The 230,686-nt window shown below is 49.3% G+C and carries 190 protein-coding genes and 2 tRNA genes (1 of these 192 running past the window's edge); 137 read left to right on the forward strand and 55 right to left on the reverse strand.

Annotated features, from left to right (window positions below; translation table 11 throughout):
• Both GILYN3_RS03055 and GILYN3_RS03060 read left to right on the forward strand, forming a co-directional pair.
• Positions 1-2,627 carry the 3' portion of an efflux RND transporter permease subunit gene (locus GILYN3_RS03055; RefSeq protein ID WP_049721492.1) on the forward strand. The gene continues 469 nt to the left of window position 1, outside the view, so the window shows 2,627 of its 3,096 coding nt (coding positions 470-3,096); its start codon lies beyond the left edge, outside the window; the stop codon is at positions 2,625-2,627.
• A 97-nt stretch (positions 2,628-2,724) separates the two neighbouring features.
• On the forward strand, positions 2,725-3,603 hold the full coding sequence (locus tag GILYN3_RS03060; protein WP_049721493.1) for a chemotaxis protein: 879 nt from the start codon (positions 2,725-2,727) through the stop codon (positions 3,601-3,603).
• A 51-nt stretch (positions 3,604-3,654) separates the two neighbouring features.
• On the opposite strand, the gene GILYN3_RS03065 is transcribed toward GILYN3_RS03060, so the two are convergent.
• Positions 3,655-4,917 (reverse strand): DUF2254 domain-containing protein, encoded by a 1,263-nt coding sequence (locus GILYN3_RS03065; protein WP_049721494.1) that lies wholly within the window; start codon positions 4,915-4,917, stop codon positions 3,655-3,657.
• Between the two features lie 196 nt (positions 4,918-5,113).
• Here GILYN3_RS03065 and GILYN3_RS03070 point away from each other — a divergent pair, with 196 nt between their 5' ends.
• Complete coding sequence (locus GILYN3_RS03070) at positions 5,114-7,156, forward strand: alpha/beta hydrolase family protein (RefSeq protein WP_198147267.1); 2,043 nt, start codon at positions 5,114-5,116, stop codon at positions 7,154-7,156.
• A 44-nt stretch (positions 7,157-7,200) separates the two neighbouring features.
• On the opposite strand, the gene GILYN3_RS03075 is transcribed toward GILYN3_RS03070, so the two are convergent.
• Positions 7,201-7,692, reverse strand: coding sequence for a hypothetical protein (locus GILYN3_RS03075; RefSeq protein ID WP_049721496.1), 492 nt, complete (start codon positions 7,690-7,692; stop codon positions 7,201-7,203).
• A 373-nt stretch (positions 7,693-8,065) separates the two neighbouring features.
• Here GILYN3_RS03075 and GILYN3_RS03080 point away from each other — a divergent pair, with 373 nt between their 5' ends.
• The 5 genes from GILYN3_RS03080 (at position 8,066) to GILYN3_RS03100 (ending at position 12,947) form a co-directional block, all read left to right on the forward strand.
• Entirely contained in the window at positions 8,066-9,217 is a 1,152-nt protein-coding gene (locus tag GILYN3_RS03080; RefSeq protein ID WP_049721497.1) for a Wadjet anti-phage system protein JetD domain-containing protein, read from the forward strand.
• Between the two features lie 126 nt (positions 9,218-9,343).
• Complete coding sequence (locus GILYN3_RS03085; RefSeq protein ID WP_049721498.1) at positions 9,344-9,655, forward strand: helix-turn-helix domain-containing protein; 312 nt, start codon at positions 9,344-9,346, stop codon at positions 9,653-9,655.
• Positions 9,655-10,884 carry a type II toxin-antitoxin system HipA family toxin gene (locus GILYN3_RS03090; RefSeq protein WP_049721499.1) on the forward strand — a complete coding sequence of 410 codons (1,230 nt, stop codon included), beginning with the start codon at positions 9,655-9,657 and terminating at the stop codon, positions 10,882-10,884. Before GILYN3_RS03085 ends, GILYN3_RS03090 begins: the two co-directional genes overlap by 1 nt.
• A 286-nt stretch (positions 10,885-11,170) precedes the next feature.
• On the forward strand, positions 11,171-12,214 hold the full coding sequence (locus GILYN3_RS03095) for an NADP-dependent oxidoreductase (protein ID WP_049721500.1): 1,044 nt from the start codon (positions 11,171-11,173) through the stop codon (positions 12,212-12,214).
• Positions 12,215-12,272: 58 nt separating this feature from the next.
• Positions 12,273-12,947 (forward strand): type 1 glutamine amidotransferase domain-containing protein, encoded by a 675-nt coding sequence (locus GILYN3_RS03100; RefSeq protein WP_049721501.1) that lies wholly within the window; start codon positions 12,273-12,275, stop codon positions 12,945-12,947.
• A gap of 62 nt (positions 12,948-13,009) precedes the next feature.
• Here the strand turns inward: GILYN3_RS03100 and GILYN3_RS03105 are convergent, their stop codons facing one another.
• The 4 genes from GILYN3_RS03105 to GILYN3_RS03120 form a co-directional block, all read right to left on the reverse strand.
• Positions 13,010-13,765, reverse strand: a complete 756-nt coding sequence (locus GILYN3_RS03105; protein WP_049721502.1) for a hypothetical protein — start codon at positions 13,763-13,765, stop codon at positions 13,010-13,012.
• A gap of 140 nt (positions 13,766-13,905) precedes the next feature.
• Entirely contained in the window at positions 13,906-14,463 is a 558-nt protein-coding gene (locus GILYN3_RS03110) for a porin family protein (protein WP_049721503.1), read from the reverse strand.
• A gap of 216 nt (positions 14,464-14,679) precedes the next feature.
• On the reverse strand, positions 14,680-15,465 hold the full coding sequence (gene map, locus GILYN3_RS03115) for a type I methionyl aminopeptidase (protein ID WP_049721504.1): 786 nt from the start codon (positions 15,463-15,465) through the stop codon (positions 14,680-14,682).
• The gene (locus GILYN3_RS03120) at positions 15,458-15,661 is read right to left on the reverse strand and encodes a ParD-like family protein (protein ID WP_049721505.1); all 204 of its coding nucleotides are present in this window, start codon (positions 15,659-15,661) and stop codon (positions 15,458-15,460) included. Before GILYN3_RS03120 ends, map (GILYN3_RS03115) begins: the two co-directional genes overlap by 8 nt.
• A 241-nt stretch (positions 15,662-15,902) precedes the next feature.
• On the opposite strand from GILYN3_RS03120, the gene GILYN3_RS03125 reads away from it, so the two are divergent.
• The 3 genes from GILYN3_RS03125 to GILYN3_RS03135 all read left to right on the forward strand — a co-directional run bounded on the left by GILYN3_RS03125 (position 15,903) and on the right by GILYN3_RS03135 (position 18,092).
• Positions 15,903-16,826 carry an ROK family protein gene (locus tag GILYN3_RS03125; protein ID WP_049721506.1) on the forward strand — a complete coding sequence of 308 codons (924 nt, stop codon included), beginning with the start codon at positions 15,903-15,905 and terminating at the stop codon, positions 16,824-16,826.
• On the forward strand, positions 16,823-17,557 hold the full coding sequence (locus GILYN3_RS03130; RefSeq protein ID WP_049721507.1) for a copper homeostasis protein CutC: 735 nt from the start codon (positions 16,823-16,825) through the stop codon (positions 17,555-17,557). The genes GILYN3_RS03125 and GILYN3_RS03130 overlap by 4 nt, the downstream gene beginning before the upstream one ends.
• Before the next feature lie 145 nt (positions 17,558-17,702).
• Positions 17,703-18,092 (forward strand): DUF6559 family protein, encoded by a 390-nt coding sequence (locus GILYN3_RS03135; RefSeq protein ID WP_049721508.1) that lies wholly within the window; start codon positions 17,703-17,705, stop codon positions 18,090-18,092.
• A 266-nt stretch (positions 18,093-18,358) separates the two neighbouring features.
• On the opposite strand, the gene GILYN3_RS03140 is transcribed toward GILYN3_RS03135, so the two are convergent.
• Positions 18,359-19,069, reverse strand: a complete 711-nt coding sequence (locus GILYN3_RS03140; RefSeq protein WP_049721509.1) for a siderophore-interacting protein — start codon at positions 19,067-19,069, stop codon at positions 18,359-18,361.
• 17 nt (positions 19,070-19,086) lie between these two features.
• A complete protein-coding gene (locus tag GILYN3_RS03145; protein ID WP_049721510.1) occupies positions 19,087-19,557 on the reverse strand; it encodes a DUF2798 domain-containing protein in 471 nt (156 codons plus the stop codon).
• A 100-nt stretch (positions 19,558-19,657) separates the two neighbouring features.
• Here GILYN3_RS03145 and GILYN3_RS03150 point away from each other — a divergent pair, with 100 nt between their 5' ends.
• The 3 genes from GILYN3_RS03150 (at position 19,658) to GILYN3_RS03165 (ending at position 23,072) form a co-directional block, all read left to right on the forward strand.
• Positions 19,658-20,086, forward strand: a complete 429-nt coding sequence (locus GILYN3_RS03150) for a MarR family winged helix-turn-helix transcriptional regulator (RefSeq protein ID WP_049722535.1) — start codon at positions 19,658-19,660, stop codon at positions 20,084-20,086.
• A gap of 1,110 nt (positions 20,087-21,196) precedes the next feature.
• Positions 21,197-22,384, forward strand: a complete 1,188-nt coding sequence (locus GILYN3_RS03160) for a PD-(D/E)XK nuclease family protein (RefSeq protein WP_049721512.1) — start codon at positions 21,197-21,199, stop codon at positions 22,382-22,384.
• Between the two features lie 25 nt (positions 22,385-22,409).
• Entirely contained in the window at positions 22,410-23,072 is a 663-nt protein-coding gene (locus GILYN3_RS03165) for a peptidase M15 (protein WP_049721513.1), read from the forward strand.
• A 496-nt stretch (positions 23,073-23,568) separates the two neighbouring features.
• Here GILYN3_RS03165 and gcvP read toward each other — a convergent pair whose 3' ends face one another.
• Positions 23,569-26,478 (reverse strand): aminomethyl-transferring glycine dehydrogenase, encoded by a 2,910-nt coding sequence (gcvP, locus tag GILYN3_RS03170; RefSeq protein ID WP_049721514.1) that lies wholly within the window; start codon positions 26,476-26,478, stop codon positions 23,569-23,571.
• A 460-nt stretch (positions 26,479-26,938) separates the two neighbouring features.
• On the opposite strand from gcvP, the gene GILYN3_RS03175 reads away from it, so the two are divergent.
• The gene (locus GILYN3_RS03175; RefSeq protein WP_049721515.1) at positions 26,939-29,503 is read left to right on the forward strand and encodes a serine/threonine-protein kinase; all 2,565 of its coding nucleotides are present in this window, start codon (positions 26,939-26,941) and stop codon (positions 29,501-29,503) included.
• A gap of 147 nt (positions 29,504-29,650) precedes the next feature.
• On the forward strand, positions 29,651-30,418 hold the full coding sequence (locus GILYN3_RS03180) for a hypothetical protein (protein ID WP_049721516.1): 768 nt from the start codon (positions 29,651-29,653) through the stop codon (positions 30,416-30,418).
• A gap of 136 nt (positions 30,419-30,554) precedes the next feature.
• Here GILYN3_RS03180 and bfr read toward each other — a convergent pair whose 3' ends face one another.
• Entirely contained in the window at positions 30,555-31,034 is a 480-nt protein-coding gene (gene bfr, locus GILYN3_RS03185; RefSeq protein WP_049721517.1) for a bacterioferritin, read from the reverse strand.
• A gap of 161 nt (positions 31,035-31,195) precedes the next feature.
• Positions 31,196-31,420 (reverse strand): bacterioferritin-associated ferredoxin, encoded by a 225-nt coding sequence (locus tag GILYN3_RS03190; RefSeq protein WP_049721518.1) that lies wholly within the window; start codon positions 31,418-31,420, stop codon positions 31,196-31,198.
• 365 nt (positions 31,421-31,785) lie between these two features.
• Between GILYN3_RS03190 and GILYN3_RS03195 the strand changes: the two genes are divergently transcribed.
• From GILYN3_RS03195 to ung, 3 genes are all read left to right on the forward strand, one after another.
• Positions 31,786-32,388 carry a peroxiredoxin gene (locus GILYN3_RS03195; protein ID WP_049721519.1) on the forward strand — a complete coding sequence of 201 codons (603 nt, stop codon included), beginning with the start codon at positions 31,786-31,788 and terminating at the stop codon, positions 32,386-32,388.
• A 289-nt stretch (positions 32,389-32,677) separates the two neighbouring features.
• Positions 32,678-33,859, forward strand: a complete 1,182-nt coding sequence (locus GILYN3_RS03200) for a type III PLP-dependent enzyme (RefSeq protein ID WP_049721520.1) — start codon at positions 32,678-32,680, stop codon at positions 33,857-33,859.
• An 81-nt stretch (positions 33,860-33,940) separates the two neighbouring features.
• Positions 33,941-34,624, forward strand: a complete 684-nt coding sequence (gene ung / locus GILYN3_RS03205) for a uracil-DNA glycosylase (protein ID WP_049721521.1) — start codon at positions 33,941-33,943, stop codon at positions 34,622-34,624.
• Between the two features lie 87 nt (positions 34,625-34,711).
• Here the strand turns inward: ung and GILYN3_RS03210 are convergent, their stop codons facing one another.
• Together GILYN3_RS03210 and GILYN3_RS03215 are read right to left on the reverse strand one after the other, a co-directional pair.
• The gene (locus tag GILYN3_RS03210) at positions 34,712-35,002 is read right to left on the reverse strand and encodes a hypothetical protein (protein ID WP_049721522.1); all 291 of its coding nucleotides are present in this window, start codon (positions 35,000-35,002) and stop codon (positions 34,712-34,714) included.
• 431 nt (positions 35,003-35,433) lie between these two features.
• The gene (locus tag GILYN3_RS03215; RefSeq protein ID WP_049721523.1) at positions 35,434-38,289 is read right to left on the reverse strand and encodes a valine--tRNA ligase; all 2,856 of its coding nucleotides are present in this window, start codon (positions 38,287-38,289) and stop codon (positions 35,434-35,436) included.
• Positions 38,290-38,500: 211 nt separating this feature from the next.
• Between GILYN3_RS03215 and GILYN3_RS03220 the strand changes: the two genes are divergently transcribed.
• Positions 38,501-41,596 (forward strand): hypothetical protein, encoded by a 3,096-nt coding sequence (locus GILYN3_RS03220; RefSeq protein WP_049721524.1) that lies wholly within the window; start codon positions 38,501-38,503, stop codon positions 41,594-41,596.
• A gap of 87 nt (positions 41,597-41,683) precedes the next feature.
• Here the strand turns inward: GILYN3_RS03220 and dapD are convergent, their stop codons facing one another.
• From dapD to map (GILYN3_RS03250), 6 genes are all read right to left on the reverse strand, one after another.
• Positions 41,684-42,718: a 2,3,4,5-tetrahydropyridine-2,6-dicarboxylate N-succinyltransferase gene (gene dapD, locus GILYN3_RS03225; protein WP_049721525.1), complete on the reverse strand. Its 1,035-nt coding sequence runs from the start codon at positions 42,716-42,718 to the stop codon at positions 41,684-41,686.
• A 55-nt stretch (positions 42,719-42,773) separates the two neighbouring features.
• Positions 42,774-43,127 (reverse strand): ArsC family reductase, encoded by a 354-nt coding sequence (locus GILYN3_RS03230; protein WP_049722536.1) that lies wholly within the window; start codon positions 43,125-43,127, stop codon positions 42,774-42,776.
• 59 nt (positions 43,128-43,186) lie between these two features.
• The gene (gene nth, locus GILYN3_RS03235) at positions 43,187-43,879 is read right to left on the reverse strand and encodes an endonuclease III (RefSeq protein WP_049721526.1); all 693 of its coding nucleotides are present in this window, start codon (positions 43,877-43,879) and stop codon (positions 43,187-43,189) included.
• A gap of 2 nt (positions 43,880-43,881) precedes the next feature.
• On the reverse strand, positions 43,882-45,078 hold the full coding sequence (gene dapC / locus GILYN3_RS03240) for a succinyldiaminopimelate transaminase (protein ID WP_049721527.1): 1,197 nt from the start codon (positions 45,076-45,078) through the stop codon (positions 43,882-43,884).
• A 78-nt stretch (positions 45,079-45,156) separates the two neighbouring features.
• Complete coding sequence (locus GILYN3_RS03245; RefSeq protein WP_049721528.1) at positions 45,157-47,856, reverse strand: [protein-PII] uridylyltransferase; 2,700 nt, start codon at positions 47,854-47,856, stop codon at positions 45,157-45,159.
• 3 nt (positions 47,857-47,859) lie between these two features.
• Positions 47,860-48,630 (reverse strand): type I methionyl aminopeptidase, encoded by a 771-nt coding sequence (gene map, locus GILYN3_RS03250; RefSeq protein WP_049721529.1) that lies wholly within the window; start codon positions 48,628-48,630, stop codon positions 47,860-47,862.
• Between the two features lie 377 nt (positions 48,631-49,007).
• On the opposite strand from map (GILYN3_RS03250), the gene rpsB reads away from it, so the two are divergent.
• The 16 genes from rpsB (at position 49,008) to dnaE (ending at position 67,425) form a co-directional block, all read left to right on the forward strand.
• Positions 49,008-49,751: a 30S ribosomal protein S2 gene (rpsB, locus tag GILYN3_RS03255; protein WP_049721530.1), complete on the forward strand. Its 744-nt coding sequence runs from the start codon at positions 49,008-49,010 to the stop codon at positions 49,749-49,751.
• 103 nt (positions 49,752-49,854) lie between these two features.
• Positions 49,855-50,724 (forward strand): translation elongation factor Ts, encoded by an 870-nt coding sequence (tsf, locus tag GILYN3_RS03260; RefSeq protein ID WP_049721531.1) that lies wholly within the window; start codon positions 49,855-49,857, stop codon positions 50,722-50,724.
• Positions 50,725-50,830: 106 nt separating this feature from the next.
• Positions 50,831-51,580 carry a UMP kinase gene (gene pyrH / locus GILYN3_RS03265; RefSeq protein WP_049721532.1) on the forward strand — a complete coding sequence of 250 codons (750 nt, stop codon included), beginning with the start codon at positions 50,831-50,833 and terminating at the stop codon, positions 51,578-51,580.
• A complete protein-coding gene (gene frr, locus GILYN3_RS03270) occupies positions 51,570-52,127 on the forward strand; it encodes a ribosome recycling factor (RefSeq protein WP_049721533.1) in 558 nt (185 codons plus the stop codon). Before pyrH ends, frr begins: the two co-directional genes overlap by 11 nt.
• Positions 52,128-52,207: 80 nt before the next feature.
• Complete coding sequence (gene uppS / locus GILYN3_RS03275) at positions 52,208-52,969, forward strand: polyprenyl diphosphate synthase (protein WP_084005066.1); 762 nt, start codon at positions 52,208-52,210, stop codon at positions 52,967-52,969.
• The gene (locus tag GILYN3_RS03280) at positions 52,962-53,822 is read left to right on the forward strand and encodes a phosphatidate cytidylyltransferase (RefSeq protein WP_049721534.1); all 861 of its coding nucleotides are present in this window, start codon (positions 52,962-52,964) and stop codon (positions 53,820-53,822) included. Before uppS ends, GILYN3_RS03280 begins: the two co-directional genes overlap by 8 nt.
• A 4-nt stretch (positions 53,823-53,826) precedes the next feature.
• Positions 53,827-55,020 (forward strand): 1-deoxy-D-xylulose-5-phosphate reductoisomerase, encoded by a 1,194-nt coding sequence (ispC, locus tag GILYN3_RS03285; RefSeq protein WP_049721535.1) that lies wholly within the window; start codon positions 53,827-53,829, stop codon positions 55,018-55,020.
• A 16-nt stretch (positions 55,021-55,036) separates the two neighbouring features.
• Positions 55,037-56,392, forward strand: a complete 1,356-nt coding sequence (gene rseP / locus GILYN3_RS03290) for an RIP metalloprotease RseP (RefSeq protein ID WP_049722538.1) — start codon at positions 55,037-55,039, stop codon at positions 56,390-56,392.
• Positions 56,393-56,486: 94 nt separating this feature from the next.
• On the forward strand, positions 56,487-59,126 hold the full coding sequence (bamA, locus tag GILYN3_RS03295; protein ID WP_049721536.1) for an outer membrane protein assembly factor BamA: 2,640 nt from the start codon (positions 56,487-56,489) through the stop codon (positions 59,124-59,126).
• Between the two features lie 103 nt (positions 59,127-59,229).
• Entirely contained in the window at positions 59,230-59,751 is a 522-nt protein-coding gene (locus tag GILYN3_RS03300; RefSeq protein WP_232305497.1) for an OmpH family outer membrane protein, read from the forward strand.
• Between the two features lie 14 nt (positions 59,752-59,765).
• Positions 59,766-60,794, forward strand: a complete 1,029-nt coding sequence (gene lpxD / locus GILYN3_RS03305) for a UDP-3-O-(3-hydroxymyristoyl)glucosamine N-acyltransferase (protein WP_049721537.1) — start codon at positions 59,766-59,768, stop codon at positions 60,792-60,794.
• A 71-nt stretch (positions 60,795-60,865) separates the two neighbouring features.
• Complete coding sequence (fabZ, locus tag GILYN3_RS03310) at positions 60,866-61,303, forward strand: 3-hydroxyacyl-ACP dehydratase FabZ (protein ID WP_049721538.1); 438 nt, start codon at positions 60,866-60,868, stop codon at positions 61,301-61,303.
• 24 nt (positions 61,304-61,327) lie between these two features.
• Complete coding sequence (lpxA, locus tag GILYN3_RS03315) at positions 61,328-62,098, forward strand: acyl-ACP--UDP-N-acetylglucosamine O-acyltransferase (RefSeq protein ID WP_157484846.1); 771 nt, start codon at positions 61,328-61,330, stop codon at positions 62,096-62,098.
• Between the two features lie 8 nt (positions 62,099-62,106).
• A complete protein-coding gene (gene lpxB, locus GILYN3_RS03320) occupies positions 62,107-63,297 on the forward strand; it encodes a lipid-A-disaccharide synthase (protein WP_049721540.1) in 1,191 nt (396 codons plus the stop codon).
• Between the two features lie 10 nt (positions 63,298-63,307).
• Positions 63,308-63,913 carry a ribonuclease HII gene (rnhB, locus tag GILYN3_RS03325; RefSeq protein WP_049721541.1) on the forward strand — a complete coding sequence of 202 codons (606 nt, stop codon included), beginning with the start codon at positions 63,308-63,310 and terminating at the stop codon, positions 63,911-63,913.
• Positions 63,914-63,921: 8 nt separating this feature from the next.
• Positions 63,922-67,425 (forward strand): DNA polymerase III subunit alpha, encoded by a 3,504-nt coding sequence (gene dnaE / locus GILYN3_RS03330; protein WP_049721542.1) that lies wholly within the window; start codon positions 63,922-63,924, stop codon positions 67,423-67,425.
• 208 nt (positions 67,426-67,633) lie between these two features.
• Here the strand turns inward: dnaE and GILYN3_RS03335 are convergent, their stop codons facing one another.
• A complete protein-coding gene (locus GILYN3_RS03335) occupies positions 67,634-68,119 on the reverse strand; it encodes a MarR family winged helix-turn-helix transcriptional regulator (protein ID WP_049722540.1) in 486 nt (161 codons plus the stop codon).
• A 289-nt stretch (positions 68,120-68,408) separates the two neighbouring features.
• On the opposite strand from GILYN3_RS03335, the gene ectA reads away from it, so the two are divergent.
• From ectA to mdoH, 7 genes are all read left to right on the forward strand, one after another.
• Positions 68,409-68,906, forward strand: a complete 498-nt coding sequence (ectA, locus tag GILYN3_RS03340) for a diaminobutyrate acetyltransferase (RefSeq protein ID WP_049721543.1) — start codon at positions 68,409-68,411, stop codon at positions 68,904-68,906.
• Positions 68,907-69,004: 98 nt separating this feature from the next.
• The gene (ectB, locus tag GILYN3_RS03345; protein ID WP_049721544.1) at positions 69,005-70,279 is read left to right on the forward strand and encodes a diaminobutyrate--2-oxoglutarate transaminase; all 1,275 of its coding nucleotides are present in this window, start codon (positions 69,005-69,007) and stop codon (positions 70,277-70,279) included.
• A 66-nt stretch (positions 70,280-70,345) separates the two neighbouring features.
• Entirely contained in the window at positions 70,346-70,744 is a 399-nt protein-coding gene (locus GILYN3_RS03350; protein WP_049721545.1) for an ectoine synthase, read from the forward strand.
• 82 nt (positions 70,745-70,826) lie between these two features.
• On the forward strand, positions 70,827-72,263 hold the full coding sequence (locus GILYN3_RS03355) for an aspartate kinase (protein ID WP_049721546.1): 1,437 nt from the start codon (positions 70,827-70,829) through the stop codon (positions 72,261-72,263).
• Positions 72,251-73,174 (forward strand): TPR end-of-group domain-containing protein, encoded by a 924-nt coding sequence (locus GILYN3_RS03360; protein WP_049721547.1) that lies wholly within the window; start codon positions 72,251-72,253, stop codon positions 73,172-73,174. The genes GILYN3_RS03355 and GILYN3_RS03360 overlap by 13 nt, the downstream gene beginning before the upstream one ends.
• Positions 73,175-73,637: 463 nt before the next feature.
• Positions 73,638-75,251, forward strand: coding sequence for a glucan biosynthesis protein (locus GILYN3_RS03365; RefSeq protein ID WP_049721548.1), 1,614 nt, complete (start codon positions 73,638-73,640; stop codon positions 75,249-75,251).
• Positions 75,223-77,154 (forward strand): glucans biosynthesis glucosyltransferase MdoH, encoded by a 1,932-nt coding sequence (gene mdoH / locus GILYN3_RS03370; RefSeq protein ID WP_049721549.1) that lies wholly within the window; start codon positions 75,223-75,225, stop codon positions 77,152-77,154. The genes GILYN3_RS03365 and mdoH overlap by 29 nt, the downstream gene beginning before the upstream one ends.
• Before the next feature lie 19 nt (positions 77,155-77,173).
• Here mdoH and GILYN3_RS03375 read toward each other — a convergent pair whose 3' ends face one another.
• The 6 genes from GILYN3_RS03375 to GILYN3_RS03400 are packed head-to-tail and all read right to left on the reverse strand — an operon-like array spanning position 77,174 to position 84,396.
• Positions 77,174-78,919 (reverse strand): BatD family protein, encoded by a 1,746-nt coding sequence (locus GILYN3_RS03375; protein WP_049721550.1) that lies wholly within the window; start codon positions 78,917-78,919, stop codon positions 77,174-77,176.
• A 6-nt stretch (positions 78,920-78,925) separates the two neighbouring features.
• The gene (locus tag GILYN3_RS03380) at positions 78,926-80,917 is read right to left on the reverse strand and encodes a VWA domain-containing protein (RefSeq protein ID WP_049721551.1); all 1,992 of its coding nucleotides are present in this window, start codon (positions 80,915-80,917) and stop codon (positions 78,926-78,928) included.
• Positions 80,914-81,963, reverse strand: coding sequence for a VWA domain-containing protein (locus tag GILYN3_RS03385; RefSeq protein WP_049721552.1), 1,050 nt, complete (start codon positions 81,961-81,963; stop codon positions 80,914-80,916). The genes GILYN3_RS03380 and GILYN3_RS03385 overlap by 4 nt, the downstream gene beginning before the upstream one ends.
• Positions 81,956-82,465 (reverse strand): DUF4381 domain-containing protein, encoded by a 510-nt coding sequence (locus tag GILYN3_RS03390; RefSeq protein ID WP_049721553.1) that lies wholly within the window; start codon positions 82,463-82,465, stop codon positions 81,956-81,958. The genes GILYN3_RS03385 and GILYN3_RS03390 overlap by 8 nt, the downstream gene beginning before the upstream one ends.
• Positions 82,462-83,427, reverse strand: coding sequence for a DUF58 domain-containing protein (locus tag GILYN3_RS03395; protein ID WP_049721554.1), 966 nt, complete (start codon positions 83,425-83,427; stop codon positions 82,462-82,464). The genes GILYN3_RS03390 and GILYN3_RS03395 overlap by 4 nt, the downstream gene beginning before the upstream one ends.
• A gap of 9 nt (positions 83,428-83,436) precedes the next feature.
• Positions 83,437-84,396, reverse strand: a complete 960-nt coding sequence (locus tag GILYN3_RS03400; protein WP_049721555.1) for an AAA family ATPase — start codon at positions 84,394-84,396, stop codon at positions 83,437-83,439.
• 458 nt (positions 84,397-84,854) lie between these two features.
• On the opposite strand from GILYN3_RS03400, the gene GILYN3_RS03405 reads away from it, so the two are divergent.
• The 4 genes from GILYN3_RS03405 to GILYN3_RS03420 all read left to right on the forward strand — a co-directional run bounded on the left by GILYN3_RS03405 (position 84,855) and on the right by GILYN3_RS03420 (position 92,668).
• Positions 84,855-89,729, forward strand: coding sequence for an NAD-glutamate dehydrogenase (locus GILYN3_RS03405; RefSeq protein WP_049721556.1), 4,875 nt, complete (start codon positions 84,855-84,857; stop codon positions 89,727-89,729).
• A gap of 98 nt (positions 89,730-89,827) precedes the next feature.
• Positions 89,828-91,315 (forward strand): NAD-dependent succinate-semialdehyde dehydrogenase, encoded by a 1,488-nt coding sequence (locus GILYN3_RS03410; RefSeq protein WP_049721557.1) that lies wholly within the window; start codon positions 89,828-89,830, stop codon positions 91,313-91,315.
• 12 nt (positions 91,316-91,327) lie between these two features.
• Positions 91,328-91,573, forward strand: coding sequence for a DUF2835 family protein (locus tag GILYN3_RS03415; protein ID WP_049721558.1), 246 nt, complete (start codon positions 91,328-91,330; stop codon positions 91,571-91,573).
• 48 nt (positions 91,574-91,621) lie between these two features.
• Entirely contained in the window at positions 91,622-92,668 is a 1,047-nt protein-coding gene (locus GILYN3_RS03420; protein WP_049721559.1) for a quinone-dependent dihydroorotate dehydrogenase, read from the forward strand.
• A gap of 397 nt (positions 92,669-93,065) precedes the next feature.
• On the opposite strand, the gene rmf is transcribed toward GILYN3_RS03420, so the two are convergent.
• Positions 93,066-93,272, reverse strand: a complete 207-nt coding sequence (gene rmf / locus GILYN3_RS03425; protein WP_049721560.1) for a ribosome modulation factor — start codon at positions 93,270-93,272, stop codon at positions 93,066-93,068.
• A 754-nt stretch (positions 93,273-94,026) separates the two neighbouring features.
• On the opposite strand from rmf, the gene rlmKL reads away from it, so the two are divergent.
• The 16 genes from rlmKL (at position 94,027) to GILYN3_RS03500 (ending at position 106,541) form a co-directional block, all read left to right on the forward strand.
• Positions 94,027-96,240 carry a bifunctional 23S rRNA (guanine(2069)-N(7))-methyltransferase RlmK/23S rRNA (guanine(2445)-N(2))-methyltransferase RlmL gene (gene rlmKL, locus GILYN3_RS03430; protein ID WP_049721561.1) on the forward strand — a complete coding sequence of 738 codons (2,214 nt, stop codon included), beginning with the start codon at positions 94,027-94,029 and terminating at the stop codon, positions 96,238-96,240.
• Between the two features lie 27 nt (positions 96,241-96,267).
• On the forward strand, positions 96,268-96,543 hold the full coding sequence (locus GILYN3_RS03435) for a hypothetical protein (RefSeq protein ID WP_049721562.1): 276 nt from the start codon (positions 96,268-96,270) through the stop codon (positions 96,541-96,543).
• A 556-nt stretch (positions 96,544-97,099) separates the two neighbouring features.
• Complete coding sequence (locus GILYN3_RS16600) at positions 97,100-97,405, forward strand: hypothetical protein (protein ID WP_157484847.1); 306 nt, start codon at positions 97,100-97,102, stop codon at positions 97,403-97,405.
• Between the two features lie 92 nt (positions 97,406-97,497).
• Positions 97,498-98,148 (forward strand): hypothetical protein, encoded by a 651-nt coding sequence (locus GILYN3_RS03440; RefSeq protein WP_049721563.1) that lies wholly within the window; start codon positions 97,498-97,500, stop codon positions 98,146-98,148.
• Between the two features lie 96 nt (positions 98,149-98,244).
• Entirely contained in the window at positions 98,245-98,592 is a 348-nt protein-coding gene (locus GILYN3_RS03445) for a transposase (protein WP_198147269.1), read from the forward strand.
• Positions 98,593-98,668: 76 nt separating this feature from the next.
• Complete coding sequence (gene tnpA, locus GILYN3_RS03450; protein WP_049721475.1) at positions 98,669-98,959, forward strand: IS66 family insertion sequence element accessory protein TnpA; 291 nt, start codon at positions 98,669-98,671, stop codon at positions 98,957-98,959.
• Positions 98,956-99,312, forward strand: a complete 357-nt coding sequence (gene tnpB, locus GILYN3_RS03455; RefSeq protein WP_049721474.1) for an IS66 family insertion sequence element accessory protein TnpB — start codon at positions 98,956-98,958, stop codon at positions 99,310-99,312. Before tnpA (GILYN3_RS03450) ends, tnpB (GILYN3_RS03455) begins: the two co-directional genes overlap by 4 nt.
• A 22-nt stretch (positions 99,313-99,334) precedes the next feature.
• Entirely contained in the window at positions 99,335-100,885 is a 1,551-nt protein-coding gene (gene tnpC / locus GILYN3_RS03460; RefSeq protein ID WP_049721473.1) for an IS66 family transposase, read from the forward strand.
• 75 nt (positions 100,886-100,960) lie between these two features.
• Positions 100,961-101,290 carry a hypothetical protein gene (locus tag GILYN3_RS03465; RefSeq protein ID WP_049721564.1) on the forward strand — a complete coding sequence of 110 codons (330 nt, stop codon included), beginning with the start codon at positions 100,961-100,963 and terminating at the stop codon, positions 101,288-101,290.
• 178 nt (positions 101,291-101,468) lie between these two features.
• Positions 101,469-101,912, forward strand: a complete 444-nt coding sequence (locus GILYN3_RS03470) for a hypothetical protein (protein ID WP_198147270.1) — start codon at positions 101,469-101,471, stop codon at positions 101,910-101,912.
• 589 nt (positions 101,913-102,501) lie between these two features.
• Positions 102,502-102,843 (forward strand): DUF1840 family protein, encoded by a 342-nt coding sequence (locus GILYN3_RS03475; RefSeq protein WP_049721566.1) that lies wholly within the window; start codon positions 102,502-102,504, stop codon positions 102,841-102,843.
• Between the two features lie 110 nt (positions 102,844-102,953).
• Positions 102,954-103,529: a YdeI/OmpD-associated family protein gene (locus GILYN3_RS03480; protein ID WP_049721567.1), complete on the forward strand. Its 576-nt coding sequence runs from the start codon at positions 102,954-102,956 to the stop codon at positions 103,527-103,529.
• Positions 103,530-103,730: 201 nt separating this feature from the next.
• Positions 103,731-104,735: a permease gene (locus GILYN3_RS03485; RefSeq protein WP_049721568.1), complete on the forward strand. Its 1,005-nt coding sequence runs from the start codon at positions 103,731-103,733 to the stop codon at positions 104,733-104,735.
• 14 nt (positions 104,736-104,749) lie between these two features.
• Entirely contained in the window at positions 104,750-104,980 is a 231-nt protein-coding gene (locus tag GILYN3_RS03490; protein WP_049721569.1) for a thioredoxin family protein, read from the forward strand.
• 245 nt (positions 104,981-105,225) lie between these two features.
• Positions 105,226-106,095, forward strand: coding sequence for a DMT family transporter (locus GILYN3_RS03495; protein ID WP_049721570.1), 870 nt, complete (start codon positions 105,226-105,228; stop codon positions 106,093-106,095).
• Between the two features lie 77 nt (positions 106,096-106,172).
• Complete coding sequence (locus tag GILYN3_RS03500) at positions 106,173-106,541, forward strand: hypothetical protein (protein ID WP_049721571.1); 369 nt, start codon at positions 106,173-106,175, stop codon at positions 106,539-106,541.
• 74 nt (positions 106,542-106,615) lie between these two features.
• On the opposite strand, the gene GILYN3_RS03505 is transcribed toward GILYN3_RS03500, so the two are convergent.
• Complete coding sequence (locus GILYN3_RS03505; protein WP_049721572.1) at positions 106,616-108,445, reverse strand: ABC transporter ATP-binding protein; 1,830 nt, start codon at positions 108,443-108,445, stop codon at positions 106,616-106,618.
• A 163-nt stretch (positions 108,446-108,608) separates the two neighbouring features.
• Between GILYN3_RS03505 and GILYN3_RS03510 the strand changes: the two genes are divergently transcribed.
• A complete protein-coding gene (locus GILYN3_RS03510; RefSeq protein ID WP_049721573.1) occupies positions 108,609-108,998 on the forward strand; it encodes a hypothetical protein in 390 nt (129 codons plus the stop codon).
• A 139-nt stretch (positions 108,999-109,137) separates the two neighbouring features.
• Positions 109,138-109,698, forward strand: a complete 561-nt coding sequence (locus tag GILYN3_RS03515) for a hypothetical protein (protein ID WP_049721574.1) — start codon at positions 109,138-109,140, stop codon at positions 109,696-109,698.
• A gap of 91 nt (positions 109,699-109,789) precedes the next feature.
• On the opposite strand, the gene GILYN3_RS03520 is transcribed toward GILYN3_RS03515, so the two are convergent.
• Together GILYN3_RS03520 and GILYN3_RS03525 are read right to left on the reverse strand one after the other, a co-directional pair.
• Positions 109,790-110,647, reverse strand: coding sequence for a pirin family protein (locus GILYN3_RS03520; protein WP_049721575.1), 858 nt, complete (start codon positions 110,645-110,647; stop codon positions 109,790-109,792).
• A gap of 50 nt (positions 110,648-110,697) precedes the next feature.
• Positions 110,698-111,303 carry an FMN-dependent NADH-azoreductase gene (locus tag GILYN3_RS03525; RefSeq protein ID WP_049721576.1) on the reverse strand — a complete coding sequence of 202 codons (606 nt, stop codon included), beginning with the start codon at positions 111,301-111,303 and terminating at the stop codon, positions 110,698-110,700.
• Between the two features lie 158 nt (positions 111,304-111,461).
• Between GILYN3_RS03525 and GILYN3_RS03530 the strand changes: the two genes are divergently transcribed.
• Complete coding sequence (locus tag GILYN3_RS03530) at positions 111,462-112,355, forward strand: LysR family transcriptional regulator (RefSeq protein WP_049721577.1); 894 nt, start codon at positions 111,462-111,464, stop codon at positions 112,353-112,355.
• Between the two features lie 129 nt (positions 112,356-112,484).
• Here the strand turns inward: GILYN3_RS03530 and GILYN3_RS03535 are convergent, their stop codons facing one another.
• Positions 112,485-113,882 (reverse strand): class II fumarate hydratase, encoded by a 1,398-nt coding sequence (locus GILYN3_RS03535; RefSeq protein ID WP_049721578.1) that lies wholly within the window; start codon positions 113,880-113,882, stop codon positions 112,485-112,487.
• Between the two features lie 125 nt (positions 113,883-114,007).
• On the opposite strand from GILYN3_RS03535, the gene uvrB reads away from it, so the two are divergent.
• Positions 114,008-116,008 (forward strand): excinuclease ABC subunit UvrB, encoded by a 2,001-nt coding sequence (uvrB, locus tag GILYN3_RS03540; RefSeq protein ID WP_049721579.1) that lies wholly within the window; start codon positions 114,008-114,010, stop codon positions 116,006-116,008.
• Between the two features lie 28 nt (positions 116,009-116,036).
• On the opposite strand, the gene GILYN3_RS03545 is transcribed toward uvrB, so the two are convergent.
• The 5 genes from GILYN3_RS03545 to GILYN3_RS03565 form a co-directional block, all read right to left on the reverse strand.
• Positions 116,037-118,595, reverse strand: a complete 2,559-nt coding sequence (locus GILYN3_RS03545) for a bifunctional serine/threonine-protein kinase/formylglycine-generating enzyme family protein (RefSeq protein ID WP_049721580.1) — start codon at positions 118,593-118,595, stop codon at positions 116,037-116,039.
• Between the two features lie 6 nt (positions 118,596-118,601).
• Positions 118,602-119,456 (reverse strand): PP2C family protein-serine/threonine phosphatase, encoded by an 855-nt coding sequence (locus GILYN3_RS03550; protein ID WP_049721581.1) that lies wholly within the window; start codon positions 119,454-119,456, stop codon positions 118,602-118,604.
• 249 nt (positions 119,457-119,705) lie between these two features.
• On the reverse strand, positions 119,706-122,636 hold the full coding sequence (locus tag GILYN3_RS03555) for an insulinase family protein (RefSeq protein WP_049721582.1): 2,931 nt from the start codon (positions 122,634-122,636) through the stop codon (positions 119,706-119,708).
• Between the two features lie 30 nt (positions 122,637-122,666).
• Entirely contained in the window at positions 122,667-123,248 is a 582-nt protein-coding gene (locus tag GILYN3_RS03560; protein WP_049721583.1) for a tRNA-uridine aminocarboxypropyltransferase, read from the reverse strand.
• Positions 123,248-123,526, reverse strand: coding sequence for a GIY-YIG nuclease family protein (locus GILYN3_RS03565; protein WP_049721584.1), 279 nt, complete (start codon positions 123,524-123,526; stop codon positions 123,248-123,250). The genes GILYN3_RS03560 and GILYN3_RS03565 overlap by 1 nt, the downstream gene beginning before the upstream one ends.
• Positions 123,527-123,613: 87 nt before the next feature.
• Here GILYN3_RS03565 and GILYN3_RS03570 point away from each other — a divergent pair, with 87 nt between their 5' ends.
• Positions 123,614-124,438, forward strand: a complete 825-nt coding sequence (locus GILYN3_RS03570) for a methyltransferase domain-containing protein (RefSeq protein ID WP_049721585.1) — start codon at positions 123,614-123,616, stop codon at positions 124,436-124,438.
• Here the strand turns inward: GILYN3_RS03570 and GILYN3_RS03575 are convergent.
• Positions 124,435-124,929 (reverse strand): J domain-containing protein, encoded by a 495-nt coding sequence (locus GILYN3_RS03575; RefSeq protein ID WP_049721586.1) that lies wholly within the window; start codon positions 124,927-124,929, stop codon positions 124,435-124,437. The two genes, GILYN3_RS03570 and GILYN3_RS03575, sit on opposite strands and share 4 nt — an antisense overlap.
• Before the next feature lie 263 nt (positions 124,930-125,192).
• Here GILYN3_RS03575 and GILYN3_RS03585 point away from each other — a divergent pair, with 263 nt between their 5' ends.
• The 10 genes from GILYN3_RS03585 to GILYN3_RS03630 all read left to right on the forward strand — a co-directional run bounded on the left by GILYN3_RS03585 (position 125,193) and on the right by GILYN3_RS03630 (position 134,545).
• Positions 125,193-126,887 carry a hypothetical protein gene (locus GILYN3_RS03585; RefSeq protein WP_198147271.1) on the forward strand — a complete coding sequence of 565 codons (1,695 nt, stop codon included), beginning with the start codon at positions 125,193-125,195 and terminating at the stop codon, positions 126,885-126,887.
• A gap of 112 nt (positions 126,888-126,999) precedes the next feature.
• Positions 127,000-127,446: a hypothetical protein gene (locus tag GILYN3_RS03590; RefSeq protein WP_049721589.1), complete on the forward strand. Its 447-nt coding sequence runs from the start codon at positions 127,000-127,002 to the stop codon at positions 127,444-127,446.
• A 76-nt stretch (positions 127,447-127,522) separates the two neighbouring features.
• Positions 127,523-128,545 carry an agmatine deiminase family protein gene (locus GILYN3_RS03595; RefSeq protein WP_049721590.1) on the forward strand — a complete coding sequence of 341 codons (1,023 nt, stop codon included), beginning with the start codon at positions 127,523-127,525 and terminating at the stop codon, positions 128,543-128,545.
• Between the two features lie 64 nt (positions 128,546-128,609).
• Complete coding sequence (locus GILYN3_RS03600; protein ID WP_049721591.1) at positions 128,610-129,488, forward strand: carbon-nitrogen hydrolase; 879 nt, start codon at positions 128,610-128,612, stop codon at positions 129,486-129,488.
• Between the two features lie 19 nt (positions 129,489-129,507).
• Positions 129,508-130,227, forward strand: a complete 720-nt coding sequence (locus GILYN3_RS03605; protein ID WP_049721592.1) for a GGDEF domain-containing protein — start codon at positions 129,508-129,510, stop codon at positions 130,225-130,227.
• 153 nt (positions 130,228-130,380) lie between these two features.
• Positions 130,381-130,854, forward strand: a complete 474-nt coding sequence (gene bcp / locus GILYN3_RS03610) for a thioredoxin-dependent thiol peroxidase (RefSeq protein WP_049721593.1) — start codon at positions 130,381-130,383, stop codon at positions 130,852-130,854.
• Positions 130,855-131,185: 331 nt separating this feature from the next.
• Positions 131,186-131,623, forward strand: coding sequence for a helix-turn-helix domain-containing protein (locus GILYN3_RS03615; RefSeq protein WP_049721594.1), 438 nt, complete (start codon positions 131,186-131,188; stop codon positions 131,621-131,623).
• Positions 131,624-131,766: 143 nt separating this feature from the next.
• On the forward strand, positions 131,767-132,099 hold the full coding sequence (gene yajC / locus GILYN3_RS03620) for a preprotein translocase subunit YajC (protein WP_049721595.1): 333 nt from the start codon (positions 131,767-131,769) through the stop codon (positions 132,097-132,099).
• 66 nt (positions 132,100-132,165) lie between these two features.
• The gene (locus GILYN3_RS03625; RefSeq protein ID WP_049721596.1) at positions 132,166-133,155 is read left to right on the forward strand and encodes a D-cysteine desulfhydrase family protein; all 990 of its coding nucleotides are present in this window, start codon (positions 132,166-132,168) and stop codon (positions 133,153-133,155) included.
• Between the two features lie 40 nt (positions 133,156-133,195).
• A complete protein-coding gene (locus tag GILYN3_RS03630; RefSeq protein ID WP_049721597.1) occupies positions 133,196-134,545 on the forward strand; it encodes an alanine/glycine:cation symporter family protein in 1,350 nt (449 codons plus the stop codon).
• A gap of 12 nt (positions 134,546-134,557) precedes the next feature.
• On the opposite strand, the gene GILYN3_RS03635 is transcribed toward GILYN3_RS03630, so the two are convergent.
• From GILYN3_RS03635 to rne, 7 genes are all read right to left on the reverse strand, one after another.
• Positions 134,558-134,884 (reverse strand): TusE/DsrC/DsvC family sulfur relay protein, encoded by a 327-nt coding sequence (locus tag GILYN3_RS03635; RefSeq protein WP_049721598.1) that lies wholly within the window; start codon positions 134,882-134,884, stop codon positions 134,558-134,560.
• A gap of 2 nt (positions 134,885-134,886) precedes the next feature.
• Complete coding sequence (tusB, locus tag GILYN3_RS03640) at positions 134,887-135,192, reverse strand: sulfurtransferase complex subunit TusB (protein WP_049721599.1); 306 nt, start codon at positions 135,190-135,192, stop codon at positions 134,887-134,889.
• Positions 135,192-135,551, reverse strand: coding sequence for a sulfurtransferase complex subunit TusC (gene tusC, locus GILYN3_RS03645; protein WP_049721600.1), 360 nt, complete (start codon positions 135,549-135,551; stop codon positions 135,192-135,194). Before tusC ends, tusB begins: the two co-directional genes overlap by 1 nt.
• A gap of 8 nt (positions 135,552-135,559) precedes the next feature.
• Entirely contained in the window at positions 135,560-135,952 is a 393-nt protein-coding gene (gene tusD, locus GILYN3_RS03650; RefSeq protein ID WP_049721601.1) for a sulfurtransferase complex subunit TusD, read from the reverse strand.
• Between the two features lie 39 nt (positions 135,953-135,991).
• Positions 135,992-136,687: a Bax inhibitor-1 family protein gene (locus tag GILYN3_RS03655; RefSeq protein ID WP_049721602.1), complete on the reverse strand. Its 696-nt coding sequence runs from the start codon at positions 136,685-136,687 to the stop codon at positions 135,992-135,994.
• A 248-nt stretch (positions 136,688-136,935) separates the two neighbouring features.
• Positions 136,936-137,026: transfer RNA gene (locus GILYN3_RS03660), tRNA-Ser, on the reverse strand.
• 146 nt (positions 137,027-137,172) lie between these two features.
• The gene (gene rne / locus GILYN3_RS03665) at positions 137,173-140,220 is read right to left on the reverse strand and encodes a ribonuclease E (RefSeq protein ID WP_049721603.1); all 3,048 of its coding nucleotides are present in this window, start codon (positions 140,218-140,220) and stop codon (positions 137,173-137,175) included.
• Between the two features lie 738 nt (positions 140,221-140,958).
• On the opposite strand from rne, the gene GILYN3_RS03670 reads away from it, so the two are divergent.
• A complete protein-coding gene (locus GILYN3_RS03670; protein WP_408606305.1) occupies positions 140,959-141,975 on the forward strand; it encodes an RluA family pseudouridine synthase in 1,017 nt (338 codons plus the stop codon).
• Positions 141,976-142,007: 32 nt separating this feature from the next.
• Complete coding sequence (locus GILYN3_RS03675; RefSeq protein ID WP_049721604.1) at positions 142,008-142,661, forward strand: HAD-IA family hydrolase; 654 nt, start codon at positions 142,008-142,010, stop codon at positions 142,659-142,661.
• Positions 142,662-142,672: 11 nt separating this feature from the next.
• On the opposite strand, the gene GILYN3_RS03680 is transcribed toward GILYN3_RS03675, so the two are convergent.
• Positions 142,673-143,263 (reverse strand): Maf family protein, encoded by a 591-nt coding sequence (locus tag GILYN3_RS03680; protein ID WP_049721605.1) that lies wholly within the window; start codon positions 143,261-143,263, stop codon positions 142,673-142,675.
• A 207-nt stretch (positions 143,264-143,470) separates the two neighbouring features.
• Here GILYN3_RS03680 and GILYN3_RS03685 point away from each other — a divergent pair, with 207 nt between their 5' ends.
• The 13 genes from GILYN3_RS03685 (at position 143,471) to GILYN3_RS03745 (ending at position 154,698) form a co-directional block, all read left to right on the forward strand.
• Positions 143,471-144,013 carry a YceD family protein gene (locus GILYN3_RS03685; RefSeq protein ID WP_049721606.1) on the forward strand — a complete coding sequence of 181 codons (543 nt, stop codon included), beginning with the start codon at positions 143,471-143,473 and terminating at the stop codon, positions 144,011-144,013.
• Between the two features lie 68 nt (positions 144,014-144,081).
• Entirely contained in the window at positions 144,082-144,264 is a 183-nt protein-coding gene (gene rpmF / locus GILYN3_RS03690; RefSeq protein ID WP_049721607.1) for a 50S ribosomal protein L32, read from the forward strand.
• Between the two features lie 25 nt (positions 144,265-144,289).
• The gene (plsX, locus tag GILYN3_RS03695) at positions 144,290-145,288 is read left to right on the forward strand and encodes a phosphate acyltransferase PlsX (protein ID WP_049722542.1); all 999 of its coding nucleotides are present in this window, start codon (positions 144,290-144,292) and stop codon (positions 145,286-145,288) included.
• 32 nt (positions 145,289-145,320) lie between these two features.
• Positions 145,321-146,262 carry an ACP S-malonyltransferase gene (gene fabD, locus GILYN3_RS03700; RefSeq protein WP_049721608.1) on the forward strand — a complete coding sequence of 314 codons (942 nt, stop codon included), beginning with the start codon at positions 145,321-145,323 and terminating at the stop codon, positions 146,260-146,262.
• A 21-nt stretch (positions 146,263-146,283) separates the two neighbouring features.
• Positions 146,284-147,027, forward strand: a complete 744-nt coding sequence (fabG, locus tag GILYN3_RS03705) for a 3-oxoacyl-ACP reductase FabG (RefSeq protein WP_049721609.1) — start codon at positions 146,284-146,286, stop codon at positions 147,025-147,027.
• 190 nt (positions 147,028-147,217) lie between these two features.
• Positions 147,218-147,454 (forward strand): acyl carrier protein, encoded by a 237-nt coding sequence (acpP, locus tag GILYN3_RS03710; RefSeq protein WP_049721610.1) that lies wholly within the window; start codon positions 147,218-147,220, stop codon positions 147,452-147,454.
• Positions 147,455-147,589: 135 nt separating this feature from the next.
• The gene (fabF, locus tag GILYN3_RS03715) at positions 147,590-148,834 is read left to right on the forward strand and encodes a beta-ketoacyl-ACP synthase II (protein WP_084005070.1); all 1,245 of its coding nucleotides are present in this window, start codon (positions 147,590-147,592) and stop codon (positions 148,832-148,834) included.
• 44 nt (positions 148,835-148,878) lie between these two features.
• A complete protein-coding gene (gene pabC, locus GILYN3_RS03720; protein ID WP_049721612.1) occupies positions 148,879-149,757 on the forward strand; it encodes an aminodeoxychorismate lyase in 879 nt (292 codons plus the stop codon).
• Entirely contained in the window at positions 149,757-150,818 is a 1,062-nt protein-coding gene (gene mltG / locus GILYN3_RS03725; protein ID WP_084005072.1) for an endolytic transglycosylase MltG, read from the forward strand. The genes pabC and mltG overlap by 1 nt, the downstream gene beginning before the upstream one ends.
• An 89-nt stretch (positions 150,819-150,907) precedes the next feature.
• Entirely contained in the window at positions 150,908-152,602 is a 1,695-nt protein-coding gene (locus GILYN3_RS03730) for a glutamine--tRNA ligase/YqeY domain fusion protein (RefSeq protein WP_049721613.1), read from the forward strand.
• A gap of 65 nt (positions 152,603-152,667) precedes the next feature.
• Entirely contained in the window at positions 152,668-154,062 is a 1,395-nt protein-coding gene (gene cysS, locus GILYN3_RS03735) for a cysteine--tRNA ligase (protein WP_049721614.1), read from the forward strand.
• Between the two features lie 27 nt (positions 154,063-154,089).
• On the forward strand, positions 154,090-154,443 hold the full coding sequence (locus GILYN3_RS03740; protein WP_049721615.1) for a rhodanese-like domain-containing protein: 354 nt from the start codon (positions 154,090-154,092) through the stop codon (positions 154,441-154,443).
• A 42-nt stretch (positions 154,444-154,485) separates the two neighbouring features.
• Positions 154,486-154,698: a hypothetical protein gene (locus GILYN3_RS03745; protein ID WP_049721616.1), complete on the forward strand. Its 213-nt coding sequence runs from the start codon at positions 154,486-154,488 to the stop codon at positions 154,696-154,698.
• A 17-nt stretch (positions 154,699-154,715) separates the two neighbouring features.
• Here GILYN3_RS03745 and GILYN3_RS03750 read toward each other — a convergent pair whose 3' ends face one another.
• Positions 154,716-155,990 carry an HlyC/CorC family transporter gene (locus GILYN3_RS03750; protein ID WP_049721617.1) on the reverse strand — a complete coding sequence of 425 codons (1,275 nt, stop codon included), beginning with the start codon at positions 155,988-155,990 and terminating at the stop codon, positions 154,716-154,718.
• Between the two features lie 102 nt (positions 155,991-156,092).
• On the reverse strand, positions 156,093-156,890 hold the full coding sequence (locus GILYN3_RS03755) for a cytochrome C assembly family protein (protein ID WP_049721618.1): 798 nt from the start codon (positions 156,888-156,890) through the stop codon (positions 156,093-156,095).
• A 317-nt stretch (positions 156,891-157,207) separates the two neighbouring features.
• Between GILYN3_RS03755 and ffh the strand changes: the two genes are divergently transcribed.
• The 14 genes from ffh (at position 157,208) to GILYN3_RS03825 (ending at position 175,602) form a co-directional block, all read left to right on the forward strand.
• Entirely contained in the window at positions 157,208-158,608 is a 1,401-nt protein-coding gene (gene ffh / locus GILYN3_RS03760) for a signal recognition particle protein (RefSeq protein WP_049722544.1), read from the forward strand.
• Between the two features lie 190 nt (positions 158,609-158,798).
• Complete coding sequence (locus tag GILYN3_RS03765; RefSeq protein WP_049721619.1) at positions 158,799-159,254, forward strand: META domain-containing protein; 456 nt, start codon at positions 158,799-158,801, stop codon at positions 159,252-159,254.
• 45 nt (positions 159,255-159,299) lie between these two features.
• The gene (locus GILYN3_RS03770) at positions 159,300-160,985 is read left to right on the forward strand and encodes an NAD-dependent malic enzyme (RefSeq protein WP_049721620.1); all 1,686 of its coding nucleotides are present in this window, start codon (positions 159,300-159,302) and stop codon (positions 160,983-160,985) included.
• 51 nt (positions 160,986-161,036) lie between these two features.
• Positions 161,037-161,606 carry a helix-turn-helix domain-containing protein gene (locus tag GILYN3_RS03775; protein ID WP_049721621.1) on the forward strand — a complete coding sequence of 190 codons (570 nt, stop codon included), beginning with the start codon at positions 161,037-161,039 and terminating at the stop codon, positions 161,604-161,606.
• Positions 161,607-161,732: 126 nt separating this feature from the next.
• Entirely contained in the window at positions 161,733-163,904 is a 2,172-nt protein-coding gene (fadB, locus tag GILYN3_RS03780) for a fatty acid oxidation complex subunit alpha FadB (protein WP_198147273.1), read from the forward strand.
• A 10-nt stretch (positions 163,905-163,914) separates the two neighbouring features.
• Positions 163,915-165,114: an acetyl-CoA C-acyltransferase FadA gene (gene fadA / locus GILYN3_RS03785; RefSeq protein WP_269745921.1), complete on the forward strand. Its 1,200-nt coding sequence runs from the start codon at positions 163,915-163,917 to the stop codon at positions 165,112-165,114.
• 128 nt (positions 165,115-165,242) lie between these two features.
• Entirely contained in the window at positions 165,243-166,601 is a 1,359-nt protein-coding gene (locus tag GILYN3_RS03790) for a hypothetical protein (protein ID WP_049721622.1), read from the forward strand.
• 141 nt (positions 166,602-166,742) lie between these two features.
• Positions 166,743-166,827, forward strand: a tRNA-Leu gene (locus tag GILYN3_RS03795).
• 82 nt (positions 166,828-166,909) lie between these two features.
• Entirely contained in the window at positions 166,910-168,223 is a 1,314-nt protein-coding gene (tig, locus tag GILYN3_RS03800) for a trigger factor (protein WP_049721623.1), read from the forward strand.
• A gap of 170 nt (positions 168,224-168,393) precedes the next feature.
• A complete protein-coding gene (gene clpP, locus GILYN3_RS03805; protein WP_049721624.1) occupies positions 168,394-169,029 on the forward strand; it encodes an ATP-dependent Clp endopeptidase proteolytic subunit ClpP in 636 nt (211 codons plus the stop codon).
• A gap of 107 nt (positions 169,030-169,136) precedes the next feature.
• Positions 169,137-170,438, forward strand: coding sequence for an ATP-dependent Clp protease ATP-binding subunit ClpX (clpX, locus tag GILYN3_RS03810; RefSeq protein WP_049721625.1), 1,302 nt, complete (start codon positions 169,137-169,139; stop codon positions 170,436-170,438).
• A 190-nt stretch (positions 170,439-170,628) separates the two neighbouring features.
• Positions 170,629-173,043, forward strand: coding sequence for an endopeptidase La (gene lon / locus GILYN3_RS03815; protein WP_049721626.1), 2,415 nt, complete (start codon positions 170,629-170,631; stop codon positions 173,041-173,043).
• A gap of 289 nt (positions 173,044-173,332) precedes the next feature.
• Complete coding sequence (locus GILYN3_RS03820) at positions 173,333-173,605, forward strand: HU family DNA-binding protein (protein ID WP_049721627.1); 273 nt, start codon at positions 173,333-173,335, stop codon at positions 173,603-173,605.
• Between the two features lie 131 nt (positions 173,606-173,736).
• Complete coding sequence (locus GILYN3_RS03825) at positions 173,737-175,602, forward strand: SurA N-terminal domain-containing protein (protein WP_049721628.1); 1,866 nt, start codon at positions 173,737-173,739, stop codon at positions 175,600-175,602.
• A gap of 141 nt (positions 175,603-175,743) precedes the next feature.
• Here GILYN3_RS03825 and GILYN3_RS03830 read toward each other — a convergent pair whose 3' ends face one another.
• Positions 175,744-176,709, reverse strand: coding sequence for a sensor domain-containing diguanylate cyclase (locus GILYN3_RS03830; RefSeq protein WP_049721629.1), 966 nt, complete (start codon positions 176,707-176,709; stop codon positions 175,744-175,746).
• Between the two features lie 18 nt (positions 176,710-176,727).
• Positions 176,728-177,354 carry a histidine kinase gene (locus GILYN3_RS03835; RefSeq protein ID WP_084005262.1) on the reverse strand — a complete coding sequence of 209 codons (627 nt, stop codon included), beginning with the start codon at positions 177,352-177,354 and terminating at the stop codon, positions 176,728-176,730.
• Between the two features lie 333 nt (positions 177,355-177,687).
• Between GILYN3_RS03835 and GILYN3_RS03840 the strand changes: the two genes are divergently transcribed.
• From GILYN3_RS03840 to GILYN3_RS03855, 4 genes are read left to right on the forward strand one after another with little or no spacing between them, the layout of a single operon-like run.
• Positions 177,688-179,538 (forward strand): extracellular solute-binding protein, encoded by a 1,851-nt coding sequence (locus GILYN3_RS03840; protein WP_084005074.1) that lies wholly within the window; start codon positions 177,688-177,690, stop codon positions 179,536-179,538.
• Positions 179,539-179,562: 24 nt separating this feature from the next.
• Entirely contained in the window at positions 179,563-180,648 is a 1,086-nt protein-coding gene (locus tag GILYN3_RS03845; protein WP_049721631.1) for a microcin C ABC transporter permease YejB, read from the forward strand.
• A 4-nt stretch (positions 180,649-180,652) separates the two neighbouring features.
• A complete protein-coding gene (locus GILYN3_RS03850) occupies positions 180,653-181,684 on the forward strand; it encodes an ABC transporter permease (protein ID WP_049721632.1) in 1,032 nt (343 codons plus the stop codon).
• Complete coding sequence (locus GILYN3_RS03855) at positions 181,656-183,305, forward strand: ABC transporter ATP-binding protein (protein ID WP_232305500.1); 1,650 nt, start codon at positions 181,656-181,658, stop codon at positions 183,303-183,305. Before GILYN3_RS03850 ends, GILYN3_RS03855 begins: the two co-directional genes overlap by 29 nt.
• Here the strand turns inward: GILYN3_RS03855 and GILYN3_RS03860 are convergent.
• Entirely contained in the window at positions 183,289-184,881 is a 1,593-nt protein-coding gene (locus GILYN3_RS03860; RefSeq protein WP_084005076.1) for a lytic transglycosylase, read from the reverse strand. The genes GILYN3_RS03855 and GILYN3_RS03860 overlap by 17 nt on opposite strands.
• Positions 184,882-184,979: 98 nt before the next feature.
• Entirely contained in the window at positions 184,980-185,780 is an 801-nt protein-coding gene (gene gloB, locus GILYN3_RS03865) for a hydroxyacylglutathione hydrolase (protein WP_049721633.1), read from the reverse strand.
• Between the two features lie 86 nt (positions 185,781-185,866).
• Here gloB and GILYN3_RS03870 point away from each other — a divergent pair, with 86 nt between their 5' ends.
• The 9 genes from GILYN3_RS03870 (at position 185,867) to msrA (ending at position 194,303) form a co-directional block, all read left to right on the forward strand.
• Positions 185,867-186,670, forward strand: a complete 804-nt coding sequence (locus GILYN3_RS03870) for a class I SAM-dependent methyltransferase (protein WP_198147274.1) — start codon at positions 185,867-185,869, stop codon at positions 186,668-186,670.
• Between the two features lie 10 nt (positions 186,671-186,680).
• Positions 186,681-187,115 (forward strand): ribonuclease HI, encoded by a 435-nt coding sequence (gene rnhA / locus GILYN3_RS03875; RefSeq protein ID WP_049721635.1) that lies wholly within the window; start codon positions 186,681-186,683, stop codon positions 187,113-187,115.
• Between the two features lie 42 nt (positions 187,116-187,157).
• Positions 187,158-187,916, forward strand: coding sequence for a DNA polymerase III subunit epsilon (gene dnaQ, locus GILYN3_RS03880; protein WP_049721636.1), 759 nt, complete (start codon positions 187,158-187,160; stop codon positions 187,914-187,916).
• A gap of 205 nt (positions 187,917-188,121) precedes the next feature.
• On the forward strand, positions 188,122-189,837 hold the full coding sequence (locus tag GILYN3_RS03885) for a hypothetical protein (protein WP_049721637.1): 1,716 nt from the start codon (positions 188,122-188,124) through the stop codon (positions 189,835-189,837).
• A gap of 16 nt (positions 189,838-189,853) precedes the next feature.
• Positions 189,854-190,681 (forward strand): NAD(+) diphosphatase, encoded by an 828-nt coding sequence (gene nudC, locus GILYN3_RS03890; RefSeq protein ID WP_049721638.1) that lies wholly within the window; start codon positions 189,854-189,856, stop codon positions 190,679-190,681.
• Between the two features lie 27 nt (positions 190,682-190,708).
• The gene (locus GILYN3_RS03895) at positions 190,709-191,362 is read left to right on the forward strand and encodes a hypothetical protein (protein WP_049721639.1); all 654 of its coding nucleotides are present in this window, start codon (positions 190,709-190,711) and stop codon (positions 191,360-191,362) included.
• Between the two features lie 83 nt (positions 191,363-191,445).
• Positions 191,446-192,516, forward strand: coding sequence for a protease SohB (gene sohB, locus GILYN3_RS03900; RefSeq protein WP_049721640.1), 1,071 nt, complete (start codon positions 191,446-191,448; stop codon positions 192,514-192,516).
• Positions 192,517-192,645: 129 nt separating this feature from the next.
• A complete protein-coding gene (locus tag GILYN3_RS03905) occupies positions 192,646-193,644 on the forward strand; it encodes a YhdH/YhfP family quinone oxidoreductase (RefSeq protein WP_049721641.1) in 999 nt (332 codons plus the stop codon).
• Between the two features lie 17 nt (positions 193,645-193,661).
• Complete coding sequence (gene msrA / locus GILYN3_RS03910) at positions 193,662-194,303, forward strand: peptide-methionine (S)-S-oxide reductase MsrA (protein ID WP_049721642.1); 642 nt, start codon at positions 193,662-193,664, stop codon at positions 194,301-194,303.
• 100 nt (positions 194,304-194,403) lie between these two features.
• Here the strand turns inward: msrA and GILYN3_RS03915 are convergent, their stop codons facing one another.
• Positions 194,404-195,141 (reverse strand): phosphoadenylyl-sulfate reductase, encoded by a 738-nt coding sequence (locus GILYN3_RS03915; RefSeq protein ID WP_049721643.1) that lies wholly within the window; start codon positions 195,139-195,141, stop codon positions 194,404-194,406.
• A 424-nt stretch (positions 195,142-195,565) separates the two neighbouring features.
• Between GILYN3_RS03915 and thrH the strand changes: the two genes are divergently transcribed.
• From thrH to GILYN3_RS03940, 5 genes are all read left to right on the forward strand, one after another.
• Positions 195,566-196,183, forward strand: coding sequence for a bifunctional phosphoserine phosphatase/homoserine phosphotransferase ThrH (gene thrH / locus GILYN3_RS03920; protein ID WP_049721644.1), 618 nt, complete (start codon positions 195,566-195,568; stop codon positions 196,181-196,183).
• A 343-nt stretch (positions 196,184-196,526) separates the two neighbouring features.
• Positions 196,527-196,820 (forward strand): ComEA family DNA-binding protein, encoded by a 294-nt coding sequence (locus tag GILYN3_RS03925; RefSeq protein ID WP_049721645.1) that lies wholly within the window; start codon positions 196,527-196,529, stop codon positions 196,818-196,820.
• A gap of 110 nt (positions 196,821-196,930) precedes the next feature.
• On the forward strand, positions 196,931-198,658 hold the full coding sequence (locus GILYN3_RS03930; protein WP_049721646.1) for a ShlB/FhaC/HecB family hemolysin secretion/activation protein: 1,728 nt from the start codon (positions 196,931-196,933) through the stop codon (positions 198,656-198,658).
• Between the two features lie 11 nt (positions 198,659-198,669).
• A complete protein-coding gene (locus GILYN3_RS03935) occupies positions 198,670-216,063 on the forward strand; it encodes a hemagglutinin repeat-containing protein (RefSeq protein ID WP_049721647.1) in 17,394 nt (5,797 codons plus the stop codon).
• 23 nt (positions 216,064-216,086) lie between these two features.
• Positions 216,087-216,422, forward strand: a complete 336-nt coding sequence (locus GILYN3_RS03940; protein ID WP_049721648.1) for a hypothetical protein — start codon at positions 216,087-216,089, stop codon at positions 216,420-216,422.
• 9 nt (positions 216,423-216,431) lie between these two features.
• Here GILYN3_RS03940 and GILYN3_RS03945 read toward each other — a convergent pair whose 3' ends face one another.
• The gene (locus GILYN3_RS03945; RefSeq protein WP_049721649.1) at positions 216,432-217,031 is read right to left on the reverse strand and encodes a DUF4291 domain-containing protein; all 600 of its coding nucleotides are present in this window, start codon (positions 217,029-217,031) and stop codon (positions 216,432-216,434) included.
• A complete protein-coding gene (locus GILYN3_RS03950; RefSeq protein ID WP_049721650.1) occupies positions 217,031-217,411 on the reverse strand; it encodes a helix-turn-helix domain-containing protein in 381 nt (126 codons plus the stop codon). The genes GILYN3_RS03945 and GILYN3_RS03950 overlap by 1 nt, the downstream gene beginning before the upstream one ends.
• Before the next feature lie 187 nt (positions 217,412-217,598).
• Between GILYN3_RS03950 and GILYN3_RS03955 the strand changes: the two genes are divergently transcribed.
• The 12 genes from GILYN3_RS03955 to GILYN3_RS04020 all read left to right on the forward strand — a co-directional run bounded on the left by GILYN3_RS03955 (position 217,599) and on the right by GILYN3_RS04020 (position 229,246).
• Positions 217,599-218,435 carry a transposase gene (locus GILYN3_RS03955; RefSeq protein ID WP_049721651.1) on the forward strand — a complete coding sequence of 279 codons (837 nt, stop codon included), beginning with the start codon at positions 217,599-217,601 and terminating at the stop codon, positions 218,433-218,435.
• 359 nt (positions 218,436-218,794) lie between these two features.
• Positions 218,795-219,307 (forward strand): hypothetical protein, encoded by a 513-nt coding sequence (locus GILYN3_RS03965; RefSeq protein ID WP_049721653.1) that lies wholly within the window; start codon positions 218,795-218,797, stop codon positions 219,305-219,307.
• 178 nt (positions 219,308-219,485) lie between these two features.
• Positions 219,486-219,818: a transposase gene (locus tag GILYN3_RS03970; protein WP_049721654.1), complete on the forward strand. Its 333-nt coding sequence runs from the start codon at positions 219,486-219,488 to the stop codon at positions 219,816-219,818.
• Between the two features lie 76 nt (positions 219,819-219,894).
• Complete coding sequence (tnpA, locus tag GILYN3_RS03975) at positions 219,895-220,185, forward strand: IS66 family insertion sequence element accessory protein TnpA (protein ID WP_049721475.1); 291 nt, start codon at positions 219,895-219,897, stop codon at positions 220,183-220,185.
• Entirely contained in the window at positions 220,182-220,538 is a 357-nt protein-coding gene (tnpB, locus tag GILYN3_RS03980) for an IS66 family insertion sequence element accessory protein TnpB (RefSeq protein ID WP_049721474.1), read from the forward strand. Before tnpA (GILYN3_RS03975) ends, tnpB (GILYN3_RS03980) begins: the two co-directional genes overlap by 4 nt.
• 22 nt (positions 220,539-220,560) lie before the next feature.
• Positions 220,561-222,111 carry an IS66 family transposase gene (tnpC, locus tag GILYN3_RS03985; protein ID WP_049721473.1) on the forward strand — a complete coding sequence of 517 codons (1,551 nt, stop codon included), beginning with the start codon at positions 220,561-220,563 and terminating at the stop codon, positions 222,109-222,111.
• Positions 222,112-222,198: 87 nt separating this feature from the next.
• Positions 222,199-222,651, forward strand: coding sequence for a hypothetical protein (locus tag GILYN3_RS03990; protein WP_049721655.1), 453 nt, complete (start codon positions 222,199-222,201; stop codon positions 222,649-222,651).
• A gap of 459 nt (positions 222,652-223,110) precedes the next feature.
• Positions 223,111-223,467: a hypothetical protein gene (locus GILYN3_RS04000; RefSeq protein ID WP_049721657.1), complete on the forward strand. Its 357-nt coding sequence runs from the start codon at positions 223,111-223,113 to the stop codon at positions 223,465-223,467.
• 295 nt (positions 223,468-223,762) lie between these two features.
• A complete protein-coding gene (locus GILYN3_RS04005) occupies positions 223,763-224,173 on the forward strand; it encodes a hypothetical protein (protein ID WP_157484850.1) in 411 nt (136 codons plus the stop codon).
• 608 nt (positions 224,174-224,781) lie between these two features.
• On the forward strand, positions 224,782-226,905 hold the full coding sequence (locus tag GILYN3_RS04010) for a TonB-dependent siderophore receptor (protein WP_049721659.1): 2,124 nt from the start codon (positions 224,782-224,784) through the stop codon (positions 226,903-226,905).
• A gap of 74 nt (positions 226,906-226,979) precedes the next feature.
• Positions 226,980-228,098 carry a PepSY-associated TM helix domain-containing protein gene (locus GILYN3_RS04015; protein WP_049721660.1) on the forward strand — a complete coding sequence of 373 codons (1,119 nt, stop codon included), beginning with the start codon at positions 226,980-226,982 and terminating at the stop codon, positions 228,096-228,098.
• A gap of 587 nt (positions 228,099-228,685) precedes the next feature.
• Positions 228,686-229,246: a hypothetical protein gene (locus GILYN3_RS04020; protein WP_049721661.1), complete on the forward strand. Its 561-nt coding sequence runs from the start codon at positions 228,686-228,688 to the stop codon at positions 229,244-229,246.
• 578 nt (positions 229,247-229,824) lie between these two features.
• On the opposite strand, the gene GILYN3_RS04030 is transcribed toward GILYN3_RS04020, so the two are convergent.
• Complete coding sequence (locus GILYN3_RS04030) at positions 229,825-230,121, reverse strand: hypothetical protein (RefSeq protein WP_049721663.1); 297 nt, start codon at positions 230,119-230,121, stop codon at positions 229,825-229,827.
• Positions 230,122-230,686: the final 565 nt, after the last annotated feature.

Raw genomic sequence — 230,686 nt, forward strand, 5'->3', positions numbered from 1 at the left:
GCGAGATTCAAGACTGGATCGTTAAGTTTAATTTGCAAACGGTGCCGGGTGTTACCGAGGTGCTCTCGATAGGTGGCGAGGTAAAACAGTTTCAAGTGCAGCTCGACCCGCTAGCACTAGTGCGTTATGACATATCGCTGCCCGAGGTGAAAGCTCGCATCGAGGCCAACAACGCTAATGCCGGTGCGCAGTTTTTGGTTAAAAACGATGAGCAGTATTTAATACGTTCAGTAGGTCTTGCGCGCAATTTAGACGATATCGGTAACATAGTGGTTAAAACCATTGATGGCACGCCGGTGTATTTAGAGCAGTTAGGTGAGTTAGTTATCGGTGGAGAAATTCGCCGCGGCCTTACCACCAAAAATGGTAAGGGCGAAGTCGTCGTAGGTATGGTGTTAAAGCTGCTGGGCAGCAACACCGCCGAGGTTATCGACGCGGTTAAAACGGAGCTTGCGGCCATTAATACCAACTTGCCCGAAGGGGTTAGCGTCGCCCCTTACTACGATCAAGCGCAATTGGTGCACGCGGCATTAACCACGGTCACCAACGCTTTGATACAGGGGGTGGTGTTAGTGGTGCTGGTCTTAATCGCGTTTATGCGCGGCGTACGGGCCAGTTTGGTGGTGGCTTTGTCGATTCCATTCTCGGTGGCAGTGGCGTTAATTGCCATGCCATGGTTGGGGATTTCGGCCAACTTAATGTCGCTCGGTGGGCTTGCGATTGCTATTGGTTTGATGGTCGACGGCGCGGTGGTGGTGGTCGAGCAGATTGACCAAGAGTTGAAAAAAGCCACAGGTGAATCACACCGGCAGTTGGTGCTTAACGCTTGTGGCACAGTCGCGCGGCCCATTTTGTTTGCTATTAGCATTATTATTATTGTGTTTTTACCGCTGTTTAGCTTGCAGGGGGTAGAGGGGGCAACGTTTAAACCGCTGGCTTACACCTTGGCGTTGGCGATGGCCGGCTCGTTGCTGTACGCGTTGTTGGTAGCACCGGTTGCCGCCTTTTTGTGGATGAAAAAACCTAAGCCTCGGGCCGCCGCTAGCAGTCAGTTGCCAGGAAGGATGCGCAGTGGCTACGAGCGCGTGGTGGGCTTTGTGGTGCAGCGGCGCCCTTTGGCTGTGGGTATTGCCCTGTTGGTGTTGGCGCTGGGGGCGGTGATTGCACCGCGTTTAGGCTCGGAGTTTGTACCGCGTTTTAACGAGGGCGATTTATTAATTCGCGCCACCATGTCGCCGTCTATCTCGCTGGATAAAGCTCGCGCGTCTATGTTGTTGTTTGAAAAACAATTACTGCAGCGCTTCCCCGAGGTGACTCAAGTGGTGACTCGCGTTGGTCGGGGGGAGGTGGGTGCCCATGCCGATCCCGTTAATAACGCCGAGATTTTTGTCGCGTTAAAACCGCAAGATCAATGGCAAAGTGCCGATTCGCTGGATGGTTTGTATCGCGCTATGAGCGAGTCTTTTGTCGATTTCCCAGGGGCTAAATTTAATTTTACCCAGCCGATTGCCGCGGCGGTGGATGAATTGCTAACCGGTACTAAAGCAGAGCTGGCGGCCAAATTGTTTGGCGATGATTTGACCGTACTAGATGCCAAAGCGCAACAGGTCGCCCAACTGTTGCGTGGTATTCGCGGTGCGCAAGATGTGCAAAAAGATCAAATAGCCGGTACCGGTCAGTTACAAATCACCCTTAACCGCGAGCAGATTGCCCGTTACGGACTTAACGTGAGTGATGTGCAAGATACTATTGCATTAGCCGTGGGTGGTGCCCAAGCAGGCCAAGTATTTGAAGGGGTGCGCCGGTTTGATATTTATGTGCGTTTGAGCAAAAGCGCACGCGATAGTGCCGCTGCCATCGAGCAGTTAACCGTGCGCACCGAGACCGGTATGCAGGTGCCTTTGCAAGAGCTCGCGACGGTTGAGTATGTAACCGGCCCACGCCAAATCACCCGTGAAAACAGTCAGCGATTTATTACGGTGCAGGCCAATATTCGCGAGCGAGATATCGGCTCGTTTGTGCAGGAGGCCAATGCCGCTATCGCGCGTGAGGTCGACTTGCCGCCGGGCTATTTTATTAAATGGGGTGGGCAGTTTGAGCTGCAACAAAAAGCCAATCAACGTTTGATGATTGTGGTGCCCATTACTTTACTGTTGGTATTGCTGATGCTGTACCTCAACTTTGGCTCGCTGCCTAACGCACTGCTGATAATGCTTAATATTCCCTTGGCACTGGTGGGCGGGATTGTCGCCCTGTGGTTGGCGGGTTTGAGTTTATCGGTGCCGGCCTCGGTGGGTTTTATTGCGTTGTTTGGCATTGCGCTGGAGAACGCTTTGGTATTGGTGAGTTATTTAAATCAGCAAGTGCGTCAAGGTGTGCCGGTGGCGCGTGCTTGTGTAGCGGCTGCCAGCGCGCGTTTACGGCCGGTGTTAATGACGGCCGTCACGACCGGACTTGGCTTGATACCGCTGTTGTTTGCCAGTGGTACGGGCAGTGAGGTACAGCGACCATTGGCCGTGGTGGTAGTCGGCGGTTTGGTCACCGCTACATTGCTGACTCTGCTGGTGATACCGGCACTGTACCCGTGGTTTGCAGGCAACCGCACAGGCGCTTCAAAACAAGGCTAATAAACCTCATGTAAAAGAGTGCAAGTTTGCCATTGCCGGGTAGATGTGGCGTTTAAGATTGCTATACTGGTTGTGTCCTAGGCATTGTGAGTTTGTTATGAGCACGATCAGTCAATCGATGTCCCAAGGCTTGCTGTTGTTTTGGTTAACTCCAACTCAACGTTTTGCCCTTGGGACATTTAAAGTTAAAGAAATCGTCCCTTTTACCCCCGTTCGACCAATGCCCGAGTCAGCTCCTGCGGTATTGGGTGCGGCTAATATTCGCGGGGGCACATTGCCTATTGTCGACTTAGCTGCGGCGATGGGCGGCCCTGGATTAAACGCCGAGGAACAGCGCAGCGGGTTTATTATTGTTACCGATTGCCAGCGTAAACGCGTGGGTTTTTTGGTGCGTAAACTCGACCGTATTGTCCAAACTCAAGGTAAAGATGTCGAGCCGCCCCCGCGTCACCTGGGACGTAAAACGTACCTGACGGGGGTTATCCGAGTGGATGATGCCCTTGTGCAACTGGTGGATATAGAACGTATTTTTGCCAACTTTGAAGATGCCCAATCGAGCGTACTGGAAGACGATTTGACGGCACAAGCCGCGGCACTTAAATCGCTGAATATTCTTGTGGTGGACGACTCTTCTGTAGCCCGCAAACAACTGGGAGATGCATTAAAAACTCTAGGGGTTGAGTTTCGCATGACCGATGACGGTCGGGAAGCATTAGATATTATGCAAACCGATGCTCGCAACGGAAGACCGGTAGACTTGTTGGTGAGTGATATTGAGATGCCAGGACTCGATGGCTACGAGTTGTCGTTTGCGGTGCGTGATGATCCAGCATTAGCGGGTGCCTACCTTATTTTACATTCATCTATTTCTAGCGAAATTAGCGTGAGTCAGGCCCATCAAGTGGGGGCTAATGAGGCGCTGACTAAGTTTGATGTAAATGAGTTAATAACCGCTATGTTGCGGGCGGTTAAGTAGCGTTGTTTACTTTGCCGCAACCGCCATATTCTGATTTTATAGGGTAATTATTTACTTTAGTGTCAGTGCTTCGAGTGTTGCGATATCGTCGGCCAACGGCAATTCATGCTTGGCCAGTGCCAAGGCTCGCTGCGAATGAGCTCGGGCTTGCTCGGCAAATACGCCACCTTTGCAGGCCAGTGCTCCCAACGCTTTTTGCAGGCGAATATGCACTTCAATTAGGTTGGCGCCATCGCGGGCGATAGGAGCAAAAAAATCATTAAATAATTCAGACAACTCAATCCGCTGTACCCAAACATTGGGGCAGGGGATATCTTTTACTTTAGGTTCTTGATAACCCTCGGTTACCTCCCAGCCCGAGATAACCCGCATACCTCGGCCAATTACATCAATCGCTGTACCCGGATCATTAACGGCAGGGGACAGTGCCCGCGAGGCAATCTCGGCAAGTACTAACACGCCAAAACGCGGGTCTTGATCAAAAGAGCGCTCGTCTCGAATAGTGTAAGCGTGGTCGATGACCTCATTGGTTTGGCTGAGGCTTTCTTCGCCATGGTTAACACAGTAAGCAAGTGCCCGACCTGGGTGTACAAATGCCCCAGGCAAACTGGCAATAAATACTTGCGTGTTGTTATCGGCAGCCCAACGGTTGATTGCTTTAATGTCAATATGTTGAATGTAGCCGATGCGTTCCGAGAAAATCGCTGTGGCTTTTTTGGGGATATCTTCAAGGCTGGCAAGCCTGCGACCATCGAGCCACGGATGTGCGATACGACGTTTGACGGCAGCGCTAGCGGCTTGCTCTACGCGATCGGTGGTTTCGCCAACACGGCCTAGGCTAGACAAGTGGTTAATCCATAACAGTATTGTGCCGACAATCAGTACCACCACTGCGATGGTGACAATAAATAAAATAACTCGGCCTTCATCGCCATACACGCCGGTATGCAAAGCGATAATTCCCACCAACGAGTACACAAACGAGCCAACAAAGGTTGCCAAGGCATTTTGTGTGGTGGAATCTTCCATCAATAGGCGCGTGGCGCGCGGGCTAATATTGCTGGTGGCAGCACTGTAAGCGGCAACCATAACGCTGAGGGAAAAAGTGGTTACCGCCAGCATGCTAGAGGCTAGTATGGATAAAATTCGATCAACGGCCGGAGCCCCTATGGCGCCTGCAAGCTCACTGGGAATCCAGCCTTTAAAGGCGATGGCAATAAGCGCTGTGACGACCGCTAATACGGCAAACAAAACGGTGCGCATCCATAATTGACGGCTAATTTGTAATAGCTTCCAGGTCCACTGACTTAGCATGCAGTACTCTCCATAAAGTGAAGGTAAGTGTGTAAGTGTTGGCCGTTAAATGCAATGTAAGTAGACAAAAAATGAGCATCTTGTTGTTTTGTTTGAGGCGGCCGGCAAATTTCCTTACACTATTGTGTTTTATCGTAGATATTAATAATAATTGGGTTTGTGTCATGGCAATCCCTATCAAGTAGGGATGCTTTTTATGTGCTTATCGATTTTACTTAGCCGGCCTTTATGGCGGACTTTCACGACACCTGCTGCACGCTCTGTTTTAGTCGTTATCAGCCTACTTACGGCTATGGTCGGCACGCCAGCAATGGCCGAAACTTTACCTGTACCGACTCCCGATTCAATTGCCCTGCAATACGGCGCGTTACCTGGCACCTCGATGCTTGTGGTTTCGCCTAACGGTGAACTAATAGCCTTTCGTAAAGTACAAGAGAGCAATGATCTGCTGATCGTTTACTCTCTCGCTGAAGGAAAAATGGTTGCTGGCGCTCAGGTCGCTGAGATTAATCCACACGATTTATACTTTATTAATGACGATTATCTAGTTTTGGTGGCCTCGGAGCGCAAGTATTTAAGAGGGTATCGTGGAGAGCACGACATCAGTACGGCATTTGCTTTGGATATTAAGTCCGGTGTGATGGAGCAGTTATTACGCCCAGGCGATAAAATTCTGCTTGGGCAAACCGGGCTGGGTAGTATTTCGGGCATCTCCGCAGATTATCGTTATCTGTATATGCCGGCATTTGTGGGGCGCAGTAAGTACGATACAAACCCTCGACGCTCTTTAATGCGAGTTGACATTAAGTCTCCGCGTAGACCTAGAGTGGCTGAAAAGGGCGATGCAGACACGCTGGAGTATTTTTTAGATGATAACGGCAAGGTCTTGGCGCAAGAGATCTACGATAACCGTACCGACAAATATTCAATTAAAGTACCAAAAGGAAAAAGTGGCTGGCGCACGATTTTTGAAGAAACCACAGAGGTTATCGCGCGCTCGGGTGTTGGTTTAACGCCGGACCGTAAATCATTAATAATGCTCGCGCATAATGAAGGTAATGGCCGCGTAGCTTATTACCAACTGTCTTTGGCCGACGGAACAATCGTCGGTGAGCCCTATGGCCGCGATGATGCCGATATTGAAGGCGTTATTAAAGGCATTGACGGCATCGTTTACGGTTTAAAGTACTCGGGTTTTACTCCTAGCTACGAGCTATTCGAGCAAGATAAAGACGACTTCTTGAAAGAAGTGATGAGCCGCTTTGACGGTCATTCGGTAACATTAAGCAGCTGGAGTAACAACTGGAAAGCGTTAGTTGTGTATGTTGAAGGACCAACCACAGCGGGCAGTTATTATTTAGTCAGCAACGACAAATCGCTACGTTTTTTGGCTGGTGCTAGACAAAATATACCCGCAGAGGCGCTTAACCCTAGCGTTGTGTCTAATGCGAAAGCTCGTGACGGAATGATTATTCCGACAATCTTAACTTTGCCGTTGCAATACGCTCAAACCCCTAAAAATATGCCCACGGTATTATTGCCCCACGGTGGCCCCGAGGCTTACGATAAGCTTGGGTTTGATTGGTTGGCGCAATCGTTGGCCGCTAGTGGCTATTTAGTGTTGCAGCCTCAGTTTCGCGGCTCCAGCGGGTTTGGTCTTGATCACATTTTGGCCGGTCACGGCGAGTGGGGTCGTAAAATGCAAGATGACCTTACTGACAGCTTGGAGCATTTTGCCCAAGCGGGGCTGGTAGATCGCTCGCGTGTTTGTATTGTCGGTGCAAGCTATGGCGGCTATGCGGCCCTTCTGGGCGTTAGTAAAACACCTGATCTGTACCGTTGTGCGGTGTCTATTAACGGTGTGAGTGATCTAAATAAAGCCTTTAAAAGTACCCGCAAAACCCTCGGTAGTAGCCACTGGGTAGTAAGTTATTTTAAACGCTCTATGAGTAACGGTGAGTACAGCAAAGATGATTTGTTGTCGATTTCTCCAGTAACTCATGCCGCCTCAGTTAAGGCGCCGGTATTACTGATTCACGGTGAAGATGATGAGATAGTATCAATTGATCAATCTGATGATATGTACGATGCATTAAACGATGCCGAAAAATCGGTTACGTTTGTACGTTTAAAAGATGAAAATCACCATTTGATGCAAGGTGAAACTCGCACTAAAGCATTGACTCACGTACTGCGTTTTTTACAAGAAAATTTAGATGGTGTAGCTAACAATGATTAACAAAGTTAACAAGGCCCCGCCAATGGTGGGGCCTTGTTAGATTATTATTGTGGCGCGTACTTAAAAGTTACTTGTTGACCTTCTTGCAAATCTTCGATTCCCGCACCCTTGTGTAAACCCGATACGCGAATCGCATCAGGCAAGGCAATTGTGCGCGGTGCGCTGCCGTCTGCCGGGCGGATTAGTGCGACATTTTGCTGTAGATCCAGTTCTAAAATTTCGCCCGCAATAACACGGCTTTTGGCCTTTTTGGGTGCGATACTTGATAGCTTTAAGGTTACATGTTGCCCCGTCTGTAAGTTGGCAACGTCGTGAGAGGTGTAACCACCTATACGTACTTTAGGGGTTCCGTTAAAGCGGTAAGTCAGTTTTTCACCCGTTTTATCAGCGATAATTGAAACACTTTTTGTGGCTAAATCGACAGATTCAACTACGCCAGGCACTTTGCGGTCAGCCGCGTGCGCACCAGCTGCAAAAACAATAGTAAGGCCCGCGATAAACGTTTGTAAGCTCGAGCGGTTAGTGAAATTAAACATGGTTGGTAACCTCGTATTAGTCAACGCTAAAAAACTTAGGGAGGGGATCACCCTCCTGGGTAAAGCAAGCGCCATCACCTGCTCGAGGTCTATTTTACGCATTAAGGTTACAGTCATGTTACCTTGGGTAACATTTCTGTATTTATAATTTTTTACCATGCTCTTGTCTTATCGGCTTAATAGTTATCTATTTTCTTCTGTCGTGTAAAATCTTGTTTAATTCATGTGTAACGTTTGGTAGCGGGTTATTAGTTGCCTTGTCAGATATGCTTGGGTTTTCTTTGAATCATGCCGATCGAGCTGCCGGCTGGTAAACGACGCCGACTGATTGCTAAGATAACGCCTAAGTTATTCAATCTAACGCGTAATTGCTATGCCCCCAAAGACACCTTCTAACGAGTTATTGCCGCCGCCTTGGTGGGACGATAATTTGCTGCCTTACCGGCTTTTGCATAAGTTTCTCGATCAGCTCGAGGCTGGGCGTCGGCCTTATTTAAAAGTTACCCCCAAAGTCGTTCCCGAGCTGTATGATTTTCAGGGGCAAGATGCCGAGTATTTATGGGCATTGCTGCAAAGTCTGGATTACGAATTTCATATTCTGAGTATTAAGTTGGCACAACTTAAGCCGCACGATGAGCCTTATGATAATGCCAAAATTTATTTTATGGCCGATAAAGAACCTATGGTACGGCAGTGGTTAAATCGCCCAGCGTTTGACCCTTATGCCATTACCTGGGCGCACGAGTTGACACGATTACAGGATAAGTTTGAAGATGCAGGCGCGGCGCTATGGCAGCGTCATATTCGGGTTAAAGGCATGTCGGCCGCGCAAGTGGTACAAGCTTTTGCCGCGCTTGCCCATGAGTTGCGGCAACCGACAACCTTGCGGACGTTATCGGCGCGCTGCTTTGCTGGCGATTCAAAATTTTTAGACCCACACGAGCCTTTACTGCGGGCTTTGTACCCCTCGTTAATGGCCAACTTACGGGTGCGTCCGGTTATGTTGACGGTGCATCTTGCCGCATCGCCAACCGAGATATTATTTGTCGAAAATCAAGACACTTTTTTAGCCTTGGCCGAGGCCGATTTGCCCAATGTAACCTTGGTTTACAGTGCTGGGTTTCGTGGCAGTGCGGCGCGGGTGCGGGAGTTCGGCCAAGTAGTGTTTTCGTATCTAAATGTTGGCCGTAATATCGAGGCGTTTCATCACGCTTGGTTTAACCGTAATAGCGATGCGCTACCGGTATTTTTTTGGGGTGATTTAGATTATGCCGGCATGAGCATATTAAAAGCCCTGCGCCAAAGCTTTGCCGGCCTTAATGCTTGGCGGCCCGGCTATGAACCTTTGCGGGCTCGCTTGCAGCAAGGGCGGGGGCACACGCAAATCTCCGGCGTTAAAAATCAGCAGTCTGATCCTGGCGCTACAGGCTGTGAATACGCCGATACGGTTTTGCTGTCGGCTATTCGGCAGGAAAACAGCTTTATTGACCAAGAAGCGATAATGCCTCATGAATTGACTCTTTAATTTGTTGATTGTTCCTATATAGGTATATTTTTGCTGTATTTATACCTATATAGGAATTTTTATGGTTGTATTCAAAGCGTCTATGTTAAGCTGGCTATGCCTGTATATGAACCTTGTGGAGGATCAATGCCGCGAACTGACTACCAGCTGGGAATTGATCAAGACGCTAAGCGCGCCTTTGAGATCTTTGCCGGCAACCTTAAGCAAGCGCGTAAAGCGCGGGGCTGGACCATTCAAGAAGCTGCCTCTCGAGCGCTCTTGTCGGTTAACTCGTATCGCGCCGCCGAGGCCGGCAATTTAGGCACTGCTGCGGGTGTTTACTTAGCCGCACTTAACGCTATGGAACTGGCCGATGGCGTGGCCGATTTAGCTGCGCCACACCGCGATGATATTGGCCGTCAAATTCAGCAGGCAAACGCAAAACTGCGGGGGCGTTAATGGCCTATCAATCGGCGTACGTGTTTGCTCGGCTTGCCAATGGTGAGCGCCGCTTGGCTGGCACCATTACCTGTGAGCCGCCGCTGGCTGAATTTGTTTATAGTCAGCATTGGCTGTCGGAGCCGACCGCTTACCCATTAGATCCGGTTAATTTACCCTTAGTAAATCGTACCTTTCGCACCCAAAACCCCAAGGGAACCTTCGGAGTGTTTACCGATGCTGGGCCGGACGACTGGGGAACTCGCATTATGTTAATGCACCACAATAGCAGCCCGCACAATGAGGTGGAGCGATTACTGCGCACCAGCGGTGGTGGTGTGGGGTTGTTAGAGTTTAGCTTGTCGCGCAGTTACCCGCGTGCGCCTGCGCCGCTACCGGACATTCAATTGCTGAATGAGTTGGCCGCTGTTGCTCAAAAGGTGCAGGCGCACGAGCCGCTCACACCCGAGCAGCTGGCATTAATTGAGCCGGGCTCTTCGATGGGGGGCGCGCGCCCTAAGGTAGTGGTGTGTGATGCGTCGAGGCAATGGTTGGTAAAATTTTCTCGGCAGCAAGATTTAGTTAATATTCCCACCCTAGAATTTCTAACCATGGAATTACTGCGCGAGGCTGGCTGCTGTGTGCCGGCAACCATGTTACGTGAGTTAGGCGGCGGGCATAGTGCTTTTTTAATTGAGCGGTTCGATCGCGTTACCGATCAGCCACTGCACTTTGTCTCTGCCAATAGTTTGTTTAATACCTCGCGGCTGCGTATGGTGCGCGACTCGCGCAAAAATCCTTACAGTTACATTAATTTGGCGGCTATATTGCGCAAACATTCGGCTGAACCAGTAGCCGATTGTCGCGAGTTATTTATCCGTATGCTATGCAATATTTTACTCGGTAACACCGACGATCACGCACGCAATCACGCAATGACTTACTCTGTGCTCAACCGACAATGGCGCTTATCTCCGCTGTACGATGTTTTGCCTACCCTTGGCGGGGTTCGCGGTCATCAAGCGATGGGGGTTGGTATTGAGGGGGCTGATGCTACGCTGAGCAATGCACGTTCACTGAGTAAATTGTTTTATTTTAATGATGCCCAAGCCCAGGCAGAAATAGACCGATTGCTGCCGTTAATTGCCACTTTGCCAGCCCGAGCCGCCCAAGCTGGTATGGCAAGTGATGACGTCCATATACTTAAAGGCGTTTTAAACCTTCCGGCTGAGGCAAACGGCGCAAGTTAGTGCCATATTCTTTGTTAATGGTCGCGGTTATAGCGGGCGTTCGTCTAAACTTATGTAAAGGTGGTCGAGCCACATTTTGGCAGCGCATCGTTTAACCCCTGTTATTGTCCTGTAAAACTGTGATGGTCTCGTGTTTCTTTGACGTGACAAAATTTGTCTGAGAACGCTCCCCTTGTAATCAGCCTTCATCAGCCTCACTTGTTGTTTATGGATAGTCTTGTTAGCGGCTTAATCTTGGCCGTTACACTATTAATATGAATGTATTGACGCTCAACGCGAGGAACATATGTCTCAATCATTATCGAGCAATCGCCAGCTACTTCTTACCTCTCGCCCCCATGGTCGGCCATCGGTCGATAACTTTTACTTAGCCAATACGCCAATACCCACGCCGGCACAAGGTGAGGTGTTATTGCGCACTGTGTTTTTATCTATTGATCCTTACATGCGCGGGCGTATGAGCGATGCTGAATCCTATGCGGCACCCGTTGCTTTAGGTGAGACCATGGTAGGTGGCACTGTGTCGCGTGTAGTGAGCTCGAATTTGGATGGCTTTAGCAAAGGCGATTGGGTGGTAGGCTTTAGCGGCTGGCAAGATTATGCGCTGTCAAATGGACAGGGTTTGGTAAAGCTGCCAGCCAGCTTGGTCGAGCCCTCCCACGCACTGGGCATTTTAGGTATGCCTGGGTTTACCGCTTATATGGGCCTGTTGGATATCGGTAAGCCGCAAGCGGGTGAAACGGTTGTGGTAGCGGCTGCCACTGGGCCAGTAGGGGCTACGGTAGGGCAAATTGCCAAAATTAAAGGCGCGCGCGCAGTAGGTGTGGCGGGTGGCCCAGAGAAGTGCCGCTTTGCGGTAGAGACGTTAGGGTTTGATGCCTGCATTGACCATAAAGCCCCTGATTTTGCCGAGCAATTAAAAGCCGCCTGCGCTGATGGTATTGATGTTTATTTTGAAAATGTCGGTGGCAAAGTCTTTGATGCGGTCATGCCGCTGCTAAACACCAAAGCGCGTATTCCACTGTGTGGCATGGTATCTATGTACAACAGCACCGGTTTACCCGATGGCCCAGATCGTTTGTCGTTACTGATGGGTACATTATTGAAAAAGCGTATTAGCGTTAAAGGTTTTATCGTGTTTGACGATTACGGCCCCGAGATGCCTGGGTTTATGAAAGAAATGGGCCAGTGGTTAAGCGAGGGAAAGATCCATTACCGCGAACAGCGCGTAGAAGACTTAGAGCAAGCGCCAAAGGCATTATGCGATGTGCTTGAGGGTAACAATTTTGGCAAGCTAGTAGTGCGTGTTGGCCCCGACGATTTAACCTAAACAGATTGACTTAATGGCCCGCCACACTATTAATTTAAGCACATATTAAGAGGTTAGCATGAAAGTATTAATGGTTCTTACATCGCACGATCAGCTGGGCAATACCGGTGAGAAAACAGGTTTTTGGCTGGAGGAATTTACCGCGCCTTACTACACGTTTTTAGATGCCGGTGCTGAGATAACGCTGGCATCACCTAAGGGTGGCCAGCCACCGCTGGACCCTAAAAGCGATGACCCAGATGGTCAGACTGATTCGACCAAACGCTTTGCCGGTGATGCTGTCGCCCAAAAAGCACTGGCGAATACCCATGTGTTGGCCGAGGTAAATGCCGACGATTATGACGGAGTGTTTTATCCCGGTGGTCATGGTCCACTATGGGATCTAGCTGAAGATGCCAAATCAGTTGCCTTGATTGAATCTTTTGCTCGTGCCAATAAGCCTCACGGGTTTGTATGTCATGCCCCTGCGGTATTGCGCGACGTTAAAGTCGCTGGCGAGTCTTTGGTAAAAGGCAAAAAAGTGACCGGTTTTAGTAATGCCGAAGAAGATGCGGTAGGGCTAACCCAAGTAGTACCGTTTTTACTAGAAGATATGCTTAAAAGTAATGGCGGCGAGTATCAAAAAGGCGACGATTGGCAAAGCTTTGTGCTTACCGATGGGCAATTGGTGACGGGACAAAATCCTGCATCATCAGAGCAGGCGGCTAAGGCTATATTAGCGCTACTGGCTTAATCTATCGTTTTAAATTTTATTAGCACTTAATCCTGTGCGTCGTCCCGTGGCGATGCGCAGCATTATTGCCGGTAGTTTTTAGCGTTCAGTGTTTTTTGCATATTGCTTAGCATCGTCTCGCCCTCCGATAACTTGCCGTTACATCCTGACATATACCAATCTTGCGCTACCGATGCGGTTTTTCTTTGCGGAGATTTAAGGCAACCTCCTCGGCCTAGATCCACCACCGTTGTGCCGTGAATATCTTCTCGTACATAAAGCTTTTCAGCTCTTTCATCGGTCAACCTTAAACCTTTTATTTTTGCCTCATAAAGTTGTTGCTGTAAGCGTGGGTGAAACACTCGAGAATCTGTTGGTGTGATCGTGCTGCCGGTATTTGTATCGGGTGTTAGGTTTAGTGCGCCAGTGCGTGTTGTGGTCTCGACTTGGGTGGCGATGTTTTTTGGTTTTGATTTTGAGGGTCGGTTGCTTGTCGTGGTTAGATCAGATTTTGTGGCTGGCACCTCTTTGCTTGGTTCAGGCAGTGATGGCTTTTTACGTTCTTTCGCGGCAGGTGCTTTTGTGTGCAGTACAATATGAACCGCAGGCGGTTGTTCGCTTGTTAGATCGGCTTTAACAAAACCTTGGGGCTTATGCGCGGGTAAAAAGTAAATCAGGGCTAGGTGGGTCAGTGCTGAGGTTATCAGTGCGGCAGTTAAAAATCTAAGCCCCGCCGGTTTGGTTGCCGGCTCTCGCAGTGCTTCAAGGGTGGGGTTGGGTAAAAAAGCAAACACATCTTCAGGTGGTTGGCAGTGTCGGATATCCATGTCGACAGGCATTTAAGGTGGCTCGGTTATTTTAAGGTGTTGCTAAGACCGGCCGTGGTGGGAATAGTTTCGCGGTTTTCTAGTGTGTGAGAGTTGTGGCTAATTAGCGCTGAAATTAGCCCGTGCGCAAATTCGCACGAGCTTAAATGACTTTAAAATTTAAATTTAACGCCGCCGCTAAAATAATTCACCTCGGAGCCATCAAGATCGTACCAATTTGCCTCGGCGATAATGGAGAACTTAGGATTTAATCTAACTTCCCCGCCAATGCCGTATGCGGCATCGGTGCCATCGGTTGTTTCGGAGCTAATGTAGTCGCGACGACGCTCAGAATATTCGACCTCGTAATTTGACTCCCAAATAAATAGGCCAGCTTTGCCGTACAGGGAAAACTCCTCGGATAATGGCAGTGTCACCACAAACGAGGCTTCTGCACCGTAAAGGCTAACGGTTTCTTCATTAATATAATAACTATCGTTTTGCGAGTATTCGACATCGAAAGTTCCAAGGTGAGTCGCGCCGCCTTGAATGGCAAAGTAAGGATTAATTTGATAGCCCGCCTGCACGCTAAGCCCCAGCGCCTCATCAAGATCATAGGCTTCGGGATTGGATAATCCACCGGTTCCGCTGACATAAAAGCCTGCCAACGCCGGCTGTGTTAACAGGCCGAGCGCAAAGCCTGAGGCGAGTAACCATTTGTTGTTAATCATGGGGTTAAATCCTTAATAAAGTGTAAGTCCTGTTGGGTAGGCTTATAAAGGCTGAGTTTAATCAGCTGGAGGAATAAACTCAATGACGAATATGTGATATTGCAGACTGCGTTTTATTAGCTTTTGCCACAGTGCCTTATGGTTAAAGATGTCGTGGCTAAGAGCATTAAATGAGGCGCCTGGTATGGCGCCTAACTTCAAAAAAGGGCGGATGAATCATTTTAAAAGCTGTGTCAGAGATTCATCTTCTCTTAGTGTTAACACTTCAACTCCCGTGGCGGTAACGGCCAAGGTGTGCTCCCATTGGGCCGAGAGTTTTTTGTCGCGGGTAATTACCGTCCAGCCATCTTTTAAGGTTTTGGTTTTGGCCGAGCCCTGATTAATCATCGGTTCAATGGTGAACGTCATACCTTCTTGCAATACCAAACCATCGCCCGGCCGGCCATAGTGCAATACGCTGGGGGCTTCATGCATTTGCTGACCAATGCCGTGGCCGCAATACTCTTTAACCACACTAAAACCGTGTTGTCGGGCGTAGCTGGCAATAGCGTAACCAATATCGCCTAAAGTTTTGCCCGGTTTAACGGTTTTAATACCTTGCCACAAGGCTTGGTAAGTAGCGTCGACTAATGTGCGTGCCAGCGGCGTAATATTACCAATGCAGTACATTTTACTCGAGTCGGCAATATAACCGTCTTTTTCTAGGGTGATATCAATATTCACAATATCACCGCTTTTGAGTGGTTTGTCCGTCGGGAAGCCGTGGCACACGACAAAATTGGGCGAGGCATTCAGCGTATAAGGGTAGTCGTATTGCCCCAAGCTTGCTGGGCGTGCTCTTAGCTCCTCGTGAATATACTGCTCCACCCAGGTGTTAATTGCCATGGTGGTTACGCCCTCCACCATGCGTTTATCCAGCTCGGCAAACACTTGCGCTAACAGTTGGCCGGCGCGGCGCATTTTGGCCAGGGCTTCGGGGGATTTTAAAATAACGTTATTCATCACTGCTGCCTGGTGTTGATTTTGCCCGAGTCAGTTCGTCCTTTATCAGCTCGGCAAAGGTTTTATCTTGATTCAGCTCGGCCAAGCGTCCGATTTTTAGCCAAAATTCTGCCTGAGCATTGATCGAACGCTGCATTACTGCGCTTGCATGACGCAGCTCATCGTGCAGTTCGTCGGATATTTTTACGATTCCCACAGGGTTATACTCTCTTAAACGTTAATATACGTATTGTATACGTTTTGTATATCTTTGTGTGTGAATATTTGTTGTGATGCTTGCGGCGGGATCTTGCTAGCAGCCGTGGGGAGCATTCCGTCTATTCAATGATGATATGATATTTATATCTCTAGATGATTCTATTCAGCTGGACTCAATACAGAAGTTCGGCAAGTTTTAAAGGGTTGCCGTGATCAAATGTTAAGTAGAGGGGGCATTAATGCCGGTTTGTTTTGATATTGGTGGCACAAATATTCGATCGGGTTGGCCCGGTCAGGACGGGATTGTGCATATTTCCGACCAGTGCTCTACACCAGGCGATTCTTTAGAATCATTTTTAGCCACCTTGGTTGAGATGGTGCAGAAAGCGCCGGCGGCTCAGCAAGATTTTGTGGCGATTTCGATTGCCGGGTTTGTTAACTCTAAAACTGGTGAGCTCACCATTGCGAACATACCTTATTTAAAAAATAAGAATCTCGCCCAGCTATTAACGGCGCGCGTAAAGGTGCCGGTGTTAATTGCCAATGATGCAGATTGTTTGGCGCTGGCCGAGGCGCGTGTGGGCGTCGCAAAAGCGGAAGACAATGTGTTTGCAATTATCTTAGGTACCGGCGTGGGAGGCGGTTTGGTACTAAACGGCAACCTGGTGAAAGGTTTTGGGGGCGTCTCAGGCGAATGGGGTCACGGCCCTATTGTTGACCCAACTGCCGGCGGTTTAGTCGAGCATATGGGGTATTTTCAATGCGGCTGTGGCCAAAGGGGCTGCTTAGATACGGTTGGCGCAGCTCGCGGCATAGAGAATGTACATAAAGCGTTAAGCGGTACGATACTCGATGCAGAGCAAATTTTGCTGCACTGGCGTAATGGTGATGCCGCCGCCGCAAAAACAATAGAGGCTTGCACCGAGATGGTGGCGCGGGTGCTTAGCGTTTTCATCAATGCGTTTGGTCCAGGCTCTGTACCCGTTGGCGGTGGCTTAGCTAACGAGCATGATTTTATTGCAAAAATAGATACAAAAGTTCGCACTATGATTTTGTCGCACTATGATCGACCGCTGGTTGTTCCGGCGCAACATGTTACCAATGGCGGACTTGTCGGCGCGGCTTTTCTACGTCCGAGCAGTAAGGCCGAGCAGTCGCAATGAGCAAGATCACTCTTGAAGTCTGTGTTGGTACGCCGCAAGCACTGCTCAATGCCAAGCAAGGCGGTGCCGACCGGGTTGAGCTTTGCTCTGCGTTGGTGGCCGGCGGGCTCATGCCAACACGTGCATTTATGCGCTTTGCCGTCGCCCAGGCTATGCCTGCTCACGTGATGATTCGCCCCCGAGAGGGCGACTTTTGTTTTGATGCCGTCGAGCTGCAGCTGATGCTGGATGAAATTGCCCAAGCACAAGAAGAGAGCGTGCAAGGTGTTGTGTTTGGCGCAACCCGTCAAGATGGCTCGCTCGATGTAGACGCGCTAGCAAAGCTTGTCACTGCGGCTAATGGGATGGACATTACCTTACATCGCGCGTTTGATGTGGTACCCGATCCGTTTGCCGCACTAGAAGATGCAATTGCGTTAGGCTTTAATCGTATTTTAACCAGTGGCCAACAAACAACAGCACTAGCAGGTCAAGACTTGCTGGCAGATCTTGTTGCCAAAGCCGATGGCCGTATAGAGATTATGCCTGGCAGCGGTATTAATGCCGTAAATGTACATGAGTTGGCGGCATTAGTGCCGTTAACCTGCGTGCATGCCTCTTGCTCTGAACTGATACCGCAAGCGCCTAGTGCTGCGACAAAGCTTGGCTTTTGCACATCTGAGCAGCGGCGGGAGACTAACCTTGACGCAGTGCGACAGATGGCTAAAGCTTTGCTTGAGCTGGAAGGCTAGTGCCGTAACTTTAGCCGTTAATGTTTGATACCCCTAAAATTGCGCTAGAGTCGCAAGGTCTGTACTCGGTTGGTAGTGGAGGCTAAAACGGCACATCATCTCGTAACGGGGGTTGATGGTTGTGTTTATGTTTATAAGGTAACCCATGAATCTATTAAATAGATATTTTAAAAAGCGAATAATAAAAAAATATATTTTTGTAATGGCTCCAGTGTTAGTTGCTCGGTATGGGGCTCTGGATGAATACACTGTTCTCCAGTTAGAAAAAACAACACAATTTTGTCGATTATCTACGCAGTATATTCCATATGCTATTGCTTTGTTTCGGAGGGAGGAGTCTGAAAATTCGGTGAAGCTCTATCGTATAGATCAATCCTTTTTAAATGTTTTACGGAAAGAAATATCCGATTGGTTTTTTGATGGTTACGCGTACAAGACAAAAGATGTAATAAATTTAGCAAAATCAAGAAAATGGCGTGGCGGAAATAATACAGATTCTTTTTCTAACAGACTTGGAATGGAGAGTAGATACTAAGCGTGATCGCTAAAATAATCAGTATAAGAAGGGTTTTCTCGTATATCGTATTTTGGTTGCTGATTCGCTGTGTTTCAATTATTAAAAGAAGTTGTAAATTATAGGCTTTAAGTTATATATAGGTTTTAAGCTATATAGGGGTGAGAGGCGGGCTCTTTAGTTTTATTCCGGTATAGGCCGAAAGAATTGAATCCGATCAAAGTTAGAACCAATACTTTCGGCTGGTAGATTTTATAAGCGTATGTTGGTGAGAAAATTTGACCGACTTAAGCCTTCCAATAGCCTGATGCATAGGTTTGCTCGTTAGAGTAGCCGGGTTTGGTTTTCACGTGTTTCTTTATTACTTTCATTTGGCTGCTTTCTGTAGCGATAAATATTGCAGGCTTTCCATCGGGCCATTGCAAGCTCTCGACGGCTTGAAGTAATGCATTTTTAGTTAAGTCTTTATTTATAACCCAATTGATATTGATGCCTTTTGGCGCCGCTATGGCTTGCTTGTCTGCTGTTGTTGGTACTTGAATAAACGCTGTGCCAGCGGCATTTGAGGGTAACTTTTCTAAAATGGCAGCCGCAGCAGGCAGTGCTGTTAGGTCTGCAACCAATAGATGCCAGAGGGCATCATAGTTGGTATGTTTTGTGTCCCCGGGGCCGGCAACGCCTAGGTAATCACCTTGTTGTGCATGCTTTGCCCAGTTGCTGGCTAGGCCTTCGTGATCGTTTACGGCAAAGTCGACAGTTAGCTCCTTTTTTTGATGATCGAACGCCCGGACCGTATAAGAGCGCATCCACTTTTTAAAGCCAAGATAAAGGCCAAGCTTGGGTTGTGTTTGACCCGTTTGAGGGAAAATAGCTTTAAAGTGTGCCCCTTCTTTATCAGCGGGGAAATCTTTTAAATCATCACCTGTTAATACGATACGGCGCATATGCGGAGTGAGGTCTTCAGCTCGTGCGACTTGTGTCATTCTCATTTTTTTCATGGTTTATACCTTTCGGGTTAGCTCGCCATAAACTGTTCGAGTTTTGGTTTTAGAAACAATGACATAACCACAGCGATAAATAACCCAAAGGGTAGGGCAGTAATAAAAGCCTGTCCCCAAGCGGTGATAAAGGTGGTTTTGTCGGTTAAACCCATCGTGGTTGCGGTAGTGCTAGCGGCCATTAGCGATTCCATAATAAATGCCATTGAAATACCGGTGGCCAATTGTTGATAGACTTTTTTGCTGCTAGGAGCCAGCAACTGAACAAGCTTGGAGATGAGCACCATCAGCAGAAAGCCCGCAGGCATTACCAACAGTACGGCAAAAGCTAAGGATGCCAACCAATCGCTTATAAACGTGTCTGTGATCCCTACATTCACGTAAGTCATGATGCCTGTTAACGTCCCTGCGATACTGCCCATCAGGCCTGCCACCACCATAGCCTTCTGGTACAGCGGTCGCTTTGTTGGTGTGCTGTTGGTGCTCATGGTGTTACCTGCCATCTTGTGCTTGGTTGGATAATAGTTGATAATGGCAACTATATTCAATAAGGTTGATATTGTCAACCAATATAGTTGGGTTTGTATTATGTTTAACGCCATTTCGATCGAAGCCACTTTTTACTTGGCACACGCAATCAAGCAGCAGCTTGGCAGCCAGCTCGAGGCTCACCAACTGGGCATTGCGCCGATGCATGTCAGAGTTTTAAAAATCATTCATAAACGTAAATCGTGCACGGCAATCGATATCGCCAATCTCTTTAAGCGCGATAAAGCACAAATCACTCGCTTACTTAAAGGGCTTATCGATCAGGGGCTTGTTAAAAAAGAATCCAATCCGGAAGACAAGCGAAGCCAATTGCTGGTATTGACGCCGCAAGGCAAGGCGTTGCAGGAAGATTTGCTGTCGATTTCTGAACAAATGCAAAAGCAGATGACACAAGATATAGATGAAAAAGATTTAGATGTTTTTATTAAAGTGGCGCAGACAATGACAAAAAATCTGGCGAATACCTGAAGGTCAGGGTAATAATCAGCAGACATTTCCCAGTTTTATGTTGTGGGTGTCTGCCCATAAATAAAACTTGCGCTAGGTTGCCGAGTTAATCAGCCGGCGAGAATGATTTGGCGGTAACTGTTGGTGGCGAGTTATTTTTCTTTAGTTTTTTGATAAGACTGCTGTTTGACCTGACGTTACACTTATTTAACGTCAGGAAGATATACGACTTACTACAGTACATTCTTCGACTTGGGGGCCCTCAGTCGCCGGGCAGGCCGGCCTCTGTCTCCGGCATTTACCTTCTCCATGCTCTGACAAGCTCTTTCGTGAAATCCCTTTCGCTCAACCCCAAAAAATCGACTTCCACTCGGCGAGCTGCAAGGGATTAAAATACGGCACTTTGTGGCGGGTTTCGGGGGGGTGTTGTGTTTATTACTTTGGCATAATATTCTACGTTGAACATAAATCCCAAGCGTACCTCCCCCAGACAAGGAGTTGTCAGAATATGCCGTTATTTCCTTTTCTATCAATTTCATCTTCCCGCTCTGTAATTCAATCTCTACCGGAGGCAGTTTGCCGTGGAGAGTGTGATGTTGGGGCGTGAGTGGCTGTTATATTTTATGAATAAAACTGCAATCCCAATAGGGCTGTTACTGGGGGCACTTAGCTGGGGAGTGGTCTCGCTGGTATCTGACGTATTCGAACCTTTTGATAGCTTTTTGGGCTTTTACATTGGGCAATGCATTTTGTCGGTTGCTGCAATTTATTATGGTTATCGGCACGGATTTAGTGCACTTTTAATATATCTAGGCAGTGCGTACATCGGCATGAATGCATATGCTTACATATTCGGAAGTAGCGAATCTAGGGCTTGGCTTTTACTGGGGTTGTTAACGACTTTTGTTCTATCCCTTAATTTTTGGTGTGGTTGGGAAAATAGCTTCCTGTGTGAAATTGAAGTATGTCAAATGTAAGGCTTGACCCCAATGGTTCTCGTTTGTGTTGGCTTGTAACCCTTCAGACGAACGTAAGCAGTAAGCGACAAAGTTGAACAGTTTCGTTGTTGACAAATTGCCGATGCTAGTTCGGTGATAGATGTAAAAGCTTTTAATAGGACGTATTAAGTTTATGGAAAGAGAAGGTCTGTTGGTTCACCTGAGGTCTTATCGGCCACGAGAGGGCAGGGATTCGTTAGAGAATTTCGTCACGGAAGTGTTCCGGTGGTTATTGGCCAACGACGATATCTTCTCTGAATATTTTATTGAGTATTTGCAGGAACGAATTCCGGAAGGTCACAGGCTTACTTCACCGAGCGGCAATATACGCTGGAGCTCTCAGTTTAGCCTGAACGGCGTTCGGCCGGACATGGTAGCCCAATGGCCCGGTAATATTCTTATATTTGAGCATAAAGTAGATGCTTCGCTGGCTCATGAGCAGCTAAAAAACTATATAAAGGGCGCTGAAAAGGAGTACCCGGATATTTGCCGAGCAATAGTGCTGATTGTTCGGCATAGAGCTCAATTTTCGGGCGAAGCTGACATTGAATTATGTTGGAGCGATGTTTATCAGATTGTCGATCAATATCTCGATAAGAAGAAACCTCCAGTAAATACAGTAGACTACCTGAAAGATTTTTTAGCGTTACTTGATCATGAAGGGCTTGGGCTCCCCACGCCAGTATCGGCTTTTGCTTTGCAGTATTACAATGAAACCCAGAGTTTGCCTAAACACTTGCAGTCCATGTATTCCGTTCTTAAGCAGTACGAATGGACCGGAAATTTGAATGGGCATACGTTATCCGATAACGGTAGCCGTGATGGTAGGATAGGTGTTCTTTGGGATCGCAGTTCCAAGAAGTACAAGTGGTCACCCGCCATAGGTTTATACTGCATTGTGGATGGCGGAATGGATCACAGCATAGATCACCGTTTACAAGGTGAAGAGGTCAAACTCAGCATAATTTTTAGTTTTACTAGACCGTTACAAGCGGAGCTTGACAAACCCTTACTGGCGGAGGCCTACAAGCTCTTTAGTTTATATCTTGGTAGTCTAGCGGATAAAGAACACCATGCTGGCTGGCTGTTTTATGATCATATGGAAGACTCTGAGGCAAAACCGAAAAATCTATTTCATCGACTTTACTTGGAAGCCCCATTGTGGCCAATTATCTGCAATAAAAAAGAAATCCAAGATCAGGCTGCGGCCGTATCGTTGGCAGTAAAGCCTGTGCTTGAAGAAATCGTCGATTCATCTGAGTTTGCAGCATTTACAAGCAGTATAGATAAGGCCTTGGAAACAGTCACCGAGCCCGAATAAAGAAAACATTTACTTTGGAAAAACCATGCAATACCCAGTAGAAAACCCCAAACAACTAGAAGCTAAGCTCGATAAGCTAGGCCGCGTGCGCCTATCCAAAAGCTTTTTTATGCGCGATATGCTGTACTCAACCATCGCGCAGGCCTATGGCTTGGTGAATATCCCTGACCACCCAGAGTTGGCGATTGAGGCAGGGAGAGGGCTTTGCGAAAATTTACTTGAGCCTATGCAGGAGCAGCTTGGCCCCATTTCCATTCGCTCGGCGTATCGAAGTCCAGCGGTGAACGAGCTGGGCAATAACGAGGGATTGAACTGCGCTAGTAATGAGAAAAATTATGCCCATCATATCTGGGACTACAAGGGCGCCGATGGCTACCTGGGTGCTACCGCCACTGTGGTAGTGCCCAGTTTTATCGACTACTTCGAGAAAACCGGCGATTGGACAGCTCTTGCCTGGTGGATTCACGATCACCTTCCAACGTATGCCAGCCTATATTTCTTCCCCAAATACGCCGCCTTTAATATCCGCTGGAGTGAAAACCCCACCACTAAGCAATCTATCAAAAGCTACGTCACTAACCCGCATACGGGCGACAAAAAAGCATTGGTTAATAAGGGCGAGGTGCAGCAGGAGGTGGATCGTGACGCGGTGTATCGCCCATGGTTGAACAGTTTAAAAGAAAATTAACTCGCCAAGAATAAGTCGCAGAGTTACTGTAAAACCCTCATGCGACAAAATTTGTCGCATGGAAATCAATGGGATCAAAGTCGTTGATTTTCATTGCTAGACTTCTTTTTTCGACCACTACACTGGCAACGAAGCACCGCTTTCCAATCCCCTGCAGCCAGCCGAGCGCAGGTCGATTTTAGGGGGTAAGTGAGCAGGACGCTCACGCAAGCTATCGTCACGCCACGGACGGCGTGTCGATGCGGCCCTCTGAAATCGGCCGGAGCGAGGGCCCCCGAATCGCTACATGGATGTAGCTGAATAGAGCAACGCAGGAGCAGTTGCCGAGGGCTGAGATGCCGGGGTGGGCTTGACGTGAATGGACTCACTAATGCAGCGGGCGCAGGACGCGCAGGAGCTGCCTTTTCGTTAGTTTGCTTTACCCAAACAAAGAAAAGTAACTTGCCCCGCGCGGCAACTCGCGCTTATAAAAAGCCCGAAATTTAGTTTCGCCCAATTAACTCCGGTACTCCTCAACCGCAGGACAAGAACAAACCAAATTCCGATCCCCATAGACATTATCAATCCGGTTCACGCTCGGCCACACTTTATGCTCTTTTAACCAAGGGGCTGGGCGGCTGGCTTGCTCGCGGGTGTAAGGGCGATCCCAGTCGGCTTGCATTACATCATCTTGCGTGTGCGGGGCGTTGTGCAGGGCGCTGGTGTCGTAGCTGACATCGCCGCTTTCTATCTGGGCAATTTCTTTGCGGATGGTGAGCATGGCCTCGCAAAAGCGATCTAGCTCGGGTTGTGATTCCGATTCGGTCGGTTCGATCATCAGAGTGCCGGCCACAGGGAATGACATGGTGGGGGCGTGAAAGCCAAAATCCATTAAACGCTTGGCGATGTCTTCTTCGGTGATGCCGCTGGCGTCTTTTAATGGGCGTAAATCCAGCAGACATTCGTGGGCGACAAAACCCTCGGAGCCTTTGTACAAAATAGGGTAGTGATCGCCCAATTTTTTTGCGATGTAATTGGCGTTAAGAATCGCCTTGTGAGTCGCATCTAACATGCCTTGTTGACCCATCATTTTGATGTACATCCAGCTGATGGGCAGGATGCTGGCCGAGCCCCAAGGGGCGGCCGAGATGGTGCCGTTGGCAACATCTGTTTCGGGTACAGGTTGAACGGGGTGCGCGGGTAAAAACGGTTTTAAATGTTCGGCCACGCCGATAGGGCCCATGCCGGGGCCGCCGCCACCGTGGGGGATACAAAAGGTTTTGTGCAAATTTAGGTGCGATACATCGCCACCAAATTTACCCGGTGCGGCTACGCCGACTAAGGCGTTCATGTTGGCGCCGTCGATATACACTTGCCCGCCAATATTGTGCACTGCGGCGCACAGCTCGGTAATGCCTTCTTCAAATACGCCGTGAGTAGACGGGTAGGTGACCATGATGCAGGCGATACGACGGCCGTGCTCGGTGATTTTTGCGTTTAAATCGGCGAGGTCGACATTGCCTTTGGCATCGCAGTTGACCACGACAACTTTCATGCCCACCATCTGGGCGGACGCAGGATTAGTACCGTGGGCCGAGGCGGGAATTAAACAAATATCGCGCTCGCCTTCGTTGTTGTGTTCAAAGTATTTTTTAATGGCGACAAGGCCTGCGTATTCACCTTGGCTGCCAGCGTTTGGTTGTAAGCTAACAGCATCGTAACCGGTGCAGGCCTCGAGCATTTGTTGCAGTTCGGCAAATAATTGGCTGTAGCCTTGGGCTTGCTCGATAGGTGCAAATGGGTGCAGTTTGCCAAACTCGGGCCAAGTAACTGGAATCATCTCGGCGGTGGCGTTGAGCTTCATGGTGCAAGAGCCGAGCGGAATCATCGAGTGATTTAACGCAATGTCTTTTGCCTCTAGTCGCTTCAAGTAACGCAGCATGTCGGTTTCGCTGTGGTAGCTGTTAAACACTGGGTGGGTGAGCACGGCATCGCTGCGGCGCTGTGCATCGGGTAAGCCGTGAGGCAAGTCGCCGGCGGCTAATTCTGTGTCTAGCTCGGTTAAGCTTAGGCCGTGGTCGCCGGCGCAAAAAATATTTAGCAGCTGGCTTACTTGTTTAAAGGTGGTGGTTTCATCCAAGCTAATACCTAAGCAGTCGTCACCGACTAAACGCAGGTTGATTTCATTACCCAATGCACTTTGATAAAAACCGCGCTGGGCATCGCGTCCGACTTTAACGCACAAGGTGTCAAAGTATTGCTCGTGGAGTAAATAAAAGCCGTGCTTTTTAAGGCCTTGGGCGATGGTGTCGGTTAATCGAGCAACGCGCTCGGCAATACGGGTTAGCCCGCTAGGCCCGTGGTAGATGGCGTAGAACACGCTCATGACGGCCAGCAGTACTTGCGAGGTGCAAATGTTGGAGTTGGCTTTTTCGCGGCGGATGTGTTGCTCGCGCGTTTGCATGGCCATGCGCAGGGCAGTTTTACCGCGACTATCAATGGACACACCTATAATGCGGCCCGGGGCACTGCGCTTAAAGGCGTCTTTAAAACCAAAAAACGCCGCGTGAGGGCCACCAAAGCCCATCGGTACACCAAAGCGTTGGTTGGTGCCGACCACCACATCGGCGCCCATCTCGCCGGGCGATTTAAGCAGCATTAGGGCGAGCAGATCGGAGGCGACGGTAACGAGCTTTTTTTGCTCGTGGGCGGTGGCGATAATATCGGTTAAATCGCGCACTTGGCCGGTGCTGCCGGGGTATTGCAGCAGGGCGCCAAAGCAGTCGGTGTCGGCGAGTTTTTCGGCCTCGTCGACGATAACCTCAAAGCCAAAGTGCTCGGCGCGGGTTTTCACCACGGCAATGGTTTGCGGGTGGGTGTCGGCGGCCACAAAAAACGCATCGGAGCGGTTCTTTTTGTTGTGGCGTTTAAACATGGCCATGGCTTCGGCGGCGGCGGTGCCTTCATCCAGCATCGAGGCGTTGGCCAAGTCCATGCCGGTTAGGTCGATAATCATTTGCTGAAAATTCAGCAGCCCTTCTAAGCGGCCTTGAGCGATCTCGGGCTGATAGGGGGTATAGGCGGTGTACCAACCAGGGTTTTCTAGCACGTTGCGCAAAATAACGTGGGGCACATGGGTGTCGTAGTAGCCCATGCCAATAAAGCTTTTGTAGAGCTTGTTTTTACTGGCGATGGCTTTTAGCTCGGCCAGCGCCTCGACCTCAGATTTAGCTTGCTCTAGCGCCAAAGGCTCTTGCAAGCGTATTTTGGCCGGCACGGTCTTTTCGATCAGCTCATTGATTGACCCTAACCCCAGCGTTTGCAGCATGGTGTTGGTTTCTGCTGTATCGGGGCCTATGTGGCGGCCGATAAAGGCATCGTGGTGGGCAAGCTCGGTTAGTGGCGCGCGGCGAAAATCCTGGGTCATGGGGGATCTCTTTGATGGCTAAAAACATAGCACAGGAGCATGGTTACAGGTGTTGGGTACGACGCTATAGGTTTTGTCCAGCGCCGTACTAATGCCTGTTTGAAGGGGCGCAATAGTAGCAATTGGCGAGGTTTTGAGCAATTGGCCGGTGAGCTAAAACATTAAATTACTGAGGTGATAAACAGGGATGTGGTGATTGCTATTGCTATTGCTGGGGGACCTCTGAATAATGCAGTATTAACTCTGCAAGTTCTGCTGCCTGTGGGTGGCCGATACGACGCGAAAATACTATAAAATAACGCCAAGAACACTGCCTCATATTGGGGCAAAAACGCCGCTTTAATTGCGCCGTATTGTTTGGCAATATTATAAAAATGATTCACCAAGGCTGCGCGAAACCTCGCGCGCTGTTTGACGCGCCTGGGAATGGGCGTGTTGGTTTAGCTTACTGGCGCAGTGCATGGAAATACCCGGTTATAAAATCATCGACACCCTCGGCGAAGGGGGTATGGCAACTGTTTACCTTGCGATTCAGCAGAGTTTTGAGCGTGAGGTGGCGATTAAAGTCATGTCGCCACAGCTGTCAAAAGACCCAAGTTTTGGTGAGCGCTTTTTGCGTGAGGCGCGTATCGTGTCGCGCTTGGTGCACCCTAATATCGTGACCGTTTACGATGTTGGCGTGTATCAAGATAAGCATTATTTGTCGATGGAGTATGTTCCTGGCGAAGATCTTAAGCAGCGCCGTGGCGGTTTAAGCTTAGCGCAGATGCTGACTCTTATTAAAGATGTGGCTCGAGCGCTAGATTACGCCGGCAGCAAAGGCTACATCCACCGCGATGTAAAGCCCGATAACATCATGTTACACGCTGAAGATGACCGCGCGGTGTTGATGGATTTTGGCATTGCGCGCGCCACCGATATCAGCTCGGGGATGACTCAGACCGGCACCACCATGGGGACGCCGCATTATATGAGCCCCGAGCAAGCCAAAGGCGCAGCGGTAGACCCGCGCAGTGATATTTACAGCCTTGGGGTTGTGCTGTTTCAGTTATTGGCCGGCCGCGTTCCTTTTGATGCCGATTCGGCTGTGGCTGTGGGCATTATGCATGTGTCTGAATCAGTGCCGGTGCTGCCCGAGTACTTGGCGCTGTTTCAGCCAATCATTGATAAAGTCTTAGCCAAGAAGCCCGCTGAGCGCTATCAAACTGGACGCGAATTAGTCGATGACCTTGATGCGTTACCCCGTGAGGCTTTAGCTGCTGCCCAAGAGCAGATGCTAAAAGTCCCGTTGATTGACCCTGTGTCCGAGACTGAATCGACCCCCATTGCTAACGCCCAAGTTACCGCAACTTCTGACATTGACCTTCATGAAACCGCTGGAGTTTCTGGGTTTCATATTAGTGGCGCCGACAGTATTGGTGATTTTAATCATACCGTGGCCACACCCACGCTAACTGAGCCCGCATCTCGTGCTGGCAAGTGGTCGATGGGAGTGTTGTTATTGTTGCTGTTGGGGGCTGCGGGTTGGTATTTTGGGCTAGTGCCCCGCGAGTTGCCGTTGCTGGCAAACGATACACAACTCGATGCCGCGCCAAATACTCCAACAGCGGTACAGCTTAACCCCCCGGTAAAAGAGCAGCCTGTACCGGCAAGCTCGCAAAGCTCGAGCGTACAGAGTGCGGGTGTTTTATCCGAACCGGCAGCGCTTGAGGCGACAGTATTAAGCCTAGATGCGGCCAGTGCTGCGGGTGATGTGCTAGACGACCCAGAACTGAGCGCTGCGGCACCTTCGCCATTGCTGCAAACGGTCCAACAACAGCGCGCCCAGCTGGAGTTAGACCCCGAGCAAGGGGTGTTGTTAGCACAGTCGTATGAGCAGCTGCGTAACTCTGAGGTTGTTGCCGAGCAACAGGCCGGTGAGGTGGGTATAGCCGAGCTGACGCAGTGGTTTGATGTGCGTATTACGGAGGCTTTGGCAGCGCGTGATACCGCTAAGGCCGGTGAGCTAGCCGCGATAATCAAGCAAGCTGTTCCCGATGCCGAGCGCGATGCAGGTTACCAAGCGGCGTTGAAATCGCTTCGGGCCGATGAGTGGCTGGCGGCCAAGTTGGCCGATGCGGAAAGCTATTTAGAACAAGATGCCCTAAGTTCACCGAGCGGTGCCAATGCGGTAGACAGTTATCGCGAGGTGCTAAAAACGTACCCAGACAACGCCGCTGCGCAGGCAGGCTTGCAGGCGGTGGTGAGCCGTTACACAGCGCTAGCGCAAGCAGCTGAGGCCGCAGATACTTTTGAGCGCGCTATTACATTGGTTGATCGAGGTTTACAGATCAACCCTAGCGATGCGGCTTTAACCGAGTTACGTGAGCGTTTAGTTAATCTCAACAGCCAAATTGAGCCTTTAATGGCTCGCGTCGGCGAACAGTTGGCCAGCGGAGCTTTAATTGCTCCCAAAACCGACAATGCGTTTGTCTCTTTACGGTCAGTCTTGGCGATTAGGCCCAATTACGAGCCGGCTTTACAGGCCCTAGACGAAATAGAGCAAACTCTAATTCGGCGCATCGACGCTATGATTGCGGCCAAATCCTTAGAGGAAGCCTCATTGCAATTGGCCAGTGCTCGGGATCGCTTTCCTCAGAGCCAAGCGCTGTTAACTCGCAGGCTGCAAATCGAACAGTTAAATGAGGCAAGCCTACCTTTAATCAGCAAACTTAGCGTATCGGCGCAGCCTATTGATGCCGTAAGTGCCGCTCGTGATGTTGTGTTAGTCGCCGACCGGATTATTTATTTAGGTTTTGAATACAGCCAGTTTAAAAGTGAGACTAGCGTGGTTCAGGCGAGCTTGTTTGACGGCTCGCGCAGCTTAAAAATCGCTCAGGTGCCGGTCATCGTTAGTGGCGCATCTGGGGTTAAGTTTTTTCGTATCGAGCGGCCTGTTGCAGGCTTTGGCGAAGGCGGTTACCACGTCGATTTAATGTTGGGTGAGCAGCGTTTGGCGACGGTCGTGTTTCAGGTGGTTAAGTAATGGCCGTTTGCTGCACTAACCCGAATGAGAGTTACAATATCCTGCTACACTCATAGAGCTGTAGGCATTAGTATTGATCGCTTCGTTTTGCCCTAGAATATAGATCTAAATTTTGTTCTAGCCTAATTTGTCTTAGAGAGAACCACTATGAACCGATACACCATTGCCATAAGCGCTTTAATGATGCTGGCAATCAGTGGCTGCCAAACAACCCCTGACATGAAGCAAGCACAAGATGAAATATCGCGATTAAACACTGAGCTTGCCCAGCAGCGTAATAAAATTCAGGCGCAGGCCTCCGAGCAAGAGCGCTTACAGCTGCAAATAGATGAGCTAAACCGAGTGCAGACAGTACTGGGCACCGAGAAAAGTGTACGAGTACAAGAGTCGAGCGAGCTGCGCGGTCAAGTACGTCGATTTGTACAGCAAGAAATCGATAGGCTAAAAGAGTTTATGGTGCAAAGTGATTTGCTCGATTACGTTGGTGGCGAATTAGTGCAGCGCAGTAATGTTGATAAAAGCCATTTGTTGTTAGTTGATATGGCCAACCCCATGCCAAGTGGCGGCACTATTACCGGCGTCAGCGCGCACTTTATTAAACCCGGTACATTTAATGTTCAGGTGATGCGCCCGGTAGATGATCAGCTGGTAGTAATTTGGCAAAGCACCCGATTACAAGCCGCACAGTCGGGGGTGCAGCGGGTTAACTTTCCGGTCAGTGTTGGGGTAGAGCGCGGGGATGTGATTGCCTATCAGTTTAACGAAACTGGCGTTGTAAGCTATGACACCGGCACGGGCGATACTCGTTACACAGATGATCGCGTGGCTTTGGGCGAGTTAGTTAAAATTCGCAAGCTGCAGGGTATACGTGAAAAACGTGCTTACTCGGTAGGGATTTACGGATTGCTTAATTAATAGATGCCGGTGCGGGTTGGGCAGGTAAGCTCTGTAAAACTAGAAAAATGTGTTTCGTTTACGTTATAAAAAAAGCAGCCTAGGCTGCTTTTTTTATAACTCTGGGGTAGGGCGTTTAGTTTTGAGTTAAATGCTATTACTCGTCGCCACCGGCCATTTTAGATTGCAGGTAATTTTGCATTCCCACTTTCTCGATCAAACCCAGTTGTGTCTCAATCCAATCTACGTGCTCTTCTTCCGACTCAAGAATATTGTTCAGAATATCGCGGCTGCCGTAGTCGCGAACTTCTTCGCAGTAAGCAATGCCGTCACGTAAATCTGGAATGGCTTTTAGTTCGACACGAAGATCCGACTCGAGCATTTCTTTGGTGTTTTCACCGATGCGCAATTTACCTAAGTCTTGTAAGTTAGGTAGGCCTTCCAAAAACAAAATACGCTCTACTAGCATATCGGCGTGCTTCATCTCATCGATGGATTCGTGATATTCGTGATCGGCTAGTTCTTTTAAACCCCAATCTTTGTACATGCGGGCGTGTAGAAAGTACTGATTGATGGCAACTAATTCATTGCCAAGTACTTTGTTTAAAAACTCGATAACTTTGGGATCACCTTTCATGACTATCTCCTGCCAGCGCAACGTGGCACTTAGTAAACTTATTGGGGCCAAGTCTGGCCTTGTTAGGCAAGTCTGTCAAGTGTAAGTGTTTGATGTGTAAGGAGTTTTAAACGATTAAGCGATTTGTTCTTATTACCGTTTGCGTTTGTCTGGCCCTGGGGCTAGGCCACTGCGTAAAACTGCGGCATACCGGCAAGCATGGGGATTTCAAGCATAGAAGAGCTTTGCAGGGTTTCGTCAAGTATCTCGCGGGTGAGCGAGCTGCATTTACCACATTGGCTGGCTACACCTAATGTTTTGCGTAGCTTACCTAAGCTGTCGGCGCCATCGTGAACAGCGGCTTCAATTTGGCGGTCGGTGATACCTTTACAGAGGCACACGTACATAGCTGATACCTGAATACAGTGGGATTGCTTTGAATGTTAATGGTAATGAGAATTTGTGTCAACAGTTTGTGAGAGTAATTACTATTACGGGGCGATATGAGGCATGGTTTGAGTGTCGTGCATGTCACTTATTGAGCCGTGTCAGCGGCGGTGACTGTAATTCGGTTAAAACAATCGGTGTGATATATAGAATCAATAGGACTCCCTAAATAGAACGTGTAATATAGCGCAATACTATTAGGGCTTAGGCCGCTAATTGTTAAAACTTTACTACCATCTCTGATGTTCTGGGTTGTAATCCGCTTAGCGGCCCCAACCTTGCTGAAGAGATTCATTCAGTCCGTCACACTTTTGGAGGTTACGACATGGGCGTATTAGTAGGAAAACAGGTTCCAGATTTTACCGCAGCAGCCGTTTTAGGTAATGGTGAAGTTGTTGATGAATTTAAATTGTCAGAAGCCATTAAAGGCAAAAAAGCGGTTATTTTCTTTTACCCGCTGGACTTCACCTTTGTATGTCCTTCTGAGCTGATTGCTTTTGATAATCGTTTTGAAGCGTTCCAAAAGCGTGGTGTTGAAGTGATTGCGGTGTCTATTGACTCGCAGTTTACCCACAGCGCATGGCGCAACACTGCGATCAACGATGGTGGCATTGGCCAAGTTAAATACACCATGGTTGCCGATGTTAAACATGAGATTTGTCAGGCGTTTGACGTTGAATCTGAAGGTGGTGTTGCCTACCGCGGTTCATTCTTGATCGATGAAGACGGTTTGGTACAACACCAAGTGGTTAATAACCTGCCACTGGGCCGTAACGTTGATGAAATGTTGCGTATGGTTGATGCCTTGGCGTTTCACCAAGAGCACGGTGAAGTGTGTCCAGCCGGTTGGCAGGATGGTGATAAAGGTATGGATGCATCTGCCTCTGGCGTTGCCTCATACTTGGCTGAGAACTCTGGCAAGCTGTAATAGCAAGCACCAGATTCAGCATAAAAAAACCCGGCCTTTGCCGGGTTTTTTTATGCCTGTTAAAAGATGGCATCGCCGCTTATAACCATATAGCTCTGTTTTGGTAAAAGCTGGCCTTAGTTATAAGAAAATAAACTAAAAAAACACTAGTACAAACGAGCATTTAGCCGTTTAATGCGCGCGAATTTGGAGCCGCGTAAAAACGCGGATCTGACGGTTTTGGGGTGATCTACTGTGTGTGGGTCGCCCCTTCTTTTTTGCCGCTACAAAAAAGCCCTGGAGGCAAGTTATGAATGAATTTAATGGTGTTACCCACATCAAGGACTACTACAGCGCCGAGACGTTTGCGCGTATTAAGGCTTTTGCCGATAAACGCGAAACGCCATTTGTCGTCATCGACTTGCCAACCATAGCCCGCGCTTATGATGAGCTAGTGGGGGAGTTTGACTACGCCGATGTTTACTATGCGGTAAAAGCTAACCCTGCGATTGATATTTTGACTCTGCTGCGTGATCGAGGCGCTAATTTTGATATTGCCTCACGTTACGAGCTGGATAAAGTTATGGATCTTGGTGTGCTGCCGGAGCGTATTAGTTTTGGCAACACCATTAAAAAAGCGCGTGATGTTCGCTACTTTTACGAGCGCGGCGTGCGCTTATTTGCGACAGACTCCGAGGGTGACTTAGAGGCGATTGCGCGTGAGGCTCCCGGCTCAAAAGTCTATGTTCGAGTGTTAACCGAAGGTACGCTTACCGCTGATTGGCCGCTATCGCGGAAGTTTGGTTGCGAGACCGAAATGGCGATGGAGCTATTGGTTCAAGCCCGCGAGCTTGGCCTTGAGGCCTATGGTGTGTCGTTCCATGTGGGCTCGCAGCAACGCGAAATCGGTGCTTGGGATGCCGCTCTGGCAAAAGTTAAGGTGATTTTTGATCGTCTGCGCGACGAGCAAGACATTGTCTTGCAGATGATTAATATGGGCGGTGGTTTTCCGGCCAATTACATTAGCCGCACGAATGATTTGGCCACTTACGCAGAGGAGATTACCCGCTTTTTACAAGAGGATTTTGGCACCGACTTTCCGCGTATTATTATCGAGCCGGGCCGCTCGTTAATTGCCAATGCTGGCGTGCTGGTTAGTGAGGTGGGGTTGATTTCTCGTAAGTCGCGCACCGCACTTAGCCGCTGGGTGTTTGTGGATGTTGGTAAGTTCTCGGGTTTGATCGAAACGTTGGATGAATCGATCAAGTACCCGGTGTACACAGAAAAGTCGGGTGAACAGGAAGGGTGTGTTTTGGCCGGACCAACCTGCGACAGCGCCGACATTATGTACGAGAATTTTAAGTATCCGTTGCCGTTGTCGCTAGAGACTGGCGATCGGCTTTACTGGTTGTCTACTGGTGCTTACACCACCAGTTACAGTGCCGTCGAGTTTAACGGTTTTCCGCCACTTATCGAGTATTGCATCAGTTAACGATTGGCTTGGGCAGTGCTAGCTACTGCCCAAGCGGTTTATTTGATACATTGCCTCGCTCAACGGTAATAGGAGAGACCTGTGCGCGAGCTAAATAATACGCAGTTAGAGCCCGGCTGGCTGGCAGAGCTAGGTGACGAGTTCGATCAGCCCTACATGGGTAAGCTAAAAGCGTTTTTAACCGCTGAAAAACAAGCGGGCAAGGTCATTTACCCACCCGCTGGTGAGATGTTTAACGCCTTTAACAGCACGCCGTTTGAACAGGTTAAAGTCGTAATTTTAGGGCAAGACCCTTATCACGGCCCAGGTCAGGCCCACGGTTTGAGCTTCTCGGTACCGGCGGGTGTCAGCGTACCTCCCTCATTACAAAATATTTTTAAAGAGATTGAACGCGATTTAAATATTGCTCGGCCTAACCATGGAAATTTACAGGCGTGGGCCGAGCAGGGCGTACTGCTGTTAAATGCTACCTTAACGGTAGAGCAAGCAAGTGCCGGCTCGCACCAAAAGCGTGGCTGGGAGCAGTTTACCGATCGTGTTATTGATGCACTTAATCGTCACCGTAACGGTTTGGTATTTTTACTTTGGGGCAGCTATGCGCAAAAAAAGGGTCGCTTGATTGATGGGCAAAAGCATCTGGTGCTTAGCTCGCCACATCCGTCGCCACTGTCGGCCTATCGCGGTTTTTTGGGTAATGGTCATTTTAGTCAGGCGAATGAGTACCTTAAGGCTCAAGGGCAAAGCGTGATTGATTGGGGAGTGTAGCTGGGGGCGGGTGTTGCGTATTTATGCGAGGTTTTACTGTGGATGCCAGCAAAGCCCCAATTGTGGGGCTTTGCTGGTAAGGCGGTCTTAGCTGTTTAGTTGCTTAAAAGCTCGGATGGTTTTATTGAACTCTTCAGCGTAATTTTTTAATTCATTTTCGGCGTTGCGCAGTTCGTTACCGCTAAGTTTTGCACAGCCTAGGTAATCTTCTGTGGCGCGGACATAAGCTTTAACGTCGTTGTTGGACTTAACCATTTGCGCGGTCACAGCCGTGGCTGGATCGGGGATTTCTGGGCGATTTTGTGGTTTGTCGCAGGCTTGCACACTCACAGCAGCAAAAGCGCTAAAAAGGGTTGCAGCAATAAGAGCATTTTTCATAACAGTATCCATCATAGTAAGGTCGATAACACAGCCGTATGGCCGCTGTTTACATGTTGGGGCTGTTGTTCTTGAGCAACAGTGTGACCCAGTTCGCAATCTCGAGGCTATTCTGCCACTACTTTGCACACCTGCAAACATCTTTCACTAATCATTTTGTTATCAATTTGGCGTAAAACTAAACATTCAGTTATTTCTAAGTGGTATATCTAGGTGCTCCACTTATTCTTTAACGGTATTATGGCGTTGTTAACGATTGGTGTGCCGGGCGCGTCTTAATGGACGGATATTTGACGGCATTTTGTTGTGCTAACGGTAAGGTGGTGGGAGGGAGGTTGTCTTGGGGGAACAAAAAACATAGGCTAGGCACGAGTGAGTCTGTGCCCAGCCTAGCTGGATGAGTTTAACGTTGGTGAGCTTAGAGCCGCGTTTTAAAGTTGCGCTAAGGTTTCTAATTGCTCACGTAAAGTAACCAGTGCCGCGTTAATGTCTTCGAGCTTTTGTTGCTCTTTGGCGACTACTTCGGCGGGTGCTTTATCGGTAAACTTAGGGTTTTGCAGTTTGCCGGCGGTGCGCTCGTGATCTTTTGCCAGTCGCTCGACCTCTTTATTAAGACGCGCACGCTCAGCCGCGACATCAATCAAGCCCGCCATGGGTACCAGTATTTCTAGTTTGCCCACCAGCGCGGTAGCGGAGGTCGGCGCTTCGCTGTCGGGCTCTAGCCATTCGATGGACTCTATGTTGGCAAGCTTTTGCAGATATTGGCGGTTGTCGTTTAAAAGCCGTTGATCGTTATCGTTGCCGTGCTGCATAAAGAGTGGAATATGTTTGCCTGGGGCAATGTTCATCTCGCCGCGAATGGTGCGTATCCCCTCAATGACACCTTTAAGCCACTCGATGTCGGCGCTGGCAGCGGGGTCGAGCTTGCTGCTGTCGGCAATCGGGTAGGTGGCTAACATGATGGTGTCGCCGGTGGCACCGGTAAGCGGTTTAATGCGTTGCCAGATCTCTTCGGTAATAAACGGAATGAGCGGGTGGGCCAAGCGCAAAGTGGCCTCTAGCACGCGAATCAAGGTACGGCGGGTACCTTTCTTTTGCGCTGTGCTGGCGTTGTCATCCCACAAGATTGGCTTTGATAACTCTAAATACCAATCGCAGTATTCGTTTTTAAAGAATTCGTTAAATGCTTGGGTGGCAAGATCTAAGCGGTAATTCTCGAGCGATTCGGTAAACGTTTGTTCGGCTTGTTGTAGACGGCTGATGATCCAGCGGTCGGCAAGAGATAGCTCGTAGTTGCCGCTGTCGTCTTGATCGCAATCTTCGCCTTCGGTATTCATGAGTACATAGCGAGTGGCGTTCCACATTTTATTGCAGAAATTACGGTAACCCTCTACACGGCCCATATCAAATTTAATGTCGCGTCCGGTAGAGGCCAGCGAGCAAAAGGTCAGGCGCAGGGCATCGGTGCCAAACGATTCGATACCGTCGGGAAACTCTTTACGGGTTTGCTTTTCGATCTTAGCGGCATCTTTCGGGCGCATTAAACCGGTGGTGCGTTTTTGCACTAAGGTTTCTAAATCAATGCCGTCGATAATGTCCAGCGGGTCTAAAACATTCCCCTTGGATTTACTCATTTTCTGGCCTTGAGAGTCGCGTACTAAGCCGTGTACGTACACGGTTTTAAACGGTATCTGAGCGTTGCCATTTTCGTCTTTAACCAAGTGCATCGTCATCATGATCATCCGAGCAACCCAGAAAAAGATGATGTCGAACCCTGTTACCAACAAATCGCTGGGGTGGAATTTTTTTAAGAACTCGGTTTGTTCGGGCCAGCCTAGGGTCGAGAAAGTCCAGAGCCCAGAGCTGAACCAAGTGTCGAGCACGTCGTTGTCTTGTTGCAATACAACGGATTCGTCTAGCTGATGCTTACTGCGTACTTCGGCTTCATTGCGACCGACGTAGACTTTGCCGGCTTCATCGTACCAGGCGGGAATACGATGCCCCCACCACAGTTGGCGAGAGATACACCAGTCTTGAATGTCGCGCATCCACGAGAAGTACATGTTCTCGTATTGCTTAGGGACAAAGCTAATATCGCCGTCTTCGACCGCTTTAATCGCGGGTTCGGCGAGTGGTTTGGTGCTCACGTACCACTGGTCGGTCAGCCAAGGCTCGATCACTACACCCGAGCGATCACCGCGCGGTACTTTAAGGGCGTGGTCGTCAATTTTGTCGAGCAAGCCGGCGGCCTCTAAATCGGCTACTATTTGTTTCCGCGCGACGTAGCGGTCCATACCTGCGTATGCGGCAGGCAAAGTGGTGTCGACTTGGTCGTTGTGGCTGCCGTCGATGTTAAACACTTGAGCGGCGGCCAAAATGGCGGCGCTTTTGTCCAACACATTAATTAAATTCATGCCGTGGCGCTTGCCGACTTCGTAATCGTTAAAGTCGTGCGCGGGGGTGATTTTGACACAGCCGGTACCGAATTCACGCTCAACATAATCATCAGCCACGATCGGAATACGGCGGCCGACTAACGGTAGCTCGATTTCTTTACCGATCAAAGAGGCGTAGCGCTCGTCATCGGGGTGAACAGCAACGGCGGTGTCGCCCAGCATGGTTTCGGGGCGAGTAGTGGCGACCACTAAATAGGTTTTACCTTCGGCGGTAGTAGCGCCATCGGCTAGTGGGTAGCGCAGATGCCACATAAAGCCTTTCTCGTCGTGGTTTTCAACCTCGACGTCTGAGATGGCGGTGTGCAGTTTTGGATCCCAGTTTACCAAACGTTTGCCACGGTATATTAGGCCGTCGTCGTGTAGCCGAACAAAGGCTTCTTTAACGGCATCTGATAAACCATCATCCATGGTAAAGCGCTCGCGCGACCAATCGAGCGACGAGCCAAGCCGGCGCAATTGACGGGTGATGTTGCCGCCTGATTGCTCTTTCCATTGCCAGACTTTTTCTAAAAACTTTTCGCGGCCAAGATCGTGACGGCTGATGCCTTCGGCGGCGAGCTGACGCTCGACCACCATTTGTGTGGCGATACCGGCGTGGTCGGTACCCATTTGCCACAAAGTGTCATCACCGCGCATACGGTGGTAGCGGATCATTGCGTCCATAACGGCGTTATTAAAGCCGTGGCCCATGTGTAGATTGCCGGTGACATTGGGGGGCGGGATCATAATACTGTAAGCATTATCGCCGCCTTGGGGCTTAAAGTAGCCGCGCTCTTCCCAGGTGTTGTACCAACTTTGCTCGATGGCTTGGGGTTGATAGGTTTTTTCCATGAATGTCACTGCCTTTGATCGTTGCCCAGCGCCAATCGTTGTGGCGCAAACTCAGTCGAAAGGGCGTAATTATAGCGGGTTTGTGGCCACAAGTAGAGCACCAGCCGCGCTGCTGGCTACATCTGCGTTAACTCTGTGTGTGAGATGCTTGATTTCATGTAATTGATAGGGGAGAGTGACACTCTAAATTAAGAGTGGCGCAGAGGCCCGTATGATAAAACTAATATTTGCAGGAGAATTAATAACCGGCTTTGAGCGCGCTCAAGTGGTGAGCCAATTGGCTAAGCTGCTTAAGCGCGATGAAGACCAAATCCTACGTATGTTGTTTTGCGGTAAAGCGGTGGTGGTTAAAAAAGTCACCACCGAGCAAGACGCGTACAAGTGGCGCAAAGCGTTTGCCACTGCGGGAGCGGTGCTGATGGTCTCGGATGCTGCTGATGAGCCGGCCAACCTAAGCCGTGATGACGACACAGATACTGGAGCCGACACTGGAGCCGAAACAGGAAGCCATGAAGCGCCTGCCGATAGCCAATTAGAAAGCTCTGATACAGCGCAACAGCTCGATGAAGATGTTGCTGACGCTGACGATAGCGGTGTAACTGGGGCGATAACTGAGGAGCCAAGCTTGGCATCCGAGGCAAGTCGCAGTCCGGGTGTTCGTCGTCGTAATCGGGCATTTATAGTGATGGGGTTGCTGGTGTTAATCGCAATAGCTATCACCGTGTTTGTGCTTTGGTTAACGCGACCATTGTGGCAAACCGCCAGTCTTGATGAACAGCAACAGCAATGGGCCACGGCACTTGCCTCGCCCAACACCTATGCTTTGGCGCATATAGATGTAGCGCGCGCGGTAACCCTAGAAGGTTTGGCCGGGGCGCAAACTGAGCTGCCTTCGCCAGCCGGTGGCGAGGTGGATTTTTGGGAATCTTTAACCCGTGCCGGTATTGATGTGCGTAAACAAGTGACCCACCTGTGGTTGGCGGGGTTGCACAGCGAGGAACATACGGGTGCCGTGATGGTACTGTCTGGGACTTTTACCCCGAGCAATGTTAAGCGTTGGATGAGCGAGCGTTACTTGATCGCCTCTGAATTGGACGACGGCTTATTGTTTCGTACTGCCAGCGCCAATAGCTGTGAATCTGCCACCGATTTGCGCGCGGTGCTGGGCAATGATCGAATTATTATTGGCGACCCAGCTAGCGTCACGCAGTTGTTGCAGCGTTTAGAGCAAAAGTCGCCCGCGAGCCAAGAGTTGCAACGCTGGCAAGAGGTGAGTGCAGATCAGCTGGCCTCATTGGCGGTATTTATCCCCGAGAATATCGGCGAGGCCGCCAGTGGTGGTATGTCTGCTATGGTGTTGAGAGGCGTTGGTACCGCGGCACAACCGGCGGAAGGTGTATACCTCGACCTAGAGCCTGTTGCGGTTCCCCCTGGCGTCGAACTGCGCGCCCAAGTGTTTAGCCAAGATGCCGAATTTATTGCTACTAGCTATAAAGCATTTGATGAGCGTCTTGCTGAGTGGCGTACCGATGCTGAGAAAAACTGGCCGGAGGTGGCTGGGCTTTATGATCGTTTAGAGGTGACACGCAGTGATGAGAGTGTGGGCGCCACTGTGTTTTTCGACCGTCACTTGCAGCGAGATATTAGCAACTGGGTGAGCTCAATATTCTCGGGGATGTTTTCATCCTCCGACGATGCCCCCACCGAAGAAAGGTTAGAGACCGACCCTCCGGTATTTACCAATATTACCGGTGCTGGGTTTAAACCTTACGCAAGCTATCCCGAACTTCACAACAGCATGTTTACGCCGGCGACCGAGGCAGGTCCATTTGCGATTGGTATTGAGTCATTAAAGGTAAGCGAGGAGCAACAGTTGGAGGTGGCACTTAAGATGCTTGCCTTCAATTTGGCCAATGCGCCGACCCGAGGGGCAGCGGCAACATTTACATTGGTTGATGTGACCGACACACAAGGGCAATCTTTATTGCCGGCACTAGAGTGTGGCGAAGACAAAAACCTAGCTCCAGCCGATATCGGTACCAGTATGAGTGCGACCCACTACGTTGATGGTGAGCCGGTACCTTACACCTCGACTCAGGGCAGTAAAACGATCGCATTAAGTCCGGAGACTAAAGTGAGCGATATAGCCGAGCTTAAAGGCTACATCGATTACCGCCAAGTAACAGCGGTGGAGCAAATTAAGCTGCAACAACCGCTGGCCGGACAAGTAATCGAGAGCAATGGTTTGCGCTTGCGCTTTATGGATGCCGGGCCACACGCATTGCAGTATCGTTACAGTGGTGAGGTGGATAATTTACTGCACGTTCATGCGTTGAATAAAAATGGCCAACCATTGTCATCTGGCGGGGCTATGTGGGGCGGCGCCATGTTTGGTAGCGGTAAAACCGCATCGGTTAATTATAATGGAGAGATTGCCAGTGTAGCGGTGGTAGTTGCCACCCAGGCTAGCTCTACACGCTACCCCTTGTCGGTGAAGTCTGTTTGGCCCAAGCAAGGTAATACCTTGTTTGGCGGAAACTCATGGCCGCGATCCGAGCCGGCCGAGGTGCAGCGAGCCCTGAGTGACGCACAAGCTCCAGCGGTGACTCACGATTGGAATAAGCCTGTGTTTGAAACATCGGTAGGGCCTGCAACTCTTGCGTTCCAGCGAGTAGACTTTGATGACCGCTTCGGTATGGACGTTAGTTTAAGTGTGTATCTATCGAATGCCGTACCGATGGTTGGTACCTTGGGCGGTGGTGCTGTGCGTCTAACGGCGTTAGAGCTTGCCGATGGTGAACAGCTAAAGCTTGTTAAAACCACGTATTTCCCTTTTGCTTACGAGGGCGGTTATTGGATGAATGGCGTGTATCAGCCGGACGACAATAAACCTTGGATTAAAGGTGATGCATCATTTCGCGATCGTGAAGTTAAAGTGTTAACTCCGCAAAGTTTAACGGGTGAGATTTTTCTTAATGTGCCCGAAAGCTCACGCACCGAACAGTTTGAATTTGATGTGGGCGCGCGCTGGGAAGATGAAGGGCTGAGCTTGCAAGTAACACAAATAAGCCAAGGCGAGATACTGTTGAGTTACAGCGGTAACGTGAGCCGCTTACTGGCAGTGCGTGCATTGCGTGATGGTACGTTGGTGAGTGATCAGGCAAAAATGCGTAATTGGTTTGGCGTTGAAAGTGTGTCACTTTCTATTAGTCAAAGGCCCGATACTCTGGAATTGGAATTGGCCGATTCAATTACTTCTGAGCGTTATCCGTTTACGCTAGATCTTGCCGAGCTTGCCGCACAATAATTTTTACCGTGCTTGGCGCTATCGCTAGCCAACAAAAAGCCGAGCATAATACTCGGCTTTTTGTTGGTACTAACGGTTGTAAAAAAGTTACGCGTTTACGTGTAACTCTTCATTCAACTGTACGCTCGACTTATTGGTTAAACACTCAATGCGGCCGGTCATAGAGTTACGGCGAAACAGTAGGTCGGATTTTCCGGCTAAATCGCGCGCCTTAGCAATATCGACTTCTTTGCCGTTGTCGTCCAGCACCGCTACTTTGGTACCAGCGGTAATGTACAGGCCAGATTCGATTGTGCAACGATCACCCAATGGAATGCCAGTGCCGGCATTGGCGCCCAGCAAGCACTCTTTACCCAGACTGATAACAATATTGCCACCGCCTGACAGAGTGCCCATAGTAGAGCTGCCGCCACCTAAATCAGAGCCCGCGCCGACAAAAACGCCGGCCGAAATACGTCCTTCAATCATGCCTGGGCCATCGGTGCCCGCATTAAAGTTAACAAAACCTTCGTGCATAATGGTGGTGCCTTCACCTAAGTAAGCGCCTAAGCGTACCCGAGCTGTGTGGGCGATACGGACGCCAGCGGGCACTACATAGTTGGTCATTTTAGGAAACTTATCGACACAGGCAACGTCTAGCAGCTCGCCTTTTAAGCGCGCTTGTAATTGCTTGGCTGGCAGCTCGGCCAAGTCGATGGCGCCAGCGTTGGTCCAGGCAACGTTGGGCAGCACGCCAAACAGTCCAGTAAGATTTGTGCCGTGTGGTTTAACTAATCGATGCGACAGTAAATGCAGTTTTAAATAACCCTCTGGCACGCTGCTTGGAGCTTCGTCTGTGGCTAATAGGGTGGCGACCAATGGACGTTGGCTGTTGGCCAACGATTGCGCGACATTTGCTTGTTCGCTATCGCCCGCAGCGTTAAGCGCATCAGCCAGTGCGGTAGCTTGTTCGGTTGTTATACTCAGCGCTTGGTTGCCACCTTGGTAGTTAAGGGCTTGGCTAATAGCGGCGGCAGTTGCTTCACTTGGGTTAAGCAAAGGTGCTGGGTAAAAAACCTCTAGCCATTCGCCTTTTTGGTTTTGCGTGCCTACACCTAGGCCGATGCTATAAAGTTTGCTCATGTTCAATCCTGTTGCTAGCGTTGTCAAAAAAGTGAGTCGTAAAAAAGGGTATTTGTCAGCTCAAGCACGACTGGTATTGTTCGGCTTTAAAGCCCACTTGTGTATGGCTGGCTGTTTCTAGTACCGGACGCTTGATTATGGTCGGGTTGGCAATAATAAGTGCCGGAGCTTTAGCGGCTGTAAAAATATGGATTTTTTCTTGTTCGCTAAAACCTTTCCAAGTGGTTGAGCGTTTGTTGATAAGCGCATCAAGCCCGACAGCATCAATCCATTGCTGCACTTTGCTTTCATTTAAGCCGTCAGCCCGAAAATCGTGAAACTGGTAGTTAAACCCATTGGCATCTAACCATTGACGCGCTTTTTTTACCGTATCGCAGTTTTTAATGCCGTATAAGGTGGGCGTTGTCATATAAGGGCTCCGTAACGTGCTTTGCGCAAAAGCGCTCATAATAACAAATCTGCTACTGGTTAGGGCTTTTGTGCGATCTTTGGATGCTTGCGCGCGGGATAACAAGCGCGGCAAATACCACAAATTAAACCGTTGCAGCCACGGGCGCTACAGTGCTCGCGGCCGTAATAAATAATTTGTAAGTGCAATTTGTTCCAGCTTTGCCTGGGGAACAGGCGTTTTAAGTCTTTCTCGGTTTGTACCACGTTCTTGCCGTTGGTAAGCCCCCAGCGCTGAGCTAGGCGGTGAATGTGGGTGTCGACAGGAAAGGTAGGCACGCCAAAAGCTTGGCTCATCACCACACTGGCGGTTTTGTGGCCAACCCCTGGTAAGGTTTCTAGTGCGTCCATGTCGGCAGGTACTGCGCCGTCGTATTCGTCGACTAGCCGTTGCGACAATACCGAGATCGCTTTAGATTTTTGCGGCGATAAACCACAGGGGCGGATAATCGCTTTAATATCTTCTACCGGAACTTTTGCCATGTCATAAGGGGTGTCGGCAAGCTGCCAAAGCGCCGGTGTGATTTGATTAACCCGCGCGTCGGTGCACTGCGCCGATAACAATACGGCGATCAGTAAACTATAAGCATCAAAATGATCCAGCGGAATAGGCGTTGTTGGGTAGAGTTCGTCCAGTGTTTGCTGGATAAGCGCGACCCGCTCGGCTTTTTTTAAGTTGACCTGTGTGGTCGGTTGCTTGCTGGGCTCGCTCATGGTTATAGGTTGCTGACAAATGCGCGAATGCGATGAGCCGCCTCGACGCACTCGGCCTTGGTGGCAACCAAGGCTAGGCGCACATAATACTCAGCAGGGTTACCGGCTTCGGTATCTCGCGCTAGGTAGGCGCCGGGCAATACAGTGATGTTTTGTTCGGCAAATAGTCGCTGGGCAAATTCTTCCCCTTTGATGGGCAGCTTGGGCCATAAGTAAAAGCCAGCGGCGGGTCGCTCGAGTTCAAGACAGCCGTCTAAAATGTCCAGCACTGCATCAAACTTAGCTCGGTATGCATCGCGGTTTTCCAATACATGGGCTTCATCTTGCCAAGCGGCGATACTGGCTAGTTGCGTGGGCACTGGCATCGCGCAGCCGTGATAGGTGCGGTATTGCAAAAACTTGCTTAGTGTTTCGGCGTCACCGGCGACAAAACCCGAGCGTAAGCCGGGTAAGTTGGAGCGTTTAGATAAGCTGTGAAAAACTACGCAGCGGCGGTAGTCGTTGCGGCCCATATCGCTGCAAGCTTGCAGTAGGCCCGCAGGTGGTGTTGCTTCATGTTGGTACAGCTCGCTGTAGCATTCGTCAGAGGCAATGACAAAATCGTAACGATCGGCCAGCTCAATTAACAATTGAAGTTGCTCTAGGCTCATAACCGCGCCGGTGGGGTTGCCGGGCGAGCAGATATACAGCAGTTGGCATTGCTGCCAGATGGCAGCGGGCACCGCTGCGAAGTCGGGGATGAAATTGTTGGCCGGTGTGCAATTTAAAAAATATGGTGTGGCGCCGGCCAAAAAAGCGGCCCCTTCATAAATTTGGTAGAACGGATTTGGGCAGACGACCAAGGGAGTGCAGGCGTTGCGATCAACCACCGCTTGGGCAAATGAAAACAAAGCCTCGCGGGTGCCGTTGACCGGTAGCGCTTGGGTTTCTGGGTTAAGCTTATGAGCCAAATTAAAACGCTGATTGGCCCACTCGGCAATTGAATTGCGCAACTCGGGCAAACCTTTAGTGGCTGGGTAGTTGGCCAGCCGGTCTAGGTTGTCACTTAATGCCTCGAGTACAAACGCTGGCGGTAAGTGCTTAGGTTCGCCAATAGATAGAGCAATGTGCTCAAGTGCCGCAGGTGGTGTAATGCCCGCTTTAAGCGCTGCCAGTTTCTCAAAGGGGTAGGGGTGTAATTGCTCTAATTCGCTATTCATGTGAAGTCGTCAGTGCGTTAAGTTGGTAATGCCAATAAGGTGGCATTTTTTAGGCCTAGCTTGAGCGCAGGGCATGTTCTAAAACTTTGCGGCGCGATCGACACGATCGTCGAGTTGGCGACATATTTCATCTTGCAGCCGTTGGCATAAAGCCGGGTCGGCCAGCGGCTCGCCTTGGTTGTCGGTGATGTAAAACATATCTTCAACGCGCTCACCCAAAGTGGCAATTTTGGCGTTTTGTAAATGCAGCTCAAAATCAATAAAAATTCGGGCGATACACGCCAATAAACCTGGGCGATCGGGGCTAATGACCTCTAATAACGTGTAACCACTGAGCATGTCGTTGCGAATGCTGGTGCGTGTTGGGTGCGAGAAATGTTTAAGTCGCCTTGGGGTGCGTCGGGTATTGAAGCTACGGTTATTGTCTGTGGCGGTTAGTTCTTCGTAGAGTTCATCGTAAATTCGTTGCAGTACGGTGGCATCTGTACCGAGCGGTTCACCATCTTGATTTAGCACAAAAAAAGTATCGAGAGTGTAGCCCGATTTTGAGTTGTAAATGCGCGCGTCCTGGACACTTAGATTCATGGCGTCGAGTACGGTGGCAACACCCGAGAACACGTTTTCTCGCCCTTTGCTACAAACAAAAATTTGCGTCGCCCCTTCAAGCTCATGACTGGATGTCTCTTGAATTAAGACTAGTGGGCCGTCGTCATGGTTGTGATTAAGAATCGCCGCGGTGTGCCAGGCGATATCTTGATGCGATTCGCGTAAGAAATACTCGTCATCGACGTCTTCCCAGACTTGTAAGCATTGCTCAGTGCTAATGCCGTGGCGGTTGAGGCGACTAATAGCCATCTGCTGGGTTTCTTCGATCCAGTCTTGTTTGTCTATATTGTTTTCGAGTCCACGGCGCAGCGCGTATTTTGTTTCGAGGTAAAGGGTGCGCATTAAGCTGGCACGCCAGGTGTTCCAAAGGCTGGGGTTGGTGGCATTAATATCGGCAACCGTTAATGCGTACAAATAATCAAGATGAATTTGATCGCCTACCAGCAACGCAAAACCATGGATGACGTCGGGGTCTGAGATGTCTTGTTTTTGTGATACTTGTGACATGAGTAGGTGGTTCTCTACCAGCCAACGCATCAATCGAGTTTCGCGGGGCGAGAGGTTGTGGTGCACGGCAAATGCCTCTGCGTCTACCGCCCCCAAGGTGGAGTGATCGCCGCCACGACCTTTGGCTATATCGTGGTACAAGCCCGCTAGCAGAATAATCTCAACCTTTGGTAGGCGCCGCATAACATGCCATGCCACCGGGAAATCTTCTTTAGCTTGCGGCTGCAAGAAGTCACATAGATTTTCAATAAGCAGTAAAGTGTGCGCATCGACCGTATAAATGTGAAACAAGTCGTGCTGCATTTGCCCGGTAACAAGACCAAACTCGGGTAAATATAAGCCCAGTATGCCGTAGCGCGACATACGTTTTAGCTCTTCGACTAAATGCTCTGGGTAGGTGAATAACTGTAAAAATAATTGATTGTTTTTTGGGTCGGCACGAAAAGCATTGTCTACTAAGTGCCGGCTCTCGCGCATCAGGCGAATAGTCGATGCGCGCACGCCCTTGATGTCTGGGTTTTGTGCCATGAGCACAAAGATTTCTAGCAGTGCCGATGGTGACTCATCAAAAACGTAAATGTGAGTCACTTCGATGTAATTGTCGCGACGTTGAAAACGCTCATTGATTGGTGTGACGGTTTTTTTAACGCCACGCTGTATGATCGCTTCGTACAGAAACTGCAGCAGTACTTCGTTTAGCTCGCGTAGCGACATCACCAGACGGTAATATTTGTGCATAAATTGCTCGACACCTAAACGCTTGTCGGTGTCTTTATAGCCAAACAATTTTGCCAGTTCACGTTGGTGGTCAAACAGTAATCGCTCTTCTGCGCGCTCGGCAACCATGTGTAGGCCATAGCGAACTCGCCACAGAAATTCTTCGCCATTTTGCAGTAGCGAGAACTCCTCTTCGGTAAAAAAACCTTTACCGTCGAGTTGTTTTAAGGTGCGCACCTCAAAAAAGCGTTTAGCAACCCAGGCGATCATCTGAATGTCTCGCAAGCCGCCGGGGGCATTTTTAATATTGGGCTCGAGATTGTATTCGCTGTTTTTGTATTTTTCGTGGCGCAGGCTTTGCTCTTCAAACTTGGCTTTAAAGAACTCATCGGGGGCCCACATTTTTTCCGATGCTGTTAGTTCCAACAGGTGTACGCGCAAGCTGGGGTCGCCTACTAATGTGCGAGACTCCATTAAATTGGTGGCAACAGTGATGTCGTCGCGTGCGATCTCGACGCACTGCTCGACGGTGCGAACACTGTGACCAATCTCTAAACCTATATCCCACAGTAGAGTTAAGAATCGTTCAAGGTTATCTTGGCAGTGGTCAATTAGGCCGTCGTCGAGCAATATGAGCAAATCAATATCTGAGTGCGGATGTAGCTCGCAGCGACCATACCCACCAACCGCTTCAAGGCTAATGCCGTCGGGCCAGTCAAATTGATACCAGGCGTAGTGCAGCAAGCAGTCGACAAATAATGCCCGCTCATGCACCAGCGTGCGTATATCTTCACCCTCACAGAAACGTACATCAAACTGTGCGTTAGCGGCGGTTATTGCGTCTTTAAACACAGAGATAGGTGGTTGCGCCGCCAATGCTTTACGAAACCGGCTTTGATCAAAAAAAAGCAGTGGCCGCGTAAAGTAGGGTGAAAGAGATTGATTCATAGGCTAAAAGGGTTCTTCTGTGCGTTTGGTGAGCACTTCGACGCCATCGGCGGTAACCGCAAGAGTGTGCTCCCATTGTGCTGATAGCCGACCGTCTTTGGTTTCGACTGTCCAGCCATCACGTTTGAGTTTGGTTTGAGCTTTGCCCGCATTGATCATCGGCTCGATGGTAAAGGTCATGCCTTCTTTTAATTCAAGCCCGGTGCCGGCGCGGCCGTAGTGGAGTACTTGTGGCTCTTCATGAAATACGGTGCCAATGCCGTGGCCACAATATTCGCGCACAACGGAGTAGTAGTTTGCCTCGGCGTGCTGCTGGATCACGGCGCCGATATCTCCTAGGCGGCAACCAGGTTTGACCAGCTCAATACCTTTATAAAGGCATTCTTGGGTGATCTCGACCAGGCGCTTGGCGTGCGGTGCGACTTCGCCAACAAAATACATTTTGCTGGTGTCGCCGTGAAAGCCGTCGAAAATTACAGTGACATCGATGTTAATAATGTCGCCGTTTTTCAGGGTCTTTTTTTCTGACGGAATACCGTGGCAAATAACGTGATTGACGGAGGTGCACACGGATTTTGGGAAACCGCGGTAGTCTAGGCACGCGGGGATGGCTTTTTGTACATCGACGATGTGATCGTGGCAACGCTTATCGATTTCGGCGGTAGTGACGCCGGCTACTACATAAGGCTCAATCATTTCGAGAACCTCGGCGGCCATGCGGCCGGCAATGCGCATTTTCTCGATGTCAGCGGGTGTTTTAATAGATACGGTCATGACTTCTCACTTTGGACTGCGCGCACTCAGCGAGCGCGTTTTTGGTGGAGGGTAGTTTAACCGATTGACGCCCAGGACTACACCCCGCGCTCGGAGTGTTTTTGCAAGCTTAAGTGCCGGCTATCGTGCCTTTGATTGTCATTGGCAGTTAAGGTTGGGCCCTTGGCTGGCGGGGTGAAAAGCTTATAAAAACTTTCCCTGGACGGTTTTGTATGGTATAAAGCGCGCCGTCTATACGCACTCTGATGTAAGTCAGGTCAGTTTAGGCGAATAAACCTTAACGTCACACATGTACCGACACGCACAGCCTGGGTGCCCTTTGGGGTTGGTTGGCGGGGTATATGGAGGCCTAACCCGATACAATTAGGAATACTATTATGCCTACAGTTAGCATGCGCGATATGCTGCAAGCAGGTGTCCATTTTGGTCACCAAACTCGTTACTGGAACCCTAAGATGGGCCGCTATATCTTTGGCGCCCGCAACAAAATTCATATCATTAACCTCGAGCACACTGTGCCTGCGTTTAATGAAGCTCTTGCCTTGGTTAAGCAATTAACCTCGCAAAAGAAGCAAATCATGTTTGTTGGCACCAAGCGCGCCGCTCAAAAGATCATTAAAGAGCAATCAGAGCGTGTTGGTATGCCTTTTGTTAGTCACCGCTGGTTGGGTGGCATGTTGACTAACTACAAAACCATTCGTGCCTCTATCCGTCGCTTCCGCGAGCTGGAAGCGCAAGCAAAAGATGGTACTTTTGAGAAGTTGACCAAAAAAGAAGCTCTGATGCGTACCCGCGATATGGAGAAGTTAGAGCGCTCTATTGGTGGTATTAAAGATATGGGCGGCCTGCCTGATGCGTTGTTTGTGATTGATGTTGATCACGAGCGCATTGCTATCGCCGAAGCCAACAAGCTGGGCATACCAGTTATTGGTGTGGTTGATACCAACTCTAATCCAGATGGCATCGATTACGTGATCCCAGGCAACGATGACGCCATCCGCGCTGTTCGTTTGTACGTTAGTGCTATTGCAGACGCCTGTCTTGAAGGCGCCACTGCCGCACAAGAAGTGCCCAATAAAGACGAGTACGTTGCCGCTGAAGGCGAAGCTGCTGCGGAGTAAGATTGCCGCGAGTATTCTTTGCATAAGTTAGCGTAAGTCGTAAAAGGGGTGGGCCGATAGGCTGCGCCCCTTTTTTCCAACAGATTTCAGAGAGGATAGATACATGGCTGCTGTTTCAGCTTCAATGGTTAAAGAACTGCGCGAGCGTACTAGCTTGGGCATGATGGAATGTAAAAAAGCCTTGGCCGAGGTTGATGGTGACATCGAGCTGGCGATTGAAAATCTACGTAAGGCTAGTGGCCTTAAAGCCTCGAAAAAAGCCGGCCGTACCGCTGCTGATGGTGTTGTGTTGGCGAAAGTGGCCGACGACAACAGCTACGCAGTAGTGGTTGAAGTGAACAGCGAAACCGATTTTGCTGCGCGCGACGAAGGCTTTTTGAGTTTTGCTCGCACCGTGCTGGAAAAAGCATTTGCTGCCAAGCAAGAAGATGTTGCCGCGTTGATGGCAGGCGACTTAGAGTCGGCTCGCGAATCACTGGTGCAAAAAATTGGCGAAAACATCGGTGTGCGCCGCGTTGCTGTGCTTGAAGGCGGTTTGGTTGATGTTTACATTCACTCGAACAACCGTATAGCAACTCTTGTTAAGCTTGAGGGCGGTAATGCTGAGTTGGCGCGTGATATTGCTATGCACGTTGCGGCGGTTAACCCACAAGTGGTTAAGCCGGAAGAGATGCCTGCCGATGTTGTTGAGAAAGAAAAGGATATCATTAAGGCGCAGCCTGATATGGAAGGTAAGCCTGCTGAGATCGTTGAAAAAATGACCATGGGCCGCATTAACAAGTTCTTGAAAGAGAGCAGCCTGAATGAGCAGCCTTTTGTTAAGAATCCCGAGCTGACTGTTGGCAAGCTGGCAAAAGAAGCTGGCGCCACGGTTGAGAGCTTCATCCGCTTTGAAGTGGGTGAGGGTATCGAGAAAGAAGAGTCTGACTTCGCTGCTGAAGTTGCCGCTCAAGTTGCTGCCTCTAAATCGTAAGTCCTTTATCTTGCGCATAAAAAAGGAGGTCGGATGTCCATCCGGCCTCCTTTTGTTGTAAACTGCCCCCCGTTTTTGACCTTCTTCAGCCTGCGGAGCCCCACCTATGCATAATTCTCATTCTAGGGATAAAAAGTACAAGCGCATTTTGCTCAAATTGAGTGGTGAAGAGCTAATGGGTGAGGTGGGTTTTGGTATCGACCCCAAAGTGCTCGACAAAATGGCGTTAGAGATCGGCCAGCTTGTTGGGATTGGTGTGCAAGTGGGATTGGTCATTGGTGGTGGCAACTTGTTTCGCGGCGCGGCGCTGAGTGATGCTGGGCTCGATCGGGTTACTGGCGATCACATGGGTATGTTAGCAACCGTGATGAATGCGCTGGCTATGCGTGACGCGCTTGAGCGCTCTAATATCTCATCGCGGGTGATGTCGGCTATTCCTATGAGTGGTATTGTCGAGCATTATGATCGCCGCCATGCCATTCGCTGCTTAAATGCAGGTGAGGTGGTGATTTTTGCCGCCGGTACTGGCAATCCGTTTTTTACCACTGATTCCGCAGCGTGTTTACGTGGTATTGAGGTTGAAGCCGATATCGTATTAAAAGCAACCAAGGTTGATGGTGTTTATACTGCCGACCCAATGAGGGATGCTAGTGCGACTAAGTATGACTGCCTAACTTACGATAAAATACTGGAAGATAAGCTGGGTGTTATGGATTTAACCGCGATCTGTTTGTGCCGTGATCACGATATGCCGGTACGAGTGTTTCGTATGAACAAAAGTGGTGCTCTGTTGAACATTGTCGTTGGTAGCAATGAAGGCACACTGATAGTAGAGGATACTTCGGATGTTAAATGAGCTAAAAAAAGACGCTGAGACGCGTATGCAAAAAGCAGTTGTTGCGATGGGTAATAACTTTAATAAAATCCGCACTGGCCGTGCTCACCCGAGCATTTTAGATGGTGTGATGGTGTCTTATTATGGCGTGGATACACCGTTGGCACAGGTCGCCAACATTAACGTTGAAGATGCTCGCACGCTGTCGATTAAGCCGTGGGAGAAGCCTATGGTGCCCGAGATCGAAAAAGCTATCATGAAGGCCAATTTAGGGCTTAATCCTTCCACTACTGGCGACAATATTCGCATTCCCTTGCCGGCACTGACCGAGGAAACGCGTAAAGGTTATATTAAGCAAGCGCGCGCCGAGGCTGAAAATGGCCGGGTGTCAATTCGCAACATTCGTCGTGATGTATTGTCCGATGTGAAGGTTTTGCTTAAAGATAAAGACATTAGTGAAGACGAAGATCGTCGCACTCAAGACGAAGTACAGAAAATTACCGATAAGTACATCGCCGAAGTCGACAAGGTCTTGGCTCAAAAAGAAGAAGAATTGATGACCGTATAGGTTGTCGACAGTGCCTGCCCAGCGCAGACGGGTGCTGTAACAGTAATTTCGGGCTACGCCCATTAGCCCAGGAGAAGTGTGTGACAGGCAGTTGTTTACGTCATATCGCCATTATTATGGATGGCAATAATCGCTGGGCTAAGCAGCGCAACCTCGCTGGAATCTCTGGGCACCGAGAGGGTGTAGAGCGTATCCGTGACGTTATGACAGCCTGTCAGGCGTTAAACGTTGAGGTGTTAACGCTGTTTGCTTTTAGCAGTGAGAACTGGAGTCGTCCCGCCCGTGAGGTGGAGGCGTTGATGTCGCTGTTTCAGTTGTATCTAAAAAAAGAGGCCCGTGCGCTGAAGAAAAAGGGTGTGCGCTTAAAGGTAGTTGGCAACCGACGTAACTTTAGTGCTGCTCTTAATCGCGCTATCGAGACTGCTGAAGCGCTCACGAATGATAGTGAGGCGAAAACGACACTGGTTATAGCTGCCGATTACGGTGGCCGCTGGGATATCGCCGATACTGCAGCGCGATTAGCGGCTCAGGTAGCGGCCGGTGAGCTAAGTCCGAGCGATATTGATGAAGGCTGTTTTGGTCGCGCTACCTGTTTGGGCGGGCTGCCGCCGCTGGATCTTTTGATTCGTACCGGAGGGGAGCACCGTATTAGTAATTTCATTTTGTGGCAGGCAGCTTATGCAGAGCTGCATTTTACGCCTGTTCTTTGGCCAGATTTTAACGCTGAGGCTCTGACAGGGGCTACTAACGATTTCTTTTCGCGTCAACGCCGGTTTGGTAAAACCTCCGAACAGTGTGACCCGCCATCAAACTTTACTAGCGGACAAGGCTCTCATGCTTAAACTCCGAATTCTGACCGCCTGTGTGTTAGCCACGGTATTTCTCCTGGCGCTGTTTTTCTTACCACTACCGCTGTTTTCTGCTTTTATTGCCACCATCGTGTTGATTGGCGCTTGGGAGTGGTCAAACTTAAGCGGCTTTAAAAGCTTAGCCGCGCGCGTGGCTTATTTATTGGCGCAAGCAATAGCGCTTGGCATTGCTGCTTTGTATGTTGGTATTGTTCAGCTTGGCACAATAATCGAACCGATTGATGCGGCTCAGGTGAGCTCTCGGTACACCCAGTTGTTATTGGTCGGCTGCACTTGGTGGGCGTTAGCGTTACTGTGGGTGCAGGGCTACCCCAGTAGTAGCGTGCTGTGGGCAAAGCCTTTGCTGCGTGCGCTGATGGGCTTTTTTGTTTTAGTGCCGGCTTGGGTTGGGTTTAGTTATGTGCGCTTACAGGTCGATGGTGCCTGGCTGGTACTGATGATAGTTGCGGTGGTCGCCAGTGCTGATATTGGCGGGTATTTTATAGGCCGGCGGTTTGGACGACGCAAACTGGCGGCACAGGTAAGTCCCGGTAAGACGTGGGAAGGTTTTGCCGGTGGGGTAGGTGCTAATATCCTGTTTTCTGTAGCTTTGTGGCTTCTTACTGACAACGCCTTACTGGCCATACTGGCATTGGTTATCCCTACCTCTTTAATCTCAGTATTGGGGGATTTACTCGAAAGTATGGTTAAGCGTGAGCGCGGGATTAAAGACAGTAGTGCATTGCTGCCAGGGCATGGCGGGGTAATGGATCGGATGGACAGTTTAACCGCCGCGGCCCCTGTGTTTGCACTGGTGCTTGCCATGTCTCAAACCCCCGTTGGGTAGCTCAATGGAGTGCATTACGGTATTGGGTGCAACCGGCTCGGTGGGCGTGAGTACGTTAGATGTATTGGCGAGACACCCCGAGCGCTACCAAGTATACGCATTAACCGCGAACACCAGTTGGCAACAGCTGGCCATTCAAGTGCGCAAGCATCAGCCTCGTTATGCGGTGCTAAGCGATATTGGTGCTGCCGAGTTGTTGCGTCAAGAGCTAGCTGGGTCTAATTGCACCACACACGTGCTGGCCGGAGAGCAGGCGTTAGTCGAGGTGGCCGGCGCTGCTGATGTCGATACGGTAATGGCGGCGATTGTCGGAGGTGCTGGTTTGTTGCCTACCTTTGCGGCAGTTGAGGCAGGTAAAAAAGTTTTGCTGGCCAATAAAGAGGTGTTGGTTATGGCGGGCGGCTTATTTATGGCCGAGGCCCGTCGTTCGGGTGCGCAAATATTACCTATCGACAGCGAACACAACGCTATATTCCAGTGTTTGCCTTTGCAAAAAGGTTTGGCCGCCGGCTGTAATTTAGCTGAGCTTGGCGTGCGTAAAATATTGCTTACGGCCTCGGGCGGCCCGTTTAGGGATACCCCCTTGGCGGAGCTGGCTGGCGTGACGCCGGCGCAGGCTTGTGCTCACCCCAACTGGGATATGGGGCAAAAAATATCGGTAGATTCCGCCAGCATGATGAACAAAGGGTTGGAGTTGATAGAAGCCTGTTGGTTGTTTAACTGCAGCCCAGACGATATAGAAGTATTAATACACCCGCAAAGTGTTATTCACTCGATGGTGGAATACGTGGATGGCTCGGTGTTGGCGCAATTGGGTAATCCCGATATGCGTACCCCGATAGCTCACGCACTGGGCTGGCCCGAACGCGTGGCATCGGGTGTGCCGGCGCTGGATATGGTGGCTGCCGCCAGATTGGATTTTAGTGCGCCAGATTATCACCGTTTTCCGTGTTTATCGTTGGCGCAACAAGCCGCGAGTTTAGGGCAAACAGCGCCAGCGGCGCTGAATGCTGCCAATGAAGTTGCGGTTGCAGCCTTTTTGCGAGGTGAATTGGCCTTTACTGAAATAGCCGAGGTTAACAAGCGTGTTTTGTTGGCGGCAGAATTAACTGAACCGGTGGATTTGAGCGTTGTCCAAATCGCCGATGCAAAAGCTCGCGAGCACGCCCGCCGCTTAATTGCTGCGGCTTTTACGTGAGTTAAATGAGGTAACAGTGGGAATACTACAGATTTTGTTCTGGTTTTTAGTCGCCATTATTGTATTGGTGACAATCCATGAGTTTGGTCATTTTTACGTGGCTAGGCGCTGTGGCGTCAAGGTGCTGCGCTTTTCTGTTGGCTTTGGTAAGGTTTTGGTGCGGCGCTACGATAAGTCGGGCACCGAATACGCACTCTCGGCAATTCCTTTAGGTGGCTACGTTAAAATGCTCGATGAGCGCGAGGGTGAAGTAGACCCTGCTGAGGTACATCAGGCATTTAATCGTCAAAGTGTCGCAAAGCGTATTGCTATTGTACTGGCCGGCCCCGTTGCCAATTTTATCCTTGCTATTTTGATTTTTTGGATGCTTTTGGTGTCCAGTGGCGAGCGCGGTATTGCGCCGGTAATCGGTTCGGTAACGCCGGGCTCAGTGGCGGCTGCGGCCAACCTAGAGCCTGGGCAAGAGATACTCGCGGTAGATGGTGTTGTCACAAGTTCGTGGCAACAAGTGCACAAGCAGCTGTTGCGTCGACTAGGTGAGACCGGAACGCTTACATTTACCACGCGCTATCTTAATTCTAGTTTGCGTTATCAGTCCGAGGCTCAATTGGACGGTTGGCTACGTGGCGTGGACGAACCTGAGCCATTATCTGGGCTTGGGGTTAAGCCCTTTGTGCCTGAGGTTCCAGCGGTTGCCGCTGAAGTAACTCCAGACAGTCCGGCAGACAATGCGGGACTTATCCCCGGCGATAAAATAATTGCCGCCAATGATCAGATAATAAGCAATGCTCGCGACTGGATTAATTACGTTAAAGCGCGTCCGGCTCAAAGCATTGCTGTAATGGTTGAGCGTGATGAACAGAAGATCACCCTGAACATGACACCTGCGACTGTTACCGAAAATGGTGAGAGTTTTGGTCGGGTTGGCATGTCGATGGCGCCAGGGCAATGGCCCGAAGAAATGCTGCGAACTCGAGATTATTCACTAATAAGCGGTTTTGTTGCCGGTGTGGACAGAACTTGGGAAACTTCTGCGTTTGTTTTGTTGTCCGTTAAGAAGCTGATTTTTGGCGAAATCTCGACAAAAAACTTGAGCGGAGCAATTACCATTGCTAAGGTTGCGGGCTCTGAGGCTGAAAACGGCTGGCGCAGCTTTTTGGGGTTTTTAGCGCTGCTTAGTGTGTCGCTCGGGGTATTTAATTTATTACCGATACCGGTGCTCGATGGAGGTCATTTAATGTACTACATTGTTGAGCTCGTGAAGGGCAGTCCGGTATCAGAAAAAGTGCAAGCGGTGGGCTATCAACTAGGGCTGGTCATGGTAATAGGCCTGACAATACTCGCGCTCTATAATGACATCATGAGGCTCTAATCCTGTAAGGAAACCAGTAACCACCGTGCATTACTCGGTGGCTAGCGGGCGTTGTGTTTGTACAAACTCATAATCCAAAAATAGAACGAACTATATGATGCAAGTTTCCATTCGATTATTCGGCCTGCTGTTGGCAGCGTGCTTTTCAGTTGCGGTACACGCTCAAACTTTTAGGGTCAATGATATACGTGTCGAGGGCTTGCAGCGGGTCTCTGCTGGTACAGTTTTTAGCGCTTTGCCGATCCGTGTCGGCGACACTTTATCACCGGTTGACCTTCAGCGTTCCACCCGAGAGCTGTTTAAGGTCGGCTTGTTTACCGATGTCTCTATTGGTCGTGATGGCGATGTGTTGGTGCTGATAGTTAAAGAGCGCCCGGCCATCAACGAGATCACCATTGAGGGTAACAAGGTTATTAAAACCGAGCAGCTAATGGAGAGCTTAACGGACAATGGTTTGTCGGAAGGGCAGATCTATCAAAGCGCGACCCTTAATGGTATTAGCCAAGCGCTGGAACGCGAATACATCGGTCAGGGCCGCTATGGCGCCTCGGTGGATATTGAGATTGAGGACCTGCCTCGCAACCAAGTTAAGGTGTTAATTACCATTAATGAAGGTGAGACAGCTCGCATTAAAAAGATCAACGTTGTAGGCAACCAAGCCTTTGATAACGAGACGTTATTAAAGCTGTTTGAGCTGCAAACCACAGGTTGGTTTTCGTGGATTACCGGCGATGACAAATACAATCGAGAAAAGCTCACCGGTGATATCGAACGAGTAGAATCTTATTATCTTGATCGAGGATATTTGGGTTTTAATCTGGTCTCTACTCAGGTGTCGCTGAGCCCAGATAAATCACAAGTATTTATTACCCTTAATGTTGCAGAAGGCGATATTTATAAAGTCAGTGAAGTTGATTTGGCTGGCGACCCGGCGATTGCCGAGCAATACATTCGACGCTTAATTTTATTGCGTGAAGGGGACACTTTCTCGCAATCATTAATGACTACCAGTGCCGAGTATATTACCAACCGTTTGGGTAATGAGGGTTACACTTTTGCCGAGGTTGAGGGTATCCCCGAGCGTAATGAAGAAGATAAAACGGTAAAAGTTACCTTCTTTGTTGACCCGAAAAAACGTGCCTATGTGCGACGTATTAACTTTCGGGGGAATACCAATACAAAAGATAACGTCTTGCGCCGTGAAATGCGTCAGATGGAAGGTGGTGCCGCTTCTACTTCGCAAATTGAGCACTCGAAAATTCGATTGCAACGGCTTAGTTACTTTAAAGAGGTAACGGTTGATACTGTTGAGGTCCCAGGGGTGGCAGATCAAGTAGACGTCGACTTTACGGTCGAGGAACAACCGTCTGGCAGTATGGGGTTGCAGTTAGGTTATGCGGAATACTCAGGTTTAATGATCTCTGGCAATATCCAGCAGAGCAATTGGTTTGGCACGGGTAAGCAAGTGGGTATTTCGGCTAGCCATTCTGTGTATCAAACAGCCTACAATTTCAATTATAACGATCCATACTTTACGCCTGATGGTGTCAGTCGTGGCTTTGATCTTTTTTATCAGAGCAGTGACTATGGACAGATCAACGTGGCCGGTTACAGCACCGATATTTTGGGCGGCAATGTTAGCTTTGGTTACCCGATCTCTGATATCGAGAGATTAAGTTTTAGTGTTGGGTTTCGTAACTTAACGGTTAAGCCCAGCTCATACTCAGTGCGCGAGATTTTGCGAACTCCTCTGTATGCAGACAGCGCTGAATATATCACTCAAGACGATTACTTCGAGTTGCTTGATTTAATTGCGCAAGGCAATGATTTTCCTACCGGGCTCATTGATACCTTGCCTGTGCCATCGGATGAGAATGATATTGACCTGATTAAAGGCGAGCCAGGCTTTTTGGATGTAAACGGTACGGAGTTTCACGATTTTGTTACGAATGTGGGGTGGGCGAAGTCAACCCTTAACCGCGGTATTCTTGCGACACGTGGCTCCTCGCAACGTTTGGGATTGGAGGTGGCGCTGCCAGGTGGCGATCTCGAATATTACAAACTGAGTTATGATGCGCAGATGTTTCAGCCGCTCACGCGGAGCTTAACATTGCGCCTACGCACTCGTTTGAGCTATTCCGATGCCTATGGTGAAACCGATGAGTTGCCCTTTTTTGAGCATTCCTATGCCGGTGGTTTTGGTTCGGTCCGTGGTTTTGAGCGCAATAGCTTGGGCCCTCGCGCCACACCGGCAGAGCAGCAGTTTTTGCAATACAGCACTTGGGATGACTTAAACGGCGATGGGGTTATTGATTCAAACGAAACGGGTGGCTACGTAAACGTATTGTGTGAAGACTCGGAGCTAGGTTGTCGCCCTGGCCAATTAATAACCACCCCGTCTTCTCAGGTTACCGATCAGAGTCGTTCATTTGGAGGTAACTTCCTGGTCGAGACCAGTCTTGAAGTGATATTTCCGTTGCCATTTATTGAAGATCAGCGTTCATTTCAAACAGCACTTTTTGTTGATGCGGGTAATGTTTTTGATACAAACTGTAGTTCTACCCAGATTAACTGTTATGATTTCGCCCTTGACCGTATTAGCTCGGCTGCGGGTTTAGGATTAACGTGGATTTCCAGCTTTGGGCCAATGACGTTTAGCTTGTCTAAAGCTCTGCATAAAAATGAGCTTGACCGAGAAGAGAGCTTCCAGTTCTCGATGGGTCGTACTTTTTAATAGGGCGAAATTTCTCAATGGAGCGTGGGGTGTTAACCTCACGAGCTACCAGAGAGCTGATTAATTAAAGCTAGATACAACTACAAATATAGAGGAATGAGTTGTGAACATTATAAAGAACCTGCTACTTGCTATGACTTTAACCGCCACAGCCGCTACGGCTACCTCGGCGCTTGCTGCCGACAAGGTGGTGGTGCTTGATATGCAAGCCGCTATCTTGGGTACTGAACTGGCTAAAAAGAGCATGGAAAACTTGCAAAAAAACGCTGAATTCTCTGCTATGCGTGCCAAGTTAGAAAGCTATGTGGCTGATATCAAAGCATTACAAGAAAGCGCCGAAAAAGATGGCATGACTTGGTCAGAAGATAAATTAGCTGAACACCGTAAAAAAATTGAGTACTTGCGAGCTGATTACGAGCTGGCGCAGAAGAAGTTACAAGGTGAGCAGCAGCAAGTATTGCAACGTGTACAGCAAGAACTAGCCCCTAAAGTTCGCCCGGTACTTGAAAAACTCATTGAAGATGAAAAAATCGGCATGATCGTAAATGCTCAATCTGTTTTTCATGCCGATGCAGATCACGACATTACGGCTAAATTAATCGAGCGTCTGAATAAGTCACAATAACCTGAGCGGAACACGTGACTAACTATACTCTTCGCCAACTGGCGGATTATCTCAGCGCCGAGATCGACGATAGCAATGCCGGTTTAATAATAACCGGCATTGCTGGTTTGGCTGCCGCCAAAACAGATCAGATCAGTTTTTTAGCAGGCGCAGCTTATATCAAGTATTTAAGTCAATCTCAGGCGGGAGCGGTCATGCTACGCCCGGCTGATGCTGAGCACTACAGTGGTGTTAAGCTACTGGTTGATAACCCCTATCTCGCGTACGCACGACTCAGCAAATTATTTGATCGCAGCGGTGATACAATTGCCCGCTCAGTGCATGCGTCTGCCGTGGTCGCCGCTAATGTGCGACTCGGTAGTAACGTCAGTGTTGGCGCTAATGCTGTAATCGATAGTGGTGTGGTTATTGGCGATGATGTGATTGTGGGAGCCGGTTGTTATATTGGCGCCGATGTCTCAATAGGTGATCGGACAAGACTTTTTGCTAATGTCTCAATTTATCATGCTGTTGTTATCGGCCAAGACTCGGTGCTACACAGTGGTTGCGTGATAGGTTCTGACGGATTTGGCTTTGCACCCGATAAAGATGGCAGTTGGTGTAAAATTCATCAGCTTGGCAGTGTTATAATTGGCAACCGAGTTGAAATTGGTGCATCTACGGCAATAGACCGCGGGGCATTAGATGACACAGTGATAAGTGATGGTGTCAAAATCGATAATCAGGTGCATATCGCGCATAATTGTCGCATTGGTGAGCACACAGCCATTGCGGCTAACTGTGGTATAGCAGGCAGTACTGTCATTGGCCGTCATTGTACTATGGCCGGTGCAGTAGGTATTACCGGTCATATAGAGATAACCGATAATGTCCATATAACGGGCATGTCGATGGTCACTAAATCGATTACTGTGCCGGGTAGTTACAGTTCCGGTAATAGCGCTATAGTGACGCGTGAGTGGCGTAAGAATGCCGTTCGTTTTAACCAGCTTAATCAAATAGCTGCTAGGCTTAAAGCCTTAGAGCGAGACAGTAATAAGTAAACCTGCCCGCAGCACATATGCGTTTTGGCAGGCTCAATCAGTGCATTAGTATTAATAAGGCCACATAAAAGATGATGGACGTAAACGAAATCCGTGAATACCTTCCGCACCGCTATCCGATGCTTTTGGTCGATCGGGTGGTGGAGCTGGTCGTGGGCGAATCGATAGTCGCCTATAAAAATATAACCATTAACGAAGACGTCTTTAATGGCCATTTCCCCGATTTTCCAGTATTTCCCGGTGTTCTGATTTTGGAAGCTCTGGCGCAAGCGTCAGGTGTACTTGGTTTTAAAACCATGGACAAGAAACCACAAGACGGATCTATTTATTTGTTTGCAGGGGTCGATGACGTGCGCTTTAAGCGACAAGTCATTCCTGGTGATCGATTACAGCTAGAGTCTCAGATTGTTTCGTCAAAGCGAGGCGTTTGGAAGTTTGCGTGTAAGGCGACCGTCGATGGTGAGTTAGCGGCATCGGCCACTATTCTTTGTGCCGACCGTAAAGTTTAATAAAGAGGCTCGATTGAGTTGACCTTGATAGCTCCCCAAGCCGTTATTCACCCTGATGCCAAGCTCGCCGATGATGTTCGGGTTGGCCCTTGGACCATTATCGGCCCAAATGTAGAGATTGGGGCGGGCAGTGTAATCGCCTCTCATGTGGTGATTAAAGGCCCGACGAAGATTGGTAAAAACAATCAAATATTTCAATTCTCCAGCGTTGGTGAAGACACGCCAGATTTAAAATATAACGGTGAGCCGACTAAGCTTATTATTGGCGATGACAATATTATTCGTGAAGGCGTGACCATCCATCGCGGTACGGTTCAAGATCGCTCGGAAACTAGAATCGGTAATCACAACTTGATTATGGCTTATGTGCATATCGGCCATGACAGTGTAGTGGGCAATCATTGCATTTTGGTTAACAATACCTCACTGGCGGGGCATGTTGTTGTAGGAGATTGGGCGATTTTAAGCGGCTTTACCTTGGTTCATCAATTTTGCAATATTGGCGCTCACAGCTTTAGTGGTATGGGCAGTGCTATTGGCAAAGATGTGCCGGCTTATGTTTTAGTTAACGGCGCTCCTGCGGCGGCGAAAAGTGTTAACGCAGAAGGTTTGCGTCGCCGAGGATTTGGCAAAGAAGAAATCACGGCTATTACTCGAGCCTTTAAAGTGATTTACCGTCGTGGACTTACCGTTGATGAGGCGCTAGTTCAGCTTGAATCGCTAGCCGCCGAGCATCCGGCAGTTAGCGCTATGATCGAATCATTGACCACCTCTAAGCGCGGGATTGTCCGCTAATCGGAGCTATGACTCAGACGCTGAAAGTCGGCATTGTTGCCGGAGAAGCCTCAGGAGATATTCTGGGGGCGGGTTTGATCCGCGCTTTAAAAAAACATTACCCTCATATAGAGTTTTCCGGTATTGGCGGGCCACGCATGCTGGCCGAGGGGTTCCATTCTTTTTTTCCGCAAGACCGTTTAGCCGTGATGGGATTGGTCGAGCCGTTAAAGCGCTTGCCAGAGTTGCTGCGGATTCGTCGATTTTTGACGGATCATTTTAGTCAGCAACAACCCGCGATTTTTATCGGGATCGATTCGCCAGACTTCAATCTAACCCTAGAAGAGAACCCCCACGACAGTGGTGTAAAAACGGTTCACTACGTTAGTCCATCGGTGTGGGCGTGGCGTCAAAATCGGGTTAAAAAAATTCGACGTGCAGTCGATTTAATGCTGACATTACTGCCTTTTGAGGCGCAATTTTATCGTGATCACGATGTGCCGGTGCAGTTTGTCGGCCACCCTCTGGCCGATGATATTCCGCTGCAGAGTGATGCAGTACTTGCCCGCGATACCTTGAACCTTGATCTGAGTGCTGAAACGCCGGTGGTGGCTTTGCTGCCCGGTAGTCGGCATGGCGAGGTCGAGCGATTAGGGCCGCTTTTTTATCAGGCCGCTCGACTGTGCTTAGAGCAACGTCCCGGACTTAGGTTTATTGTCCCCGCTGCTAGTGGCCAACGCTATCGACAAATTCATCAGCAATTAAGTAGCTTTAGCGATTTACCCATAACCTTGGTGCAAGGTCAGTCCCATGAGGTGATGGCTGCGGCTGATGTGGTGGTATTGGCATCGGGTACTACAGCGCTTGAGGCGATGTTGCTTAAAAAACCCATGGTGGTCAGTTACAAAGTGGCCTGGCTGTCATACAAAATAATATCGGCAATGTTAAAAGTGCCTTATGTGTCATTACCTAATTTATTGGCTGATGAACTGTTAGTGCCTGAGTTAATTCAAAAAGACGCAACAGCTGAGGGACTTGCCGCCGAGGTATTAAATTATTTTTCCAACCCTCAAGATGTAGCGACACTTAAAAAGCGCTTTTTACAGCTGCACAATTCGCTGCGTTGCAATGCCAGTGCCGCTGCCGCCCAGGCCGTTGTTAATTTAATTGAAGGCGACACGACAGCTTCGGCCAATACTGATAATCGCAGTTTAATATAGAGGTGACTCCATGGAGCCGTTTGTTTCTTGTTATAGCGGCGCGTTGGCTGCAGGCGTCGATGAGGTGGGACGTGGCCCGCTGGCTGGGGATGTAGTCGCTGCTGCGGTAATGCTAGACCCAAAGCGTCCGATAATCGGCCTTAACGATTCTAAAAAATTAACCGAAAAACGTCGTAATGACCTGTTTGATATTATTAAAGAGCAGGCGTTAAGTTATTGTGTGGCACGCGCTAGCGTTGCTGAAATCGACTCCATTAATATTCTACAGGCGAGCCTATTGGCTATGCGTCGCGCGGTAGAAGGCTTGTCGGTTCAACCCGAGCACGTATTGGTTGATGGTAATAAAATACCCGCTTGGCGCTACAGCGCAGAGGCGGTGGTAAAGGGCGATAGCCGAGTTGCGGCGATTAGCGCAGCGTCAATATTGGCAAAAGTGACTCGTGATGCCGAAATGGTTGCGTTTGATGAAATGTACCCAGGTTATGGTTTTGCGGGTCACAAAGGCTATCCGACTAAAGTTCATATGGCAGCATTGGCCAAGCTGGGCGTCTGTGATATTCATCGCCGATCTTTTGCGCCAGTTAAGCGCCAGCTCGAACAACTGACAATATTTTAACGGTATATATGACTGCACAATTTGTACATCTTCGGCTGCATACAGAATATTCTTTATCGGATAGCCTTGTTCGCATTAAGCCATTAGCGGCACGCTTACGCGAGCTCGACATGCCAGCTTGTGGCGTGACCGACCAAACCAACTTTTACGGCCTTATTAAATTCTATAAAGCCATGCAAGGGCAAGGTGTTAAGCCTATTGTGGGCTGTGACTTTTTAATTAATGGCGCCGATTCCGAATCTAAGCCGACAGTGATTACATTGCTGGCCATGAATGACGCTGGTTATAAAAATATTATCGCGCTGATCTCGCGAGCTTATCAAAAAGGTCAGCAGCAGGGCGTGGCGTATATTGAACGCAGCTGGGTTAGTGAGTTCTCTGCTGGCGTGATTGCTTTGTCGGGCGGTCGTCTGGGAGATATTGGTCTATCGTTATTGTCAGGTCGAAATGCTCAAGCACGCACCGAGCTTGCACATTGGATGGCTGAATTTCCGGGGCGCTTTTATCTCGAGCTACAACGCACCGGGCGCGAATATGAAGAGTCTTATTTACATGCGGCAGTTGCCCTAGCGGATGAAGCACAGTGTCCTGTGGTAGCTACTAATGATGTGCGTTTTTTGCGCGCTGACGAATTTGAGGTGCACGAAGCGCGAGTATGTATTGCCGAGGGGCGAGCGCTGGATGATCCACGCCGCGAGAGGCGTTACTCCGAACAACAATACTTGCGTTCAGCTGATGAAATGTTGGAGTTGTTTAGTGATATTCCCGAGGCATTGCAAAACTCGGTAGAGATTGCTAAACGCTGCACCGTGAACATTAAGTTGGGAGAGTATTTTCTACCGCAGTACCCTATTCCTGATGGACTGACAGAAAACGAATTTTTTGAAAAAGTTTGCCTCGATGGCATGGATATGCGGCTTGAAAAAATTCTTGATAAGACGGCCCCAGACTATACCGAGCGATATCAGGTGTACCGCGACCGAATGCAATTTGAGCTGGATATTATTTTGCAAATGGGGTTTCCGGGTTACTTTCTTATCGTAATGGATTTTATCCGTTGGGCGAAAGAAAACGGTATTCCAGTAGGTCCTGGGCGGGGTTCCGGTGCCGGTTCATTGGTTGCTTACTCGTTAGAAATTACTGATCTAGACCCATTGCAATACGATTTGCTGTTTGAGCGATTTTTGAATCCAGAGCGGGTTTCGATGCCCGATTTCGATGTCGATTTTTGTATGGAAAACCGCGACCGCGTTATTAATTATGTCGCTGAGACTTATGGTCGTGAGGCGGTAAGCCAGATCATCACTTTTGGTACTATGGCGGCAAAAGCGGTGGTGCGGGATGTGGCGCGAGTGTTAGGCAAGTCTTATGGCTTGGCCGATAAACTCTCAAAAATGATCCCTCCCACGCCAGGGATGACCCTTAAACAAGCGCTGGAAGAAGTCGACATACTGCGTGAGTTGTTGGAGACCGATGGCGATGCGCAAGAGATTTGGGATATGGCGGTTAAGCTTGAAGGCTTAACGCGTAACGTAGGCAAGCACGCCGGTGGCGTGGTTATCGCACCAAATCAGTTGATAGATTTTTCACCGCTGTATTGTGATGAGTCGGGAAAGGGGCTGGTAACCCAGTATGATAAAAACGACGTAGAAGATGCAGGTCTCGTTAAGTTCGACTTCCTTGGGTTGCGTACTTTAACGATCATCGACTGGGCGATGAAGATGATTAACGCCCAGCGTGCTAAATCAGATCTGCCAGCGTTGGATATTACCACCATCGATCTTGAAGATAAGCCAACCTTTGACATGCTAAAGCGGGCTGAGACTACTGCAGTGTTTCAGCTTGAGTCGCGCGGCATGAAAGATCTTATTAAGCGTTTAAAGCCCGATAACCTCGAAGATATGATTGCTTTGGTGGCACTATTTCGGCCGGGGCCCCTCGACTCAGGCATGGTGACCGACTTTGTAAACCGTAAGCATGGTAAGGCTGAGGTTGCTTACCCAGACGCGAAATACCAGCATAAGAGTTTAGAGCCAATTCTTAAACCTACTTATGGCGTTATTGTTTACCAAGAGCAGGTTATGCAGATCGCCCAAGAATTGGCGGGTTACAGCTTGGGTTCGGCCGATTTATTACGTCGTGCGATGGGTAAGAAAAAGCCTGAAGAAATGGCTAAGCAGCGCGAGTTTTTTGCTGAAGGTGCTAAGGGCAAGGGAATCGATCCAACCCTGGCGATGAAAATTTTTGACCTGGTAGAGAAATTTGCCGGTTATGGTTTTAACAAATCTCACTCGGCCGCTTACGCATTGGTGTCTTATCAAACGGCTTGGTTAAAAACCCATTATCCCGCGCATTTTATGGCTGCGACCATGAGCTCGGACATGGATAAGACCGATAAAGTAGTAACCTTTATCGAAGAATGTCGCACCATGGGTTTGACACTGTTGCCGCCAGATGTGAACCGTGGCGAATTGAAATTTACAGTAGATGACGACAATAACGTTATTTATGGTCTTGGTGCTATTAAAGGGCTGGGTGAGGGCCCAGTTGATAGCATTATTCACGCTCGGGAAACTGGCGGCCCATTTAATGATTTGTTTGATTTTTGTGCCAGAGTTGATCCGCGCAAGGTCAATAAGCGTGCATTAGAAGCTTTGGTGCGCTCGGGGGCTGCGGACAACCTTGGGCCGAGCTGTAATTTTGACCGCGATAGGGCAGTGATGTTTGCCGCCATTACCGAGGCGGTTAAAACCGCCGAGCAAAGCGCGGCAAATGCCAGTGCAGGTATGGTCGATTTATTTGGCGATGTCGTGCCCTCTGCTGCTAGTACCGAAGATGTTTATCGAGAGTTCTCGCGTGTTCGTCCTTGGTCGATGAAAGAGCGCTTGACCGCCGAGAACGAAACACTAGGGCTTTACTTAACCGGTCACCCGATTGACGAATACGATCAAGAGATCAATTTTTTAGTATCGTCACGAATCGCTAACATTACTCCAGAAAAAAGCAGCCAGCGTATCGGCGGGTTAGTAGTTGCGACACGTACCATGAAAACCAAACGCGGTGAAACTATGGCGTTTGTTACATTGGATGATCGTACTGGACGCATCGAGATTGCAGTTTTCTCTGACACGTTTAATGAGTGTCGCGAATTGCTGGTTAAGGACGCTCTGTTATTGGTTGAAGGGCAAATTAGCCATGATGATTACAGCAATAGCTTGAAGATGCGGGCTGATGTTGTCCGTAACTTAGCCGAAGTGCGTCAAGATAAGGCGCGAGCATTGTGTTTGTCGCTTAATGCGGGGGAGTTAGGGGTAAATGCCCCCTCACGCTTACGTGAGTGCCTAGAGCCGTACCGTGACGGAAAATGTCCAATCGTTATTAATTATGAGCGTTCGGACGCACGCTGCCAGCTACGGTTAGGTGAGCAGTGGTGTGTGCGTCCAGAGGATGATTTATTACAGCGCCTTAGAGAGGATTTTGGCGCTGGCAACGTACGGCTCGATTACCGTTAAAAGCTAATACTTAGTGCTCTAATAGTTACTGTATGGTGATAATTTTTGTGAGTAAAAGCATTAGTACACTAAGTAGTTTGTGTGAGTGATGAAGTAGCGGCTATAGCCGGCTAATACACCCGAGCCATAAGCTGTGCCCTGGGGTGTTAATGCTGAATAGCGCTGTTTAGGGGCAATAATTACATCGTTTGGCAGCTTGCTAACGGTATTATTTATCCGCTTCCCCGCGGTCTAGCGCACCAACGTCCAAAAAGGGTGCGGCGTCTAGGGTTTCGGCATTCATCATCGAGGCCACCCGCTGCAGCGATGCAATAATCATCCCTTGCTCCCAATCCTTTAGGTCTTTAAAGCTTCTGACAAAGTCATCCTGCATGGCAGTAGGGGCTTTCTCTAAGATCTTACTGCCTTTATGGGTAAGTTGTGGGTAAACCTTGCGTTTGTCCTGCTGTGAGCGGACTCGTGTTATAAGTTCACGCTTTTCTAGCCGATCGAGCACGGTAGTAACCGTGGCTTGAGATAAGCTCATATCCCGTGCCAGCTCGCTGATCGTCATATCGCCTTTGTTTTGCAGCATCTGCATCAGCAATAGCTGCGGGCCGGTGACTGAAGCCGTTTTAACCAGCCTTTTAGAGTGTAGGTCAGTAGCCCGGATAACTCGGCGCAGCGACACCAGAACTTCTTCTATTCTATCCATTGCCGTTCTCTGATTTGAAAGCGCGAAAGTATAAGCAGCTTTTGCTTCGAGTCCTAATATTTCTGCGTCTATATGATAGCTAGCTGCTTTACTCATGGTAGTGCCTCGGCTGATGGGTGCTTCCTGTACATGTAAATATACTTAGTGTACTATACATTAAAACTTAGACCACTAAACATATTTTTAATGGAATCGACCAGTAAATGGCGTGTTGGGTCATTAAATAGCCTGTTTAGGTGTGTTTAGCGGTTGTTTTTTACTTTTAGTCCTTAGGGAAAAAGCAGTCGTTATGAGTGAATCAGAAACAGTTGTGTTGCGTCACCCCACGGCGGCCGATGGCTATACCGTTAATCAGCTGGTTGCGGCTAATCCGCCTTTAGATCCCAATTCGATTTATTGCAATCTTTTGCAGTGCTCGCATTTTGCCGATACCGCTATAGCCGCTTTTAAAGGTGAGCATATGGTGGGTTTTGTATCGGGTTATGTGCTACCCAATGAGCCGAGTGTGTTGTTTGTATGGCAGCTGGTGGTCGACCCCGCCGCTCGTGGCCTAGGGCTTGCCAAGCGACTTGTTAATGCTCAGTTGGCCAGCGATGCTTGCCGGCAGGTAACACACCTACAAACCACAATAACTCCTGATAACGACGCCTCATGGGGTGTGTTCAAGTCGTTGGCTCGTGATTTAAATGCCGAGTTAAACAGCGACGTTCACTTTGAAGCACATACCCATTTTGGTGGTGTTCACGACGATGAGCACCTTTTAGTGATTGGCCCTTTTAAGCGTTAGCGCTAGGGGCTTTTTAAGGCACGGCTATTTAGGCCGGCCTAATTTATCACTTAGATACACAGACATATTTGTAAAAATTAATTATTTGAGGATATAGCATGAAAATTTTTGACGAAATGGAATCAGAAGTTCAGTCTTACGCTCGGTCATTTCCTGTCGTGTTTAATAAGGCGAAAGATTGCTATCTGTATACCGATTCAGGTGATCGCTATATTGATTTCCTGTCGGGTGCGGGCTCTTTGAATTACGGCCATAACAACGACAACATCAAGCAAGCCTTGGTTGATTATATTGCCGAAGATGGCATTACCCATGGTTTAGATATGCACAGTGCGGCCAAGCGAAAATTCCTAGAAGTGTTTCGGGACAACATCTTAAATCCTCGCGATATGGACTATGTGTTGCAGTTTACTGGCCCGACAGGTACTAACGCCGTTGAAGCAGCGCTTAAAATTGCGCGAAAAATTACTGGTCGTAATAATGTTGTATCCTTTACCAACGGCTTTCATGGTTGTTCGTTAGGGGCGGTTGCCGTGACCGGTAATCAGCATCATCGTGGTGGTGCTAATGTATCGCTTAGCGATGTCGACCGCATGCCGTTTTGTGGTTATTACGGTCGAGATGTTGATACCGTTAAAATGATGGATAAACTGTTATCTGATCCATCAAGTGGTATTGATATGCCTGCGGCAATGATACTAGAAGCTGTGCAAGGCGAGGGTGGTTTGAACGTTGCCACTGATGAGTGGTTGCGAGCGGTTGAAAAGCTTTGTAAAAAGCATGGGATCTTAACGATCCTAGATGACATTCAAGCAGGCTGTGGCCGTACTGGCTCCTTCTTTAGTTTTGAAAAGTCGGGGATTAAGCCCGATGTGATTACCTTGTCTAAATCTTTAAGTGCTTACGGTTTGCCGTTTGCGGTAGTGTTGATTAAACCCGAGTTAGATCAGTGGGAGCCAGGTGAACATAATGGCACTTTCCGTGGTAATAACCACGCATTTGTTACCGCTGCAGCCGCCATTGAGCATTACTGGAGCGATAACAAACTTGAGCAGGCCGTTCATGAAAAAGCCGCTATTGTGACTAAACGCTTTAAGAAAATTATTGACGCACATGGCGAGATAACGCTGGGCCTTAAAGGGCGCGGTTTGATGCAGGGCATCGATTGTCGTACCGGTGAGCTGGCGGGAAAGGTTTGCGCTAAGGCCTTTGAAAATGGGTTGGTAATTGAAACATCGGGTAATTATAGTCAGATCGTTAAATGCTTCTGTCCGTTAACCATTACTGTCGAAGCGCTTAATGAAGGCTTAGATATGCTAGAAGCGAGCTTTGCTGAGGTGTTCGCTAAAGAAAAATTAAAAAAAGCATCGTAAATACTATTAGTTAGGATGTTTCTGGCGACTTTTAGTCGCCATTTTTCAAATTTTTTGGAGTTAAGAATGATTGTTAGACGATTAAAAGATGCAGAGAAAACCGACCGTAAAATTGTCTCAGAAGGGTGGGATAGTACACGTTTACTGCTAAAAAACGACGGCATGGGTTACTCGTTTCACATAACCACAATTTATCGTGATGCCGAGCTGCATTTGCACTACCAAAATCATTTTGAAACAGTTTATTGTATGAGTGGCTATGGATCGGTTGAGACAGTCGCTGACGGCAAGGTTTATCCGATTGAGCCCGGTACAGTGTACAATCTAAACCTTAATGATAAACACATTTTGCGTGCCGATGAGGAAATGAAGATGGCCTGTGTTTTTAACCCGCCATTACATGGAAAAGAAGTTCATAACGCAGAAGGTGCGTATGAGTTGGACGCAGAAGAGGTTAAAGACTGATTTGAATGAAACAAGGGGTTAGCGATATCGCTAATGAGTCTCGTTTGTTTAATTCAGTCTTGTGCATAGAAAAGGTAATGGTATGAAACATACAGTAGAGAAAATCGGCGGCACCTCAATGAGTGAATACTCAGCGGTGCGCGATAACGTCATATTAAAAGGGAATAACAGTAGCGACATTTACAATCGGGTGTTTGTTGTTTCCGCCTACGGCGGTATTACCGATTTGCTGCTAGAAAATAAAAGTAATGGAAAGCCTGGTGTCTATGGCTTATTTGCCAATACCAGCAAAGATGATGAATGGCATGAAGCCTTTACCACTCTGCGTGAAAAAATGTTTGCTATAAACCATGAATTATTTTCTGAGACGGAGCTTAGATTGCAAGCCGACGAGTTTATTTCGACTCGCCTAAGTGATGCCGAACGGGTATTAACCGACTTACAACGCTTGTGTCAGCACGGCCACTTTGAGCTGCAAACACATTTGTTTACCGTGCGTGAGATGCTTGCCAGCATTGGAGAAGCTCACAGTGCTTGGAATATGGCCCATCTGCTCAAGCGCGATGGCATTAATGCCCGTTTTATCGATTTGTCAGGCTGGAAGACGGAAGGGGCTGAATCCCTTGATACGATGATTGGCCAGTCTTTTTCGAATGTCGATTACGCTACTGAGTTGCCTATTGTGACCGGCTATACCCATTGTGATAAAGGCTTAATGGCCAGCTTTGATCGCGGCTACAGTGAAATGACCTTTAGTCGGATTGCCGTTATAACCGGTGCTCGTGAGGCGATTATTCACAAAGAATATCACCTGAGTAGTGCGGACCCCCGTTTAGTCGGTGCCGATAAAGTGGTTCCTATTGGTCGTACAAATTACGATGTTGCCGACCAACTGGCTAATTTGGGCATGGAAGCGATTCATCCCCGCGCGGCTAAAGGCTTACGTCAAGCCGATATCCCTTTGCGAGTTATGAATACCTTTGAGCCTGAACACTCGGGCACCTTAATTACAGGTGATTACGTAAGTGATACACCAAGGGTCGAAATTATTGCCGGTCGTCGTCGGGTTTACTCTATTGAGTTGTTCGATCAGGACATGATGGGGAATATCGGTGTTTACGATTCAGACATACTCAAAACGATCGCGCGCTACAAAGCTCATGTTGTGAGTAAAGACATTAATGCCAATACTATTACGCATTATGTGGCCGGCAATTTAAAAACCGTTAATCGTATTCGACGGGAATTAGAAGAAGCTTACCCTGATGCTGAGATTAATACCCGTAAAGTTGCGGTGGTATCCGCCATTGGCAGCGATATGAAAGTGCCTGGAATGTTGGCTAAAACGGTATCTGCTCTGAGCGCGGTAAATATTAGTATTCTTGCTATGCACCAATCAATTAGGCAAGTAGACATGAAGTTTATTATTAATGAAGACGACTATGATTTGGCAGTACAAAGCTTACACCGCTGTTTGATTGAAGTTCACGATCATGGAGACGCAATATGCGCGGCCTAACAACTGGCGCGCTGATATTGCTTGTGTTGAGCGTCTACGGTGCTCATGCAAGTGATATCGTCGAGACAACAAAAGATGGGGCCCAAGAGGCCCCATCTTTTGTTGCAGCCCCTGCTGCAGATAAGCAACTAAGAACAACAGTAGAAAAACTAGATGAGCCAATGTACAGCCCGTTTATCGAGCGATATATACTTGATGAATTAAAAGCGTTGCGTACCGAAATGGCGGCTCAACGAGTCGAACTTACCGAAAAATTGGTAGATCGCCATGTGGAATCCATTGATCGCGGCGTCAGCTACGCAACTAATACCATTACCTATTTCTTCTATCTGATTGCAGGTGTTAGCTCAATATTGGTTTTGGTGGGCTGGACATCAGTGCGCGATATTAAAGAGCGTATGAATAAAATCGCCGATGAGGAGGTGGGTAAACTGGTTGAGGTTTACGAGAAACGTCTACGCTTAATTGAGCTTCAGTTAACGCAAAAAACCCAGCATATTGACGCTAACCGAGAGGAGATTGAGCGCACTCAAGAGTTGCACTCGCTTTGGCTTAAAGCGGCACAGGAAACCCTGTCGGCCAATAAAATTGCTATTTATGATCAAATTCTAGAGTTGCGGCCCGATGACTGTGAAGCGCTAACGTATAAGGCTGACGAGGTTTTGGAACTTGGTGAGGTGCAATGGGCCATTAACTTATGCCAGCATGCGTTAACTATCGACCCAGATAATGCCCACGCCTTTTACCAATTGGCCTGCGCTAAGGCGATGTTGGGTAACTACGATCAAGCAATTCACTATTTGCGTGAGACTCTGGAACGTGCAGATAGTTATCGAGAAACAGTTATGGAAGATCCTGCGCTTGAGCCTCTTTACGATCTAGAAGATTTTAAATCTTTGTTGTCTAGCTAGGCGCTCTTAATAACCTCTCCTAAATATTTAATCGAAGACGCGGAGAGGTTGTTTTATCTTGGGTATTTGATCGCACTTTAAGTACCCAATCGTACATTTTTATCTTTTATGTTGTGCCATTAAAAGTAATGCTAATGCTCTGCGTGCGAGTAATTCTTCGTGTGTAAAGGTTATGTATGCCACTGCATTCAGTGCAGGTATTAACGTAACGGTTATTGCTTTTATTGCCCGAACGCTCTATCAGGCATCGCGGGTACGATCTCTACAACCCCATGTAATAACTACAAAGTAATAAGTTCATGCTGGGTTTAATTCTTATCATTAGCCGCCCGTCGGTCCAAAATTTGGCAGTTTTGGCATCATTATAATTAAAAATCACATAGATATTAGCTGGCAAGCTATTTGCTCTGAGTAAGTTTCTGGTTGTTATTTTTTTAACCAATACCTTACCCAGGACTGAACTATGAGTGACGTGTCACACAGCTATCAAGAGAAAGAACCCACCCTGATAAAACGAATATTCTATAGTACGTTATTTCTTTTATGTCTTGCGTTAACTGGCGTGTCGTTGCCAGGCGCGGCTGAACCGACTCCCGCTGTTAATACGCCCGATGTGGTTTTTGCGACGGTTAAAAAACACGCAAAAGAGCTGGCAAATAAACCCTATCAAAAACCTGACAGTAATGTCCCTCAAGCTTTAGCTGATATGAACTACGAGCAGTATCGCTCAATATATTTTCGTCGTGAGGCGGGACTATGGCAGCACGATTCATTATTTGAAGTTCAGTTTTTTCATCCTGGATTCTATTACAACGAACCTGTCAGTATTACTACGGTCGACAAATCCGGTAGTAATACCCACGTGCCGTTTAAATCTGAATATTTTCGCTATGGTGATCAAGTTAAGCCGGTAGCAGGAGCTGTGACGGAAGATCTTGGTTTTGCGGGATTTCGTGTGCACTATCCGCTAAATGAAGCCGACCGTAAAAGTGAGTTTATTGTGTTTCAGGGGGCAACTTATTTTAGATTAGTCGGGCCCGGTCAAATGTATGGTTTGTCTGCCCGTGGGCTGGCGATTGATACCGCCGAAAGCAGTGGTGAAGAGTTTCCCATGTTTCGCGATTTTTGGTTATTGCAGCCGGATAAAGAACAAACCACGATGACCGTGGTAGCTTTGATGGATAGCCCGTCTATTAGTGGCGCTTATCGTTTTACTCTGGCGCCAGGCGCGCCAACGGTAGTGGATGTCGATGCGGCTTTGTATCCGCGCACGGAAGTCAACAAAGTAGGTATAGCGCCGCTAACCAGTATGTTTCATCATGGTGAAAATAGTACCCGTTATGTCGACGATATTCGTCCTGAGGTTCACGACTCGGATGGTTTACTACTTAACAACTCTCACGGCGATTGGATCTGGCGACCGTTGAGCAACCCCAAGTCGCTGCGTGTTTCGTCGCTGCAAGACACAAGTCCCAAAGGGTTTGGTTTGTTGCAACGAGATCGTGAATTTAGCAGCTACCTCGATGCCGAGGCGCACTATTCTGATCGTCCCAGTTTGTGGGTGACGCCCAAAGGGCCGTGGGGTGAAGGTCGGTTAGAGTTGGTAGAGATTCCTACCAACTCCGAGACCAATGACAATATTGTTGCTTACTGGGTGCCTAAAAATCCGCTACAACCCAAGACTGAAAACTTGTTTTCTTATCAATTGCGTACCTTTGAAACACGTTTACCAAGCCAAAATTTAGCGCAGGTTGAACGCACCCGTACCGGTTGGGCAGCTATACCGGGCCAAGAGGATGGGCCGCCACGTTCGCACCGAAAGTTTGCCATCGATTTTACCGGTGGTGAGCTCGAGAACATTTCTCCCGCGGCAGAATTACAAGCCCGCGTAAATACGACGAGCGGCGAGATTACTCACGTTGTGGTCGAACCGCTGGTTGAGGGCGTATGGCGGGTAGCGTTTACGCTAATACCCGAGGGTCAAGAGCCGGCCGATATGCAAGTGTCTTTAGCTATGCGCGATCAACAATTAAGTGAGGTTTGGAGTTATGTCTGGTACCCCGATACTGTGCAGTAAAGCCGCAACCAAGCAACCGGAGTTCATCGTGCCAACCCAGTCAAATACGATTCGCCTGCCGGGGATCTTAGCGCGCCGAGTATTGTTTTTTGCGGTTGTGTTAGCGCTGGGAGCTTTAGGTGTCGGCATGATGTTTGAGATTCTGCGACCTAATGGTGTTAGTTGGTTAGAGATGAGCCTATTGCTGCTGTTTGGTATCACTTTTTTGTGGATTGTTTTTGCTTTTACCAGCGGCGCTATTGGTTTTTTCTTACAGTTACTGCGTCTCGATCCGCTCACCCTACGGCGGCAGTCGGCGACCCCCAGCCCCGAACCTGAGGTCACGACCCGCACTGCGGTTGTTATGCCGGTATACAACGAAGATACCGCTAGGGTGATTGCAGGTTTTGAAGTCAGTTTACGCTCGCTCGCGGCAACTGGGCAGCTTGATGCGTTTGATTTTTATCTACTGAGCGATACTCAATCCCCCGAGTTAGCCCGTGCCGAGGCCGGTGCTTGGCAGCAGCTGTGTCAACGACTTGGGCCGCTGGCGGCACGGGTGAGCTACCGTCGTCGTACCGATAACAGCGGCCGCAAGGTCGGCAACGTCAGCGATTTTTGTTGTCGCTGGGGGGATAAGTATGAAGCGATGATTGTACTGGATGCCGATAGCGTTATGAGCGGTGAGTGCATGCTCTCACTGGTTCATGCCATTGAACAAAATCCCACGGCAGCACTGGTGCAAACTGTTCCTATACCGGTGCGTCAGAGCACCATGTTTGGCCGTTTTTTGCAGTTTGCCGCCGATTTGTACAGCCCGATGTTGGCCACCGGACTGGCCTTTTGGCAAACCGATACCGCCAACTATTGGGGGCATAATGCGATTGTTAGAATCGAGCCTTTTATGCAGCATTGTGGCTTGCCCGAGTTGACCGGTCGCGGCCCGTTTGGCGGTGAAATATTAAGCCATGATTTTGTCGAGGCCGCGCTGTTGCGTCGGGCTGGCTGGAACGTGATATTACTGGCTGAGCTACGCGGTAGCTACGAAGAAGTACCCAGTAATTTATTGGATTACGCCACCCGAGATCGCCGCTGGGTACAGGGCAATATGCAGCATATTGCCCTGCTAGGTGGAGCGCGCCTGTACGGAGTTAGTCGTTTGCACTTTCTACTGGGTGCGGTGGCTTACGTATCATCACTACTGTGGCTAATTATGCTGGCTCTTAGCAGTATCGATGCGGTTGTTCGAGCGTTATCCAGCGATGTATTTTTCACCTCGGGGTTTCAATTGTTTCCCCACTGGCCGATCGTTAAAACGGGGTTAATTTTTTCTTTACTGAGTTTAACCGTGGCGATGCTTATTCTGCCTAAGGTGTTCGGTATTGTCATTGCGTTGCAGCAACGTCGCGCTCAATTCGGTGGTGCACGACGGCTTTTACTGGGCTCGTTGATCGAGACGCTATTTGCCATCTTAATCGCACCGTTGATGATGGTGTTTCATGCATATTTTGTGGTGTCGGTATTGATTGGCCATAAAGTAAGCTGGAATGCTCAGGCAAGGGAAGGGCGCATGGTTCCCTGGCGTGAGGCGTTTGCTCGTACCTTCCCGGCAACATTAATTGCTGTTGTTTGGGGCGTGCTTAGTTATGTATTAACGCCAGTATTTTTTTGGTGGATGCTGCCGGTACTGGCAGGTTTGGTGTTAGCGGCGCCCATTGTGCGTTACAGCAGTAGTCTAGCGTTGGGGCAGTGGTTGCGTAATGCGGGTGTTTTTATCGCGCCCTCAGAGGCGCAAGAGCCCGAGGTGCTAGCGGCGTTAACGGTTGCGCTTAACGGACAAAGTGATACTTACCCCGACGTCCCTGAACCGGCATTGCCAGCCTCACGCTGGCGCGATATGCCGATTCAGAGTTTTGCTAAATAGCTTGGGCGATTGGCAGCAGTTATTGTTGAGGGTATAAAGGTGCCAGGTTTGAGTCCGACGCATCGCGCTTTTGTACCCTTAGTTGTTGAATTAATGGCAATAAATCTCCGGGCGAAAAAGCTTTGCTGTCGCTGTTATCTAAATTGGGGTGATAGATCGCTTGGTCTAACGCCCGCAACTGCCGCAATAACTCATCGTGCTGCTGGGTTTTATTGGCACAGTAAGCAATTTGCTCAAGTCGGCTGATGGGCTGAGCAAAATGAGTCTCTGCCCATAATAATAACGCACGGCGTAACTCGGGCAAATTATCCGTTGCCCCTGCCTTTTTAATCGCGCGCCACAAATTATTATCTTGTTTTGCACCGGGCTTTGGCTCTTGCGGCTCACGGCTACGTGTGCGCAGATAAAGGGCTGTCATTATAATAAGTAAAATCAGCGTTACCGCTTGCGACACAATCAAATAACGCGGAATCGCCTGGTAGTTAAAACCATTAGCTGTTTGAACGCTGCCGGGCAGAGTGGATGTTTGCGGCGGTGGTGTGGCGGCAACCGCTGGATTATTATCGCCCACAGGCATTTTAGTTTGGGTTTCAACGGCCGGCAGGCGGGCAACCTCAAATTCTCCTGTGGTAGTGTTAAACCACTTAAGCTCAAGCGGTGGTAAAGTTCTGCGGCCTGCGCTGCTGGGAACCATCGCAATGGTATCGGTACGCTCGCTGCTTAAGCCTGTCTCACTGCGTCGCTCTTGAGTTTGGGGTTTATCTGTGTAAGTGCTAAAGCCTTCGGTATCGATTGTCGCAATAGGCGGCAGTTGGCTTGGGTGTAAGCCTTCGGCGCTAAGCGTAATGCTGCGTGTAATTGGTTCGCCCGCGGTAAGTGATTTTGTATCGTGACTAAAGTGTTGCTTTAAACTGATAGCGCTTGCGGGTAACCACGGACCACTGCCATTGGTCGCAGGTATTGGTTTTACTTCAAGCTCAATGGGTGAGCTGCGCCCACGTCTAATCTCACCACCACCAAAACTTAATATCGAGCGGCGGTTAGATCGCAAGCGTACGCCGTAATCAAGAGAGGGGATACTCAGTGTGCCACTTTTTTGCGGATACAGTGCAAAGGTTAGCTCGTACACAGCATAAGGCGTGCCGGCAATCTCGGTGACATACTTGTTCTCGGCGATGGCTTCAATGGTGACTTGATCTAAAGAAAAATCTTGTATCTCTTGTGCATCAAAGTTTTGTCGGGCAAAGATTTTAGCTTTCAGTAGCACCTGCTCTTGCACGTAGACACTGGATTTATCTGGCTCCACCGTCATAAAAACGTCGGCATCGGCAGTAGCGGGGTTTTGTTGCGCTTCTTTTACCGTAATACTAATGGATTCTGATTGGGTGCCTGCCGCGCGAATACTCGGCACGGTTAACTGACCTAAACGTTTGGGAGCTAGGGTTAAGTCCCATTCAAAATAGGCGTCGTGTTTACCATTGATGGTGGTGGAATGTTGGCTGCGATATGTCGAGAGAATCTCAAAATCCTCTTGTACTGGCGAGAAGTCTGGCTCTGAGGCCTGACTGCCGCCGCGCAACTGAAACTTAACGCTAAGCTGATCGTTGATGCTGATCTGCGTTCGGGTCACTTGAGCGCTTAACGATGCGCTACTGGCCTGAGCTGATGTTCCAACTCCTGCTAAGACACAGACCAGCAGTGCTAGTACACGTAACAAATTAGCGCTTGAGAGGCGGCATTGGGTTAAGGTCTTGCTTTTAATCATCGGTTATCACCAGCGTTGTTCTGAGTTGCCAAAAGTATTCAGCTTTTTTTGTTGCCGATCCTGACGTTGTTGCTCGTATTCGTAACGAAATTTGTTGCGCAGCAGTCCCGATGGGTCATCGGGTATTTGCCGTAGCCATTGCTCGGTTGCCTGCCGAGCCTCTTGCTCTTCTGGGGTTAACGGTTGCGCTTGGGCCTCTAGTTCTTGTTCATTTTTCTCCGCGTTTTCGCTCTCCTCGTCAGCGTTGCCTGCAGCACTTGAGCTAGATTCTTGTTGCTCATTCTGACCTTCGCCTTCTGCTGAACTGGCAGAGGATGATTGCCCCTCAGCTGATGGCTCATCGGACTTGCCAGAGGACGAGTTGGACGAGGCCGCCGAGTTTTGTTGATCAGACTGCCCAGGGTCTTGTTGCGAATCTTGCTGTGATTCTGACGGGTTTGCGGGTGACGATGAGCTGGCGCCGGATTGTGATTCGTCGCTGTTGTTTTCGCTTTCGTTATTTTGCTCACCTTTTTGCTGTTCATCTTGCGCTTGCTGCTCGGATGATTGTTGCTCCGAGTCGGATGAGTCGTCACCCGATTGATCCTGCTCCTGTTGATTTTGTTGCTCTTGCTGTTGTTTGAGTTGCTCGATGAGCTGTTGATTAGCTTTGGCATCTTCCATGTCTGGGTCAAGCTTTAGTGCTTCTTTATAAGCTTTTATCGCATCGTCAAGCTTGCCTGTCTGAGCTAAGGCATTGCCCCGATTGTAGTGGGCGAGGGCACTGTCGTGCTCGGCAAAGCTGTTGGCCGCCGCTTCATAGTCGCCTGCTCGATATTGCGCAGTGCCTTTCCAAAGTGGGTCATTAAAGGTCTCAGCGGCGCTCGCAGCATCGCCTGCCCCCAGTGCTTTCGCGCCGCGTTGATCGGGGGTTAAAAAGATTGCGTCAAGCGGATTGTCCAACGTCGCGGCTTGTAGTGGCGGCGACTGCAAGCTAAGAAGTGGCAGTAATAGTACGGCGACCACCACTCCACGCCGAAAACTTAGCAATAATATTGGCAGTAATAATAAGACTAACCAAGGCCCGCGATCGAGCCACTGATCCATTTTTTGTTTTAGCGTGTCGTCGTTGCCTGTGCGATCAAATAAATTACTGCTGGGGTTGAGGTATTCAATATCTTGCTGGTCGATGGTGTTTGTGATGTAACGGCCGCCGTTTTTTTGTGCGAGCTTTTGCAATTGTGCACTGCCTAGGCGTGTAATCACAACATTGTTGTTCGCGTCGCGAATAAAGCCGCCAGTGCCCGATGGAATCGGTGCGCCAGCGTCGGTGCCGACGCCCAATATCAACAAGCGAATACCACTATCTTTTAACGCTTTGTTAATTTCGTCTGCCGCATCGTCTGTTATGCCATCGGTTACCAATAAAATATGGCCGCGGTCGTAACCGGCATCGTTAAACATTTTTAAAGCGCGTGTCACGGCCGCCTCTGGTCGGCTGCCGAGCATTGGCATAATGGCCGGGGTCAGTGTTGGGAGCAAGGCTGCAATGGTTCGTGTGTCATCGGTCAAGGGGGTTACCAGATGGGCGTCATCGGCATACACAATTAACGCGGTTTCACCTTCGTCCCGGTTTTTAAGAAAGTCGGCAATCTTTAAACGTGCGCGCACTAAACGGCGTGGCTTAACATCCTCGGCTACCATCGATGGTGATAAATCTAGGGCGATAATCAGCGCATTGGCTTGACGGTGTACCGGCGAGCTTTGGCGCTCCCAAGCGGGCCCTGCTAATGCTAAGCAGGCGATAACAAGGGCCAATGCCAAAATGATAATTCCTTTGCGCGATTGTCGCTGGCTTTCGCCGTCGATCAAGTGCACAAGTAATTCGGGCGCTATCAGTTGTTGCCAGCGGGAGTGGTTAACCCGCGTGCGCCATAAAGCAATAATGATAATGGCCACAACGATGATAAGTAACAGCGCCCAAGGGCGTAAAAAATGAAACTCTGCTAACCAGCTCATGACTTTGTATCCACAAATGTGCCGTTGTGTGTGTGGCTAGATTTACGGCTAAACGGAATAAAACGTAGCGCAAGTAACCCAGTAATAAATAACGCTAACCCCAGTGGCCAAAAAAATAATCGCTTACTGGGGCGTACTTTTAACTCATCTAGTTCGATAGGCTCTAAAGCGTCTAGGCGCTGATGAATAAGCTCAAGCTCTTCAGTCGTGCGCGCGCGAAAATACTGCCCGCCGGTAACCTTAGCAATTTCTTGTAAGGTGTGTTCATCTAAGTCTCTAGACGGATTGTAGCGCCTTGGTCCGCGTATTGTTTGCACAATTTGTTCGTCGGCACCAAAACCAATAGTGTAAATTTTAACCCCCATGTCGCGCGCTTTTTGCGCGGCATCCATTGGCTCGGTTTGTCCTGCGGTGTTGGCGCCATCGCTTAATAATATAATGCGGCGGCTGCCTTCGGGGCGGTCTTTTAAGCGTTTTATGGCTAACCCTAACGCATCACCAATGGCGGTGGCGGCACCGGCAAAACCAATTTGGGCCTCTTGCAATAATTGATTAACCGTTGCGGTATCGTATGTGAGCGGCGCCTGCAGATAGGCTTTATCGGCAAATAAAATTAACCCTAAGCGATCCCCTTGGCGGTGTTCGGTAAAGTTGCCAATTACAGCTTTTACGGCATCTAATCGATCGTAGCTGCGGTTTTGAAACTGCATACTGGTAACGCCGAGCGGCAGCATATCTTTTTCATCCATGCTTTTTGATATGTCCACCGCTAGCATTAAATCACGCCCACTGTAAGGTAATGATTTTGCCTCACCTAGCCAGCGCGGGTCGGCTGCCGCAATGACGCACAGCGCCCAGATAAGCCACAGCAGGCCGTAATTGGCTATGTTTTTTCCGCGTGTATGTGTACTTGGCCCAATGCTATGTACCTGATTAAAAAATGGTACACGCAGCGCCGCATCATTTTGTTGTCGCGCGGGTAGCGCGCGTATAAGCAGCGGTGCCGGCAGCAGAGCCAGTAACCAAAGCCAGCCAAATTCAAACATGGGCGGACTCCTTTATTTTGGTTTTGTTGGCGCTTTTATGTTGTTTAACCCAGTGTTTTGCCAGCGTGATAACAGCTTCCTGGTCGACCTCTGGATTGGGTCTATAGGCGGCCTCACCCAGTGGGAGCCCGGCACCTTCACGAAACACTACCGAACTTGGCGACACTGATTGATCAAGGTATTCAAGCCACGCTTGACCGCTTAAGGTGCCGGCGCGGCTGTTAGGGTTGCGATGCAAGGCAACCCGTTTAAGGATTCTGTTAACCGCTTCGATAAACTCAGAAGCGCTCAGCTTGGCGTGTATTAATGTGTGCAGTTCACGCTGAGCTTGGCTTAGGTAGCGGCGTTGACCTCGGCGTTTTACCCACCATAAGATCAGCCCAGCAAGCACTGCGAGGCAGACAAAAATCACCAGCCACCAACCCAAGGCCAGTGGCCACCAAGAAATGGCGTCGGGTGAATGTATATCTTTTAATTGTGTCAGTGGATCGCTTGGATTCATGGGGTTAAATTGCGCTTGGTAGTCGATGTTCGCTGTTGCCGGCCAAACCGCTGGCGCAGCCGTTCGATGGGCTCATCGCGGGTGCTGATGTCGATAACCTCTAGACCGAGCCGCTGGGTTGTGTCCGTAAGTAATTGTTCGCGCTGCTCGTTAAGGGCGCGGTATTGTGCTTGAAAGTGTTTGTCGCCGACCGGTAATTGCTGCCGCTCCTGACCGTTAGTAATCGTGAGCTGGCCGCTGCCACTGATGGCACGCTCCAACGGGTCATGAGTTCGAATAAGCGTAATATCTAAGTGCCGGTGTAAATGGAATAACTGCTTTTCAGCTTCGGCGTCTAGATCGTGTAAGTCGCTGACAATAAATAATGCTGAGCCTGGCTTGGCAATGCGGCGAGTATCTTTAAGCATTTGCGCCAAGGTTAATGGACCCTTACCGATGGGGCTGGTGAGCTTATGGTTAAACGATTGCAGTAGTTGTAAGGCCGCTAATACGTTGTGCTTGCTACGCTTGGGGCGCAGGTCGCGAAACTCTTGATCGTTAAAACCCAATGCCCCAAGCCGATCGCCACCTTCGAGCGCGGCCCAACTCAGTAGGGCGCTAATATGGCAGGCAAGCACCGATTTAAAACAGTTGACACTGCCAAAAAACATCTCGGGGCGCTGATCGCAAAGAATATACACAGGGCGCTCGCGCTCTTCGCTGTAGAGCTTAGTGTGCGGCACCTGGGTGCGAGCGGTTACCCGCCAATCAATAGCGCGGATATCATCGCCGGGCTGATACAGGCGAACCTCTTCAAAGTCGACACCGCGACCGCGAAAGCGGGTACGCAGCCGGCCGCTTTGCATACTGCGGGCCGGACGACGGGCAAATAGGTTTAGCTCGCGCGCGGCAAATCGTGCGCGTAGCAAGCTGGCCATATCGCAAAAAGCGCCGCTGGCGTTTGGCTTGGCGATAACACTCATGAGTTGATCCTAGGCAACGGGTACGCTGGCGAGCAACAAGTCGATGACATCATCGGCGGTGGTACCGGCGGCTTCGGCCTCAAAGCTCAAAATTAAGCGGTGGCGCAAGCAATCGTGAATCACCGCGGCCACATCGTCGGGGCTGACATAATCTTTACCGGCAAGCCATGCGTGGGTACGAGCGCAGCGCTCTATGGCAATGGTGCCGCGCGGGCTGGCGCCGTACTCAAGCTGCCCGGCTAAGGCTTCATTGTAGTCGGCGGGCCGACGGGTGGCGTTGATTAGCTGAACAATGTATTCCTCTACCGCATCGGCCATATGCAACGTCAGAATATCGCGTCGCGCAGCTAAAATAGTGTCTTGGGATATAGCCTGTGGTGGCGTAGCGGTGGTGGCGCTGGCCTCGGCACGAATAATCGCTAAGATTTTACGCTCGGCGGCAATATCTGGGTAATCGACATTAACGTGCAGTAAAAAGCGGTCGAGCTGCGCCTCGGGTAGCGGGTAGGTGCCTTCTTGCTCAATGGGGTTTTGCGTCGCCATGACCATAAAGAGTGGCGGTAATGGATACGTTTTGTTGCCAACGCTCACCTGACGCTCGGCCATCGCCTCGAGCAACGCTGACTGCACTTTGGCCGGCGCGCGGTTAATTTCATCGGCCAGCACCAAATTATGAAAGATTGGCCCAGCTTGGAATTCAAAGCTGCCGTGTTCGGGGCGGTAAATATCGGTACCCGTAACATCGGCCGGTAATAAGTCTGGGGTAAATTGGATGCGGTTAAAGTCGCCCTCGATGGCATCGGCCAAGGTTTTAATCGCCTTGGTTTTTGCCAGCCCCGGTGCGCCCTCAACCAACAAATGGCCGTCGGCGAGTAATGCCATTAATAAACGCTGTACTAAATGGGGTTGACCAACAATTTGATCGTTAAGCCAATGGCTTAATGCTTGAATGTGCTCTTGTGGCTGCATGAGGTAAACCTTCGTTTAGGTTGTGCCAAATATATTGTGCTAGTTTCGGTGTGCGATATTTAATACTCGCGACAGTTGGGGGGCGTTGCACAGCGGTAGATTGTTTGATTATGCAATGGGTCAAATAGCCACTGGCTTAACGCGAACAATAATCCCCGTGAGTCAATCTAGTTGTACATAAAAAGATCAGCTTTATCCAATAGTCCTAAAAATTACAAAACCATAGCGACAGAAAATCGTGCTTTTGGCGTCTAAATTGAAATAACAGGCGATAGACTCACAGATGTGGCGTCAGTTCCTTAAAATTCAAGGCAATTGTACCTTTATCGTGGCGATAATGAAGGTTGAGGTGTAGCTTCGAGGATTGAAGCAAAATCAGTGCAAGCTTTTATACATATACCCTACGTGTTTGCTAAGGTAGTACACAACAGCACCAAACTTAGGAGTGATGAGTCGCAATGCGCAACACCGACGTTTTTTCCAGTGTGAAAGACCAGGTCGTTCAAGAAGTCATAGACGCGGTAGTGTCCCAGCTTGATGCTAAAGAACAAAACCCCTGCCAACGATGGTGTAGTTTATTTTTTAATCACTTTCCCCTAGAAGGTTTTGACGCTCGGCCACTGACCGATGTAACCGCATTACTGGTTTGGCTGTGGCGGCAGCTAACGTATATTGATCATTATCCCAGCGTAAAGGCATTCAATCCGCAACATCAAACCCACGGTTTTAACGGCACTCATACCATACTGGTTATACATCAGCGGGACATGCCGTTTTTAGTCGATTCGGTAAGGCTGGAGTTGGGCGCACGTAATATCCCTATCTTTAGCATTAAAAGCACACCATTTGGCGCTGAGCGTCGCGATGGGTTACTGCAAGATATAACGCCGCTGAGTGATCGAGAGGCTCCGGCAGAGGCGCTGCTGTATTTTGAGCTTGGCACCATTACCGACGCTAAACTGCTGCAAGAGCTGGAGGACTCGCTTAAAGAGGTACTTGGGCAAATAGTGCAAGTCGTGGATGATTTTCAAAGCCTTAAAGCCTCTGCGCAACAAGTTGCTGACAGCCTAACGGGTGTTTTGAGTGATAAGCAGCTGCACGGGGTGGACGGAGCACAAGAGTTCTTACGTTGGTTGATAGCCGATCATTTTACCTTTTTAGGTTACGCCGAGTTCGACCGAGTAGAGCGCGATGGCGTTACTGTTTTACAAGAGAATAGCGCGCGCCGTTTAGGCTTGTTTAACAACGCTCAACCGCGCAAAGTTAAAACCTTTGATGGCTCCAACCCAGGGGTCGAGCGATTTTATTTGTCGCCTTCGGTTATGGCGTTTAGTAAATCGCCCAAACTAAGCCGTGTGCATCGGCATGTTTACCCCGATTACGTGGTAGTAAAACGCTTTGACAGCAACGGCGTAGTTTGTGGCGAGGCGCGTTTCTTGGGGCTTTATACCTCATCTGTTTATTATGACTCACCCGAAAAAATCCCCTTGGTGCGCGATAAAATTTCTGAATTAAGTGAGCGTATGGGTATTAACCCTTGGACTCATGAAGGCAAAGCGCTGTCGCAGGTTATTGCGACGTATCCGCGCGATGAACTGTTTCAGGCAAGCACCGCCGAATTGTATGAGTCGATCAGCGGAATTTTAGCGATTGGCGAGCGCTATCAGGTGCGGATGTTTGCGCGCGCCGACCGTTTTGGAAAATTTTTAACCTGCTTGGTTTATATCCCTCGCGAGCTGTTTTCAAGTTCGGTGCGCGAGCGTATCCAAGCTTTTATTGGCAATAAAATAGGTGCTTGTGATCAGCAGTTTAATACGTATTTTTCTGAGTCAGTATTGGCGCGGGTGCATTTGGTTTTTCGACTGCCAAAAGGTAGCGCTACAGAGTTTGATCTTGCGGCAATAGAGCTGGGCGTAGCCGCCGAGGTGCGGACATGGGCCGACGATTTATACTATGCGCTTAAAACGGTGCATGGCGAGGAGAAAGCGTGGCAGTTACACCAAAAATACCGGGGTAGTTTTGGTGAGAGTTACCAAGAGTACTACCGTGGCGAGCAGGCGGTAGCAGACATTACCGTGCTCGAGCGGCTGGTGGCCTGCGGTGATGAGCTGGCTCTTGAGCTTTTTGTCGGGCAAGACGCCAACACCTTGCGTTTTAAACTGTTGCATCAAGGCGGCGCGGTAGCACTGTCGGATATTATTCCGCTAATAGAAAATATGGGCTTGCGAGTGATTGCCGAGCACCCTTTTAAAATTAAGCATGCATCGGGTAAATCCATATGGTTACACGATTTCACCTTACAGCCTGATAATAACGCGGTCGTCTACAGTGACTCGTTGGCGCAGCGATTTTGTTTAACACTGCAAGCGCTGTGGTATGGCCGAATCGATAACGACAGCTTTAACCGCTTAGTAACCGAGGTAGGCGTGGATTGGCGCCGCGCCGATATGCTGCGTGCCTATGCGGCCTATTTGCGTCAAACATTGGTGGGTTACTCGGCCGATTATATGGTTGATGCATTAATCAATCATACGGCCATTACCACTTTGCTTTGTGATTATTTCAGCATCAAGTTTGACCCCAGTTGGTGCGCTAATAATAACGCAGCGGCTGGCGCGCATGCTAATGATCAAAGTTCTCGTGATACGGCATTAGAGTCAGTTGAAAACTCAATACTAAAAGCCCTGGATAATGTCGCCAACCTTAATGAAGACCGAATTATTCGCCACTACTTACAGTTGCTAAAAGCAAGCCTGCGGTGTAATTTTTATCAAGATAAAAATCGTGATTGCTTTGCCGTAAAGCTAGCCTCGCGGCGCCTGCCAGATATTCCCGAGCCAAAGCCTCTGTATGAAATATTTGTCTACTCTAAACGCTTCGAAGGTGTGCATCTGCGCGGCAGCAAGATCTCTCGGGGCGGCTTGCGTTGGTCTGATCGGTTGCAAGATTATCGCACCGAGGTGCTCGGCTTAGTCAAAGCTCAGCAAGTTAAAAATGCGGTGATCGTACCCAGTGGTGCCAAAGGCGGTTTTGTCTGTAAACAAGCGGCGCACTTGAGTCGCGATGAGTTTATGGCCGAGGGCATTGCCTGCTATAAACAATTTATTAATGCCTTGTTGGATTTAACCGATAATTTAATTGACGATAAAATCGTGCCGCCGGAACAACTGCTGCGCTACGATGAAGATGATCCGTATTTGGTGGTGGCGGCCGATAAAGGCACCGCAAGCTTCTCTGATAGCGCCAATAGCATTGCCTTAGAGCATGACTTTTGGCTGGGCGACGCGTTTGCCTCGGGCGGTAGTCAGGGCTACGACCACAAAGCTATGGGCATTACCGCACGTGGCGCATGGGTGTCGGTTCAGCGACACTTTAAAGAGCACGGTATAAATGTACAAACAACCCCGTTTAGCGTGATCGGCATAGGCGATATGGCCGGTGACGTATTTGGCAATGGCATGTTGTGCTCTAACCAAACGCAGTTATTAGCGGCGTTTAATCACCTGCATATTTTTATCGATCCAAGCCCCGACCCGACAACAAGTTACGCCGAGCGCGAACGCTTATTTAAGCTACCTCGCAGCAGTTGGGCCGACTATAACCGCGATCTTATCAGTGCCGGTGGCGGAGTGTTTGAGCGCAGCGCCAAGTCAATTACCATCAGTGCCGAGATGAAAACATGTTTTGCTTTAAGTGCCGATAAACTCACGCCAGATGAGCTTATTCAGCAATTACTGCAAGCGCCGGTCGATCTTATTTGGAACGGTGGGATAGGCACCTACGTTAAGTCTGGGCAAGAATCGCACGCCGCCGTTGGCGATAAAGCCTCTGATGGTTTACGCGTTAATGGTGAACAGCTGCGCTGTAAAGTTTTTGCCGAAGGCGGAAACCTAGGCATGACTCAGCGTGGCCGGATAGAGTTTTGCCGCAATGGCGGGGCTTGTAATACCGACTTTATTGACAACTCCGCCGGGGTAGATTGCTCGGATCACGAGGTCAATATAAAAATATTGCTGGCCGATTTACTTAAGCGAGGTGAGCTTGAACCGGCTCGGCGGGGCGATCTTTTGGTGGCTATGACCGATGAGGTGGCCGCCAGTGTGTTAACGCATAACTATCATCAAACACAGGCGATTAGTTTGGCGCAAGTTGATGTCTTGCAGCGCAGTGCAGAGTACCGGCGTTTTATCAATCATCTAGAAAGCGAAGGTAAACTCGACCGGGCCTTAGAGTTTTTACCAACAGACGACGAATTAATTGAGCGCCAAGGCAAAGCGCAAGGGCTTACGCGGCCAGAGCTGGCAGTGCTAATATCTTATGCAAAAGCCGATTTAAAAGAACAACTGGCCAGCTCGATTATAGTCGATGAGCCCAGCGTTAAAACCTTGTGTGCCGAAGCGTTTTCTTCGCCGCTGCAACAATCTTATAGCGCCGCGATAGAGCGCCATCGTTTACGGCGTGAAATTATCGCCACCCAATTGGCCAACGAGTTAGTCAACCGTCAGGGCTTTACGTTTGTTCAGCGCTTGTGTGATGCCACCGGTGCTGATGCCGCCAAGGTCGCCAGTGCTTATCGTATCGCTCGCGATATAGAGCAGGCGCAGCTCGCTTGGACGGCGCTTGAGTCTTTAGATTATCGAGTCTCGGCCGACGGCCAGATGGCGTTAATGCAAGAGCTGATGCGCCGCGTTAGGCGCACCACGCGCTGGTTTTTACGTAACCGCCAAGGGTTGATTGCAATAGATGCCGAGTTAACAAAGTTTGTCCAAGCGGTGCAAGAGGTGAAGCCTCTGCTCGCCCAAGGGATGGCCGAGGCAACTCAGGCGGCGTTGCGCGAGCGAGTAGAATTTTTTACCGCTACAGGGGTAGATGAACCGCTGGTTCGCAGCGTTGTATCGGCGGGGTATTTATACTCTGGGCTCGCGGTGGTAGAGGTGGCGCATCAAACTGAACGGCCGCAGGCGCTAGTGGCTCGTGTGTATACTGGGTTAATCAATGCGTTAGAGTTGGACGGCTTTGCCCGCCAGCTAATCAGTGTCAGAGTCGACAGCTATTGGCAGGCGTTGGCCCGCGAAGCTTATATGGATGATTTAGAGTTTGAGTTGCGGCGCATGACGGCAAGCTTAGTCAACGTTTGTGAACCGACGGCAAATATCGATGCCGCCGAGCGGGCGGTAAAGCAGTGGTGTGATGAGCACAGTCTGGCAATTGATCGCTGGGCTTTAATGGCGGGCCATGTGCGCGCCTCACAAACCGCCGATTACGCAATGTTTGCCGTTGCGTTACGCGAGCTAACCAGCTTGGTGCGCTCAGCCGAGCCACGGCTCGACTGACTTAAACGTATACAAGGTTTGGGGTTTAACGTCCGCCGGTTTTGAATTAATGTCGGCGTCTATATTAACGTTCAGGTGAATCAACCCTGAGGATTACCATGAGCATGCAAAACAGCAATCACATGATTGAATTAAACCACCCAGAGCTATGGCGCGAGCAGTGTTTGTATGCCGGTAAATGGCGTGCCAGCAGCAACGGCGAGACTATCGCCGTAACCAATCCGGCGAGCGGGGCGGTGCTGGCACAGGTGCCTAAATTGTCCTCCAGCGATTTAGAGCAGGCCTTGAGCGCGGCGCACAAAGGTTTTAATTATTGGCGCGGCCTTATAGCCGTAGAGCGCGCGGCTAAATTACGCCGTTGGTTTGAGCTGATGCAAGAGCACAAAGAAGACCTAGCGCGCATTATGACCGCCGAGCAAGGCAAGCCGATTGCCGAGTCGCGCGGTGAGATCGATTATGCCGCCTCTTATATCGAGTGGTTTGCCGAAGAGGCCAAGCGCGGCTACGGTGAAATGATCCCAGCGGCAAAGTCTGGGCAGCACCTGTTAGTGCGGCCAGAGCCAATAGGTGTCAGCGTGGCCATTACCCCGTGGAATTTTCCCGCCGCCATGATCACCCGCAAAGCGGCGGCAGCGTTGGCCGCTGGTTGCTCGATGGTGGTCAAACCCGCCTCTATGACGCCCTTAAGCGCACTGGCCTTGGCGTATTTGGCGCAGCAAGCGGGGATCGATGAATCAGTGCTGAGCGTAGTGACGGGCGATTCGGCCACGGTTGGTAAAGCCTTTACCGAGTCGCGCTTAGTAAAAAAGTTAAGCTTTACCGGCTCGACTGAGGTGGGCCGCAAGCTTATGGCGCAGTGTGCCCCCAATTTGCAAAAACTTTCACTCGAGCTGGGCGGCAACGCGCCTTTTATTGTGTTTGATGATGCCGATGTAACGCTTGCGGTAAAAGGCGCTATTGCCGCTAAGTTTCGCAACACTGGGCAAACCTGCGTGTGTCCCAATCGCTTTTTAGTGCAGGCGGGTATTCACGATAAATTTGTCGCGGCGCTTAAACAGGCGATGAGCGAGCTAAAAATCGGCGATGGATTTGACGAGAGCGTCAAACAAACCTCGCTGATTAACGCCGCCGCCGTCGATAAAGTAAAACGCCACTACCACGATGCCTTGGCCAAAGGGGCCGAGTGCGTACTGGGCGATGCGCCTGGGAGTTTGCCGCACAACCGTGTCGCGCCTATTTTGCTGCTAGGCGTCACAGATCAAATGCAGTTGTGGCAAGAGGAAACCTTTGGCCCCGTGGCACCGATTATGAAGTTCAGCACCGAGGCCGAGGGCGTCGAGCTTGCCAATGCTACGCCGTTTGGTTTGGCGGCGTATTTCTATAGCCAAAACATAGATCGCTCTTGGCGGGTGGGCGAGGCGCTAGAGTCGGGTATGGTAGGTATAAACGAAGGCGGCATTTCTAATGCCATGGCGCCTTTTGGCGGAGTTAATCAATCGGGCTTTGGCCGCGAGGGCGGTCGCCAAGGCATGCAAGAATACCAGCAGCTTAAATATCTTTGTTATGGCCGCGCAGGATCTGAATAAACAACCAATACTATGACCCAGACACCACTTAATCAGCTGGAATTTAGCTTAGATATTAGCGCGACAAAACTTGAGGCTTACTATCGCGGTAGCGTGCGTGAGGTGCTGGCTTACACAACCGATGGTCGGCGGCTGCGCTTTCCGCTGTCGTTATTGCGTCCGTTTGTAAGTCACAGTGGGGTACAGGGGCGGTTTCGTATTATTTTTGATCAAGCCATGCGCTGTGAACGACTCGAAAAAATCGACGTAAGGCGCTAATTTCAGTATCCTTGCCGCCGTTTTTGACGTTTTAAGCGAGTATTTGCCATGTACAAAACTGTGCGCAACCTATTGTTTCGGCTAAACCCGGAAACTTCCCACGAATTAAGCCTAGAGTGCATTGGCGCCGGAGAGCGCTTAGGCGTCACTCGGCTGCTTGGCAAAGTACCCGATGACCCGGTCGAGGTGATGGGCCTAAGGTTTCCCAACCCAGTAGGCTTGGCCGCCGGGCTTGATAAAAATGGCGACTATTTCAACGCATTGGGCTCGCTGGGCTTTGGCTTTGTCGAAATAGGCACCATCACGCCCTTGCCACAACCGGGCAACGCCAAACCACGTATGTTTCGGCTGGTTGGCAACAACGCCATTATTAACCGCATGGGCTTTAACAACAAAGGTGTTGAGCACCTGGTTAATCAGGTTAAAACCCGCCGCTATAATGGCATTTTGGGCATTAATATTGGCAAAAATGCTAAAACACCGGTAGCCGAGGCGTTAAACGATTACCGCGCTTGTTTACGTAAAGTCTACGCCTGGGCCGATTACATTACGGTTAATGTGTCATCGCCTAACACCCCAGGGCTGCGCAATTTACAGTTTGGCGAAAGCCTAACCGAGCTGCTGGGCGGTATTAAACGCGAGCAGCGCAAACTGGCCGAAGAGCAAGAGCGTTATGTTCCCATTGCGGTAAAAATTGCGCCCGATATGGACGAGGCCGAAATCGCATCGGTAGCCGAGACCTTGCTTAAGCTCGAAATAGACGGCGTTATTGCCACCAACACCACCATTGGTCGCGAAGGCGTCGAGACCGACCCACTGCACATCGAAGCGGGCGGCTTAAGTGGCGCACCGGTAAGAGATAAAAGCACCGTTGTGATTGCCGCGCTGGCCAAAATTTTAAACGGACGTATTCCTATTATTGGCGTGGGCGGTATCGATAGTGCCGAGGCGGCGGTCGAGAAAATGGCCGCTGGCGCGAGTTTAATCCAAGTGTATTCGGGCTTTATTTATAAAGGACCGGCGCTGATTAAAGAGTGCGCGCAAGCGGTGGCGCAGTATCGCCGCGAGCACCCAAGTGAGCCAGCTAAGCCATAAATCGTCCAGTACAGCGCTAAAATGGCTAGCTCTTTTTGCTTTGCGTGCTTGCCTTACTTACAGCGCGCAGGCAAAGCGATATAGCGATCAGCTGTGGTATAGCCGGTTGCCTATCTGGCCGATCATGTGATTGGGGGTTACGGAACAGCGCGAGCAGCGCAGTAAAACGGATAAATGGGGTGTGGGGCAGGGGCTAAAACGTAATAGGCCCGCGCTAGGCGGGCCTGATCTGCTGGTGGCAGATCCTGAGTCATATTACAATGCGTCTTGCTTTAAATCAGTATGGAGCAATCCTGTATTGTTTAAAGTTGTCGTTGTTTAATACCTCAGTTCATGTTGCATGTTTCAGTGTTCATGCATCGTTTACGCTGTAGTGCTTCAGTATAGATACCTCGATTTAATGGAGGTTGCTTAGCTTTTGCACTTGCGCCGCGCGATTAAACCCGTCCCATTGATCGGTGCGCGATTCGCGCCAGCCGCTCATCCATTGCTGCCGTGTTTGACCGGTTTCATGAGGGCAAATACTCCTGGATCGTCCGTCAATACCGGCCATGTAGCCTTTACCGAATGCTCGTTCAAGTTGATCACGTTTTTGGCGTTTCATGCTTAGCAATACCTCTTCGGTTATAAACTGAGCGGGCCGTAAATTGTTAATGCGTACTAGTGGTGCAGCTGTACTGTGTAAACACCGTCGATAAGTATGCAAAAACCAGCGTCGCTCCCGTTGTGAGTACCCGTTGTAAGTACTTGTGATAAACAGTCGAAAGTGCTGAAAACCTAAGCCTCTTTTGTCAGCGACGTAAGCGCGTGCTTATGTCTGGGTGGATGAAACCCACGGCTAAGGTAAAATGTGACACCTTGAGCCGTGGCGCTAGGCTGATCAGTAACTGGGTTGCTCACCAAGTTACGTTGCGTCGCGGGTAACAAGGCCGCTTAGGGCAATACCAGCAAGTAAAACTGGTACAGTTGTCACCTTTGACTTGGGTTGCGCACCTGTTGGCCGTAGTGGCTCCGTCCCCCCAGGGGATATGTTGCTAGCAGGGCGCAAAACCCCATGACGCTCACCCACTGGATCGGGCGTCAAACTTGGCGCTTAGCGCCGTTTACTGATCTGGTTGTCCGCCGTTGCCGGTAGGAATTTACCGACATGCGCTGTATGATTTTCAGCGGCGGACAGCCAGTACACCAAAATCTAACAGCTTTGTGAACGAACGAATTTTTATAGTGAGAGACGTTAATAGATCGTAAGAGTCTTAACAAAAACACCCCATTTGGGAACCGTTAGGTGCACAAAGTGTCCCGGCGGCCAGACAAGCAGGCTAATACCTGTTTTCACCTGTTTTGAGAATGCCTAACCCATGACTGCCGAAGCCCAATTTTTTGCCACTTGCCCTAAAGGGCTCGAATCTTTGCTACTCGACGAGCTTAAAGCCCTAGGGGCCGACAGTGTCCGTGAAACAGTGGCGGGGGTGTACTTTAGTGGCGATATCAAAAAAGCCTACGAGGTATGTTTGTGGTCGCGCCTAGCCAACAAAGTATTAATGCCTTTAGTGCAAGAGCGCGCCGAAACCGCCGACGATTTGTATCGCGTCGCACGCGCTATTGATTGGCAGCAGTACTTAAAACCCAGCGGCACTTTATTGGTCGATTTCTCGGGCGAGAACCGCAATATTCGCAACACCCAATTTGGCGCAGTAAAAATTAAAGATGCCGTGGTCGATAGTTTTCGCGATGACACAGGCGAGCGCCCCGATGTCGCAAAACGCGATCCAGATCTGCGCATTAACGCCAGATTGTCACGGGGCAATATCACCATTGGTTTAGACCTGTGTGGCGAAAGCTTGCACCGCCGTGGGTATCGTAAATCACAAGGCGAAGCCCCGCTTAAAGAGAACCTAGCGGCGGCTATTTTAATTCGCGCCGGCTGGGGCACCCCCGGCACCAATGAGGCATTGCTCGACCCCATGTGCGGCTCGGGCACCTTCTTGATCGAGGCGGCCATGATCAGCGCCGATATCACCCCCGGTTTAATGCGCCCCAGTTTTGCGTTTGAACGCTGGATCAATCACGACCAACACGCCTGGCGCGAGTTGCGTGAACAAGCGCAATCCAGAATGCGCCGTGGGCTCGAGCGCGACCTGCCCGAGATTCGCGGCTACGACGCCAACTTAGGCGCAATACGTGCCGCCGAAGAAAACATTGTCCGTGCCGGCTTTGACGATTGGCTGCGCGTTAGCCGTAAAGAGCTGCGCGAGTTTGTTAAACCCACCCATAAACCCATGCCCAACGGCATTATCGTTACCAACCCGCCTTACGGTGAAAGGTTGGGTGAGGTTGAGGCAATGAAGAGCCTGTATCGTCACTTGGGCGAGCGGATGCGCGACGAGTTTACCGGCTGGCGCGCGGCGGTGTTTACCGGCAACCCAGATCTGGGCAAGCAAATGGGCGTGCGGGCGCAAAAAAAATACAAGCTCTTTAATGGCACGATCCCCAGTGAATTGTTGTTGTTTTCAATCGAGCCCGAATACACCGTGCAAAATAAAGCGGCACCCATAGGCCCAACCGAACAACTCAATGCCGATGGCGAAGTGGTGTTGTCTAACGGCGCGCAAATGTTACTAAACCGTTTGCAAAAAAATGCCAAAAAACTTAAAAACTGGCGCAAACGTACGGGCGCTACTTGTTATCGTCTGTACGATGCCGATATGCCCGAATACGCCTGCGCGATTGATGTTTACGAAGGCGTGGTAGATGGCACCAAAACCCCGCGTCGCCAAGTACACGTGCAAGAGTATCAACCGCCGCGCTCGATTGATGAAAACAGTGCGGCAGAGCGCTTTAGAGAAATCGAGGCGGCCGTGCCAATCGCACTGGATGTAGCGCCCGAATCCGTTAGCTTTAAACAACGCAGGCGTAACCGTGGCGTTATGCAATACGAAAAGCTGCATGAAAAACCCATGGGCGAGCTACTGCAAGTACAAGAGGGCAATGCTCGCTTGCTGGTTAACTTATGGCAGTACTTAGATTCTGGCGTGTTTCTCGATCATCGGCCCCTGCGCCTGCGCATTGCCGCCGAGGCCAAAGGCAAACGCTTTTTAAATCTATTTTGTTACACCGCTGCCGCCTCCGTGCAAGCGGCGTTGGGTGGCGCGCGCTTTACCCTTAGCGTTGATATGTCGCAAACCTACCTTAATTGGGCCAGCCGTAATCTGGCGATGAACGGCCTAAGCGAATCCCGTAACCGCTTAGAAAGAGCCGATTGTGTCCAGTGGTTAAAAGATGCCGACCAAAAGTTTGATTTAATTATGCTCGACCCGCCGAGCTTCTCAAACTCTAAAAAAATGCTCGATGTATTGGATGTACAGCGCGACCACGTAAGCTTAATTCATCAGTCTATGCGAATTTTAGACGATGGCGGTGTGTTGTATTTCTCCAACAATTTGCGCAGCTTTAAGCTCGATGAAGACGCCCTAACAGGCTATAAAGTCGAAGATATCTCCAAGTCGACCATCGACGAAGACTATTCGCGCAATCAAAAAATCCATCAGTGCTGGCGTATTACCCAGCTATAGCATCGGTGATGCAACAGCGATAATGTTATGTGGCTAAAGCGGGCGGCAAATTATCTATGGCAGCGCAACCCCATAACGCGGGTTGTTTATGCCCGTGCCGATCGCGGTTTAAAAATCATCGCGCTGAGCTTAATTTTGGTGTTTGTCAGTGTGCTGCCTTATGCCCTAGCGGTGTTGTTTGATTGCGCAGTATCGGCCCGCGTGCAGCTGGTGTGGTTGTTTGCCATTGGTGCTGCGCTGGCGCATGTGGGGTTTGTGGTGGGGTTGGTGTTGTTGATTTATGATCGGTTGTGGATGAGATAGGGTGCCGCTAGTGCGGGCTTTTTATTGCATATAGCCACTTCGTTATAGACCGTAGTCATATGACTTACAATAGTGCAGCCTTCAGTTCACTTGCCTTCAGTCGCCGGGCGGGCGAGTTACTTCTTGCTCAGCGAGAAAAAAGAATTAATGATGAGATGGGGGCTTCATAAAGGTTTTTTGGCGTCAGGCATTTTTTATGATTGTTTTGCGCCGGACGTTTGGCATCAATCTCAAACTGCGCCAAATTCAACGGTGAATATGAGACGGCTTACTTTCAGATTCTGAAATCGCAATAATAAATTTGATATTTGGTAAATGTTTCAAAGGCTTAAAGATCAAAATTCACGCTATTTAACAAATATGATACATTGCTGTCTGCCGTTCAAATTGGCTTTTTAACCGTTCTACAAAACCGCGCCAAAGTTAGGGAGACAATATGATTTACAGTGAGTTGAGCTGGGTTTTTAAAAGTTTTCTAGGCGTGATACATTGCTGGGCGCATTTTTCAACACGCACATTAATAAGCTGTTATTCTCACGCGAGGATGTAAAGTTTAATGAAAAAATATAGGTGGGCTGTTTTAAGTTATTTTTGTTATATTTTTTCCTATACCTTAATGCTTTGGGTTTCATACTCTATGTACCAAGGCGGTCACGTTTTTCATGTTTCTGACTTGCCTGAAATAATAATGTTTTTCCTTGCTCCTTTAGTTATAGCCGGTGTGATTTCAGGTGCGGTAAGAATATTTAAGAGTGGTTCATCCGTAAATATTTTTACTCTGACGGTCTCGGTGGTTTCTGCTTTAGGTGTGTTTATAAATTCATTTGCAGCCTATTTAATATGGTGGTCTACCACGCAATAAAGCATAACAAGGGTAGTTTGGGCGACATATTAGTCGTCGCGCCTACGTCGCAACAACTAATATGCGCCAACTACAGGCGTTAGGGCTACAGAATGAAGTCAGCGCTGTTATTAATCATATTATTTTCATCATTCGCATATGCTGAGTTTCAAGGAGATGGAACATACTCCAAAGAAACAGATGAAAACGTATTTCTATGGTTTGATTTCCATAACCATGAAATTATTTTTCCTACATTTCCAATAAATCGGATCGGCAATTACAGCTGGCAGTTTGAAGGCTATTGTTCAAACAATGGCAGTTTTAGCGTTGATTTCATTACAGTGTCTACAGAGATGCAAACTTGGTGGCAGGACGAAACTAATTTAGAAGTTGAAGTTGTAAATAATCAGGGGCAATCTTTATTTAAAAAATCTGGCGCTTTAAATTCATATCAGGCCACTTACAAAATAAGGGATTGCAAAGTAATAACTAGACAAGACTGTCCCCCTCTAGAAAATGAGTGGACAACATCATATTATTTTATGTCTGACCATGGTGGCAAACTACATGAGGGTAGATCCATAGTGCTCTCCAATAAAAACAAAGAAACAACCGTTAAAAAAGAAGAGCACCATTACTACAATGTAGTTCATGATGCTGAAATAGGTTGTGGGAAATACGTTGTCACTGCGAAAGTAAACAAGCCATTCTGGGGTCATACCGTAAATGGCAAAATTAGAATTGTTTCAGGCTGGAAATAAAGCCCTAAGGATCAATAGGGTCAGAGTCGTTGATTTTTTGTGGGTTTAGATTAGGCTAAAATTATCGGATTGTAAGTTAAATTCAAGGATGAGCTTATGGCACGCTTACGGCGCCCCTATCTTTTTGATTGCCCTCAGCACGTTATACAGCGTGGCAATAATCGCGCTGCCTGCTTTTATTGCGATGAAGATTATAAAACTTACTTGTACCACCTGAAAAATGCTGCGGATAACTACCAGGTCGCTATTCATGCCTTTGTGTTAATGACGAATCATGTGCATTTATTGGTTACCCCCAGTGACAAAGATGGTGTCAGTCGTATGATGCAGTCATTGGGCCGCCGCTATGTACAGTACTTTAATTACACTTACGAACGAACTGGCACTTTGTGGGAGGGACGTTATAAATCCACTTTAGTGGATTCTGATACGTACCTATTGTAAGCGCCAAACCAACCACCCACTATACGAATCAATCCTAGGCCAGTAACCTCCCAGCTTTCATCAATAGGAGGTTCACATGAAAAAGCATCGCAGCCAATCCGACTGGCTGACTCTGATCGAGGAGTTCGAGCAAAGCGGATTAACTCAAGCCAAGTTCTGTGCCGAACGTGGGCTCAACGCTAAATACTTCAGCCTGCGACGGACAAAGCTTAAAGCTCGTCCTGAACCAAGTAGGTTTTCCCGAACCGTACTGGCCGAGCCTAAGCCGTCCGGTGAGGCAACGATACACTACGGCTCTGTCGCGGTGAAGCTTCCCGCCGGCGATGTGGACACTATCGCACAACTGGTCAAGGCTTTGGCTGCATGATCCAGTGGCCGGCAGATATTAAGGTCTACCTACACCGCGAGCCGGTAGACTTTCGCAAAGCGATTAACGGATTAAGCGTTATCGTTCAGGATGAGATGGCGATTTCGCCTTTTGATCCTGCGCTGTTTGTCTTCTGCAACAAAAAGCGCAGTCAACTTAAGGTGTTGTACTGGGATGAGACGGGTTTTGCTCTGTGGCAAAAGCGCTTAGAGCGCGATAAGTTTAAGTGGCCCAAGCGCTTGCCGGAAGATCCTGTGGTACTGGATCACGAACAGTGGCAATGGCTCTTGCGCGGGTTTGATATCGCTCAATTAAAACCGCATGAAACGCTGTTTTACCGAGACGTTCGTTGATGAGTTTTGGTAAAATAGCGGCATGTCAGAAATCGCACCGCTTGAACACAAAATCAAAGAGCTTGAAGCGCAACTTGAAGAACAAGAAACGCTTTTAAAAAGCCGTGCGAGTCGCATCAGCACCCTCGAAGAACTCATTAAACAATTTCAACGCAAGCAGTTCTCTGCCAGCAGTGAAAAGCTCTCTAAGGATCAGCTCGATCTAGGGCTGTTCAATGAAGCCGAATCGGCAGAGAAAGGCGAGGCGAGCGAACCCGCTGAAGCCACACAAGAAGACACCATTGATGTCCCGTCTCATACTCGCCGTAAGCAACCACGGGTCAGCCTACCGGCGAACCTTCCGCGTGAAGAGGTGTTGTATGAGTTGCCTGAATCCGAGCGGGTGTGCCCGCACGATGGCGCCGAGCTAAAGGCTATCGGCACTGAAGACCACGAGCAACTGGATATCATCCCCGCCCAGGCCAAGGTGATCGTCCATCGGCGCCAGAAGTACGTGTGCCCTTGCTGCGAAAAGCACCACGTCACCGCCACCAAACCCAAACAGCCCATTGAAAAAAGTATCGCCAGTGCAGGGCTGCTCGCTTATGTGGCTACCCAGAAATACTGCGATGCACTGCCACTGTACCGCCAGAGTGAGATCTTTAAACGCGCCGGGTTAGCCCTGGACCGAACCAACCTTGCCAACTGGATGATCCGTTCGGGGCAGCTGGTGCAGCCGCTGATTAATCTCTTGCATGACAAGCTGTTAGCGCAGCCTGTCATCCACTTGGACGAAACCACCGTACAGGTTCTCAACGAGCCAGGGAAAACCGCTGAGAGCCAAAGCTACATGTGGGTGATGGGCAGCTTCGCTGCCAGTCCCACCGTGCTGTTCCACTACGCCGACTCCCGGCGTCAGTCGGTGCCGCTGGATTTACTCGATGCGAGTGTGGGTGCCATCATGGTCGATGGTTACGAAGGCTATGGAAAAGCGTGTACAGACTACCGCATCACCCGCTTAGGGTGCTGGGCTCACGCCCGGCGCAAATTCATGGACGCCAAAACCGTCCAGAAAAAAGGCAAAGCTGGCAAAGCCGATCAGGGCTTGGCGCTCATCCAAAAACTGTACGCCTTAGAAAAATCCATAAAGGATCAGCCGCCAGATGAGCGCTACCGAAGGCGGCAACAAGAGGCGAAACCCGTCATCAACAAACTGCGAGCCTGGCTGGAAAAAAGCCTGCCTAATGTGCCGCCGCAAAGCGCGATCGGCAAGGCATTACTCTACCTGCATAATCAGTGGGATAGGCTTGTCCGCTATCTGGACGGCGGTGCTTACCCGATCGATAACAACCGGGCAGAGAATGCCATACGTCCGTTTACCGTGGGGCGGAAGAACTGGTTGTTCTCTAATAGCCAGGCCGGTGCCAATGCCAGCGCCAATCTTTATAGCTTAATCGAAACGGCCAAGGCCAACGGCCTGAATCCGTATGATTACTTGAAAGTGGTTTTTAAAGAGCTGCCCAATGCGCAAAGTGTTGAGTCGATCGAGGCGCTACTGCCATGGAACGCTAGCATCAAGTTAAACCAATCATAACCGGGTGGTTGGTTTGGCGCTTACTACCTATTTACCGTTTACCGATACATTGAGCTAAATCCGGTGAGGGCATGTATGGTAGAGCATGCAAGCGAATACCCGTGGTCGAGCTATCAGCATAATGCGGTTGGTCGTACTATCAGTTTTATTACGCCTCATGAGCTATATAATGAGCAAGGTAAAACCCTTGGTGAGCAACAGCGTGCATACAGAGCATTTTTTAAAGGTAGAATGCCTGAAGCGGATATACAAAAAATACGTGAAGCGACCAATAAAGCATGGTTGTTAGGCAGCGAACGCTTCAAGAGAGACTTCGAGGTTGTAGCCGGCAGGAGGGCGGAGCCAGTAAAGCAGGGCGGCGATCGTAAGTCACAACAATGGCGAGATCGAAATCAGCGACTCTGACCCTATTGATTCTCTTTCTCGGTCGACTGTTAATTTAAACTGCGATCTGATCGCAGCGTTGCTGAGTTATATTGGCCATACTCTCTGTTTTTGGTACGATATTAGGGTTAGATGAAAAATAGCGTTTTTTCATCTGACCCTAAATTCTTATAATGAGGTGGGTATGGCGTGTTGGCGTATGCAGTTACACCCAGATGATTCTGGGAATTCAGCTTTTCATTCTGCACAGAGTTTATCCGCAGGGTTTATCGGTTTAGATTTTGCTGAGCGCGTAGGCGATTTGGAGTTTGAAGAATTGGAGCGGATTCCTCAACACCAAAAAGATTATGTCGCTTTTGTAAGCCAAATGAAGGTCGGTGATAAAGTTCTGATTATCTCTCATCACTTTCCATTTGCCGTTTGCACTGTATCTGGCGGCTACAACTATATAAAAAATCCAGTACCAGAGTTGGGCGTATGGTTCCGACATTTTCGAAGAGTAGACAACGTGAAGTATTTTGCTGATTTTAAAACTAATGCAAAAGCTTGGCAGCAAATAAAAATGACAGACACAATTTCCCCTCTTGTTAACGAAGGGACTTTGTCGCTGAATCTAATTCGTGAGATGTATCCTGAAACATAACAAACTGTTTAAGAGGGATTCGCAACGCGTGGCATTTTTACTATGTGTTGAAATTAGTGATTAAGGTGGTTTGTGGCAGCATCAGTATTGCGTTGCTCACCCCTTGGCAGGACGTTAAGTGACTATGCAAACAAGCACGTGACTAGCCATTGTAGTTATTGCCTTTCTGATGCAAGTGACGGTCTTCGCGGCCATGGACAAATGGGCATGTTATGACTGTAATGCACAGCGATTGACTTATGGACTTTTGCTGTTTGGAAACGTGCTCGTAATAGCGTTTATAATTTTGGCAATCCGAGAATCAGATAGAGAGGTTTCTATGTGGGTCATTATTCCATCAACTGCACTATCCTTGATTACAGGTCTGTCATCTCTTGCTCTAGTAGTCTGGTTTGCAATGCCCTTTCTAAGGTATCAATAAGTGATTCTCGAAAGGCCACACTTAACAAGTTACTGCAGACCTCCATTCCAAAGCAATTTATCGCAGGCGTTATTCGACCGTGTTAGCTATAACCAGTAAGCACCATCTATTATTGCGGTGTTTTTTTATGTCGTTTTTCTGCATTACATTCAATGAGGTACTTTAATTTTGATTAAATTCTACAGTGAAGAGTCGGCGGATTTTGTTATGCTGGATAGCTCTGCTGCTCAGTTGCTTACTATGATGGGCTACGGTGGCAGCACGGAAGGGGCGGTTAATGGTGCAACGCTGGCTACTGCCCAGGAGCGTTTAATCGCGGCCATCGCGCGTGAGCAAGATAACCCGGCCAGTGCTAACCCTGATGAACAGAGCGGGAGCGATGACTGGAGTGAAGATGAAGACAGCGATGAGCCTGAGGCGGTGACTGTGTCAGCTCGTACCGCACCGCTGATCGCCATGCTGCGCCGGGCCAGCGATGCTGACGGTTATGTGATGTGGCGCTCTGCCTGAGGTTGGCAAGCTGTCGTCATGCTGCGGTATCTGCCTCACACCACGATCCAATATAACGCTTGATCTTGCGGGTTATAACCCAGCAATGCCCACTACAGAGCCTAGAGTTTATGTTAACACCCGATCCAGAGAAGATTTTAAGCTTTACCACGCCAAAAGATCTGGGTGATTGGCTTAAGGTGAATCACGCCCGCGAAAGTGAGTTGTGGCTGAAGATGTATAAAAAAGACTCTGGCGTGCCAAGTGTGACGTGGAATGATGTAGTGGTTGAGGTGCTGTGTTGGGGCTGGATTGATGGGATTAAGAGGTCACTGGATGAGCATGCTTTTTTGCAGCGCATTACCCCAAGAAAAGCCCGCAGTGGCTGGTCAAAAAGAAACCGGGAGCATGTAGAGCGTTTGATAACCGAGGGCCGGATGACGCAATCGGGGCTCGCGCATGTTACGGCCGCTAAGGCCGATGGCCGGTGGGATAATGCTTATGCGGTGAGTGAAATGACGGTGCCGGAGGATTTTCTGGCGGCATTAGCGGGCCAGCCTGCGGCACAGCAGTTTTTTGCAACTCTGACCAAATCGAGTCGTTATGTTATTGCCCATGGGTTAAGCAGTGCGAAGAAACCAGAAACCAGACAGCGGCGTTTTGAAAAATATATGGGTTTACTGGCCCGGCAAGAAAAACCGAGCTAAATCATACGGCTGCTTGCGGTTTTTAACTGCGTTAAACCGTGCATTAGGCTTTATACTTGGTATTGCTTACCGGCTAAAATACAAAGCTTTAGCCTTATACGCGAGGTTGAGGTTGAGGTTGGGCTCGCGACATAAAATAAAAAGCTCGGGCGTGTTACGTGAACCGTGATAATACAAGCTTAGGTATTTTAGGGGGTTAGGGTGGGGATATTTGAGTGGTTGAATAACCAATTTCTGAAGATGGAATGGCTGTTTTGGCTGGTTCGGGTTTTGGTTGAGGATGTGTTTGGTTTGTCGATGGCGACAGCCTCGGGTGCTAGCCTACACTTTTTTATTTACGATGTTATTAAGATCTTCATTTTACTTGCGGTGCTTATTTTTAGTGTGTCGTGGGTGCAAAGCTATTTTCCGCCGGAGCGCACCAGAAAAATCTTGGGGGGCATGAAAGGCTTTAAAGCGAACTTGACCGGTGCGTTAATGGGTACGGTAACGCCTTTTTGTTCCTGCTCTTCTATCCCGTTGTTTATTGGTTTTACCAGCTCTGGTTTGCCACTTGGGGTAACTTTTTCATTTTTGATCTCTTCGCCATTGGTTGATTTGGCGTCGGTTATTTTGCTGGCCAGTATCTTTAACTGGTCGATCGCGATCGCTTATGTGGTTGTCGGTTTGGTGCTTGCCGTTATTGGTGGCACTATTATTAGTAAGGCAAATATGACCCGCTATGTAGAGTCTTTTGTATTGCATAGCCCGGTGCTGGATGTTCCGCAGGCAGAGCTTACCCGTAAAGATCGCTTGGATTATTCCGTCGCCCAGGTTGCCGATATTTTTAAGCGGGTTTGGTTGTATGTCTTAATTGGCGTGGGCATAGGGGCGGTTATACATAACTGGTTGCCGGAGTCTTGGATTACAACGGTGCTGGGTCAAGATAATTGGTGGTCGGTATTGGTTGCCACCTTAATCGGCGTGCCGATGTATGCGGATATTTTTGGCACACTGCCGATTGCCGAGGCGTTGGTTGGCAAAGGGGTAGGGCTTGGGACGGCGCTGGCCTTTATGATGGCGGTTACTGCGCTATCGCTGCCTTCGCTTATTATGCTTAAAAAGGTGATTAAAGCGCCGTTGCTGGTGCTGTTTGTCGGAATTGTCGCCTGCGGTATTATCATTATCGGGTTTATTTTTAACGCATTTGCTTACTTACTTATTTAAAGGAGAGCTTGGTTGTGAAAATTAAAATATTGGGTTCGGGATGTAAAAAATGTAACACCCTGACAGAGAACGCTCAGGCGGCGCTGAGTAATTTGGGGTTAGAGGCCGAAATCATCAAAGTTACAGATTATGCCGAGATAGCCGCACATGGGGTAATGTCGACTCCAGCGCTGGCGATTGATGACAAGGTCGTGTCGATGGGGAAGGTGCTTTCGAGCTCAGAGATAGAGCCGTTACTGCAATAATACCAAGCCTTTAATGTGTAACCGCGCATTAAAGGCTAGTTTGTCTGAGTTTGTCCTCCTCCACTGAGTTTAATGCCTTGCTTAAAACGTTTGTTTGACGGGCTTGTTTTTCCCCTCACGCTGCTTACCCGCGATCACTTGCATAAAAAATCGATTACAGGATAATGCTCGGTTGATTGTAGCCTGTAACGATTCGTTAAAACGCGCCAAACACAGGGCGGTTTGTGCGGATCTGGAGATTTTTCATGAGTTGGATTTTTTACGCATTATTAGCCGCGCTGTGTTTTGGTTTGCGTGGCGTTTTTTATCAGTGGACCTCACAAAAGACCATGAACCGCAACTTGATGTTGTGCGGTGTGTTTTTTACAGGCTTTTTGGTCAGTATCTTTTTTTTACTGCTGCAAAAAACATCGTTTGATGTATCGATAAGCCATATTCTTGTTGGCGCCAGCATGGGGGTTTTATCGTTTTTGGCGAATGCGTCACTGTATAAAGGCTATGCCGTTGGTAAAGCGTCACTTGTGAGTGTGCTGGCAGGCCTGCCGCCATTAATTGTGGTTGTTTTGGCTTTTTTGCTGTGGAATGAAACCCTAACGGCTATTCAGCTTTGGTCGTTCTTTATTATTTTTGTGGGTATTTACCTGATTCGTTACTCCAATGATCTAAGCCTAACAGATTTAAAAGGCGCGCACTGGGGCTTGCTTGCCGCTTTGTTTTTTGGTTTAAACGATATAATGGGTAAGCAGTCCACTCGGGTTGAGTCGGATATGTTTATTACTTTGCTGCTAATGTTTGGCGTAGGCAGCTTTCTGTTTTTGCTGGGTTGGCTGGCCAACCGGCATAGTCGTAACCAACAGACAACGGAGCTGTCTTGGTCTACGGCTCGCACGTTTAATATCGGGATGCTTGTCGGAATAACCAACGTTGGCGGTATGGTGGCTATTTTAACGGCTTTTGCCACTGGCCCAACGGGTATGGTGTCGGCTATTTCCGCACTTAACTTACTTGTTGTGTTGTTTTATACGCGCTTCTTTTTGCGTGTACCGTTTCGTTTATTAGAGTTAATAGGCATCGGGTTTGCGCTAGTAGGCTTGATACTTTTACGGCTTTTTTAACGCAGAACTTTATTGCCTAGGTTGTTAATGACATGATTGGGCTCTCTGTTTTGATGGCATGCAGGCGGTAGTGATTTATGCAAAAGCTAATTTATATAAAAGTCTACAAGGGTTACATCGAGGCGAGAACAGCAGGCGAGAATAATGAGCGGCAGTTTCTCTCAAGCGGTTTGAATCACCCCAGATCTTTAGCGGGTGAGTTTATCGCGGTTGAAAACACCTTTAAAGAGGCTATTGCGGCACAGCCTAAAACGCTATTTGGTTTAATAAAGCCGAAAGTTTTAGTGCATTTGGTTCCCGAGGCTGCGGGTGGCTATACCGAGCTTGAGCTTAGGTTTTTTCGGGAGGCGGCTTTGGGGGGCGGTGCGGCTGTGGTGTATTTGCTTGACAGTCTGTATGGCCCGCAGCCTGATAGCGAACTTACCGATACTAAGAAGTGGCTTTAGCAACACGACCATGAGCTGTGGTTGTGTTGCGCAAGACAACTGACGATAACAAGCCGGCGGGTGCCGGCTTGTTATCAATCTTCCCCTAAAAAACCACCCGATTGGTGCGCCCAAAGCTGGGCGTATACGCCTTGCTGAGCAATTAATTGCTGGTGCGTGCCTTGCTCTACAATACGTCCTTGGTCTAACACAATCAGCCGATCTAGCGCGGCAATGGTTGATAGCCGATGGGCGATGGCGATAACGGTTTTGTTGCCCATTAGCTGGGTGAGGTTGCTTTGAATCACCGATTCGACTTCTGAGTCGAGCGCAGAGGTGGCCTCATCTAAGATTAAAATGGGTGCGTCTTTAAGCAAGACTCGGGCGATGGCTACTCGCTGGCGTTGCCCGCCAGATAATTTAATGCCGCGCTCGCCTACATGGGCATCGTAGCCGGTACGGCCCTTGGCATCTTTTAAGGTAATAATAAAATCGTGCGCTTGCGCCTGTTTGGCGGCGGCAATCATTTGTGCATCGCTGGCATCGGGGCGGCCGTAGAGCAGGTTGTCACGAATCGAGCGGTGCAGTAGTGAGGTGTCTTGGGTGACCATACCGATATGCTGGCGCAGACTCTCTTGCGATACCTGGCTAATATCTTGATCATCGATTGTCAGTGTGCCGCTGCGCAGATCATAAAAGCGCAGCAGAAGGTTTACTAAGGTTGATTTGCCGGCACCGGAGCGGCCTACCAGGCCAATTTTTTCGCCACTGTTGATGCTGAGATCAAACGCTTCGATAACGCTTTTGTCTTCGCCGTAATCAAAGCAAACATTGTTGAAGGCAATAACCCCTTGGTTAACTTGCAGCGCGGGCGCGTTGGGCTGATCGGTAATGGTAAAAGGTTGGGTTAAGGTGTTGGCACCGTCTTGCACTGTGCCGATATTTTCAAACAGGGCCGAGACCTCCCACATGATCCATTGCGACATGCCGTTTATACGCAGCACCATAGCAAGCGCTGTGGCGATGGCGCCGGTAGTAATGGCGGCCTGCGTCCAAAGGCTGATGGCGAGTGCCGCGAGGGAGAAGATCAGCAGGGCGTTTAAGCTCCAAACACAGACGTTGAGTATGGTGACCAAGCGCATTTGCGGGTGCACTGTTTGCAAAAACTGATTCATTCCGTCGCGCGCGTAGCTCGCCTCGCGGCCAGCATGAGAGAATAATTTAACCGTGTGAATATTGGTGTAGGTATCGACGATGCGGCCGGTCATCTCGGCACGGGCATCGGCTTGGGTGGTGGATATTTGCCGCAGCTTGGGTAAAAAATAAGACAGTGTGGCAAGGTAAGCCAGTACCCAAATAAGCATGGGAATCGCCATGCGCCAGTCAAGCGCGGCCATCAGTACGGTCATGCTGCCAAAGTAAACCCCGATATACACGGCGACGTCTAATAGCTTCATAACGGTTTCGCGCACGGCGAGTGCAGTTTGCATCACCCGTGTGGCTAAACGGCCAGAAAACTCATCCTGAAAAAAGCCGACACTTTGGCCAAGTAGGTACTGGTGCGCTTTCCAGCGCACGGCCATCGGAAAGTTGCCCAGCATTGTTTGATGGATAAGCAGCGCGTGCAGCGCAATCACCAAGGGTATGCCAATTAACAACACCAACGCAAAGGTGGTGAGTTTAACGCCGTAGTCGCGCCATAGTGCATCGGGTGATGTGGTATTAAGCCAATCGACTAAGCTGCCCAGTGCGCCAAAGAGCGATACCTCGATAATGGCGATAGTGGCCGACAGTAATGCCATGAGCAATAGGTAGCGTTTGGCACCTTGGGTAAAATATAGGCAAAACGCCAGCAGCCCTTTGGGTGGCTTGATTGCGCCATCGTTAGGAAAGGGTTTGAGCAGCTGTTCAAAAAATGCAAACATGTGGGACCTTGTATTTAACTAGCGTCGTGTTAAAGACCCACTAGCTTGGGGGCTGTATCAGCGTGAGGGTTATTGTAGCAAAAGTTTTAAAAGACGGTGCGGGGTTTGTTGCGGCCGGCTATATACTGCGTGACACGAGAATGACATATAAAGAGGTTAATAAATGAGAAGATGGTTGTTAGTGTTTGCCGCCGGAGCTTTGGGGGCTCTGGTCAGTGCGTTGGCTATGTGGTTGGCTGGACGTTATGGTCTGACTCAATCGCTGGGCGTGCGCTTGGCCCCGGCGCTGTCGGCGCATTGGTTGTACCCGCGTATAGTGTGGGGCGGCCTGTGGGGTTTTTTGTTTTTGTTGCCGCTGTTTGGCTCACGCTGGCTGTTAAAGTCGGCCGTGCTGGCGTTGGTGGTGAGCTTGATCCAGCTGTTTGTGATTTACCCCTACACCACACCGTATGGTGTGGCGGGTTTGGAACTTGGCATGATGATGCCGGTCGTAACCTATATTTTTGCGTTTATCTGGGCGCTTGCCGCCGCCATTAGTTTGCGTTTGTCGTAATTGAAAAACTTACTTTGGCGGTAAACTGATAGCTGTAACACGTAACAGTGGGTGCGTTTAGGTTATCGTGATTGTTGGCGTAAATGAGTTTATGGATTGTAATTAACGGCCGGTAGTTGTGCTGGCATTAGGAGATAGTATGAAGTTAGGTAAGTTATCGGTTGTTGTGTCACGCACTTTTTTGTTGCTGTGTTGTATGTTGTTTGCGTTACCGTCGCAGGCGGCAGATGAGCTTAATTCGGCAACTCTCGATAAATGGTTAACGACCACTAAAGAGTTTATTCCGATGCAAGATGTGTTTGATCGGATTTCGGAGGAATCTGAAATTGCTAAAAAATACACTCAAGACGAATTTAAAGCGATGGATGTCGCCGAGCAAGATAAATTGATGGATCAGCTGCTTAAAGATGAAGCGGTGTACGATGAAGTGTATAGCGTTTTAAATGCGCAAGATTGGAGCAGCGCTGGCCAGTACATTCGTGTTAGTACACGTATTGCTACCGGTGTGCAGGTTTACATGCAAGACATGATGTTAAAAAACTTACCTGCCGAGCAAGCGCAAATGGTAAAAGAAATGATGGGCGGCGAAGTGCAGGCCGATCCGCAAGATGTTGAATTTGTCAGCAATAACTGGACTAAAATCTCAACCTTTCTTGGCGATAATATCGATACCTCTGCCATATCATCTATGGGTAAGTAACGATTCTTTAGCGACTTAAAATCAAGCTCCGCATATTAAAATCAAGCCCACTTATAAAAGCCTCTGTGCTTTATGAGTGGGCTTTGGTTGTTTAACTGGCGGTTAATGCGCCGCTACGGTAGTCGTTGATCGCCTGTTCAATCTCCTCGTGAGTGTTCATCACAAAAGGGCCGTATTGAGCGATAGGCTCGCCAATAGGTTTGCCGCCAATCAGTAATGCTCGTAAAGTCTCGCTTCCCGCTGCGCTAATAACCAAGTGTTCGCCATCGCTTAATAACCCTGCAGTGCTAACATTTACGGCGCGCTTTTGTTTGCCCACCAATGCCTGACCTTCATAAGGGTAAAGAAATAAGTGGTGGCCAGCGGGCACGCTAAACGTTTCTGTTGTACCTGCGGCTATATGAATATCCCAATAAATCGGTTGAGTCGTTTTGCCCGATACCGCGCCAGTTGTGGTTTTTTGCTCGTGCTCTAAATACCCCGCAATGACTTTAACGGTTGTGCCCGATGCCAACGTCACCACGGGAATCTCAGCGGCGGCAATATCGCGGTAGGCGGCGGGTTGCATTTTTTCGCTTGCGGGCAAGTTCAGCCATATTTGAAAACCGCGCATTTTGCCTTCTAGCTGCTGTGGCATTTCTGAGTGAACAATGCCGCGGGCGGCGGTCATCCATTGCACGTCGCCAGATTTCAAATCGCCGCGGTTGCCTAGGTGATCCTCGTGCAGCATGTGGCCATCTAGCATATAGGTGACGGTTTCAAAGCCGCGATGGGGATGCGCTGGAAACCCGGCAAGATAATCGGCGGCATTATCGGAGTTAAACTCATCCAGCATTAATACCGGATCGTGCCGCCCATTAGGGCCTTGGCCCAAGCTGCGTTTAATTTTAACGCCAGCACCTTCGCTGGCTACGATTGAGGGGATTAATTGCTGTATTTCACGGTTCATAATAGTGCCCCTTAGTAGGTTGCCGGTATTTACATGGTTACGGCTAAGACTTAGGCGGCAAACGCCTGGTCAATTTCTTGCTGCGCGCCACTTAATGCCTGCTCTTTACCTTCGGCGCCCATTGCGATGCCTTCGGCATAGATAAAGTGAGAATCTTTTAGCCCTAAAAACCCTAAAAAAGTTTGCATATAGCCGGTTTGCGAATCGGCCTGAGTGCCTGCGTAAATTCCACCGCGAGCGGCCAGCACATAAACAGGAATTGATGGTAGCAAACCTTCTGAGCCGTTACTGGTGTAACGAAAGGTGATGCCAGAGCGCGCAATATGATCAAAGTACGCTTTTAGCGTCGAGGGGATACCAAAGTTGTACATAGGTAAACCAATGGTCACGATATCGGCGGCTTTTAGTTCGGCAATTAGCTCGTCCGAGTAATCAACGATTTCTTGCTCGGTACTGTTGCGCTTGTCGGCCGGGGTTAAAAAAGCGTTAAAGCGCTCGGCATTTAAGTGGGGCACTGGATTGGCGGCCAAATCACGTACGATAATGCGGCCGTCGGGGTTGTTTTGCCGCCAGCGCTTGACAAATTGGTTGCTCAAATAGCTCGATTGACCGTCGTCGCCGTTTAGGCTGCTTTTAATTTGTAATAGAGTTGCCATGAGTTAATTCCTTGATGAATTTTGATGGAGCTATTAAAGTATTTGCTGGTCCGATAATAAATAGCTAAATCTAGCTCTTTTTGATCGAATATATCGAACTGACAGGCGTAACGCTTGTTATGGGGTTCGGCAATGACAAGAAGTGGGGCAGATGTGTTATGGCAAAAGATACCAAAGTTACTCTAGATCAATGGCGTGCTCTGATTGCGGTTATTGAGTGCGGTGGTTATGCCAATGCCGCCGAGCAGCTAGGTAAAAGCCAATCGACGGTGTCTTACGCGATTAGTCAGCTAGAGCAAGCGTTGTCGGTAGCGGTGTTTAAGCTTGAAGGGCGCCGCTCTATTGCGACTGTTGCCGGCGAGACGCTGTACCGCCGAGCGCGACATTTATTGGCCGAGGCCGAATCGCTTGAGAACGCCGCATCTCGCATGGGCCAAAAAATAGAACCTGAGGTACGTTTAGCGGCGGATCTGTTGGCGCCAGCGGACGATATTTTGCATTGTTTAGAGCGCTTTACAGAACAGTACCCAACCACTCGTGCCGATGTGCTTGAGTCTGTGCTAAGCGGCACAGAAGACGCATTGGTACAGCAGCAAGTCGATTTAGCCATTGTTGGCCGACTACCGGCGGGCTTTATTGGCGATTACTTGTGTTCGATATCGCTTGTTGGGGTGGCGGCGTCATCGCATCCTCTGCACCAATTGGGGCGCAATGTATCGGCAGAAGATTTACGCCACCATCGGCAACTTATTGTGCGCGATTCGGGCATTCACCGCCGCTATAGTGCCGGTTGGCAAGAGGCCGAGCAGCGCTGGACTTTTACCCATATTAATAGCTCACTTATGGCTGTGCGGCGCGGCTTGGGTTACGCGTGGCTGCCCGAGGGATATTTACAGGATGACTTAGCCCGCGGCACAATTAAACGCTTACCGGTAGAGCAAGGCGGCGAGCGGGTGATAGCGCTTTATTTAGTGTTCGCCGATCGCGACATCGCCGGGCCTGCCACCCGCGCGCTGGCTGATATTATTAAAGCGCATTTTAGTGCGAGCTAGGGGGGGGGGGGGTAATGTTTAAAGCCGATGCCTGCAGTATCTATTTACCGCTGCGCTGCCGCAACGCCCTGGGGATGATGGCATCGTAGAGTATCGCTGTCCTTTACGAGCTATCGATTAGGTGTTGAGCTACGGGTGCGTCAGCCGCTTGGGGTCGAGCAGCTGGGTTAACTCTTCGCGAGACAAATCCGTTTCCTCGGCGGCTACATCAATCACATCACGCTGTTCAGCGTAGGCTTTTTTGGCAATCTCGGCAGCTTTACTGTAGCCAATAATGGCGTTGAGGGCGGTGACTAAGATGGGGTTTTTCGCCAGCGGGCGTTGGATATTATCGTAGTTGACGCTAAAGCCGGCGATGGCTTTGTCGGCAAGGCTTACGGCGCTGCCGGACATTAAGTTGATAGACTGAATAAGGTTGCTGCCTATGAGCGGCAGCATAACGTTTAGCTCAAAATTGCCAGCGCCGCAGGCACTGGTGGTGGCGACGTCTAGCCCCATTACCTGAGTGGCGGCCATGGCCGTAGCCTCGGGTATAACAGGGTTGACCTTGCCGGGCATGATGGATGAACCTGGTTGCAGGGCGGGTAAGCTGATCTCACCAATGCCGGCTAAAGGCCCGGAGTTCATCCAGCGTAAATCATTGCTGATTTTTAATAGCGTGACTGCCAGCGTTTTAAGGTTGCCTGAAAGGGCTGCAAGATCATCTTGTGCGCCGATTTTGGTAAACGGCTGCTCGACCGGCGTAAAGCCGATGCCGGTGTCTTCGCTTAAGCAGCGGGCAAAGGTGGCGGCGAAGTCGGCGGGGGTATTAATACCCGTCCCGACGGCGGTGCCGCCCTGAGGGAGCTGACTGATTTCGTTGAGTGCAAGAGTTAGGCGCTGGCGATTGGCGTCAATTTGACTCGCCCAGCCCGATAGCACTTGGCCAAAGGTCACCGGCATTGCGTCCATCAGGTGGGTGCGGCCGGTTTTGACAACCTCGGCAAGCTCCGTGGCGCGGCTTGTGATTACCTGATGCAGGTGCTCTAGCGCCGGCAGTAGCTTGTGGGTTATTAGCTCGGCGCAGGCAATGCGAATACTGCTAGGAAAAACGTCGTTGCTGCTTTGGCTGCAGTTGACGTGATCGTTAGGGTGAACCATAAGGTTGGCTTGAGCGCACAGCTGGCTAATCACCTCATTGACGTTCATATTACTGCTGGTGCCCGAGCCGGTTTGGTATATATCGACGGGGAAGTGTTGCAGGTGCTTTCCTTCAAGTAAGCTATTGCAGGCGGTTTGAATCGCACCTGCACGGGCAAAGTCTAATACGCCACACTCGAGATTGGCTTTTGCGGCAGCATGTTTTACGCGGATGATGGCGTAGATCAAAGAGGCCGGCAAAGCTCCTCCAGCTAGGGTAAAATTATCCACTGCCCGTTGTGTTTGAGCACCATAAAGGGCATCTTGTGGCACCTCGACATCGCCCAGGCTGTCGGTTTCGATACGAGCGGGTTTGTCTGAGTTGTGGCTTGTGCCAAAAGAATCCATATGGGCCTCATATTTACAGAGCCGCTGTAATCATTGCGCAGCTCTAGAGTAAAAAATTAGTTTGGTAACTGTAGCATACCCGCTGCAATGTGTTGTGGGGTGTCGCGTCAAAGAGTTGGTTGTTTATGAGCACAGAATTTACACTCCACAGTCAGTTTGAGCCGGCGGGCGATCAGCCAACGGCGATTGCTGGTTTGGTTGACGGAATCGAATCGGGTCTAGCGCATCAAACGTTGCTGGGTGTGACTGGCTCGGGTAAAACTTTCTCTATTGCCCACGTTATTAACCAAGTCCAGCGACCAACATTGGTCATGGCACATAACAAAACCTTGGCGGCGCAGCTGTATGGTGAGTTTAAAGAGTTCTTCCCTGATAACGCCGTAGAGTATTTTGTCTCATATTACGATTACTACCAGCCTGAGGCGTATGTACCATCGTCTGATACTTTTATCGAAAAAGACGCCTCGATCAATGACCATATCGAGCAAATGCGTTTGTCGGCTACCAAAGCGTTAATGGAGCGCAAAGACGCTATTGTGGTGGCGACAGTATCGGCTATTTATGGTTTAGGTGACCCCGAATCTTATTTAAAAATGGTACTGCATTTGGTGTGCGGCGAGCGGATTGATCAGCGCGAAATTTTGCGCCGCTTGGCCGAGCTGCAATACACCCGCAATGATATGGACTTTCAGCGTGCCACCTACCGAGTGCGCGGCGATGTGATTGATGTGTTTCCGGCCGACTCGGATATGGCGGCGGTGCGAATAGAGCTGTTTGATGACGAGCTTGAGCGCATCTCGATGTTTGACCCACTCACCGGTCAAGTACTGCAAAAAGTATCGCGCATAACAATCTACCCTAAGTCGCACTATGTAACCCCGCGTGAGAAAATACTGGCGGCGGTTGATCTTATTAAAGAAGAGCTAGCCGAGCGTTTAAAGCAGTTGCGCGAAAACGATAAGTTGGTTGAGGCGCAGCGTTTAGAACAGCGCACCCGTTATGATTTAGAAATGATGCAAGAGTTGGGTTATTGCAACGGCATCGAAAACTATTCGCGTTACTTGTCTGGACGCGAGCCCGGTGCCGCGCCACCTACGTTGTTTGATTACTTGCCCGATGAAGCTTTATTGGTTATTGATGAATCCCATGTGACGATTCCACAAATTGGTGCAATGTATAAGGGCGATCGCTCGCGCAAAGAAACCTTGGTGGAGTACGGTTTTCGTTTGCCTTCGGCGTTAGATAACCGACCCATGCGCTTTGATGAGTGGGAGGCGCGCGCGCCGCAAATGATTTTTGTCTCGGCCACGCCAGCCGCCTACGAGGCCGAGCACGCTGGACAAATCGTCGAGCAAGTAGTACGGCCTACAGGGTTGGTTGATCCGATTATTGAAGTGCGCCCGGCGACAACTCAGGTGGACGATGTGTTGTCCGAGCTGCGTGCCCGCGTCGAGCTTGATGAGCGAATATTAATTACGGTATTAACCAAACGTATGGCCGAGGATCTCACCGAGTATTTGGCCGAGCACGGTGTGCGAGTGCGCTATTTACACTCCGATATCGACACCGTTGAACGGGTCGAGATTATTCGCGATTTGCGTTTGGGCGAGTTTGATGTGCTGGTGGGTATTAACCTGTTGCGTGAAGGTTTGGATATGCCTGAAGTGTCTTTGGTGGCGATTTTAGATGCCGATAAAGAAGGTTTTTTGCGCTCGGACCGCGCTTTGATACAGACCATTGGGCGAGCCGCTCGGCACTTAAATGGTCGCGCGATACTGTATGCCGATCGCATGACCGGCTCTATGCAGCGTGCCATTGATGAAACCGACCGGCGCCGTGAAAAACAGTTGGCGCACAACTTAGAGCACGGCATTACTCCTATGGGTATTAAGAAAAACGTTGCCGATATAATGGATGGCACGCAAATTCCGGGCTCTAAAAGTAAGCGTAAAGGGGCCGGGCGCGGCACACAAAATGATGCGCTTGAGATGCCCGCCGATGGTGATGTTTGGAAGCAGATTGAAAAATTAGAAGCGCAAATGTTAGGCGCGGCAAAAGACTTGGAGTTTGAGCTTGCCGCGCAATTACGCGATCAAATTAACCGACTTAAAGACGCTGGAATTTGATCGCGATCGGTGCCGAGCATAAAAGCCTTTAATTAGGCAGCTCGGCCACCAACCTAATGCCAGTGTCCTCATGGTAGGTATACTGCGGTTGCGATTGACGAGAATACGTGTTGGTTTCTGCCGCATCAGATTTTAACGAGCCACCACGTATAACTCGCGCGGCACAGTCGCTGTGGTTATAGGCCGTCGCTATACTGCCGGCTTTGTCGTAGTTAGGGCGATAACAGTCAGCTACCCATTCCGAAACGTTACCCGCCATATCGTAAACGCCAAAATCATTACTTTTAAAGCTGCCTACAGGGGCACTTTTACTTTTAAAGAACCCAGTAAAATCACTGTCGCAATAGCGTCGGCAGTTGGCGTTACCGGCGGCATCTTTTTCGTTGTCGCCCCACACGAAAGGTTGCGCTTTACCGCTTTTAGCAATGTATTCCCACTCGGCTTCACTGGGTAGGCGATAGAGTAGGTTAGTTTGACTGCTGAGCCATTTGGCGTACATGTCGGCCTCTTCCCAGCTGACGTTAATTACCGGACGGTCGCCTCTGCCCCAGCGGTTGTCACCGGGTAAGGGCATGCCTTTTTGTTTGGCAAAAAGTTCGTACTCGTCAAAAGTTATCTCGTGCTGACTAACCGCAAAGCGTTTCTTTATGTAAATGTTATGCACCGGGCTGGCATTGGCATCTGGCCCGCCCATGGCAAAGCTTCCCGCCGGTATCACTACCATTGCGGGGCCTTTACCACCACTGGTTAGCTTACTGTTAAACACGCTGCCAATGGCGCGCTGCTCGGTAAGGGTGACGGTTTTGGTTAACGGTTGCTCGTCTAAGTTGACCCAGCGTAAATATTTACGATACCCCGGCGCGGTTACTTCTAAGCGATAACGGCCCGGTTTTAGGGGCATGCCAGGGGTGTATTTTTCGCGAATATTCATAATGCGTACTCGCGCATTACTTGGTGTGGGCGCCACCGTAAAGCTAAATGTAGCCGCCGAGCTGGATGCGGCTTGCTCGAGGTTATCGTCCGTTGTCTCTTCCGTGTCGTCGTCATTAGAGGCGTTATCGCTTAGCTGCGCTAATGCGTCTTTATCTGTCTCGTTGTCGCTATCGTCTGAATTGGGCTGGGCAATAACCGCCGAGTTAGGCTGAAGGTTATTGGGCAGCATAACCCGCGGGTCTGCGTTAATATTTAATGTTGTATTGTCGCTCTTGGTCAATTCGGTGGCGTTGGGGCTAGTTGCGCTGACGCTTTGCATTGGCTCGTCGGTGCGGTTGTTTGTCAGGTTACTCGCCGCCGCACTGGTGTTTATACTTGCCGCGCTGGATGCATTGCTCGAGCTAGTAGCTGCGCTGCTGTTAGCATCGGTTTGGGCTGTGAGTGTAGATGTGTTGGCGCTGGCTTGTTGTATCGTGTCATTGTCGGCCGGCTGACTTTCACCGCGCCAATTAAACACAATTAAGCCGAGTAACAATATCGAGACTACGCCTGCGGTAAGCAGCCGATATGGTGTTGGTATTTTTAGCAACCGCTGTAAGGCAGAGGGTTGTTTGGTGGTTTTTTGAAAGCGCGTCGCCATTAATGTGTGTTGCTGGGTCTGAATATCATTTAACGCACTGATTTCGGGTATGGCTTGGTAAAAACCTCGTTGTCGCGAAAATCGTAAGCAGCAGATTTTTGTCCAAATATAACGGCCAAGTGCACTAGCGCCAGCGGCCAGTCGCCACCAAATGGTTTGCGTTAATGTTTGAAATTGATGGCTGAGGTTTTGCCCGTCATTGTCGCCGTCACCAAATTCACGCATCTTCAATTGCAGCAGCTCGATGTCGACCATTAGCTCGCGACCGCTTTGGTAGCGTTTGTCAGCTTCTTTATCTAGCAGTTTATCGAGAATGTCTTGGTAGCGCCGATATTGTGTGGGCAGTTTAGGTAGGGGTGATGCCAGGTGCTTTAATGCAATAGCCACGGGCTCGTCACCTTGATAGGGGACTGCGCCGGTGAGCATTTCGTAAAACACAATACCTAAGCTGTATAAGTCGGAGCGGCCATCGGAGTTTTTGCCACGGGTTTGCTCTGGGCTCATGTAATGCGGTGTGCCGACTACGGTGCCGGCGCGGGTTGAGCGCGGCCCACCGTTGCGTGCTAGGGCTACCCCAAAGTCAGTTAATACTGCCGAGCCGCCATCACGGAACAGAATGTTTTCGGGTTTTATATCGCGGTGGATATAGCCTTTGTCGTGCGCATGGGCCAGTGCCGAGGCCATTTCACGTAAAATTTCTAAGGCGTTGTCGGGGCCAAAACCACTGAGCATTTTGTCGTGGATTGAACCGCCGGGCAGATAATCCATGGCGATATAATTGAGATTTTCGTGTCGGCCAATATCGTAAATAGAGACAATGTTGGGGTGCGATAATTGACCAACAATATTGGCCTCGCGCTGAAACCGCTCACTAAAGCTTGGATCGCCGTTAAGTGCCGGTGACATAACCTTAAGTGCCACCACGCGGCCGACACTTTCTTGGATAGCCAAATAAACGGTGGACATGCCGCCGTGGTTGATTTTTCGAATGATGCGATAGCCGGGTATATACATGGGATATCAGTTCAATGTCCAGTAGAGCAAGGCAACCAAAAGACTAATGGCGACCAAATAAATGACAGTGTCGAGGCGTCTGCTGTGAGAAAACATAGGCACCCAATGAGATAATTTTTGCAGTAGCGACGACGATTGTTTAGGCGCGGCGATAATCTGCACCGTGATATTGTCTCGGCCACCGGCGCGCAGCGCGGCTTGTACTAGCTCGCGGCTGGCGTCGCGCGGGGTTTTACAGCGTTGCAATATTTGGCTGATCTCACTCTCGCTGAGCTCATCGGATAAGCCATCGCTGCACAGCAGTGCCCACTGGTCTTCTTGCCAGTGCCGTTCGATATGATCGACCGTCACGGCCGCTAGTTCTTGCGAGCCTAAACACTGGGTAATGATATTGCGATCTGGGTGAGTTTGCGCCTCGGCTTCGGCAATGGCGCCGGACTCTAATAGCATTTGCACGTAGGAGTGGTCGCGGGTGAGTAGTTCTAATTCACCGCTGCTGTGGCTAAAAAGGTATGCGCGGCTGTCGCCGACCCAAGCGATTTGAAAGTGCTCGGCGCTGCTGCGTAAGCCTACTGCGGTTGAGCCCATACCTTCGGCCCCCACACCTTGGCTTGCGGCGCTTAAGACCGCCTTATGAGCAGCTTGAATTGAATCAACTAGCGGTTGCTGGGGGGATTGTTTGAGTGTTTGGCGAACGATGTCGCTGGCGACTTCGCCGGCCTCATGGCCACCCATACCGTCGGCGACCATCCACAGCCCATGCTCTGGAAGACTCAAGTAGCAATCCTCGTTATTGCTTCGCTTGCGCCCCGGGTGGGTGACGGAGCTAGACTCTAGATCCTGTGTCGGCGATTGCTTCATCCTGATTTTGGGCCTTAAATCTTGTTCGAGCGTTATTTGTGATTATTGTACGAGCTACTTAAGTATACGGTAGGCGTCGCCCTTAAATACCATGTCCGTAGTTTGCCATTATGCACAGAGCTAGAAGTTGCCAGCTATGGTGTAAGTCTCAATTGTGGCGCGACTGACACCATAGCCCTTGTGCTGTTCGGCGCTACGACACTAATGGCTCAATAGTAGAACAGCTTAGCGTTAAAAACCACGACCACATTAGAGACTTTTAATGGTTAGCCCTAATTTAACCAATATGTCTTTATTGGCGGCATTAGAAATGACCGCGATACTGGCGTTATCTGGTTGCAAATATAGCGCTGCCACCCGCTTAATATCCTCGCAGGTAACGTCCAACACTCGCTGTCTAAATTGCTCTCGCAGTTCGCGATTACGGCCAAATAGCTCGGCTTGATAGGTCTGCTTGGCTTCGCCTGCGGGCGAGGCGGGCTTATCGATACTGCTGATTACGCCCAGAATAGATTGCTCTACCTCGCTCGGGTCGATGTTTTGCTCTTGCAGCCAGCTTAGGGCGCTATCAAAGTCATCTAAGGTTTCCGTTAAGCGCGGGTCGCGGTAGGAGTAAAAGCGAAACACGCCATTGCTGTTATCTTGACTGGCGCCGCCACCGTAAGCGCCGCCGCGCTCGCGGATAGCGCGATGCAGATAGGCGTTGCGTAATACACCCCCAAGCACAGTTAGTGCGGCGGCGTCTGGGTGGCTGGAGCCCACGGTAGGGTAGGCTTTAGCGCAAAAATTAACCTGAGTGTTGGTCAGCCAAGCTTCTTGCACTTGGTGAGGCGTGTAAGGCACGCTGAGCGGGTTAAAGCTGTTTTGGGTTGCTGCGGGCCAGTAGTTTTCTAGTAGTTGACGATATTGCGGAAGCTGTTCGTCTTCGCCCACCAGCAAAAATTGGCGTGGTGCATGTTTAATAAGGGCATGGATGCTCTCTAGTGCAGCCGCCATTGCCTCGCGGTTAGAGGCCTCGGACAACGAGTCATCCAGCGCTTTTAGTTGTGTTAAGCCGCCTAAACCGCCCAACTCATGGTTAATTTTGGCGCCGGGGCTCATGCCGGCCGCTGCGGCAGACATGGCAAGTGCGTGGCCGCTACCGGGCACGCCTTGTTCGCGTCGTGCCCGTGCTTGAGCCACCAGTTCGCGCAAGCGGTCGTGCTCATCAAAGCGCGCATGACTAAGGGTGCGGTGAATCAGCTCGGTAGTAAGTTCGGCATTTTTAGCCAGCGCCTTGGCCGACAAAATCAGATAACCGTCTAGATCTTGTGGGCTGTTGCCGGTGCTGCGAATGGCGGCTGTTGCGGTGAGTGATCCGACCCGTTGGGCCTGTAAGTTTTGCACCGCGAGGTAATCTAACTTACCTAAGCCGACCTCAGTTAATGCCATCGCGTAAATAGGCAGTAGTTGTAGCTGTTGCTCGCTAAGCTCGGGCAGTTTGATAACAACCTGCTGATACAATAAACCGTTGGTGCCCGCGCCGTAACAGCGCAAGTTGTAACCGGCCACATTTTCATCACTGCCTGGGGTGTAATGCATGTCGGCAGGAATGTCCGCGAGTGTGACCTGGGGTAAAATGCTGTCGTCTTCGGTTTGCTCTTGACGGGCTTTTAAGTCGCTCGCCTGGGTGATGATCGCGTCGCGTTCGGTCTCGGTCAGTTGGCTTTTAATGGCCGCCAAGGTGGCTTGTTCGGCATGCTTGGCACGGCTTGCCATCTCTGCATCGGGGCGCAGTGTAAGCGTCACACGGTGATTGTTCTCGAGCAGCCACTGGCGCACTCGGCGCTGGATAAAATCTGGCTCAAACACGGTTTTGCGCACTTGCGCTAAGGCGGATTCAAGGTCCAGCTGAGCAACTGTGTCACCGCGGTGAGTCGCCGCGGTGAGGGCGGTCATAATCAGCTGTAGTCCGTAGGGAAAACCATCGCCGCCAACTTCACGCTGGGCTAATTCTAATTGGTGTAATGACGATTCGAGTTGTTCGTGAGCAACGCCGTTATTGGCCACTTCGGTTAAGGTGTCGAGTATCAGCTGTTCGACAGCGCGAGTGCTGTCGCCGGCGCAACCTTCTAAGCCGCAGACAAAACTCATCTCAAATTGGCTGTCGTCTAAGCCGCATAACGGTGACGGGGCTTGGCCTAGTTCGGTCTGTTCTAGCGCCATGGTCAGGGGCGAGGCACTGTTGTCGAACAGTATGCTGGCCAGTAAGTGTGCTTCTAGTGCGGTTTTTAAATCGGTTGCCTGGCCTAATAACCAGCCCATCACTACGTGGGTTTTGTTGTCTTTAACTTCGGCTTCTGCGTCGCTGGCATCCAGCGGGTAAGCGTCTTCGACCCTAATCGGGGCGTGCATACGCTTCTCGGGTTTTACCGCAATGGTGTTATCCAGGGCGCTAAACTTTGCCAGTGCTTGTTGATGGAATTTCTCTTGGTGCTCAACGGCCGGAATGTCGCCATAGGTCATAAAGATGGCGTTGCTGGGGTGGTAGTGGTGCTTATAAAACGCCTGCAGGCCCTCGTAAGTTAGATCGGGGATATGTTCGGGATCGCCGCCACTGTTGTAATGGTAAGTGCTGGTGGGGAACAAATGACTGGCGAGCTTTTGCCATAGCTGTGATGGCACCGAGCTCATGGCACCTTTCATCTCGTTAAATACGACCCCTTTGTAGGTGAGTTCCGAGCTGGCGTCATTGGCTTCGGCAAACTCTAAGCGATGTCCTTCTTGGGCAAAGTCCAGCGGATCTAAGTTGGCAAAAAATACCGCATCAAGATACACATCGAGCAGGTTGTTAAAGTCTTTGCGGTTTTGGCTGGCAAAGGGGTAGGCGGTCCAGTCGGAGCTGGTAAAGGCGTTCATAAAGGTATTTAACGAGCGCCGCGTCATCATAAAAAAAGGGTCGCGCACTGGGTAGCGCTGGCTGCCGCAAAGCGCGGTGTGCTCAAGGATGTGAGCAACACCGGTAGAGTCTTGAGGTACGGTGCGCAAGGCCACCAAAAATACATTTTCATTGTTGCTTGACGCTAAATGAATATGCTGTGCACCGGTTGTGCGGTGGCGATATTCTTCTATGGTGAGGTTCAAAGATTCTAAAGATTTGCTGCGCAGGTGCTCAAACTCAGGGTGTTGATGTGTGCTCATAAAGTACTCAATGTTGGTGGCCCGCCGGGTTTATGGCCGGTTTGGATCAAAACTTACCAGATGGTTCATATAGCTATCGAAGGCGCTTAGTGCTTGCTCACACAGCGTGGGATTGGCCTCCAGTTGCTGTAAAGCGTAACAACTTGCCTCGAATGTGGAAAGCTGATCCTGCTTGGCGGCGGATCTTATTCGATAGCGGCTCGTCGGTATGGTGTTGAGTGTGACTCGCGGCAGGCTATTTAGCCACGGGTTTAGGTGTAGCATTTTGCGGCTTTTGCGCCAGGTTGCATCAAGCACTATTAGATGGTTAATGGCTTTCGGGTCTGCGATTGGCGCGGCTGCGGCCAGCGTGTCCTCTGGCTGGTCGGGGTATAACAGCGCGGCATTGTGCGATGCAAACTGTTCTATTAAGGCGTTGTCTAGCGTCTCGCCGACCAGCAGTGTCGCTGAGCTTAAACATTTAACAAGCAGCTCGCCGGTATTTTTTGGGTGACCGCTTTCATCGGGATGTTGCAGCACTACTACCTGGGTGCGGTTAGTAATTGGCCGAATATAGGCGCAGTAGCAGCGTGCGTCGGGGCGCTGACAAGTAGAGCAGAGGCGGCGCGGCATTAATTTGCAGATAAGGCCGGCAGGGGCTCGGGCGAGCCGGTGGCGATTAGAACGTTTTTAGCGGCGCGGCTGAGCTTTTTAATGGCCGCTTCACGGGCGCTGGCATCGGCCCGGTTGTTAAACGATTCTAGCCGACACAATTTAACGGGTTTGCAGGTGCGAAAAAACCGTGCGCCGCGCACGCCACTGCTGTGCTCTTGCCAGCGGCGGCTGATGTCGGTGGTGATTCCGGTATACAATTTGTTGTTATCGCTAAGAATGATGTAGGTGTACCACATGCGTTTATTGGCGGCTTGAGGGCCGTTATCTGAGGTATAATCGCGCCATTATAGCCCAATGCGGGCGTCTTTCGGTACTCCCTCATTATGCCCTCTGAATCTACCCAGCACGATCGTAACTTTGATGACTTAGCTGAGCGCTTTAGTCGTAACATCTATGGCGGTTTAAAAGGACGTATCCGCTTAGCGGTATTGGCACGGGATTTTGCCGAGTTCTTGCCAATCGCGCCCTATGTCCCGCTAACCCCCGATAAAACGTTAAATATCCTCGACGCCGGTGGTGGTCAGGGGCAGTTTTCGGTGCCGTTGGCGGCGGCTGGTCACTCGTTAGTGCTGTGTGATATCTCGGCCAATATGCTGGCTTTGGCGCGTCAGCGGGTCGATGAATTACAAGCAGGCGCGCGGGTGCAGTTGCTTAAGTGTCCGGCGCAAGAGGTGGCTGCGCAGCTAGCCGACACGGCCCCGTTATTTGATTTAGTGATTTGTCACGCGGTGATCGAATGGGTGGTTGCACCCTTTGAATTGCTCGACAGCTTATTGGCGCAGTTACGCCCCGGTGGGCACTTATCACTGATTTTTTATAACAAGCATGCGCTGGTATACAAAAACCTATTGCGCACCAATTATAAAAAAGTAAAAAGTGAAGACTACCGCGCGTTTCGTGGCAGTTTAACGCCTATCAACCCGCTTACCCCCGAGGCGCTACTAGAGTACGCGCAAAGCCGTGAGCTGGAGTTGCAGTGTCACAGCGGGATTCGAGTATTTTACGATTATATACTCGACCCTGAACAGCGCCAGCGCGAGCCCGACTCGGTGTTGGAGTTAGAGCAAAAAATGTCTCGCCAGCAACCGTACCGAGATCTGGGCCGTTATATTCACTTGTTGTTGCGTAAAAAGCCGGACGAATCTTAACCAAGCGCTTTTAAAATACAGCTCTTAGCCATATTAATGCGCGCGGCAAGATAATCGTTGCCACCGCGGTCGGGGTGGAGTTTTTGAATCAGGCGTTTATGCGCTTGTTCGACCTCATGAACGGTTAATGTGCCCATCTGAAATGCGTCTTTTACTCCCAGTGTAAGTAGCGCTTCATCTAAGCTGATATTAGCGCTTGCAGATTTAGGCTCGGGCGGGGGAGTTTGCGTGGCCCGGTAGCGCTGCAAAAAAGGTAAAAACTTAAAACCTAGACCAAACAGAAGCTTGCCCATTGGTATTAATGCACCCAGTGCGGCCCCTAGCCAATGAATTTTGCCGGTAATAAGTAAAAAAACTAAAGTGCCAAGCAATAAATAACATAGCGCTCGGACAACGGCCTGGCGCTGTTTGCCTGGGGGTAGCTTGCGCAGCCACGACACACCAAAAAACAACAGCGCGAGTAATAAAACAATGGGGATCAATCGAAACACCGTAAGCTCCAGCGGTAAGTATAAAGGTTTGCCTGAGAAATAATGGCCGCGTATTTGATCTTATCATCCTTTGGTAAGCGTGGGCTAAATCTCAGTTATATGCCGGCAACGGCGTTATGTATCGCGCCGATGGATGAATTTGGTTATGCTTCGCGGATATATTTAAAGCGCACAGAGAGGCCATTCCAGCTCAGTGGTGCGCGCGACAATGGCAAAAGGGAAGCGTTATGGCGGTAAAAAGGCAGCCAAAGGTACACAGTGGTGTGATAGCAGTAGCCCGTAGGGTACAAGGTTTAGGGCGTAGCGCGATTGTTGCTGTGTTACTGATGCTGGCCGCTTGTGGCGGCTCTGGTAATAGCTCTGACGGCGGTTTCTCGTCCCAGTCTTCAGCTGGCGTGAGTAGCTCCTCGTCCCAGTCTTCAATCAGCGTGAGCAGTTCTTCGTCGTCTGTAAGCTCGGTACCCGCTACGGTGAACATAAGCGGCACGGTTGGTTTCGATTACGTCCCCATAAGTAAAGGGCGCGGGCTAAATTATGCCGCTACACGGGTTAAGCCCGTGCGTTTGGCAAATGTTTACTTGATCGATGCGGCCGGCGAGGTGGTGGATTCATCGCAAACTGATGCAGCAGGTTATTACACATTGCAGGCGCCAGTGAATACGCAAGTTAAAGTGCAGGTAGCCGCTGTTAGCGAAAGTAATGCGGCTCAGCGTTGGGAGATCCGTGTTGAAGATAATACTATGGGCAATGCACTTTACGTACTTGAAGGGCAGTTGCGATCGAGCGGCACGGTTAACTCAGTGCGCGACTTACGGGCAGCATCGGGCTGGACCGGAAGCGATTATACCGAGCCACGGGCGGCGGGGCCGTTTGCCATTTTGGATAGCGCTTATATGGCGGTACAAAAGCTTGCCGAGGTTGACGCAAACCTAACCCTCCCTGTCAGTATTTTCCGCTGGTCTGTTAACAATACTACCGCCGAGGGCCTTTTGGCCGACGGCGATATCGTCACCAGCTTTTATAATGGTGAAGCCGTTTATATCTTGGGGCAGGCCGATGTCGACACCGATGAGTATGACGCCCATGTGGTTGTGCATGAGTGGAGCCATTTCTTTGAGTATCGTGTTGGTCAACGCAGTAACTCGATTGGTGGTGATCACAGCGGGCTCGATAAGCTTGATATGCGTGTGGCTTATTCAGAGGGTTTTGCTAATGGTATTGCCGGTTATGTTCTGTCAGACCCAGAATATCAAGATAGCTTTAGGTTGGGGCAAGAATATTCCGCTGGTGTCGATTTAAGTCGCAAAGATGTTTTAGATGCAGGTTGGTACAGCGAGACATCCATTCAAACTATTTTTTATCACTTGGCTGATTCTGGTGCGTTCGAAGAAATATACGGCGTGTTAACCGATGCTTTGTATACTGCGGTGCCAGCGTTTACCAGCATATTTAGCTTTGCCGATATTATGGCAACACGTTATCCGGCCGCGTTTCCTGTATTAGATACTTTAATGAGTGAGCAGAGTATTACAGGGCGCGATCAGTTTGGGGCCGGTGAAACTAATAGTGGCGGTACAAACGGCGTGCTGCCGTTGTATGTTGATTTACTGCCGGATGGGAGCGAGACAACCGTCTGTAGTACGCAAATAAATGGCAGCTATAATAAACTGGGCATACACCAGTTTTTAAAGACAACGGTTTTGAGTGGCGACAATTATCAGTTGGTCGTTGAAAATAATGGTGACCGTATCGAGCCCACAGATCCAGATGTTGCAGGTTCGAGAAACGCGTTGCAATGGCGAGGGGACAGTGGCGTCAGTGATTCTGAGGTGCTTAACCTTAACCTGCAAGGCGGCACCACTTACGCATTTTCGGTAAATGATTATGCCGAACATATCGACGCGCAATCGGCGGGTTATCAGCCTGCTTGTTTTAATGTTTCATTAACTCCTCAATAGGTGCGGCATGATGAATTATAACTTACTAGCAATAACGCTCTGCTTTACTCTGCTTCAGGTTGGGTGCGGCAAGCTAGATAGCTCGACGGCTGTTGAGTCAGGAGTAACCCCTATGGCCACTACGCTGACGGTAGAGCCTGTCAGCCGGCTCAGCGCTAAACCAGGTTTGCCGGTTACCTTATTAAACCCTCGCCAGGGCATCGATGTCGGAGTGGGCTCGCAAGTTGACTTGTCATTAATGTCTCAGCTTGTAGACGGATATTTAGATGTGCGCATTACCCTAAGTGAAGGCCTTACGTTGATTGAGGGTGAACTGACACAAAATAGGAGTATTGATAATGCAAAGCTAGTGCCGATGAGCCTTGTTTTGCGAGCGGATATGGCGGGTAAATATTACGTCAATATGGAGATTGTCAATCCAGAACAATTACAGGGTGTTAATAGACGTGCATTAGCCGTTACCGTAATCGCCGGAGGCGAAGTCAATAAAGCGCTAAAAACCGAAACAGAAAATGACCCCGAGCAGCATATACTGCCAGCTCAAGAGACGACACGCTAAGTTTTATGCGATATTTAATACGCGTATTTTAAGTGCTAATTGCCATTATATTCAGCATATTTATACAGAGGATTACATGGGGCAATATCGTTTAATGGCCGAATGGGAACCGCAGGCGGCTGTATTGCTTACTTGGCCCCACGCCGACACCGACTGGGCGCCATTACTTGCTTCGGTTAACCAAGTTTATACTGAGCTTGCTTATCATATTTGCCGGTTTAGTCGTTTATTAATAGCCGCGCCTGAAGCAAACCACGCCGAGATAAAGCAATTACTGACGGCTCGTGGTGTACCCGAGCAGCAGGTGCAAATTTACGCAGTAGATAGCGACGACAGCTGGGCGCGCGATCACGGTCCATTAACGGTTAGTCGTGATGGTGTGGCGCGATTGCTGGACTTTCAGTTTAATGGTTGGGGCAATAAGTTTGATGCGTCGCGAGACAATGCCATTTCTAAAGCGTTAGCGAATGCTGGCGCGTTTAGCGCAGAGCTAGAGAGCATCGATTTTGTACTAGAAGGTGGTGCGATTGAAACCGATGGCGAGGGAACCTTGATGACCACTCGCTCGTGTTTATTGAATCCTAACCGCAATGGCGATGTGAGTCAGCTTGAAGTCGAGCAAATATTGCAGCGTCATTTTGGTGTGGGCAAGATCAATTGGTTGGATCATGGTTTTTTAGAAGGTGATGATACCGATAGCCATATTGATACCTTGGCACGTTTGTGTCCCGATCGTCGAATTGCTTATGTGGGTTGCCGCGATAAAAACGACGTGCACTATGACGCTCTAGAAAAAATGCAAACCCAGTTACGCGAGTTTCGTGATGCCCAAGGGCAACCTTACGAGCTGATTGAGCTGCCTTGGCCACAGGCTGTTTATTCGTCCGATGGCGAACGATTACCTGCAACATATGCAAATTTTTTAATTTTAAATGGCGCTGTGTTGGTGCCCATTTATCAAGATCCAGCTGATGCAGTGGCGCTGAGTAAAGTGGGCGAGGCCTTTCCTGGGTATGAAATTATTGCCGTAGATTGCGGCGTACTTATAGAACAACATGGTAGCTTGCATTGCATTACCATGCAGCTGCCTGTTCTATAAAGCTATAGTAGGCAGTTGTCGGTTATGGCGTTATTTAGCATAAAAATTGAGAGGGTAATGTAGCGTGAGTGTATTAAAAGTCGGTGTGGCGCAACACGCCTGTAGCGGTGATCTTGCCGCCAACTTTGAGGCGAGCCTAGCCGCTATTCGCAAGGCCGCCGCGCAGGGGGCAAAGCTGGTTGTGTTGCAAGAATTGCATCGCGGTTTATATTTTTGTCAGCGCGAAAGTGTTACCGAGTTTGATAATGCCGAAACGATCCCCGGGCCAAGCACCGATGCGTTGGGCGCGTTAGCGCGTGAGTTAGGTGTGGTGATTGTCGCCTCGTTGTTTGAAAAACGCGCCGCAGGTTTGTACCACAATACCGCAGTAGTGCTAGAAACCGACGGTACTATCGCCGGTGTTTATCGTAAAATGCACATCCCCGATGATCCGGGGTTTTACGAGAAATTTTATTTTGCGCCAGGCGATTTAGGTTTTACCCCTATCGATACATCGGTGGGACGCTTGGGTGTATTAGTGTGTTGGGATCAATGGTTTCCTGAGGCGGCTCGATTGATGGCGATGGCAGGTGCTGAGTTGTTAATTTACCCAACGGCCATTGGCTGGGATCCGGCCGACGATACATCTGAACAAACTCGCCAGCGCGATGCCTGGGTTACGGTTCAGCGCGCCCACGCGGTTGCTAATGGCGTACCGGTTATTAGTGTTAACCGGGTGGGGCACGAGTCAGACCCAGAAGGTGGCGCCGGTATTCAGTTTTGGGGCAATAGTTTTGTCGCGGGCCCACAAGGTGAATTACTGCTTGAGCTGGACCTTGAGGCCAGTACAGATGTTGTCGATATCGATATGCAGCGCTCAGAGCATGTGCGCCGCATTTGGCCATTTTTACGTGATCGCCGTATCGATGCTTATGCCGATATTACCAAGCTCTACCGCGATTAGTCGTTAACAAGGAGCTATTTTGGCTGACACCACATCACCAAGCCCACAGTGCCCGGTTAACGAACCGCACTGCGAATATCTTAATGAGCTGTTGTCGCTGCGTCAGCAAGTGACAAACTTGCAGCGCGAGGCGCGTACCGATGCTTTGACGGGGCTGTTTAATTACCGCCATTTTGATTTAATTTTAAATCAAGAAATGGAGCGGGTGCGGCGCAGTGGCTTACCCATGGTGTTAGTGCTGTGTGATATTGATCACTTTAAGCAGTTTAATGATACTTATGGTCACGAGGTGGGCAACCGCATGTTGCAGCAAGTGGCCCGTGTTATTGATCAGCAGTTGCGCCAACTAGACACCGCCTGTCGTTACGGCGGCGAAGAGTTTGCATTAATTTTTCCCAGCACCAGTTTGTCGCAAGCGAAGGGTGTGGCCGAACGTATTCGTACCGCAGTTGCGGCGGTTGAGCTTGAGTTATCCGCAACACAAAAAGTAGCTGTCACTTTAAGCTTAGGCTTGGCGAGTTTTGTTAGTTCGGAAAGCTTACTTGCCTCAGAGCTGGTGGCCAATGCCGATGAGCAGCTGTACCGTGCAAAAAAACAAGGGCGAAACTGTGTTGTGGCACCGGATAACCGCGTTACAAATAGTAGTGCATTAGAAGTCACCGCTGATGAGAAATCAGCCCTGTTTGCAAGTATAACAACCGATTACTCGAATGATGAGCCAGAGCCCGCAAGCGATTGACAGCGTACCCTTTGCCTTAGCTTGCATTGAATTTTCGATTTATTTTATAGGGTGTGATTGCGCTGGCAGATATTGGCTGGCTAAAAATTTAAAAGTATCGGTTGGCTTGACGAGTAACGATACGTTAATAAAGTGTTCACTAAGGATAAACCAATGAGCTTTCCAAAACTGGGCAATTTAGCCCCTGCGTTTACACTACAAAATCAAGCCGGTGAGAGCGTTAGCTTAAAAGACTTTCGCGGCAAAAAGAATGTGGTGTTGTATTTTTATCCCAAAGCCATGACTCCCGGCTGTACTGTTCAGGCCTGCGGTTTACGGGATACGCAAGCCGAGCTGGATGCATTGGATGCGGTGGTTTTGGCTGTAAGTCCAGATCCGGTGCCACGCTTGGCGAAGTTTGTCGAGAAACACCAGTTAAACTTCACTTTGCTCTCAGATGAAGATCACGCTATAGCCGATAAGTATGGGGCTTGGGGTTTAAAGAAGTTTATGGGGCGAGAGTTTATGGGGATCCTGCGCACTACGTTCTTTATTGATAAAGAAGGGCGGCTCAGCCATATCTTTGACAAGGTTAAAACTAAATCCCACGATCAAGATGTATTGGCGTACCTGAACTCGCAGAACTGACCCAATAGTTGGCGGTAATTCTTGCTGGCATGTGACTTGGCGCAAAAAAATCGCCGGTAAAGACTGAGGGGCGCAATAATAATGCGTCAGATAGCTTATAATCTTAATCAGTAGGCAGGCGAGGGGTTGGCTTTCTCTCGTTATAGCCGTTACGTCTATTGGCGCTTATTTCAGCGCCGTAGCGATCTTAAGCTACCGGACAAACCTATTGCCAGCGCATTCGCCAGCCTTTATATTGTTGGCAGCCAATAAGTTAGTCATATCAGCCCGTTTAAATAGTCAGTTCCATTAAGGGTGGGCCGCCAGTTAAGGTCCAGCACAGGAGAGCCTAATGATTCAACTACAACGACTTAACCCGCAAATAATCGATGAGGATGGATTTGCCCGATCCGGGATCCGTTCCTATCATGAGTATATTGTATTGGCCAAGTTGCCGCAGGTTGATGGTGTCTCTGACCGGGTGTTACAAGCTTTACAAAAACGAGTGGGCCACGCGCCCATGGCGATAGAGCATATAGCCCAAGATTTAAACCTTTCTAAGCGTACCTTGCAGCGCCGTTTGCAGCAGCAGGGCGCAAGTTTTGCCCAGTTACGCGATAGCTTGCGCTTTCATCACGCCATTAAATTTTTGATTGACGATCATATGAGTGTTGATGCGGTATCTACCGCACTCGATTTCTCTGATAGAACCAGTTTTACCAATGCTTTTAAGCGTTGGACTAATCTATCCCCCAGTGTGTTTCGTAAGCTATTTCGCGATTACGCCTAGATCGTCCTGCTCATTAAATAGTCTCTTTATGAAGGCTGTCTAACGCGCAGCCTTTATCCTTGATTTATCCGCCTGTCGCCGTTGGCAAAATCTGTCAAACACGGTAGAGTTACGCCTCTTTTTAAGCTAATGAGGTTTTCCCTATGGGATTTTTTGTACAGTCCGCTTGGGCACAAGGTCAGGCCGCACCACAAGGTGCTCCAATGTACGTTAACTTGCTGATGTTTGGCGGCCTGTTTTTGTTTATGTACTTGCTGATTATTCGTCCGCAGCGTAAACGTCAAAAAGAACACAAAGACTTGGTTACCAGCTTAAAGAAAGGCGATGAAGTATTGTTGACCAGTGGTATGCTGGGTAAGTTGCTTAAGGTCGATGAAAATTACGTTGTGTTAGAAACCGGCGCTAATATTGAGCTAAAGTTTCAAAAATCAGCAGTGCACGCGGTGCTGCCTAAAGGTACCGTTAAGTCTATCTAAAAGGTTTAGGCCCTTGCGCCGGCTTTGATAGTAGCAGGCCAGTTTGTAGTTTATGCGGAGAACACCATGCCAGATGGCTTAGCGTACCCCGATCGGCTCTCACTGGCCCAGCTTCCCACCCCGTTACAACCCCTGTCTTATCCCACCTTGAGCGAGCGCCGATTATGGTGCAAGCGTGATGATCTCACTGGCTGCTTACTGAGCGGTAATAAAGTTCGCAAACTTGAATTTGTGGTGGCCGATGCTGTAGCCCAAGGCGCCGATACGCTTATTACCTGCGGTGGCTTACAGTCCAATCATTGCCGAGCAACGGCGTTGGTTGCTGCGCAGTTGGGGCTCCATTGCCAGCTAGTGTTGCGTGGTGAGCAACCGTCTATAGCCGATGGCAACCTGCTTTTGGGGCAGTTGGCGGGTGCCGAGGTTAGCTATTACCCGGTACGTCGCTATCACCATCACTTACCTGAATTATTGCTTGAGCACGCCGAGCGGCTGCGTCAAATTGGCCGTAAACCCTATATTATTCCTACCGGTGCCAGCGATGGCGTGGGCTTGTGGGGCTATATCGCGGGCGCACAAGAATTGGCGGCCCAGCTTAATAGCCTAAACATTACCGCGCCGCTGGTGGTGTGCGCGGCGGGTTCGGGCGGAACTTTGGCGGGCTTGGCGGCGGGTTTGTCATTTTATTGTCCCGAAGCGCATGTATTGGGCGTTGCGGTTTGTGATGATGCCGACTATTTTTATCGTCGTGTACAGGACGATTTAGCCGAGTGCGCGCGGCGCTATCCAAGCTTTAGTTTGGATAAGCCTAATAATTTTACGGTGGTCGATGATTATATAGGCCCTGGTTACGCCCAGGGGTACCCCGAGATGTTTGACACAATTAGCACGTTGGCACGTCACACGGGGGTGGTGCTAGATCCGGTCTATACCGCAAAAGCCTTTTATGGAATGCTACAGCAGTTACGCTTAGATAAATTTTCGACACGCGATGTGGTGTTTGTGCACACCGGCGGTATTTTTGGCGTGTATCCCGAGCGCGAGGCGCTGACACGCTAACCCATCACCTTAACCCTTAACCCAGACAGAGACGATCAGCATGGATGAACTACTGCGTATATTAAACGACATTAGCGGCGTGGTCTGGGGGCCTCTCATGCTTTTTTTGTTGGTCGGTACGGGGGTGTTTTTAATGCTGCGCCTCAAAGGGTTTCCAGTGCGCCGTTTGGGCACTGGTTTCGCGCTTTTGTGGCAGGGCCGCCGACATCAGGGCAGTGGCGATGTCAGTCCGTTTAATGCGCTGATGACCGCGCTTGCGGCGACTATCGGCACCGGTAATATCGTTGGGGTTGCCACGGCCATTGGTCTGGGTGGGCCAGGGGCTTTGTTTTGGATGTGGTGCAGCGCTCTAGTGGGTATGGCCACGAAGTACGCTGAGGCGGTGTGTGCGGTGCACTACCGCGAGCAAGACAGCAATGGGCTAAGCGTGGGTGGCCCGATGTATTATATTAAAAATGGCTTGGGCGCACGTTGGGCATGGCTGGGTACGGTGTTTGCGGTATTTGGTTGTATCGCGGGTTTTGGTATCGGCAATACCGTGCAGGCACACTCGGTGGCTGATGCACTATACGGCGACTTGGCTATCCCCAAGCTGGCAACCGGCGTGTTGTTGATGTTTATGGTGGGAGCAGTGCTGCTCGGCGGTGTTAAGCGCATTGCTCAAGTGGCGGGGCGCCTAGTGCCGTTTATGGGTATTGCTTACATTGCGTGCGGTTTGGTGGTGATTGCGGTGCACGCTAACGCGGTGCCGGCGGCACTGGTGCTTATATTCGAGAGCGCTTTTAGCGGCCATGCAGCCGCGGGCGGTTTTGCGGGTGCCGGCGTGGCGATGGCAATTCAATTTGGTGTGGCGCGCGGGGTGTTCTCTAACGAGGCGGGCCTTGGCAGTGCACCCATTGCCCATGCGGCTGCGGCAACCAACAACCCGGTACGCCAAGGCATGATCGCTATGTTGGGTACGTTTATCGATACCTTGGTGGTTTGCTCGATTACCGGCATTGCCATTATTGCCAGTGGCGCCTGGCAAGGCGAGGGCAAAGGTGCGCTTATGTCACAATCGGCGTTTGCCAGTGCGCTACCCTATGGCGGGCTATTTATTACCGTGGCCATTGCTTTGTTTGCCTTTACCACCATGTTGGGTTGGAGCTATTACGGCGAGCGCTGTGCTCAGTATCTGTGGGGGGTAAAAGCGATTAAACCGTTTCGGGTGTTGTGGGTGTTGGCTATCGGCGTTGGTGCCATGGCCAATTTATCGCTGGTGTGGATTGTCGCTGATATTTTAAATGCGCTAATGGCGATTCCCAACTTGATTGCCCTGTTTTTACTGTCGGGCGTGGTGCTAACTTTGACTCGGCAATATATAAAGCGAGACAAAAGCACGACTGAATAAAGCTGTTTAAAATTAAAAACAATTAGCCGGGCGCGGCAGTCCGGCGATTTTGCTAACCAGTAGCGCGGGGTGCGGCGCAAACAATCCCATTAAATAAATACTGCGGCCTTTATCGTTGCCAAGCTTTTGTTGTGTGTAGCGCACTAGTGCACGGCTTGCGGGCGAGAGTTCAAATTCTCGATAAAATTCTTGTACTAATTCAATAATCTCCCAGTGGTTGGCGGTCAGCTCTATGTGCTCGGCTTGTGCTAGCTGCCGAGCAATGGCAGGGTTCCAATCGGTTCGGCTCAATAGGTAACCGTCTTGGTCGATTGCGGGAAAACTGTTTGAGTTTGTCATTATCAATACCAGCTTTGAATCGTTTTATGCTCACAACTTAAACGTACAAACGTCTGATAGTTTATGGTTGTTATATTGTTAAGCTGCGAGTGCAACCCGCGCGCCGCTAGATCGTCTCCAAGCGCGTAAACGGTTATTCCACGCGCTATCACACTGTTTAGCAGAGCCGTTGTTGGTGCGGCTGTTAGCGCGCCGTAGGTGCCATCTTCAATAAGCAAGATGCTATCTCCATTGGCGCACAGGGTTAGACACGACTGAAGTGTTTGGTCGGCGAAGGGCGATTTGTTAACCGTGTGTAATGTGCTCATTAAAAACTTAATAAGTGGTCGTGGTTAGAAATTAATTGTCGCACCTGATCATCGTCTAGCCACTCGATAGATTCAATGCAAAGCTCAGCGGTATTAAGGCCGCGTTTTTGTGCCGAAGGTTGGTGGGCGTACACGGTATCGACCCCAAACATTTCCAGTGCATTTAAGTTTCGCGCTAAACTTTTTTGTATGCCGGCAATAGGTTGTTGTTGGTCTTTTAATTGCCACACGCCATCGTCCATCAATAACAATGCGATGTTTTGCTCAAAGGCGGCGGCGGCCAATACGGCCTCGAGCGCTTCGCGGGCGATGGCGGTGCCGTAAGGTGAGTGACGACTAATACACAGTAAAGATTTCATGGCTCGCTCTATGGGCCAAAGGTCAGCAGGCGATCAGAGGCTGCGCTGGCCTCGATAAGTTGTCCTAGGCCGCTTAGCTCGAACCCCTCAGCGATATTATTACTGTCTTTTTGGTAGCGTTTGGCTTCTGTTGCATCAATAACGCCTCGACGTAACGCGGCGGCAATGCACACCACAGCATCCAGCTGGTGTTGTTTAATTAGCTGAGTCCAGCTGGCGGGCAGGTCGTGTTCGTCTTGAGGTGGGGCGGCTAACCGACTGGCGTTATAAACGCCGTTAGCGTAAAAAAACAATCGATGAATGCTGTGGCCGTCGTCAAGGGCTGCTTGGGCAAAAGCTAGTGCACTTTGGCTGGCGCTATCGCTGTAGGGTGCGCCTAATATCACAAGAGTAAATTTCATGGCAAAAAAATAAAGCCCCTTGCGGGGCCTTGTGTTGTGTTAGTCGTCAGCTGCGCCAAGCAAATGCAGCAAACTAGTAAAGATATTAATAATGGCTAAGTACAGTGATGTGGTTGCCATTAAATAGTTTCGCTCGCCACCATGAATAATGGCGCTGGTTTGGAACAATATAATCGCCGACATTAACAATATTATACCCGCCGAAAATACCAAGCTGAGTATAGGCATGTGGTAGCCAAACATTGAAGCGCCAAGAAGCAATAACATGCTACCGATCATAACCATGATGCCAATAGCGATAAAACCGCGCATAAAGCTAAAGTCTTTGCGGCTAATTAATGCGTATGCCGATAGCCCCAAGAAGGTAAAAGCGGTTCCGCCAAGTGCCTGGAACACAACAGATGTACCATTAGCTGTGGCTAAGTAGTGATTAATAATAGGGCCAAGACCTGCACCAATTAAACCGGTAAAAGCAAACACCACACCGATGCCTGCGGCAGACTCGGCGGTACGTGGCAATACAAACCATATGAGCCCCATAGCGGCTAACGACATGATCATCCCTGCGCCATGGCTTAAGCCAATGGCCATGGCGATACCCGCAGTTACGGCGGAGAAAGCAAGGGTCATGCTCAGCAGCAAATAAGTATTGCGCAGGACACGGCTTACTTCGGCTGTGTCGGCTTGTGTGGCTGAGCCCATGCGCGTATTGGCGGCAGTGCGTAGGTGTTGCATTTGATCTCTCCGATAAATTTGATAACGCCTAATCATACAAGCTTACTTGGTTAATACAAGGTTTAACGTCAAGCCCAAGTATGTGTTTACGTGCTCTTTAGCAGCATCAATATGATGTTTGGAATTCGTTTGAGTTCCGTAAATGATGATGGGGGCTATGTCGGTGTTTTTAAAGAGCGACGAATAAACGGGCATAAAAAAAGCGCCTAAATTTAGGCGCTTTCTCTATAGCTGCAAGCAGCTCGGTATGGCGGAAGGGCAGGGATTTGAACCCTGGGTAGGCTATTAACCTACGCCGGTTTTCAAGACCGGTGCATTCAACCACTCTGCCACCCTTCCGAAGTGGGGCAGATTATACATGGCTTTTGCTTGGGGGCAAGGGCTTAAGGGGAAAAAGTTTATGTTTTTTAAGAGCTTGAGTGATTGGTGGTCAAACTGAGGGAAAATTGGCCGAACCAGAAGGTTCTGGTTCGGCCAATAGGCAACTACGATTCGCTAGGTGTTTTTTTAGCTGTTCGTGGATCGTTGCTTGGGCGCTCAAGTTTGCGCGGGTTGTGATCTACTTTTGCAGGTTGGCTGGTATCCAGCGCGCGCGGCAGGGGCCGTGTGCGTGTTTCTGTCAGGATACGCACCGCTGCTACCGGTTTCGGCGCCTTACGTGGATCGTTGCTCGCGCGGCCAGTAGGACGTGCTACAACTTTGTCGCTGCTGACGGAATCCGCTGTGGCTTCAGGTTTTGCAGTGACAGGATTTGCAGCTGCAGGTGTAGCAGGCTTGGCGGCGGGCTCGCTAGGTGTGCTAGGTACTTCAGCCTTAATGTCGGCAGTTTCAGCTTTAGCTTCTTCTGTTTTGATGTCAGGTTGAGCGCTTGGTTGCTTTGCCGACACGTCGACATCTGCAGGTGTAGTGTTTTGCTCGGTTTGAGCTGTTGTCGGTGCTTTGCTGGCCGGTTGCTCTGTCTCGGGCTTAGCGGCTGCAATGGTTTGCTGAGGAGCCTCGCTCGGTGTGCTCTTAACCTCGGTTGCCACACTTGGCTCGACATTAGGTGCAGCTTTAGTGCTCACTTGCTCTGGCTCGGCGGCAGCCTGATTGTGCTGTGCTGCGACTTCAGGCTCAGCGGCTGGACTTTTTGCCCGAGGTTGGCGTGCCGGTCTTTGTTCGCGAGCATCTTGAGGCTTGTCGCTGCTTTCGCGGCGCGCTTCGATTGCCTTATTAGGCTTGGGCGTGTTGTTAGACTCGGTGTTCGCCTCTGGGTTTTCTTGTGCTGCAGTGTTTTGCTCGCCATCAGTATCGCGACGACGACGACGTTGGTTGCCACGACGGCGACCTGACGGGCGCTTAGGTGGACTTTGTTCGTCAGCCTGTCCATCAGTTGCCGGTGTGTTGTCGGTACTGGTCGCCTGGGCGCTTTGCTTAGTAGCCTGTTGGTCTTGCTCCGCTAGCGCTGCACTGTCTTGTTGCTGGTTGCGAGGGCTATTGTCGTTGTTGCGATTGCGATTGCGGTTGCGTCCACGACGACCGCGACCGTTACCGCGCTCATTGTTGTTGTCGGTATCGTTAGTGTCTTTGTTGCCGCGCGCATCATTATCTCGAGACGTATTGTTGTTGCGAGACTCGTTGCCGCGAGAATCAGACGAGTCGTCTTTTTGCTCTTGGCCTTTGCGTCTGTTGTCTGTGTCTCTTTGTGGTTTTTTGTTTTGGTTGTCGCGCTCGTCATCGCGTGGTCCGTTACGACGTTTGCCGCCACGACGGTTACGGTTTTGCGAGCTTGAGCGATTGCGATCGTTGCGCTGATCGTTGCTTTTACGTTTTTGGCTGTTGCCTTTGTTGTTTTTGTCGTTTTCTTCTTCCGACTCGAACAACTCTTTAAACCAGCCGGTTAATCGGCTGATTAAGCCTGGTTCAGGTTTTGTCGCTGGAGCTGGGGCTTGCTGTAGCGGAGTCGCTGGCTTTACCAGTGGTTGTGGCAATTTTACTGGCGCTTCGTCAGTGATGGTTTCGCTTTCGATATGCTCTTCAGTGCCAACGATCTTGTAGCTGGTTTCTAGCGTGCCTTCGTCGTCATCGCGTAAGCGTTGAACTTCGAAATGCGGAGTTGTCATTTCTGAGTTAGGAACCACTACAACACGAGTACTATTGCGTTGCTCGATATTGAAAATTGTTTTTCGTTTTTCGTTGAGCAAATAGGTGGCAACCGAGATTGGCGCTATAGCGCGAATCTCTGCGCTGCGTTCTTTTTGCGCCTCGTCTTCTACTAAACGCAAAATAGACAGAGCCAAAGAGCGAGTGCCACGAATGGTGCCTTGGCCATCACAGCGTGGGCAAATTTTAGAGTGCACTTCGCCAAGTGATGGGCGCAGGCGCTGACGTGACATCTCAAGCAAGCCGAAGCGTGAGATGCGACCTATTTGAACGCGTGCGCGATCCATGGCCAGTGCGTCGCGAATGCGGTTTTCAACTTCGCGTTGGTTGCGGCTTGATTGCATATCGATAAAGTCGATAACAACCAGTCCGCCCATGTCGCGCAGACGCAATTGGCGAGCAATTTCGTCGGCCGCCTCTAGGTTGGTTTGGGTGGCCGTTTCTTCAATGTCACCGCCTTTAGTGGCGCGCGATGAGTTGATGTCGATGGACACCAACGCTTCGGTTACATCGATAACAATCGAGCCGCCAGAAGGTAGTTTTACTTCGCGTTGAAACGCTGTTTCGATTTGGCTTTCGATTTGGTAGCGATTGAATAGCGGAATATCGTCTTCGTACAGTTTTACCCGGTTGCCAAAGCTTGGCATAACTTGTTGGATAAAACCTGAGGCCAGCTCAAAGGATTCTTTGTTGTCGACGATAATTTCGCCGATATCTTGCCGTAAATAATCGCGTATGGCGCGGATAATAACGTTGCTTTCTTGAAACAAAAATGCGGGTGCTTTTGCTTCTTGAGCGCCTTTGTCGATTGAATCCCACAGTTGCAATAGGTAGTCTAAATCCCACTGTAGCTCATCGGCGCTACGACCGACACCGGCGGTGCGGATGATAATGCCCATACCGTTAGGGATTTCAACTTGGCTGAGTGCGTCGCGCAGTTCAGCGCGATCTTCGCCTTCGATACGGCGCGAGATGCCGCCGGCACGAGGATTGTTTGGCATAAGGACTAAGTAGCGTCCAGCCAAGCTAATAAAGGTGGTTAAAGCTGCGCCTTTGTTGCCGCGCTCTTCTTTGTCGACCTGAACAATAACTTCAGTGCCTTCTTTTACAACCTCTTTAATTTTGACGCGGCCTTCGCCGTCGTTAGGAGATTTGCAGAAGTAATCACGAGATATTTCTTTGAGGGGTAAAAAGCCGTGACGATCAGCGCCGTAGTCGACGAACGCAGCTTCTAAGCTGGGCTCTACTCGGGTGATGCGACCTTTATAAATGTTGGCTTTTTTTTGTTCGCGGTTACGATTTTCGATGTCGAGGTCATACAGCCATTGGCCGTCAACCAGTGCAACACGCAACTCTTCGGGTTGGGTTGCATTAATAAGCATTCTTTTCATGCGTTTCCTAGTCTTTTCGTTGGGCGCAGCGTGCCCACGCGACTGTCAACGCTTTTATGTTTTGCACAACCTTGTAGACTGCCGCGCTACATCAAGCTCACGTCAGCGGTTGTTGGATACTTATTGAACTTCTTCGTCGGCCCGAGCCTTTTGGCTGCATGGGTCGAAATGTCAATATTAATCGTTAACTTGCATTTACCAGTTTTTGTCCGGGTTTACCCGGTAACGCCTAAGTAGGCTATTTTGCGCTGGCTGCTATTGCAGCTAGTGGTCGCAGTTAGGGCAGATACTACCGTTTTCACCATCAACACGAAGAATTGTTCTGTTTGTCTTTCGTTGGGCCGCGAGCAATTGCTCGTGCGGGCCGGTCTCATGGTTTAACTTCTGCCAACAAGAGCTTGGTATTTAAGTTACAAAACACAATTAGCGGATTAGTCGCATTGCGCTTGCTGCGCAATGGTTCCGGTGCTCGCGCGGATCGGAGCCTTATGCCTCAATCAGTGCGCGCGTCACACCATTCATCATTTTGCCGGTTCTGTACACTTTTAGTGTGTAAAAACAGAGCCTTAGCTGGCAGCGGTATTTCCTCGCGACACGCCTAAAACGCTATGTCCGGAAACCTGCCTGTCCCAGCCGGCTCGAATATACCAGTTAAAGCAATACCCGGCAAATCAAATTGGTGTGGTACAGCCTAGAGTCGGTGGCTCTGGTACCTGTGTGGCTGTGTTTGCTGTTATTATGCCGCCCATGAAAAATCAGCCTTTTAATGCGCTCGATCTTGATGAGCGCTTCGCCCAAGCCCAGTTTATGGAAGTCGATGCCGATCAGTCGGGTCAGCGCATTGACAACTATTTAGTGGCGCGCCTTAAAGGTGTGCCGCGTACACACGTGTATAAATTGCTACGTAAAGGCGAGGTGCGGGTTAATAAAGGACGCATTCGTGCCGATTATCGTTTGCAAGCCGGTGATGTGGTGCGCTTGCCGCCGCTTAAAGTGACTAAAAAAGCTCCGCCCAAGCAGCTTAGTCAAGGGTTGGGGCGGGTTTTGGAGTCCTCCATTATTTATGAGGATGATGGCCTGCTGGTGGTGAATAAACCGCCGGGGCTGGCTGTACATGGTGGCAGCGGTGTTGATTTGGGTTTGATTGAGGCGCTGCGGCAGTTGCGGCCCGATGCTCGTTATTTAGAGCTGGTGCATCGGCTCGATCGAGACACTTCCGGCTGTATTATGGTGGCTAAAAAGCGCAGCTATTTACGCCATTTACAGCAGGCGCTACGTGATAAAACGGCCGGACACGGGGGTATTGTTAAGGTTTATCAGGCCCTAGCTTTAGGTGCTTGGCCTAAGCGAGTGTCACGCGTTAATGCACCTTTATTAAAGCTTGAGCAAAGCGGTGGTCTGGCGCATATCGTCAAAGTGAGCTCTGAGGGCAAACCCAGCATTACCGATTTCTCTGTATTGCAGCGCTATCAAGAGTACACCTTGCTTGAGGCGCGCCCAGTGACTGGCCGTACGCACCAGATTCGGGTGCATGCCCAATTTAAGCAATGTCCGTTATTGGGGGATGAAAAGTACGGCGACGATGACGCCAATCGCTTAGCGGTTAAGCTAGGTCTTAAGCGTCATTTTTTGCATGCCAGTGCGTTGATGTTTGTTTTGCCGGGCGAGTCTGCGATGACTCGTGTCGATGCGCCGTTGCCAACCGATCTGGCTGGAGTGCTTAAATTGCTCGAATCACATAAGCTGAATGGCTAACGCTATAAGCATATATTTAGAGAGGCATATAGTTGTTATATATATTTGATTGGGATGGCACGTTGAGCGATTCGACGAATACGATTGTTACCTCGATGCAGCGTGCCGCGACAGATTTGGGGTGGCAGTGTCCCGAGCGCGATGCCGTACGCAATATTATTGGTTTGGGCTTGCCCGAAGCGATTCGGGTGTTGTATCCCGAAGTTGAGACGCAGGATATTGAGCGCTTAAGGGCGCGTTACAGTGAACATTTTTTAGCAATTGATCAGGTGGAGCCGGCACAGTTTTACCCTCGTGTTTTGGAATCGTTAGATGTCTTGCGTACTCAGGGGCATCAGTTGGCCGTTGCGACGGGCAAAAGTCGGCGCGGGCTTGATCGGGTGTTGGCTCGCTTGGGGCTCGATGGTTACTTTCATGCCAGTCGCTGCGCTGATGAAACGGCCTCTAAGCCCGATCCGTTGATGTTAGCCGAGCTGTTATCTCAGTTTGGTGTGAAGGCGAGTGAGGCGGTGATGGTGGGTGATACTGAGTACGATATGGATATGGCGCGCCGTGCCGATATGCCTCGTATTGGTGTGAGTTATGGTGCGCACGCCGTTGAGCGCTTGCACCCTTACGATCCGGCGCTGTGTATGGATTGTTTTTCTGAGATATTGACATGGCAGTCGGGGGCGATTGGCGCCTAAAGCCCTGTGCTTTACTCGGCGCTTGCCAGTGGGTCTAGTCCCGCCGCGCAGAGCATACTGGTGAGGCGTATTAATGGTAAGCCGATGAGCGTATTGGGGTCGTCGCCCGCGAGTGATGTAAATAACGAAATTCCCAGGCCTTCACATTTAAAGCTGCCGGCGCAGTCATAAGGTTGCTCTCGGCTTAGATAGCTGCGCAATTGGTTGTTGCTTAATGAGCGGAATGTGGCTCGATAACTCTCTACCGATAATTGCTGAGAGTCATCACTGCTATTGTAGAGGCACAGGCCAGTATAAAAGGTGACGGTTTTGCCGCGCGAGTGTTGCAGTTGCGTAAGGGCGTTATCAAAGTTGCCGGGCTTGTTTAATTGTTTGCCGTCGCACCAGGCGACTTGGTCTGAGCCAATAATCAGCGCGTTAGGGTGTCGACCTTTAAGGGCGCGAGCTTTGTGGCAGGCAAGCCTTTGCGCCAAGGCTTCGGGGGCTTCATTGGTTAGCGCTGTTTCGTCGATGTCGGGTGCCTCGGCAATAAAATCGAGCCCTAGCTGGCGCAGTAATGTTTGTCGGTAAGGGGAGCTGGAGGCAAGGATAAGTGGCTTCATTATTTGTGGCTCGACATTGTTGGGTTGAGAAGGTTGGGTTGAGAAGGTTGGGGTGCGGGCAACCCTCTTGGTTGCGGCCGTTATATTAGCGTAAAGCGAGGTCTAGCCATAAATTTTAAGCCATTTTGCTGAAATGCTTTAAATAGTAGGGTTGGGGAGCTATTTTTCTTTGACAGATGCGCTTTCGATCCCTATTATTGCGCGCTTATGTCACAGCCATCCTTTAGTCAGCCGCTGCCACGTCAGGGCGACCCGCGAAAATACGCCCAACAGGGCATAGAGATCTCGGGTTTTGTTGATCTAAAACAGCTGCCTAGATTGGCAACTGCGGTGGCAGACAAGAATGCAAGGTTTGCGGTTGTTCTGTCATTTTCAATTAATGAAGAGCGCAAGCGAGTGGTGCAGGGCAGTATCGAAGGCGAGGTGGGTTTAACCTGTCAGCGTTGTTTAGATACAGTTCAGGTGCCGTTGGCGTGTGAAGTTAATCTCGGCATTATTTGGGATGAGGATCAGGCAAAAACCTTACCGCGTGATCGCGATCCTTGGATTGCGGCAGAGGGCCCTGCAGAGTTCTACGACTTGGTCGAAGAAGAACTGTTGTTAAGTCTGCCAGCGGTTGCTTATCATGATCGCGCATGCGTACCCCACGAGCACTTTGAAAGTAAAGCGCCCGAATCGGGGGCTCAAGAGCAAACGAAACAAAACCCGTTTCAAGTTCTGGAGCAACTTAAAGGAACGCCGAAAAAATAGAAGGCTTGTTCTCTAAAGTCTTCTTTGAGGCGCCCCAGCTTCAGTTTTTTGTTATTTAGGAGTTAATCATGGCCGTACAGAAAAGTAAAAAGACTCGTTCCAAGCGCGGTATGCGTCGTTCACACGATGCGTTGACCGGACCTACCTTGTCTGTTGATTCAACCAGTGGTGAAAAACACCTGCGTCATCACGTGACTGCTGACGGTTTCTACCGTGGTCGCAAAGTGATCGACATCGCATCTGCCGAGTAAGTATTTGCTAGAAGACGATTTTCCATTGTCTAAGCCAATACGATTAGCTGTAGATGCTATGAGCGGGGACTTCGGTCCCCGCATTGCTATTCTCGCGGCGATGGAATTTGCCCGCACCTTTCCTGATGTCCAATTGTTGCTGTTTGGTGAGCGCGTCTTGATGGAGCGCGAGATTCGCACGTCTGTCCCCTCCAATATTCAACTTATTGATACCCAGAGCGTTATTGCGATGGATGCTGATCCGCGTCAGGCGTTGCGCCAAGGCGACAGCTCATCAATGTGGCAAACACTATTAGCTGTCGCTGACGATCGTGCCGACGCGTGTGTCAGTGCGGGCAACACCGGCGCACTGATGTTGCTCAGTCGTCGTGTTGTGGGTGTGTTGCCAGGGGGCGAGGTGCCAGCTATTTGTAAAGCGATGCCGGTGCAATCCAGCGTTACATTGATGTTGGATTTGGGGGCGAATGTTTACTGCAGCAGTGAGCAATTGTTGCAGTTTGCTAGGATGGGGGCCGTGCTGGCCCGCGCTAGTGGTGTAAGTCAGCCTAAAGCGGCACTGTTAAATATTGGTACTGAAGCGGGTAAGGGTACAGCTGTTATTCGCGATGCGGCAAAACTATTGGCGCAAGTAGATGATTTTGAATACGTAGGTTTTATCGAGGCCGATGCTATTTATAATGGCGAGGTGAACGTTATTGTCTGCGATGGCTTTAGCGGTAACATTGCACTGAAGGCCAGCGAGGGAGTGGCTCGGTTAATTGCCAGCCGAATAAAGGAAAGTTTTGCGACAGGCTTTGGGCGTTTGATGGCGCCACTGATGTGGCCGCTGATTAAACGCTGGCGCGCAGAGCTGAATCCAGATGTTTATAATGGTGCAATCTTGGCGGGTTTGGCGGGCACCGTTATTAAAAGCCACGGTGGGGCTTCTGTGCCTGCTACCGTTAATGCTTTACAGCTTGCTTATGAGCAGGCGAAATTTGGAACGACTAAAAAAATGGCGCGCGCACTTAGCGTTGCCCAGTAAACCTGTTTGTCAGTTTAAAAGAGTAAATAATTATGGCCGCAAATAATTTGGCATTTGTATTTCCTGGGCAGGGCTCGCAACAAATTGGTATGTTGGCGCCGTTGGCCGCCGAGTACCCGGTTGTGCTGCAAACGTTTGCCGAAGCTTCAGAGGTGTTGGGTTACGACCTTTGGGGTCGGGTGCAAAATGGCACGCAAGATGAAATTAATTTGACTGAGTGTACTCAGCCGTTACTGCTGACTGCCAGTGTTGCGATTTGGCGTGTGTGGCAAGAGCGCGCAGGCGCGCAGCCCGCGCTTTTGGCTGGGCACAGCTTAGGTGAGTGGTCGGCTTTGGTGTGCGCCGGTGTTGTCTCGTTTGCCGACGCGGTCGCGCTTGTGCGTCAGCGCGGCAAGCTTATGCAAGAAGCTGTGCCTGCGGGTCAGGGCGCTATGGCCGCTATTATTGGTTTAGCCGATGATGCTGTATTAACTGCTTGTGCGAGTGCAGCGCAGGGCGAAGTGGTTGCAGCGGTTAACTTTAACTCTCCCGGTCAAGTGGTTATTGCCGGTCACAGCGCTGCGGTTGAGCGCGCTATGCTCGCTTGCAAAGAGGCTGGTGCAAAGCGTGCCTTGGCGTTGCCTGTGAGTGCGCCGTTTCATACCGAACTGATGCGCCCGGCGGCTGACGGTTTAGCCTCTTGGGTTGAGGGTGTGGAGTTTAGTGCGCCGATCATACCCGTTGTGCACAATGTTCACGCCCGCGCAGAAGCGGATCCGGTAAAAATTAAAGCGTTAATGATCGAGCAAATTTACAGTCCAGTACTGTGGGTCGATTGCATTAATGCGCTGGCCGATGCAGGTGTTGAAAACCTAGTTGAGTGCGGCCCCGGCAAAGTGTTGGCAGGGTTGGCAAAGCGTATTAATAAATCATTAAGCGCTAGCTCTATTGAAGCCTCGGCCGATCTGGATGCGGCTGTGGCGCAGCACCATTAAATCTCAAAAAGCGAGAAAAATATGACAACAGATAATAAAGTCGCGCTGGTAACCGGTGCGAGTCGTGGGATTGGCGCGGCTATTGCCGAGCAATTGGCGCGTGATGGTTTTACTGTTATTGGTACGGCAACCAGTGAAAACGGTGCTGCGGCCATTACTGCACGTTTTGTTGCGCAGGGCGTGACCGGCGTTGGTAAAGTGCTAAATGTGACTGATGCGGATTCGGTGAGCGGGCTTTTGCAGGACATCCAACAAGAGTATGGTGTACCCTTAGTTTTGGTTAATAACGCTGGCATCACTAAAGATAATCTGTTGATGCGGATGTCTGAAGAAGAGTGGTTTGATGTGATTAACACCAACCTCAGTGCGGTGTTTCGTTTAAGTAAGGCGGTATTGCGCGGCATGATGAAAAATCGCTGGGGACGTATTATTAATGTCGGCTCAGTAGTGGGCGCGATGGGTAATGCCGGGCAATCTAACTACGCTGCAACTAAAGCGGGGGCGGCCGGTTTTGCACGTTCTTTGGCGGCAGAAGTAGGCTCGCGCGGTATTACGGTTAATACTGTTGCTCCGGGCTTTATTGATACTGATATGACGCGTATATTACCCGATGAGCAAAAGGCGCAACTGCTAAATAAAATTCCGCTGGGGCGTTTAGGTAAGCCCGAAGAGATTGCGGCGGTAGTTGGATTTTTAGCTTCTGACGCTGGAGCTTATGTTTCGGGTGAAACAATACACGTCAATGGCGGCATGTACATGAATTAAAGTTGCCTGCAACTGTTTGATTTAAAAGAAAAAAAGTAAAAAGATTAAGAATTTTAGTCCAATGCGTTACAACCTGGTAGAAATAGATGTAAAATGCGCATCGATTTCGCCGTAGAAAATCTGGAACCGTCAAACTGGTTCTGAACATGACGGTTTCGTCGATACTACCTATTAGGAGTTGAATTAGATCATGAGCAGCATTGAAGAACGCGTAAAAAAGATCGTTGCTGAGCAACTGGGTGTTAAAGAAGATGAAGTGAAAAACGAAGCTTCTTTTGTTGAAGATTTGGGCGCGGATTCTTTGGATACCGTTGAATTGGTGATGGCTCTGGAAGAAGAGTTTGAAACCGAGATTCCAGATGAAGAAGCTGAAAAAATTACCACGGTTCAGTTGGCCATCGACTACATCAATGCCAACTTGGGCTAATCTGCCACAGATTTGGTAGCAGATTTTGAGGAAGCCGTATTATTGAGAAATAATACGGCTTTTTCTTTGGGTTTTTTGACCGCCCAAACGTTAGGTTTATGGCGTTTAAGTCCTTTATGAGGGAGAGGTACCAACGTGTCGCGTAAAAGAGTTGTTGTAACAGGTTTGGGTATGGTGAGTCCGCTGGGCAATACCGTGGCTGAAACTTGGGATGGAATCCTGGCGGGCCGAAGCGGTGTGGCGCCAATCACCCGTTTTGATGCTGCGGCTTTTAGTACACGCTTCTCGGCTTCGGTTAAAGACTTTTCGGCCGAAGGTTACTTTCCGCTTAAAGATGCCCGCAAGATGGACCCCTTTATTCAGTTTGGCATGGTCGCAGGTATTCAGGCGATGCGTGATGCTGGCCTTGAGATTACCGAGGAAAATGGTGACCGCGTAGGTGTTTCTATTGGCTCGGGTATTGGCGGGATTGGTAGTATCGAAGACGGTGCATTAATCGTCGAGCATAAAGGGCCTCGACGTATATCCCCATTTTTTGTTCCCGGCGCGATTATCAATATGATTGCCGGTAACCTTTCGATTTTGTACGGTTTGCGCGGCCCTAATCTCGCGGTTACCACCGCATGTACAACCGGCACCCACAGTATTGGCTTGGCAGCACGTACCATCATGTATGGCGATGCGGATGTCATGCTTGCCGGTGGCGCTGAGATGGCAACCACACAAGTGGGCGTTGGTGGTTTTGCCGCTGCTCGTGCACTGTCTACACGTAACGATGACCCACAGGCTGCTAGCCGGCCTTGGGATAAAGACCGCGATGGTTTTGTCTTGGGCGAAGGTGCCGGTGTAATGGTGCTGGAAGAGTACGAGCACGCCCGCGCCCGTGGCGCCAACATTTATGCCGAGCTAATAGGCTTTGGTATGAGTGGTGATGCTTATCATATGACCTCGCCTCCAGAAGATGGCGCTGGCGCGGCCCGATCTATGCAAAATGCTATTAACGATGCCGGTATTGCACTAGAGTCGGTTAATTATATTAATGCTCACGGCACTTCTACGGTGGTAGGTGATAGAGCTGAATGCATGGCTGTAAAAACAGTTATGCAATCGGCAATCGACCAAGTCGCGGTTAGCTCGACTAAATCTATGATTGGTCATTTGCTGGGAGCGGCTGGTGCGGTGGAAGCTATTTTTAGTGTCTTGGCAATTCGCGATCAAGTGGCGCCGCCCACCATTAACCTCGATAACCCCGATGAGATGTGTGACATTAATCTTGTGCCACACACTGCGCAAGAGCGACCGATACAGGCTGTTTTAAGTAACTCGTTTGGTTTTGGCGGTACTAATGGGTCGCTGTTGTTTTCAAAGTTACGCAATTAATACGCCTTAATGTATCTACGGTGGGGCCCTGAGCCCCAATAGCCATGTCGACACCCGCACCTCCTTTAATTTGGATCAACGGCAAGCAGAGGCATCAGCTCTCGGCGCTCGATCGTGGCTTAGCCTATGGTGATGGGTTGTTTGAAACCTGCCGTTTGCACGATGGGCGCTTGCCCCTTTGGTCGCGACATTTACAACGTTTGCAAACAAGTGCTGCAGCTTTCGGTATTGAGCTTAATATCATACAGCTGCAAGCGTGGCTCGATACGGCACTAGCGGTTTTGGATGATGCGGCTATTGCTCATGGAACGGTTAAAGTCATCGTTACCCGTGGCGTTGGTGGGCGCGGCTATCGCCCCTCGCAAAGTGCCGCGACAACGATTGTGTTGGCCGTGTTTGCCGATAACCTTGAGCTTTTAACCGCGTCTCATGTGCCGGCACATATTAGGGTTTGCGCTATGACTTTGGGGCGCAACCGTATTTTGGCCGGGCATAAACACCTTAATCGATTAGAGAATGTGCTGGCTCGTGCCGAGTGGCAAGACGATGCTACCGATGAGGGTTTAATGCTCGACGACTGCGCCAATGTTATCGAGGCAACAGCGCATAATATATTTATTTACCGCGATGGTTGTTGGCACACGCCGGCATTGACTGAGGCGGGGGTTGCTGGTGTGATGCGCCAACTCATCATTGATGAGTTGGCGCCATGCTGCAATGTGAGTGTTATTGTGGCGCCAATAACCTTGCTCGATGTTTGCCGGGCCGATGAGGTGTTGTTGTGCAACAGTAATCGTGGGGTTCGGTCTGTAGCGTCGTTAGTAGACGGTTCAGGAGTTTTACATCAGTTTTCAGGTTGCCAGCACACGCAACGATTAGCGGTAGCGCTGAGTAATTTCTTGCAAGACAAAGGTAGTTATTAATGATTCAACTGGCCGTTGGTTTGGTGAAGCGACTCATGCTGCTTGCGCTGCTTGCGTTGGTGGTGTCTGCTTTAGGCGCCATGCAGTATTTTAAGCAGTGGTATGCTGAGCCTATGGCATTGCCTGATTCTGGCTTGCAGTACCAGTTAAAAGCGGGCGGAAGCCTAAGTGCTGCGGCATCAGAGTTGGCCGCGCAAGGTATTCTTAAGCATCCACAAGTATTAACCCTGTACGCTCGTCTAAGTAATCAAAGCGAGGTGCGCGCGGGTGATTATTTGCTAGAGCCTGGTATGACACCACGGCAATTTATGAAGATGCTGCATACCGGCAACGTCGTGAGCTACACCGTAACGCTTATTGAGGGCTGGACGTTTGCCCAAGCGGTACAGGCACTGGCAGAGTCCGAACGTATTGACTCTCGATTGGCCGGGCAAAGTGTAGAAGCTCAGTTGGCGATGCTCGACTTGCCCATCGAGCACCCCGAAGGCTGGTTCTTTCCCGATACCTATCATTACACTGGCGGCACCACGGATATTGAGATTCTGCAGCGAGCGTATCTTAAGATGCGTCAAACTCTGGATGAACTTTGGCCCGAGCGCGACGTGGGGCTGCCGTATAAAACTCCCTACGAAGCGTTGATTATGGCATCAATTGTCGAGCGTGAAACGGGCGCTGCGTGGGAGCGGCGTAAAATCGCTGGGGTGTTTGTCAGAAGGCTAGATAGCAATATGCGACTGCAAACAGACCCAACGGTTATTTACGGTATGGGCGATGCTTATAACGGTAAAATTGGTCGCGCTGACCTAAGGCGCCCGACCCCCTATAATACCTATGTTATTCGTGGTTTACCGCCAACCCCTATCGCTTTGCCGGGCGGACAGGCGGTTTATGCCAGCATGCATCCAGATCCGGGTAGCGAGCTCTATTTTGTCGCTAAAGGCGATGGTACCCATGAGTTTTCGGACACACTTGAGGCGCATAATAATGCTGTGCGGCACTACCAAATACAGCGCCGTGAAGGATATCGCTCGACCGTCCGGCCGGGCGAGCTTGAGCAGTAGGAAATACCTCTGCCAAGCATTACAATACGCCATATCTTAATAGCCGGCCAAGCCGGCGCCCTCGCTTGCCAACTGGATTGTTAATCAGTATGACTGAAATTACAGAAAATGCCGCTGTTAAGGCTGAAAAGCCATCACATTTTATTCAAAATATTCTCCGTACAGATTTAGAGGAAGGCAACGTTGCAAGTGTCGTGACACGCTTTCCACCAGAACCCAACGGTTATCTGCATATCGGTCATGCAAAATCGATTTGCTTAAACTTTGGTATGGCAAAACAGTTTGGCGGTGCGTGTAATTTACGATTCGATGACACTAACCCGGAAAAGGAAAGTGATGAGTACGTCGAAGCTATTAAGCGCGATGTAACGTGGTTGGGCTTTGCGTGGGATGGTGAGATCCGCTTTACCTCGGATTACTTTGATCAGTTACACAGCTGGGCGATAGAGTTGATTAAAGCCGGCAAGGCATATGTGTGTGATTTGAACGCCGATCAAGCTCGAGAGTACCGTGGCACGTTAACTCAACCGGGTAAAAACAGCCCTAATCGCGACCGTAGCGTTGATGAAAATCTAGCGTTATTTGAGCAAATGCGAGCAGGTGAACTGGAAGAGGGCAGTTGCTCGCTGCGGGCAAAAATTGATATGGCGGCGCCCAATATTAATTTGCGCGACCCGATTATTTACCGAATCAAAAAAGTCGATCACCATCAAACTGGTGACAAATGGTGTATTTATCCCTCGTATGACTTTGCCCACGGCCAAAGCGATGCTATTGAAGGTGTAACTCATTCAATTTGTACCCTAGAGTTTGAGGATCATCGGCCGCTGTACGAGTGGTTTATTGCCAATATTTCTGTACCTGCCAAGCCTAAGCAGTATGAGTTTGCGCGACTTAATTTAAATTATACGGTTACCAGTAAGCGCAAGTTACGTCAGCTGGTAGAAGAGGGGCACGTCGAAGGTTGGGATGATCCTCGTATGCCGACTATTTCGGGAATGCGACGTCGAGGTTATACGCCAGAGTCACTGCGTAATTTTTGCGAACGCATCGGTGTGACCCGCTCCGATAGTATGGTTGATGTAGGCATGTTGGAGTACTGCGTACGCGATGACTTGGATAAAAATGCACCACGCGCTATGTGTGTTCTGCGTCCGTTAAAAGTGACTTTAACAAATTATCCCGAAGGTAAAATTGAGCGATTAGTGGCCGCAGGTCATCCTAATCGCGATGACCTAGCTGAGCGCGAGTTGCCCTTTGGTAAAACCGTTTTTATCGATGTTGAAGACTTTCGGGAAGAGGCCAATAAAAAATACAAGCGTTTGGTGTTGGGCAAGCGGGTTCGGTTACGCAATGCTTATGTGATTGAGGCCGATGAAGCGATTAAAAACGATGCGGGCGAAATCATTGAGGTGAAGGCGCGAGTCATCGAAAACACCATTGGTGTTGACCCTGAAGATGGCGTTAAGCCCAAAGGGGTTATTCATTGGGTGTCGGCCGACGAACATATCGAGTGTGATATTCGTTTGTATGATCGCCTGTTTAATGAAGAAGTGCCGGGTGCCGCTGATGGTGATTTTTTACAGGCAATAAACCCTGACAGCTTGCAAATATTACGCGGTGCGAAAGTGGAAGTATCATTGCGTGATGCGCAGCCGGCATCAGTTTATCAGTTTGAGCGCGAGGGATACTTTTGCCTCGATGAACAGCACAGTAAAGAGGGCGCGCCAGTGTTTAACCGAACGATCAGCTTGCGCGATAGCTGGGCAAAGATGTCCCAGTAAAACCGACTCGGCTACAAAAGATACAGTGTTTGCCTAAAGATACAAAAGCGTAGAGAAACTGAACTATGAGCTTAACGATTTACAGTACATTGTCAGGTAAGAAAGAAGTTTTTAAACCGCGTGAGCCCGGAAAAATCGGGCTCTATGTGTGCGGCATTACCGTGTACGATTACTGTCATATCGGTCATGCTCGGGTGTTGGTCGCGTTTGATATTATTAGCCGTTTTTTGCGCTCGCAACAGTGGGATGTGAATTATGTGCGTAATATTACTGATATTGACGATAAGATCATTAATCGTGCACAAGATAATAACGAGCCTTATACAGATCTGACCTCGCGCTATATAGACTTTATGCACGATGACGAACGTGCTTTGGGTATATTGCCACCCAATAGCGAGCCTCGTGCTACCGCCCACATCGCTGATATTGTCACAATGATCGAAACCTTGCTGGCAAAAGATTACGCCTACTGCGCCAGTAATGGCGATGTGTATTATCGGGTTGGTCGTTTTGCTGAATACGGAAAGTTAACTAACAAAGATCCAGAGCAGTTGCTTGCCGGTGCGCGGGTAGAAGTTGATTCTGCTAAAGAGGACCCGCGAGATTTTGCTTTGTGGAAGTTTGCAGCAGAGCAAGACGTAGGTTGGGATGCCCCCTTTGGTCGAGGTCGTCCTGGATGGCATATTGAATGTTCGGCGATGAGTAAGGCGTGTCTCGGCGCGCATTTTGATATTCACGGCGGTGGCCCTGATTTACCTTTCCCTCATCATGAAAATGAAATCGCTCAAAGTGAGGCGGCCAATGGTTGTCAGTATGCCAATTATTGGATGCATGCCGGCGCGGTTCGTTTAGATGGTGAGAAAATGTCTAAGTCGCTGGGCAATTTCTTTACTATTCGCGATGTGCTGAAAGAATATCACTCTGAAGTGGTGCGATATTTGTTAATCAGCAGCCATTACCGCAGCCCGATTAATTACTCAGAAGATAATTTAGTTGAAGCCAAAGCTGGATTGGATCGTTTGTACGGCGCCTTGCGTGGCTACGAATCGATAGCTGCGGCAAGCCTTGATAGTTTGGCCGGTGATGAGTTTTATATAAAATTTGTTGCGGCCATGAACGACGATTTTAATACCCGTGTAGCCTTGGCCGTTATGTTCGATTTGGTGCGCCTGCTGAACAGCGTTAAAGGTGAGCAAGAGGCCAAACCATTGGTGGCCAGCTTAAAGGCGATGGGTGAGTTGTTGGGTTTGTTTGGCTGTGCCCCAGATGATTTTTTGCAGGCGGCGGGCAGTAATGATTTAGCTGCTGAGGATGTAGAGGCATTAATTGCCGAGCGCGCCCAGGCAAAGCAAGATAAAAACTTTGCCCGAGCCGATGCAATACGTGATGAATTAGTTGCGGCCGGTATTGTTTTAGAGGATTCCGTTGCCGGCACCCAGTGGCGTCGCGAGACTTAACGTATTTGTTGGTGAGAGGGGATTAATATGGTTTTCTATCAGCGTGGGGTGCCAGCTTTAATAATGGCGGCACTGCTTATGATTTCGTTTGCGAGTATCGCAGCCTCAGAAACTGTGTGGATCGATGTGCGTACGGCTGATGAGTATGCTGAGGCACATTTACCGGTGGCAGTTAATATTTCTCACGAAATAATTGTCGATAATATTGCCCAGTACGCACCAGATAAAAACACCCAGATTGTACTGTATTGTCGTAGTGGCCGCCGCGCCGATGCGGCCAAAACAGCTTTGGAGCAACTTGGTTATCATAGGGTTGTTAATGCAGTAGATCTCGACGGAGCTGCAGATTTATACCAGCGCCAATCTGTGGGTACACAATGATGATCTGCTGGGTTTCGGCTAAGCAGCAGGCAGGATATTTATATGCTTAAGCGTCTTGGGCGTTATCGCCGTTTAGGTGGTGCTAGCTTTTTATCGTGTGGGTGCTTTATTGCGTTGGCCGTCTATGGCTGGGGCGTTAGCTGGAATCAGCTGTTAGGTTATATGGCGGTGGCGGCGGTGTTGCTGCTGTTGCTGTTAGCAGTGGCGGCCGTATTGGGATGGTTGTTACACAAGTTTAATTGTCGTAACGATTAAACTTGTGTGCTTTGTGGTTACTGAATTTTTTCGTCCATTTTTACTTTAAACCAGGCCACCATTTTGTCGGTGATCTCAATGGTTTCAAATAAATAATGCTCTATGGTGAAGCTAATATTGCCATCGGGTATATTCTCTAAATACTCCATAGCCAGGCCATTGAGGGTTTTGGGACCATCTGTAGGCAGGGACCACTCTAAAGTTCGGTTGATGTCGCGGATAAAAGTACCGCCATGAATTTTATACTGGCCGTCTTCTTGAGGGATGATATCTTGATCTTCATCTTCGGCAATATTGGTGGTGAAGTTGCCGACGATCTCCTCTAGCAAATCCTCTAGCGTAACAATGCCTTGTACTTCACCGTATTCATTGACAACCAATGCAATTCGACATTTTTGCTGTTGAAAATTCATTAGCTGAGTGTGTAATGGGGTCGATTCGGGGACAAAGTACGGTTCATCAGCATGAGCTTGAAAGTCAGCTTTACTAACACTGTTATCATCGCCGTTTAAAAAACGGGCAGAGTTACGCAGATGCAAAATACCGGCGACCTCGTTTAGATCCCCACGATAAATGGGTAGTCGGGTGTACTCTGATGTACGTATTTTGTGTAATAAAACGCTGACATCTTCGTCTAAATCAAGTCCTTCGACTTCGTTGCGCGGGATCATGATGTCTTCGACTGTGGATTTTTCTAGGTCGAGAATATTAAGTAACATTCCCTGGTGTTGATCGGGGATGAGCGAGCCGGCCTCGTCAACCACTGTGCGCAGTTCTTCGGGCGCCAAATGCTCTATATTGGTATGCGCCTTATCTATGCCAAAGAGTTTGGTAACGCCGTTGGCAATGCCGTTGACTAACATAACGGCGGGCGCCAAAACAAAGGCCAATGGCCGCAATATTATGCTGGCAAAAAATGAAATTCGCTCGGGATAAAGCGTGGCAACTGTTTTCGGGGTTACCTCGGCAAATACCAGCATGACTAAGGTGAGTACAAAACCACCCACGGCAACGCCCGAGTCACCCATTAAGCGTATCGCAATTATGGTTGTGAGGGCTGCGGCAAAATTGTTGGCTAAATTGTTGCCAATTAAAATGAGACCAATAAGGCGATCGGGGCGGCGTAGTAATCGCTCGACACGCTGGGCGCCTTTGTCACCTTTTTTGCTTAGGTGTTTTAGGCGATAGCGGTTGATGGCCATCATTGCGGTTTCGGAACTAGAGAAAAAGCCGGAGAGCACTAGCAGCCCCAGGAGGATTCCAAAAAGTGCTTCTAAGGGTATGTCGTTCAAGGAAATGCGATGCCTATATTGCTGTTCAGCAGGCTATCTTGCAGCAGTTTGTTGCAATTCGCAACCGTGTCTACCATTGATAAAGCAAGATCGCCAGATACGTTAAATGTTGAGAATAAACTCGAGTACGATTTTACTGCCAAAGTACGCCAGCATCAGCATAACAAATCCGACTAAGGTCCAGCGTATCGCCGTGTAGCCACGCCATCCTAGGCTGTGGCGTCCCCACAGCAGGATGCTGTAGATAAGCCAGGCGAATAATGTAAAGACGGTTTTGTGGACGACGTGTTGAGCGAAAATATCGTCTAGGAATATGATTCCCGAGATGATAGCCCCAGTCAACAATAATTGCCCCGCCCACAGTAACTCAAACAATAAAGACTCCATTGTTTGCAGTGGCGGGAGCAAGCCCCGAGGCCCTAGTGAACGCTTTTGCTTGAGGCGATGGTTTTGAAATGCCAGAAACAGAGCTTGTAAGGTCGCTATTGTTAATAAGCTGTAAGCGAGTATTGATAGCAATATGTGCGATGTTAAACCAACTGTAAGTGGAAGCAGCACGTTATTGCTGGGGGGAAGTAAGCTGGTTATTATCGCGACGATCGTGAGCGGGAAAAGTATAATAAAGAGGTTGTGTAGAGGTTTGCGGGCGGCGCTGAGCAAGACCACAATATTCACAGTACAAAAAATAAGCGATGATACTGGAAACAGGCTTAAGGCCAACCCTTTGGGTTGGACAATCAGTAGAGCACAGCCGGTGCCGTGGGCGATTAAGGCCACGGCTGTTAGCAAGTAGAGATATTGTCGCTGAACGGGCTTTGACCGCCAGAGTGAAATAAATACATAGCTTGCCGCCAATAAGTAAAAAACGACGGCGATTAAGTTAATGTCGAGCGCTGACATGTATGGGCAAGGTCCTTTATGTGTAATGCCTTGTGAGTAGTGCCGCAGAACCGGCCCCAAACTGACACTTTAGAGCTAAAGTGTGTCACATGCAGGGGCGTATGAGAAGCTACCAATGAGAATCAATCGCTCTCAGGGGCGATTCTGCAACAGCTCGCGAGACGGGGCTCGATTTAACACGCTATAATGCCGTTTTTGCCAAGGTGACTTTGTCGCGGGCACAATCGTAGTAGGTGGAGGGCAGCGTTTGGCTCCCTTGCGCTAAAGTTTTTGCGGTAGCCACAGTGCGCCGCCAGATTATAGGCATCAGTGTCGTTATGTTTGAAAATCTGCAAGATCGACTTTCAGGTACGTTTAAAAAAATCACCGGTAAAGCACGTCTTACCGACGATAACATTCAAGCTACGCTGCGCGAAGTTCGCAAGGCGTTACTTGAGGCCGATGTGGCGTTGCCGGTGGTAAAAGACTTTGTGGGCAGGGTGCGCTCGCGCGCGCTGGGTACGCAGGTAGGTAAAGCCCTTAATCCGGGGCAGCAATTTTTAAAGCTGGTTGAGTCTGAGCTGGTTGAGATGATGGGCGAGGCTAACGAAGCGCTCAATCTGGCAGCCCAACCACCCGCGGTGATCTTGATGGCGGGTCTGCAGGGGGCTGGTAAAACTACCTCTGTGGCCAAGCTGGCCAAGTTTTTGACCGAGCGGCAAAAGAAAAAGGTGTTGGTTGTTAGTGCCGATGTTTATCGTCCAGCCGCCATTACCCAGCTGCAAACATTAGCCGCAGAGGTTGGCGTAGAGTGTTTTGCTTCGACCGCCGAGCAAAAGCCGGTCGATATTGCTCGCGCCGCGATAGATCACGCTAAACGTCAATTTTACGATGTGCTGCTGATTGATACTGCGGGTCGACTGCATATTGATGAAGCCTTGATGAGCGAGATTCAAGAGCTGCATAAAGTGGCAAACCCGATAGAAACCCTATTTGTGATCGACGCCATGATTGGTCAGGATGCGGTCAATACCGCCAAGGCCTTTAATGATGCTCTGCCCCTAACCGGCGTGATCCTAACCAAAGCCGATGGCGATGCCCGTGGTGGTGCGGCGTTGTCGGTGCGTCAGGTGACTGGTAAGCCCATTAAGTTTTTGGGTATGGGTGAGAAAGTCGATGCTCTTGAACCTTTCCACCCCGATCGTATTGCCTCGCGGATTTTAGGCATGGGCGACATGATGTCGCTTATCGAGGACGTGGAACGCAAGATAGATCGTGATAAAGCCGAACGGTTGGTGCAAAAGGTCTCCAAAGGTAAGCGCTTTGATTTAAACGATTTACGTGATCAATTGCAGCAAATGCAAGATATGGGTGGTTTAGCTGGCTTGATGGACAAATTACCCGGCATGGGCAATATGGCACAAATGGCTCAGCAGGCTGATATGGGGAAACAGTTTAAGGTGATGGAAGCTTTGATCGGTTCTATGACCCCATGGGAACGCGGCCATCCAGATGATTTGACAAGTTCGCGTAAGCGCCGTATTACGCAGGGTTCGGGCACCCAAATCCAAGACCTTAACCGCCTGCTTAAGCAGCATAAGCAGATGGCTAAGATGATGAAAAAAATGAAAGGCGGCGGCATGGCTAAAATGATGCGAGGCTTGGGCGGAATGATGCCGGGCGGCAGTGGTGGTGGCATGCCACCAGGCGGTGGTTTACCGCCTGGGCTGGGTCGCTAAGTTACAAGATGTACAGATAATACAAAAACGCCAGGTACTGCCTGGCGTTTTTGTATGTAAATTGCTATTGGAGCTTTTCCCTGCTGGGAATTGTTTTTTGGGTTGTAGGTCTAGAACGGTTATGCACTTACATATCGATTCGATTGTCGGTGTGCTCAAATAACAATCAAAATCATTTAAGGTATTTATTATGTTGATTCGTTGGTCTTTGTTTGGCGTTATTGCGGCAACAGGTTTAATGGCAGGTTGCGCACTTTCAGGAGCAACTTCCAGTGCCGGAGCACCAGCCGCACCAGCTCCGGCCATCGTCGGTGACTGGCAGGTAGAGTATATTGAAGGGCGAGGAGTAATTGATTACAGCCCCGCTCGGTTATTATTTACGGACAACGGAAAAATTAATGGTAATGCCAGTTGTAACCGCTTCTTTGGCGATTATCAGCTGGCCGACGAGCAACTTACTATTAAAGCTCCGTTGGGGACGACTCGTATGCTGTGTATTCCGGCTTTAAACGATCAGGAAGCGCGTTTGTTGGCAGCCTTGCCTGGGGTTCACAATATTCGGATTCAGCATGGTATTCTAACTTTGACAAACGATGCCGGTGAAGAGGTGTTGCGAGCAGCTAAAATCGACAACCCCAAAACCTAAGAGCTATTAAGCTTGGCATAAAATGGACACTATACGGGTGAATCTGTGAATACCAGACCAATTTATATCCCCTTTGCTGGGCCGGCGTTACTTGAGGCCCCGCTGTTAAATAAAGGCAGTGCATTTAGTCGCCAAGAGCGTCAACAATTTAATTTAGAGGGCCTGCTGCCTTACCAGATTGAGACGATTGAGGAGCAAAATGCGCGCGCTTATCACCAGTTATGCTCTTTCACGTCAGATATCGATAAGCACATCTATTTGCGCAATATCCAAGATACCAACGAAACACTGTATTACCGTCTGGTCACCGAGAACCTTGAAGAAATTATGCCGCTGATTTATACGCCAACGGTAGGGCAGGCTTGTGAGCAGTTTTCAAAAATTTATCGGCGCAAACGCGGGTTGTTTGTCTCCTACGCCGATCGCGATAGGCTCGATGACATATTGCAAAACGCGACTAAACACAATGTCAAAGTAATTGTGCTGACCGATGGTGAGCGAATTCTGGGATTGGGCGATCAAGGCATTGGTGGCATGGGGATCCCGATTGGCAAGCTCGCACTGTACACCGCTTGTGGCGGCATTAGTCCGGCTTATACTTTGCCGGTAATATTGGATGTCGGTTGCAACAACAAGCAGCTTATTAATGATCCGATGTATATGGGTTGGCGACACGAGCGCATTACTGGCGATGCTTATTATGAATTTGTCGATCAATTTATTAGTGCGGTAAAAGTGCGCTGGCCTAATGCACTATTACAGTTTGAAGATTTTGCTCAATCGCATGCAACGCCGTTACTGCATAAGTACCGAGATCAGTTATGCTGTTTTAACGATGACATACAAGGAACAGCGTCGGTCACGGTAGGCACTTTGCTGGCGGCGTGTCGCGCTAAAGGTGAAAAACTCTCTGAGCAAGTGATTGTGTTTGCCGGAGCAGGATCGGCCGGTTGTGGTATTGCCGATCAAGTGGCAGCACAGATGCAGGCTGAGGGGTTGACGCGTGAGCAAGCTTTGGCTCGTGTCTTTTTGGTCAATCGCGATGGACTGCTAACTGACGGTTCACCTGATTTATTGCCTTTTCATAAAGAGTTCTGCAAAACCAACAGCAAGCTGACTGGCTGGTTAAACGATAAACCCGATCACATTTCATTGCTTGATGTGGTGCGTAATACTCAGCCAACGGTATTAATTGGCGTGTCTGGGCAACCGGGTTTATTTAATAAGGTGTTGGTCGATTCGATGCAGGCTAATTGCCCTAGGCCCATTATTTTGCCTTTGTCTAATCCGACATCTAAGGTTGAAGGGCAGCCGGCAGATATACTGCGTTGGACCGCCGGGCGTGCCATTGTGGCTACCGGAAGCCCGTTTGCACCAGTGGATATCGCGGGCGTACGCTATGATATAGCACAGTGCAACAATAGTTATATTTTTCCAGGTGTTGGACTTGGTGTGGTTGCCGCTAAAGCCAGTCGAATCACTGATACCATGATGCTTGCAGCGTCGCGTGCACTGGCCGAGTTGTCGCCCTTGGTTTGTAATGGCGCCGGCTCTTTATTGCCGCCGTTGGCCGATATTCGACAGGTAAGTGTGACCATCGCCCAAGCTGTATTTAAGCAGGCGATAGTGGATGGTGTGGCGACACCCATCCCAGAAGATTTAATCGTTAAAAAGGTCGAGGCTAACTTTTGGTATCCGCGGTATCGTACTTACCGGCGTACCTCTTTTTAAGTGTAGTGGGCTGGCGTCTTAACTCTGTCACCCAAGCGTATAGGAGGTTTTATGCCAAGTTCATCGCAAGCGCTTAAATTGGGGCGTAGGCTTAAAGAGATACGCGAGGCGAATAAGTTGTCGCAGCGAGAGCTGGCAAAGCGTGCGGGTGTTACCAATAGCAGTATATCGATGATTGAGCAGGGGCAGGTAAGCCCCAGCGTGCAATCTTTAGAGAAAGTTCTGGGCGGTATTCCCATGTCGCTATCACATTTTTTTGCATCAGTTGATGACGGCACGGCAGAGGTTTTTTTTGATCAGAGTAATTTAATTAAACACGAAAAGCCGTACGGTTTTATGCAGATGATAGGTGAGAATCTGGCTGGTCGAAAGATAACATTGAAGCACTTTTATTTTGATCCGAAGACCGATACCGGCGAAACACCTTTAATTAGTCATTTTGATCAGTCTGGCTGGCTGTGTCATGGAGAAGTGGAAATGACAATAGGGGCGAAAGTAAAAACACTTGCCCCTGGTGATGGCTTTTATTTAGCTGCCTATACGCCTTGCCGATTAAAAAATGTGTCGCTCCTCAATTCGGCACAATTAATTGTTGCAACAGAGGTTTCGGCAGCATCGTAATAATATTTGTAAAGTAAGTTGTAAGTGAACCCCAAAGGCTCGTGATTGAGCTGTGAAAAATCACGGCTAGTAATGATTGTTTGGTTGCTGTGTTTGGTGGTCTAAATTTTTTTGATGGAGCAGATTATGTTTCAAGGTGATATTCTTACTCTAACCAGTCGCGACGGTTTTGCGCAACTGGAATTCGACACCCCTGGTTCTCCTGTCAATGTGTTTAGCCGTAAAGCGATAGAAGAGTTTAGCCGCGCGTTGGATGTACTTGAGCAGGCAGAGCTTTCAGGCTTGATGATTGTCAGCGGTAAAGACTCTTTTTTGGCCGGCGCTGATATCAATGAGTTTTCCGCCGTGTTCTCGTCGGGCGCCGATGCTATCGCCGAACATTTAACTCCTAATATAAAAAACTTTGAACGCTTGCAAGCATTGCCATTTGCGACTGTCGCAGTGATTAATAAGCTCGCACTAGGCGGTGGTTTAGAGTTGGCGTTGGCGTGCGATTATCGTATTGCCGATACTGCGGCTCGTATTGGTTTGCCTGAAACTCGTTTAGGCATAATTCCCGGCTGGGGCGGTACTGTACGTTTGCCTCGGGTAGCTGGTTTGGATACGGCGCTCGAGTGGATTGCCTCGGGTAAAGAAGCAAAGGCTAGCGAAGGGTTAAAAACCCACGTACTTGACGCTGTCGTCGAATTGGACCAGCTGCGAGATTGCGCGCTGGCGCTGCTGCAGCGTTGTGCCTTAGGTGAAATGGACTATGAGTTGCGTCGCCTGCAAAAAACTCAACCGCTGAAGCTAAACCAAGTTGAATCGGGGCTCGCTTTTGAGTCAGCTAAAGCGCTGATCGGTCATCAAGCTGGACGGCATTATCCGGCGCCACTGGCTGCGCTGGCGGCAATTCGTGAGGGTGCGACAAAGTCGGCGGCCGAGGCCGCTAGAGCTGAACTTGCTTATTTTATCGAGGTCGCCAAAACCGATACAGCAAAAGCGCTAAGTGGATTGTTTATTGCCGACCAAGTCGTCTCTAAAAAAGCCCGAGCTTGGAAGGCGCAAGCGTCTGTTAAGACAGCGAAGCTGGCGGTGGTGGGTGCCGGGATCATGGGTGGCGGCATCGCTTGTCAGTCGGCGCTTAAAGGTTTGCCGGTGGTGCTTAAAGATATTAATCAGCAAGGAATAGATTTAGGTTTAAAAGAGGCGGCGAAAGTACTGGGCCGGCGCGTCGATAAAGGCAAGATGTCTGCGGCCGGTATGGCTGAGGCGTTAACGCGTATTCAGGCGACGCTAAATTATCAACCACTAGGCTCGGCCGATGTAACGGTCGAGGCGGTGGTGGAAAATAGTGGCGTTAAAAAGGCAGTATTGGCCGAAGTGGAGGCACAGCTGCCCGAGACTGCGGTATTGAGTTCTAATACCTCAACCATCTCAATTACCGAGTTGGCCACGGCGTTAAAACGTCCCGAGCAGTTTTGTGGTCTACACTTTTTTAACCCGGTACATGCTATGCCGTTAGTCGAGGTGATTCGCGGCGCTAAAACATCAGATGATACTGTCGCGCGCGCGGTTGAGTGCGCGACAGCGCTGGGTAAAAAAGCGATAGTGGTGAACGATTGTGCCGGCTTTTTGGTGAATCGAGTCTTGTTTGCATATTTTGCGGGCTTTGCCGCGTTGCTTGATGACGGTGTGGATTTTACTCATATCGATGCTGTTATGGTGCGTTGGGGATGGCCGATGGGGCCTGCACATTTGCTCGATGTTGTCGGTCTGGACACTGCCGAGCATGCTGAGGTAACCATGGCAGAGGCATTTCCTGAGCGTATGGGCCGAGCTCAACCTTCACCGACGGCACGGTTGTATAAAGCCGGCTTACTAGGGCAGAAAGGTGGCAAAGGTTTTTACTGTTATACAAAAGATAAACGTGGCCGGCCGCAAAAAACAGTCAACGAAGATGCCATGCAATTATTGCATGCTACATCGGCCAGCCAGCTCGATGATGACATGATTGTATTGCGGATGATGGCGCCTTTGGTAAATGAGCTTTGCCGCACTCTGCAAGACGATATTGTCGGATCTGTTTCTGAGGCTGATATGGCGATGATTTATGGTTTGGGTTTTCCCGCTCATCGAGGTGGCGTGTTGCGTTGGGTCGATAGCGTTGGGGTGCGCCAATTCTGTGAAAATCTGAGCGCGCTAAGTCAATGTGGGCCTTTGTATCAAGCCGAGCCCATGTTGTTAGAGTTGGCTGAAAATGGCGCAAGTTTTTATGCGCAAGCTGAAAATTCCCCCGCAACTGATGCTGCACATTAAGGAGGCTCCGGTGACTAAACAATCCGTTTCATCATCACGCTTACAGCCAAGAGACCCGGTGATTGTCGATTTCGCGCGTAGCGCGATGGGCCGCTCAAAAAACGGTTGCTTTCGCCACTCGCGCGCCGATGATATTTCGGCGGCGTTGGTGCGTGGCCTGTTGGCTCGTAACAGTGCACTTGATCCTGCCGAGATTGACGATTTAATTTGGGGCTGTGTGCTGCAGCGCGAAGAGCAGGCGTTTAATATTGCGCGCTATATTGTTTTATTGGCTGGGTTGGATCACTCAATTCCTGCGCAAACGGTTAATCGGCTGTGCGGTTCATCTATGGCGGCTTTGCATTCGGCCAGCGCCAATATACGAGCTGGTTTGGGTGATGTATATCTAGTGGGCGGGGTAGAGCATTTGGGACACTTGCCAATGTATGAAGCGATGGATCCCAATCCGCTGTTAGGGTTAAGCGTTGCTAAGGCGGCCGGCAATATGGGTTTAACCGCCGAGTATCTGGCCCAGCTGCACGGTATAGGGCGCGAGGCAATGGATAAGTTCTCATTGCGCTCACACCAGTTGGCTGATCAAGCCCGTAGTAACGGTCAGTTTGCCCGTGAAATTATTGCTGTGGCTGGCCATGCGGCCGATGGCGGGCCGGCCATGATTAGCGAAGATGAAACAATTCGTGCTGAGACAACCCTAGAAGGATTGGCGGCACTTAAGCCGGTATTCGATCCGGTAAATGGCAAGGTAACGGCGGGTAGTTCATCACAATTGTCCGATGGCGCCTCGGCGATGTTGGTTATGTCGGCCGAGCGTGCCGCAAGTCTTGGGTTAACGCCTCGAGCGCGGATTCGTTCACAAGCGATCGCTGGGGTTGATCCGTCTATAATGGGTTATGGCCCGGTCCCCGCCAGTCAAAAAGCTCTAAAGACGGCGGGACTCACGGCCGCCGATATTGATTATGTCGAGCTTAATGAGGCATTTGCCGCGCAAGCGTTACCGGTATTAAAAGATTTAGGTTTGTTGGCGCAAATGGATGAGCGGGTTAATGTTCACGGTGGTGCGATAGCCTTGGGGCATCCTTTTGGTTGCTCTGGTACTCGTATAACAGGTTCGTTGCTAACTGTGCTTGAATCAAAGGATGCATCCATTGGGCTTGCTACTATGTGTATTGGGTTGGGGCAGGGAATAGCAACTGTGATCGAGCGAGTTTAAATATTGTTGCGGTGTAGGCGGCTCGACATTGTTAGAATACGCTGTTGCTATTGAGCATATTTTTTGTATAAACATCGACGCAATTTTTTATAAACTTTAACCAATAAGCCGGTTGGGACTGTTGTATCTTGAAAATTTATGCCGCTCTAAGCCTCGATGCTTTTTTAGCTGATACCAGCCATCAATTGAGTGCCGGCGAATTGCTGGCGCTGCAATTTGAGCATGATGCTTACTATTTGTCTGAGCCAAAAACGGAATCGTTACTGGCCGTGATTAGTGGCACAGCTAATAACTTGCAAGGAGTTATTTGTCGTGCCACCAAGGGCACATTAGAGGCGGTGCAAGATTGGCCTAGTAGTGCGAGCTTGGCGCATCTCGCACAAGTTCTTGCGGCTCCGGTACTCGATTTAGCGGCGGGAGTCGCCCTGGTTCCAGTGGTTATACCAAAGCCATGGGGGCGTGAAATTTGGTATACCGGTATAGAGGTTCGTGGCCAAGCGGGGGTTGGTAATGAAGAGTTAAGCACCCCTTTACCTTGGTTGTTATCTTTGTTACCCGAACGCTTTGCCAATGGCAAGCCTGCGGCATTAACCCTGTTAAAAGTTCTCGATCCGTTGCCCGACGAAGTGTTTGGCGACTTATATTTCGAGATGCATGAGCGCAAGCAAGAGGTGTACGTGGTTACCCATGTGGACCCCAAAGCTTGGCCAACAGGTGAGGGTGGTATTCGATTTGGTTTTTGTCCCGCTAAGCGCGCCGAATTTAGTACAGACGAAGATTTTAAAGCCTCTTATAGGGATGCAGTGTCCCGTTATGAGCAGGTACGGCGTCAAATCGATGCGAAGCTCGACACAATAAAGCAAGCTGAGGGGCTGGATGTTAATGCTCCGGCTAGTCCTTTACAGCTGCGCCATTGGTTGCATTATATTGAGTCGTCGTTACAGCAAGAAGAGCAGCGTCGCCGTCAATATATGGACAGTTTTGTACAGGTCTTGCCGTTAGCGGTAGGGGATGTTGTTAAGGTGCCTTGTTACACGCCGCATTCGTTATTGCATGGTGTCCGCACAGTTGAATTTCAAACGCCAGTATATGAACGTAAAATTTTAGCGTTCGCGCAAAAGGTATTAACTCAGTCCGAGTGGGATACCGATGCAGCGCTGGCGAAAATTAATGTTACTTGTCCTTCGCCGGCAAAATTTTCGGGGGCGGCTAGTGACGGTCTCGAGCTGGTATCTGAGCAAATAGTCGATTTTGATGATTTTGAGGTGTGGCGTTTGCGAGCGGTTAACGCCTGTGAGTTTGATTTGGCGGGGGCAAGCAGTTATCAGTTAATAATGGCGGTAACAGGGCAGCAAGCGCTTGGCCAGCATTTGCTTGGCGCCGAGCAAGCGATGCTGATACCCGCTAATGCGTGCTCGGGCACCTTAATTCGGCTCGAAAAAGGGGCTGTAACCTTACTTGCACGACCAAAAAACGCAATTGATTGAATTCGCTTGTTGAACCTCGTCGAGTACTGTGGCAGAATCACCACCCTTCTCGCAGCAGAGTTGCCGCTTTTTTGGTTTTTCAGATGAAAATCAAGGGCTTGCGCCAATTATAGTAAGTTGCAGGATGCGCCTTTGGGCGACGCGGTCGTGGTGAAATTGGTAGACACGCCAGATTTAGGTTCTGGTGCCGCAAGGTGTGAGAGTTCGAGTCTCTCCGACCGCACCATACAAAAGAGAGTTGTGCCATTGCATGCGATGGCATGATTTAACCGATGTGAGAGCCATCGACGTTATTTCACGAGGAAAATATGCAGGTTTCAATCGAAACGACTTCTGGCCTAGAGCGTCGCCTGACGATCGGTGTACCCGCCGACACAGTAGAAGGCGAAATTGAAAAGCGTCTTAAAGATGCCGCTAAAAATATTCGCATTAATGGCTTTCGTAAGGGCAAGGTTCCTATGAAAGTTGTTAAACAGCGCTACGGTGCTGGTGTTCGCCAAGAAGTAGTGGGAGAGGTTATTAGCCGCTCTTTCTACGAAGCTGCACAAAAAGAAGACGTGAAACCTGCCGGCCAGCCAAGCATTCAGCCCAAGCAAATGGGTGAAGGCAAAGATTTAGAGTTTGTGGCAACCTTTGAGGTTTACCCTGAGGTTACCTTGGGTGATGTTGCGGGCTTTAAAGTGACTCGTGAGTCAGCTGATATTACCGATGAAGACATCGATAATATGATCGAAACGCTGCGCAAGCATCAAGCAACCTTTGAAGTTGTTGATCGTGCTGCCGCTGATGGCGACCAGGTAAATATTGATTTTACTGGCACCAAAGATGGCGAAGAGTTTGACGGCGGTAAAGCTCAGGGTCACAACTTGGTGTTAGGTTCTAACTCCATGATCCCTGGCTTTGAAGATGGCATTGTCGGCATGAAGGCTGGTGATGAAAAAACCATTAAGGTTACCTTTCCAGAAGATTATCAGTCAGAAGATTTAAAGGGTGCTGCAGTAGAGTTTGCTATCAAAGTAAACACTGTGTCAGAGCAGACCTTACCGGAATTGAAGAAGCCTTTTTTCCAGACCTTTGGTTTAGAAAAGGGTGGCATTAAAGCCTTTCAGAAAGAAGTTAAGGCAAACATGGAGCGCGAGTTAAAAAATGCGCTAAAAGGCAAAGTTAAATCTCAAGTGATGGATCAGTTGATCGAAAGTCATGAGGTTGAGCTGCCTAAAGCATTGGTTGGCAATGAAATTGATGTGTTGCGCAACCAAATGATGCAGCGTTTTGGTCAACAGCCTAAAGGCTTTGATGCAAAATCTATGCTGCCAGACACCATGTTTGAAGAAGAAGCTAAGCGTCGTGTTGCACTAGGCTTGATTGTTGGTGAAGTTGTTAAGTCAGCAAAGATCAAACCTGATGCCAAAGCTGTTCGTGGTATGGTTGAAGAAATTGCCAGTACTTACGAAGAGCCTCAAGAGGTTATCGATTACTATTACAGTCAGCGTCAAATGTTGGCAGGTGTTGAATCGGCAGTGCTTGAAGATCAAGTGGTTGAGTATATTCTCGAGAAGGCTGAGGTTACCGAAACAACCTCAACTTACGATGAAATTATGCAGCCTAAAACTGATAAATAACGCTTTTTGAACAAAAATGCCGCGAAACGCTCGTTTCGCGGCCACTCCCTCTATCAATTCTTTTACGGCGCTGGCAAACAGCTCCGTCACAGGTTAAGCTCCCACTATCTCAGTTTAATCACGGCTTTAATGCCGTATTTGTGATATTTCAGAAGAAGGTATGAAGCACAATGTCCTACCCGCAATCAGATCGTAGTGCACAAGAGATCACCAGCAACGGCTTGGTGCCGATGGTCGTCGAGCAAACAGCTCGAGGAGAGCGTTCGTACGATATATATTCACGGCTACTAAAAGAGCGTGTTATTTTCTTAACCGGCCAAGTAGAAGATTACATGGCTAATCTGGTATGTGCACAGCTATTGTTTCTTGAGGCTGAAAACCCAGATAAAGATATCCACTTATACATTAATTCCCCAGGCGGATCGGTAACAGCTGGAATGTCTATTTATGACACCATGCAGTTTATCAAGCCGGATGTGAGTACCATGTGTATGGGGCAGGCTTGTTCAATGGGCGCCTTTTTATTGGCTGCCGGTGCTAAAGATAAACGTTTTTGTCTGCCAAACTCTCGAGTTATGATTCACCAGCCTAGCGGCGGTGCGCAAGGGCAGGCGTCGGACATTCATATTCAGGCGCAAGAGATACTTAAGATTCGCTCGCGCTTGAATCAAATTTTGGCCGATCACACAGGTCAAACATTAGAACAAATAGAGCTGGATACTGAGCGCGACAAGTTTATGTCGGCCGATGAGGCGAAACAGTACGGCTTAGTCGATTCTGTGTTGTCGAGTCGGGTTGCGTCTTAATTCATCCCAGCAATGGTTGCAGCTCTCTAGACAAATTAGTCAGAGGGCTTGAATATTTAGGGTAAAGACTGCATCTTTACCCCATAGTTTAAGAATGGAGTGGTTTAATGACCGATCACACCGGTGATAGCGGCGATAAAAACGGTAAACTACTGTATTGCTCGTTTTGCGGTAAAAGTCAGCATGAGGTCCGTAAGCTTATTGCGGGGCCGTCTGTATTTATATGTGATGAGTGCGTTGACCTGTGCAATGACATTATTCGCGAAGAAATCCAAGAGGCTGCCGTCGAAGGCCAGTCTGAAAAACTGCCTAAGCCGGCAGAAATTTCAGGCATCCTCGATCAGTACGTTATTGGCCAGAAACGGGCTAAAAAAGTACTGGCCGTAGCAGTATATAACCATTATAAGCGCTTGCGTGTCGGTGGTGCCAAAGGTGGAGATAAAGACGTCGTAGAGCTTGGTAAAAGTAATATTTTGCTGGTGGGGCCAACGGGTAGTGGTAAGACGCTACTGGCTGAGACCTTAGCGCGACTGCTTAATGTGCCGTTTACTATCGCTGATGCAACAACTCTTACCGAGGCAGGTTATGTCGGGGAAGACGTTGAAAACATTATTCAAAAGCTGCTGCAAAAGTGCGACTACGATGTCGAGAAGGCGCAGCAGGGGATCGTCTATATCGATGAGATTGATAAGATCTCTCGTAAATCAGACAACCCATCAATAACCCGCGATGTTTCTGGTGAGGGCGTACAGCAAGCGCTGTTGAAGCTTATTGAAGGTACCGTCGCCTCTGTACCACCTCAAGGTGGGCGTAAGCATCCTCAGCAAGAGTTTTTGCAGGTCGATACCAGCAATATTCTGTTTGTTTGTGGCGGTGCATTTGCCGGTCTTGATAAGGTCATTCGCGAGCGCTCTGAGCGCGGCGGTATTGGCTTTGGCGCCGAAGTGAAAAGCAAGAATGACGACAAAAGCTTTGGCGACACCTTGCACGATCTCGAGCCGGAAGATTTGGTGCGCTATGGCCTGATTCCTGAGTTCGTCGGCCGTCTGCCGGTCATTGCGACTCTTGATGAGCTTGATACTGAGGCTTTGGTTGAAATCTTGGCGGCGCCTAAAAATGCTTTGACCAAGCAGTATCAGCGTCTATTTGATATGGAAGGCGTAGAGCTAGACTTCCGTCGTGATGCGCTTGAGGCTGTAGCCAAAAAAGCCATGGAGCGTAAAACGGGTGCTCGTGGATTGCGCTCTATTATGGAGTCAGTGCTGCTTGACACTATGTACCGCATTCCATCGGAAGAAAATGTTAAAAAGGTGGTTGTTGATGAGAGTGTTATTAAGGGAGAATCTGAGCCTTTATTAGTCTACGAAAATCAAGAACAGCTTCCCAGCAAAGCGGCTTCAGAAGATTGAGGTTAAGCGCTCCTGCGATTGTTAAGGCTGCTTTTTAAGCACTATTGCTGTAAAAAAACGCAAAAAGGGTACTTTTAGTACCCTTTTTGCGTTTTTCTCCTATCCTATCTTGTAATTTCTTCTGTACGACCCCAATCTTATGAAGTAAAGGCTAATTCAGCCCGTGCATTCAGACCATTAGGGGGTCTCTATGGACCAGAATGAGCAAGTATCAAAGTACTCCGATTTACCCTTGTTGCCGTTGCGGGATGTCGTAGTCTATCCGCACATGGTGATACCCCTGTTTGTCGGCCGGCAAAAATCCATCGAGGCGCTTGAAAGCGCGATGCGTGCCGATAAGCAGATTGTCCTAGTGGCGCAAAAAAGTCCTAGTGATGATGATCCTGCGCCCAGCGAGCTATACAAAATTGGCACCCTTGCCACTATTTTACAGTTGCTAAAGTTGCCTGACGGCACAGTAAAGGTGTTGGTTGAAGGGGGCGAAAGAGTTGCGATTGAAAATGCCGAAGAGGAAAGTGGTCATTATCGTGTCGCGGTTAGTGTGTTCACTGAAGAGGCGTTGCCAAGCGATGCGGCAGATGCATTAATTAAAACTGCGCGGGATCATTTTGAGCAGTATGTCAGCTTGTCACGCAAGGTGTCATCAGAGGTCATGAGTTCGCTCAGTGGCATTGACGACCCTAGTCGTTTTGCCGATACCGTAGCAGCGCATATGGCGCTTGAGCTTGAGCAAAAACAGGCCGTCCTGGAGCTTATTAGTGTACGCGAGCGAATTGAGAGCTTGCTTAAGTTGATGGACGGGCAGATCGATTTATTGCAGGTCGAAAAGAAGATCCGTGGTCGCGTTAAAAAACAGATGGAGAAAAGCCAGCGTGAGTATTATCTGAATGAGCAAATGAAAGCGATTCAGAAAGAGCTGGGCGAGATGGGAGAAGAGCTCAATGAGGTTGATGAGTTAGAGCAAAAGATAGCCGATAGCGGTATGTCTGATGAGGCTCAAGAGAAAACCCGGGCCGAACTTGGCAAGCTAAAAATGATGTCACCGATGTCGGCTGAGGCATCAGTGCTGCGTAGCTACATCGATTGGATGATTAAGGTTCCATGGAAAAAATGTAGCAAGGTGCGGCATGACCTAGCCCGCGCCGAGGCTGTGCTTGAAAAAGATCACCACGGCCTCGAAGAGGTCAAAGAGCGGATATTGGAGTATCTTGCGGTACAGAAGCGGGTGAAGAAGATTAAAGGCCCAATCTTGTGCTTGGTGGGGCCTCCCGGTGTTGGTAAAACCTCGTTGGGCGAGTCTATTGCTCGTGCGACTAACCGTAAATTTGTGCGTATGGCCTTAGGTGGCGTACGAGATGAGGCTGAAATACGCGGCCATCGCCGTACCTATATTGGTTCTTTGCCGGGTAAGTTGGTGCAAAAAATGGCCAAAGCAGGGGTTAAAAACCCGCTGTTTTTACTTGATGAAATCGACAAGATGGGTATGGATAGTCGTGGCGATCCAGCCTCTGCACTGCTCGAAGTACTTGATCCTGAGCAAAACAGCCATTTTAACGATCACTATCTTGAGGTCGACTACGATCTCTCGGACGTTATGTTTGTCTGCACCTCAAATTCGATGAATATTCCAGGTCCTTTGTTGGACCGAATGGAAGTGATTCGAATTCCGGGTTATACCGAAGACGAAAAGCTAAATATCGCTAAAAAATATCTGATCCCTAAGCAAATTAAAGCCAACGGCTTAAAAGAGGGGGAAATGTTGGTTGAGGATGAGGTTATTCTCGACATTATTCGTCATTACACCCGCGAAGCTGGGGTGCGCGGGCTTGACCGTGAAGTGGCCAAGCTGGCCCGTAAAGTGGTTACCAGTCACGTCAGAAAGGCCAGCAAGGGCGCCGATACGATAACACTAGATACTTTAGAGGACTTGCTCGGTGTGCGTAAGTTTGACTATGGTCGCGCCGAAAACGACGATCAGATTGGTCAGGTGACAGGTCTCGCTTGGACTCAGGTGGGTGGCGAGCTTCTCACGATCGAATCCACCGCGGTTAAAGGCAAGGGACGGGTGATTAAAACCGGCTCGTTAGGCGATGTGATGCAAGAGTCTATCCAGGCTGCCTTGACTGTGGTGCGATCGCGCGCTCAGGTGTTGGGTGTAGCGCCGGATTATCATGAAAAAATGGATATTCATATCCACGTACCAGAAGGGGCGACCCCAAAAGATGGTCCGAGCGCCGGGGTGGGGATGTGCACGGCATTGGTTTCGGTATTAACATCGATACCAGTAAAGGCCGATGTGGCCATGACTGGTGAAATTACCTTGCGAGGTGAGGTGTTACGTATTGGTGGCTTAAAAGAGAAGCTGCTGGCCGCTCATCGAGGCGGTATAAAAACGGTGATCATTCCAGCAGATAACGAGCGCGACCTTAAAGAAATTCCAGATAACATTAAGGCTGATTTAAACATATGCCCCGTTAAATGGATCGATGAGGTGCTGCAGATTGCCTTGCAGCATACCCCTAAACCGCTGAGTGATGCAGAGTATCAAGCGCTTGAACAGAAGGCAGAACAGTCCGATAACAGCAACCGAATTAACACGCATTAGGTTGTCAGGCGGTTTTGGGTACTTGTTACTTTGAGTAACTCGAATCGTTCGCAGATAAAGCCGCCTCTGGCTGGAGGCGGTCTTTTTGTTCAAATAGCAGGCAAAACTGAGATACTTATTGCGATTGTCGCAGCCCAGCCTTGACCCAACCCGAGCCAGTTGGTATAAATCGCAGTTCAATATAAGTGCTGGTGCGGTACTGGGTTAGGTGGGTAGTTTATGCCAATCATCATTCAAGCACTGCATAATTATAAACACTAGGTCTAGAAATTTATTAAAGGGGTTTAACGTGAATAAAACTGAGCTGATCGAAGCCATCGCCGCATCTGCGGATATCTCTAAAGCTGCTGCAGGTCGCGCACTAGACGCTGTTGTTGATGGCGTTACCGACTCACTAAAAAAAGGTGAGCAAGTTGTGCTGGTAGGTTTTGGTACCTTTTCTGTAAAAGATCGTGCCGCTCGTGTTGGTCGTAACCCGCAAACCGGTGCCGAAATCCAAATCGCTGCGGCAAAAGTGCCTAGCTTTAAAGCCGGCAAGGCTTTGAAAGACGCCGTTAATTAAGCTCAGCTATAGATCTATCTAGTAGCCACGTTAGTGTTTTAAAATAAAGCATTAACGTTTAAAAGGCGCATCCACGATGCGCCTTTTTTGTGTAAAGACATAAAAATTGCCCCCTCGTTCAGGAGCTGGACATGCTACAAACAATGCGTGATAACTCTAAAGGAGTTGTCGCCGGTATCTTAGTTGGTTTACTGGTTATTATCTTTGCTCTCTCTGGTGCCGAGGCTTTGTTCTCTAGCGCTAATAACACGCAAACGGTAATGACAATTAACGGTCAAGAAATCACCGAGACCGAAGTTGCCCGAGCTATCGAGCAACAAAAACAACAGCTGCGCAGTCGTTTTGGTGAGTCCGTGCCCGAGTCTTTTCTCAGCAATGAGAACCTCCGTGAGCCGGCCATTGAGAACCTTGTACGTCGTACCCTGCTAACCCAAGCAGCCGCCAATGCCGATATGACGGTGTCCGATGCACGTTTAAATAACGTAATTACCTCAATTCCTGCTTTTCAGGATATTGACGGAAAATTTGACCCTAATCGCTATCAGCAATCGTTAAGAATGTTGGCCTACACGCCAGCTTCTTATAAGCGTGAGTTAATTCGTGATTTAACGGTTAATCAGTTGGCGAGTGGTGTGTCGGGCAGTAATTTTGTTACTGAGCCCGAGCTGCAGCACTTGATTGAGTTGAATTATCAAACTCGCGACTTCAGCTTTGTCACTTTTAGTGCCGAAGTCTTGATGGCGGGTATTGATGTAACTGACGCCGAGGTGGCGCAGTACCATCAAGAAAATGTTGAGCGTTTTACAGTCCCGGAAACGGTTACGGTTGAGTACATTGATCTGAGTGTAGAGCAGCTGGCTTCAGATGAAGCAATTGATGATGCTGAGCTGCGCAAGCAGTACGAGCAGAATATTGAAGATTTCACTCCTTCGGTAGAGCGTCATGCTGCTCATATACTATTAGAAGACCCTAGCGATGAGTTGCTTGCGGAGTTGCAAACCAAGATCGACAACAACGAAGATTTTGCGACACTGGCTGCCGAGTATTCAAGCGATCTGGGCTCAAAAGGCAACGGTGGTGATCTTGGGATTTCTACCGGTGATGCTTTTCCTGATGATTTTGAGGACGCCTTGGCTGATTTGACCGTTGGTGAAGTGTCGGGTCCGGTGAGTACTGATGCTGGCATACATTTTATTAAATTATTGGATGAAACTGGCGGCGAGCCCACCAGCTTTGAAGAGCAAAAAGAGCTATTGGCCGCGCAAGCGAAGCGCAGTGCGGCCGAGTCGCGCTTTATCGAGCTGCTAGACCAGCTTGAAGACCTCTCTTACAATGCAGAAAGCCTTGCTAGTGTTGCTGAGCAGCTGGATATCAGTGTTGCCCAAAGTGAACCTTTTTCTCGTCAAGGTGGTAGCGGTATCAGTGCTTTCCCCGCAGTTGCAGCCGCGGCATTTAGCGAAGAAGTGCTAACTCATGGCAATGCGAGTGAGGTTCTTGAGTTAGCTCCGGACCGTGTGGTGGTGGTGAAGAAAATCGCCCATAAGCCGAGCTTTGTTGAGCCACTGGCAAACGTTAAAGATGACATCATTATTACTCTGCGCGAACAAAAAGCCGCCACATTACTGGCCGAAAAAGGCCAAGCATTGCAGCAGCGCCTGACAGAGGGGGCTGAGCTTGCCGAGCTGGCTGATGCCGAAGGGCTTGAGGTTACAGCACTCAAGGGTATCGAGCGCGGTGATATGGAGCAGTCTCGTGCGGTTGTGGAGTTTGCCTTTAGTATGGCGCGTCCACAAGCGGATAAGCCTAGTGTTGCAGGGTTTGGTGCTAACGGTGAGTACTCGGTAGTGACCCTAAGTGCTATTAATTTGCCCCAAGATGAAATGCCGGAGGCACAAAAAAATGCCGCGAGTCAGAGTCTGGCAAGTTTGTTAGGTGCGGCTGATTTTGCTTCTTTTCAGCAGTATCTAGAGGAAACTGCTGACATTGAGCGTAAATAAGTAACTAATTAACGTCGTTTCTAGACACAAAAAAACCGACCTTTTAGGTCGGTTTTTTTGTGCTTAATGTTCCTTCATATTGTTTTATTAAGAGAGCGTGACTAATTAACTTGACGCTGTTTGGCGGAAGTTAAGTAAATTTTATTCCGCGTGGGAGCAGTTACGGCCGTGTTCTTTGCAGTAATACAGCGCCTTATCGGCGCACTCTAGCCAGTTTTGAGTCGAGTCAACGGCGCTGTCTAGTTGTTTGACGCCAAGGCTAATAGTAATTTTAACATCAGAGGTCGCGGTTGCCACAGCCTCATCCTCTACCGCTTTGCGTAAGCGTTCTGCAAACTCCAAGGCCCCTGCGGTATCGGTATTGGTCAAAATAACGCCAAACTCCTCCCCCCCATAACGTCCAGCAATATCAGTCTCGCGTAGTTGAGCGCGCAGACAGTCGCTTACACAGCGAATAACATCATCACCTACGGTGTGGCCGTAGGTATCATTCACCACCTTGAAGTGGTCGATATCAAACAGTACCAGTGAGCAGGGGATGTGATAGCGATCAAAGCGTTTATATTCCTGTGTTAAGCAGTGCTCCCAGTAGCCGCGGTTAAACAGTTTGGTCAGGTGATCGATACGACTAACGCCTTTTAGGCGGTTGTTTGCCTCAATTTGCGCCAACTTATTCATCGCGCTGTCGGTAACGTCATAGACGATAAGGCAAACGTGCTCTACCTCGCCATGAGTATTGATCAGAGGAATAATGGTGGTGTTTTGATACATGTGGCTGGCACCGCCCGTTATTGGGCGATAATGCGGAAACCGAAATAAGTATGGGCGTTGCTCCCAAGTGGTAAAAGCCGCGCTGTGCAATACAAAAACCGGTTCGGCTTTACGTCTAAACCAATCTTCAGATAATTCGGGGAAGATTCCAAAGAGGCTGTTGCCCAACACATGTTCCGGAGCTTTGCCGCTGTGGTTTTGCATAAATTGGTTCCACAGAGCTACATTGTAGTTGGCATCAAGCACGACCAAGCCAATATCGATATTCTGTAGAATGTCTAAAAGCCAGTGAACGTCCTTGAGAAAGTGGCTCAAATCATCGGTTGTTTCGACCATAGATCGCCCGTTGCGCTTTTATTCGATTAAATAGTTGAGCTTTTCTAATAGGCCATCAATACAGTTTTCACTGATAACCAGTAATAAATCGCAGTTTACTTTATGATCTTCAATAGTGTAATTAATTTCGATAACAAGAGCGTTGTGCCAGTTAATCTCACGATTTTTAAGGCTCTCTGTTAGATCAAAGTGCTGGCCCAGTAAAATAGGGGGGCCAAGGCTAAACTGTGTGTCCAGTTGCTTGGCAAGACTGTGTAAGCAGGCGCCACCCAAGACATTGGTGGTATCCATGAGCAGTTCACTGCGATCATTAGCGCCAGCATTAGCATCGTAGCGCAGCAGGGTCGCTAAGTCGCGGTAATCGGTGCCATTAAAAATCAGCAGTGCTTCGCCGGCGATACCGCCCCCAATAAAGCCTTGGCAGACGCCGGTAAGCTCTTGGCTATCACCGCTTTCGCTTTCGCCGCGCAGCGATTGCAGCATCATGGAGATATCATTAGGGGTGAGCAGGCTAACGCTGGGGATGGAGAGAACGACAAAAACGTCCAATAACCGCGCCAAGTGATCGGCCGATTGTCCCATGGCGACATTGGCTATTTCTTGTAAGCAGTCACGCTGGTCTTCGGTTAGGAGGTTAGCCGTCATGTTTTGGGTCTTTTTATCGTGTTGCCGCATTATTACAGGTAGCCCACACGGCTACCGACCAATTAATATTAGCATTTATGCGGCGTACTGTCTGTCTTATGGGCGTAATTGCTTAGCAGTTTGGCTAACCTGTACTGCACTATTGTCAGCGCCTCGCCGCCTCGCTACACTCATCCGCGCTTTGGCTGGTTTAGCGCGTTAAACAAGTCGTTCATTAACGTCTAACAATACTGCGGTGGTGTTGTCCAACCAGCAATTGCTGGGTGCCTATTAGTCTTAGTGGGTTTGACTCCATCGCATAAACGGTACGAAATTGAGTACGGAGAAGTGTCAATGAAATTCCCTGTCCCTGTAAGCGTGATAGCCTCGCTGGTCTTAAGTCTTCTGGCCTGTACTGCGCAGGCGGCCGATACTGCCAGTGAGCCGATCCACGTTAAAGTGATTAAATCTCACGCCTTTGCCGATCATGGCGAGCCAAAATATCCAGCCGACTTTACTCATTTTGATTATGTGAATCCCGATGCGCCCAAGGGGGGAGAGTTGGTCTTGTCGACGACGGGTACTTATGACAGTTTTAATCGTTACACTTCTCGCGGTGATGCCGAGATTAACAGTGAAGCGTTTTATGACTCATTGATGACCCCAAGTGAGGATGAAATAGGGGTTATTTACCCGCTTATTGCTATGAGTCTTGAGTATCCAGATGATTACACCTGGGTTGAGTTCAATTTAAATCCTAAGGCTCGATTTCAAGATGGTGCATCGATAACCGCAGCGGATGTTGTTTTTACTTTTAACAAATTTATGCAGCAGGGTGTTGCTTTTGTTAAAAATTACTACAAAGACGTTAAGAGTGCGACTGCAGTTACCCCACATAAAGTTAGATTTACTTTCGCTGAAAGCAATCGAGATTACATCTCTGCGTTGGCGAGCTTTAAGATTTTGCCTAAGCAATATTGGGCTGAGCGTGATTTTAGTGAACCATTAAACGAACCACCGTTAGGCAGTGGAGCTTATAAAGTGGTTGATTATAAAATGGGTCAGTCTGCCACCTATGAGTTAATTGACAACTATTGGGCGGCCAATTTGCCAAGCCGTAAAGGCTTGCAAAATTTTAAACGAATTCGCTACGATTATTATCGTGACGACACTGTGGCGCTAGAGGCATTTAAGGCGGGTGAGTTTGATTTTAGACGAGAGAATGTTGCCAGGCAGTGGGCAGAAGGTTACAACGTTCCTGCCATTAAGAGCGGTAAAATTATAAAAGAGGAGTTGCAGCATGAAATTCCTCAGCCTATGCAGGCGTTTGTTTTCAATACCCAGCGTGAACAGTTTAAAGACCGTCGTGTTCGTGAAGCGTTAAATTACTTATTGGACTTTGAGTGGCTTAATAAAAACTTGTTTTACTCGTCCTATACCCGTAACAGCAGTTATTTTGAAAATACGCCTTATAAAGCGCAAGGTAAGCCCGAAGGCTTAGAGCTAGAAATACTTTCTAAGTATAAAGATCAGTTGCCTGCAGAGGTTTTTGGCGATATTTGGCAGCCTAATAAAACTAAAGGGGACGGCAATATTCGCACTGAGATGCGTCAAGCGCTAGGTTTATTTAAAGCGGCGGGCTGGGAGCTTAAAGACCAAAAGCTGGTCAATGCTAAAACTGGCGCTCCCTTTGTTTTTGAAATGTTACTTTACTCGCCAACAATGGAGCGAGTCGTGCTCCCCCTTAAGAGTAATCTTGAACGGATTGGTATAGAGCTTAGCATTCGAATGGTGGATTCGTCCCAATACCTTAATCGTTTGCGTTCACGCGATTTTGATATGACCCCTCAAGGGTATAGAGCTCAGCCGTATCCATCCGCTAGTATGAAGCTCGCCTGGCATTCGGATTATATAGAGTCCACGTATAATCAGGCTGGTGTGAGTGACCCCGTAATCGATGAATTGGTAGAGGCAATTGAAGCGTCGCAGCAAGATGAAGAGCGCCTTTTGGCTCTGGGCCACGCGTTTGATCGTGTTGCTTTATGGAATTTTTACGTCATTCCTCAGTGGCATTCCAAAAGCTTCCGAATTGCTCACTGGAATAAGTTCTCACGTCCCGCAGTAAGGCCCAAATACAGTATCGGTATCGATAGCTGGTGGTATGATGCAGACAAGGCTAAGTTGCTAGGTAAGCGGTCTGATTAATATGTGTTTTAGAGGTTATTAGATTTGGGCGCTTATGTTGTTCGCCGGTTGTTGTTAATCATCCCCACATTGCTGGCGATTATCACCCTTAATTTTTTTATCATTCAGGCCGCTCCCGGCGGCCCGGTTGATCAAGCTATTGCCAATATGTTGGGGATGGGCGGGGCCAGCCTAGAGCGAGTTACCGGTGGTGCGGGGGACTCTGATTCCGGTGGCCTGTCGCAACAGAATCAAGATTCGCGTGGCGCACGTGGATTAGACCCAGAAGTGATCGCGGAGATAGAAAAACAATTTGGTTTTGATAAGCCGATCCATGAACGTTATTTCACCATGTTGGGTGATTATTTAACCTTTGATTTTGGCGATAGCTTGTTTAAAGCCAATACGGTTATGGGGCTAATTGTCGAGCGTCTACCTGTGTCCATCTCACTGGGACTGTGGAGCACTTTAATTATTTACTTAGTCTCGATTCCTCTGGGTATACGCAAAGCCATTAAGCACCACGAGCCGTTTGATGTGTGGACCAGTTGGGCCGTAGTAATAGGCAATGCTATCCCAGGCTTCCTGTTTGCCATCTTGTTGATTATTGTTTTTGCCGGCGGCAGCTATTTGGATTGGTTTCCGCTGCGCGGCTTGGTGTCGTCAAATTTTGATGAGTTAACCTGGTATCAAAAAATAGGTGATTATTTTTGGCATTTGGCGCTGCCTATTTTAGCTTTGGTGGTAGGTGGTTTTGCGACTTTAACAATGTTGACTAAAAATTCTTTTTTAGATGAAATCAATAAGCAATATGTGATTACCGCTCGGGCTAAAGGGGCCGGCGAGTCGCGTATTTTGTACAGGCACGTGTTTCGCAATGCCATGTTGATTATTATTGCTGGTTTTCCTGCGACTTTTATCAGCATGTTCTTTACCGGTTCACTGTTGATTGAGGTGATTTTTTCGCTTGAGGGGTTAGGGTTGTTGGGGTTTGAGTCTACCTTACAGCGAGATTACCCAGTGATGTTTGGTACTTTATATGTTTTTAGTTTACTGGGGTTGCTGATTGGTATTATTAGCGATCTGGCATATACCTGGGTTGATCCCAGAATAGATTTTGAGTCCCGTTAACATCATGAGCCTAATAACATTAAGTCCGATTAATTGTGAGCGATGGCAGCGTTTTAAAAATAACCGTCGCGGTTATTATAGTTTGTGGATATTTTTAATTTTATTTGGTTTGAGCTTATTGGCCGAGCTGATAGCCAACAATGTTCCACTGGTAATTCAGCATGAGGGTGAGTGGTATTTTCCGATTGTTAAAGAGTATTCAGAGCTGGATTTTGGTGGCGATTTTGACGTGGTGGCAGACTATCGCGATGAGTATATTGCCGATTTGATTAATGCGGAAGGCTGGATGTTGTGGCCCCCCATTCGTTTTGATTATCGCGCTATTAATTATAATTTGCCTGGCCCTGCACCCAGCCCCCCCAGCGTCGAAAACTGGCTGGGAACCGATGATTTAGGTCGCGATATTTTAGCGCGACTTATTTACGGGTTTCGTATCTCGGTTATGTTTGGTCTGTTTTTAACGCTGGCAACCTCTGTTGTAGGTATTGCAGTAGGCGCAATACAGGGGTTTTATGGCGGCAAGGTTGATCTGATAGGGCAACGCTTTTTAGAAGTCTGGTCGAGCGTGCCAACGTTATTTGTACTGATCATTATCGCCAGTATGGTGCCGCCAAGCTTTTGGATTTTGCTGGGAATCTTGCTGATTTTTGGTTGGATGGCACTGGTGGGTGTAGTGCGGGCAGAGTTTTTACGTGCCCGAAACTTCGAGTATGTATTGGCTGCCCGCTCAATGGGGGTTTCCAATAAAGCCATTATGTGGCGCCACCTGTTGCCTAACGCTATGGTGGCTACTCTTACGTTTATTCCATTTTTATTGGTCGGTGGTGTTACCAGCTTAACGGCGTTAGATTTTCTGGGTTTTGGTTTGCCTCCGGGTTCAGCGTCTCTGGGCGAGATGGTGAGCCAGGGGAAGAACAATTTACACGCTCCTTGGATAGGCTTGTCGGTATTTGTCGTCCTGTCGTTATTATTAACCCTGTTAGTGTTTGTGGGTGAGGCGGTGCGAGATGCCGTTGACCCTAACCGCACCCGCTAGAGCAATTATGATTCAACCGCTACTGAGTATTGTTAATCTTACCTTGGCCTTTCGTGGCGCAGCTGATGCCGAACCCGCAGTGCGCGATGTTAGCTTTGATGTACTGCCTGGCGAGGTATTGGCTTTGGTGGGCGAGAGTGGTTCGGGTAAGTCAATTACCGCTCAGTCTATTTTACGTTTATTAAACCCCAGTGCTGCGCGGTACGATTCTGGTCAAATACACTTTTCGGGGCAGGACTTGTTACGCACCGATGAGCGCCAGCTTAATCGAATTCGCGGTGGCTCTATTGGGATGATCTTTCAAGAGCCGATGACCAGCCTTAATCCGCTGCAAAGTATCGAGAAACAATTATCTGAATCACTTTATTTACATAAAGGTTTGAGTCGTGCAACTGCACGGCCACTTGTTATAGAGTGGCTGCAACGCGTCGAGATTCGCGATGCAGCGCAACGCCTAAAGGCGCTGCCTCACGAGCTTAGTGGCGGCGAGCGCCAACGTGTAATGATTGCAATGGCACTTATTAATGAGCCAGATTTGCTAATTGCTGACGAGCCAACCACGGCGCTCGATGTAACCGTACAGGCGCAAATTTTACGCCTATTAAAACGCCTGCAGGGTGAGCTGGGCATGTCGGTTTTGTTTATTACTCACGATCTTGGGATTGTACGTAAACTCGCCGATCGTGTGATGGTTATGCGCCAGGGTGAAATTATAGAGCAAGGCGTTACTGCTGAGGTTTTTGATCACCCCAAAACTGATTACACTCGTGAGTTGTTGGCTGCAGACCCAGGTGCGCCGCCTGCGCCTATTAAGCAAATCAAACCGTTATTGCAAGTGGCTAACTTGCGCACCTGGTTTGCGGTTAATACAGGTTTTTTAAAGCGAGTAAAGCACTATGTTAAAGCGGTAGACGATATCAGCTTTAGTTTAGCTGAGGGCGAAACGCTGGGTATTGTGGGTGAAAGTGGCTCGGGTAAAACCACCTTGGGGCGTTCCGTATTACAGTTAATTAAGTGTGAGGGGGATGTTAATTTTACGCTTGCAGGCGAGCAAGCACCGCATAACTTATTACAGTTGAACGCTAAGCAAATGAAACCATTGCGGCGTCACATTCAAATTATTTTTCAAGACCCATTTGCCAGCTTAAGCCCGCGTATGTCGGTGGTGCAAATCATTGCTGAGGGGTTAAAAGTATACGAGCGCCTTAGTAACGCAGAGTTGGAGGCGCGGGTTATTGACGCCATGCAGCAAGTGCAGCTAGATCCTGAGTTACGCCACCGATACCCCAATGAATTCTCTGGCGGTCAGCGACAGCGTATTGCCATTGCCCGTGCATTGATTTTAAAACCACGCCTATTAGTATTAGATGAGCCGACCTCGGCGTTAGATCGGTCGGTGCAAAAAGATATTATTGATTTGTTGCAGCGGTTGCAGCGCGAACACGGCTTGTCGTATTTGTTTATCAGTCATGATTTAAGTGTTGTACGTTCGATGAGCCATCGCATTATGATTATGAAAGATGGCAAAGTGGTCGAGCAGGGCGCGGCCGACGCTATTTTTAATCAACCGCAGCACCCGTACTCTAAAGCTTTGTTGGCCGCCGCTAGCGCGCCTTTGTAACATCGATAAATAAGGTTAATTGCTGGCCTGGATGAATGTATTTTTTGCTCGAGACTTTGTTCCAGCGAGTAATATCCTTAATGCTGACATTGAAACGGCTGGCAATTCTTGCCAGTGAGTCGCCATTTCTTACTTTGTAAGACAGCTTGCGAGTTACCGCGTCTTTATCGCCAGTTTGCTCTTTAATGTTTTTACTCCACACCACCAACTTTTGCCCAGGCTTAATGGTGTCGCGCGGCGACATACCGTTCCAGCGCGCCAGCGAGCTGACGCTTACTTGATGATTGTTGGCTATACGCCAAAAACTATCGCCTTTGCGTACGGTGTAGTTAATTTTCTCCCCGTTACTATTGCCTTTGGAGCGCTTTTGGCTGCCTAGTCGGCGCTGATTGACACTTAGCTCGTAGTAATCGGCGCCGGCGCTAGCGGTAGGGATGAGTAGTGTGTCGCCTGCGCGAATACGTGAGGAGCGCAATTGGTTGGCACTTTTTAGTGCCTCGACATTAGTGTTGTGGTTGTTGGCTATGCGAATAAGGCTATCGCCCGAGCGAATTTTGTAGCGCTCCCAACTAATGCGCTGAGCTGGGTCGACGGTTGCCAATGCGCTGCTAAATCTCTCTGCATGGGCGCTGGGGATCAATAAACTGTGGGGGCCGGCTGGATCGGTTGCCCAGCGATTAAAGCCTGGGTTTAGTAAATAGAGCTCCTCCATGGTGATGCCGGCTAATTCGGCCGCTTGTGCTAGATCGAGCTGCGAGCCGATATCAATAGCAACAAAGTAGGGGGCATTGGGGATCTCTGGCAGAGTGATTTTAAACTGCTCGGGATTGGCAACTACATGCGATAGTGCAAGTAATTGTGGTACATAGGCTTGGGTTTCACGAGGTAGTTTGAGCGACCAAAAATCAGTGGATTTACCAGCCTTTTTGTTGGCCTTAATAGCACGCAACAAACGTCCTTGACCGGTGTTGTAAGCGGCAAGCGCCAGTAGCCAATCGCCGTCAAACAAGGTGTGCATACGTTTTAAATAGCTAATGGCGGCGTTGGTGGATGCAACTACATCGCGTCGTCCGTCGTACCACCAGTTTTCTTTTAGGCCATAATCACCGGCGGTGCCCGACATAAACTGCCACATACCAGCGGCAGTGGCGTGAGAGTAAGCGAAAGGATCGAAGGCACTTTCAACCACCGGTAACAGTGCGATTTCTAATGGTAGGCCCTCTTCTTCTAATCGTTGCACAATGTAATAAAGATAGCGCTGACCACGTTCAAACACTCGGTCTATATATTCGGGGTGTTTGGCGTACCAGTTTTCGTATTGATCGACACGAGTGTGATCCAGTTCGGAAAACATTAAGCCGCTGCGCACGCGATCGAGCAGTGTTAGCTCGGTAGGAGGGGCTTTGGGCTGCGCTATTGGGGGGGCGCTGACAGCTACTGGCTGGGTTGCTTCGGAGTCTTCTTCGGCGGCACCAATAGGCTCTTGGAAGCTATCTTTTTCGGCGAAGATGGCGCCGCAACCGCTTAAAATCACAGAAAATAAGCATGTCAGGGTCAAACGATATACTGCTGTCATTGAGTCACTTTGGCGGTTTGGCGTATATAAAGCACGCGTGGCCGTAGCCGCTATTTCGCGCGAAATTCAGCCGATTCTAGGGGTTTGTAAGCCGTCGGTCAATTGGCCGGAAAGTCATTTTTCCACGCTCGGAGTACGGCAAATACATCGGCGGGTGTTGTTTGTACCTGGCCACTTTTGCTATTGGCACTGTTGATTACTGTAGGTTGTTGACAGCGCACAAAGGGGTTTGTGGCAAGCTCTAGACCGATACTGCTAGGCAGGGTGGGCATTTTCTGCTCGCGCTTGCGGCGTTCCCGGGTAAGCCGCTGGGCAATATCTGGGTTGTTGGGTTCGACGGCTTGCGCAAAGGCCAAGTTGGCTAGGGTGTATTCATGGGAGCAGTAAAGTACGGTGTCGTTGGGTAGTTGGGCGATTTTGTTTAAAGATTGCAGAAACATCTCTGGCGTGCCTTCAAACATTCGGCCGCAACCTCCGGCAAAAATCGTATCACCCGCAATCAGTACACCGCTGGGTTGGGTGGCGTGCTGGGTATTGGCGCAGTAATAGACAATGTGATCTAGGGTGTGGCCCGGTGTGGCTAATATGCTCCAGCGAGTACTGCCTAGGTCGAGACTGTCACCCTCGGTTAGTGGGTGTGTTACTTGTGGAATTCGTTTACTAATGGGGCCGTATACTGGTATTGAGTGATGCTCTAACAGTGCATCAATACCATCTGTATGATCCCAGTGATGATGGGTGAGCACAATGCCGGCCAGGGTTAAGTTATACCGTTTAAGGGCATCAATTACTGGTGCAGCATCGCCCGGATCAAAAATGTACGCATCGCGACGATCGGCGTCTGGTTGCAGTAACCAAAAATAATTGGTCTCTAGGGCTGGCAGATGGTAAATCTGCATACTGTCACTCCAGTTGGCTTCTTTACTCTGGTGAATACTGGTATTTTATCAGGTTAAGCGAGCGGAATTATACCGTGGAGGTACTTGTGCTTAAGCGGCTGCAAGCAAATATTAAATGGCGTCATAACGTTAAACCGGCCGCCGAAGCGGTGCCAGCCTTAACAGAGTGGTTCGCCACGGCACCGGGGCAGGCGCTGCTGGCTTGTGAAAAAGATGATATCGATCAGGCACTTGCTTGCTTGTTCGGGTATCATTTATGCCAGCTTAGCGTGGCGCGCGGATTACGCTTGACTGGTAATAGTCGGATTGCCCATGCCTTTGCGCTTAATCCTTGTGCATCATCGGGCGGGGTAGAGGTGGGCTGTTGCGACTATGGCCGCTTGCCGTTGGCGCCGGAGTCGATCGATGTATTTGTATTGCATCATGTGTTGGATTTTAGCCAGACGCCACACCAGCTGTTGGCCGAGGTCGCGCGTGCCACTATTGCTCGCGGTCACATCGTGATTGTAGGGTTTAATCCTTGGAGTATCGGTGGCGCTTTACGTTTGCTACGCGGCTGGTTTGGCCACCCTCCAGAGGGCGGGCATCAAAGCTTGCGCTGGGGGCGTCTACACGATTGGTGCAAGTTGCTAGATCTTGTACCCGTTAGCATAACGCGAGGCCAATTTTGGCCGCGTTCGAAAAGTAATGAACAGGTTGTTGAGGCTTGGTTGCGCCGTGTTGGCGCGCCGTGGGGTAATTACTATGCGGTAACGGTACGCAAAGATGTACCGGCCGTAATACCGCTTAAGCCGTGTTGGAACAACGTTGAATTAAGAGGGTTTGGTGCCGCCTCGGTGCCGAGCAAAGTGAGTCACGGCTCAAATCGTACAAAAAACATCAACAAATAGTGGTAAGCAATTGAAAACAGTAGAAATATATACCGATGGTGCCTGTCGAGGAAATCCGGGTCCGGGGGGCTGGGGAGCCTTACTCCGATTTGATGGGCAAGAGAAAGAGCTGTGGGGCGGCGAACCTGACACCACCAATAACCGGATGGAGTTGAGCGCTGCCATTGAGGGTTTAAAAGCGCTGACAGAGCCTTGCGATGTTGTATTGACCACGGATTCACAATACGTGCGCAAAGGGATCACCGAGTGGCTGGAGGGTTGGAAGCGCAAAGGTTGGCGCACAGCCTCTAAGCAACCGGTTAAAAATGTAGATTTATGGCAGGCGCTGGACGAGCAAAGCCGTCGCCATAAGATAGATTGGCGCTGGGTGAAAGGTCACAGCGGGCACGTCGAGAACGAGCGTGCAGATCAGCTGGCAAACCGTGGCATTGACCAATTACGTTAGCGAGCACACCTCGAGCTAATCTTATTTTTACAGCGAGCTACTATGAATACACCGGACAATACCGTCACCCGCCAGATCGTGCTCGATACCGAGACGACCGGTTTAGAGTCGAGCCAAGGTCATCGTATTATCGAGATCGGTTGTGTCGAGGTGATCAACCGTAAATTAACGGGAAAGCACTACCATCAATATATAAACCCCGAGCGCGAAATCGACGCCGGTGCCATGGCGGTACACGGCATTACCCCTGAGATGTTGGCCGATAAGCCGGTATTTTCGCAGATACGCGACGATTTTATGGCCTTTATTGCCGGTGCCGAGTTAGTCATTCACAACGCTCCGTTTGATATTGGCTTTATTGATGCCGAGCTGCGCCGATTGGATTCGCGGCACAATACGGTGGCTTTAAATAACAGTATTGTCGACACGCTGCTTTTGGCGCGGGGTAAGCACCCGGGCCAAAAAAACAACCTTGATGCATTGTGTAAGCGTTACGGTGTTGATAACTCCCAGCGTGAATTGCATGGCGCGTTACTAGATGCCGAAATTTTAGCAGACGTTTATTTGTTAATGACCGGTGGTCAGACTGCACTAATGCTGGGCGGTGGTGATGGCGGTGACGGCGGAGATGAGACCTCGGGTGCAGAAATTAAGCGCATTGATAGCAATCGTAAGCCATTACCGATATTACCTGTTAGTGAGGATGAATTGGTATTGCATAACGCTAAACTCGAGTCGATCAACAAGGCCAGTGGCGGGCAGTGCTTATGGCTATCTGACGCCGAGGGTAAGCCCAGTTAAACCAACTAAAGGCTACAAATGATCATAAATGCGACTGCTTTGGCATCTGTTGATAAAGGTTTGAATGGTTAATTGAATTGTCTTAGAGTTTTGTAATAAGTTAATGTAGATTCTATAAAACGACATTAATGCATTGGTTGTACAACAAAAGAGCAGTCTGCGCCGGAGTGCGTAAGACGCCTCGATCACCAGTAGGGAAATAACAGTGACTACAGACACCGCTGAACGTTTTAACTCATCTTCTTTAAAGCTGGTGCAAAATGAGCTGGTGGCGACTATCGAGTCGGCCGCCAATCGGCTTGAGCGCTTTGCATCAGACCCCGACGATGGCGAGCTACTGCAGCACTGTATCGACGAGATCAAACAAATTCGAGGTACGTTAAGCCTGTTGCAGTTGCGAGGTGTCGATACCTTGGCTAGCGAGCTGGTCGAGCATATTACCGATATCCCGCTGGGGGCAGGGCCTGCGACCCAAGAAAAACTCGAGCGTATTACCTCGGTGTTTTTTATCTTGCCGCGTTATTTAGAGTACTGCACCCAAACCGGCCGCAGTATGGCGGTTTTACTTATCCCGCATATTAATGATTTGCGGGCGGCGCGGCGCGAGCCGGCTTTGCCGATGAGCTACTATTTTCAGGTTGATCTGGAGCAATGTCAGCGCCCAGAGCAAGCTGTGGCCGAGATTCCTGAGGATTTCCGGCAATTTGTCCGCCGTATTCGGCACATGTACCAAGTGGCCATGCTCAGTGTTTTTCAGGGTAAACAAGTTAAGCCCTCGCTGGGTATGATGGTGCGCGCATTAGAACGGCTTGATAGCGCTACTGCAGGGCGCCCGATGGCGCAGTTGTGGTGGGTTGGAGCCGAGATGATTAGCGCTATTGGCGATGGGAAATTGCAACTTAATAAGTCTCGTAAGATGCTATTGGGGGCTATTGACCGCGAGTTTAAACGTGTTCAGTTTGAAGGTGATGTGGCTCTCGAGCGCTCAGCGGCGCCAGCGTTACTGAAAGAGTTGGTGTATCTTGTCGCCCTGGCGCACCATGATAGCCCCCGCGCTGAGACCATTTTAAAAGCTTACAATGTCAGTTTGTTGCCCTACAGCGAAGCCGAGCTACTGCGTGAGCAAGAGTATTTAAAAGGGCCTAGCGCTACCACCGTCAGCTCTATGACGGCAGTTTTGCAAGAGGAGCTACGGAGCAGTAAAAACATATTAGAACGGGCAGCACAGGGCGGCATTGAAATGCTGAAAGAGACCCCCGAGTTGCCTGAGACGCTGAAGAAGATCGCCGAAATCCTCTCTGTTGTAGGTTTAGTCGCCCCAAGTAATTCGTTACGGGCTGAGATAGCTAAAATATCTGGCTGGCAAAACGGTACGATTGAAGCTAATCCCGACGATTTACTAGGGGTCGCCGATACTTTGCTGTATATCGAGAGCACGGTAAGCGGCTTGGCGAGAATGAATTTATCTGAAGAGAAGCTCGCAGCCCTGAACGCTTTGTCGCGTGAAGAAGTATTGTCAAATAGCCAAATCCACGAGGCCGAAACGCTGGTAATCGAGGAGGCTGAGTCGGGTTTGGCAATGATTAAGCGTGCGCTTAATAGTTATTCTGAGTCTAACTATGATATAGCCCATATTAAAAATGTATCCTCAACACTGTCATCGGTGCGTGGTGGAATGCTGGTGTTGGCACTGCCTCGGGTTGCTAAAGTAGTTGCTGCCTGTGAGCAGTTTGTTAACGAAGCCTTACTGGGTAACGAGCAATTACCCGCGGTGCAGCATTTACTCGAAACCTTTGCCGATGCGGTTATTAGTCTAGAGTACTACTTAGACGCGATAAAATCTGAGAAAAATGCTGACACCGATGTGCTAAAAATCGCCGAAGAAAGCTTGCAAGCATTAGGCTTTCCGGTAGATTCATGAGCGGACTCCCGTATTTGTGAGTGAAAGTAACGTCGCGGGCACTGATTACTATTGGCCGGTTGTTGCGGGTAAGTTATGGCTACCCGCCGGTCGGCCCGCGCTTATTCGTCCCGCTGACTGCAGTGCGTGTTTTCGTATAGATCTACCGCAGGACCAAAATACCGTAAATAATGATGCGCGGCGCCATTGGATTGCGCTATCGGACGAGCCGCAATGGCTAGCGCAAGAGCACTGGGTTAATCTGCGTGACTTGCTTGATGAGCTGAGCCCAGCTGATATGTATTGGGCCGGTCGCGCCCTGCAAATTGGCCATTGGTGGCATCAACACAAATTTTGTTCAAGCTGCGCCAGGGCATTGCCAGCCCCCGCCCCCGAGCTACTGACCAAAGGCGAGATAGTCCGCATTTGTACCGCCTGCCAGACCCGCTACTACCCAACCCCAAGCCCTTGCATTATTGTGCTAGTTACTAACGGCGAGTACTGTTTGTTGGCGCAACATCAGCGTTCGCGCACTGGGACTTATTCGGCACTGGCGGGCTTTGTCGAGGCAGGTGAACCGATAGAGCAAACGGTAGAAAGAGAGGTGCTTGAAGAGGTTGGACTAACAGTTAAGCAGCTTGAGTATGTAACCAGTCAAAGCTGGCCTTTTCCGGCACAGTTGATGCTCGGTTTTTACGCGCAATACGATAGCGGTGCTATAGTGCCGCAACTTGATGAGATTCGAGAGGCGCACTGGTACCATTACAGTGAATTACCCAAGGTGCCGCCAGCAGGGACTATTGCACGACAACTGATTGATGGTTTTATACATCGCTGTGAAATGGCTGCCAGTGAGCAGCGTTAAGCGTATTGGCTCAGGAGGCCGATAACTATGGTTTATAGTGCAATTGCGGTGGGAGCGGCTTTATGTTGCCTACTTGTCGCTTATTCGGCCGCTAAATTACTTTTTAAAGACTCTTGGGTGCTTGGTTGGTTGCGCGGTATGTTTGGCTTGGCCTTACTTGCTTTGGCGGTGTTGTTTGCTTTTGTTGCGCTAGATATTTTTAGTTATCGTCAAATCCAAAAAGAGCATATGGTGGCGACCTTGAGTTTTGAGAAGGTCAAAGATGCTCTTTATAACGTCACGGTTGCTGACGAGCAGGGTCAAGAACAAAAGTATCAAATTGCCGGTGATCAATGGCAGTTAGACGCACGTATTATTAAATGGAAGGGCGTTGTTGCCAATTGGGGGGTAAAGCCTGGTTACCGCCTCGATCGACTGAGTGGTCGTTACTACTCATTAGAGCAAGAGCGCACAGCAGAGCGCACGGTGTATTCGTTTCATGAAAGTCGTTATGGTGTCGATGTTTGGCATTGGCTTCGTGAGGGTAGAGATTCGTTGCCGGTCGTCGATGCTGTCTACGGTAGTGCAACGTATTTACCTATGGCCGATGGGGCATTGTTTGAGGTCAGTTTGTCGGGTACAGGTTTAGTTACCCGCCCATTGAATGATTCTGCCCGAGAAGCGGTCGGCGATTGGCGGTAAACCTAAGTGCCAAGTGTTGTAAAAACAGAAATGTAAAAAACCAACCATACAGAACGCATATTGAAATAGGGGAGTAAATTTTTTTGGAATTTCTAGCAAGTTACGGAATGTTTTTAGCAAAGGCCGTTACCATCGTAATCGCTTTTGCTATTGTTTTAGCGCTTATACTTAGTGGTAAGCAGCGCGGCTCGGATAAGGGCCATATTGAAGTGACTAAACTTAATGATACGTTCGATGAGTATTCAGAGACTATAAAGCTTGAAGTGCTAGATTCAGCCGTCCTTAAGTTAGAGCAAAAGCTTAAAAAGAAAAAAGAAAAACAATTACAAAAAGACAAAAAGCGTGAGTTAAAAGCCGCTGGCAATAAGTCAGATGCCTCACCTGCAAGCGATAGCGCGCGCAAACGGATATTTGTTTTAAATTTCGATGGCGATATAAAAGCCTCTGCTAATGCTAGTTTACGCGAAGAAATCACTGCAGTGCTGGGTGTTGCAACAGAGCGTGACGAGGTGGTGGTGAATCTTGAAAGCGGTGGCGGCATGGTGCATAGCTATGGTTTGGCCGCAAGTCAGTTGACACGTTTCACCGAACGTAAAATACCCTTAACAGTGTGTGTCGATAAAGTAGCAGCCAGTGGTGGTTACATGATGGCCTGTGTAGCCGATAAAATTGTTGCCGCTCCGTTTGCCGTACTGGGCTCTATTGGCGTTGTGGCGCAGCTACCTAACTTCCATCGGTTGTTAAAGAAGAATGACATTGATTACGAGATGTTTACCGCTGGTGAATATAAGCGCACAGTAACGATGTTTGGTGAGAACACGGACAAAGGACGTGAAAAATTCACCGATGACTTGGAACAGACGCATGTACTTTTTAAAGCCTTTGTGAACGAAAATCGGCCGGCAGTTGATGTGGATAAAGTGGCCACTGGTGAAATCTGGTATGGCTCTAAAGCGCTAGAAATGCAACTGATTGATCAGATTCAAACCAGCGATGGTTACCTTTGGGCGCAACATCCCGATAGCGATATTTTCTTGGTTGAGTTTGCGCATAAGAAGTCATTGCCCGAGCGTTTAGGTGTTGCCGCTGAGCTTTCGCTCGAACGTATGTTTAGCCGTTTGATCACTCTTGTGCAACCAAAGCGTTGGTTTTAAGAGGTTTTTTAATTTAAACACTAGCTCGGTTTTAGGGCTAATGTTTGCTTTGCTCAATGCTTGTGGTCGAGTTTAAAGAGTCAGCGATAATCGCGGCCAAACGATTACCTTATTAGCTGGAGAATCGCTATGCAAGAGTACCGCGCACTTCGTATACACCGCGATGCTAATGATACATTTAGTGTTGCGATCGAGTCTGTTGCAGCCGCGACCTTACCTGACGGCGATATTCTCGTGCGCGTGCACTACAGCGATCTAAATTATAAAGACGCGCTCGGAGCGACGGGTAACCCAGGTGTAAGCCGTAACTTCCCCCATACTCCGGGTATAGATGCCGCTGGGGTGGTTGTGGAGGATGCTACGGGGCAATATCGGCCCGGCGATCGTATTTTAATTAGTGGCTACGACTTTGGCATGAATAGCCCTGGAGGTCTCGCGGAGTATTGCCGAGTACCACTGCAGTGGACGTGTCCGTGTCCGCCACAATTAGATTTACGCGAAGCCATGATTTATGGCACGGCAGGGCTTACGGCCGCTATGTGTTTCGACAAGCTGGCGCGACTGCAGCATAAAGCTATTAACGAAACTCGCCTGTTAATCAGTGGGGCATCTGGTGGGGTAGGGTCGCTGGCTATAGCAATGGCAGCCAAGCTTGGCTATCAAGTTGTTGCAATGAGTGGCAAAGCCCACGCTCATAAACGCTTATATGAATTGGGCGCGACGGAAGTGGTTGCAGCTGATGAGTGGTTGCTGGCCAATAAAAAAGCTTTATTAAGGCCTAGCTGGGATTGTGCCATTGATACTTTAGGTGGGGACGCATTGTTTAACATCATTAAAGCGACTGAGCGAGAAGGCTCAGTAGTGGCTTGCGGATTGGCCGCCAATGCCGGTTTTTCCGCCACCGTGTATCCCTTTATTTTACGCGGTGTGGCGTTGCTTGGAGTAGACTCGGCAGAGCAGCCAAACGATTACAAGTGCAAACTTTGGCTGCGCCTTGCTACCGACCTTAAGCCCGCCGCGCTTAAAAGCATGTGTGAGGAAGTATCTTTAGAGCAAGTGCCAAATATTTTAGAAAAAATGCGTGCAGGTGATTCTCAGGGACGTTATCTGGTTCGTATTGCTGATTAACAAACAAGAGGTTGGTTATGTCTTTTGGCCGCAATAAATCTGAAATACCATCACCAGAACAAGCTTTATCTGGACGCGACACGGCCATGCAAGTGTCTCAGTTACATGCGGTAAATGGCAATTCTATAAAGCCGCCTTTTCCCGCTGGTTACTCGCAGTTTTTAGTAGGGCTTGGTTGTTTTTGGGGGGCAGAACGATTGTTTTGGCAAACCCTCGGTGTTTACACAACCGCAGTTGGTTATGCCGGTGGTTACACCCCCAACCCTACTTACCAAGAGGTTTGTAGTGGCATGACAGGCCACAACGAAGTGGTATTGGTTGTTTTTAATCCGGCAGAGGTGAGCTTTAATAAACTGCTAACAATATTTTGGGAGGCACATGACCCCACCCAAGGTATGCGACAAGGCAACGATAGTGGTACGCAGTATCGTTCGGGCTTGTATTTGCTAACCGATGAACAGGTGGTCGCGGCAGAACAAAGTTTAAAGCAGTATCAGGCAGCGTTGAGCGCGGCAGGTCGAGGTGAAATAACAACAGAGATAAAAACCGGTGTTGATTTTTATTACGCAGAAACCTATCACCAGCAGTACTTAGCAAAAAATCCCAATGGTTATTGTGGTTTGGCCGGCACCGGTGTCAGTTGCGCAAGTACCGCCTAAGTGTTTATCCGCAGATTGTTTTACAAAAAAGGCTTAGCGTATTGCTAAGCCTTTTTTTATTTTAATTTATAATTTTAGGGGTGTTGCTTGGCTTTTAATCTTACTCGGCGTCAGCTGCGGCGATATTGTTAGCGTGCAAGCCGCATTCTTTTTTAGTGGCTTCTTCCCACCACCAACGACCTTCGCGTTCATGTTGGCCGGGGCCGACAGGGCGTGTGCATGGCTCGCAGCCAATCGAAATAAAGCCCTGGTCGTGTAGCGGGTTGTAAGGCGCCTCATACATGCGTATGTAATTCCAAACTTCTTCAGAGCTCCAGTTTGCCAGCGGATTAAATTTCGTTAGCGTGTCGCCTGGGCGCGCAAATGCTAGATCATCTTGGATCACTGGAATGTCGGCGCGAGTGCCCGGACTTTGATCTTTACGCTGCCCGGTGATCCATGCGTCTACTTCGAGCAGTTTTTTACGTAACGGGGCAATTTTACGAATCCCGCAGCATTCTTTATGGGTGTCTTCATAAAAGCTAAATAAGCCCTTTGCTTTTACCAGTGCTCGCACTGCATCGCCATCGGGCGAGACAACATCTATTTCGATACCGTAATGTTTGCGTACGGTTTCGATAAATTGATAGGTCTCGGCGTGTAGTCGGCCGGTATCGAGACAAAAAACTTGAATGTCGGGCCGAATGCGGCTTGCCATATCAATCAAGGCAACGTCCTCGGCACCACTAAAAGAGATGGCTATGTTGTCAAACTGCTCAAGCGCATAACGCATGATCCGGTAGGGGCTCTGTCCTTGTAGTTCGGTCTCGATGTTGACGATATCAATGTTGTTAGTCATGCACGGGCCTTTGGCTATCGGTTGTGGGTGGTCAATAAGTTCTGACCGCCTCGGGTGTCATTTTAGTGCGCAGAAGGATACCAGAGCCGTTCGCAGCTGCCCAATAACGCTCTTATATTAATTTATAACCGATCATTATTAGTCTGTGGAACGTTGGTTGCCATTTGCTCGCTTAGTCTAATAAATAGCCATATGTGCTGGGTAAGGTTCATGCCGCCTACAAGATGTAGGTTTTTTCTCGAGTAAAATAGGCGTTTTCTTATTTCATATAGCAAGCGGTAAAGTCGTATTTGCTATATAAATACTGTATTTTCCTTTTCTTTTAATCTATGTTCCACGTGAAAACCTATCTTGTGTAATTGCTTTTGTAGTCCTGACAGGTTAGATTCGCGTTTTTTCTTTGACTGTATGCTGGAGGCGGCTAGTGGAAATCGCGTGCTTAGATCTTGAAGGGGTTTTAGTCCCTGAAATTTGGATTAAATTTGCAGAAAAAACCGGTATCGAGGCACTTAAGGCGACGACTCGTGATATTCCCGACTACGATGTTTTGATGCGCCAACGCCTGAAGATTCTTGAGGAAAACAACCTCGGATTGAATGAAATCCAAGAAGTCATCGCGACGCTAGAGCCTTTAGAGGGGGCCGTGGAGTTTGTTGATTGGTTACGCGAACGCTTTCAGGTCATTATATTGTCGGATACGTTCTACGAATTTTCCCAGCCGTTAATGCGTCAGTTAGGGTTTCCAACGCTGCTGTGTCATCGCCTAGAAACAGATGATAACGGACGAGTTATCAATTACCACTTGCGTCAAAAAGACCCTAAACGCCAATCCGTACTGGCGTTAAAAACGCTTTATTATCGTATTATCGCCGCGGGTGATTCATACAACGACACGACTATGTTGGGTGAGGCAGATGCGGGCATTCTTTTTCATGCGCCGCAAAATGTTATCGACGAGTTTCCGCAGTTTCCGGCAGCACATACGTACGAAGCATTGAAACAAGAGTTTCTTAAAGCCAGTAATCGTGAGTTAACGCTTTAATATAAGCTTGGCTTTTCTGTAAAACTCTGTGACACCATAAGCCCCAGTGTTGAATGGCACTGGGGCTTTTTATTTCTATACGATCATTCAACTTCGATATATCTATCATTTAAATAATGACGGGGTGTTGTTTCAGTCGAATAAGTTTTTATTTTTCTTGTGGTTTCAACTTCGAAAACTTTCAATATCTACTCTTATCATATTTAAATTTCCCTCGTTGGCACATTAATTTGTGCGATATCTCTTACATAAAATTCAGAGATAACCTCATTGCGCTTCAGCTGTTTGCTTACTAGTCTCAATTTACGCAAATTCAATGCGTTAACTAAATAGGAGATTATTTATGAAACGATTATTTTGTAGCTTCTTAATTGCACTGACTGCAGCCGTACTTTCGCCGGCTGGATCCTTAGCCGCCGAGTCCGAAACCAAAGCAAGTATTTCCGCTCCCATTAATATTAATACTGCAAACGCACAAAAGCTGACCGAATTAAAAGGTGTCGGCGAATCGAAAGCGCAAGCAATTATCGCTTGGCGTGATAAAAATGGTCCTTTTAAAAAGATCGAACAGCTGCTTGAAGTAAACGGCGTAGGGCAGGCGACCCTGGATAACATAAGAAAAAACATCGTCCTATAGCGTCGTTCAGTTGGGTCTTCCGGATACTTTAATAGATCTGATTGTAAAAGTTAGGGTGTCCGGTTTTCTTTTCTAAGAATGTTTCGTTGTTATTTTATGCGGTGGATTTCATGTTAAAGCTACTGCCGAGTTTCTTAAAGTTTATTAATACTGTAGTGCTTATTCCCGTAATGGTGCTATGCCTTGGGTATTCGGGTGGATCGTCTGCCCAATCGGAGTTAGGTACTATTGACAGGGTTCAGCGTGAGCATGAGCAGTTGCTTAAGCAGGATCAGTTGCGACGAGAAGACGATTTGAGGCGAAATCAGCCAGACGTTGATGTATTTTTGCAGGAAGAAAAAGGTGACGCAGGCTGGGTTGGCGATGATGAAAGTCGATGCTTTGAAATTGCTCAAATTCAGGTGCAAGGACTCACGCTTTTTGCTGACGAGAAAATCAATGAAATTACGTCAGAATACCTTAACCGTTGTTTAGGTATTCAAGAGTTTAACCAGCTAATAAAAAGCATCAGTAACCTCTATTTAGAAAAAGGCTACGTTACTAGCCGAGCTTATATTCAGCCACAAAACTTAAAAGATGGTGTTCTGGATGTTTTAGTGGTTGAAGGCAGGCTTGAATCAATCATATCTTCAGAAAAAAGCTTAACCAATCGTCAGTTACGCTGGGCTTTTCCTTCACCCTTAGATCAACCGTTGAATCTTCGAGATCTAGAGCAGGGCCTCGAAAACCTTAACCGGTTGTCACAAAACCGTTCCAGTATGGAGCTTGAGCCCGCTGCACAGCCGGGCTATACCCAGCTTCAAGTCAAGAACACTTCTGGCCGATCGGTTTCTGGCGGTGCAAGCGTAAATAATAGTGGCAGCGAAACAACCGGTGAAGTGTTGGGGAGTATATATGCTTCTTGGGATAATCCCACGGTATCTAACGATAACCTGTACCTATCGTTTAGCGATTCTATAGATGCACCGAGTGGGGCTAAGTCCCAAAGCTATTCTGCAAGCTATACAGTACCTTACGGTTATGGCTTGTTTCGCTTAAGCAGTAGTTATTTCGATTATCAGCAACAGGTTGCCGGTTCAGTTGTCGATTTCACCACTAGCGGATCATCCGCCAGTCAGTCCTTGGGGTTCGATTACTTAACTTATCGCGGCCAGCGCGATAAGTTCACATTAACCTCGGCTTTAGTTCGTAAGCAGAGTAAAAACTATCTCGAAGATGTGTTTTTGGAGACATCCTCTCGCGTACTTTATTTGGCTAAGGTTGGTGCTCGTTATACACGTTATATCGGGCAGGCAGTGGTGCGAGGTGATATTAATTGGACACGCAGCGAAAGTTGGTTTGATGCGACTGAAAAAATTGTCGCAGACGAAAATGAATACCAGTTTGATACCTTCTCAATTGACGGCTCTTATTCGGTACCCTTTGCTTTGGCTGAGCAGTCGTTCTCTTATAAAACCAATGCCTCTTTGTTTTACACCCCAGATAAAGTTATTGCCTCAGAGGCTCTGTCGCTTGGTGGCCAGTATACCGTTCGGGGTATAGAGAATTTGGGCCTTGTTGGCTACAGCGGCGGTTACTGGCGCAACGAATTACACCATGATATTAACCTGCCGTTGCTTGGTCGGTTAGATGTTTTTGTGGGGTTGGATGTTGGCAGTACCGACACCCCAGAATATCAAGAGAAGGGCCGAGAGTGGTTGGCCGGTGCGGTCTTTGGCGCAGCGTTAGCGCACCCTCTTTACAGCCTTAATGTTACCTATGCTCAATCGCTGCAGTCTCCCGATTACCTTAATGCGCAGTCTCAGGGTGTTTACGCCTCACTGCAAACCAATTTCTAAGAGTTTTTACTATGGACAGTTATTCAAAAAATCAATTGGTTTCTTTGCCGCTCATTATTGCAATGATCGTCAACCCAGCCTTGGCAGAACAAGTCCCGGCTTCCGTTTATACAGAGCGTAAACCGCGTGCGGTTAGTGTCGAGCAGCGTGCCTCTATTGGCTTAGCGTCACGTACAATGGCATCAGCTATTGTTGTCGACGAAAATATAAATCGTGAGCAGCGTCCAGGGTTAAAAGAGTCTTCTAACGGCACCGCAGTGGTCGATATCGCGGCTGCATCTGCGGCAGGTGTTTCTCATAACCGCTATACAGAATTTAATGTCAGTGAAACCGGGTTAATCTTAAATAATAGTCAAGCTCCTGTGCTGACACAGTTAGGCGGATGGACCGATGGTAACCGTCGTTTGGCGGGCGGTGAGGCAAGCATTATCCTCAACGAAGTGACCGGCAGTAACCGCTCTAATTTATTTGGCCACATTGAGGTAGCAGGCCAAGCGGCGGAGTTTGTGCTAGCCAACCAAAATGGCATTACTTGTGATGGTTGTGGTTTTATCAATATTCCACGTGCAACCTTGGTAACGGGTCGTGCACAGATGGCCAATGGCGATCTTGATGGCTTCACTTTGGGTAACGGTAATATCGTTTTTCAAGGGGCTGGAGTAAACGCCTCCAATGTTGATCAGTTCGATATAGTAACGCGTATGGCATCGGTTAATGCCAATTTGTACGGACGTAAAATTAATGTCTTTACGGGGAATGATTACTTTTCTTATAAAGATGGTGTTGTCAGTTCATCAGAGGGCAGCACTAGTGTGCCGCAAAATGGTGTGTCGCTTGACATTGCTGCACTGGGTGGCATGTACGCTCATAGCATTCATTTAATTGGTACCGAGAAAGGACTAGGGGTTAATAGTGAAGGTTTAATTCAATCTGTTGAATCGCTAGAAATAACCGCCGACGGTAATGTTCGTATTAAAAATGCGGTGGCGAATCAATCCTTACAAATCGCATCGGCATCCGAAAGTGTCACTACCGATGGTCAGATTTATGCACCTACAGTGAACATTCAGTCATCGCAGGATATTACTAATACAGGTGTATTAGCCGCCAGAGACTCGCTGAGCCTGCAGTCAGATCGTGTTGTGCAACAAGGGGAGCTGTACGCGGGGATGGCGGAAGATGGCTCTTTGCTCTCTGATGCGCGTTTTAATTTGAGCGAAGTAAACCACCTCGAAAATACGGGTTTTCTGTACAGCGCAGAGAGTCTGGTACTTTCACTGCAATCGGTGACAAATGACAACGGCCAGATCATATCTGGAGGGGGGATAGAGCTCGAGGTCGCTGATCGTATTAGTAATCGCGCAGGCACACTCCAGGCGCAGTCGGGATCCGTGCATTTAACGACCGATGTGTTGGACAATCACGCTGGTGAAGTCTACGCGGCGAATGATTTTAAGCTTTTAATTGAAGCTGACAGTGGCGTGGATAATTCGCAAGGCACTCTGTTTGGCGCCCAGGCCACCAGCATTCAGGTTATAAACGGTGACATAGAAAACCAGGAGGGGCGAATAAAAAGCCAGCATGTTGAGCTGGACGCCGATAGGGTTGCCAATGAGTCGGGTTTTATTGATGCGCAAACGCTCAATTTAAATGCCGGTTCACTTGATAACAGCCGTGGGGCTCTGCTGGCAAGTGACGCGCAAGGCGCCGGCCTATTTCTCCAGGTTCAGGAGAGTATCGATAATGCAGGTGGAAGCATTCATTCCGCCGGGGAGACACTCAGAATTGAAAGTATCGGCCTCAATAATACCGGGGGTACCATCAGCTCAGAGCAGGGTGAGTTGTTGCTCAGCGTATCGGAAGGGGTTGATAACACCTTGGGTGCCATCACCGGGGAAACACTAACGCTTGACGCTGCTGATCTGATAAATACTGAAGGTTTGGTGTCTGCTGATTCGTTAACTGGCCAGTTCGGCAACACGGATAACCATCGAGGAACTATCCAGGCACAACGGCTGCGTATCGATGCCAATCAGTATCAAAGCGCCGGTGGGCTGTTGCTCGCGCACGGCGAGCAAGCTGAGCTAACTCTTAATATTGATGGCCTTATCAATAACACCGCAGGCGCCAGCATACAGGCGCAGGGCCGCAATCTTGAGGTCTCGGCGGAAACGTTAGTGAACCGAGATTCTACCATACTGCATTATGGCAACGGTGCTCTGAATCTAGCGGCGAGCAATGCTGACAATACGGCTGGTGTTATCAGTGGTCAGGCTGATGTACGCCTAGCCGTTTCCCGACTGGACAATCGCAATGGTGCAATCAGTGGCGATGGTTTGTTCGTATCTGGACGTGACATTGTTAATGATGATGGTCGGTTGTTGGCCTCCGATATTACGGTGACTGCGGGCAGCATCAGCAACCGTTCAGGGCTTTTATCTGCCTCGAATCGTTTGAACCTGCAGGTCTTCGGCTTGGATAACTCCGGTGGGGAAATTGTTGGCGGTAACACGGTAAACCTGTCCATTGATTCCAGCGATGGCCTAAATAATAACGGTGGCGCTATTTCATCTGGTTGGGCTCTATACCTCGATGCCGAAGGTTTAGTGGATAATACTGGTGTGCTCGAGTCTGAAGGAATCCTCATGTTTGAGGCCGATCAGATTGTTAACCATGGGCAACTACTAGCCGGAGACTTAAATCTAGTATCAAAGGATTTAACCAACCATGACGGAGGCTTGATCGAAGCAGAATCTCTGAGTGTTGATGCCACATACTTACACAACGCAGGGGCGATTCTTTCCTCTGGGGCGCTCGACCAAGACTTTCAGTTACGTGTTGGTGGTTTCCTGAATAGCGGCTTGTTAGAAATTTATTCTCATAACTTCAAACTTAGTGACATCGCCTATGTGTCTGACAGCGGCAGCATTATTCACCATGGTGACGGCCGACTTTCTGTTGCCACCGGCGAGATGCTTGATAACCGTACCGGTGTGCTTTATACCGCAGGTAACCTAGATATCATCGCGACCGCAATTGATAATCGGGGCGGTGAGATCAGCGCGGGTAAAACACTGGGCTTAATGGTTGATACGTTTAACAATGAACAGGGTCTACTGCAATCGGGTGGCGGGGTCACCTTTGAGCTTGCCGAGCTGAACAACCGCAGTGGTCGCATTCACCTATTCTCTGATGCAGACTCAAGTTTTACCATCGAGAAAACATTGGATATCACCGACGGGGAAATCATCTCCTATGGCGCAGGCGGATTATCGCTCACGGCCAATCGAGTCGATAACACGGGTGGGCAACTATCGTCTAATGGCGACATCTACCTTCAGGCTGTGAGCTTTTTAAACCAGCAGGATACTTTGTCCAGTGCGCAAAGCGTCAACCTCAACGCAGGTGAAATAGACAATCTGGACGGTGAAATAAGCGGCCAGAATGTCACTGTAACGGTCCCAAGGTTTGAAAATCATGGCGTAGTATCGGCGTTTTCACAGCAGGGAGATGCCTTGCGTTTTTATGCAGGCGAGCTGATTAACCGTGGTTTGCTAGAAAGCTACGGTGTGGCTCTGGATCTGAGCGACACCCAGCTGGATAACCGCGAAGGGCGCCTACTGCACAAGGGTAATGGGGCGCTGACGCTGGCGCAACAGACGCTGGATAACACGCTTGGCCAGCTTTACAGCGCCGGCTCGATTAGCATATCGGCGCAGTCGGTCAATAATACATCTGGGGAAATTGTTGCCGAGGGTGCGGCCAGCCTAAATGCCTCGCAGGACATCTTAAATCATGCCGGGGTGATTCAAGCGCACGCCAATCTCACACTCCAGACGGGCGAGCTGCGCAATGAAGCCGAAGGCTATGTGATTGCGTTAGGTGATGAGGCCGATCTTACCGTAGAACATTTGATAAACGACGCGGTGATTCAGGTCGCACACGATGCAAGCATTAACGCGAGCGAGTTTAGTAATACCGGCGATTTAATCGGTACCGGCATCACCCTGAACGCCACCCAATTGGATAATAGCGGCCTGATCAGAGCGCAGAGCTTGGCGGCGCAGGTAGAGAATCTACTGAATACAAAAGATGGCAGTATTCAGGCTGGTGAGTTGAGCATTGTCGCCACTGACCTGATAAATTCAGGCGCTTTGATCGGGTACGAGCAAGACGGTTCAGGAGTGTCGCTTAACATCGATACACTCACCAATACGGGCCGCATAGAAAGCCAAGGTGATACTCTGGCTGTTCAGACGCGTATCCTGACTAACTCGCAAGGCTTATTGGTCGCTTCTGGTGACGAGAGTCACTTGGCCGTGACGACCGAAGCACTTGATAACCGCGATGGTGTGCTCGCATCCAATCACACTTTGACGATCAGAGCCGATAACGTTGTTAATACTGACGGTGAAGTGGGGGCCGAACGGACGCTGGTATTGCAAGCCGAACAACTGAATAACGCCAGCGGTGTTATTTCCTCCGCTACAGATCTAAATATTACCGCGACCTTGCTGGATAACACAGATGATGGCTTATTGGTTGCCGATGAGTTGCTCAGCGCGAACGTCACAAGCTTTGACAATACCAATGGGCGCCTTGCTACATCCGAGCTTAACCTCTGGGCCGATGAGTTACTCAACCTACATGGCTTGATCAGTGCCGATCATTTTAGTATCGAAGCCAATAGCGTGGATAACACACAAGGTTTTTTGTTTGCCACGGATTCATTGGCTGATAGTACGCTTTTGGCAACCACCGCCATCGATAACACCGCCGGCACTTTACAAGTGGAAGGTGGGAGTTTTGCCATCACAACCGGTGAGCTAACGAATGACCATGCCGGGCAAGTTGTTCACAGCGGTGCCGGTGTACTGACGGTTACCGCTGGGCGCATAAAAAACGGCGCCGAGTCTGTTATTGCGGGTGAATCGACAGTTCAGCTGACGGCTGATACCGACCTGATCAATCAGGGTTCGATTCAAACAGCTGGCAATGTGGTGATTGATGTTGCCACACTGGACAACAACGCCGGTCGAGTTCTGGCCGGTGGTGGTATTAGCATTCACGCTGACTCTGTATTTAACCGCTCGAGCAGCGAACAAGAGCACGGTTGGCTGAGCGCTAACTGGATCGATATAACTACCGCGCTTTTTAATAATGATCAATACGCTCGAGTGGAAGCGGCTGAACTCTCCGTATCCGCCTCGGAGATGATGAACCAAGGCTTGCTGCTGGCAACCCAAGAGCAATCCCCCTCCAGCCTGCTCATCAAGGCCGATACGCTTTCCAATAGCGGCCGAATCGAATCTTATAACGGCATGGCTTCTGTACAAGGCGGGGTTATCGGTAACAGCGGTGTTATCTCGCAATCACAAGGTCAACTCCTGCAACTCAACGCCGATACAATAAACAATACCGGGACACTGGCGGGTGATGCTGAACTGACGGTTATGTCTGAGGGTCTGCTGCCCAACCAAGGGCATATAACCGGAGCTGAGGTTGGGGCGGTTAGCCTATCGGCCGCAACATTGAACAACGAGGGCGGCCTACTTAGTGCCAGCAATCTGGATATTCAGGCGGATCAGCTTAATAACCTGGCAGGTGATATCAACGCGGACACCTTAACCATTACCAGCCAGACACTGGTAAACGATACCGCCACCATCCTCGCTTCCAACCTCTCCATCGATGCCGGCGAAGTGATCAATCGGGCCGATACCGGTGAGCAAAGTTACATCAGTGCCGATACTCTAGCCATTATCGCGGATGTACTGACCAACGCTGCCACAGTTCAAGGCCAACAACTGACACTTGAAGCCGACACGCTCACAAATCGCGAGGGTGAAATACTCGCTGCCGGTGAGCAGGGCGAAAGTCTGCGCCTGCTTGCCGAGCAGATAGACAACACTGGCGGGCTTATTGAAACGCACGGCGAGCATCTGTCCATTGCTGCGGCACTTATCAACCAACAAGGTACTTTATTGCATGCCGGTGGTGGGGTATTAGCTCTATCAGATATTGACAACACGGCGGGGCAAGTGGCGACGGAAGGCTCCTTGCGGATCGACGCCTCTGAGGTTAATAACAGCCAAGGTGGTCTGATCCAAGTGGCCGGTGATGCACAGGTCTCCGCCTTCAGTTTGGATAATCAGGCTGGCACCTTAGTCGCTGGACAAGGTTTATCGTTAAACGTAGACGAAGTGCAAAACACTGATGAAGGTTTGGTGCTATCTCGATTCACAGAGGCGGATGATTTTCTTTGGAACGGTAGCACGTGGAATAACCAAGGCGGAACCTTAGAAATTCACTCGGCCGATCAGACCTTGCAACTTGACGGATTTGATAACGCCGACGGTACTCTCTATCACGCCGCTACCGGTAAGCTCACGCTTGAAACCCTAGCAGACTGGGATACCGGCGATGGCGTCATTGTTAGCGATGGCAACATTCAGGTTGAGGCCCAACAGCGGTTTATCAATAGTGGGGCGCTGGCGGCCGACGGTATTAAGATTCACGCCGCCCAGATGGACAATCGGCTTGGTAGCGTAATTAATGCCGTTTGGATGAGCCTAGATTCTCAGTACGCCACCAATTTTGGCACTATCCAAACCGAGCAATTTTCCCTGACATCCGGTGTGTTGCGTAACGAAGCCACAGCCACAGGTGCCGACAGTTACACGGGCGGCGCGCTGATTGTCACCTCTGGGCAAGACAACGCATTTGCACTAAATGGCAATAGCTTAGAAAACACGCTCGGAGCGCGACTACAGCTCAACTCGGCCAATAATCACATAGATGGCGAGCTAATCAACCAGGGCGTCGTGGCTGCACTGGGTGAGGGGGAGTTGTCTTTTAATGGGCTGGTTAATCATCAGGGGGTGGTGTATTCGAGCGGTTCAATCACCGTTGAGCAAGCCAACTGGGATAACCGCCAGGGCGAAGTACGCGCCGAAGGGGGCGTGAACGTCACCGTGGCAACGCTGGATAATACCCAAGGGATTGTTCAAGCCGCCACCGGCTTGAACATCAGTGCCGAAACCTTCGTCAATACCGCAGGCACTGTGCTCTCCGAAAACGGCATCGCGCTCTCACTGCAAAGCACACTGGACAACACCGATGGCGCCGTGGTGGCTCAGTCCGGGAATGTCACCATCGAAGCGGATAGCTTGCTGAATCTGCGCGGGTTTATTGAGCAGACAGATTTTGGCGATCTAGCACTTGAGTTGGACGGCGTGTTGGATAACACCGGTGGCCAAATTAATACTGAAAATCAACTACTGATTAGCGCTCATCAGATCATTAACAACGCCTTCATCCAGCCCGGTGAGGATGATCGTAAGGCGGTCATCAACGCATTGCATGTCAACCTGACGGCCGAGGAGTTCAGCAATGCCGGCGGTTATATTCAGGGACGGCAATCATTATTGATGGATATTAATCAAATCGACAACCGCGCCGGCACCCTGATTGCCACCGGCGAAAACAATGGCAGCTTTGTGCTGCAAAGCGAGCTTCTGGATAATAGCAATGGCGGTTCAGTGCAGGTGTTTCAGCGCGATTTATCGTTGCTGGGCGTCGAGTTGGATAACACTGGCGGAGTCATTGATCACCGGGGCGAAGGTCTGTTTGAAGCGAGCAGCGCATCGGTGTTACGCAATGCGTCGGGCGTGATTCAATCGGCCGGCGATATCCTATTAAGCGCCGCCAGCATTGACAACACCGATGGCGCGATTGCTGGGCGTGGCGTGAGTTTGACCGCCGATAACACCATTCACAACGCCGATAAAGGCTATATCGCTGGCGACACCTTAAGCCTTACCGCGCAGCGGGTGGATAACACTAATCAGGGCATCGTTGCCGCCGTAGGTGAGGGCGAAGATACCCTGACGTTAAACGTTGCGGAATTTAGCAATCATTACGGCACCGTGCGAAACAGCTCCACCAACTGGGATTTTGCGTTTGCTGAAATCGACAACGAAAACGGCACCATTATTCACACCGGTAGTGGGCTGTTTAACCTAGCTCACCCCGATACTCTTAGCATCACCGGCACCTTTGCTTCTACGGGCGATGTCCGTGTCAGCGCTAGCGAACTGCACAGCAGCGGCAACTTACTGGCCGATGGCGATATGACGCTCGATATAACAGGTGCATTGGTCAACTCTGGGCAGGCTATCATCCGCGCCGGGCAGACATTGAATGCTACCGTGGGGGGGCTGGTGGAAAATTCAGGTGGGATCACTGCATTTTCCGGATTTGACCTCACCGCTGGTGGTTCGCTCGATAACAGCGGCATTATCGTTACCGACTCGCAAGATGCCACGATAACGGCCAGCCGTATCATCAACAGCGGAGATATTGCCCACAATGGTACCGGCACGTTCATTCTAAACACGGCCGAACTCGACAACGGCGTGGTGTTAAGTGCCAGTGAATCCGCCGGTACTCTAAAAACCAGCGGTACTTTAATAGCCAGCAGGGTAGCGCTTAACAATACTGGCGTTATCAGTGCCAGCACCTTGCAGTGGGTGCAATTTGATACCTTGGTGAATCAGGCGTTGGGCCGGATAGAGGCCGACACTATCCAGATGGGCGGCAACGCCGTGGATAACTCTGGGCAATTGGTGGCCACCGGGGCGGAGGGCTCTTTGGAGCTGTCCGTTGCCACGCTAAGTAACCGGGGTGGCGCCACACTGGCTACTAACAGTCAAAACCAATCGTTTATGGGCGATGTGACCAATGCCGGTAGCATCGTTCACGCGGGCACCGGAGTGCTAAAGCTTGGCAATACCGGTGTAATGGACATAACGGGTGGCACAGTATCCACCGCTGGTACGGCGGAGCTTAGCGGCAGTATCACCGGCACCGGCACGGTATCGGCGGCACAGCGTATCAGTATTACCGGTGTCGACACCTTTACCAACAGTGGCAGCACTTTATATTCTCAAGGCGATATCGACATCAGTGCAGCGGTCAATAACCAGCAGGGCATACTGATTGCTGATGGTATTTTAGATATTGATACCGCTGGCACCATAGAGAACAACAATGGCCACCTACAAGGTGGCCAGCTGCGGTTAAACGCTACAGGGCTCAACAACACCGGCGGAGGTAAAATACTCTCTACCGGTGGTAGCAGCGGTTATATCAGCGTAGGTAACCTAAACAATAGTGGCGGTACCATTGCCTCAAGCAATGGCAGTTTCTCGGTATCCACCAGTGGAACTTTAAATAATACCGACGGTAACATTCAGCAAAGCGCCGGTAGCCTTACGCTTTCGGCCGCCGCGGGGCTCGACAACACCAGCGGCAAGGTGCAATCCGCCGGCACACTGCGCTTGCGCGGTGGCCAGGTACAAAACGATTCTAATGGCTTATTGTCCGGTTCGGTGCTGGATATCGGCACCAGCGCGCTGACCAATACCACAGGCGCCAGAGTGGTGGGCACGGGTTACGGCGTGAACCGGATCAACGTTTCTAGGCTGACCAACTCTTCCACCATCTCCGCCGGTGGTACAGGGTTGAGCGTAGATGTCGGCAACACGTTTAATAACACCGGCGGCACCCTAGCGTTTACCGGCGCGGGCTCGTTGGACTTAGCCTTTAATGAATACCAGAGCGGTGCTAGTAGCAATATTCGTAGTAACGCCAATCTTGCCCTGCAAACCACTCAAGCATTGAGCAATACCGGTAATCTTTCTGCGGGCGGCACCCTAAGCATTTACGCGCAATCGTTCAGCAACGCTGCCACCGGCCACGTGGACAGCGGCAGTATTCTCGCCATCGATACTCAGGGCGGTAGCTTTAGTAATGCCGGTACCGTGGGTGCGGCCTTGGCCTTGGAGGTGGCGACATCCGATTTCTTCAATAGCGGCACCCTCGCCTCGGATAACATTCTCCGTCTGAGTATGGATACACTCAATTTGGGTAACGGTGATATTGAGGCCAAGGGTCTACTGGATCTTGATGTGCTCAACAGCGTTACTCTGAGCGCTGGAGAGTCGCTGACAAGTGAGGGCAGTCTCTCCCTGACAAGCGCGGGTACTATTACCAATGGCGGTGAGATATCGGCCAACGGCAACCTCACTCTTAACTCGGTAGGCTTAACCAATAATACTTTGGCAGTTATCAGTAGCGGTGCCACGGCTGAGTTGAATATTGCTGGCAACCTCAGCAACAACGGCACAATTGAAAGTGCCAACAACCTCACGGTAAACGCCCGGAATGTAGTGAACAACCACTCCATTCGGGCCGGAAAGAGCCTTGAGTTGTTTGCCGATAATATTATTAACCAAAATAATGCCGTCTTGTATTCCGGCCTCACCATGACCCTGGGACTGAGCGGCACCTTAGACAACCGTTACGCGGATATTCTGTCGTTAGGGACAATCAGCATCGAGGGTAAAGCCACGGGAGGCAGTGCCAGCCTGATTCAAAATACCGGTGGATCCATAAGCTCGTTAGGTAATATGAGTTTATCGGCTCAAAGTATTGTCAACCGGACTGAAGGCGTCAGTGAAGAGTATTTAGGTTTAACCGACACCAATAGAGACATTACTTATGTTTCTCGAGCGAATGTGTGGGGATACGGAGCTGAAACTCAGGAGGGAGCAAACTTACTCACTGGGTTGACTATCACAGAAGGCTTTACCCCCAACAATATTCCTTTATCAAGTGATAGCAAGTTCTACGATAAATATCTCGTCACTGAAAAAGAGTATTACACCACCGTGGTACGAACGGAGGGGAAACGAGCTGGTTTGATTTCATCCGGTGGCAACATGGCTTTTTACCATGCCGATGTGATTAATGAGTTTGGTAATATCAGCGTGGCTGGAAATCTCACCGCACAAGGGGCGGGGCTGGCCAGCTTTAATACGGCCAAAGATCAAACCGATGTACACACGACAACCTATGATGAATACGATGCTGAGTTTGATGTCTACGATACTGATGGGAGCGGTACTGAAACGTTTAGGCAAGAGTATACATTTGTAGGTTATAAAAACCTCAATGAAACAGACTCGGTTGAAAACGCGGATGTAAAGTACGGCCAAATTAATGTTGCCGGCAGCATGGCGGCCAGTTTTGAGCAAGATGTTTCGCTTGAAGGAAGCGGCAGTGGTGGCCAAATAGATGAACGCGCCATACTTGTAAATAACACCGCCGTAACGGTTGGTCGCCTCACCAACACACAGCGTGAAGACGCCACAGTAACCGGTGACAGCGGGCGCACCGGTGAACAGCTGGATACCACGCAAGCCGAACGGCAAAATGCTGGCCGAGAAACGGGGCTTAATGGGCACGCCGAGACTGGCGAAAAAACCATAAACGTTAACATTGTTTCGCAGTTGGCACAGGTTGCTACAGTAGAGCAAGCCCAGCAGCAGCAAGCGGCAGACTCCACGGCCAGCCCTACCAAAGAGCGCGCAGACGCGGGCGATGATTTCGTCCAAAATCAATTACAGAACCTGATTGCTCGTTACACTCCGAAGCCTGAAACTACCGATGCCGAACAGGCACAAACCGGTACAGCGAGTGCCGATGGTGCAGGCGTTCAGCAGCAAGCGTTGGCGGATGGCGAATCTTCGCCGGTAGACGGCACTCAAGTAGACGGTAACACCGAGGTGATTGCCAGTAATACCAATACCGAGGGCGGCAATCAGACACTCCCAGCGCAAGACACAGACCAACTAGCCAATTTTAAAGAGCGCGCTGCCGAGCAGGGTAAAGAGGTGGTACTAACCCCAAGCGGCCAGTACGTCATGGTAGACCCGAAAAACCCCGATGCAACCGGCGGGCAAAGCCCCACCGGTGTCGAAATATCCACCGCCCCCCAGAACTTCAATCCAGGGCACTTGGGTGGCCTCTATGTTGAGGACACCTCCCCCGAGGGGCAATACTTGGTGGAAACGCGGCCGGAGTACACCGAGTATGGAAATTTCCTTGGCTCGGACTACCTACTGAGCGCTATTGGCTATAACCCGGATAAAACCCATAAGCGTTTGGGAGACGCCTTTTACGAAACCCAGCTGGTCAGCCAGGCTTTGGTTGATCAGGCCAACCTCGGTTTTGGTGGTTATGGTGTTAACGATTACGATCGCATGCAGAACTTGATGGACAACGCCATTGCGGCCAATGGCTCGATGCAGTTAGCGATGGGTATTGCCCTTACCGCAGACCAAGCGGCCAGTCTTACCGATGATATTGTTTGGATGGTAGAAGAGGTTGTGAACGGTGAAACCGTACTGGTGCCGCGCCTGTATTTGGCCAGCCTAAGCCAGGATGACATGCTGGCCAACGACAGCGCCTTGCGCGTAGGCGGTGATATCTATTTGGAATCCGGCGGCGACATAACGTTTAACGAGAATGTCCGCAGCCGCGGCACCATGAACTTCTCGGCCGATGGTGCGATTAATCAGAACGCCAACCTTACTTCCATGAGCGGTTTAGGCTTAAAGGCCGGCGAAGCGCTGACCAACACCGGCACTCTACAGGCAGACCTGCTAGAGCTGACCGCTGGCGGCGATATCACAAACTTAGGCTCGTTAGGGGCCGAGCGCGGCCTGTGGCTGGATTCCAGCGGCGGCAGTATTGTTAACAGCTCGGTGGCCGATATGGTCTCGGGCGGCACACTTAGCCTAACGGCAAAGTACGATATTACCAACCAACAAGGTTATATCGAAGGCGTAGACGTGGCTCTTACTACAGAGCTGGGCGATATCGTCAATCGCACCGAATTTGAACAGGTGGCTTTTGATAAGGGTTGGGGCAGCGGCATTAAAACAGAAGTCGGCGAGGCCTCTGTTATTGTTTCGCACAACTCGTTGTCGATGGATGCTGGTAACAATTTAGAGCTGCAGGGCAGTTCATTGTCGGCCGATTCTGTTATTGCCTTGCGCGCGGGTAATGATATTCAACTGGAAGCGATAGAGAACAAATCGACCTATCAATCGTATCATTCCAACGGCGAGGCAAGCCGAGTTTCTCATCAAGTCGTGAATATTCAAAGCGGTGGCGACTTGTTGGTAGATGCCGGCCGTGACATTAACGCTGAGGGCACTCAGTTTAATGCTGGTGGCAGCGCACAACTTAATGCCGGCCGCGATATTAATTTAAACGCGCTAGCTAACGTCGATCACTCATCGTTTAGTCGTAAAAACTACGAACGCACCGACACGGTCATTACCCACACCCAAGCCACCGTGAGTGCCGGTGGCGATGCCAGCTTACATGCGGGACAAGACATCAATCTAACCGGTGCAAATGTATTGGCCGATGGCAATATTCGTGTACATGCCGAGCGCGATACTAACTTGGTGGCGGTGACGGATTCTGAGTATCATTATAGTTACGAGCGGAAAGATAAGTCCTTTGGGCGAAGTGAGACACATGAATCTGAGAGTTACGATGAAGCTGTCACGGGTAATAACCTACTGGCAGGTGGAAAAGTTTTTATCAACACCACATTTAATGAAGAAAATGATCAGATTGATTTATTGTCTAGCCGTGATGTAAACATAGTGGGCGGTAATATTTCCGGTACTGATGTCACCATCGGTGCGGGGCAAGATGTCACCCTTGTCGCCGCTGAAGAACTGCACACCGCTTTTGAGCGTCATCGCTCCAGTGGGTTGGGCGGCATTAGTGGCAGCAGCGATAAGGTCACCGATGGCATAGTTCGGCAAGTCGGTGCATCGGTTATGGCTAATAACGATGTCACAATTCTCTCCGGTCGCTCGACTACATTGGCTGCTAGCGGCGTTAATGCTGTCAACGACATCGAAATTCAAACAGGGCTCACAGATAACAGCGGGGATTTAAATCTACTGGCGTTGAACGACAGCGTCTACCATCAAGAAGAAAACACCAGTCGTTCGTTCTCTCTCAATATCGACAGCGGCTCGGTTTCTTGGAGCAAGGAAGGCAAAAGCGAAGCTGATAACACGGCTCAGGTGTCCGTGGGCAGTGTGCTTAGTGCCGAGAACAACGTCACCCTTAATTCCCGTAATGACGTTAACATTCAAGGCAGTTTAGTAAACGCTGGAACAGCGGTGGGTATTAAGGCAACAGGCGATATTAATGTCACCGCATCTACCTCAAACAGTCAGCAAAGTGAAAGTGAATCGGTTACACGCTCCGGTATGAGTCTACGTACTAACTCCAACGGAATAACCTTTTTTGACGGTGACCGAACCGAGGAGCAAGGCCTTGAAGGCTCGGTAGCGCAGAGTAACGGCAGCTTTATTAACGCCGGTACCAATGTCATTTTTGATGCCGGCAATGACATCACCATCGCTGGCAGTAATGTAGCGGCAGAAAATAACATCTCGCTCAGTGCTGAGAATAATATCAACGTCGTCACCAGTGTAGAGGGCAACGCCACCGCCACAGAAGACACACTCATAAAAGATGGGCTTACGATTAGCGCCAACCACAATATCGGTGATGCCGTGGATGCAGTAGGTGATTTAGGCAGTGGCGACAATGCCGTAAGCGATGCCAGTGGGGTTATGGCGGCGGCAGATGCCGTGAGCAATGCGGGCGCCAGTGTCAGCGCGCACTTGGGGCAGACAACCACCACGACCAGCACCACCGTCGACAGCCAAGAAGCCATAGCGTCCAACCTTGTCGCGGGGGGCAATGTCACCATCGATGCCGGTAATACCGCCACCGTCAGCGGCTCTACTGTTAATGCCGAGGGCAATATTGATATAGACGGCAAAGACGTCAATATCCTCGCGGCCGATAACACCTACACCACCACCAACAGCACAGAATACCTCCAAGTAGGTGCTACTCTGCAGGTTTCTAGCGGCAATGCCAGTCTCACCGTTGGTTTTAGTCAATCCGAATCTGACCTGACTGACACCACCGTCACCAACTCAGGCTCTGTGCTTAATGCGGGGGGCAACCTCAATGTTACCGCTGAAGATGAACTGACCGTCACCGGCAGCGACATGAACGCCACTAATATTGCACTCGCAGGGCACAACGTCACTATTAATGCCTCAGAGGGGCTAGAAGACTCCAGTTCCGATTCCGAACACTTAAGTGCTGGGGCCGGTGTCAATTTTGGCTCCGATGGTATTGGGTTTACCGCCAGTATGGCTATGGGCGAGAGCGAGTTAGACAGCACAACGACCACTCGCCAAAACAGTCATATTACCGCCACGGATAACCTCAGCATTACCAGCGCCAACGACACCACCATTGAAGGCGGCAACTTGCACGGCGCTGAGGTAGATATGAATGTGGGCAACAACCTCACAGTGGCTTCCGTGCAGGACATCGGCACGGTAGAAGGAAGTCAGTGGGACGTAAGCGCCAGTATTACCGTAGGGGCTGGGGTTTCGGGCGGTGCCAGTGTTGGCTACGGCGAGACCGAAGGCTCCAGCGCTTGGGTTAGCGAACAAACCAGCATTATTGGCTCCGATTCCGTCAACATCAACGTCGGCGGTCACACCCAAATCGACGGCGCGCTGATCGCCAATATAGATGAAAACGGTGAAGACCAAGGCAACTTGGTGCTGGATACCGGCACCATCGGCTTCAGTGATATTGAAGACCACGATGAGTTCGAAAGCTTTTACCTCAATGTTGGCTTTAGCACGGGTGGAGATTCCGGTGCCAACAGCAATACAGGTGCATCGCCCGATGAAGGCAGTACCAGCTGGAGTGCAGAAGGCAACTATGCCGACCATGATTATCGGCAAACCAACTACGCCACCGTGGGTAATGGTAATATCACCGTCAGAGATGAACCGAACGTTGACCTTTCGGGGTTAAATCGTGATACCGACAACGCACAGGTCACCACCAAAGAAGATTCAACTAATGTTGATGTATATGTCAGTAGTACGGCGATTGAGGCTATCGGTGGGTTATTTGCGGAGGATGATCCTGATACAGCGAAGAACGAGAACACTCTGGCGCGTTGGTCCGACAGCTTACAAAGTATCGCATCGTTAGATACCTATACTGCTATGGGACATAACGTTTCTCAGCTGGCCAACCCAGAGGAAATTGCAGCAGGATGGGAGCAAGCGAAAAAAACGTTAGGCGTCACCTCGGAGCCTCCGCCTCATTTAACCGCCGCTATTCAGCGAAACAACGAGGCAATGGAAGCAGAGATAACGGCCAACGTCGCAGCTGAATTTGGCGAGGAGGCTGCGCAGAACGTAAACTTCCTTTATGACGACACTGGTGCGATTGCCGGCAGTGAGGTAAACGGCATACCCCTCACGATGAATGACGATGTGGAGCAACAACTTGCCTCAAACTTAAAAGTGAAAGAAGACGACTTGGCGCGTCGAGAAGGTTACGACAGCACGTTAACGTTGAATCAGGAGGGGATTGATGACGCGCAAAACTATTTAGATAATGGCTTCGAGCAATCCCAGGAAGGTTTTTACGACGCATTCACCTTAAGCGAGCAAAACAATGAGAACGGTTATGATTTAGGGCTTGATCTGACTGGTACCGTTGAGACTACCACGGAGTTTAGTGCTTTACGGGCACCGGAAATTGAAGAGTTTGAAGCTGTATTTGGCCCGCGGTCTGATGTTGGGGATGTTGGTGGTCAGGCTTTAGGTATCGGTGGCGTGGCGCTCGGTGGGCTCGCTAATCTTGCCTTTGATGTGACGACTGATACCATCGGGCTGGGGCTCGATGCTTCAATGTTTGTTATCGATACGGCCACTTTTGGTTTGATCCCTGTGTTGGGGAATGAGGGAAATGTTGGTAGCACCTTTGCCAATTGGGCGCAAACAGGTACGGATGATTGGGTGAGTTCGTTTGGGCCAAGTCCTATTACAGGTGGTTTTACCGATCCTACTGTGGCGGAAGGGTTTCAACTTGGCTCTAATATCTTAGGTGGTATTGGGCTTGTTGGAGCTCGTGGAGCTAGTGTGTTGGGGGGCAGCTCGAGAGTAGCAGGTGGAGGGCTTGCGTCAGATGTAAGATCAGGTACGATGCTTGACGGGATTGTTGTTCCAAACAAAAATACTGTGACGGTGTATCGAGTTGATGACAATGGATTTGATCCTCGCATTGCAAGTGATGGAAGTATACCGACAATAACAACAAAGAAAGGCGGTGAGCGTGCACTGTTTGTTAATTTTGGTCAGGCAGATAGAGCTAAAGAGTTTGCCTTAGTCAATAGAAATGGAAACGCAACTATTACCGCTGTTGATGTGGATGCATCGTTGCTAAACAAACTAAGATCGACGTCAGTTCATGATTTAGATGGCGCAGCAGTTAAGCTAAATCCAAATGCACCATTAAAAGTTGATATTAAAGCTCCAGACCAGTTTGGCCTTAAAACTCCGGAACATATTCAATGGTTGAGAGATGCTATAGACCCGTCTACGGTAAGAATTATTGACCCTAAAGATTTGTAGCTAAAAGTAAAAAAGGTTTGTTGATGTTAAAAGTATTTATTGTCCCGTTTCATGTGAAGGGATTAGAAAATTCCATAATGCCTCCGGAGATCGGAGGCGCATATGTCACCTGTTATTCACAAGGAGATACCTACGTTGAAGCGGTGGAAAATATTTTAAAGAAATTGGCTGAGGATGGGCTTCATCCTGAAGAAATTCTTGAGCCTGTGCATGAGATGGATGTGGATTCATGGGATGATCACGTGAAAGAAACTTGGCCGGACTATACAAATAATTTACCTAGACAATCTGAGTTTGCAGAATCTATTGGTGCTAACCAAGTTGTATACGGTCCGTTCGGGTCTTATGACTCAAAATAAAAGATGCTGCTACGTAGTATTTAATTTTGTTGTTAGTTTTGTATTGAGAGGATATTCAGTTTCGATGGGGAGTAGTCTTTTGACTGCTTCTAAGCTGTTTTTTTCTATAAGAGAATGAGCCTCTTCGGCAAGTTCGGTGACTTCGGTAATGTTCTGAACCCACTTATTCACATAGAGTGGTACAGCTTCATTAGTTAGCCCAATCTGAATAGCTCGATGTTCCAAAGGCTGTAAATGTAAATCCCGCTCTGGGTCCCATTGGATACGAACGGGAGTTGCTTTCTTAATTTTTAACCATTCTTCTTTGTCGGTATAGTTTTTTGCTTCATGGCTAAGTAAGCTATGTTCAAGCGCCCATTCAAAACCTTCTCTAGAAATATCAATTGCCAGAATACGATTCTGCCCGCTGTCTTTTTTACCCCATCCTGAGCGATACATCATCCAAAGAAATGAGGGTTTAATCCAGGTCATGCGTTCCATTTTAAATGGTGGTGATTTGAATGTGCCGTGCTCAAGTGCTGAGTCGGCAATGGCATCACTGTAAGCTTGATAAACACGAATAGTTTTATCGTCATAAACGGCGCGTATCTGGCGGGTTGGGATCTCCATCACTTTGCTCCCGCCCGTGCTGAATCCCAACGCCGAGTCTGGTACTTCATCACCATGCCTTCGAGCAGTTCTTGAATAACTTGCTGTTCATCCTGATTTAGTTGCTCAATTGCCTCAAACAAAAACTTCATCTTCTCGCTAGGGCCACGGTCACTGGCTTCAAACACGAGTTCATCAAGGCTGACGTGTAATGCCTTAGCCAATTTGATAAGCCCTTCTAAGGTGGGTTGAGCCGCCCCTGTCTCGTATCGACGTACTTGGTTGATATGCATCTCAGCAGCATCGGCTAGCCCTTGCTGCGTTAAACCTTGTGCTTTGCGTATCTGAATCAGTCGAGTTGGGAAGTTCATGGGTAATAGCCAGATAATGGAATTGCCCATAGCTTAATCCTCCGTTTATATTAGGTATTGCAATGATACCCGTTAAAAAAATCATCGGGGTCAGGCCTTACATTTTACATTTTAAGGGAAAGCTACTAAGTTTAAAATATAGGGGTCAGGCCTTACATTTGACATCCCGACGAGGAGTGCTAAGTTTTAGATGAATTGAAGCTTCGAGGTGCCTCTTATGGCTCGCCCTCTGCGCATTGAATTTTCAGGTGCTTTGTATCACGTCACCTCTCGTGGTAACGCACGGCAGAATATATTTCTAGGGGACGATGATTTTGAGTGTTTTTTACGGCTCTTGGCCGTTGCCTGTGATCGCTTTCATTGGTTGTGTCACGCCTATTGTTTGATGTCGAATCATTATCACTTGCTGATTGAGACACAAGCGCCATCCTTATCCAAAGGCATGAAATACCTAAATGGCACCTATACCTCGGCATTCAATCGTCAGCACCAACGAGTAGGGCATCTGTTGCAGGGGCGCTATAAGGCTATACTGGTAGAAAAAGACGCCTATTTATTAGAGCTGGCAAGGTATATTGTATTAAACCCTGTGCGGGCTCACATGGTGCGCTCGGCGCGCGAGTGGCCATGGAGCAGTTATCGAGCCACCGCCGGTCAAACAGCGGGGGCAAGAGCGCTAACGACAGATTGGGTGCTAGGAAACTTTGGCCGTCGCCGAAAAGCTGCGGTGGAGAGTTATAAGCGCTTTGTCCAAGAGGGTAAAAATCAGTCTTCACCTTGGGAAGAACTAAAGAATCAGGTGTATCTTGGCTCAGACGAGTTTGTCGACGACGCTCAAGCTAAGATGAATCCAGATCAATCCTTGCTGGACATTCCAAAACCGCAAAAGCTCAGCCCACCCAAGCCGTTGGAGTATTACGTTGATCTGTACAATGACCGAAAAGAGGGCATGTCAGCGGCATATCGCAGCGGTCACTATACGCTATCGGAAGTTGGTGACGCGTTTGGGGTCAGTTACGCAACGGTCAGTCGCGCCGTAAAGAGCTTTGATTAAACAGTGTCAAATGTAAGGCCTGACCCCGATACTCCTGTAAGGCCTGACCCCGATACTCCTGATACTATTGATAGTTATGGGGTAAATGGGAGGCCCTCGGAAGCGTCCGGCGCAATTCGTGAGTTTCGAGATGAGAATTCTGATTTTGACTTTGAGGGCCTAGATGTTTTACACCGAGCAGATGTTTGTATAGGTGGAGACCCCACTTGTATTAGCAGAGCTGGCGACAGTGGTGTAAATAGATCATTAGGTACCCAAAATAGTAGACAAACAGATTCGGTTAGGGATCAATTAAATGCTGTTGATCCGGATGACACTCCTACGGTCCGAGTAATTATTGAGAACAAGGCGGATGATTGATGTTTTTTGAAAAATACAGCTTCACAGGCCCTACCGGATTACCTGTGCCTAAGTTTAGTGGTTTTGCACGTGGTGAGCCATGGGGCAAAATGAATTCTGGTTTATATAGTAATGGCCTTGTAACCATTGTGGATCAAGACTTTGATGATGGCTTTATGGCAAGCTGGTCTTGGCTTGTAGGGGATAGGGCTTTATTGATCGGATTCTTATGTTGGGGCGATTTTTTTTATGCTTGCTCTAAGGAAAAAAAATTCTTTATTGTGCTGGCCGACCAACAGAAACGTTTTGCACTGGGTAATAGTTTGTCGGCAGTATTTGATAAAAATATCGCCTCTCCCGAATTTGAGGAGCAGATTGTAAGACCAGATGAATTCAAAAAAGCCGTTGTTGAGGCGGGGCCACTTGAATATGGGCAGTGTTATATTGTTGATCGGGGATCAAGTCTGCGAGTCAGGAAAAAAGTTTCAATCTTTTTAGATGTGCTAGGGCAGACGGGTTCACAATTGCAATAAATAATTGCTTGGCGTCCTGTCCGCTGTCCGAATAGGCATGGGACGTTAATTTTTAACCCCAATTTTTATTGGGGTTGCTAAACAGAAATATAAGAAAATATAGGGGTCAGGCCTTACATTTGACATCCCGACGAGGAGTGCTAAGTTTTAGATGAATTGAAGCTTCGAGGTGCCTCTTATGGCTCGCCCTCTGCGCATTGAATTTTCAGGTGCTTTGTATCACGTCACCTCTCGTGGTAACGCACGGCAGAATATATTTCTAGGGGACGATGATTTTGAGTGTTTTTTACGGCTCTTGGCCGTTGCCTGTGATCGCTTTCATTGGTTGTGTCACGGCTATTGTTTGATGTCGAATCATTATCACTTGCTGATTGAGACACAAGTGCCATCCTTATCCAAAGGCATGAAATACCTAAATGGCACCTATACCTCGGCATTCAATCGTCAGCACCAACGAGTAGGGCATCTGTTGCAGGGGCGCTATAAGGCTATACTGGTAGAAAAAGAGTAAGCGCCAAACCAACCACCCACTATACGAATCAATCCTAGGCCAGTAACCTCCCAGCTTTCATCAATAGGAGGTTCACATGAAAAAGCATCGCAGCCAATCCGACTGGCTGACTCTGATCGAGGAGTTCGAGCAAAGCGGATTAACTCAAGCCAAGTTCTGTGCCGAACGTGGGCTCAACGCTAAATACTTCAGCCTGCGACGGACAAAGCTTAAAGCTCGTCCTGAACCAAGTAGGTTTTCCCGAACCGTACTGGCCGAGCCTAAGCCGTCCGGTGAGGCAACGATACACTACGGCTCTGTCGCGGTGAAGCTTCCCGCCGGCGATGTGGACACTATCGCACAACTGGTCAAGGCTTTGGCTGCATGATCCAGTGGCCGGCAGATATTAAGGTCTACCTACACCGCGAGCCGGTAGACTTTCGCAAAGCGATTAACGGATTAAGCGTTATCGTTCAGGATGAGATGGCGATTTCGCCTTTTGATCCTGCGCTGTTTGTCTTCTGCAACAAAAAGCGCAGTCAACTTAAGGTGTTGTACTGGGATGAGACGGGTTTTGCTCTGTGGCAAAAGCGCTTAGAGCGCGATAAGTTTAAGTGGCCCAAGCGCTTGCCGGAAGATCCTGTGGTACTGGATCACGAACAGTGGCAATGGCTCTTGCGCGGGTTTGATATCGCTCAATTAAAACCGCATGAAACGCTGTTTTACCGAGACGTTCGTTGATGAGTTTTGGTAAAATAGCGGCATGTCAGAAATCGCACCGCTTGAACACAAAATCAAAGAGCTTGAAGCGCAACTTGAAGAACAAGAAACGCTTTTAAAAAGCCGTGCGAGTCGCATCAGCACCCTCGAAGAACTCATTAAACAATTTCAACGCAAGCAGTTCTCTGCCAGCAGTGAAAAGCTCTCTAAGGATCAGCTCGATCTAGGGCTGTTCAATGAAGCCGAATCGGCAGAGAAAGGCGAGGCGAGCGAACCCGCTGAAGCCACACAAGAAGACACCATTGATGTCCCGTCTCATACTCGCCGTAAGCAACCACGGGTCAGCCTACCGGCGAACCTTCCGCGTGAAGAGGTGTTGTATGAGTTGCCTGAATCCGAGCGGGTGTGCCCGCACGATGGCGCCGAGCTAAAGGCTATCGGCACTGAAGACCACGAGCAACTGGATATCATCCCCGCCCAGGCCAAGGTGATCGTCCATCGGCGCCAGAAGTACGTGTGCCCTTGCTGCGAAAAGCACCACGTCACCGCCACCAAACCCAAACAGCCCATTGAAAAAAGTATCGCCAGTGCAGGGCTGCTCGCTTATGTGGCTACCCAGAAATACTGCGATGCACTGCCACTGTACCGCCAGAGTGAGATCTTTAAACGCGCCGGGTTAGCCCTGGACCGAACCAACCTTGCCAACTGGATGATCCGTTCGGGGCAGCTGGTGCAGCCGCTGATTAATCTCTTGCATGACAAGCTGTTAGCGCAGCCTGTCATCCACTTGGACGAAACCACCGTACAGGTTCTCAACGAGCCAGGGAAAACCGCTGAGAGCCAAAGCTACATGTGGGTGATGGGCAGCTTCGCTGCCAGTCCCACCGTGCTGTTCCACTACGCCGACTCCCGGCGTCAGTCGGTGCCGCTGGATTTACTCGATGCGAGTGTGGGTGCCATCATGGTCGATGGTTACGAAGGCTATGGAAAAGCGTGTACAGACTACCGCATCACCCGCTTAGGGTGCTGGGCTCACGCCCGGCGCAAATTCATGGACGCCAAAACCGTCCAGAAAAAAGGCAAAGCTGGCAAAGCCGATCAGGGCTTGGCGCTCATCCAAAAACTGTACGCCTTAGAAAAATCCATAAAGGATCAGCCGCCAGATGAGCGCTACCGAAGGCGGCAACAAGAGGCGAAACCCGTCATCAACAAACTGCGAGCCTGGCTGGAAAAAAGCCTGCCTAATGTGCCGCCGCAAAGCGCGATCGGCAAGGCATTACTCTACCTGCATAATCAGTGGGATAGGCTTGTCCGCTATCTGGACGGCGGTGCTTACCCGATCGATAACAACCGGGCAGAGAATGCCATACGTCCGTTTACCGTGGGGCGGAAGAACTGGTTGTTCTCTAATAGCCAGGCCGGTGCCAATGCCAGCGCCAATCTTTATAGCTTAATCGAAACGGCCAAGGCCAACGGCCTGAATCCGTATGATTACTTGAAAGTGGTTTTTAAAGAGCTGCCCAATGCGCAAAGTGTTGAGTCGATCGAGGCGCTACTGCCATGGAACGCTAGCATCAAGTTAAACCAATCATAACCGGGTGGTTGGTTTGGCGCTTACGATGAAGACGCCTATTTATTAGAGCTGGCAAGGTATATTGTATTAAACCCTGTGCGGGCTCGCATGGTGCGCTCGGCGCGCGAGTGGCCATGGAGTAGTTATCGAGCCACCGCCGGCCAAACAGCGGGGGCAAGAGCGCTAACGACAGATTGGGTGCTTGGAAACTTTGGCCGTCGCCGAAAAGCTGCGATGGAGGGTTATAAGCGCTTTGTCCAAGAGGGTAAAAATCAGTCTTCACCTTGGGAAGAACTAAAGAATCAGGTGTATCTTGGCTCAGACGAGTTTGTCGACGACGCTCAAGCTAAGATGAATCCAGATCAATCCTTGCTGGACATTCCAAAACCGCAAAAGCTCAGCCCACCCAGACCGTTGGAGTATTACGTTGATCTGTACAGTGACCGAAAAGAGGGTATGTCAGCGGCGTATCGCAGCGGTCACTATACGCTATCGGGAGTTGGTGACGCGTTTGGGGTCAGTTACGCAACGGTCAGTCGCGCCGTAAAGAGCTTTGATTAAACAGTGTCAAATGTAAGGCCTGACCCCGATACTCCCCTGGCTCCATGCGCTGAATTAACAACTAAAGCCATGGGATATTGTCGAGCCGGCGTATCGAAAATGAAAACACAATGTAAATAGCGCTTTACCGGTGACACCTACGAAAACTTACCAGAAGGACGAAAGACATGCAAAACCTCACATGCGCTCCCCCACCTAAAAGCAAAGATTCCTTATGCAGTTGCTACAGGGAAATTGGCGCCAATATGACCCTATATAGATATGTATATTTAGCTCCTATATTATTAATCATACTATTATCGGCATTTGGATATAGCATTGAAAGATCGGAAGCTTTGCTAGCTTTTATAGTCCCAATATTAATTCAATTTTCAATATTAGTTATCAATATAAATAAAAAAATTGACATAATATTTGAGCTGATCTCTATCGACAAAACAGAATCTTAAAGGATTAAAAATGAAGAAGGAAGCTGGTTCATCACTCTTTATTAGGGTGGTTTTTATAATTCTTTTAGGTGGCGCATCGGCATATTATATCATTAAAACTCCTGACAACACCAATAAGGATAGTGACACATCCTCACAAGCCGACAAAAAATCAGCTAACATTATCGACCACCTTAACACTCTAGAAAAAAATTTAGAAAAAGAAATAAGAACAAGTAGAAAAAATAATTATTTTGACGATTTTAGCTATAATGAAAAGCTCAAAATGGAGAGTCAATTAAATAAAGAAGCAGTCAAAAAGCACAACCTTAAAACCATGTCAGGAATAAAATTATACCGCGTGTTAAAAAAAGAGGGATCAACATAAGCAATGGCTTACATAAACGAATTCTTAGTGAAAAATTAACCCTAGATGACTGGAGATATATTAATTCACATATAGAAAAACCTTAACTCACGAGGAAAAATTTAAGCTTGAGATATCAGGATCAAAAGAGTATTCGGAACTTAAAGAACGTATTGAAAAATTTAATCATTTGACAGGGCTTTTTTATGGGGATGTGATACTGCAGTCGACAGCCGCCTATAGAGGATCCAAAAAGAAAGACATAATTGATATAATAAGGACTGGCGCCACACTTCCAAATAATGCACTACAATTAATGATCGAAGCCGATAACATAGACTTCGCCATTGAGCTTCAAGAAGAAGGAATATTTCCAGAGGTCGATTATATAAACGAATTCTTTAGCATGAACCTAATTGAAATACACGCAGATAGGTTCACAACAAATCCGTACTCAACAAATGCCGAAAAAGAGCTAAAAAACCTCAAAAAACTGATCGACTTAGGAGTTAATATCAAAGAGAATGACGGGACTCGAGACGCACTTGACATTGCTCTTTTCGCGGCAACTAGGCAAGAGAAAGATCAAGCGGAAAAAATACTGAAATACGCATTAAAATTAAATGAATTCGGAATTTATTTGCAAAGCAGTCATAACTCTCTAATCGATGAGCTGGAAAAACGTCACCCCCACCTACATAAAGAATATACAAGCAATCTAAATTAACTATTAGCTGTATTAATTCCGGCACGGAAAATCATCGGGGTCAAAAATCATCGGGGTCAGGCCTTACATTTGACATCCCGACGAGGTGTGCTAAGTTTTAGATGAATTGAAGCTTCGAGGTGCCTCTTATGGCTCGTCCTATGCGTATTGAATTTTCAGGCATAACTGCTCTAAGAATAGCGGGGGCATATATGGTCCTCTCTGTATTGCAATATAAATCTCTTATGATCGTAAAAAGGTTGCCTCCATATATCCGGCCTTTGGGTAAGGCTATTAAAATCTTTAGTCCTGATGGACGCCGCGCTATCTGTCTTATTGAATCATCGTTTTCTTGCGGCAGGCGAGCCTTATAAGTTTTGCTGCTTTTCCGCTCGCCTTTTTAAGCGCCACTAAGAGTGGTGCTGATCTTAAAAATCCATCGGAGAAAAAATTACGGGATTGGCATTGGGCGCTCACGCTATCTATCCTCTGCTTTAGCTTTATTGAGCCACTAATTATGGGCTAGGGCGTCTTATAAAAACCAGCTATTGGTAATCGTTATTGTTTGCATTTGCATTTGTCTGGTGCCACAATATCTGCCAATTTTACTGTGAGGCGGTGGAGAATTTATGCAGAAGTCCGTGTTGGCGCAAATGTTGAGTGGTGTTTTGATGTTGCCTGCCTTGAGTGCAGCGACCGTTTTGGCGGAGGATTCTTTAGCGCTAGGGGTCGAGGAGATGATCATTACAGGTGTGCGTGATGACCGTAAAAGCAGCGGTGCGACCGGGCTGGACATGGGTATTTACGAGACGCCACAGTCGCTGACCATTATTGATTCTACCGTTATTGACGATTTTGCTCTGTCGGACATCAATGCTCTGCTCAAGATGACAACCGGCATCAACGTTGACTCCACCGAGACGGACCGCACCTATTACAACGCGCGTGGCTTTGACATTACCAGCATGCATATCGACGGCATTGGGATGCCTTTTGGGTCGTTAGTGGTGGGCGATGTCGATACGGCACTGTATGAAAAAGTCGAAGTTATTCGGGGTTCCAATGGCCTTATTACCGGGCTGGGTAACCCTTCGGGCACTATTAATTACGTGCGCAAGCGCCCAACTAATGAATTCACAGGCTCGGTAAAGCTTACCGGGGGTAGCTGGGATAATCGCCGGGCGGAATTGGACGTCTCCACGCCTTTAACGTCTACCGGCTCGTGGGCGGCGCGCGGTGTGCTGGTGGCTCAGGAAAAGGACAGCTGGCTGGACCATTACAACAACGAGCGTCAGCTCGGTTATCTGGTGGTCGATGGTCAGTTGACCGATGATGTGACTCTCGCCGTAGGTTATAGCCGTCAGGACAACAACAGCGAAGGCGTGCTTTGGGGCGCCGTTCCGGTTATTTACAGTAATGGCGAACAGGCCGATTACGATGTTGCCACCTCGACAACCATGGACTGGACCTACTGGGATACCTTAACAGATGAAACCTTCGTGGAGCTGGGTTGGGAGATAAACCAAAACTGGCGCCTGACCGCCTCGGCTATGCATACCGATTACGAAGAACATTCCGAAGTGTTTTATATTTATTGGAATGAGGGGTTGGATGCCGATACCGGACTGGGGCTACTTAGCTATCCCGGCAAGTTCGACGATGAAAAAGAGAATTTAATTTTAGATGCGAACCTGAGCGGCCGCTTTATGGCTTGGGGATTGGAGCACCAATTGCAGTTGGGGGTTAGCTCGGCCGATAGTGATTCGCAATCCTATGCTCACGATGCGCTGTCTGGCTTTGTGGCCATGCCTGCTTTCCCAGGTTGGACCGGAGCTGAGGTTGAGCGCCCAATCTGGGATACCCCTTACCAGTCAGCTCATCAGGACATTCGTCTCGATCGTATTTACGGCTCTTTATTGTTGGCCGTTAGCGATAATATCAACCTGATTTTGGGGTTGAATATGGTCGACTACAGCAATGAAGGTGTCAGTTATGGGGTACCGACCGATTCACAAGAAGATGGCAGCAGCCCTTATATTGGTTTTACCTGGGAGTTGGCTGATAGCCTAAATCTTTACGCAAGTTATAGCGATATTTATCAGCCCCAGTATGTGTTGGGTGAAGACTTGCAATCGCTCGGCTCTGCCGAGGGTAAAAGTTACGAGTTGGGTTTAAAGAAAAGCTTTGCCAATAATGCGCTGGTAACTTTGGCACTGTTCCGCACCGAACAATCCAATCTCGAAGAGTTTAAAGAGTATGGCGATGGCGACGGAATTGACGATACCGATTATAGCGATGATTTTGACTACTCTATTTACCGTGGTATTGATGTTGAGTCGCAGGGTGTTGAGCTTGAAGTGGCCGGTTCTATCACCGACCAAATCTCGGTGCAGGCCGGCTACACCTACCTGGAATTGGAAGACCCCAACGGCGATGATGCGCGCACGTTTATTCCGCGCAATAGCGCCAAGTTATTGCTGACCTGGAACCCCTCGGCAGTGCCTGACTTGGCAATGGGTGTGTCTACTCGCTGGCAAGATGAGGTTTACTTTACCTCTGGGTACGGCCGCATTGCCCAAGATTCCTACGCCGTAGTCGGTGGTTATGCACGCTATCAGGTAACGGATAACTTCACTTTGAATGTGAATCTCGATAACCTGACCGACGATAAATACTTCAGCTCGGTAAAATACGAACAAGCCTACTATGCCGCGCCGCGCAGTATTAATGTCTCGGCTAGCGTAAGCTTTTAACGTAATCGTTTAACGATACATTAATCTTATCGGGGGCATAGTGGCCCCCGCCTTTGTTTTGAATGGGGTAAGCCGTGAATAAATCACTGTTTAAAATACATAGTTGGGCGGCGCTCTTTGCGTTTATACCACTTTTGGTGATTTGTATTACCGGCAGTTTGTTGGTGTTTAAGCACGAGATTGACTCGCTGCTGATGCATGACAAGGTTCGGGTAGAGCCGCAGGCGCAGCGCGCACCGCTGAACGCGTTGCTCGAAACCATTAACCACCAACAACCCAACTATGAGGCAGTGGGCTGGGTGTTATTTCAAGATGACGCGCGGGCCGATGTGGTTTACGTAATGGAGAAGGGCACTAGCGAGTGGTCCTACCTGTTGCTTAACCCCTACACCAATACCTTGCTGTCGACACCGGTCCCTCACGATCATTATTTTACCGACTGGTTGCTGGAGCTGCACTATACCTTTTTGCTGCACGATGTTGGCTTGTTAATTACCAGTGTTTTTTCCATCGCACTGTTATTGTTAGGGCTTACTGGGTTTATTTTGTACCGCAAATTTTGGAAAAACTTTTTTACCTTGCGCTGGAATGCACGCATGGTGGTGTACTTTTCCGATATGCATAAAATGGTGGGTATTGTCAGTGCGCCAGTGTTGGTGATTTTAGCCTTTACCGGTGGCTGGTGGAATATTGCGGCGTATTTGCACGAAATAGAAGAGCACTCCGACGGCCATGAGCACCATGTCATGCAGGAGCGACTGTACAACGACACGCTTTCACTGGATGCACTGGTGGCCGAGGCCGAACAAAGCGTGGACGGATGTACCGCTACTTATTTGTCACTGCCTTGGGAGCCGCAAGCGAATATCACCGTGTGGGGTGAAGTGCCAACCGGCAACATTCTCGCCAGCCAATACAACAGCACAACAACATTCGATGCCCAAACCGGCGAGAAACTGTCCAGTTACGATATTCGCGAGGCAGGTTTAGGCGCTCGCATTATTGACACATACACCAGCCTTCATTACGGGGATTTTGCCGGTTTGTTTTCGCGCATTATCTGGGCTGTGCTGGGCGCATCACCGTTAATATTATCAATAACGGGTATTACTTTGTGGTTCAAGCGGCGTAAGCAGCGCGCCAGGGCGAAGTTGAAACGTCAGCAGGCGCGACAGGCAATTCCTGCTGGGTAAGTATTACCAAACTGTTCTCGCCACTCATAAAAGCGTAGTGATGGTAAGTATTTTCGACGGCGGCCTCACGCTGCCGTATTCTTTTTCTGTATTGTGTTGTGCTGGCCTCATCGAGGTTGTCACGGCTTTTGCCCCAAGCGTGACTTCAGCCGCACACGATCAACTCAGTGCTGCGCAGGCCTTATAAGTTTTTCAGTATTGGGGTAGAGAGAGCTTGATAGGCAGTATTGGCAATAAACTTGACGGTTTATTGGCCTGTAATCTCTGATTTAATACAAAAACTCTTTTAGAGGTAAGGCTTATTTTGTCAAAGGCCCATAGTAACCAAGGGTGTCTGTCGGGCTGCTGAGGTTATAGTCTTCCATCGAATGTTTTGTCGTTTTCATGAGTGTATGGCATAATTCAGTTCCCAAAGGGAAGTTTAATGAAATGGAATTTTCAGATTTTTTGTCAGATTATCCCCATTTCGAACTCACTGTCTCACACCTTAAGAATTTTGGTGTGCGATGCCTATGTTGTTAATTTCTTACTTTGGGAGAGCCTATAGGTGTTACTTGCTATCTATAAAATTACAACGGAGTTGTTTTATGCCTTTTAAAAAATCTTTATTACTGGTTGGTTTGTCGAGTATGTCATTACTTACTGCATGTGGCGGTGGCGGCGGCAGTGAAAGTTCAACTGCGCCTGTCACAGTGACGCCAGATGTCGATCCAGTCGTGACGAATAATGAGCCTGCGCAGGTAACTGATAAGTACGATACCGTTAAAGGGTTATACGATGCGAGTCGGGGAGAGAATAAGCAGTATTATTTTATCGGTGCTGATGGAGTTTTGACCGCATACAACTATTTGGGTGATGGCGTTGATGCTGGTGATAACTGTTACCGGGAGTCTACTGCTGAGGAAACTAATGGTGGTATTAGTGGCGTAACTTTAGAAGCCTTGGATTCGGGTGATTTTGTGATTAACGTCGGTGGCACTGGCGTTACTTTGGAAATGACCGGCGATGAAATCACTAAGATCCGTACAGCAGGAATTAGTGTCGGTGGGTCTATGAGTATATCACTTAACGGCATTTCAATTAGTATCACTCCTGATCGGGCGACTGACCTTAGCATTGCCGATATTGAAAGTATGTTGTGTCAGTAGTTAACTCTATTTGTGGTGAGGGTAAATAAGCTCGCTCTTTGAATGGCTAAAGTCGAGCGCGATTTAAAGTGGCGCCGACTTTAGCCTGCAAAGGCCTTGAGTCTCTACACTTTAGTCTCTACATATCCCAACACTTACAACTTGAATAGGCGCCGGTGTTGTTAATGTAAACATGGCAGCTTTTTTCATGACGATTGTCTCTCTATAACCGAACTGTCAGATGCACTTTTCTGTCATCGGCGGTAGGGTGGGCTCCGGCGACAATCATAGCGCCACTGTCATTCCCTTTGATCTTGTTGGCGTAATGGTTGACAGCTTTGCAGCTTTGCAGCTTTCGGCCGCCTTCAAAGCCATTTTTTTTGACAGGGGAATGGTTTCTGGTGCTTTCCAGTTGGGGCTAGTGTCTAGGTAGCCTGCTTGAGCTGGCATTGTTAAAAAAGCACAGCGAAAAGAGCTAATAACTTAGTTAAGGGGTGCATAATGTTCTCCTGATAAATGTTGGCAGCCCGTTCAGGAGTGCCCCGAGCGGACTATAATGTATGACTTACTGGTTCACTTTCTCGATTTTCCAGGCCCCTTTAAACATAAGCATTACCTGGGGCAACCAAAAATTCATCGTCTTTGTTGTTGGGGTGAATTTTAAAGAAAGTTCCTGAAGCCGCGCCATTTCCGTAGTAACCATCGGCTATTTTCGTTTTTTGTGCTGAGACCCAAAATACCGTGTCAATATAGTTGTAAACATGGAGCGTTACGTCTTTGCCACTGGCGTTGAAAATCACCGCGGAATTTACTGACTTGAGAAGACTTTTCACATCATCTCTCGCGTCCTTATAAAAATCATTTAAGTTTATCTCTGCTTCCAGTTCTGCACTCATAATAGATTCCTTTTTGGTAGATGTAGGTGACACGCTCCATTGCGTGTATAAGCATCTTAAGTGGTGAGAGGGCTGTGAAGCCTTTGATGAATTAATCAAGACCTTTGAAAAATTGAGTTTTTTACGATACAGAGACTCTACAGTAACTGGAAGTCTACCGCTGTCTGTCCAACTCATAAACTAAGGGATATTTTATGAGTGGTGGTAAGCCTTGATATAAAATTATCGAATCTAGCCATTGCTGTAGGCTCTCGAATTTAAAAGGTGGGGCTCGGTAAAAAGTGGATAAATACAATTGTGCGAGTATTTGTGCTATTTAATGTCAGCGGTTTATAGGGGGCGCTGCTGGTGATTGGGTTTGGTTTTAATGTTTTTAGTCGTTTGTCTTGGCTTCCCTTTGGCCGTCCATGCTTGGCTGTACTCCTTGGCGCTTTTAAGTATTGTTGTCGGCCGTAATATGGGCCTGTCCCAGCCTTAGCGCTACTAGCTTGATGAGGTTCCCACAATTTATGCCGCTTTGTCTGCAAACGCAACTGGCGTTTAATCCACCGTACCAAGCGTTTTG

This window comes from Gilvimarinus polysaccharolyticus, assembly GCF_001187555.1.
Lineage (GTDB): Bacteria > Pseudomonadota > Gammaproteobacteria > Pseudomonadales > Cellvibrionaceae > Gilvimarinus > Gilvimarinus polysaccharolyticus.

What these genes read in the sequence shown, in the direction of transcription:
- GILYN3_RS03060 (WP_049721493.1), top strand. Translation starts at nt 2,725, where the DNA reads ATGAGCACGATCAGTCAATCGATGTCCCAAGGCTTGCTGTTGTTTTGG.
- GILYN3_RS03065 (WP_049721494.1), bottom strand. Translation starts at nt 4,917, where the DNA reads ATGCTAAGTCAGTGGACCTGGAAGCTATTACAAATTAGCCGTCAATTA.
- GILYN3_RS03070 (WP_198147267.1), top strand. Translation starts at nt 5,114, where the DNA reads ATGTGCTTATCGATTTTACTTAGCCGGCCTTTATGGCGGACTTTCACG.
- GILYN3_RS03075 (WP_049721496.1), bottom strand. Translation starts at nt 7,692, where the DNA reads ATGTTTAATTTCACTAACCGCTCGAGCTTACAAACGTTTATCGCGGGC.
- GILYN3_RS03080 (WP_049721497.1), top strand. Translation starts at nt 8,066, where the DNA reads ATGCCCCCAAAGACACCTTCTAACGAGTTATTGCCGCCGCCTTGGTGG.
- GILYN3_RS03085 (WP_049721498.1), top strand. Translation starts at nt 9,344, where the DNA reads ATGCCGCGAACTGACTACCAGCTGGGAATTGATCAAGACGCTAAGCGC.
- GILYN3_RS03090 (WP_049721499.1), top strand. Translation starts at nt 9,655, where the DNA reads ATGGCCTATCAATCGGCGTACGTGTTTGCTCGGCTTGCCAATGGTGAG.
- GILYN3_RS03095 (WP_049721500.1), top strand. Translation starts at nt 11,171, where the DNA reads ATGTCTCAATCATTATCGAGCAATCGCCAGCTACTTCTTACCTCTCGC.
- GILYN3_RS03100 (WP_049721501.1), top strand. Translation starts at nt 12,273, where the DNA reads ATGAAAGTATTAATGGTTCTTACATCGCACGATCAGCTGGGCAATACC.
- GILYN3_RS03105 (WP_049721502.1), bottom strand. Translation starts at nt 13,765, where the DNA reads ATGCCTGTCGACATGGATATCCGACACTGCCAACCACCTGAAGATGTG.
- GILYN3_RS03110 (WP_049721503.1), bottom strand. Translation starts at nt 14,463, where the DNA reads ATGATTAACAACAAATGGTTACTCGCCTCAGGCTTTGCGCTCGGCCTG.
- map (WP_049721504.1), bottom strand. Translation starts at nt 15,465, where the DNA reads ATGAATAACGTTATTTTAAAATCCCCCGAAGCCCTGGCCAAAATGCGC.
- GILYN3_RS03125 (WP_049721506.1), top strand. Translation starts at nt 15,903, where the DNA reads ATGCCGGTTTGTTTTGATATTGGTGGCACAAATATTCGATCGGGTTGG.
- GILYN3_RS03130 (WP_049721507.1), top strand. Translation starts at nt 16,823, where the DNA reads ATGAGCAAGATCACTCTTGAAGTCTGTGTTGGTACGCCGCAAGCACTG.
- GILYN3_RS03135 (WP_049721508.1), top strand. Translation starts at nt 17,703, where the DNA reads ATGAATCTATTAAATAGATATTTTAAAAAGCGAATAATAAAAAAATAT.
- GILYN3_RS03140 (WP_049721509.1), bottom strand. Translation starts at nt 19,069, where the DNA reads ATGAAAAAAATGAGAATGACACAAGTCGCACGAGCTGAAGACCTCACT.
- GILYN3_RS03145 (WP_049721510.1), bottom strand. Translation starts at nt 19,557, where the DNA reads ATGAGCACCAACAGCACACCAACAAAGCGACCGCTGTACCAGAAGGCT.
- GILYN3_RS03150 (WP_049722535.1), top strand. Translation starts at nt 19,658, where the DNA reads ATGTTTAACGCCATTTCGATCGAAGCCACTTTTTACTTGGCACACGCA.
- GILYN3_RS03160 (WP_049721512.1), top strand. Translation starts at nt 21,197, where the DNA reads ATGGAAAGAGAAGGTCTGTTGGTTCACCTGAGGTCTTATCGGCCACGA.
- GILYN3_RS03165 (WP_049721513.1), top strand. Translation starts at nt 22,410, where the DNA reads ATGCAATACCCAGTAGAAAACCCCAAACAACTAGAAGCTAAGCTCGAT.
- gcvP (WP_049721514.1), bottom strand. Translation starts at nt 26,478, where the DNA reads ATGACCCAGGATTTTCGCCGCGCGCCACTAACCGAGCTTGCCCACCAC.
- GILYN3_RS03175 (WP_049721515.1), top strand. Translation starts at nt 26,939, where the DNA reads ATGGAAATACCCGGTTATAAAATCATCGACACCCTCGGCGAAGGGGGT.
- GILYN3_RS03180 (WP_049721516.1), top strand. Translation starts at nt 29,651, where the DNA reads ATGAACCGATACACCATTGCCATAAGCGCTTTAATGATGCTGGCAATC.
- bfr (WP_049721517.1), bottom strand. Translation starts at nt 31,034, where the DNA reads ATGAAAGGTGATCCCAAAGTTATCGAGTTTTTAAACAAAGTACTTGGC.
- GILYN3_RS03190 (WP_049721518.1), bottom strand. Translation starts at nt 31,420, where the DNA reads ATGTACGTGTGCCTCTGTAAAGGTATCACCGACCGCCAAATTGAAGCC.
- GILYN3_RS03195 (WP_049721519.1), top strand. Translation starts at nt 31,786, where the DNA reads ATGGGCGTATTAGTAGGAAAACAGGTTCCAGATTTTACCGCAGCAGCC.
- GILYN3_RS03200 (WP_049721520.1), top strand. Translation starts at nt 32,678, where the DNA reads ATGAATGAATTTAATGGTGTTACCCACATCAAGGACTACTACAGCGCC.
- GILYN3_RS03210 (WP_049721522.1), bottom strand. Translation starts at nt 35,002, where the DNA reads ATGAAAAATGCTCTTATTGCTGCAACCCTTTTTAGCGCTTTTGCTGCT.
- GILYN3_RS03215 (WP_049721523.1), bottom strand. Translation starts at nt 38,289, where the DNA reads ATGGAAAAAACCTATCAACCCCAAGCCATCGAGCAAAGTTGGTACAAC.
- GILYN3_RS03220 (WP_049721524.1), top strand. Translation starts at nt 38,501, where the DNA reads ATGATAAAACTAATATTTGCAGGAGAATTAATAACCGGCTTTGAGCGC.
- dapD (WP_049721525.1), bottom strand. Translation starts at nt 42,718, where the DNA reads ATGAGCAAACTTTATAGCATCGGCCTAGGTGTAGGCACGCAAAACCAA.
- GILYN3_RS03230 (WP_049722536.1), bottom strand. Translation starts at nt 43,127, where the DNA reads ATGACAACGCCCACCTTATACGGCATTAAAAACTGCGATACGGTAAAA.
- nth (WP_049721526.1), bottom strand. Translation starts at nt 43,879, where the DNA reads ATGAGCGAGCCCAGCAAGCAACCGACCACACAGGTCAACTTAAAAAAA.
- dapC (WP_049721527.1), bottom strand. Translation starts at nt 45,078, where the DNA reads ATGAATAGCGAATTAGAGCAATTACACCCCTACCCCTTTGAGAAACTG.
- GILYN3_RS03245 (WP_049721528.1), bottom strand. Translation starts at nt 47,856, where the DNA reads ATGAATCAATCTCTTTCACCCTACTTTACGCGGCCACTGCTTTTTTTT.
- map (WP_049721529.1), bottom strand. Translation starts at nt 48,630, where the DNA reads ATGACCGTATCTATTAAAACACCCGCTGACATCGAGAAAATGCGCATT.
- rpsB (WP_049721530.1), top strand. Translation starts at nt 49,008, where the DNA reads ATGCCTACAGTTAGCATGCGCGATATGCTGCAAGCAGGTGTCCATTTT.
- tsf (WP_049721531.1), top strand. Translation starts at nt 49,855, where the DNA reads ATGGCTGCTGTTTCAGCTTCAATGGTTAAAGAACTGCGCGAGCGTACT.
- pyrH (WP_049721532.1), top strand. Translation starts at nt 50,831, where the DNA reads ATGCATAATTCTCATTCTAGGGATAAAAAGTACAAGCGCATTTTGCTC.
- frr (WP_049721533.1), top strand. Translation starts at nt 51,570, where the DNA reads ATGTTAAATGAGCTAAAAAAAGACGCTGAGACGCGTATGCAAAAAGCA.
- GILYN3_RS03280 (WP_049721534.1), top strand. Translation starts at nt 52,962, where the DNA reads ATGCTTAAACTCCGAATTCTGACCGCCTGTGTGTTAGCCACGGTATTT.
- ispC (WP_049721535.1), top strand. Translation starts at nt 53,827, where the DNA reads ATGGAGTGCATTACGGTATTGGGTGCAACCGGCTCGGTGGGCGTGAGT.
- bamA (WP_049721536.1), top strand. Translation starts at nt 56,487, where the DNA reads ATGATGCAAGTTTCCATTCGATTATTCGGCCTGCTGTTGGCAGCGTGC.
- fabZ (WP_049721538.1), top strand. Translation starts at nt 60,866, where the DNA reads ATGATGGACGTAAACGAAATCCGTGAATACCTTCCGCACCGCTATCCG.
- lpxB (WP_049721540.1), top strand. Translation starts at nt 62,107, where the DNA reads ATGACTCAGACGCTGAAAGTCGGCATTGTTGCCGGAGAAGCCTCAGGA.
- rnhB (WP_049721541.1), top strand. Translation starts at nt 63,308, where the DNA reads ATGGAGCCGTTTGTTTCTTGTTATAGCGGCGCGTTGGCTGCAGGCGTC.
- dnaE (WP_049721542.1), top strand. Translation starts at nt 63,922, where the DNA reads ATGACTGCACAATTTGTACATCTTCGGCTGCATACAGAATATTCTTTA.
- GILYN3_RS03335 (WP_049722540.1), bottom strand. Translation starts at nt 68,119, where the DNA reads ATGGATAGAATAGAAGAAGTTCTGGTGTCGCTGCGCCGAGTTATCCGG.
- ectA (WP_049721543.1), top strand. Translation starts at nt 68,409, where the DNA reads ATGAGTGAATCAGAAACAGTTGTGTTGCGTCACCCCACGGCGGCCGAT.
- ectB (WP_049721544.1), top strand. Translation starts at nt 69,005, where the DNA reads ATGAAAATTTTTGACGAAATGGAATCAGAAGTTCAGTCTTACGCTCGG.
- GILYN3_RS03350 (WP_049721545.1), top strand. Translation starts at nt 70,346, where the DNA reads ATGATTGTTAGACGATTAAAAGATGCAGAGAAAACCGACCGTAAAATT.
- GILYN3_RS03355 (WP_049721546.1), top strand. Translation starts at nt 70,827, where the DNA reads ATGAAACATACAGTAGAGAAAATCGGCGGCACCTCAATGAGTGAATAC.
- GILYN3_RS03360 (WP_049721547.1), top strand. Translation starts at nt 72,251, where the DNA reads ATGCGCGGCCTAACAACTGGCGCGCTGATATTGCTTGTGTTGAGCGTC.
- GILYN3_RS03365 (WP_049721548.1), top strand. Translation starts at nt 73,638, where the DNA reads ATGAGTGACGTGTCACACAGCTATCAAGAGAAAGAACCCACCCTGATA.
- mdoH (WP_049721549.1), top strand. Translation starts at nt 75,223, where the DNA reads ATGTCTGGTACCCCGATACTGTGCAGTAAAGCCGCAACCAAGCAACCG.
- GILYN3_RS03375 (WP_049721550.1), bottom strand. Translation starts at nt 78,919, where the DNA reads ATGATTAAAAGCAAGACCTTAACCCAATGCCGCCTCTCAAGCGCTAAT.
- GILYN3_RS03380 (WP_049721551.1), bottom strand. Translation starts at nt 80,917, where the DNA reads ATGAGCTGGTTAGCAGAGTTTCATTTTTTACGCCCTTGGGCGCTGTTA.
- GILYN3_RS03385 (WP_049721552.1), bottom strand. Translation starts at nt 81,963, where the DNA reads ATGTTTGAATTTGGCTGGCTTTGGTTACTGGCTCTGCTGCCGGCACCG.
- GILYN3_RS03390 (WP_049721553.1), bottom strand. Translation starts at nt 82,465, where the DNA reads ATGAATCCAAGCGATCCACTGACACAATTAAAAGATATACATTCACCC.
- GILYN3_RS03395 (WP_049721554.1), bottom strand. Translation starts at nt 83,427, where the DNA reads ATGAGTGTTATCGCCAAGCCAAACGCCAGCGGCGCTTTTTGCGATATG.
- GILYN3_RS03400 (WP_049721555.1), bottom strand. Translation starts at nt 84,396, where the DNA reads ATGCAGCCACAAGAGCACATTCAAGCATTAAGCCATTGGCTTAACGAT.
- GILYN3_RS03405 (WP_049721556.1), top strand. Translation starts at nt 84,855, where the DNA reads ATGCGCAACACCGACGTTTTTTCCAGTGTGAAAGACCAGGTCGTTCAA.
- GILYN3_RS03410 (WP_049721557.1), top strand. Translation starts at nt 89,828, where the DNA reads ATGAGCATGCAAAACAGCAATCACATGATTGAATTAAACCACCCAGAG.
- GILYN3_RS03415 (WP_049721558.1), top strand. Translation starts at nt 91,328, where the DNA reads ATGACCCAGACACCACTTAATCAGCTGGAATTTAGCTTAGATATTAGC.
- GILYN3_RS03420 (WP_049721559.1), top strand. Translation starts at nt 91,622, where the DNA reads ATGTACAAAACTGTGCGCAACCTATTGTTTCGGCTAAACCCGGAAACT.
- rmf (WP_049721560.1), bottom strand. Translation starts at nt 93,272, where the DNA reads ATGAAACGCCAAAAACGTGATCAACTTGAACGAGCATTCGGTAAAGGC.
- rlmKL (WP_049721561.1), top strand. Translation starts at nt 94,027, where the DNA reads ATGACTGCCGAAGCCCAATTTTTTGCCACTTGCCCTAAAGGGCTCGAA.
- GILYN3_RS03435 (WP_049721562.1), top strand. Translation starts at nt 96,268, where the DNA reads ATGTGGCTAAAGCGGGCGGCAAATTATCTATGGCAGCGCAACCCCATA.
- GILYN3_RS16600 (WP_157484847.1), top strand. Translation starts at nt 97,100, where the DNA reads ATGAAAAAATATAGGTGGGCTGTTTTAAGTTATTTTTGTTATATTTTT.
- GILYN3_RS03440 (WP_049721563.1), top strand. Translation starts at nt 97,498, where the DNA reads ATGAAGTCAGCGCTGTTATTAATCATATTATTTTCATCATTCGCATAT.
- GILYN3_RS03445 (WP_198147269.1), top strand. Translation starts at nt 98,245, where the DNA reads ATGGCACGCTTACGGCGCCCCTATCTTTTTGATTGCCCTCAGCACGTT.
- tnpA (WP_049721475.1), top strand. Translation starts at nt 98,669, where the DNA reads ATGAAAAAGCATCGCAGCCAATCCGACTGGCTGACTCTGATCGAGGAG.
- tnpB (WP_049721474.1), top strand. Translation starts at nt 98,956, where the DNA reads ATGATCCAGTGGCCGGCAGATATTAAGGTCTACCTACACCGCGAGCCG.
- tnpC (WP_049721473.1), top strand. Translation starts at nt 99,335, where the DNA reads ATGTCAGAAATCGCACCGCTTGAACACAAAATCAAAGAGCTTGAAGCG.
- GILYN3_RS03465 (WP_049721564.1), top strand. Translation starts at nt 100,961, where the DNA reads ATGGTAGAGCATGCAAGCGAATACCCGTGGTCGAGCTATCAGCATAAT.
- GILYN3_RS03470 (WP_198147270.1), top strand. Translation starts at nt 101,469, where the DNA reads ATGCAGTTACACCCAGATGATTCTGGGAATTCAGCTTTTCATTCTGCA.
- GILYN3_RS03480 (WP_049721567.1), top strand. Translation starts at nt 102,954, where the DNA reads ATGTTAACACCCGATCCAGAGAAGATTTTAAGCTTTACCACGCCAAAA.
- GILYN3_RS03495 (WP_049721570.1), top strand. Translation starts at nt 105,226, where the DNA reads ATGAGTTGGATTTTTTACGCATTATTAGCCGCGCTGTGTTTTGGTTTG.
- GILYN3_RS03500 (WP_049721571.1), top strand. Translation starts at nt 106,173, where the DNA reads ATGCAAAAGCTAATTTATATAAAAGTCTACAAGGGTTACATCGAGGCG.
- GILYN3_RS03505 (WP_049721572.1), bottom strand. Translation starts at nt 108,445, where the DNA reads ATGTTTGCATTTTTTGAACAGCTGCTCAAACCCTTTCCTAACGATGGC.
- GILYN3_RS03510 (WP_049721573.1), top strand. Translation starts at nt 108,609, where the DNA reads ATGAGAAGATGGTTGTTAGTGTTTGCCGCCGGAGCTTTGGGGGCTCTG.
- GILYN3_RS03515 (WP_049721574.1), top strand. Translation starts at nt 109,138, where the DNA reads ATGAAGTTAGGTAAGTTATCGGTTGTTGTGTCACGCACTTTTTTGTTG.
- GILYN3_RS03520 (WP_049721575.1), bottom strand. Translation starts at nt 110,647, where the DNA reads ATGAACCGTGAAATACAGCAATTAATCCCCTCAATCGTAGCCAGCGAA.
- GILYN3_RS03525 (WP_049721576.1), bottom strand. Translation starts at nt 111,303, where the DNA reads ATGGCAACTCTATTACAAATTAAAAGCAGCCTAAACGGCGACGACGGT.
- GILYN3_RS03530 (WP_049721577.1), top strand. Translation starts at nt 111,462, where the DNA reads ATGGCAAAAGATACCAAAGTTACTCTAGATCAATGGCGTGCTCTGATT.
- GILYN3_RS03535 (WP_049721578.1), bottom strand. Translation starts at nt 113,882, where the DNA reads ATGGATTCTTTTGGCACAAGCCACAACTCAGACAAACCCGCTCGTATC.
- uvrB (WP_049721579.1), top strand. Translation starts at nt 114,008, where the DNA reads ATGAGCACAGAATTTACACTCCACAGTCAGTTTGAGCCGGCGGGCGAT.
- GILYN3_RS03545 (WP_049721580.1), bottom strand. Translation starts at nt 118,595, where the DNA reads ATGTATATACCCGGCTATCGCATCATTCGAAAAATCAACCACGGCGGC.
- GILYN3_RS03550 (WP_049721581.1), bottom strand. Translation starts at nt 119,456, where the DNA reads ATGAAGCAATCGCCGACACAGGATCTAGAGTCTAGCTCCGTCACCCAC.
- GILYN3_RS03555 (WP_049721582.1), bottom strand. Translation starts at nt 122,636, where the DNA reads ATGAGCACACATCAACACCCTGAGTTTGAGCACCTGCGCAGCAAATCT.
- GILYN3_RS03560 (WP_049721583.1), bottom strand. Translation starts at nt 123,248, where the DNA reads ATGCCGCGCCGCCTCTGCTCTACTTGTCAGCGCCCCGACGCACGCTGC.
- GILYN3_RS03565 (WP_049721584.1), bottom strand. Translation starts at nt 123,526, where the DNA reads ATGTGGTACACCTACATCATTCTTAGCGATAACAACAAATTGTATACC.
- GILYN3_RS03570 (WP_049721585.1), top strand. Translation starts at nt 123,614, where the DNA reads ATGCCCTCTGAATCTACCCAGCACGATCGTAACTTTGATGACTTAGCT.
- GILYN3_RS03590 (WP_049721589.1), top strand. Translation starts at nt 127,000, where the DNA reads ATGGCCACTACGCTGACGGTAGAGCCTGTCAGCCGGCTCAGCGCTAAA.
- GILYN3_RS03595 (WP_049721590.1), top strand. Translation starts at nt 127,523, where the DNA reads ATGGGGCAATATCGTTTAATGGCCGAATGGGAACCGCAGGCGGCTGTA.
- bcp (WP_049721593.1), top strand. Translation starts at nt 130,381, where the DNA reads ATGAGCTTTCCAAAACTGGGCAATTTAGCCCCTGCGTTTACACTACAA.
- GILYN3_RS03615 (WP_049721594.1), top strand. Translation starts at nt 131,186, where the DNA reads ATGATTCAACTACAACGACTTAACCCGCAAATAATCGATGAGGATGGA.
- yajC (WP_049721595.1), top strand. Translation starts at nt 131,767, where the DNA reads ATGGGATTTTTTGTACAGTCCGCTTGGGCACAAGGTCAGGCCGCACCA.
- GILYN3_RS03625 (WP_049721596.1), top strand. Translation starts at nt 132,166, where the DNA reads ATGCCAGATGGCTTAGCGTACCCCGATCGGCTCTCACTGGCCCAGCTT.
- GILYN3_RS03630 (WP_049721597.1), top strand. Translation starts at nt 133,196, where the DNA reads ATGGATGAACTACTGCGTATATTAAACGACATTAGCGGCGTGGTCTGG.
- GILYN3_RS03635 (WP_049721598.1), bottom strand. Translation starts at nt 134,884, where the DNA reads ATGACAAACTCAAACAGTTTTCCCGCAATCGACCAAGACGGTTACCTA.
- tusB (WP_049721599.1), bottom strand. Translation starts at nt 135,192, where the DNA reads ATGAGCACATTACACACGGTTAACAAATCGCCCTTCGCCGACCAAACA.
- tusC (WP_049721600.1), bottom strand. Translation starts at nt 135,551, where the DNA reads ATGAAATCTTTACTGTGTATTAGTCGTCACTCACCTTACGGCACCGCC.
- tusD (WP_049721601.1), bottom strand. Translation starts at nt 135,952, where the DNA reads ATGAAATTTACTCTTGTGATATTAGGCGCACCCTACAGCGATAGCGCC.
- GILYN3_RS03655 (WP_049721602.1), bottom strand. Translation starts at nt 136,687, where the DNA reads ATGCAACACCTACGCACTGCCGCCAATACGCGCATGGGCTCAGCCACA.
- rne (WP_049721603.1), bottom strand. Translation starts at nt 140,220, where the DNA reads ATGAAAAGAATGCTTATTAATGCAACCCAACCCGAAGAGTTGCGTGTT.
- GILYN3_RS03670 (WP_408606305.1), top strand. Translation starts at nt 140,959, where the DNA reads ATGCCGCCCATGAAAAATCAGCCTTTTAATGCGCTCGATCTTGATGAG.
- GILYN3_RS03680 (WP_049721605.1), bottom strand. Translation starts at nt 143,263, where the DNA reads ATGAAGCCACTTATCCTTGCCTCCAGCTCCCCTTACCGACAAACATTA.
- GILYN3_RS03685 (WP_049721606.1), top strand. Translation starts at nt 143,471, where the DNA reads ATGTCACAGCCATCCTTTAGTCAGCCGCTGCCACGTCAGGGCGACCCG.
- rpmF (WP_049721607.1), top strand. Translation starts at nt 144,082, where the DNA reads ATGGCCGTACAGAAAAGTAAAAAGACTCGTTCCAAGCGCGGTATGCGT.
- fabD (WP_049721608.1), top strand. Translation starts at nt 145,321, where the DNA reads ATGGCCGCAAATAATTTGGCATTTGTATTTCCTGGGCAGGGCTCGCAA.
- fabG (WP_049721609.1), top strand. Translation starts at nt 146,284, where the DNA reads ATGACAACAGATAATAAAGTCGCGCTGGTAACCGGTGCGAGTCGTGGG.
- acpP (WP_049721610.1), top strand. Translation starts at nt 147,218, where the DNA reads ATGAGCAGCATTGAAGAACGCGTAAAAAAGATCGTTGCTGAGCAACTG.
- pabC (WP_049721612.1), top strand. Translation starts at nt 148,879, where the DNA reads ATGTCGACACCCGCACCTCCTTTAATTTGGATCAACGGCAAGCAGAGG.
- mltG (WP_084005072.1), top strand. Translation starts at nt 149,757, where the DNA reads ATGATTCAACTGGCCGTTGGTTTGGTGAAGCGACTCATGCTGCTTGCG.
- GILYN3_RS03730 (WP_049721613.1), top strand. Translation starts at nt 150,908, where the DNA reads ATGACTGAAATTACAGAAAATGCCGCTGTTAAGGCTGAAAAGCCATCA.
- cysS (WP_049721614.1), top strand. Translation starts at nt 152,668, where the DNA reads ATGAGCTTAACGATTTACAGTACATTGTCAGGTAAGAAAGAAGTTTTT.
- GILYN3_RS03740 (WP_049721615.1), top strand. Translation starts at nt 154,090, where the DNA reads ATGGTTTTCTATCAGCGTGGGGTGCCAGCTTTAATAATGGCGGCACTG.
- GILYN3_RS03745 (WP_049721616.1), top strand. Translation starts at nt 154,486, where the DNA reads ATGCTTAAGCGTCTTGGGCGTTATCGCCGTTTAGGTGGTGCTAGCTTT.
- GILYN3_RS03755 (WP_049721618.1), bottom strand. Translation starts at nt 156,890, where the DNA reads ATGTCAGCGCTCGACATTAACTTAATCGCCGTCGTTTTTTACTTATTG.
- ffh (WP_049722544.1), top strand. Translation starts at nt 157,208, where the DNA reads ATGTTTGAAAATCTGCAAGATCGACTTTCAGGTACGTTTAAAAAAATC.
- GILYN3_RS03765 (WP_049721619.1), top strand. Translation starts at nt 158,799, where the DNA reads ATGTTGATTCGTTGGTCTTTGTTTGGCGTTATTGCGGCAACAGGTTTA.
- GILYN3_RS03775 (WP_049721621.1), top strand. Translation starts at nt 161,037, where the DNA reads ATGCCAAGTTCATCGCAAGCGCTTAAATTGGGGCGTAGGCTTAAAGAG.
- fadB (WP_198147273.1), top strand. Translation starts at nt 161,733, where the DNA reads ATGTTTCAAGGTGATATTCTTACTCTAACCAGTCGCGACGGTTTTGCG.
- tig (WP_049721623.1), top strand. Translation starts at nt 166,910, where the DNA reads ATGCAGGTTTCAATCGAAACGACTTCTGGCCTAGAGCGTCGCCTGACG.
- clpP (WP_049721624.1), top strand. Translation starts at nt 168,394, where the DNA reads ATGTCCTACCCGCAATCAGATCGTAGTGCACAAGAGATCACCAGCAAC.
- clpX (WP_049721625.1), top strand. Translation starts at nt 169,137, where the DNA reads ATGACCGATCACACCGGTGATAGCGGCGATAAAAACGGTAAACTACTG.
- lon (WP_049721626.1), top strand. Translation starts at nt 170,629, where the DNA reads ATGGACCAGAATGAGCAAGTATCAAAGTACTCCGATTTACCCTTGTTG.
- GILYN3_RS03825 (WP_049721628.1), top strand. Translation starts at nt 173,737, where the DNA reads ATGCTACAAACAATGCGTGATAACTCTAAAGGAGTTGTCGCCGGTATC.
- GILYN3_RS03830 (WP_049721629.1), bottom strand. Translation starts at nt 176,709, where the DNA reads ATGGTCGAAACAACCGATGATTTGAGCCACTTTCTCAAGGACGTTCAC.
- GILYN3_RS03835 (WP_084005262.1), bottom strand. Translation starts at nt 177,354, where the DNA reads ATGACGGCTAACCTCCTAACCGAAGACCAGCGTGACTGCTTACAAGAA.
- GILYN3_RS03840 (WP_084005074.1), top strand. Translation starts at nt 177,688, where the DNA reads ATGAAATTCCCTGTCCCTGTAAGCGTGATAGCCTCGCTGGTCTTAAGT.
- GILYN3_RS03850 (WP_049721632.1), top strand. Translation starts at nt 180,653, where the DNA reads ATGAGCCTAATAACATTAAGTCCGATTAATTGTGAGCGATGGCAGCGT.
- GILYN3_RS03855 (WP_232305500.1), top strand. Translation starts at nt 181,656, where the DNA reads ATGCCGTTGACCCTAACCGCACCCGCTAGAGCAATTATGATTCAACCG.
- GILYN3_RS03860 (WP_084005076.1), bottom strand. Translation starts at nt 184,881, where the DNA reads ATGACAGCAGTATATCGTTTGACCCTGACATGCTTATTTTCTGTGATT.
- gloB (WP_049721633.1), bottom strand. Translation starts at nt 185,780, where the DNA reads ATGCAGATTTACCATCTGCCAGCCCTAGAGACCAATTATTTTTGGTTA.
- dnaQ (WP_049721636.1), top strand. Translation starts at nt 187,158, where the DNA reads ATGAATACACCGGACAATACCGTCACCCGCCAGATCGTGCTCGATACC.
- GILYN3_RS03895 (WP_049721639.1), top strand. Translation starts at nt 190,709, where the DNA reads ATGGTTTATAGTGCAATTGCGGTGGGAGCGGCTTTATGTTGCCTACTT.
- GILYN3_RS03905 (WP_049721641.1), top strand. Translation starts at nt 192,646, where the DNA reads ATGCAAGAGTACCGCGCACTTCGTATACACCGCGATGCTAATGATACA.
- msrA (WP_049721642.1), top strand. Translation starts at nt 193,662, where the DNA reads ATGTCTTTTGGCCGCAATAAATCTGAAATACCATCACCAGAACAAGCT.
- GILYN3_RS03915 (WP_049721643.1), bottom strand. Translation starts at nt 195,141, where the DNA reads ATGACTAACAACATTGATATCGTCAACATCGAGACCGAACTACAAGGA.
- GILYN3_RS03925 (WP_049721645.1), top strand. Translation starts at nt 196,527, where the DNA reads ATGAAACGATTATTTTGTAGCTTCTTAATTGCACTGACTGCAGCCGTA.
- GILYN3_RS03930 (WP_049721646.1), top strand. Translation starts at nt 196,931, where the DNA reads ATGTTAAAGCTACTGCCGAGTTTCTTAAAGTTTATTAATACTGTAGTG.
- GILYN3_RS03935 (WP_049721647.1), top strand. Translation starts at nt 198,670, where the DNA reads ATGGACAGTTATTCAAAAAATCAATTGGTTTCTTTGCCGCTCATTATT.
- GILYN3_RS03940 (WP_049721648.1), top strand. Translation starts at nt 216,087, where the DNA reads ATGTTAAAAGTATTTATTGTCCCGTTTCATGTGAAGGGATTAGAAAAT.
- GILYN3_RS03945 (WP_049721649.1), bottom strand. Translation starts at nt 217,031, where the DNA reads ATGGAGATCCCAACCCGCCAGATACGCGCCGTTTATGACGATAAAACT.
- GILYN3_RS03950 (WP_049721650.1), bottom strand. Translation starts at nt 217,411, where the DNA reads ATGGGCAATTCCATTATCTGGCTATTACCCATGAACTTCCCAACTCGA.
- GILYN3_RS03955 (WP_049721651.1), top strand. Translation starts at nt 217,599, where the DNA reads ATGGCTCGCCCTCTGCGCATTGAATTTTCAGGTGCTTTGTATCACGTC.
- GILYN3_RS03965 (WP_049721653.1), top strand. Translation starts at nt 218,795, where the DNA reads ATGTTTTTTGAAAAATACAGCTTCACAGGCCCTACCGGATTACCTGTG.
- GILYN3_RS03970 (WP_049721654.1), top strand. Translation starts at nt 219,486, where the DNA reads ATGGCTCGCCCTCTGCGCATTGAATTTTCAGGTGCTTTGTATCACGTC.
- tnpA (WP_049721475.1), top strand. Translation starts at nt 219,895, where the DNA reads ATGAAAAAGCATCGCAGCCAATCCGACTGGCTGACTCTGATCGAGGAG.
- tnpB (WP_049721474.1), top strand. Translation starts at nt 220,182, where the DNA reads ATGATCCAGTGGCCGGCAGATATTAAGGTCTACCTACACCGCGAGCCG.
- tnpC (WP_049721473.1), top strand. Translation starts at nt 220,561, where the DNA reads ATGTCAGAAATCGCACCGCTTGAACACAAAATCAAAGAGCTTGAAGCG.
- GILYN3_RS03990 (WP_049721655.1), top strand. Translation starts at nt 222,199, where the DNA reads ATGGTGCGCTCGGCGCGCGAGTGGCCATGGAGTAGTTATCGAGCCACC.
- GILYN3_RS04000 (WP_049721657.1), top strand. Translation starts at nt 223,111, where the DNA reads ATGAAGAAGGAAGCTGGTTCATCACTCTTTATTAGGGTGGTTTTTATA.
- GILYN3_RS04005 (WP_157484850.1), top strand. Translation starts at nt 223,763, where the DNA reads ATGATCGAAGCCGATAACATAGACTTCGCCATTGAGCTTCAAGAAGAA.
- GILYN3_RS04010 (WP_049721659.1), top strand. Translation starts at nt 224,782, where the DNA reads ATGCAGAAGTCCGTGTTGGCGCAAATGTTGAGTGGTGTTTTGATGTTG.
- GILYN3_RS04020 (WP_049721661.1), top strand. Translation starts at nt 228,686, where the DNA reads ATGCCTTTTAAAAAATCTTTATTACTGGTTGGTTTGTCGAGTATGTCA.
- GILYN3_RS04030 (WP_049721663.1), bottom strand. Translation starts at nt 230,121, where the DNA reads ATGAGTGCAGAACTGGAAGCAGAGATAAACTTAAATGATTTTTATAAG.